Raw genomic sequence first — 230,686 nt, forward strand, 5'->3', positions numbered from 1 at the left:
ATCCGACGCGGAGCCAGGTCGTGGTCGCGATCGGTCTCGTAGCTCACCGCTCCGAGCCGACTGCCTCGGAGTACGCGATCTGCCATGGTGTGCCTCTCCCTGTGTGCTCGAGTCTTCGTGCGCTGCGACCGTGTCCGCACGAATGCGCGGGGCATCCGCCGGACCTGATGTACAACGATCGGGCCTGCGCCGATAGTTCCCGACGCGGCCGCGGTGAACCGTTCCATTGTAGTGCCCACCCCGCGCCGGCCTCGCCACGCCCGATGCGGGGCGATTCTTCGGGGGTCGCTGAGCGGATCGCGAGTCACGGGCTATTAGTGTTCTGCGTCATGTCGCGCCGCTTGTCCTGCCAGTGGTGTGGGCGGGAGATCGTGGAATCGGAGGCCGGCCGCCGTCGCCGGTACTGCCGCCAGTCCTGTCGCCAACGCGCCTACGAACACCGCAACAGCTTGAAGGGGACCGGGATCCCCGACGACGCGGTCGTGCTCAGCGCCCACGAGGCGGCCGACCTGGCCGATCGCTGGTTCGCTGCCCGCTGCGCCGCCGAGGACGTCGCCACCGCCATCGCGGAGGGGGCGACCTCCGACGAACTCGCCGCCCTGGGTAAGACCCTGGTCGCACTCACCCGTGACGCGGAACGCCTCCGCTGACCGGCTCCTCCGCCGCACGAGGACGCGCCGCGCCGGCGCCGCGGTGGCGTAGATACACCGCGCCGAGCAGCACTCCGACGATCGTGGCGAGTCCGCCTGCCGCCAGACCGGTGGCCGGGTCCGGGTGGATCAGCGACTGCGCCCGCATCGCCTGCCAGAAGACCAGCGCGAGCAGCCCGGCGTAACCGGCGGCCAGCACGCCGACGACGGCGGCGCGGGCGCGTTCGGGCCGCAGCCAGCGGTAGCGCGGAGCGAGCCAAGCGAGCGCGACGGCCACCAGCAGCAGCACCTGGATGCCGTGCAGGCCGACGAAGTGCGGCACGCGCAGGTCACCGCCGACGGTGCTCCAGTGCGTGATCGGCATGCCGCGCATGGCGTCGCGCGGGGCGAGTTCGCCCGAATCGGCCAGGACCGTGTGCCCCGCGGCCAACTCGACCACTCGTCCGTCGCTGTCGCGGACGAGTTGCTTACCGGTGAAGCCCATCAGGTAGCCCAGTGCCATGCCGACGACGGCCAGCGCCAGACCGGCGTGGACGGCCCGCGCTGTCGGACGGTCCACCAGCCGCTGCCAGGCCAGGATCAGCACGATGATCAGATTGGCGAGGAACAGGCCGGGCACACCGGAGGCGAAGACCATCTGCCCGATCGAGTTCACCGGGTCGTCCTGGGTGTTGAAGTGACTGAACGTGCCGCGGGCGGCTTGCACCACGATGAAGCCGACGTCGACGAATCCGGTCACGGCGAACACCGTGCCCAGCCACCAGGTGGCGCGGCTTCCCTTGTGCGGCAACGACAGCAACCATGCCAGAGTGAGGCTGTAGAGGAAGAAGGCGAGGCCGAACTTCATCGGCTTGAGCCACACCGACTCGCCGAGCAGCGTGCGGTCGTCGACCAGCATGGCCACGAGGCAGAACAGGACGAGCGCGGCCATCGCGGTGACCGTGCCGAGGAGCGGTCGATGCAGTCGCGCGCGCCCCGCGATCGGCATACTCGTCCGGGATCGCGGCGCCGATGACTCGCCCTGCGGCGCGGCGGCGAAGTGTGTTGTGGACATGGACCGAACGTAGGAATCACGGGCCCCGCAGGGCGTCCCGCCGCAGCGCCATTCGCGTCTAGTACCCCGGTATCGGATCGCGCGGGCGGGCGATACCGCGGGGGCGGCACGGTCGGCCGTAACCGGCTCGGTTCTCGTTCGGTCTCAGCCGTTTCACGCGGAGGCTCCCGCTTCGCCGAAGTACTTCGCGGGTGGGCAAGTTCGAGAACACGACGGTGTGCGGCTGGTCGACCAGCTGGGGGATCGACATGGTCGGGTGCCGCGTTATCGCTCGCCGGTTCCAGGTGAGCGGGAAAGGGCCGCGAACGCGCCGTTGCGTTCGCGACCCCGTCGCGGGCGACGGCATTGTCGCCGAGTTCGTCCGCGGGCTCTGCTGTCCACGAACAGGAGCGGGATCAGTCCTCCGCCGCGTACCCGACGTCGATGCCGCGCTCGGCCAGCCAGGGGTGCGGATCGATCGGTGCGCCGTTGGGCAGGTGGACCTCGTAGTGCAAATGCGGGCCGGTGGAATAGCCGCGGTTGCCGACCGTCGCGATGACGTCGCCCGCGCGGACCGGCTGACCCACGTCGACGAGGATGTCGTTGACGTGGCCGTAGACGCCGACAGTGCCGTCGTCCTGTTGCACCCGAACCCACAGACCGAAGCCGGAGGCGGGTCCGGCCTCGATCACGACGCCGTCGGTGACCGCGGCGATCGGCGCCCCCAGCGGGTCGCCGAAATCCAGGCCCGCGTGCAGCGTGCCCCAGCGGGTCCCGAAATTCGAGGTGAGCTCTCCGGCCGCCGGGCGGACGGTCTTGGGGCGGGTGAAGTCCTGCACGGGGCGGTTCGGCTCCCACGGTGCGGGCAGCGGGGCGGCCTGCGGCGCCTGGGTCTGGTGCGGGGCGAAGACGGCGAACTGCGTCGTACCCTCGGCGGGGCGGATCTCGCCCGAGGCGATCTTGCCCGCGACGAGGCGGGCGGACGCGTCGGTGTCCTGGTCTTGGTGCGCCGCGGCGAGGATGCCGACGGAGGCGGTGACGATGGCGGAGGCGGCGACCACGCGGGTGGCGGCGCTGTCGCGGCGCAATCGGCTCATGCTCCGGCGCATCGGTAACGGAAAGGTCACGGGCATGAATCGAACGTAAGGGAGCCGCCGCGCCGTTCCGCAATCTTGTGGCAATCCTCACCGGCGGGCGAATGCCCAGGTGGAAGATCACGGGTGGGTAACGATGCGGCGCCTTTCCGTGCATGAGCTGGGAAAACGCCTGAGTGCCCAAGAGTTGACCGGCGAAACGCCGGAGGCCCACACTATGTGAGTGGCGACTAATGGAGTTCGTGCCCTGACGGCGCTGGCGGACCCGACCCGGCGCGCTGTTTTCGAAGCTTTGCCGCAGCAGCCGCGCTCCGTCGGCGATATCGCGCACGAACTCGGCGTGACCAGCTCGGCCGTCTCCCAGCACTTGCGTGTGCTGCGCGAGGCGCGGTTGGTCATGATGCGGCCGGAAGGCAACCGGAGGCTGTATTCCCTCGACCCTCGGGGCCTGGCCGACGCCCGCGACTATCTCGAGCAGTTCTGGCCCAGTGCGATCGCGGCGTACTCCGCGGCGCTCGCGACGGCGAACGCCTGACCCGCGCGCCGCGTGTCCGTCATCCCGGGTGGCGCCGGGAGTGGGTCATCCGACGCGCCGATACGCCGGCTTGCGACGGTCGGTGTTCGTGCCGGGCCAATTGCGCTTGCTCAGTTGCTTGTCGACCGCGTTGATCACCTCGGTGACCCCGATCTGCAACAGGCCGGGGTCGGTGGTGTCGGCCTCCGGGTCGCCGACCTGGCCGGTCCACAGCACCGCGTGCCTGCCCAGCAGGTGCGCGGGCGGGCCCGCCCACCGGGGCGGCGTCGGCCCGAACAGCAGGACGGTGCGGGTGCCGAACGCCGTGGCCAGATGGGCGACGCCGGTGTCCCCGCAGATCACCAGGGCGGCCTCGGCGACGGTGGCGGCCAGATCGATGAGGTTCTGCTCTCCGGCGAGCACTCGGCCGACGGGGAGCCCCGCCCGTGCGGCGATGCCCAGCGCGAGTTGGCGTTCGTTTTCGTCGCCGGTCAGGACCACCTCGCGCCCGAGTACCAGCAGGTGCCGGACGACCGCGGCGAAGCGGTCCGGGGGCCAGCGGCGGGCGGGCGCACCGGCGCCGACGTGCACGACCACGCAGTCGCGGCGGCTGGTCGTCGATACCGGCGGCACCAGCCCGAGGTTGCGTCGATCGGCTCCGATCCCGTCGTACTCGAGCAGGTGACACCAGCGGTCCACCTCGTGCATGTCGGTTTCCCACTCGGGGCCGGATAGCTCGGGAAACGCGGCGTTGCGAAAGGAGAGGATGCGTCCGGGTCGGGTCCTGGACAGCGTGACGATGCTTTCCGCGCTCGCGCCGTGCAGGTTGACCGCCAATTCGGGTGGCGGCGCGTCCCAGCGCAGGCTGCCCGGATCTGCGGTCGGCACGAGTGCGTCGACCGAGGCGATCAGGTCGACGATGGGCTTGAGTCGCTGCGGTGCGGCCAGGACGATGCGATCGTTCGGTTTGGCCCGGCGCAGTGCACGTAGAGCCGGGACCGCGGTGAGTAGATCACCGAGCCCACGCGCCTGCAACACGAGCAGAACCGCCACCCTCTTCTCCTAGCCACCCGAGTCTCACCGAACCCCGACCCACCCGTTCACCCCAGGGGCGCCAACGAAGAGTCACTTAGGGATGACTACCCGACCGGCTGGACGGCGAAACGTGAACTCCGGGCAACGCTGTGGGACCGGCGGGACAAGCGTGGTGCGACCGGGTCGGCAAATGATCAGAAAACACACGTACATCGGCTATAGCATCAAGGTATGACGACAAACAGCGTGGTAGAGGGTCCCTTGCAGTCTCTTGCCCGCCGTGCGTGGCAAACCATTCTGCTCACCGGCGTTCTGGCGGTGATCCTCGGCATTCTGATCCTGGTCTGGCCGGACATCACCCTGCAGGCGGCAGGCATCGTCTTCGGCATCTATCTGGTGGTCACCGGCATCCTGCAGTTGATCGCGGCCTTCGGCGCACCGGCCAGCGCCGGGCTGCGGGTGCTGGCGTTCATCATCGGCGTCCTGTCCATCGTGGTGGGAGTGTTCTGCTTCCGCGACGAACTGGCCTCGATCCTGCTGCTCGGCCTGTGGATCGGCATCGGCTGGCTCTTCCGCGGGATCGCGCTGCTGGCGGCGGCGATCTCCGAACCCGCGATGCCCGGGCGCTGGTGGCAGGTGTTCTTCGGCGTGGTGACCGCGGCCGCGGGTGTCGTCCTGATCGTCTGGCCGGTTCGGTCGGTGGCCACGCTGGCCGTCCTGGCGGGGGTGTGGCTGATCATCCTCGGTCTCATGGAGATCGTCGTGGCGTTCGGGGTCCGCAGGGACGCCAGGATGGTGGGCGCCGCGCACGCCGCCTGACAACGGATCTACCCGGCCGGGCGCGATCTGCGCCCGGCCGGCCCGTGTCGTGTCTCCCGTTGCCGTGACCAGCGCGGTTCCGTCGCGCTGGAACTCGTGACAGAATCACAGGCGCATTTTCACGAGACGTCGGCTTCGGGGTTGGTCGACATCGAAAAGAACTGGAGGCACGAATGATTCGTACTGCTGGGTTTGTCGGTGCGCTGGCCCTGGCAGGGGCCGCGGCCCTGCTGTCGGCGGGAACGGCGCAGGCCGCGGTCGGTACGCTGTCGATCAACGGTGAGCTGCACGCGGATCCGGTGGGCTGCTTGAACACCGACGGCACCTTCTACACCACATTCCAGATCACCGTCGTCAACAGCACCGATCGTGCCGTCACGCTGTACTCCGGAAGGGACTGCACCGGTTCCGTGGTCGGCGAGCTGCCCGTGGAGAAGATCGGTTACCTGCCCAAGGGCGGCAGCGTCTCCGTCGGCTGAGCAGCCGATCGTCACGGCGGCCGAGGCGTGCCGCCACCCAGCGCATGAGTTGCCGGGGTGGCGAGAGCGCCTCGGCCGCACATCGCTCGTCGGCGTCGATGCCGCTGGTGGCCTCGCCCCCGACGAGCCGGTCAGCGCGCGCGCGGCCAGTCTCCCGGGCTCGGCACGGTGGACTCCGCGATCACCGGCACCGGCATCGGCGCGGCGGCGGCCGCGCGGCGACGTCCTCGCGGATCCCATGCCATCGCGGTCGCCGCTCCACCCAACAGGACGACCACGATCATCGCCACAACACACCAGACCAACACGGTATCGCCTTCCTGGCAGCACCATCCGTTTGACAGACTGCGTCGGCTTACCAAGGCGGACAGTTGTTTTCGAGTCGCGGACAGTATTCACCGACGCCCCGGCGCGCGCGAGTCCGCGAGGGACGCCGAACTCTTCGCGACGCCGCCCGGAGATCGCGATGGGCGCCCACGCGGACGGCGCACCAGCCCGAACGCCGAATTCTTCGTATGACAGTCGCGCGATCCGGAGACGGGAATCACGGCCGCGACATCGCTGTCCGGTGTGTGGGTGGCGTCTCAGTGCGCAGCTGCTGTCTGTTTGCCCCGTTTCCGTGGGGGTAGCACGGTGAGGGACGGAGGTCACCCACATCGGAAGGGCTGGTTCGGCGATGTCGAATTCCACAGCAGGCGCGACTACGGATCGGCGGTCTCCCCTGCAGGTCGCCGCAACGGCGGTAGGAGTGGTGTTCCTCCTGGTCGGAATCCTCGGTTTCATTCCGGGGATCACCACCGACTACGACGATCTCGACTGGGCAGGGCATCACTCACAGGCCCAATTGCTCGGTCTGTTCAGTGTGTCCGTGCTGCACAACGTGGTTCATCTGGCGTTCGGGCTCGCGGGCGTGCTGGCCGCCCGCACCGCCGCATCGGCGCGCGCGTACCTCGTCGGCGGCGGTGTGGTCTACCTCGTCCTCTGGCTGTACGGACTCGTCGTGGACCAGAACAGCGACGCCAACTTCGTGCCGCTCGACACGGCGGACAACTGGCTGCACTTCGTCTTGGGCGCCGGAATGATCGCGCTGGGAGTGGTCTTGGCGCGACGGCCTGCGACCCAGGCGCCCGGCGCGGGCGGGCAGACCGGAATCCTGGAGTAGCGTGACGCCGCAACTGCCCGCCACCGGAGTCTCCTGCTGCGCGCGGCCGTTCGGCGCGTAGAGGCCGTTCGAGCGCCCGTCCGATCCGACGGCCCACCGTTCTAGTTCTGTGGTCGATGCAACCGCGATCGGCAGGCTTCGGAAGCCGCCGTCGCTCAATGGATCTCGGTACCTTCGATAGCAGCATGCCGCCTGGTAGCCAGCGGCGTGCTCGGTCTGCGCATGAAGTGGTAGTCCGATTTCTGGGCACTGCACATGTTGACATCGACTGCTGTTGACAACATATGATGTCAATTACTTGCTCGGCCTGCGGTTGGATGCGTCCACACCGCGTGAACCGCAGGGTGCAGGCGCTTCCACCACTTCAGCTACGACCGCGGCAAGGGAGTACCGATGAGGGCCAAACCACCCGCGCTGGGATATCTCCGCAAGGACGTCTCGGGTGTGTCCCAGGACTGGGACGAAGCGCAGATGCGGAGTTTGGCGAAGCGTCTCGGCTACGAGCTCTGCAAGACCGTCACCTTCGGCGCCGGTACCGACGCGCCGGTGGAACGCCTGGTCGACGCCGTCCGGGCGTTCGGTGTGGACGCGGTCATCGCACCCGGTCTGCATCACTTCGGCAACGCGGTGCCGGGCGAGCTCGTCGATGTGTGCGACCTGATCACCGTGACGCCCCAGCAGACGTATTCCCGTTCGTCCCTGTCGCGGATCTGGGCATAACGGACCCTCGCTTGCTCGCGGTCGGGGCAGCCGAGAGTTCAAGTGCTGCTCCGCTCTACGTCGTCATGGCGGCACGTGACCGTGGAGGGTTGTCGGCGACACGTCCGCTGAGCGGTGCTAACGAAAAACGCGTCCTTCCGATCACCAACCTACGGGTCGAACCTGATCAGTGAGGAGCTTCGATGAAAAGGTCTGCTGCCGCCGTCGCGCGGCTGGGGGTGGGTGCTGTTTCGGGACTGGCCTGCGTGGCGATTGCCGGAACGGGCCCGGCGCAGGGGGCGCCGCAGGATTGCGTCGTCGAGCGAGAGATCTTCAGCGCCTCGGCGACCTGTCCCGGTGACGGCGTGGCCGACGGCGCCGAATATGTCCTTCGAGTGGAGTGCGTCGGGGTCTACAGCTCAGGACCGTTTCCGCTCTACGCTGTCGGGACCTACATCCAGCTCAGCTACCCGTTCACGCCGAACGGTCAGCGCACGACGACAGGATGCATGAATTGGGGCCCCGGTTTGCTCGGGGTGGTCACCAACGCCTCCGTCGAGAGCTATCACCGCTGAGGTGGTCCGGATACCGAGGGGCCGAATGGCTTCGGCTGGACGGATAGGCTTGCGGCATGTCGGAGACGGTGGCACCCCAAGAGTTTTCGGTCGCGCTCGTGCTGGGCGGGGGTGGGCCGGTCGGCCTCTCATGGTTGGCTGGGCTGGCCATCGGGTTGCGGGACAACGGTGTCGACTTGGCGCTCGCGGACCGCTTCGTGGGCACCTCGGCCGGGGCGGTGGTCGGCGCGGTGCTGGCCGACGGTGGTAACCCGGCGCGTTTGCTGCGTGCGCGGTCGACTTCCGCGCCGGTGCAGGCGAATCCAGCACGGATGGGGGAGATCTTCGCCGTGCTGCGCACTCCTGGGCAGGATCCCGCCGAGGCGCGTCGCCGGGCGGGTGCACTGGCCTTGGCCGCCCAGGTCGGCGATCCGGACGAGCACATCAGGCGCATGGGCGAGCTGGCCGGTGTGGCCCAGTGGCCCGCGCGCGACCTCGTCGTCACCGCGATCGATATCACCACCGGTGAGCTGCGGGCGTGGACCAGGGACGGCGCGGCGTCGTTACCCGAGGCGCTGGCGTCGAGCACCGCGGTGCCGGGTGTCTTCCCGCCGATCCCGATCGACGGGAGCCACTACATCGACGGCGGGCTGCGCTCGCCGGTCAACGCCGACCTGGCCGCAGGCGCGGATGTCGTGGTGATCGCCGAACCCTTGGCACATATGTTCCCGCGCATCCCCAGTGATCGCGAATTGGCTTCGGCCACAGAGATTTCCATCGTTCCCGACTCCGACGCCATCGCCGCGTTCGGGCTCGACGTGTTCGCCCCGGCCGCGCTGGCCCCCGCGCACGCGGCCGGGCTGCGTCAGTCCGCCGAGGCGGCGCAGCGACTGAAGGACGTCTGGCCGAACCACTGATCGATTCGCCCTTCGCTCTCGGTCAAGCGGATATCGCCGAACTGCTCGCGCCCCCTTCGCGTATCCGATGGTGGCCGCTGTCCCGGCTGAGGCCGCATCCGCGTCGGACGTGGTGATGCGGCGTCGACGGCCGAAGCATTCACCACCGACATGGCGGTGCCGGTGTGGTGAAGCGGGACCCACGCGTACCCCTGGCGAGCCACGCTCGATCGGTCGCTTGTCGGCGCCCCACCGAGCACCGGAAAACGACTGACCGGCGATACCCCCGGCGCGGCGCACCGGACGGCATCGCCGGGCCGTCCCAGCGCGGCGGAAGGCAGGGTCAGTCGCCCGGGGGCTCGGTGAAGCGCTGCAGGTACAGCGGCTCGCCCAGCTTCTCCACCAGATCGAGTTCGGTCTCCAGGTAGTCGACGTGCTGCTCCTCGTCTTCGAGGATGTGCTCGAAGATGCGCGCCGAGGTGACGTCGCCGCGCGAGCGCATCAACTCGATGCCCCGCCGGAGCCGTTCCACCGCTTCCAGCTCGATCTGCAAATCGGCCCGCAGTTGCTCCGGCACGCTCTGTCCGATGCGCAGCGGGTTGAGCTTCTGATAGTTCGGCAGCCCTTCGAGGAACAGAATCCGGTCGGTGAGGAGCTCGGCATGTTTCATCTCATCGATGGACTCGTGCCGAGTATGCCGCGCCAGCTTGGTGAAACCCCAGTTCTCCTGCATCTTGGCGTGCAGGAAGTACTGGTTGATCGCCGTGAGTTCGGCCGTCAGTTGCTCGTTGAGCAACGCCACGATGTCCTTGTCGCCGTCCATAGCAGCGATCGTGGCACAAAATGGGCGCAGCGCGGCAGAGACCGCCTGGTGTGTCGCTTCAGGCGGCCGTGGGTTGCGCTCCGGTCGTCGCCCGGGCGCGGCCGAGTACCTCGGCCAATCGCGCCGTGCAACTGCCGCAGCCGGGTTTCCAACCGCAGGCGTTCTTCACCTGGCGGATGCTGTCGGCGCCGGCCGCAACGCAGGTGTGCACGTCACCTTCGGACACCGCGTTACAGATGCAGACGTACATGAAGCCTCACAACCAGGATCACCTTTCCACTGAGGTTAGCCTCGACTAACGAGGTAAGCCTCCCCTAATGTATAGCAGCTTCGTCGGCCGGGGGGAACCCCGACATGCGGCCGTGCGCATTTTCCGGCGCGACGGTGGGGTTGGCTTCCTCGGTGGGCGCAGGTCATCGGCCCCGTTCGACCTGGCCGACCGGGACGTCGCGATCGGCGGCGAACTCCTGGGCCATGCCATGCCATGCACGCGCTCGCTGATGACGTTGCGCGCCGTCTCGGTGCTGCCGCCCGCGCCAAGCTCCACGCGGAGCGAAACGGGTAGTCCACGCCGACCTCGGCCGTATCGGCCACGTCCACCGGCGCGTGGGTTGCGAACCTTCCGGCTTCGCCGCCGGACCCGACTATCGTGTCGATGCGCGGGCCGTTCATCACCGGCCACAACCGGGGCGGCGACCGCGCCCGGCTCGCCGAGGCGTGCCGCTCAGCCGTCGACGCGATGGCCTCGCCGGTGTGGCTATGCGCGGGCTCGGCACTGCCGGTGAAATCGGGAGGCGCCGGTCGGGCGCCGGCACCGCGCTACGGGGATCGACGCGTGGCGTCCGAGGCCCGCGCATCCGGGTTGACCGCGAAGACCGGGAACCTCTCCCCGTGCGGACGCGCGCGGAATCGCACCCGTACCGGCGCCGGACGGGAGGGCAATTCGCCTTGGATCGTCGTATACAACCACGGACCTTCATCGAGTTCGACGATGGCGATCGTGGCACGCTCGGCCCCGGCGTGCGGGTTCGCGGCGCACTGCAGCACTCGCCACGACACGATCGACCCGGCGCCGGAGGACGGCACCCACTCGAGATCCGCGGATCGACAGGACGAACAGGTGTCGAACAGCGGTGCCAGCAGTCGGTCGCAGCACCCGCAGCGGCGAATCATCAGCGTCGCCTCGGTGTGGGCGGCGGAGTAGTCGTCGACGTTTCGGGTGCGCTTCGAGTCGTACTGGCACATGGAAGCCTCGGAGTGGTCGTGCTGACAGGAACCGGCCATGTCAGCTTCCCGTGAACGCAGCCCCCGCGCGACGGCCGATCGGCCGCGGGTATACCTATTTTTCGCGGCCCATGCCCCCGGGCCACCCGCCAGCGCGCCGCTCGACCGGCCGCGCCCAGGGGCCGGAAGGCCGCGACCACGCCGCCGTCCACGAGCAGGTCGGTGCCGGTGAAACCGGCTTCGGGTCCGAGCGGGAATGCCGCCGCGGCGGCGATGTCGTCCGGAGTGCCGGGACGATCCGCCGCGGACATCCCACCACGGCCCGCATACCGTCCCCGGCCTGGCCTGCCGATTCCTGCCGGCCCATCGGAGTCGCGATGACGCCGGGACTGATCGAATTGACCCGGGCGCCGCACGCGTCCACACGCCGGCGGCGCTTGCACCCGCATGGCGGGGTGCCGACATAGCCGTCGTCCACGCCGAATGCCTCGGCGTCGAACCGGCGGCGGATACGTGCCCGCAGTTCGGGAAGATCGCGCCTGTGACCTTTGCTACAGATTCGCCACATACCGGACAGTCATGTCCGGTCATACTACTGTCCCGTAGCGGCCGTGGTCGGCCGCGCGGGCCCGGCTCGCGTCTGATTTTCGAGGGTGTGTGATGTCAGCAATTACGCGCCGGTCACTGTTGACCGGGGCTGCCGCGGCGGGTGGCCTCCTGGTCGCCGCGCGCTACGCGAACACGACGAGTCCGATCGCCGCGCGGGTGAACAGCGTTCCGTTCACCCGGGAGGAGCATCGGGTGGTCGTCATCGGATCGGGGTTCGGCGGCGGTGTCACCGCCCTGCGCCTGGCCGAGGCCGGAGTCCGGGTGCTGGTGCTGGAACGGGGCCTGCGCTGGCCGACCGGTCCGAACGCCGACACCTTCCCGCGCGCCTCGGCGCTGGACAAGCGGGTGCTCTGGTACAAGTCCAGTCCGGTGCTGTTCGGTAAGCCATTGGTCTTCGAGCCGTTCACCGGACTGGTGGAAGCGGTGCCCGGAGCCAATATGACCGCGCTGTGCGCGGCGGGAGTGGGCGGTGGATCGCTGGTCTATCAAGGAATGTCCTTGCAACCGGCGCAGGCGGTGTTCGACACCCATTTCCCCGAGGCGCTCGACTGGGCGGCCATGGATCGCGTGCACTACCCGCGGGTCGCGCGCATGCTCGGTTTGGCGGTGGCCCCGGACGAGCTGATCGCCAGCCCCAGCTACGCGGCGTCGCGGGTCTTCGCCGACCATGTGCGGCGCGCCGGGCTCCCGTTGTCGAAGATCCCGATGCCCATCGACTGGAATTACGCACTCGCCGAACTACGCGGGGAGATGAAGCCGTCCTACACCAACGGTGACGGCGCCATGGGGGTGAACAACGGCGGCAAACACTCGGTAGACGTCACCTATATCGCCGCCGCCGAGGCGACCGGCCTGGTGACGGTCGAGTCGCTGCACCAGGTCACCGACGTCGAGCGCGCCGCAGACGGCCGCTGGATCGTCCACGTCGAGCGCCTCGACCCCAGCGGCGCCGTGCTGGAGAACAAGATCATCACCACCGGCGCACTGGTGATGGCGGCCGGAAGCCTCAACACGACGAGGCTGCTGATGCGTGCCTCGGCCAAAGGGCTCGTCCCCGACATGCCCGACGGCCTCGGGCAAGGCTGGGGCACCAACGCCGACCGCATCTATCTGTGGACCGATCCCACAGCGAGTTTCGGTGCGGCGCAGGGCGGTCCGGTCGTCTACGGAAGCAAGAACTGGGACGATCCACACGCCGCCCACACCGTCATCCAGGCGTCCATCCCGCCGATGGGCGCCGACGCCGACAGCACCATGATGGTCGGGTACGGCGTCAGCGACAGTCGTGGCCATTTCGTCTACGACGCGGCCCGCGACGACGCCGTTCTGCAGTGGCCGCAGGACGGTGACAGCTACATCCAGGACAACCACATCGGCCCCGCCGCGCACCGGATCGCCGGTCCGGCAAGCATTCTCACCGACACCAACCTGCTGTTCCCGTCGACGTGGCATCCCTTGGGTGGCGCGAGTATGGGGGCCGTCTGTGACCTGGACGGCCGGGTGCACGGTCAGCGCGGCTTGTACGTGCTCGACGGGGCGCTCATGCCCGGGAACACCGCTGCCTGCAACCCGTCGATGACCATTGCGGCGGTGGCCGAGCGAGCCCTGGACAACTTGGTCGCCCAGGACGTCGGCAGGATCATCTGACCGGCTCCCAGCCGGGCCGGTCACCGTGGTCGAGCGTCGCGAAGCAGTGGACGCACGGCCGTCGCTTCGGGGCCGCGCTTGCGCATGGCAGCCGTGAACAGGACGGGCTGGCCCGCGTACAACGATTTGTAGCCGGTCATCTCGATGCTGGTGTACTCGACGAACACCTGCACGGGATCGTCCGCGGGCTGGAGAAAGCCGAAACCCTTCTCGATGTTGAACCAGACCACCGTGCCGCGCCGCCAGAAGTCCGCCGCGGCATGGTGGTGGGGTCGGCTCGTCATGAAGGATCGGTCCCGGTCAGGCGGCGTCGCGGTGCATCGGATCGGCGTGCATGATTCGCTGCCACCAGGCGTCCAATGGGCTGGGGTCGGGCCAGACGACCGCCGCTTCGGGCGCAGCTGCGGACTCGGTCGGTGCGTGCAGCGGGTCGGGCAGATCGGTGCATGCCATGAGCGAACTCTCCATCAGGTGGTCCTCCGCAAGGATACCGCTGGGTGGTAACGCCTTTCGCGTTCCGGCCAGGGGCGGGCCCGCGCATACGGGCCCGCCCGGAGCGGGGGATACGACACGTGTTGTCAATCGGTTCCGGCGTCACTGACTGCGACATCACCTCGCTTTCGGGTCGGCCGTGCCTTTCGCGTTCGCTGCGGCGATCTCAGGCGTCGATCACCTTGTGGCCGTTGCCGCGACCGATCTCGATCTTGCGCGGCTTGGCCTTCTCCGCGACCGGAATCGTCAGGCGAAGGACGCCGTCGGTGTAATCGGCCCGAATATTGTCCGTGTCGAGGTTCTCGCCGAGGAACAGTTGACGGCTGAACACGCCGCGGGGTCGTTCCGCGGCGATCATCTCGCGGCCCGAGTCGAGTTCCGGGCGACGCGCGCGCACCGTCACCACGTTGCGCTCGATGTCCAGGTCCAGGGACTCGGGGTCGATACCGGGCAGGTCGAATTCGACAACGAACTCCTCACCCGCGCGCCAGGCATCCATCGGCATCACCGCGGGATGTGCCTTCGTGCCGAACACCTGCTGCGTCAGACGGTCCAGATCGCGGAACGGATCGGTGCGCATCAGCATGGTCGCCACCTCCAACTCACTCCATTCTCCGTAGTAGGGGCCAGATAACCTCTGTCATCTGGCATAGATTTTTTATAGCATCGAGAGAAGTTGAGCGCAAGGCGCTAAACTAGGAAATCTATTGGGCAACGAGAAGTGAGGATGGATGGCGCAGGAGAGGGCCGACTCCGGGCACCTGCCCGATCCCGGTCAGGCGGTGTACGGGATCTCGGTCGCCGCAGGGCTGGCCGGCATCGGCGTGCAGACGCTCAGACTCTACGAGCGTCACGGGTTGCTGACTCCCGCGCGCAGCGACGGGGGCACCCGCCGCTACAGCGGCAACGACCTCGCCCGGCTGCGGCGGATCACCGACCTGGTCGCCACGGGCGTCAACCTGGCGGGCATCCGCCGCATTCTCGATCTGGAGGATGCGAATGCCGACCTGCACGCGGACAACGATCGGCTGTACGCGGACAACGACCGGCTCCAAGCTGACAACGTCCGCTTGCGCGATGCGCAGGACGACTCATCCGGCCCCGGCGTAGGCGCGTGACCTATCCCGTGAAGCGCGTGCGCAGATCGACCACCGTACCGGAATCGCCGGTGGTCACCGTGACGTCGGGAATCAGCGCGCGGATCAGCGGCATGCCGCGTCCGCGCAGCGAATCGGCCTGCGGGTCGGGTTGTTTCCAGCGACCGCTGTCGGCAATGGTCACCCGGAGCTCGTCGCCGTCGATCGACGCGCGCAAGCGAACCACGCCGCCATCGCCGTGATGGCCGTGCTCGACGGCGTTGGTGCACGCTTCGCCCACGGCCAGCAGCACGTCATAGGCGGGCGCCGCCGCCATGCCGCACTCGGCGAGCCATTCCTGGAGGGTGTGGCGGACGCTGGCCAATTGCACCGCTTCCGCGGGGAAATCCAGCTCCAGCGGCGTCATGGCGTGGGGTAGCGGGACCCGCTCGCCCGCGCTCACGACCGCGCACCAGCCGCCGGGAGCAGAGTGCGTCTGTCGTTGCCCGGTCTTCCCGTCGTCGTGCCGTGCCAGGGGCGTCGATGCGCCGTCACCTCGTTACCTCCCTGTCGGGGATCGGTGCGCTGTACCCGCGCCATGCCGAGCGCGTGGACCATCATCGGGCTCGGCTGCCGTGTTCGCCGCGCGTGTGCTCCCCGAGGCTATACCCAGTTGATCATTGCCCATTCGTCGCATCGTTCCGTCCGTGAGAACCAGGCCATCCGTGACATCCGGAAAGCGATGTGCCCCAGCGCACTGCCCCGGGGACGCCTCACAGACTCTGGCGCGGCAGGCGGACGACCTGGACGAAGAAGTCATCGATCTGCTTGATGGCCGCGACGAACTGGTCCAGGTCTACCGGCTTGGTGACGTACGCGTTCGCGTGCAGCCGGTAGCTGCGCAGAATGTCCTCTTCGGCCGCCGAGGTGGTCAGCACGACCACCGGAATGTGCGACAGATCGGGGTCGGCTTTTATCTTCTCCAGCACTTGCCTGCCGTCGTATTTGGGCAGATTGAGGTCGAGCAGGATCAGATCCGGCCGGGGCGCGTCCGGGTGCCTGCCTTGGCGGTAGAGGAACTCGAGTGCCTCCTCGCCATCCCGGGCGACGTGCAGGGTATTTCCGATCTTGTTGTCCTCGAAGGCCTCACGCGTCATCAGCTCGTCGCCGGGGTCGTCTTCCACGAGCAGGATGTCGATGGGCTGGCTGGGGGTGGTCACGCGGGGGCTCCTTCATGGACGGGGACGTCGGCGGTAACGGCGGTGCTGTCGGCTTCGGCGGCGCGCAGGGTGAAGTAGAAGCGGGCGCCCGCCGTGTAATCGGTGTCGATCCAGATCCGGCCGCCGTGGTACTCCACGATCTTCTTGCAGACGGCCAGCCCGATGCCGGTCCCGCTGTACTCCTCACGATTGTGCAGCCGCTGGAAGATGACGAACACCTTCTCGGCGAATTCGGGCGCGATCCCGATGCCGTTGTCGGAGACCGACAGCAACCAGCCGCTGCCGTCCTCGGCCGATTCGCAAGTGATCTCGATCTCGGGTGCGCGGTCGGGCTCACGGAACTTGATGGCGTTGGCGATCAGGTTCTGCCACAGCATCGTCAGCAGTGTCGGATCGCCGACGATCTCGGGCAACTCGTCCGGGCGCCGGATGCAGGTGGCGGTATCCTCGATCACCGCGGAGAGGTTGGTCAGCGCCTTGTCGAGGGATTGGCCGAGGCCGGTCGGTTCGGTGCGGTCGGTGATCCGGCCCACGCGGGAGAAGGTGAGCAGGTCGTTGATGAGCACCTGCATCCGCTTGGCGCCGTCGACTGCGAAGTCGATGTACTGCTTGCCGCGCTCGTCGAGCTTGTCGCCGTAGCGTTTCTCCAGCAGCTGGCAGAACGACGCCACCTTCCGCAGCGGCTCCTGCAGGTCGTGCGAGGCGACGTAGGCGAACTGCTCCAGCTCCGCGTTGGACCGGCGCAGTTCTACCGCCTGCAGGTCGAGATCGGTTTTCTGCTCGGCGAGGGCGGCTTCTTGGGCCCGCGAGGATTCCAGCTCGGCGACGATGCGCCTGCGCATGCTCTCCACCGCGTTGGCCACCGTCGCCAGGTCGGCCGGGCCGTGGGCGTCGATGTGGTGATCGAAGTCGCCGCCCGCCACCCGCAGCGACGCGTCGGTCAGGGAGCCGAGGGGTCGGACGATCAAGCGCCGGATCAACACGGTCAGCAGCACGCCGGTCAGCAGGAACGCTATAACCATTCCGGCCAGCACCGCGTCCCGGACCGCGCGGGTGTGGGCGAGCTCGTCTTCGTCGTCCGCGATGGCCGCCGCGAGACTGTTGTTCTGGGCGTCGAAGCGCGTGCGCAGCTCGTCGAACAGCGGCTTACCGCGTGAGGGGGTCGAGGGATCGATGCCGCGGGTCGACCCGGAGGCCAACGCCGCCACCAGCGGCTCGGCGTATTCGGTGCGCCACCGCTGCGCCGATTGCTCGACCGCGTCGAGCTCGTCGAGCAGCGGCTGCCGGTCGGCCAGCAGCTCCCGCAGCCGGGCCACCGACTGCGCTTCGTCGCGGATGCCGTCCTGGTAGGGCTGCAGGAACTGCCGGTCGGCGGTGATGCCGTAGCCGCGCAGCCCGGTCTCCTGATCCACCAGGGCATTCTGCAAGCGATAGGCCTCGGTCGCCGCCGGCAGCGTTTTGTCCAGCAGCCGATCGGTCACCCGGTTGGTCTGCGCGATCACCTGCGCCCCCGCCACCGTGCCGATGATCACCACCAGCACCATCGCGGCCAGCACCAGCTGGAACCAAGCCTGGGCGGTCAGCCGCGCGCTCACCGGCGGCCGCACGGTCTCCGTCGTCATCGGTTCTGGTCCTGTCCTCGCCCATCGTCGTTCCATCCCAGATACAGGATGGCGACGTCGTCGTCCAATCCGCCGGACGCCCCCGCCAGCGCCTCGACGCGGCCGATCAGTTCGTCCACGAACCAGTCGGGATCCGGGGCGTGCACCGCGCGGGCCACTTCCATGAGACCTTGCTCCCCGAGCCGTTCGTGATCCGTCCCGACTCGTCCCTCGAAGAGGCCGTCGGTGAACACCATCAACCCGGAGCCCAGCGGCAGGTCCAGCTCCTGGAGGGGCCACTCGGCTCGACCGGGCAGGAAGCCGAGGGCGGGCCCGCCGGGCACCTCGACCCAGTCCAGTCCGGACGCCGAGCGCAGCAGCATTCCCGGGTGCCCGGCCCGCAGCACCCGAGCCCGGCGCCGGCCCGGATGCAACATCAGGCTGGTCACCGTCGCGAAGGTCTGTTTGCCGGTCCGTTCCGCGAGCAGAACCTGTTCCAGCAGCCGCAGTTGCCGCGCACCGGTCACCCCGCTCAGGACCAGGGTGCGCCAGGCCAGGCGCAACGCCACGCCGGTCGCCGCCTCGTCGGGGCCATGCCCGGAGACGTCGCCGATGACCGCGTGCACCGTGCCGTCCGCGTCCTGCACCACGTCGTAGAAATCGCCCCCGAGTAGCGCGTGCGCCCGCCCGGGACGGTAGCGTGCCACCACGTCGACGACCCGCTTGCCGCGCAGCAGCGGCGTGGGCAGCAAGCCGCGTTCCAGGCGCGCGTTCTCCTGTGCGCGCATATTGATCGCCTGCAAAGCCGCGCTGGTGCGCTCGGCCTGCTTGCGCTGGATCGCGTAGCGCACGGCGCGCCCGAACAGCTCCGGCTCCACCCGGCCTTTGACGAGATAGTCCTGGGCTCCCGCCGCGACCGCAGCCAAACCGGTCTGCTCCTGATCGAGCCCGGTCATCACCACGATCGCGACCTGGTCGGTGTGCCGGCGGATGCGTTCCACCGCCTCGAGCCCTTGGGCGTCGGGCAGATGCAGGTCCAGCAGCACACAGTCCGGTTCGGCGGTGGCCAAGTGCTCGGCGGCCTCGGCCAGCGATCGGACCCAGTGCAGTTGCAGGCCCGGCGCGCCGTCCACGACCAATTCCTCGACCAGCAGGGCGTCCCCCGGATCGTCCTCGATCAGGAGCACCGAAGGTTGCTGCCACGGCCACTCCGCGCCCACGATCACCTCGGGATCGTCGTCTGTCCCGTCACGCCGCACGGACACCACCGGTCGCGGGTCCTCTTGTGGCAGAACGAATGACAGCACCATTGCCGTCGTCGGCAAACACCGACAACCCGGCCTCCGATCACCATGGGGCGGCACCAGCGCACGCCGACTGTCTCAGCGGCCGTTTGCTGGACCGAGAGGCAGTCAAGATCGTATCCGATTCTCCATAGGACCGAGACATGGCGCCGTCGACTTGCGCGGAGGCAGCGACAGCCGGGGAGGGAGCAGAAATCAGACCGTTGTGCCCGTCAGTTCCGCGGCGCCCCGCTCATCCCGGATTACGCCATGGCGGCGCGGGGAGCGAAGTTCCGCCAAGCTGCGGGCGACGACCGTGGCATGGACCGCGATGACGGCAAGGGAAGCCGAGCCGATCACAGCAAGAAGCACAACCACGACAGATACCGGTCCTTTCGGGTGCGAGCGGGCCGGTTGCCCACTCGATCGGGTGCCGAGTTCGCGTCCGCCGGTCCCGGCGGGCGCGCGCTCCGCCTCCAACGTGCCCCGGCTGTCCCGGACCAAACTCTTCGGTTGCGGCGGCGCGAACGGCTCGTGCGATCACGCGAGGGCGACCTCGGCCGTCGCGCGGCCGAAGATCTTGCGTCCGTCGTGCTCGGCGGTGATCGCGACGGTGGCGGTGCGCGTCTGCTCGTCCAGGTGCTTCACCCGGCCCGAGAACTCGATCCGGCCGCCGGTCACGCCGACGTGGACGGGATTGGTCAGACGCACGTTGTAGGAGCGCAAGGCAGTGGGATCGCCGAGCCACGAGGTGAGCAAGTCCACACTTAGCCCGATGGTGAACAGGCCCTGCGCGACAACGGTGTCCAACCCCAATCGCGCCGCTGCCTCGGTGCTCCAGTGGATGGGGTTCGGATCTCCCGCGACTCCGGCGTAATTGACCAGATCGCCGCGGCTGACCGTGAGCGCGTGCGGCGGAAGCTCCGCTCCGAGACGCACGGTGTCGAACCGTCGCCGTGCTTCCGGGCTCGCCGGTATGGCGGGTGTCTCGAATGCGTGTTCTCCGCCGTTCCCCACGTAGCGCGGATGCGCGGCGCGGCGCTGCTTGCGCGCCTCCGGGCGTGCGCCGTGCATCACGACCGCGTCGAACCACGTGGGCAGAGCCTCGTCGGCCCGCCCGACCAAACTGGTCCGAGAGGTGACGACCGGCCGGTCGTCCTGGTCCACGATGGTCTGGCGCAGGCCGATGAGGTCGCCACCGAACGCGTGCCGGAACGAGTCCAGGCACATTTCGAAGCTGATCCGGTCGCCGGCCAGCAGCGGGCGGTGGAATTCGATCATCTGATCGGTCTGGATGGTCCGGCTCAGGTCGTAGCCGGGCAAGATCGTGTCGAACACCTCCGCGTAGGCGAGATAGCCGGGCACCGCGCCGAAGGTCGGGGGAGCGAGCAGGCTGCCGTAGCCGAGATCGGCCGCGGCGCCCTCCGACCAGTGCGCAGGGTGGTGATTGCGGACCGCGCGGGTGTACTCCCGGATCTTCTCGCGGGCGACCTCGTAGTAGTCGCTGCTGCGATACCGGCGCCCGACCATCGAGGCGGGAACCGCGGTATCGGTCATGTCGTTCGCACTGGATATGGCAGGGATTCTGGACATCGCGGGGGAATCTACCCAACGAGAGCCGGAATTCCGGTCAGCCCGCATCGCACGCCGTTTCGCGGCCGCCGACCAACGCGGACCGCGCGGCGTCGAGCGCCGATCGTGGCGGTTCAGCAGAGATTCCGCTCGGCGGCCACCACCACGGCCGCGGCCTCGTCCACCGGCTGGTGCGCGCTCACCTGAACCACGACGTCCGCTTCGGATGTTCCGGCGGCCAGCTCCCGGCATACCGCGTACCCCAGGTCCAGCAGCGCCGCGGCCACGCCCTCACCCGCGGTCCGTACTCCGAGCCGCTGTAGGTCGGCGAGGTAGCCGCGCGCCGCGCCGCGCGGCGCGTGCGCCCGCGCTTCGGACACTATGAACACCGCCGTGACGGCGGAGAGGGATAACGCACAGACGACCAGCACCCCGCACAGCGCGAGCTTCATTTCGTTTCCCATCGAAAGAATATGGCGTCGGACGTAATTCGGCATGCGACAGCCGACGCAGCCTAGCGGTCCCTCCGAGGCCGTACCAAAGAGCCGCTGTCCTGGTCGTCGGCGCACCGGTTCTCCGCCGGATGCGGCGGTCGAACCGGCTCCCCTGTTCCGCCCGGCAGGAGTTTGAGCGGTGGACCCCGGGGAAGCCGATCGACAGGACCGACGGGATGGGCGTCGACATTCGGTTCGTTGTGACCGCGTTCCTCTGCGGGCCGGTCGGGGTCGGCCGATGGTCGACGGTCGTCACGCCTGCGCCGCTCGTCGAGCGCGCGGCAACGCGCCGCACGCCATGTCGCAGTCGTCGCTCGTCCCGGCGGTGTCGTCGCAGGCCTTCGCCCGCGGCTCGGAGGAGAGGAGAGAGATGTCGGTTCGCAACCACACCACCGACGACGCCGGGATCCCGGTTCCCAGCGACGAGCATTCGCTGACCGTCGGACCCGATGGGCCGATCCTGCTCCAGGATTGGTATCTGATCGAGAAGATGGCGGCGTTCAACCGGGAACGCGTGCCCGAACGCCAGCCGCACGCGAAGGGCGGCGGCGCGTTCGGTGTCTTCGAGGTCACCCATGACGTGAGCGCCTACACCATGGCCGACGTGTTCCAACCGGGGAAGAAGACGGAGATGCTGGCCCGTTTCTCCACCGTCGCCGGAGAGCGCGGCAGCCCCGACACGTGGCGGGATCCGCGCGGGTTCGCCCTGAAGTTCTACACCGAGCAGGGCAACTTCGACATGGTCGCGAACAACACCCCGATCTTCTTCGTCCGCGACCCGATGAAATTCCAGGACTTCATCCGCTCCCAGAAGCGCCGCGCCGACAACAATCTGCGCGACCACGACATGCAATGGGATTTCTGGACGTTGTCACCCGAGTCCGCGCACCAGGTGACCTGGTTGATGGGCGACCGCGGCATTCCGCGCACCTGGCGGCACATGAACGGCTACTCCAGCCACACCTATATGTGGGTGAACGCCTCCGGGAAACGGTTCTGGGTCAAGTACCACTTCAAGACCGATCAAGGCATCGAGTTCTTCACCCAGGACGAAGGCGATCAGATGGCGGCGATGGACACCGACTATCACACCCGTGATCTGTGGGAGTCCATCGAAGGCGGCAATTTCCCGAGCTGGACGCTGAAGATGCAGATCATGCCGTTCGAGGAGGCGAAGACCTACCGGTTCAATCCCTTCGATCTCACCAAGGTGTGGCCGCACGGCGACTACCCGCTGATCGACGTCGGCAAGATGACGCTCGACCGCAACCCGGCGGATTATCACACCGAGATCGAACAGGCGGCATTCGAACCGAGCAATTCGGTGCCCGGCACCGGGCCCAGCCCGGACAAGATGCTGATGGCGCGCTGGTTCTCCTACCCCGACGCGCACCGGTACCGCATCGGCGCGAATTACAAAGAAGTGCCGGTCAATACGCCGCATGCCACCACCGTCCGGTCCTACAGCAAGGACGGCGCACTGCGTCACCACAACCCGGGCGATCCGGTCTACGTGCCGAACTCGAAAGGCGGCCCGCATGCCGATCCCGCCGCCGCGGGGCCGCCCGCGACCTGGCACTCCGACGGCGAACTCGTGCGCTCGGCCTACACCCTGCACCGGGACGACGATGATTGGGGTCAAGCGGGAACCTTGGTCCGCGACGTGCTCGACGACGCGGCGCGCCAGCGCCTCGTGGACAACATCGTCGGACACCTGCTGAACGGCGTCTCCGCGCCGGTGCTCGACCGGGCGTTCGAGTACTGGCGCAACATCGACAAGCATCTCGGCGACCGGGTCGAGGCCGGAGTGCGTGCGAAGCAGGACGAACGCGACCCGAAAGCTGCGGGCCAGGCAAATCCGGCGCGCTCGTCGGCACAGGTCAAAGCCTGACCGAAAGCGCTGAGCGGCCGGTGACGCCGGCCGCCTCGGCGCGCCTCTCGGTGGTTATCGTTTTGTTATATGGCCGTCGTGTGTCCCGCGCGGGCTGTTCGATCGAGTGCGGAAGCATGGCTTCGATCCAGCGGACCGCAAGCCCCGTGGGTTTTCGAATCAATTCGAGGTTCGGTGACGCCCGATGCCGACGGTATGGTCGTACCGGGCCGGCCGACGCAGATCGGAGGACCGGATCGTGACTTCGGAGACCGATATTCGACTTGATCGACAGTCGCGACGTAAGTCCTGGCCGGCCGTGACATCTGGCGTTGTCGCCGTCGCCGCAGCGGTGTTCGCCCTCGCACCGGCGTCAGCGCAATCCGCCCCCTGCAGCGCACCGGATGTCCCGGTGGAAGTCCCTATTCCCGGTGGCTTCCCGGGTTTCCCCGAGATTCTGCGATTCGTTCCGCCCGCGCCTCCGGTCCCGCAGATGCCACTCGGCAGAGCGGTGCCGCCCCGCGGGATTTCGTCGGATCGGATGGCATAGGGACGAATTCTGCCTGGACGACGCCGCAGGCGCGTGCGCTCAACTCGGCTCCATGCGCCCGTGTCGAGTTGCCGACGCCCTCGAGATCACGTCCCGTATCGCCGCCATGGGGGCCGGGGTGCGGCGCGGCGCGCGGGCTTTGCGCTTGGGCAGAGCGCGGATCACCATCCCGATCCCGCATCCGACCACGATCGCGAACGCGGCCCATTCCGAACCCGAGACGACCGTGACGGGGCCCCAATCGTGGAGACGATGCGGCGAGACCATCGTCCAGTCGAACGATTCGGTCCGGATGGGTGCCACCGTCGAGGGCCGCCACAGGATGGCGATGGCCAGAATGCTGCCCGCCGTTCTGGGCCGGAGGTAGGCCGCGCAGTAACCCGAGACGACGGCCAGCGCGGCTGTGGGGAGTGTACGCGCATTACCTGGTGGAACCAGGGCGGCGAACAGGGCGACCGCCGTGAGCAACCCGGCCCCGGCCAGCGGATTCGACAGCCGGATTCCGCCCAGGTATCCCAGCAGGATCAAGCCCAGCAGCAGCGGCACGCTCCACGAAGGTCGCGGCCCGTTGCCCACCGCGCTGCCGGTGGCGCTGAGCGCGACCGCCAGAAAGACCATGACACCGTCCCGGCGTGGGAGCAGCCACGCCGCGACGGCCGTGGCCAGCAGGGTGCACAGTGCCGTCACGATGAGCCCGATGCTGCCGTCGCCGTGACGGAAGCGCCACTCCGCGACGGCCAGTTCGGTCATCACGAGCACGATCGCCGCTATGACCGGGCTCAGCGGCAATTCGGGATAGATCGGCTCCGGCGTCAACCGCTGCCGGGTGAGCACCTGACACGCCAGGATCAGGACGGCTACCGCGGCGAGCAGCCACAGCGGCTGCGATTCGAACACCGACCACACCTGCGGTTCGGACGTCGCCCGGTGCGGGTTGCCCAGCAGTCCCGACGCCTGCGAGAGCGTGATGACCACGAAACACCCGACACCGCCCAGAACGAATCCCATCCCGGGTGCGCTGCGGCCGAGCACCGCCACGCCCGTCGCGCCGAGCAGGATCCCGCTGCCGATCGCGTCGAGGTAGGCGGTTGTCGTGAGGATGTCGGGCGAGGCGCTGTTCGTCTCGGCGGTGTGCGTGATCAACAGCAGGAGGGTCGCGCCGAGCGCGATCCACCACGCGGTGCGCGCTCGGGCCAGGCTGACCGCGACCACCGCGGTGACCGCCGCGACCAGCACACCGATCGCCGCCTCACGCGGCACGCTGAGCACCAGCCGATTGACCTGATAGGGCGTGCAATGGCAGCTGCGGCCGAAGCTGAGCGGCACGACCAGCAGCAACCCGGCCACCGCGGTAGCCAGGAAGGCCGTGACGCTTTCGAGCATCTCACTCCGCCGCACCACTCCACAGACGTACCCAGCGGGGCGGAACCGAACATCACCCCGCGGCCTTCCCTGAAACTGGTATCAGCAGCACCTGGATACCTCTGGCACGGTACGGGAAGATCTCAGGATGACCGATGTTGTCGACGTTCAGGCGGTCCGCAAAGCCCGGCGTGCCGAGCTGGGAGCCTTCCTGAAGTCCCGGCGCGCCCGCATCGCGCCCGAAGACGTGGGCCTACCGCCGGGCCCACGCAGACGTACCCCGGGCTTGCGCCGGGAAGAGGTCGCTCAGCTGGCCGGGATCGGGATCACCTGGTACACGTGGCTCGAGCAGGGCCGCAGCATCAATGTGAGCGTTCAGGTGTTGAATGCGGTGGCGCGGGTGTTGTCGTTGGATGCGGCGGAGAAGGCGCATTTGTATCGGTTGGCGGATGTGCCGACGGTGCCTTCGGTGGATGTGGGGTCGGTGTTGCCGGAGGAGTTGCAGGTGATTTTGGATCATTTGGAGCCGTTGCCGGGGGTCGTGTTGAGTGCGAGGTATGACGTGTTGGCGTTCAATTCGTCGTATGAGGCTTTGTGTCCGGGGTTTTTGGCGGGGGAGCGGAATGTGGCACGTCGGGTGTTTCTGACCCCGGAGTGCTGCAACGCCTATCGGCATAATTGGGATGATATGCGGCGGATGGTGGGCTATTTGCGTGGCGCGTATGCCAAGAATTTGGGTGATCCGCAGTGGGAAGGTTTCATCGCGGAGTTGTGTTCGGAGAGTGAGAGTTTCGCGTCGTTGTGGGCGTTGAATGATGTGGCGGTGCCTGCGAGTAGGACGAAGTCGGTGCGGAATTTGGCGGTGGGGGAGTTGGAGATGTTCTTGACGAGTATGTCGTTGCCGTCGGTGCCGCATGCGTGGATGCAGGTGTATACGCCGACCGATGAGGTGGCGTGGGGGAAGTTGCGGGAGTTGTTGGCGATGAGTCCGGAGGAGCGGGGGCGTCCGTGGGCGGAGCATCGGGAGCAGTATCACGCTGCGGCAGGCTGAGTAGCAGGCTCGTGGAGCCCGCTCGAGCCGGAGCCTGCCAGCCCTGAACATCCTGACGAGTCCGAGGTATGGTGTGGCGGGAGAGATCGGTCGGGAACGAGGTGTTCGATCGATTGCCGGTAGCGACGTCGGGTGAGCGTGGTGTTGGCCGACGGCGTGGAATCGCTGCGGGTTCATGGGTCTTCGGCGTATCTGCCCCTGTGCAGGCGGCCACCACGGCCGATCGAGACCAACCCCCGCTTGCCGGGACCCAGAAACCGCAGCAGACCGGTGGGCGAGATCGTCCCGCCCCCACTGAGGACGACCGGATCCGGCCGCGGCGTGCCGCGCGGCGCGACCGGCGCGATATTACTCGATCTCCTTGCCGACCCAGTGCGACTGCGCGGCCTGCGGAGAAGCCAGGAGCACGAAGTATCGGGAGCGACGCAGCGCATCCTCGATCTCGGCGGTCAGATCGTGCGCGGCGGAGAGGTCGGTACGGTCGCGGAATACCCGCAGAGCGCGGGGCCGGCTCCATGGTTTGGCCAGGCGTGCCAGGCCTTTTTTCAGTGCCGGAGCGATACCGTCATCCGCTGTGCGAGCGTAGGACAGAAAGACGTCTATGTCGGCGTTCATCCTCTAGCCCCCGGCGCCGGGGCAAACAGGCGCCATATACGCGGTACACAGCTGGTCGATCAGCAACGGAACCGTGATCGGGATCTCGATGGCGCGCCGCGCAGTCAGCTCGTCCTCTCGATACAGCAGGATGGTGATGAAACCATCCGATTCGTACAGTGCGATTCGTTGCGGATGCATGGTGGTGTCGACCGATTGGCGACTGGTCATGAGGCGGCGGCCGGTCGCGATGTCGTAGATCTCGAATGTCGAATCCTGGGCCACCACCACCGCGAGTGTGCCGTTATCGGCCAGGGCGAGGCCGACGATACGTTGCACCGTCACGGGAATCGTCGTTTGCTCTTCCCAGCCGCCGGAGGCGGATCGATAGATGCGTAGCAGCCCCTCGCCTTCGGCCATCCCCGCGATGAGCGAGTCCGACATCGAGACGCGCGCGCCCGGTCTGCTGATCTCCGCGGGCGCGGACATGGTACGGATGTCGGAGGAATCGCCGTCCCATTCGGTGATCTGCAGCCGTCCTGCGTCGTCGCGCCAAAGAATCCGGCCGCGGTCGCCGTCGATGCCGTAATCGACGACTCGGTCGGGCGGGATCGCGTCCACGAGTTTGCCGCTGTGGCAGTCGATCGTGCCACGCGGCCCCGCGGCTACCAGCAGCGCCTGTCGGGCCGACCTCTTGGACGTCTGGAAACCCGGAGCGGGAACGTACTTCGCAGGCCGCACGGCGCAGAAGTTGTCGGCGTCGCCGATCTTCCCGATTTCGGTGACCAGGACGGCGCGGGTTTCCGGCCCGAGGAAATCGGCGAGAATCTCCTTCCCCTCGGGGTGAACGGCGAGCACCTCGCCCACCTTCTCGTCGCGCCAGCTCTGCACCTTGCCGTTGGGCAGCACGATCCGCACATGGTCGTATCCCTTGATCACCCGGAGCACGCCCAGCGCGGTCGTCGTCTCCGGCAAAGGCATCTGCCGCATACCCCAGGGTTGATTGGAGGCGCCTTTGGTCGAAAGCACTTCGATCGGCAACTCGGCCTGGGCGATCGCGACCTTCGACTCGTCTGCGCTCAGCGCCAGCCCGTCGTATGCCGAGCTTTCCCGGAGAACGGCCTTTCCGGCTGCCCCATCGCCGCGGGCGAAGAATCGGAGCCCCTCGTCGACGGAGACGACACCGCAGTCCGGACCGGAGGTGGCAAAGCCGTTGAACCTGCGTGCGAGGCGGTCGGCGTCCACGGCCCAGACGGCCGTGGATCGGGTGCCGCCGGTGAGATACACCTGTTCACCGTTCGCGCAGGCCCCGAGGACGACGTCTTCCCCGGCTCGGCCCGCGCTCTGGGCCCACCCTGAGGGCAGCGCACGCCAGGTCTCGCGAGGCATATCGTTGGCCAGCGGCGGGTGCGCCGCTTCGCCGGGTGGCCAGACGATAGAGGCGCCATCCCGGAATACGACGACGAAACCGTTTCTGACAGGTCGGATCCGTGTCATGTGGAAGAACCGCTCCTCGCGCGCCCGGCTCTCGATGCGAACCGATCCGGGGGTGCCGGACATCGACACCGTGCCGTCCGCGGCTACTTCGGCGAGTTCACCGGTGAGTCCGGTCAGCGTCAGCCTGGGGGCGGAGTCGACGGCCTCCGGGCCCGCCGTGACTTCGGTGAGCGCGTATCCGTCCCGGTCCGGACGCCCGAGGAGCCAGCGCCGATCGTCTGCGCGGACGGCGAAGCCGCCCGAGTTGTCCAGCACATCGACCGTGCGCACCGGCTGATCACCGAGCCGATGCACACCGTCGGCGCGCACCACGGCGATGCCGCCCGCACCGGCGACGACGGCCGCCGGTTCTTCGTGCCGCACGGCGGCGCTCGACATGCCTACCAGTTCGGTCGTCTCGCCGGCATGGTTGGCGAAATACGAATTGCCGCGTGGTCCGTCTTTCTCTCGGGTGGTCACGATGAGCCCGCCGGCGAACGTGTGCAGTGTGCACGACCAGGAACGTGGCCAGGCGGCATCCAGCCTGCGGACCTCCCGGGTGGCCAACGAGATGATCAGGGGACCCGCGTCGCTGCAACCCGCGGCCCAGCGGGACCCGACCGAGGCGATCGCGCTGAGCTTCGGCACACGGAGCCGCGTCGCGAACAGCTGCCGCCCGGTCTCCAGGTCCCACTGGACCAGATACGAATCGCCCCCGTCCGGAGCATGCCCCCAGGCGAAAAGATGTGAACTGTCGCGTGAGAAGGCGACACCCGTGCCGGGATAGCCGGCGTCCGCACGCGGGAACTCGAACGCGTGCTGCAGTACGGCACTGGAATCCGCGACGGCGAGCAATGCGGCGCGGACGCTGGTGCTCGAGGAGAGTTGCGCGGCTTCGACGCCCAGCCGGATGCCGCGTGCTGCGGAGTCGCCGGCGGCGAGCAGCGCTTGCGCCGCGTTTGCTTCTGCTCTGGCCTGCACGGCCTCTCGGTCCGCGCGCACTCGATTGCTCTCGGAGCTACGCCAATTCGAGAAGGCCATGGTGGCCGCGACAAGCGCCATCACCAGCAGAATGCTCAGCGCGGAGACAATCGCCCTCGTCTGTCGCTGGCGGCGCTGCTGGTAGTTCGCCTCGGCGAGCAGCAGGTCCTCGGGACGTATCCCCGCGATCGGTGCGTACAAGCCGACCAGGGCGGTCTCGTCGGTACCGGTCAGAGAACTCTGCAGTTCGAGCCATTTCTGCTCCTCGGTGAAACGCTTCGAGAGCGCCGACGGCAGGAGTCGCGGTTCGGCGAAGTCATTGCGATCGTCATCCCACTTGAGATCTACCGACGGATCGTGCCGCACCAGGAACAGGCGGGACACGTCACCGCCGTTGTCCAACCAGTGCCGGATCTCGAGATCCACCCACGGAGACTTGTACGTGTCCGGACCCAGTAGGACGATCAGGCAGCGGGAATCCTCCAGCGCGTCCTTGATCTCCCCGCTGAGCCGGCCCGCGACGAGGGACTGGGTGTCCAAGAACAGGGAGATGAGATCGCCGTCGGGACGATGGCGTTTCGACAAGGCGACGAGCGCGCGCTGCAACTGGTGCGCGGCCTTGCTCGAGGTCTGCGCTCGGTAGGAGATGAACGCGTCGAAGCGCGGCCGCGATTCGCTTGTCGGCGTGGACGCTTCGTTCAGCACGACAGGCTCCCGGATGTGGCGGCCAGAACCGCGGACTTGGGGAACTCTCGACGGATGCCACCGGAGACCGCGACAACCGACCGTTTGTCGTCGACGCCCGTGTAGCCGATCGTATCGCCGCACGTCGGTCCGATCACCTGCGCCGCGCGGTCGGACTCGGCGAGTGCGTCTGTGAACGTTTGGGTTCGGACGTCGTAAGTACGGATCCATGACTGCGGCGCCGGATCGCACGTCTCGTTGCGCGGCGGTGCGTGCACCTGGCCGGTGACCACGACCTTGCCGTCGACCCAGCGCAGACTGTCGATGTAGAACCACGGATCGGACAAAGTGCCCGAGGACCTCATGCTGGCCAGGGGGCGATCGGGGTAGGTGTCCAGCTCGCGCATCTCCGCGAGATCGACCACGCGAAGATGGGCGAGGGTGTTACAGGCTCCGCCGGATCCGCCCGCGGTGAGCGCCAGATAGCGCTGGTCGGGCGAAACCTCGGCGTCGAAGGTTCTTCCGTCGATCATCAGGTAGTTCAGCAACTGCCCGGTGCGGGAGTATTGCGCGACGACCTGGGGCCCGCGGCGCGCGCCGCCGAGCCGCGAGATGTAGGTCAGGTAGATGTGCTCGTCCGTCGCCGCCAGCACGTCGGGCGGCCGGGAGTCCTCGTCGGTGCGTATGCCGAACCAGCGTTCGTTCAGTCGAGTCGACGGTGTGGAACGGATCTCTCCGAGGCTGCCGTCGAATTCGACGAGATCGAAGCCGTCCCCGGCCCGGTAGTTCGCCCGCGCGGTGATCGCGATGTCGCCCGCGAGCGCGACGCCGCGGCAGTCCATGCAAGGTACGGTACGGCGCGCACCCATTGCGTCGACGATGCCGATCGCGTCGCCGGACACCACGACCGCCGTGCCGGGGTCGCGCCAGGCAACGGCTGCACCGTTCCAGTTCCCTTCTTTGGGAGCGAAAGACGTCAATTTCCGAACGTCGGTGCCATCGGTGACAGCGAGACCGGAATCGGTGCTCAGGATTGCGAAACCCCGGCCCGTGCTGTTCGCTGTGCCGGTGTTCCGGTCACTGCCGCAGGCCGGCAGCACTGCAGCCGCTACGAGTATCGCGAGCAGCAGCCGTCGCGAAACGCGAAGACACACTTCCGCCCCCTATTGATGTCGAAGTATGCGCGGCCGACGACGCCGCAAATCGATCACCGAATGATTGCACGAAAGACGTTGCAGCGCTGATGATTGCGTCATCAGGGCTGAACAGGACCCGGTGCCCGTTTCGGACCCGATTCGAGTTCGTCCGGGAATATCTCGCAGATCTTTCAGGACATACGACCCGCACCGAGCACTCACAGAGTTGCCGATGTGGGCGGGATGCGCTGTGATCAATCTCGACATTTTGTTGGGGAGGTATCGCACGTTGGCCGCATTGGAGCCGGGGTCGGTGTTCGCCGGATACACCATCGAACGCCGGCTCGGTGCCGGGGGGATGGGAGAGGTGTATGTCGCCCGGCATCCCCGGCTGCCCCGCTCCGACGCGGTGAAGGTGCTCGCCGCGCAGTTCACCGGCGACGAATCGTACCGGCGCCGCTTCGAGCGCGAGGCCGATCTCGCCGCGTCGCTGTCGCATCCCGGCATCGTCAGCGTCCACGACCGCGGGGAATTCGACGGGCGGTTGTGGATCGCGCTGGAGCTGATCGACGGGACCGATCTGTCGGCATTGGTCACCGCCGCGCCGGGCGGATTGCCCGCCGCCGATGTGGTGCGGGCGGTCACGGAGGTCGCCCATGCGCTCGATTACGCAGGTGTTCGCGGGCTGGTCCATCGGGACGTGAAACCCGCGAACATCCTGCTCGCCGGGACCGGTCACTACCTGCTGACCGACTTCGGGATCGCCCGTATGGGCCCGGAGACCTCCGGGCTCACCGAAACCGGCCTGACCGTCGGCACGGTTGCCTACGCCTCGCCGGAACAGATGCAGGGGCTCCCGGTCGATCCGCGATCCGATCAGTATTCGCTGGCCGCTACCGCCTTTCATCTGCTCACCGGTGCTCAGCCGTTCACCGGCCCCAACCCGGTCGCGGTGATCATGGCGCATGCGCAGCATCCGCTCCCCAGTGTGCGCGAGCGGCGGCCCGATCTCGCGCCGCAGGTCGATTCGGTGCTCGCACGGGCAATGGCGAAAACTCCGGAGCATCGCTTCGCCACCACCGAGGAATTCGCGACCGCCCTCGGCCGGGCAGTCGCGGTCTCCGTACCGAACCCGCCACGGCCGGCCGCTCCCGCCGACCGTTACGCGGCCACCGTCGTCAATCCGGCCCCGGCCGCCCCCAGACCGCATCATCCGCCCCCAGCATCACCGGGTCTGGGTGCGCCCCGGCCGGGATCAACCGGTCGCCGGATATCTCTGCTCATCGGTGCGCTGGCTGCCGCGCTGGTGCTGGTCGTGGTGGGAGTGCTCGGGATCCGGGGGTTCCAGCACGACGCCGGCGCGGAAGAAGCCGCGCAGCTACCCCGCAGGCCTGTGACGCCCATACTTCCGCCTCTGGAGAAACGACCGGATACTCCGATCTGGACGCTGGGGGATATCCCGGGCACTCCCGCGGACCAGCCGAGTGGCCCCTCGGCGCTGGGCGGCGATTCCGAGGTCGTCCTCTTCGGCCGCACCGTCTATCCGGACCGCGGCGACGCACTCGAATATCTCGAGATCATCGATGCCAACACCGGTCGGCCCTGGGCCGGCACCCAACCCCTCGTGATCGATTCGACGGGTGACCTGAGTGCCGAGCGCTGTGTCGTCAGCGAAAGTCACACGGGGGCCGCCTGCCACCTCAACGGTCGTGACTCCGACACGCTGACAGTGGTCGATTTCGCGACGAGCCGAATCACCGCCACGGTGGCTGCCGCGGGCGATATCTCCGGCCTGACCGCCGCGGGTGAGCGTTTCGTTTTCGTGGACAGGCGGAGCTATGGTGCGTCGCCGGCACTGCGGTCGATCGGTGTGGACGGGCGGGAACTTCCCGCGATCGGCTGGCCAAAGGCGAATTCTTCGTCGAATACGCGACATTGGATAGATATCTTCGGGTTGGTCCGGTTGGCCGTGGTCAGGTCGGCACCGGACCCGGCGCAACCGCTGTCGAAGTGGGAATTGAAGGTGATCCGGCTCGAAGACGGAAAAGAAGTGTTCCGGCGGGACTCCGTCGAGGAGATCGCGGACGACGAATGGAACGTCTTCATCGACGGATTCGTCGTCGCCGGCGGTGCGGCACCGCCCGGGATCTACGACCGCAATGGCACGGAGACCGCGCAACTGCCGCAGGGCTGGCGGCCGAGTCAGCATCCGGTGATGTCGGGACCTGGGCCGGCCGAGACCTCGGTACCGACCGCGATCCAGGACGACGGCGACAAGACGACCTACGCGGGAATCAGTCCGCGCACTGGGGCCGTGCTGTGGGAACAGCAGTCCTTCAGCGCCGGCGACAGCTACGATCCACTCCTGTTGCGCGGTATCGGAAATCTGATCCTCACCTCGAAATCGGGCCGTGTGGTGGACGCGTATACCGGTGACTACGTGATCCCCGGCTACGTGCCGGAAGGCACCGAACTCGGCACCGACGGCAGCCGGATCGCCGTTGCCACCGACACCGCGGGTTCGGGATATTCACTGGAAGTATGGAGCCATAAGAACTCGGTGTGGGAGATAACCAGCAAGTCCGCACCGGTTTCGGTCGGCGGCAAGATCTACGTCGGAAACCTGCGGCTCTTCTGAACCAGCGCTGCACGTCTGCCGCCGCCGACCCCGGATCCGCCGCGCATCCGCGACGGAGAGGACGGCGAAGGCGTGCCACCCGGCGGAGGGTAAGCGCGTCGTCACAATCCCTCGACCAACCTCCCTGGGCAGTACATCTAGAGTGTGTAGTCGAGTATCGAGCGGGTGAGGGCGTCGCAGTCCTCGAGCATCGCCATATGCCCGACTCCGCGAAGGTATTGGAGTTCGGCGCCTGGCACCGCCTCGTATTGGTGTGCCGAGGCCGGGTCCCACCGAGGGTCGGAATCCCCGAAGAGCACGAGGAGGGGCTTCCCGGCGGCGATGAGCCGCTCGGGCACAGTCCCCGCGGCGATGTAGTCCATGTTGGCGGCGAGAATCGCGCGGAACGCTCGATAAGTCGTCCTTCGCAGATCGGCTACAGCCCCGTCGGGCACCGTGATCGGGGCAGCCGCAGTCGCTGCCAGTCCGCGGCGGATCATCGAATCGGTACGAATCGCCCACACGAGCGGGCCGAAAGGCGGCGAGGTGAGCGCCTTGATGATCGCCGGCTCGGGCAAGAGCGCTGTGTGGCTCGGCCCTGTGCTGACCAAGATCAGCTCGCCGACCAGGTCCGGACGACGCTCCACGAGGGCGGTAGCGACGTATCCTCCGCTGGAGTGACCGACCACCTTCAGATTCCGGAACCCGAGCTCGTCCAACACTACCGCTGTCCGATCCGCCTGCTGTGGAACGGCGTACGTGGACGCCCGCTCGGATCGGCCGCATCCCGGAAGGTCGATCGTGATCACCCGATACGCCGTGGCGAGCGACGGCACCACCGGCGACCACATCGAACCGGTTGCACCCGAACCGTGGATGAGCAACAAGGGCGGTGCTGCCGGGTCTCCGTCGATGACAATGTGCAACCCCTGGACCGTCGTGTCATCACATGTCCGGGTGGGACTCGATTCGCTCATACCGACAGCTTCGTCGCAGGCTCGTCGCACCGTCTTGTACGAATGTCACGTTATCCGATCCGGCTAGCCTGGCATGTGTGACCGCTGCTGGCCTACTGGACTGGAGTCGGGTCGAGGTCGTTATCCCGGCCGGTCTCCCGACTCCGGGAGTCCGGATGGCGGGTTTCCGTTACTCCGACATCGGCCCCGTGGACCTCACGATGATCCCGCATCCCTCGGTCACGCTCCTGCTCGATCTCACCGAGCGCGGAGTCGTCCACAACGGTCCCGGAGGCCCGGTCGTGGGGAACGCGATCATCGGCCTCCGCGCCGGCGCCTTGCGCATCACCAGCGCGGGGGTCGGCGAAGTCTTGCAGATCCGTCTGTCCCCCGTCGTCGCCGCAGCGATTCTCCGAGACACCGATGTGATCGGTGGTGCGGTGACACCGTTGCCGCAACTGTGGGGCGGCAGCGCTGCCATCTTGACCGACCGGCTCCGTTCGACACCGTCGTGGGACGACCGGTTCGCCCTCGCAGGCGCGTTCCTTCGAAGCCGGGTGCCCGGCGAATTCGCTGTAGCAGCTGAATTCGCCTACGCCTGGGAACGGACTGTCAGGACCGGCGGGCGCCTCCGGATCGAGGCCATCGCCGCCGAGACCGGCTGGACCCGCCAGCGACTCTGGTCTCACTTCCGGAACCGGATCGGAGTCTCGCCCAAACATGTGTCCGAACTCATCCGCTTCGACCATGCCGCCCATCTCCTGGTGGCAGGTCGCTCGCCCGCGGATGCCGCGGTCGAGGCAGGCTATGTCGACCAATCTCATCTTCATCGTCGAACCAAAGCGATCACCGATATGACCCCGACCCTGGTCGCGAGCGCACCGTGGCTCGCGATCGACGAAACTGCGTGGCCGACGGGCTGAACCCGCAGCCGACTGGATATCGATGGCCTGCCCGGCGGGCACATGAGACCGGGATGACCAGGACGAAGTCGGTGCGGAATTTGGCGGTGGGAAAGTTGGAGATGTCTTTGACGAGTATGTCGTTGCCCCCTCGGGAGCGGTATCACGCTGCGGCAGTGTGAGTTCAGCGCGGCGGGTCTGCATCCCGAGTCGCGTACGGGTAAGGGTTCAGGCCATTGTCAGGGCGAACCAGGCGCAGGCGGCGAGTAGGACGAGGGTGATCACCCAGACGGCGCGGGTGGTGTAGGTGTGTCGCACAGCGGGCCTCCCGGGGTCAGACGAAGGCGAAGCGTTCGGTGTGGATGCGCTCCGCCGGGATCTTCATGACGGCCAAGGCGTCCTCGACGGCGGTGACCATGGGGGTGGGGCCGCAGATGAAGTACTGCTGGTGGCGGTATCGGACGGGGAGGTGTCGCTGCAGCAGTGCCCGGTCGACGAACCCGCTCTCACCGTCCCAGCCCGACGGTGGGTCCTGCGGCACAGGCACGCTGGTGAGGTCCAGGCGCCGTGCCAACGCCGTGATTTCGGTGTCGAAGGTTTGCTCGGCCATGGTCCGGACCGCGTAGATCAGCAGGTACGGGCGGCGGTCACCGCGGTCGGCCATGGTGCGCAGGATCGACATCATGGGGGTGATACCGACACCGCCGGCGATCAGGACGAATCCGGGGCCCTCGTTGCGGTCGGGGGTGAACACCCCGTGCGGGCCGTCCAGGTAGGCGCGGGTGCCGGGCGCGATGTCGCCGATGGTGGAGGTGAAGTCGCCGAGGGCTTTGATGGTGATCTCGATGCGGTCGTGGTCCTCGGCGCTGGAGGAGAAGGAGAACGGATGGGCTGTGATGGCGAACGGGGATCGGTCGACGGTCAGCCAGCCGAACTGTCCCGGTGCGAAACGGAAGCCGTCGTGTCCGGTCGGGGTCAGGGTGAGAGTACTGGCGTCACCGCGTTCGGTGGTGACTCGTTCGACGTTCCACGGCCGGCGCAGCCGCCGTAGCGGTGCGAGGACACGCACCCACACCAGTAGGCCGATCAGGGCCGTGGTCATCACGATCCACAGCCACGCTTTCCACGCGGTGTCGAGGTAGTAGCCGACCAGCAGCATATGCGCCAACGCCAGAGCCACGACGGCCACCGACAGCGCACCGTGCAGCAGTTGCCACACCTCGTAGCGGATCCGCAGTCGCTGCCGCCATACCGAGGTCGCCACCACGAGCAGCAGCAGCGCGGTGGAGGCGAGCGCGCAGCGGGCACGCCACGGCGACTCGGCGAGGTTCAGCAGCGCCACGATGTCGATCCCGCCGATCTGTAGCAGCATCGGGTGGGCGAGGACGAACGCCAGCGCCGCGTAGGAGATCTGGCGGTGGAACTGCACCAGCGCGTCTTCACCGAACGGTGCCGCGACGGCCCGAAACCGGGCGACCAGCGCGAATTGGGCGCCGAGCATCGCCATCCCGACGAACCCGAGCGCGACCGAGAACTCCACCCAGAACCCGCGACCGCCTTCGACAGGACCGATCACAGCGAACACGAGCGGCACCACGGCTACCGCCACGTACAGGACGATCCATCCGATCCCCCGCACCACCACAGGCACCGATGACCTCCCGATCGAAGGGCTGTCCGGCTGCGCCCGACCGGAACGCGTCCACGCTAACCGAGCCCCGAAGGCCCGGCACGGCTCCATGTCCTGGCGTGTCGGGGCCAGTACGACCCAGCCCGTACCTCGCTGAGCGCGCGCGGGATACTCCGATGTCGAGCGGTCGGCCCGGATCGGTTCGCCGATCATTCGCACGCATCCGAACCGGTGTTCGTCGGCGAAGGCGCACAGCACCCCGGGTTGATTCGGCCCGGTTGGCGGCCTCGACGGCCGTATCCATGAGGTTTTCCGAGTCCGCGTCCGATCAGAGCTCGGCGCCCACCAGCTCGAGCTTCCTCGCCCGTCGGCGGTCGGACCTTCGCTGACCCGCGAACTTCGACGTCGCAATTCGGCCCCTGAACGAGGGGAAATCTGGACTATCCGCTGGGCAGTCGCACCCTATCGGCGAGCGTGCCGAGGATGCGATGCAGGTCGGTACGCTCGGCGGCGGTGAGGTCCGTGGTGGTCTGGCGTCGTTCGACACAACGTGGTCGTGGCGGCCGATCGCCGGGGCCGAGGCTCGTCGACCGACCTGTTGTCGTCGCCGAGCTGCCCGCCTGAATCGACCGCCACGTCCTGCCCCTTCGGAGCGCTTTCGCGCTGTACCGGATCGAAGCTCGCGGGCCACCCGGTGCGTGGCCCGCAGTGTCAGATCATGCGGGGGTGGGGTCGAACTCTGCGGTGACGCGGTCCACGAAGTTCTTGGCTTCGGGGCTGTCGTGGTCGGTGGGCAGCTCCACGGGCTGTCCGTTGAGCGGGACGGTCACCGGCCGACGGTTCGCCAGTACCTTTTCGGCGCCGTCGCCGAGCCGTTGGCCGGCCAAGGCCAGGACGCGGTTCATCACGGTGTCGGTGCCGACCGGCGGGAGGGCTACGACGCCCTGCGGCCACTGCACGCCTGTGATTTCGAAGAAGTCATGATACCCGTCAATGTGCTGGTACCCGACCTGTTTCATGTACAGATCATCCGATGTCGAGCCTTGCGTTTGATCGATCTCATCGTTGAACGTGCCTTGGAACACGCCGCGGGTGGGGTCGAAGTGCGCATACTGGCCTGATACGGATGCCTGAATCTTGAGCAATTCCAACAGGACCTGCATACCAGCCGGAGCAGGCTGGTTGTTCTTGGAGTAGAGAGCCTTGGCTGCCTCGATGTCGGGCGGGTTCCACATGTGCGGGACGATATCGAGGTCGTTGGCGTAGCGCTGCACTCGTTGCAGGCGTTGGCTGGTGTAGTCGACGAATTCCTGATTGCAGAAACTCGGTCCGGCGGTCGAGAGCACGCTGATCCTGGCTTTCTCGGAATTGTCCCAGAGCCACTGGGTGTCGCGCAGGAACAGGGCCATCGTGAGTGACAGGGCACCGCCGAGGCTGTGGCCGGTGACGGTCAAGTCGATCGCCTTGTCGCCGAGCGCGCTGAGGAACTCGGGCAAAGTGTGACCGGCGCCGGGACGGTTGCCGGAGGGCCTGATATTGATGAGGGTTTTCACCCCGATGGCCGTGCCGATCGTGTGCAAGGCGGCATTATTCGCGAACCACGGTGTCTGGAGAATAAAGGAGTCCTCGACGAGCCAGTCGAACACCAGTGCGTCGGTGCTGCCGGCCATGGCGATCACGTACCGAGAGCGATCCTCGGTGCTTCGCACCATGTACAGGGCGTTGACCGCGAACAAGTCGGTGTCGAACAGCGCGACTCCCGGACCCCAGACGATCTCCCACCCTCCGATGACCTCCTGGTTGGTGTCGAGATACTGCTGGATCTTCTGCGAGAGCGTGCCCTCCAGGTCGCCGTCTTCTTTGCTGATGGTGTTGACCAGATTCGCGTACTCGCACAGCTGGTATGTGATCTTGTCTTGCAGAGTCGGCTCATTGATCGTCGTGGATTGTGCAGTCATGTACCGCTCCTTGCCGTATGAGTTTCATCCGAAACAGAGAGGAGAAAGCGGTGACGCGAATTCACACGCCGCATCCGCATCGGGGACAGAACGTCCCGGACCGGTAGCTGCGTATATGAGTCTAGACGATTCACCACACGTGCGGACGAATAACCTGCCTGGCCGGGATTCGACTGCTCGCGCGCCGACGGGAGGCCGGTCCGCGCGGTCACCGGAGACGCTGGTAGCCACGAGGGGGAGCGCAGTATCGGGGAGGTCGGTGAGCAGCAGGCTGCGGTGGTACGGATAGCCGTTCGGTGGTGAAACAGGCGCCGCGGCCCGAGGTCGGGCGCCTATACCTGGTACAGGCGCTCCAGCTACCGATGTGTCCTTTCTACCTATCCCGCAATCCTCGGTTTGTCGGTGGTCAGCGGCTACGCCCAGCGGGATCGAGGGGTTCTCGCGGGGCGTGGTCGCGAACCGCACCGCGGAACGCGCGGTGACAACGGCGAAAAACCCGGACGGCAGTCCACCGCCGGGTTCGGACGTACGAGAGCCGGCCTCCGCGCTGGTGGGAGATCGGTGGAAAGGGTTGCCGTCGGCCGAGGCAGACGCTTGTCCGAGCCGGTCGGCACGAACAGAAATGGTGTCTGCGATGACCGACGTACTGCCCCTTGCCTACGGGTACATGCGCGACGATCTGCTCGGCGAACGCGACGCAGCGGAAAACACATTACGAGCTGCCGCGATCGCGCTCGGCTACGAGCTGGGAACGGTGTTCCATGAGCCACGATGCGGGAGTCAGGGGCTTCCACCCGCGTTCGTCGATCTGCTCACGGAATGTCGGCGGGCCGACGCGGAGGCAGTGATCACACCACGTGGCCATCTGTCGGAGACAGTAACCCGAACCGTCCTGCAGACGGTCCTGGTAGCGCGTTGCGAGTTGATCGTGCACGAGGTCGGCTCCTGATGCCGAACAGACCCGACACGATCTGCCGCACCTCTTCAGCGGGGTCGACCTGCCCGTCACCCGCGTCGGTCGCAGCACCGAAGCCCACCCCCGCGGCATGTTCGAAAGCCACACTGCGCTCGTACCCCGAATCCGCACCGTCGGGTTCCGGTTCGGACCCGGGCTGGCAACTGACCCCGGCCGATTGGAGAGCGGTGGCCGGTTGGCTCGATCCCGGCCGCACTCCACTCGAGGGTCTGATGGGTTCGGAGTGACCGGTTCGCCCGCCCCTGGGTCACCGTTCGATGGTGCTGCAGATCGAATACGAAGGTAAGCAGGTGGTAGATATGCCGCTAGAGGAAGTAGGGAGTGTCCGCGCATTCAGCTCGAGTGCTACTGCGCGCACTCGTCTTCGGTCGGTTGCCTGCAATGGCTGAGTCAGAGGTCCCACTGGCCTCGGGTGCGGTCCGGCCGGTCGGTCATGCGGTGGCGTTGCTGCGAAACCCGCTGGCATTCCTGTCCTCTCTGGCCGCCGCCGGCGGTGAGCTCGTGAAGATACGGATCGGTCCCGGGGCCGCGGTCGTGGTGTGCGACCCGGACCTTGCCGATCGAGTCCTTCGTGACGATCGCACTTTCGACAAGGGTGGCCCGCTGTTCGACATAGCGCGGAAAGCGGTGGGTGACAACGTGATAACCTGCCCGCACAGTACGCATCGTCGGCAACGGCATTTGATCCAGCCGACTTTCAGCCGCTCTCGGCTCGAAAACTACGGCCGAGCGATGACGGCCGAGGCCGACGCTATGACCGCGGCTTGGATCGACGGTCAGGTCGTGGATATGTTGGCCGAGGCATTGCGCCTGGCTACACAAACCGTGATGGCGACTATGTTCTCCGGCGCACTCGCACCGCGCGTCCGCGATCGAGCATTGGACGACGTCGCGGCTATCGTCAACGGATTGTACCGGCAGATGCTGTCGCCGCCGCTGCTGAATCGGCTGCCGACTGCCGGGAATCGCCGGTACGGGCGAGCGCACGCCGGTCTCCGCGAATTGATGAAGACAATTGTCGCTGAACGGCGGATCGATGGCACCGACCATGGGGATCTGGTTTCGGCCATGCTCGCGGCCCGAGTCCCCACCGAAACAACCACAACCGCCGACACCAGCGTCGGCATGACCGACAGCCAGATCTGCGATCAGCTCATGTCCTTCTTCATCGCCGGATCAGAGACCACCGCGAGCGCGCTGGCCTGGGCATTACATCTGCTCATGGCGCATCCCGAGATCGAGGAACGTCTGCACCACGAAACGGACCGGGTCCTCCACGGGGCTCCGGCCCGCTACCAGGATCTGCCCGACCTGCCGCTGACGGGACACATCATCACCGAAGCATTGCGGCTGTATCCTCCCGGCTGGTTGTTCACCAGAACGGTCACGGCCGATACTCGACTGGGCAGCTACGACCTTCCCGCCGGAACCTCTCTGGTGTACAGCCCTTATCTCCTGCACCGGCGCAGCGATCTCTTTCAGCACCCGAATCGCTTCGATCCCGACCGATGGGTCACCACACAACCGCCGATCCGGCGGAAGGCGTTCATGGCATTCGGCGCCGGCCCGCGGCGATGCATGGGCGAGGCCTTCGCGATCACCGAACTGTCACTGGCACTGGCCACGATCGCCAGCCGGTGGCGGATTCGCCATCGAGTCGGCAAACGGGTCCGTCCCGCGGTGGCGATGGCCCTGCGTCCGCGCGAACTGCGAATACGCGTCCATTCAGCGAGTCGGGGCGTTGCTCTGCCGTCTGCGGGGAGGTCACCGGATGAGGGTCGGTGAACAGCCCGGTCTGCCCGGGATCTTCTGCCCGATCGAATCGAACGTCCATCCTGCGGTCGACGCGATCGAAGATCGGTCGATCGATTGGCTGAGAGCCGGCGCGTTCCTCGATGATCACCACCAGGGACGCGCACTGGTCGCGACCAGGTCGGCGGAGTTCATGGCGAGGATGGCGCCTCACGGCCGCGTCGATCGATTGCAGATCGCTTCGGATTGGGCCTACTGGGGGTTCGCATTCGACGATCGCTTCGACCGTGGCCCGCTGTCGAAGGATCTCGGTGGGTTCGTGTCCTATGCCAACAAGATCGTACGCATGCTGGAGGCGCCCGGATCGCAACTGATGGAGGCAGATCCGCTGGCACGCGGGCTCATCGATATCTCGACACGGTTCGCCGACTGTGTGCCGCCGGTTCAGCATCGTCGATGGACTCAGGCCCACCGTGCTTGGCTGTTCGGGGTCTGCGCCGAGATGAGTACGACCACGACGCCGAGCGTCGACGAGTACCTCGCCATCCGGATCAACAACGCGGCGGGTGAGATCGTCACCGTCAGCACAGAACTGGTGAACGCATACGATCCTCCCGCCGCGGAGTTGGAGCTGCCTCGGGTTCGGGCACTGACCGAGATGGCACGGGTGCTTGCGGCACTGGACAACGACTTACACTCCCACCCCAAGACAGTGGCATTGAACGAAAGCAACCAATACGATCTGCTGACCGTGATCGCGGCGCGCCATGCCTGCGGACCGGACGAGGCCATCGCGCGAGCCGTGCGGTTGCGCGACCGGATCATGTGCCGTTTCCTCCTCGCCGGAGCGCAGACCAGCGGGTTGAGCAGAGACACCCGTGACTATCTCCACGGTCTGCGGCACGTGGTCCGCGGCAACCTCGATTGGGCACTGGACGTGGATCGGTACAAAGTCGACGGTCGAACTGTGGCCGACCGTTTCACCATCAACGACTCACCTGCCGATTCATCACCCGATGCTCCAGGACTCTCGTCGATCAACTGGTGGTGGCAGGTATGACGCGGCGCGATTCGCCTCGCCACCGGCGTGACGCGGCCCTCTGCCGGGATCAGAGACGAGGCTTCGAGCGGCCGCGCTGTGGCCTGCGCGCGGCTTCGGCGCTCACGCGGGCCTGTTGATCGGCAGGTACAAGAGAGCGGATAGCCGCTCGGGAGCCGATCATCAATTTGTGAAGTACGGCGGCCATTTGCGCGTCGACAGTCTTGAAGGAACTGCCGCGCCGGGCAGCGATGGCCGTGTTGGTCCACCCTGCCGCGGCGAGTACGGCGACCTCCTGCTCGGCCTCCGACAACTGTTGCCACGGCGAGGGGCGGCTGCGCCGGACCGGATGTTCGACGGGCAGCCTGTCCATGGACAGGTTTCCCAGCGCCAGCTGCGCCACTTCGCCCAACTCCGGCCGCAACAGCGCACCCTCTCGTTCGGCCTCCGCGAATGCGTTGTCGCCCAGAACTCTCCGGGCGGTGTCTGCGGCCAATTCGGTCTCGGTGGCGAACGGGCCGAGGTGGGCGATATCCACGCCGAGCCCGGCGCGAAGCGTGGCCCCGCCGCCCAGCAGGCGGGCGATATCGCGCGCCTGGGCCGTCACGGCTGCGGAGAGTTCATCGTCGAGCATGCGGGCCAGGGTCCAGGCCAGCATGTGCACGGCCCAGACCGCGCCCCACCGGTCGCGCATCGCGAGCTGATCCGACAATGTCGCGCGCCCCACGGCAAGCGCCTCTTCCATGTCGCCGTGCTTACTCGACGCGACCACCCATGCCAGTTTCGCCCAGCAGATCGCCCATTGGGCACCGGAACGCTCGGCATTGCCGAGGTGGGCGCGGCAGGTTTCCAGCGCTTGTTCGGCCGTGCCGAAGAACGCGGCGGCCAGCGCTTGGAACAGTTCGCTCATCGCGGCGCCGCCCTCGTCCCCCTCCACGGCGAAACGCGCCCGTGCCCGGGCCAGGACGTCGATCGCGCGCGTATCGCAGCGGATCAGCATCAGCTCGGCGCCTCGGGCGAATTCGACCGCAGCGGGGAGCCCGAGGTCCACGTCGGGTTCCTCGCGCCAGCGCAATCGGTCTGCGGCGCCGGGCACACAGCGGGCGACGCATTCGTCGAGCAGGTGTTCGGCATCTTGGTGCACCCCCTGGCACATGCTGATCCAGGCAATCAGGGACATCGCCACGACCTGCAGCGGTACCGGCTCGGGGTCGAGGTCCCGGGTTGCCGCGAGCGCGCGCTCGGCCCACCGGCGCGGTTCCCGCAGTGAGCCGGTCAAGAACGGGATGCGCAAGGCGATCAGCCCGGCAGCGATCTCGAGTCCGACCGCCGCCTCGCCCGGCGTGGCGATACTGCTTTCCATGGCCGACAGCAGGTTGTCCCAGGCCACTCGCGCCCAATCGAGCAGCGCCTGCTCGTCGGGCCCGAACCAACCGGCACGGGCCGCGGCCACCTTGTCGCGGTAGTAGCGTCGGTGCCTGCGTGCCAGCCGGTCGGCTTCCGCACCGTGGTGCCGCAGGCGTTGCTGGGCGAAGAGGCGAATGGTTTCGGCCATCGAATATCGCACCGTGGTCTCGGTCAAGTGGATCGACACCAGGGACTGATCCACCAACCGCACCAGCAGGCCTTCGATCTCGTCCCGGGCCAATCCGTCCGCGCCACCAGGGTCGTCGTCGGCGCAGACCGCTTCGATGGCTTCCAGTTCGGCGCCGACGTCCTGTCCGGCCGCGTCGGGGCTGTCGCTGCCCATGTCGTACCCGGCCGCGAATACCGACATGCGGTCGAACAGCAGGCGCTCCTTGTCCCGGCAGAGATCGTAGGACCATGCGATGACATCGCGGATGCCCCGATGCCGGACGTCCGCTCCGACTCTGGGTCCGTTCTGCCACTGCAATCGCCGGTCGCCCGCCTCACCGCTGAGGTCACGCAGAATCATCGGCAGCGGCTGACGGGACAGTCGTGCGGCCGCCAGCCGGATGTAGAGCGGGTGGTTGTGCACATGTCGGCAGATCGCGGATGCCAGCTCGCTTTCCTCCGCGGCGAGGGTATGCCCGACGAGGTCCGCGCGGGCGCGGAACAAGGCCAGCGCCTGCTCGTGCGAGAGCGCGGGCACCGGCACCAGCTGTTCGTCGACCCACCCGATTGCCTCGCGGCTGGTGGCCAGCACGGTGAGCCCGGGCGCCGCGTCGAGGAGGCCGGCTATCACCGCGCCCGCACCGTCCAGCACATGTTCGCAGTTGTCCATGACCAGGATCGTCTGCACGTTCCGCCCAGCTGCGTCGCGGCGGCGCAGCGTGTGCAGTACCGCGTCCCATGCCGACCTCCCGGAGAAATCGGCCTCGATCACCGAGCCCGCGACCTGTTCCTCCACCGCTGTCGCCTCTGCGCCCCGGGGCAGTACCGCCAGCCGTACCCAGTGCACCGGGACGCGACGCGCCCGTTGGAAGCGCTGCACAGCCTCGGTTGCCAATCGGGTCTTTCCGATGCCACCCGCCCCGATCAACGTCACCAGGCGAGTACTGCCCAGCAACGCCATCCCGATTCTTTCCAGCTCCCGATCGCGGCCCACGAAATCGTTGGCCGCCGCAGGCGGCAATCCACTGACAGAAGTTCGGCCCGCCGACACACAGGCAGCGTAACGGAAGAAGGAATCGACGCTACCGGGGCAAACTGTCACGACCTGTTCTCCGGAACCTCCACCTCCTCTTGAACGCTTCGATTCGAATCTCTCCGCCGGCACTCCATTTTGATGAGGCCGCGTGTTGGAAGTTGCTGGGTCGGTCGGAAACGAGGCGGTGACACTTTACATGGTCATACGTCGCTATGCGCATCTAATTATGTTTATCTCACCCCGAGGACCGGGCATGTAGCCCGGGCCCGGTGGCTTCATCGGGGGGCTCGCCCCGGCATGGTTCGCAGGGGCGAGAACCCTTACAGCCGAGGGGGTTGGCCTACCTCAGTGTCTTCAATGCCGCCGCGTCGTACGGCTTCAGCTCGTCGATCCGCCCCGCCAGGACCTTGGACGCCCATTCCGGGTCCTGGAGCAAGGCGCGACCGACGGCGACCAAGTCGAATTCTTCGCGCTCGAGGCGATCGAGGAGGTTGTCGAGGCTGCCGAGTTCGGCGCCCTCACCCGTGAAGGCGCGGAGGAAATCGCCGTCCAGACCGACGGAGCCGACGGTGATGGTGGGCTTGCCGGTGAGCTTTTTGGTCCAGCCTGCCAAATTCAGGTCCGAGCCGTCGAACTCGGGGAGCCAGTAGCGGCGGGTGGAGGCGTGGAAGGCGTCTACGCCCGCCGCGGCGAGCGGAGCCAAGATCGACTCCAGCTCCTGCGGGGTCTCGGCGAGCCTTGCGTCGTAGGCCTCCTGCTTCCACTGCGAGTAACGGAAGATCACCGGGAAATCAGGCGAGACGGCGGCGCGAACCGCGGCCACGACCTCGGCGGCGAACCTTGTGCGGGCGATGGTGCCGCCGCCGTAGACATCGTCGCGGCGGTTCGTTCGCGACCACAGGAACTGGTCGAGGAGATAGCCGTGCGCACCGTGCAATTCGACGCCGTCGAAGCCGATGCGTTCGGCGTCCGCAGCGGCCTCGGCAAAGGCGCCGATGACGTCGTCCAGGTCACCCTGTGTCATGGCCTTGCCGAGACCCTCGGTGCCGTCGACGCGAATACCGGAGGGGCCCACAGCGGGCGCATCGGGGTAGGGCGCGTCGCCCTGGTTGCGGACCATGCCGATGTGCCACAGTTGCGGCATGATCGTGCCGCCTGCCGCGTGTACGTCCTCGGCGACCTTTGCCCACCCCGCCAACTGTTCTTCCCCGTGGAACCGCGGCACGCGATCACTCTGACCAGCGGACTCGTGGCCGACGTAGGTGCCCTCGGTGATGATCAGGCCCACGCCGGCGGCGGCGCGGCGGGCGTAGTACGACCGCACATCGTCACCGGGAACGCCGCCAGGGGAGAACATGCGCGTCATCGGCGCCATCACGATGCGGTTGGGGACGGTCAGGCCGTTCAGCGCGACGGGCCGGGACAGGATCTCGGCTGTGCGAGAGGCGTCGGACGCGGTGACGATCACTGGATACTCCTCGGGGGTACGGCGGCGATGGTTGAGAACTTCAAGCAATGGCCACACGCTAGGGGTAAATATTTGAGATAGTCAAGTTTCTGCGGATAGGCTGGCTGCTATGGCAGAAGCTCCCCGCGTCGACACGGCCCAGCTGATGGAGCTGCTCTCGGTGTCGCTCGGCGTCTACTACGGCGACTTCACCGTCGCCGCGGCGAGTGAGAACCTGACAGCGAGCCAGGGCAAGGCGCTGACCGTGCTGCGCCGGGGGCCCGTCGCGATGCGCGCTCTGGCCGAGACCTTGGCCTGCGATGCCTCCAACGTGACCGGAATCATCAACCGGCTGGAGAAACGTGGCCTCGTGCGACGGGAGGCCAGCGACTCCGACCGGCGCGTTACCAATCTCGTGATCACGCCCGAGGGCGAGCAGGTAACCGACACGATCCGCGCGAAGATGCGCGCCACCCAAGACGGCCTGAACAGGCTCGACGACCACGACCGGGACTGTCTGTACGCCCTGCTGGAACGGGTTTTCGTCTCCCCACTCGTCCGTCCAGGGGGAGGTCAGGGTACGCGCGGGGCGATCAGACCGGATTCGTAAGCGAGGACCACCAGTTGCGCGCGGTCACGCGCGTGGAGCTTGGTCATGGCCCGGTTGACATGGGTTTTTGCAGTCAAGGGACTGATGACCATGTGGGCGGCGATCTCGTTGTTGGACATCCCTTGGGCGACCAGGGTGACGGCCTCCCGTTCGCGGGTGGTCAGTTCTTTCAACCTCGTGCCGGTGCCGGCGTTCAGGGGCTGGGACACGTATCGGTCGATCAGGCGGCGGGTGATCGACGGTGCGAGCAACGCGTCGCCGCGGGCGGCGACGCGCACGGAGTGCAGGAAGTCTTCCGGTAGAACATCTTTGACGAGAAATCCGGCCGCGCCCGCGCGGAGCGCGTGGAAGACATACTCGTCCAGGCCGTAATTGGTCAGAATGACGACGTGAACCCCGGACAGGGCCGGGTCCGCCGCGATGCGCCGCGTCGCCTCGATACCGTCGACGACGGGCATCTGAATGTCGATGAGCGCGATATCGGGCAGATGTCGTTTGGCCAGTGCCAGACCTTCGCGCCCGTCGGCCGCCTCGGCCACCACCTCGATGTCCTCCTCGAGGTCGAGGAGGGCGCGGAATCCGCTGCGAATGAGCGATTGGTCGTCGACCAGCAGGACACGAATCATGAGGGCTCCACTGGGAATTCGGCACGGACGCAGAAGCCGCCCGTGGCGCGTGGTTTCGCCTGTAGCCGACCGTCGAGGGCGGTGACTCGTTCCCGCATGCCGAGCAATCCGACGCCGTGCACAGGTGAATCGTCCGGTCTGGCGGTGCCGTCGTCCTCCACTTGTACGACCAGGGCGTCGGTCTGGTAGTCGATGCGGATCGATGCGGTCGCGGCGGCGGCATGGCGGGAGATATTGGTCAACGACTCCTGAACGATCCGGTAGACGGTGCGGTCCACCGCGGCCGGTACGACCGGGCGTTGACCTTCGATCGTCAGTGTCGCGTCCAAACCCGTTGTGCGGGCGCGTTCCACTAGTTCCGGGACATCCTCGAGTCCTTGCCGAGGGGTGGCTGCCTCGTCACGTAGTGCTTCCAGTGTTGCACGTAGTTCCCGAGCCGCCTCGCGTCCCGCGTCCCGGATGGCCAGCAGGGCTTCCGGCACCGTTTCGCCTCTTTTGCGAGCAACGTGGACCGCGGCCTCGGATTGCACCTTGATGACCGAAATCTGGTGGGTCAGCGAATCGTGTAGTTCCCGCGCGATATGCAGCCGCTCTTCGTCGGCGCGTCGCCGCGCGGTCTCCTCGCGGGTGCGCTCGGCTTCGTCAGCACGCCGTTCGGCCTGCCGCAGTGCTTCACCCGCTGCCGCTGCCGCGATCAACCACGCCAACTGGAGGGCGCCACGAGCCTGTGTGAACGCCTCGCCTAAAGACCATCCCGGGTGCGAGACCAGCATCGCGAACGGCAGCGTGAACACCATGAGCACCGATCCCGCCGCCGCGATGAAGCGATGCCCAGCGCGGACGGTGGCGTACACGGCGATCAGAAAGGCTACGGCAGGCACGTCGAAACCGATTGCGTGGTAACCCAATACGCACGAGCCCGTCACGGCCAGCACGGCGACCGGGGCCCGGGGACACGCGGCCAGCGCCAGACCGGAGACGGTCAGCAACACAGAGCCGAGCGGATCGAGCGTGGTGGAGTATTGCCTCGAAAGGCCGGTTGTCAGCAGGATGGCGGCGGCGCCGACGGCGACCGCCCAGCCCCCGATGCGGATCCGCGCCCTGCTCATGCGTGCACCCTAGTCGGAACTCGGCCTGGGCAACTTCTCCGTACGGGTGATCGATCGACTACCACGGACGTGGTATCCACTGCTTCTACCACGCCCGCGGTAGTCGGCTACGGCGTCGGCGGCAGCAGAAAAAGTCGACGTCCGCACGACGATCGACGGCACGTCCTGCCGACATGATGAAGCGACACCCAGCCATTCGACACGAGGAGGACCGCATGTCCGTCCGTCATCTATCCGCCGTCGCGGCGACCGCCCTGCTCGGAGGTATCACGTTTGCCGCACCGGCAGCTGCCTCCGTCCAGCAGACCGCCGCCGTCACCGGCATGACCTCGGGGCGACTGCTCCCCACCCTGACCGCGCTGGTGGGACTGGTCAGCGTGGTGTTCGGCAGCCTCGCTCTGGCCCGCACGGGTGCGGGCAGCGGTCGCAATCTTTCTGTGACAGCGCTGGTCGCCGGGCTGGTCGGCCTGATCCTCGGTTGCGTGTTCGCGGCCACCGCCGCCGGCGGTCCCGGCACCGGCAACGGGATAGTCGGATCCTGGGCGGCCATGGTGCTCGGACTGATCGGCGTGGTTCTCGGCGGCCTGGCACTGAACCGCTCTCGCAAGGTCGACAGCATCGGCTGACCGAAAGTGCGTGGGTAGTTGACGGGCTCGGTCGCCGGAGGCCGGGGGAATCGGCTCGTCTGATGCTGCGCTGCCGCTCCACCCGAGATGTGCTCTCCCGCACGATGGTGCGAGTAGCGCTCTACCCCGACCTGCGCGTAACGGTTGATGAATCTGAACTTGTCGGGCTGTCGGTCGGCCGCAGTCACTCCTCGCGTTCGAGTCGCCTCGCGCGAGAGTGTTCGGCGACGAGCTGGCAGTCCGGCAGGCGAAATTCGTGAATCAACGGAAAAAGTAGTCCCGACCTCCGAGGGCTGGACGCGGTTTCCACGAATTCGGTCGTAGGGGTCCGAGGTAGACTGAATCCGCGACAGGTTGTCGGTACTGGGAACGATGCGCGCTCGCACCGGTGGTGAGCGGTGCCCGGCCGCGTGATTGCGAGAGCATGGCCGGGGAATTCGCCCGCCGACTCTCGATTGTCCGGCCTGGCTGATTCAACCGGTGTGGGTCCACCCGCTCGGGCTGCGGTTGGAGGCGATCGAGTACACGGTTTGCCAGTCGGGCGGTCATGGGACGGCACGATGGATGACACGTTACTGGGGGGAGGGGACACAACTCAGGGGCCGGCGGAGGCGTTCGGACGCTACCGCCTTCTGTCGCTGCTGGGTCAGGGCGGCATGGGCCAGGTGTGGCGGGCGCACGATTCGCTGACCAATCGGGTGGTGGCGCTCAAGGTGCTGCCCGAACGCTTCGCCGATGACGAGCAACTGCGCGAGCGGTTCCGCCGGGAATGCCGGGCGGTGGCGCAGTTGACCGAGCCGCATGTGATCCCCATCCACGACTTCGGCGACATCGACGGTCGGCTCTATCTGAACATGCGCTTGATCGAGGGCACCGACCTGCGCACGGTGCTCACGCGCGAAGGAGCCTTGTCGCCGCGGCGAGCAGTGGCGATCATCGCGCAGGTGGCCGGCGCGCTGCAGGCGGCCCACGAGGCCGGGCTGGTCCACCGCGATGTCAAACCCTCCAATATTCTGCTGGGGGCCGATGAGTTCGCCTCCCTGATCGACTTCGGAATCGCCCACGCCACCGACGACCGCACGCTGACCACGATCGGCGAGACCATCGGCACCGTCACCTACATGGCGCCGGAGGAGATCAGCGCGGGGGTGAAGGCCGATGCCCGAGTGGACGTGTACGCGTTGACATGCGTGCTGTACGAGTGCCTGACCGGCCGGGCGCCGTTCGAGAGCGAATTCGGGTTGCAGGGTGTGATCGCCCACCACCTGCACACTCCGCCGCCGCGTCCCAGCGCCACGACACCCGATGTACCGACTGCGTTCGATGCGGTTGTCGCCAAGGGAATGGCCAAGAACCCCGAGGACCGCTATCAGACGGCGCGTGAACTCGCAGTGGCGGCGTCCGCCGCGTTGGACGATTCCGCGGTCGGTACCACCGGGGGTGCGGCTGGGCCCCGTGGGCGGCGAATCGGGTCGGTGCCCAAGAACGCTGTGCTGATCGCCGCCGCGGTCGCGGCTACTGTGGTGGCCGCCGTAGCTGTGGTCGTCGCTGTCCAGCTGACATCAGGCGACTCGCCGGCACCTGTCGCTCCGGACTACTCGTCACAGGTTGCGCTTCCGTTCACCGGCGTCAGCCTGCCCACCGGTGTGGCGGTCGACGTGGCAGGCAACGTATATGTGACCGATATGGGTAGCGATCGGGTGCTGAAATTGGCGGCGGGCGCGGCGGCGCCGACCCCGCTGCCGTTCACCGGCCTCAAGAATCCTCAGGACGTGGCGGTCGACGCGGCGGGCAACGTCTACGTCAGCGATACGAGTAACGATCGAGTGCTGAAATTGGCGGTGGGCGCGGCGGCGCCGACCCCGCTGCCGTTCACCGGCCTGAAAGATCCCCATGGTGTGGCAGTCGACGGGGCGGGAGACGTATTCGTCGCCGACCGGGGTAATGATCGGGTGCTGAGATTGGCGGCGGGCGCGGCGGCGCCGACGACTCTGCCGTTGACGGGGCTTCAAGGTCCCGATGGTGTCGCGGTCGACCCGGCAGGCAACGTCTACGTCACCGAACTGGGTACAGAGCAGGTGAGGATGCTGGCGGCGGGCGCGCAGGCGCCGACCATGCTGCCGTTCACCGGGCTCAAAGATCCCCAGGGCTTGGCGGTCGACCCGGCGGGGAATGTGTACGTCGTCGACTGGGGTAACAAATGGGTGGTGATGTTGGCGGCGGGCGCATCGACGCCGACCCCGCTGCCGTTCACCGGCCTGAAGAATCCCCAGGGGGTGGCGGTCGACGCGGCGGACACCGCATACATCACCGATCTGGGCCCCAATCCGGTGGTGAAGCTTCCCGTCGGCTGAACCGCCGCTCCGCGGTAGCCGGACGGGCCTCGGCCGATACATCTCATCCGGACTTATCCCGATGAGCGCCGATGAGTTTCCAGCGCGCAGGAGGTCTACCCGGTCATGAGGAAACTGATCTACGGCTTCAGCGTGTCCCTGGACGGCTACATCAACGACCGCGACGGCAACATCGACTGGACCAACCCGGACGACGAGCTGCACCAGTTCCACAACGACCGCTACCGCGAGATCGAGGTCTCGCTGCACGGCCGTCGCCTGTACGAGCTGATGGCCGAGTATTGGCCGCACGTGCCCGAGGACGCGCCGCGTATCGAGCGCGAGTTCGGCCGGCTCTGGACGGAGAAGCCGAAGTTCGTCTTCTCTCGGACACTCACCGAGGTTCAGTGGAACAGTACGCTGATCAGCGATAACGCGGTCGAGGAGGTCCGCAGGCTCAAGGCCGGAGGTGATGGCGTCATGGAGGTGGGTGGTGCGAGTCTCGCGGCCTCGCTGATGCCCCACGGTCTCATCGACGAGTACCAGTTGTTCCTCTTGCCCGTGGTGCTCGGCGGCGGGACACCGCTGTTCCCATCGCTGGACAAACGCGTCCAGCTCCGATTGGCCGAGACGAGGCGGTTCAACACCGCCGTGATGCTGCGCTTTCTCGCCGATTGAGGTGCGGGCGGCCCCACGGGCTCGGCTCGGCTCGGCGGGGCGGCCAGAGCGTCGGCGAGGACGGTGTCGAGGGCGGCGCGGCGATCATCGCCACAGGTGGGGAATGGCCTGCGCTACCCGGCCGGGCCGGTGCGCGGCGACCGCCGAACATCGGTCATGGTTCGTGCTCGGCGGTGGGTTCAGGAGGCGGTATGGCGCGTCGCCCGATCCGCCAGGATCCCGGCCTGAACGAGTTCCTCGTAGATTCGCTGCTGTTCGTCGTCGAGATTCGAATACAGCATGTCGTACGCCAGCTCTTCTTCGGCGAGTGCCGCGATCGGATCCCAGCCGTCTCCGAGGGCCGCGACTACGGCGCTGCGCCGTCGTACCTCGTCCAGAGTGAGGTCGTAAGCAAAATTGTGGTCGGCCACGGGGGCATCTCCAACCGGTTTCTTTCCGAAAACGAATTGATGACGATGCCCAACTATGCCGTATCCCGCAATGACCTGCATCACTTTCTACGGCTGGACTCCGTCACATGATGCCCCATAATTTCCACGCCATCGCGTGGCTGAAATCGGCCGATGCCATATCGCCACGCCGCCACCATGGTGGCATCGCCGACCGCGCCTGGCTGCGCGAACACCTTGGTCGGTTCCCGGACCGGCAGTACGGCCTCGTCGGCAGGTACGAGCTCACCACGCTCGGCCAGGGCCGATAGATGGCTCTACCGGGCCGAAATTCCGGCTGATGAAATGGTGCGGATATCGGGATGTCAACCTGCGTAATGGTTCCGGCCACCTGCCTGGAACGGCTACGTCGGCGGGGCGGCACGCGTTCGCTGTCATCTCCTTTGGCGGGCAAGTGGCTCTCGGCGGAGGAGATCGGCGAAGGCGAGAATCTTCGTCCCTCTTCAACATATAACGGAGTGGGGGGCTTGCGGCAAGACCCGGGTCGTACCTCAGAATTACCGGCCGGAAGCCGGAGCCTGCGGAAATGGGGAGTTGCGAAGTGCGTGTGTTGTTGACGACGTGGGGATCGCGCGGAGACGTCGAACCGCTGGCGGCGCTCGCGGTGGCGTTGCGGGAACTCGGCGCCCAGGCGCGGGTGTGCGCGCCGCCGGACGAGGAGTTCGCGAAGCTGCTGGAGCGTGTCGGTGTGCCGCTGGTGCCGCTCGGCCCGACGGTGCATTCGGTGGTCGCCAATCCGAAGCCGCCGACGGCGCAAGACGCTTTCCAGCTGGCTCCCGCGCTGGTCGCGGCGCGGTTCGACACGCTCACGGCGGCCGGCGAGGGATGCGACGCCGTGCTGGCGACCGGCCTGATGCCTGCGGGCGCGCGGGACGTGGCCGAGAAATTGGGCATCCCCTATGTGCTCGCGTGCTTCCACCTCCTCGGGTTGCCGTCGCGGCACTTTCCTCCGGGGAGACGTCCGGGTACACCGTCCCCGCAGGGGGAGACCGACAACCGGGTGCTGTGGGAGCAGGACGCCCAGCGGGTGAACGCCCTGTACGGTGCGGCGCTCAACAGCCATCGGGCGGCGATCGGTCTGCCACCGGTGGACAACGTCCGCGACCACGTCTTGACCGGCCGGCCATGGCTGGCGGCGGACGAGACACTGTGTCCGTCGCAGGGTATGACGGATCTCGACGTCGTGCAGACCGGCGCGTGGATCCTGCCCGACGAACGCCCGCTTCCGGACGACTTGACGGCGTTCCTGGATGCCGGTGAGCCACCGGTGTACGTGGGGTTCGGCAGCATGGCCGCGTACATCCAGAAGGACATGGCCCGGGTGGCGATCGAGGCGGTCCGCGCGCAGGGCCGCCGTGTCCTCCTCGCTCGCGGCTGGGCCGGGCTGACCGCGATCGATGACGCCGAGGACTGCTTCGTCCTCGGCGAAGTCAACCAGCAAGCACTGTTCCGCAGGGTGGCGGCCGTGGTGCACCACGGCGGCGCGGGCACCACCACGACGGCAGCCCGAGCCGGCGTGCCCCAAGTGGTCGTGCCCCAGATCGCGGACCAGCCGCACTGGGCCACCCGAGTGGCCGAGCTGGGCATCGGCGTGGCACACGAGGGCTCGTCGCCGACCGTCGACTCCCTGTCCGCCGCGCTCGCCGCCGCCCTGACGCCCGGGATCCGAACGCGAGCCGGGACCGTGGCCGGCATGATCCGAGCCGACGGGGCGACGGTGGCCGCGAAACTGCTCCTCGAGGCGGCCGGCTGAAAGGCCGCCCCAACCGCCATCGCGGACGTCTGGGAGCTCGCCGAGGAGGCCGTCGGGATCATCGTGTTCGCCGGTGCGCCGTGCCGAGGCGCGGGCTGGACGCGGCCGTGGCGCACTGTCGCCCTGGCGGCCGGGCGTGCAAACCGCACGGTGCGGGCTGGATAGCGTCACTCGTTCCCAGGCCGTCGAGGGCGCCCTGAACACCGAACGAACCGGGAACCGGGCCGAACGCGTCGCCGGGGAGCGTGGCCGCGACACTGGCGGCCATGGCCCGCTCCGGCCTCGGTACCTGCGCCTCGGAATTTGCGTCGGCCAGGTCCCGGTCGTGTTCGGCCTCTTGCGCGTCGCTGCCTGCGGGCCGCGCCGAGCGTGGGTGCGGATCAGGCCGCGGCCGACTCGGTGACCGAATCGGATTGCACGGCAGCTGGTTTCGGCATACGTGCGGCTGCACCCGCCAGTCCCGCGAGGACGGCGACTGCGGCCGTCACGGACCACCCGCGCCGGAACGCGTCGAGGGCCGCATCCGGGCCCGCGGGTGTGCCGAGCACCGCGACCAGAATCGCGACGCCGACCGCGAGGCCGATCTGGCGCGCCATGCTCAGCACGGCCGACCCGGTGGCGAACCGATGCGGCGGCAGCCCGCTGGTGCCCGCCGCGAAGGCGGTCGGCAGAGTGAGCCCGACGCCGATGCCGCTGACCACCATGCCGCCGAGCATGCCGCCGACGTAGTCGGGCGTCAGGGTGATCGCCCGCGCCCACCACAGCATGCCCGCGCCGAACACGATCCCGCCCGCGGCGATGACCGGCCCGGCGCCGATCCGGCCGATCAACCGTCCCGCCAGGACGGCGACCACGGGCACCATCAGCGGGCCCGGCGCGATGGCGAGGCCGGTGCGCAATGCCGACCAGCCCCAGACGTCCTGTGCCCACAGCACCGCCGACAGCAGCATCGCGCCGAAGGCGATGTTGAACAAGATCGCGTTGCCGGTCATCCAGGCGAAGTTGGGTGCGCGCAGCAGTGCCGGATCCACCACCGGACTGTGGTGCCGGGCGGAGGAGACGACGAACGCGACCGCCAGGGCGGCCGCCACCGCGAACGCGGTCAGCACCCGCGCCGACGACCACCCCCAGTCCTCGCCCTTGACCAGCCCGAGCACCAGGCCGGCGATCGCGCCGACCAGCAGCGCCGCACCGGGCAGGTCGGGCAGCCGCCCGCCGTCGCCCGGCGGATCGGGCAGCGTCCGCACGCCGACCACCACGGCGACCAGGCCGATCGGCACGTTGACCAGAAATACCCAGCGCCAGTCGAATTCGACGAGGATGCCGCCGAGCACCGGACCGAGGGCCGCGCCGAGCCCGCCGAAGGCGACCCACAGCCGTACGGCTGCGGCGCGACGCTGCGGCGGACTGGCCGCGAGGACCAAGCCGAGCGAAGCGGGCGTCAGCAGCGCGCCGCCGACGGCCTGCAGCACGCGAAACAGCACCAGCGACCCGACGTCCCAGGCGGTCGCGCACAGTGCCGATCCGGCGACGAACACCACCAGTCCCAGGAGGAAGGTGGTGCGGATGCTGCGGCGGTCACCGAGTCGTCCCGCCGGGACCAGCAGTGCGGCGAACACGATCGCGTAGGCGTTGAGCACCCAGGAAAGTCCCGAGATTCGCGCTCCGCCGAAATCAGCGGCCATATCCGGCAGGGCGACGTTGACGATGAACAGGTCCAGACTCGACAGCAGGACGCCGATCGAGACGACGGCGAGCACGACCCGGAAGTCGGCGGCGTCCCGGTTCGGGGCCGTGGCGGGGGAATGCATGATCGTCTCCGTCTCAGCCGAGTACGCGGCGGGTCTGGCGGGCCGAGGCGAGCAGCCGGCCGTTCCGGTCCCAGATCGAGGTGTCGTCCACCGACCATCCGTCGCCGGTGGAGGCGTTCGCCGTGCGCACCAGCACCGGCAAGTCGCCGGTCGGCGCGTTGTGCAGATGCATCGACAGTGCGACGGTGGGTATCGCGACGGGCGCACGCAGCGTGGGAAAGACGGCGGGCGGCAAGGCGTCGGAGAGGATCGCGAGGGCGGCGGCGTCCGCCGGTAGCTCGGGGACGAGGCCGATCCACGCGCACATCATCGGTTCGTCCGCGCCGGTGAGCGGCAGTGGACCCGCCGCGGGGCGGATGGTGAAATGCGCGCTCGCCGGGACGATTTCGGGTGGCAGGACGAAGCGTGCGCAGGATTCGGGGCCGGGCACGTGAGGCGCGGGCACGCCCGGGTGGTCCGCGACATCCGAGGCCACGGTGCGGCCGAATGTGACGGACGCCCCGGCAACCGGGTTGCCGTCCTGCTGGGCGTTCACATCGAGGACGACGGTGCTGCGGCCGACGGCGTGCTCGGTCGCCCGGAAGGTGAGCAGCCCGTCCGTGGGGCGGCCCAGAAATCGGAGGTCCACGGCGCGCACCGGCAGTGGTTCGGCGGCCGCTGCCCGAGCCGCCTCGATGAGCAGGGCCGCGATCACGCCGCCGTGTGGTCCGGTCCAACCGCGCCAGGACCGGTCGACGCGCGCCTGCCACCCACCGGCGCCGGTTTCGGTGAGGGCGAACTCGTCGGCGATGGTCCGCCCAGTTAGTTGCTTCATGAAACTTACCGTAAGTTAGTGAGTTCTTTGAAGCAACCGACTATGCTGACGACTATGCGCAGGACGAGCTTCGAGGAGATGAACTGCTCGCTGGCCCAATGTCTCGAGGTGGTCGGGGAGTGGTGGACGCTACTGATCGTGCGCGACGCTCTGTTCGGGGTGACGCGCTTCGACGACTTCCGCGCCCGCCTCGGGATCGCCCGCAATGTGCTGACCCAGCGTCTCGAGCATCTGGTCGAGCACGGGGTGCTGAGCCGTGAGCCCTATCAGGACAACCCGGTTCGCTACGACTACCGGCTCACCCCGAAGGGGCGTTCGCTGTGGCTGGTCGTCACCGCGATGCGTCAGTGGGGTGACGAATGGTCCGCGCCGGACGGCCCTCCGGTGCAGATCGTGCACGCCACGTGTGGAAACGTCGGGACCGTCGAGCCGGTGTGCTCGGAGTGCGGGGAACGCATCGTGTCGCGCGACTTGCGGCCGGTACTCGGTCCCGGCGCCAAGGATCCTTCCCTCCTGCCCTCGCGCTGAGGCGGCTGCGGCCGGTTCCGCGTTCGAGGCCGCGCGGCGATAGGCTGCGGCGGTGGCGGACGGGCGAGTGCGGCAGCTGATCGACACGGTGGCATGGGTGCGCATCGAGGGCGGACGAATCCTCTGCGCCCGACCGCGCGGCAAGGACGTCTTCTACATCCCGGGCGGAAAGCGCGAGGGCGGCGAGACCGATCTGCAGACTCTGCTGCGTGAGATCGAGGAGGAACTCACCGTCGCGCTGCTGCCGGAAACCGCCACGCACGTGGGCACCTACGAGGCGGTGCTCGGCCCGGTGGACGGGGCAGTGGTGCGGATGAGTTGTTACACCGCGGATTACCGCGGAACGCTCGCCGCGAGCAGTGAAATCGAGGAGGTCGCGTGGTTCTCCTACGCCGACCGCGTCCTCGTTCCCCCGGTCGATCAGTTGCTGTTCGACGATCTGGTGCAGGCGGGCCTGCTGCGGTGAATCGCGGCCCGGACAGCGCTACCGTCGGCGTTATGTCGTGGTTTCGGATACTTCTGCGCTACGCCGCCTATGCGCTCCGCGCGCTGCCGCTGGCGGCGCGGCGGATCCCGACCCGGCTGCGCGTGCCGCGGCGGATGCTCGGCGAATCCGTACTGCCGCACAAATTCTCGGTCTCGAGGTCGGTGTCGCACTCGGTGCTCAGTGGCGGGGTGGGCCTACTGGCCTGGTTCCTGGGATTCCTCGCGATCCTCGCCGCGTTCCGCGGCATCTGCTTCCCGCTCGTCGCGAGCGACAACCTGGACGGATCCTGGGGTGGGCCCACCTTGGCGGGCGCCTGGGCGGTCCACGCCGTCCTCGGCGTCGGTCTGCTGCCGATGTGGCTGCTGGTTCTGGCCGGTCTGGGCCTGTTCCAGTTGCGGCTCACCCGCGGACTGCTCGGCCGGAACGGGCCGCGATGGCCCGCTCCGGCCGCGATTGCGCTTGTCGCGGGTGGCGTGCTGCTCTTTCTGGCCTGGTTTCGGCAGGTGTGAGCCTTCGAAGCCTCGGGCGGGCAGCGCACCGCGGGGGCCGCCGCGCTGCGCTCAGGTGGTCGCGTGTGCGCGCTGCGCCCGCTGGATCAGGTGCTCGACGAGGGTGAGCAGGACGTCTTTGCAGGAGCTGCGGTCGCGCGCGTCGCAGAGCATGACCGGGGTGACCGAGTCGAGGTCGAGGGCGTCGCGGACTTCGTCGATGGTGTAGCGCGGTGCGCCGTCGAAGCAGTTGACGCCCACCATGAACGGCAGACGCCGCCGCTCGAAGAAGTCCACGGCCGCGAAGGAGTTGCCCAGCCTGCGGGTGTCGGCCAGCACGACGGCGCCGAGCGCACCGCGCGCCAGTTCGTCCCACAGGAACCAGAACCGGTCCTGGCCGGGTGTACCGAACAGGTACAGCACCAGGTCACGGTCGATGGTGAGTCTGCCGAAGTCCAGAGCGACCGTGGTCGTGGACTTCTGCTCGACGCCCGACAGATCGTCGATGCCGGTGCTCACCTCGGTGATCAATTCCTCGGTGCGCAAGGGCGGGACTTCGCTGATCGCCGACACCATCGTGGTCTTGCCGACGCCGAACCCGCCGGCGACGAGGATCTTGACCGACGCGGCCAGCTGCGGTGTGCCACTCGGGTCAAAGTTTTCGGATTCCATCCAGTACCGCTCGCAATATGTTGAGGTCATCGGGTCCGGCCTCCGTCGGAACGGGAGCACGGAAGATCAGTTGCCCGTCGCCGATCAGGTCACCGACGAGGATCTTCGTCACCGCCAGCGGCAAACGCAACTGTGCGGAGAGTTCGGCGACGGTCTGCGAAACCCGGCACAGCCGAAGGATATCGGCGTACTCGGGTTCGCTGCGTCGCAGTGTGGGCGCAGAATTGTCTGCGATCACGGTGGTGAGCATATCCAGTTCGGGTCCGGCGCCCGCGGTGCGCCCGCGCGTGAGCGCGTAGGGACGCACCAGCGGTCCGGCCGCTTCGTCGAACCAGGGCTCACGCGGATGGGTCATGGCGGGACTTACTCGACATGTCCGACGAGGTCTTGACGGGCGGTCGTGGACAGGTAGTTGCCGACCCGCTGGACGGTCAGATTCATCTCGTAGGCCACCATGCCGAGATTGGCCGATTCGGCGGCTTGCAGTGCCAGGCAGGCGTTGTCACCCGCGGAGGTCACGAACAGCACCGCGCGGTCGAGTTCGATGACCGCCTGCCGGACGCCGCCGCCGTCGAACCGGTTGCCCGCGCTGCGCGCCAGCCCGTAGAGCGCCGAGGACATCGCGCCGAAGTGTTCGGCGTCCTCGCGGCTCATACCGCTGGAGCGGCCCAGTAGTAGCCCGTCGGTGGACAGCACCACCGCGTGGCGCACGCCGGCCAGCCGGTCGACGAGATCGTCGAGCAGCCAATTCAGATCACCTGCGGGAGAAGCGGACACCCCTAGCCTTCCTGTTCGTCGGAAATGACGGCGCGACGGCCCTGTCTGGTCCCGTTCTCGATGGCGGACATCAGATCGCGGGCCTGCTCGGCGGAGCGTGGCGCCTGCGCGGAGGCGCCCTGCTCCTGGACCGGCTGCGCCAATTGCGGTGCGAGGTTGGTCTGTCGGTTGCGCCTGGGCAGCGCCGGGCGTCCGTCGGGTCCCGCGAGTGTCGGCGCCTCGGTATACGGGCGGGGTCCATAGCGCGGGAGGGCCGGTTCGTCCGGCAGCGTCGCGACGGACGACGGCGCGGCATGCGCAGCGGTCTGCGTCTCCGCTGCCACCGCGGGGCCGCCGATGAGCCTGCCCCGGCGGCCGGGATCGGTGAGCTCCGCCGGTGTCTGCGACGCACCGGCATCGGTCGCGATGAGCGCGGACGGAATGAGCACGATGGCCTTGACACCGCCGTAGTCGGAGTCCGACAGCCGCACCGCGATACCGTGGCGCGCGGCCAGCTGGGCGACGACGAACAGCCCCAGCCGCGAGTCCGCAGACAGGGCCGCCACTCCGAAATCCGGTGGATTGCGCAGTGTCTCGTTCATCTTGACCTGATCTTCTTCGGACATGCCCATGCCCTGGTCGGCGATCTCGACCACAACGCCCTTGCCGACCACGTTGCCGGAAACCTCGACCCTCGACTGCGGCGGCGAAAAGGAGGTCGCGTTGTCCACCAGTTCGGCGAGCAGGTGGATGAGGTCGGCGACCACGGTGCCGAGCACGCGGATCTCCGGAAGCCGGGCTACCCGGACCCGGGCGTAGTCGAGGGTCTCGCCGACGGCGCTGCGCACCAGGTCGACCAGCGGGACCGGGTTGCGCCACTGCCTGCCCGGTTTGCCGCCGCCGAGGATGGTGAGGTTCTCGGCGTTGCGCCGCTCTCGCGTCGCGAGGTGGTCGAGCCGGAACAACGTGTCGAGCAGGACCGGGTCCTCCTGCCGCTGCTCGGCTTCGTCGAGGATTTCCAGTTGCCGGTGCACCACGATCTGGCTGCGGTGCGCGATGTTCAGGAAGACGGCCTTCACGCCTTCCCGGGTGCGGGCCTCGGCCACCGCCGCGGAGACGGCCGCGGAATGCGCGTGCTGAAACGCTTTGGCTACCTGACCGATCTCGTCGCTGCCGTAGTCCAGATCGGGGGATTCGGCCGCGGGATCGACGGTCTCACCGTCGCGCAGCCTGCGCATCATGTCCGGCAGCCGTTCGTCGGCCAGAGCGAGTGTCTGCCCGCGCAGCCGCTTCAACCGGCGGATGACGCGATTGGCGATGACCACCGCGATGAGGAACGCCAGCACGCTGACCACCAGCACGCCACCGCCCGCGAACGCGGATCGGGTGGCGGCCGCTGCGGCCTTGTCCTCCGCGAGCTTCTGCGAGGCCCGGTTGTGCGTGGTCCAGGCATCGATCAGGCCGCGGTTGACCTCGGCGGCGGCACTGTGCCATTCCTGCGTGCTCAGCGGCAGCGGCGGCGGGCCCGACGTTCGGCCGCTGCCGGATGAGCTCGATCCGGTCGAGGGCGCCTGAGCGGCGACCACGGCGCGCTGGACGACGGCGTTCTCCATGGTGGTGAGCTGCTGCCAGGCCGGGCTCGCGGTGAGCGTCTGCAGGTGGCGCTGCTCGGCGCCTTCCAGTTCGGCGCTGAGGGCGGCGATCTCGCTGTGATAGAAGCCGATCTGGCGGACGTACTCGTCGGCTGGGATGGCTGGGGGCGTGGGCCCGTCGACGTACAGGCCGCCGAGCGCGTTGCTGCGCGCCATCGCCTCGGTGGCGTTGAAAAGCCGCATGCCGGTGGCGATCCGGACGCCGATCTCGGTGTACGGCGCGGTCTGCTCGGCGACTTTGGTGCCCACGGAGATGACGTCCAGCAGGCGATTGTAGAACATGTACGCGTCCGAGGGCGGCAGCGCGGCGGCGTCGACGCCGGAGCGCACGGCGCTCATATTCTGGGTGAGGGTGGTGAAGTTGGCGACGTTGTCGCCGAGCTTGGAGTCGTCGACGTCACGGATGCCCTCGGAGGCCTGGACCAAGCCGCGCAGCGCCCCGTCCAACCGCATCCGGGCCGCGCCGAGCGCGGTGGCCGCGGTGCCGTCGCCGGACAGTTGCGCGAGGGTCAGGTAGCGTTCCTGCTCGACCGCCTCCATCAATTCCCTGGTCGACGGGATGGCCTTCTGGTTCTCGGCGGCCCAGTCCTTGGCTTTGGTGCCCTCCGCGACCAGATAGCTCGTAGCACCCACACCGACGACAAGCAGAGTCAGGCTCGGGATGAGCGCGATCGCCAGAATCCGGGTGCGGACCCCGAGCCTCGCTCTGAACATCGGCACAACGTAATCCACGAACCGGGCGATCCGGTCGCCCTGTCCCGGTGAGCGGGACTCGGTTTGACTTGACACCTGTTCTTGTGGGTGGCCGGGTGGAGCGTCGAAATTGATTGCCTCGGGGCATAACTCGAACTCGACCGGGTCGGTGCGGTCGGCCTGCGCGGGCGCGGAGGCGTCCGAGGCGCGGAAATCATCCCGTGGCCGGTTCAGGCCGGGCCACGCGCGGCGTAGATTGTCTGTATCGCTCGGTTACTCACAAGTAGGAGGCAACGATGCCCGCGCCGGAAGCCGATGTATTCGACCGCCTCAGCGCGCTGGCCGCGATCGAGGCGCCCGCAGACCGTCAGCGCAGGACGATCGCCGAGACGTTCACCGGAAAACCGCTCGGCAGCGTGCCGATCGGCACCGCGGCCGACGTCGCCGCCGCCTTCGGCAAGGCCAGAACCGCGCAGGAACGCTGGGCGGCCCGGCCGGTGGCCGAACGCGCCGCGGTGCTGGATCGTTACCGCGCGCTGGTGGTCGAGCATCGCGAGTTCCTGATGGACGTGGTGCAAGCCGAGACCGGCAAGGCGCGCTGGGCGGCCCAGGAAGAGATCATGGGTCTGATGTTCGCGGCCCGATATTTCGCCAAGACCGCGCCGAACCTGCTGGAAGCTCGCCGGGTGCCGGGCGCATTCCCCGTGCTCAACCGCGCCTCCGTCCGGTACCAGCCCAAAGGCGTTGTCGGTGTCATCGCGCCGTGGAACTATCCGCTGCTGCTGTCGATCGGTGATTCGCTTCCGGCGCTCATCGCGGGTAACGCCGTGGTGGTCAAGCCCGACAGCCAGACCCCGTTCTCCACCCTGGCCGGCGCCGAGTTGCTGTATCGAGCGGGCGTGCCGCGCGAGCTGCACGCCGTCGTCCCTGGCCCGGGTGGTGTGGTCGGCACCGCGATTGTCGAGGACTGCGATTATCTGATGTTCACCGGTTCCTCGGCGACCGGCCGCACACTGGCCGAGCAGTGCGGACGCAGGCTCATCGGCTTCTCCGCCGAACTCGGCGGGAAGAACCCGATGATCGTCACCGCGGGCGCCGACCTGGACAAAGCCGCCAAGGCCGCCGTGCGCGCCTGCTTCTCCAATGCCGGGCAGCTGTGCATCTCGATCGAGCGGCTGTATGTGGAGCGCCAGGTCGCCGCGGCGTTCACCGAGAAATTCGTGGCCGCGGTGGACGCCGCGAAACTCGGCGCCGCCTACGACTATTCGGCCGACATCGGCAGTCTCATCTCCGAAACGCAACTGGAAACGGTGACCAAGCACGTCGCGGACGCCACCTCGAAGGGGGCGAAGGTGCTCACCGGCGGCAAGGCCAGGCCGGATCTGGGCCCTCTGTTCTTCGAGCCGACCGTGCTCACCGACGTGACCGACGAGATGGAATGCGGACGCGACGAGACCTTCGGCCCGCTGGTGTCGATCTATCCGGTCGACAGCGTCGAGGAGGCCGTGCGCCTGGCCAATGACACCGACTACGGCCTCAACGCCTCGGTGTGGGCGGCGAGCAAGTCCGAAGGCGAGCGGATCGCGGCGCGGCTGCACGCGGGCACGGTCTGCGTGGACGAGGGCTACGCGCCTGCGTGGGGCACCACCGGGGCCCCGATGGGCGGCATGGGCATCTCCGGCGTCGGACGCCGCCACGGCCCCGACGGCCTGCTGAAGTTCACCGAACCGCAGTCGATCGTGGTCACTCGCTTCATGAACCTCGACGCGCCGAAGCTGTTCCCCAAGGACAGGTGGCAGCCGTTCCTGATGACCGTGGCCCGTAGCCTGCGTTTCCTGCCCGGACGCTGACGCACGAGGTCCGCCCGGGTGGTCGTGCCCACCCGGGCGGACGATCCGCCGGTTCGTTCGTGCAGGGGTCACGCCAACCGGTCGGCTCCGGTGCGCGGCGGCCCTCCTGCCGCCAGCGCCGCTGCTTCCTCGTCGGTGAGCAGCCGTGCTCTGAGCACGAATCGCAGGTCTTCGAGCGTGTCCGAAGCGCAGCTGCCGGGCGCGTCGGCCACGTCGACCGTCACGTGGGTGTGCTTCCAATGCTCGTATTGCTCACCGCTGATCCAGAATTCGGTGTGCCAGGGAAGGCTGCCGAGCAGGACGTCCGCGCCGTCGATCCGGGACTCCCGGATGGGCAGGCACCGGGGCTCGCCGCTGTCGCGGTGTCCGCCGGACTGGTGCAGCAGCACGGCCCCGTGCTGGTGGATCACGCGGCGCAAGGCGGCTCTGGCGCGGTCGGTGATGTCCACCCGGTGCGCTCCGGCGCCGCTCGACCGACGTGGATGACGGGGCCGATGTGTGTCGGGTAGTCGGCGATGCCGGAGTCCTGCCCCCGGTCTGGCATAGCTCATGATTCCTCGCAGATATCTCGGACCGACCCACTATGGTCCGCGGAGGTTGGTGCGAGGTTGGTCCGAGAAGCTCAGTCGCGCAATGCCGTATGCAGGCGAGCCGCGACCACCGCGCGCCGCACGTCGTCGGACGGGAGCAACCGCAGGGCGTGCTCGTGCACCGCGATGTCGCGGGGCGCGCGTTCGCCGAAGGCGACAGCGTGCTCCGCTCGGTCACCGGCGAGTACAGCGGTCCGCACGCCCACGTCGAGGTAGTCGCGCCACCGCAACACGGCGGGCGCTTCCGATCCGGGCAGCAGCGGCCCGCGGTACAGCCACACCGCCGAGGTGGTGTCGCCCGCGGTGACGGCGGCGAGCAGGTCGACGGCGTCGCAGGAGACGGGGCCGGTCAGTGCGTACCGGCGGTTGCTGATGTCACCGCCGATCGCGCGGCGCAGATGCGAGACATCGGCTTTGAGTGTGCTGATGGAAACCGACCGGTCACCGTACAGGTCGGCGTGCAGTTGTTCGGGGGTGAAGCCGTCCGGCTGCAGCGCCAGCAGGGCGAGAATCTCCAGCTGCCGAGGCGGCAGGGGTAGCGGCGCTCCGTCGCGCACCAGGCGTGCGGCGCCGAGGCATTCGAGCCGGATTCCCGGTGCGGGTATGGGCGCGGCGGTGCGCAACATCGTCTCCACCGCCGTCACCAGCGCGCGCACCGAGGTGAGCACCGCGGGATGGGAACGCTCCCAGGAACTGGACAGGTCCAGCGCCCCGACCTGCCTGCCATCGGGTCCGTGGATCGGGGCGGAATAGCAGACCCAGCCGTGCAGGGCGGCGATCAGGTGTTCGGCGGAGAACACCGTCGCAGGGCGATCGGTGTGCAGCGCGAGCGCCAGACCGTTGGTGCCCATATGGCTTTCGTCCCAGCAGCCGCCGGGTGCGAGATTGACCTGTTCGGCCTGCCTGCGCAGCGCGCGATCACCGCAGGACCACAAGACGGTGCCCGCGCTGTCGGTGACCACGGCCAGGTAACCGGAGTCCTCGGTGATGGCGCGCAGTTCACCCGCCAGGGCCGTCACCGGTTCCCGCAGTGGGGACGCGGCCCAGCGATCGCCGATGTCGTCCACTCCGGGCGCGACCGTGGTGGCGGGATCGACGGTGTGCATCGACCGCCGCCAGGACTGCGCTACTTCGTTGCGGAGGACGGTGGTGCGGTGACCGGATGTCACCCGTGCGGCCGTCGCCCAGCGCTCCCATTCTCTTTCCAGTTCGACCCGTTGCTGTGTGAGGGTGCGGAACTGCGCCACGTGGAAGACCCATCGTCGTGTGAGCTCGTATTCGCACTCTCATTCTGGCGTACGCCGACCGGAGTGGCGAGCCGTTCCAGCCCTACCGGCCGGTTGCGTCGGCTTCGAGCGAACCGGGCGGCGAGGTCATATGCTGCTGGCATGGCGACCGGTTTCGCGCGGGCACGCCTCGCCGACGTGCACGAAGTGGCTTCGGGCATGCCCTATGTGACCCGCATCGACGGACCGCGTGGTAACCCGATATACCAGGTCGGGGGCAAGTCGTTCGTGTTCTTCCGCACTCCGCGCCCGGACGCCGTCGACCCGGTCACCGGCGAGCGCTACGCCGATGTGATCGTGATCTGGGTGCCTTCGGAGTCGGACAAACAGGCGCTGGTCCAGGACCCGGACTCCCCGTTCTTCACCACGCGGCATTTCGACGGGCATCCGTCGGTCCTGGTGCGCGCGGCCCGCCTCGGCGAACTGAGCCGTCGAGAACTCACCGAGGTCATCCAGGACGCCTGGCTGTCGCGAGCCTCGCGCAAGCGCGCGGCGGATTGGCTGGCCGCCCGTCCGCCGCGCTGAACGGTCACTTCCGGATGAAAATGCCTGCCACGTCGGCGTTCTTGATGGGGGTGTCGGCGTTGGCCTGTGCGCCGCACAGCAGGTCGACCGACACCATGGTCGCGTCCACGGCGGTCCCGGCCGGTTCACGGTCGTCCTTGCTCTGCTGCTTGACGAATTTGGTGATCGTCGTGCGCTTGGTGTCCTGATCCTGCTTGACGTACTCGCTGCACGGCGTGTCGCCGCCGCGATTGAGGGCGCGTTCGATATCGCTGCAGCCCGCGAGCGCCATGGCGACCATCGCGATCCCGAGGCCGGTGCGGCCGGTTCGTGACAGCGTGGCGTTCATGGGCTCCTCCTGAAGGGTTCGGCGGCGCTGCCCGCCGCGATCGGACTTCAGCGTAGAGCGCTCGCGCCGAGTGTCCACCGAGGGCGGGTGGCTCACGCGCGGAAGACGCACAGCGGGACGTTCATCTCCGCCGGGGTGAGCGAACCGTGGTGCCCGATCAGCCGCGACTGCAGCGGCTCGGCGCCGGTCCGGATGACGCCACGCCGGCCACGGGCCACCACGACCAGATCGCCGATGCGCCGGGCGATGGCCGGGGCGACGGTGGGACCGAACCAGCCTCGGCCCACGGCTTCCGCTCGGTCGAGGACCTCGAAGTCGGCGCCGAGTATGGTCTCCCAAGCCGCCGCGACGTCGGATTCGGCGCCCGGTTCGGTGTAGACGTGCCGGGCGCGGGGCTCACCGCCGAGCGCCCGGACGCCGTCTTGCAAGGCGGGGGTGGTGTCGAAATCGAGGCGATCGTCCATGTGCACCATGCCGTGGTCGGCGGTCACCAGCAGTGCCGCTCCGGCGGGCAGCTCATCGGCGAGCGCGGCGGCGAGCCGGTCGGCGTGCGTGAGTTCCAGTTGCCAGGACCGTGACGCGGGCCCGCGCACATGTCCGGTCAGGTCGAGATCCCCGTGGTAGGTGTAGACCAGGGAGCGCGGGCCCGCGCGTAACGCCTCGCTCACACCGGCGACGAGATCGCCGAACGACAGCTGCGGGCGGAACTGGCAACCGCGCAGCACCGCCTCGGTCAGCCCCGACCCCGCTTGATCGCGCGGCGATACCTGCGCGACGGCGATGCCGTCGGCGACGGCGCGCTGGAAAACTGTTGTGTGGGGCTGGAATTCCGTGGGGACCAGTTCCCGCCGGAGATCGGACTTGGGCGCGCCGTGCAGCCGCCAGGACAGCGGGGTGAACAGCCGGTCGTAACCGGGAACGTGGAACAGATAGCCGACGATCCCGTGCTCGCCGGGCGGAACGCCCACCCCGAGCGAGGCGAGGCTGGTGGCCGTCGTCGTCGGGAATCCGGCGGTGAGCCGGATCGGCGCGAGGCCGGACAGGAACGGCGCCGCAGCGGGATCGGCGACGAGATCCTCGTAGCCGAGCCCGTCCACCAGGAGGACGCAGACCTGGTCGGCGTCGAGCCGCAGCCCGAGGCGGTCCTCCTCGCCGGGGACACCGAGACCGGCGAGGACGGAGGGGAACAGGTCGGCGAGCGAACCCGAACCGTAGCGCGGCGCGACGAACACGAACGTCAGAATGTCAACGTCGGCGGCTGCCTGGCAAGGGCATTCACGCCTGTCCGGTCTCGAAACGGCTCACCTTGCCGTCGCGCAGGACGAATCGCCAGGTGGTCCGCATCGAGCCCCACCGGGAATTGGTGTAGTCGGCGACCAGTTCGGTGCCGTCGTCACCGATGGACTCGACTCGCATGCGGCCGTTGCTGTCGAAGATCTCCGCTCCGGTCCACTGGTGGAGGTTGCGCTCCACACCGTCGTCGGACATGGTGGCGTCGTCGGTGAGCACCGCGTAGAACCGGTCCTGATCGTTGGCGTTGAGCGCGTCGACGAACTCCTGCACCGTCGGATCCAGCTGCGCGGTCATCCGGGTCGTCCTCTCGGATCGGTGTGGGAAGCATCGGACAGCAAATGTCTGGCGTCCACTCTAGGTCAGCGGCGGCGCGCTCGGCTCGATCACAGTCGCGAAGGTCCGCATGACATCGTCCACCAACGCCGGGGCGGTGGTGCCGAACTGCCCGGCGCGTTTCTCCAGCTGTCCGTCCAGCCACAACGAGGCCAGCCCGTGGCCGAGTCCCCAGAACATGACCGCCAGGGTGTCGGCTTTGTCGGCGGGCAGCGCTCCCGCGCGGACGCACTCGGTGATGGCGTCGGCCAGCACGCCGAAGGCCGCGTCGCCCGCGGCCATGGTGTCGGGGTGTTTGTCGGGTTGGGAGAGTTCGGGCCGGAACATCAACCGGAAGTAGGCCGGGTGTTCGCGGGAAAACCGCACGTAGGTGCTCGCGAGGGCGGTGAGGGCGGCCATGGGTGTCTCCGCCTCGGCGCGGGCCGCTTCCAGTTGCGTTCCCAGCAACCGGAAGCCCTGGGTGGACAGCGTCGCGAGGAGAGCGGCTCGGTCGGGGAAATGGTGGTACGGCGCGGCGGTGCTCACGCCCGCCTCGCGCGCCACCCGGCGCAGGCTCACCGCCGCGAGCCCCTCGGTCTCGATCAAACGCAGGCAGGCGGCCAGCAGCGCGTCGCGCAGGGCGCCGTGGTGGTAACTGGTCCGCGTCACCGTCCGAGCGTATGCGACGCGCCCTGGACAGCCTAACTATGCGGTGCTTAGATTATCTGAGCGGCGCTCAGATGAAGGTCGCCGAAGCCACCCACGAGACGGATGAAGACATGAGCACACGAGTAACGGTCACCGGCGCAACAGGTTTCGTCGCCGGCCACGTCATCGCCGAGTTGCTGGAGCACGGCTACGCCGTGCGCGCGACGGTTCGCGACCTCGCCGACACCGGCAAGCGCGAACACCTGGTCGAATCGGCCCGGCGCACCGGCGGCGAGCTGGAGTTCGCCCGAGCCGACCTCAACGGCGACGACGGCTGGGCGGCCGCGGTCGCGGGCAGCGCCGCGGTCCTGCATGTCGCCTCTCCGTTTCCCAGCACTCCGCCCGACGACGAGCGCGAACTCATCGACACCGCGGTCGAAGGAACGCTGCGCGTGCTGCGCGCCTGCGCTGCCGCGGGCACGGTACGCCGGGTGGTGCTCACCTCCTCGACCGCCGCGATCGTCCACGGCCACCCCGACGACGCCCTGCGCACGGAGGAGGACTGGACGGTGATCGAGCGCAGCCCCGCCTACCAGAAGAGCAAGACGCTGGCCGAGCGGGCGGCCTGGGATTTCGTCGCGAAGCTCCCGGCGGGCGAACGATTCGAGCTGGTCGTCGTCAATCCGGGCATGGTGCTCGGGCCGTTGCTGTCCGCCGCGACGAGCACGTCGCACGAGCCCGTGCGCAGGTTGCTCGCCGGGGACGTACCCGGTACACCCCGGGTCGGCTGGGCGCCGGTGGATGTGCGCGATCTCGCTGTGGCGCACCGTCTCGCGCTGGAGACGCCGGAGGCTGCGGGCAACCGCTATATTTGCGCGGGCGAGCATTTGTGGATGGGCGACATCGCGCGCATCCTGGCCGAGGAATACCGGCCGCGCGGCTTCCGGGTGCCGACCAGGCGCCTGCCGAACTGGCTCGTACGCGGTGTCGCGATCTTCGACAAGGGCGTCCGGCTGACCGTGCCCACTCTGGGACGCAGTGAGTCGCTCAGTGCGGGCAAAGCGCGGCGCGAACTGGGCTGGACCATGCGGCCGGTGCGCGAAACCGTGCTGGACACCGCCGAAAGCCTGCTGCAGCACGGGATCGTCGCGCCGCCGCGGCGCACGCAGGCCCCGGCGGCTGCCGCGCCGCGTGCGGCGCGGGTCTGAGGAGTGCGGGCATGCTGATCGCCACCTTGATCGCCGCCACTGTCGCCATGGCGCGGCGCTGGTTCGCCCGCCGGTCCCCGCGTGGGGACACCGCCGGAGCAGGTGTTCGCGGCCCCGTCCGCCGGGCGTTGCGCCGTCCCGCGCCGGTAGCCGCCGCCTGCGTCGCGCTACTCGGCGCCGCGGTCGCCGTGGGCGCGCTCGCCCACTGCTGAAGCCGGCCCCGAGGTGCGGCGCTCCGGTCCGGTTCGCTAGACAGGACACGTGACTGCGCAGCGCTCCTTCCGGTTCGGTGTCAACATGGTGGTCCCCGAGTCCCGGTCGAATTGGATCGAAAAATGCCGCCGGGCAGAGGAACTCGGCTTCGACGTGGTCGGCGTCGCCGACCATCTCGGCTTGCCTGCGCCGTTTCCCGCGATGATCCTGGCCGCCGAGGCGACCGAGCGGGTGCGGTTGAACACCTTCGTGCTCAACACCGCGTTCTACAACCCGGTCCTGCTTGCGCGCGACGTGGCCGGCGCCGACCAGTTCACCGACGGGCGCGTCGAACTCGGGCTCGGCGCGGGCTACGTGCAGGCCGAGTTCGAGGCCGCGGGCATCCCGTTCGAAAGCGGCCGCAAGCGCGTCGAGCACCTGGAGCAGACGGTGATCACACTGCGCGGCCTGTTCGCCGATCCGGAGTACCAGCCGCAACCCGCGCAGCCGTCGGGTCCGCCGGTGCTGATCGGCGGATGGGGCGACCGGTTGCTCGGCGTCGCCGCGCGGCACGCCGACATCATCGCCTTCACCGGCGCGGCGGCCGCGCGCAACGGCGGGCCGCTGCAGATGGCCGGGCTGGCCGAGATCGAGGAACGCGTCGCCTACGTGCGGGAGTTGCTCGGTTCGCGAGCGGACAAGGTCGAGTTCAATATCCTCGTGCAGCGGGTGGTCCCGCCGAGCGAACGCGCGAGCGTCCTGGAGGTCTTCGGTCCGGCGCTGCCACCGGACGTCGCGGACTCCCCGGAGGAGCATCCGATCCTGCTCATGGGCACCCCCGAGGAGATGGCCGGCCGCCTGCGCGAACGGCGCGACCGTTTCGGCATCAGCTACGTCACCGTCCTGGAGGACAGCATGGAGAAGTTCGCGCCGGTCATCCAGTTGCTGCGCTGATCGGCCGGTTCCGGCAGCGGGTGCTCACGCGGGCTTATGCCACAGCAGGGTGTAACGCCACATGAGACGCCGCCGTATGCGCGCGCCGGGTAGCAGCTCCGCGGCGGCCGAGCGGATCTCGGCGTACCTGTCCACCGGGTCGCGCATCGCCACGCCGGGCCCGCCGGCCCGGTGCAGGAGGTCGGTCATCCGGATGGCGGGCAACAGAGGCAGATAGTGGAAGTCCCCGCGCAGGGTCATGTTCCAGAGACCGACCACGGCCAGGACGCCGCCGGGGGCGACCAGACGGCGCAAAGCGGTGATGCCCTCGCGCAGTGGGACATGGTGCAGGGTCGCCACGGCGGTGACGACATCGAAAGAGCCCGCGTAGTCGAGGAAGTCGGCCTGTTCGAGAGACACCCCGGCCGCGTCCGGGGTCTGCGCGAGCGTCTCGGCGTCGACGTCGATCCCGGTGACGGTCAAGCCCCGCCGGGCCAGCTTGCGTGCCAGAAGACCGTCACCACAGCCGATGTCCAGGGCGGTGCGGGCCGACGGCGGCACCTGCTTCAGCAACCAAGGGTGGTAGTGGGTGTTGTGATTCCAGTACGGGTCATCGCGCACTTCGCCACTGTAGGGGCGATCGGTTCGGCGCCGTGCCGTCGTATCGGGCGGCGGAAGCCGGGACCTCGCCGCGAACCGTGAAAACGGCCATGCCTGCGCACATTTCGCTCCCGATGGTAATGTGATTTACATCACATTTACCGGAGCGTTTCGGGGGTATCGGATGGCAAGGTGTGCGGTATGCCTTTCGCCGAATCCACCGCATCGCTCGACGCCATCCGAGTGCTCGGAGCCAGTGAGCACAACCTGAGGGACGTGTCGCTCGAAATCCCGAAGAACAAGATCACCGTCTTCACCGGCGTCTCGGGCTCGGGCAAATCGTCGATCGTCTTCGACACCATCGCCGTCGAATCCCAGCGCCAGCTCTATGCCACCTTCCCGGCGTTCATCCTCAACTTCCTGCCGCGCTACGAACGCCCGCACGCGGAGGCCATCGAAAACCTCACCGCGCCGGTGATCATCGATCAGCAGCCGGTCGGCGGCGGGCCGCGTTCCACGGTCGGCACGATGACCGACATCTACTCCATGGTGCGGGCCATGTTCGCCCGATTCGGCTCGCCCTCGGCGGGATTCGTCTACAACTATTCGTTCAACGTGCCCCAGGGCATGTGCCCGGACTGCGACGGGCTCGGCGTGACCGTCCGCGCCGACCCGGACCGGCTGCTCGACCGCACCAAATCGCTGAACGAAGGCGCGATTCTCCTGCCGGGATACGGCGTGGGCGGCGGGGACTGGCAACTGTACGGCAAGTCCGGCCGCTTCGATCCGGACAAGAAGCTGGCCGACTACACCGACGCCGAACTGCACGACCTGCTCTACGGCACCGGCGGCAAGGTCGAGCTGACCTTCAGCAAAGGCACCTGGAAGGCGAACTACGAAGGCATCGCCACGAAATTCACGCGGACCCGGCTGCAGCGCGACACCTCGACGCTGAGCGAGAAGACCCGGGAGCAGATGCAGCAGTTCCTGACCGAAGGCGTCTGCGCGACCTGCGCGGGCGCGCGCCTGAACCAGGCGGCGCTGGCCACCCGGATCGGCGGGCGCAACATCGCGGATTGGGCTCGCTTGCAGATCACCGATCTGATGGAGGTGCTCGACGAGATCACCGATCCGGCCGCCGCAGGTCTGGCCGGGGCCATCCGCACCGCGCTGCGCCGGGTGGCCGACATCGGACTGGGATATCTCAGCCTGGACCGGCCGACCTCGACCCTGTCCGGCGGTGAGGGGCAGCGGCTGAAGATGATCAAGCATCTGTCCAGCACGCTGATCGGACTCACCTACATCTTCGACGAACCCAGCGTGGGACTGCACCCGCGGGACGTGGGCCGGTTGAACGATCTGCTGAGGGCGTTGCGGAACAAGGGAAATACGGTGATCGTGGTGGAGCACGATCCGGATGTCATCGAGATCGCCGACCATGTCGTCGACGTCGGGCCGCGCGCGGGCGCGCACGGCGGGCAGGTGGTGTTCCAGGGCGGTTTCGCCGATCTCCGCAGCGCCGACACCCCGACCGGCGCCGGTCTGCGCCGACCGTTCCGCGTGAAGGACTCCTTCCGCGCGGGCACGGGCGAGCTGCTCATCGAGCACGCGACGCTGCACAACCTGAAGGACGTGACCGTTGGGATCCCCACCGGCATTCTGACCTGCGTCACCGGTGTCGCGGGCTCGGGCAAGAGCAGCCTCATCCGGGACGTGTTCGTCCGGGAGCATCCCGAGGCGATCTTCGTGGACCAATCGCCCATCGCGGCGTCCTCCCGCTCCACACCCGCGACCTATCTCGGGTTGATGGACCCCATTCGCAAGCTGTTCGCCAAGGCGACGGGGGAGTCGGCGGGCCTGTTCAGTTTCAACTCGGCGGGCGCGTGCAAGCAGTGCGAGGGCCGCGGCGTGATCATCACCGAGATCGCCTACATGGACCCGGTGACCACCCATTGCGACGCCTGCGACGGACGGCGCTTCTCCGATGACGTGCTCGCCCTGACGCTGCGCGGCAAGTCCATCGCCGACGTGCTGGAGATGTCGGCCGAGGAGGCGCTCGGATTCTTCGGCGAGAAGGCGCTGCACACCAAGCTGCGCACGATGAACGAGGTGGGTTTGGACTATCTCAGCCTCGGCCAGGCGATGAGCACGTTGTCCGGGGGTGAACGGCAGCGGATCAAGCTGGCGACCCAGTTGCAGAACACCGGCAGCGTCTACGTGCTCGACGAACCCACCACCGGACTGCACATGTCCGACGTGGACACGCTGCTGGCGCTGATGGACGGTCTGGTCGACCGCGGCAACACCGTCGTGGTGATCGAGCACAACCTCGATGTGGTCGCCCACTCGGACTGGGTGATCGATCTCGGGCCGGACGGCGGCAAGGACGGCGGCGAGATCGTCTTCACCGGCACACCCGCCGATCTGCTCGCGCACCCGTCCTCGTTGACCGGCGAATACCTGCGCCGGTACAAGATTGGCAGCCAGCCGGTGGACCCCGGCACCGTGAACTGCTCGCTCCCGGTCACCCGCAGCAATTCCAGCGCCGAGGCTTCCCGGCTGCCGGGCCCTGCCGAGTAGACCACGACCGCCTGGTCGGTGTCCGGGACGGCCGCGACCCCGACACCACCTGACCTCCAGGCCAAGCGAGTGCGCGACGGCTATCCGTGCCGGATTCGGTCACCGCCTCTCTGGTTCCCCAGGTCCCAGGGTTGGGCCGTTCCGTCGCGTCGCGTGAAGCAAGGCAACCAATGGTCGGATTCGCGGAAGGTGTCGTGCCGCAAGCTTGAAGGCTCTGTTCAGAGCTCCTATCAGGTTCGGTTGCTGAGTCGTCGCCAGCAGATGGGGGCGGCCGCGAGGTTGAGAAGTCCGTGGTGAATGTCGGTGCGGCGTTCCCAGCGGGAGGCGGGGCGACGGAGTTCTCTCCGATCCACTGCTTGGCGGACTTCTTGGTTGGCAGGGCTCGCACAGGGCTGTCAACGGGGAAGAGCTGGGTTACGAGCCGGATGTGCTTCACCCCTTCTTCTCCTCCTCGCGGGGTGATGCGGCTCTGCTCCCAGATCACGAGCACGTCCCCGGGCCCGAGTATCCGGAGAAACTCGCGGTAGCCTGGCCGGTCTTTTGTGGAGTACCGTCAGCCGCCCAGGAAGCGCTGGGTGGCGTCGTAGACGTCGCGTTGGTAGGCACGATCGCGGGAGCGGGCCGAGGACAGCTTCGCGCGTCCGGTGTCCACGCCGCGGACCGCACGGATGTAGCTGCCGCTCGGGTGGGCGGGTCGGGTGGCCGTCGCGACCACCGTGCGTGCCGGCCGCTCCGGTGAGGTCATCAACGGTGCGCCGAGGAGGCCGATCAGGTGCAGCGGACCGCCCGCGCTGCGCTGGAATCCGGTGCGCACGGCCCCTGGGTCCACCGCGTATACCTCGATCCGGTCACGCCACCGCTCGGCCAGCGCGTAGGTATAGGCGAGATTGGCGAGCTTGCTCGACGCGTACGCGCGCATCTGCGTCCACTCCCCTGGCAATGCCCAGTCTTCGATCGGGCGGGCCCGCGCTTCCAGATACGAGGTCATCATGATCACCCGTGGCAGTGAATGAGACTGTCCGCCAATCGGTTTCAGGAGCGACTCCAGGCTGTGGGCGAGTCCGGCGGCCGCAAGGTGATTGACGGCCACGGTCCGCTCGACGCCGTCCGCGGTGAGGCCGTGCCGATCGAACGCGGCGCCCGCGTTGTTGACCAGGACGCCGAGACCGTCCGGTGCGGCGCGGTGCACCTGATCGACCAGTCGCCGCACCCCCGACCGCGTTTCGAGGTCGGCATCGACGGGGATCAGAACGCCGGGCATGTCGCCCATGCGCGCTGCCGCCTCCCGCGCGCGCTCCGCGCTGCGTCCGTGCACCAGTACGGTCCAGCCGAGCCGCGCCAGCGCGCGACCAATCGAGAATCCGATACCGCTGGTCGCGCCGGTCACCAGCGCGGTCGAAGCCGATGGGGCCGCCAATGGATTCGTTGTGTCCATTGCTCTCATTCTCGGAGCGCAGAATGGAATGGCAATACCAAAACTCGAGTCTGGAGACCCCCAATGCCTGCGTCCACCGACACCCTGACCGCCAAAGGACTGCGTAGCCGCGCCAGGATCGTCGACGCCGCCGCGCGCCTGATGCTCGCGAACGGTGCGCACGGCACCACGATGGAGGCGATCCAGCACGAGGCGGGCGTCAGCGCCTCGCAGCTCTATCACTACTTCGACAACAAACGGGACCTGCTGGCGGCGGTCATCCAATCCAGTACGGAGGTCGTGGTCGCCAACAAGTGGCTGCTCGAGATGCGCTCACTGCACGATCTGCGCGCGTGGCGGGATGCGGTGGTCGCCGCGGCGCGCGCGACCGGCTGTCGCACGGGGTGTCCGCTGGCCTCGTTCGCCGAGGACATCCCCGATACCGATCCGGAACTCCTCGAACTGGTGGCCGCCGGATTACGCCGCCTCACCGCCGCCGTCGCCGATGGCCTCACCGCCATGCGCGATTCCGGAGAACTGCGCGAGGACACCGATATCGACCGACTGTCGCTCGTCGTCGTCACCGCCTACGAGGGCGGCATGCTGGTCTCCCGGGCTCAGCGCGAGCCCGCACCGCTGGAGGCGGCCCTCGACGCCGCCGTCGCCTGTGTCGAGACACAGGCCGCTCGCACGGATCGGTGACGTCGAAGGGATCGCGGCCCCAATGACAGCCCACACCGACCCCACGACCACCTACTTCGCAACACGACCTCCGTGTGAATTTGCGCGGCTGCGGCTTCGTCGGAATGTTGCCGTGTTCCAGATAGAGCGGAACATGGCCTGCCGGTAGAGCTTTCGTTGTTTCCGTCAGTCGGCGAGCTAGAGCAGGATTCGTGCATTCGCCGCGCCGAATCACGGGCCGCTGTAGGGAGAGGTGACCGCATCGTCTCCCTTCCGCAAGCGGGCATTTGAGGAGTGCGTAACCGACATGTCACCCCCGCGAGCTGGGCGACCTCCTCGCGGCGCAGTCCCGGCACCTGCCTGCGCAGGCCCGCGGACAGCCCGACCTCGCCCGGACGCACGCGATCGCGCGCCTGTCTCAGCGACGCGGCCGGCTCGGTTCGATCCACAGCTCGATCATGCCGCGTCCGGTTGTCGCCGGGGTGGGATCGCTGCTCCCAGGAGTTGGCAGCAACGCGGCCGATCCCGGCTACACCGCGACGGACCTCAACGGTCACTCCGGCTACCAGACCGTCACCGAGGGCACCGACGCGATCGTGCGGCCGGGCGACGCTGCCACCGGACGGGCCGACCGGTGGCTTCTTCGATCGCGCCGGACCGGTGCCGTGGTGAGGCGACGACACCGGGGATCGCGTGAGCCGGAGCGCACGGACTACGGCCGTCTCGGTCGCGAGGTGGAAGTGCGGTATCCCGCCGCGACCGTACCGGACGCCTGGCGTGGAGGGCGCTCGGCCTCGGTCAGCGGGCGCCGCCGTTGACGTACAGTGTCTGGCCGCTGACGTAACTCGCCTCGTCGCTGGCCAGGAAGGCGATCACCGCCGCGACCTCTTCGGGCTGTCCCACGCGGCCCAGCGGCGTGCGGTCCGCGGCCGCTTTCCGGTGTTCCTCGGCGCTCACCCCGACCCGGTCGGCGGTGGCGGCGGTCATGGCGGTGGCGATATAGCCGGGCGCCACCGCGTTCACGGTGACGTTGTACGGCCCGAGCTCCAGGGCGAGCGTCGCGGTCAGCCCCTGGATGCCGGCTTTGGCGGCCGCGTAGTTGGCCTGGCCGCGGTTGCCGAGTGCCGACCGGCTCGACAGCGAAACGATCCTGCCGTACCGCTGGGCCACCATGAACGTCTGGGCGACCTGCGCGCAGTGGTAGGCGCCGGTCAGATTGACCGCGAGCACCGCGTGCCAGTCCTGCTCGGACAGGCGGAAGAACAGGTCGTCGCGAGTGATGCCCGCATTGTTGACCAGGATCTGCGGGCTGCCCAGATCGGTCGCGACACGGTCGAATACGCCCTCGACCGAGCCGCGTTCGGTGACGTCGCAGATGTAGCTGCGCGCCACACCGCCCGCTTCGGCGATTCGTGCGGCGGTTTGGTCGGGCGCGTCGCGGTCGAGTACGGCCACGGCGGCGCCCTCGGCGGCCAGGCGCAGCGCGGTGGCCGCGCCGATGCCTCGGGCCGCCCCGGTGACGACGGCGATCCGGTCGGTGAAGCGGTGCATCGGATGCTCTCCTGTCAGAACGCGGCGACGCCGGTCAGTGCGCGGCCGATGAGCAATTTCTGGATCTGGCTCGTGCCCTCGTACAGGGTCATCACCTTGGCGTCCCGGAGGTATTTGCCGACCGGGAATTCATCGATGTAGCCGTATCCGCCGAAGACCTGCACCGCACGGTCGGCCGCACGGACGGCGGCCTCGGAAGCGAACAGTTTCGCCTTCGAGGACGCCACGGCGAATTCCTCGCCGCGGTCGACGAGATCGGCCACGCGCCACACCAGCAGCCGCGCCGCGTCCACGTCGAGGGCGATGTCGGCGAGCAGTTCCTGGACGAGCTGGTGGGCCGCGATCGGCTTGCCGAACTGTTCGCGCTGGGTGGCGTAGCCGACGGCGGCGTCGAGGCACGCCTGCGCCAGCCCGACGCAGCCCGCCGCGACCGACATGCGGCCTTTGGTCAGCGCTGCCATCGCCACACCGAAACCCTTGCCCTCGATGTGCAGCCGGGCGCTGTCGGGAACACGCACGCCGTCCAGCACGAGTTCGGCCGTGGCCTGCCCGCGCAGCCCCAGCTTCCCGTGGATCTCGCGCGCGGTGAATCCGGGCGAGTCGGTCGGTACCAGGAACGCGGTGATGCCCCGATGTCCTTCGCCGCCGCTGCGCGCGAAAACCAGCGCCACATCGGCCCAGGTGCCATTGGTGATGAACATCTTCGTGCCCGACAGCACCCAGTCCGAGCCGTGGCGCATCGCGCGGGTGCGCAGCTGGGCGGCGTCGGACCCGGTGTTCGGCTCGGTGAGTGCGAAACAGCCCAGCGCCTCGCCCGTCACCAGCCGCGTCAGCCAGGTCTGTTTCTGCTCCTCGGTGCCGAAGTGGTGGATCGACTTGGCCACCAAGCCGAGGGAGACCGAGACGATGCCGCGCACCGCCGAGTCGCCGCGCCCCAGTTCCTCGAGGACGAGGCAGTAGGTGAGATGGTCGCCCGCGCTGCCGCCGTACTGCTCGGGGATGGTGAGCCCGAGGAAGCCCAGTTCGCCGAGCCGGGCGACGATCGACCGGTCCACGGCTTCGTCGCGATCCCATCGCGCGGCGTGCGGCACGATCTCCCGGTCGACGAAATCGGCCGCGAGCTGCCGTGCCGCCGTCTGCTCGCCGGACAGTTCGAGGTTCATGGCGGTAGGCTAGCGAGGATTAAACTACCACCGCAAGTTTTAGCGTCGGTGCGCGGATGCTCCGGCCGTCGCTGCGCCGCTGGTGCATCGGTAGGCAGTCCGGCGCCGGCCACGCGGGTATCGGGGCGATTGCGATCGCGGTACGCAATGAGCGGGATGAGGTACTCGCGTTATCGCGCGTACGACGTCGGACCGTAGACCAGCTGCAGCGTGCCGCGCTGCCACGGCCGCCCGGTGTCGGGATCGGCCGTTCCGCCCCACAGATCGACCACCGGATGCCCGCCCCGGCATACGCAGATCGCCGCGCCGAGTTCGCCGTACTCAGCGGTGCGCTAGGCGGTGATCGTGCCGAATTCCGTCGCGAGCCACGCGGGGAACTCGGTGAGGTCGGTCAGTACCACGTCCGCGCCCGCCGCACGCAGCTCGTCGGCCGTGCACGGGCCCGTGCTGACCCCGACCGCGAAGACGTCCGCGGCGCGCGCGCCGTTCATATCGCCGACGTGGTCGCCGACGAACAGGCTCGCGCCCTGCTCGCGCAGGGTCGCCGCCTTGCCCGCCGACCAGAGGTCACCCGCGAGGTGGTCGACGCGCCAACCGAGCTCGGCGATGTGCAGCTGCGCGAGCGGCGCGTGCTTGCCGGTGACCACGAGCACTCGGCCGTCGCGGGCCTCGACAGCCGCCAGCGCGGCCTGCGCGCCGGGCATCGGGGGAATGGTCGAGACGATCGTCGGATAGAGCGCTCGATAGCGGGTGACCAGCGCCGGAACGAGGTCCTCGGGCGCGCCCGCCTCGACGAGCAGGGTGGCCAGCGGCGGGCCGAGTCGGTCGGCGAAGGTCGTCCCGGACAGCGGCAGGCCGAACTCGGCGCCGAGCTGGTCGATGGCCCGCGCGACGCCCGGTCGCGAGTCGATCAGCGTCATGTCGAGGTCGAAGCCCACGGTCCAGGTCACCCGACCGACCCTAATCGCCCGCGCCGCGGCGTGCTGATCCGGCTGTTGTGATTCACGACTCTCCCGCGCGAAAGGCGTGCCGCCGCAACGGTAGCCGTGATTCACGTGGAACCCCGGATGCATTCGATGCCGTGTAAACGATTGTGCCGCCGCCTGTCTCGGCACCGACCGCAAATGTGCGTCAGGTGTACCGGGGTGGCGCCGCGCGCTTGGCGTAGCCGCTGATCGGGCTGATCTCCCTCCGGTCGATGCCGCTCAGCGCCCCGATTCGCTCGGTGGTGTGGCGGAACAGGTCGTCCGCGTCGTGGCAGACGATGCACACCAGCAGATTGTGCCGTCCGGTGGTGACGCCCACGAACGCCGCCTCCGGATCGGCGGCCGCCGTGGTCGCGACGTCATCGAGAACGCGGGTGTGCCGGTGCGCGCGTCAGACGACGGCTTCTTCGTCTCCGCCCGTGACGCCTACGGCGCCGGCCTGTTCTTCGTGGCGGACTGACAGTCAGCGGCGGGCAGGGCCCTCGCCGAGGCGCGGCTCGGCGAGGGTGGAGCGCTTGCGTCCGTATCCGAGGTAGACCGCGAGGCCGACCAGGACCCACACGCCGAAGCGCACCCAGGTCAGCGCCTCCAGAGTGGTAGCGAGCAGGATGCAGCCGATCAACGCGAGCAGCGGAACCACGGGCACCAGCGGGGTGCGGAACGGGCGTTCGCGCTCTGGCTCCACCCGGCGCAGCACCAGCACGCCCACGCAGACCACCGCGAACGCCGACAGCGCGCCGATATTCACCAGTTCGACCACGATGTCGATCGGCAGTAGCCCCGCGATGACCGCGCCGAGCGCGCCGAGCAGCACGGTCAGCCGGACCGGGGTCGACCGTTTCCCGGTCGCCGCGAGGGCGAAGGGCAGCAGCCGGTCGCGGCACATCGCGAACATCAACCGCACCTGCGCGTAGACGATCAGCAGCAGGCCCTTGGTGAGCGCGATGATCGAGGCGATCACGATGACGTCGCCGATCCAGCCGATGCGCACCGCGCCGAACGCGGTCGCGATCGGCGCGCTGTTGTTCAGCGTGGCGAACGGCACCATGCCGGTGAGCACGGCGCTGACGAGCGCGTAGAGCACGGTGGCGAGCAGCACCGTGCCGATGATGGCGAACGGTACGTCGCGCCGTGGATTGCGGGCCTCCTCGGCCGACGCGGCGACCACGTCGAAGCCGAGGAAGGCGAAGAACGCGATCGCGGCGCCGCCGATGATCCCACCGATGCCGAACGGTGCGAACGGGGTCCAGTTGTCCACGTTCACATGCGGTGCGCCGACGGCGATGACCAGCACGAGCACGCCGATGGTCACCGCGACCAGCGCCTTGGTGATGCGCGCGGTGAACGACACCTCGCCGACCAGCACCGCGACGACGACGGCGACGATCAGGACAGCGGGCAGGTTCACCACGCCGCCTTCGGCGGGCCCCGCGACGAGCGCGTGCGGGACGGTGATGCCGAACAGCGAATCCAGCGCGGACACCGTGGTCGCGGACCAGCCGATCGCCACCGCGGAGCCCGCGATGACGAACTCCAGCAGCAGGTTCCAGCCGACCAGGAACGCGGGTGCTTCGCCGAGGGTCGCGTAGGTATAGGTGTAGGCGCTGCCGGAGACCGGAACCATCGCCGCGAGTTCGCTGTAGCACAGCGCCACCAGCACGCACACCGTTCCGGCCAACGCGAACGACAGCACGATGGCAGGCCCGGCCTTCTCCGCGGCGGCCACACCGGTGATGACGAAGATCCCCGCGCCGACGATGGTGCCGACGCCCATGGCGGTGAGATCGAGCCGGCTGAGCCTGCGCGCCAGCGTGGGCGCGCCCGCCTCGGTCGTGGTGTCGGGCAGGCGGCGGCGCCAGCGCCGGGCTGATGCGGTGGTCATGACTCCCTAACGAGAACGGTGCGTCGGTCGGCCGGTGTGCCGAACCGATGCCCATTCTCGCCGCGTCGCAGCGTGTGGGAATAACTGGGGTGTTGCGCTCAGCTGCTGGATGACGCCGCGAAGGGCGTCGCCGCGGCGACGCGGGCGGTGCGGTTGGGATGCCGCCACAGGCCCTTGCGTTCGAGAATCGGCAGCACGCCTTCGCCGAACCAGTACGCCTCTTCCAGATGGGGATACCCGGAGAGGATGAAGTGCTTGATCCCCAAGCGTGCGTATTCGGCCAGCCGCTCGGCGACTTCGGCGTGCGAGCCGACCAGCGCGGTGCCCGCGCCGCCGCGGACCAGGCCGACCCCGGCCCACAGATTGGGCGCGATCTCCAGCCGGTCGGTGCTGCCCGCGTGCAGTTCGGTCATCCGCCGCTGGCCTTCGGACTCGCTGCGGGCCAGGTTGGCCTGTACCCGCTCGATGTCGGCGGGGTCGATGCCGGCCAGCAGGCGGTCGGCCTCGGCCCAGGCCTGCTCGGAGGTATCCCGGCTGATGACGTGCACGCGCAGGCCGTAGTCGAGGACGCGGCCGTGGTCCACCGCCAGACGACGGATCCAGTCGAGCTTCCTGCTCACCGCCAGCAGCGGCTCGCCCCAGGTCAGGTAGGCGTCGCTGTAGCGGGCCGCGATCGGGCCCGCCGGTTCGGAGGAACCGCCGAAGAACACCGGCGGCACCGGGTCCGGCCGGTTGCCCAGCAGTGCCTGGTGGACTCGGATGTGCTCGCCCTCGAAGGTCACCGGCTCGGTGGAGGTCCACAACTCCCGCACGACGTGCAGGAATTCGCCGGTGCGGGCGTAGCGCTGGGTCTTGTCCAGAAAGTCGCCGTAGGCCTGCTGCTCGTGCGGCTCGCCGCCGGTCACCACGTTGAGCAACAGTCTGCCCCGGGAGTGCCGCTGAAAGGTGGCCGCCATCTGCGCCGCGAGCGTCGGGCTGACCAGGCCGGGCCGGAAGGCCACCAGGAACTTCAGCGTCTCGGTGGTCTCGACCATCATGGCAGTGGTCAGCCAGGCGTCCTCGCACCACGCGCCGGTCGGGGTGAGCACGGCCTCGAAGCCGTTGTCCTCGGCGGCGGCGCCGATCTGGTTCAGATACCGCAGGCTCGCCGGGCGGTCACCGGACATGAAGGTGCCGTGCCCGCCCGCGATCAGACCGCGGGAATCGCCGTAGGTGGGGAGGAACCAGTGGAACGACAGACTCATGCTGAGCCAACTCCCTTCCGGAGACGCGGCCGCGCCGATAACGGACAGATCGAGGCGGTGCGTCCGGTGGGCGCGCCGCAGTGATCCATGCTGGGCGCTCGACCGGACGGGGTCACGGTTTGAAACCAGTCCGGTTTTTATTCCGGTGTGCGGACGTGTCACCATTCGTGACTAGACGTAACCATGAATAACACGTAATCTGGGCTCAGCACGCACCCGCAGGTGTGCGAGGCGGATCGGACGAAACGAGTACCTCAATGACGCGGCATGTCGACGTATTGATCATCGGCGCTGGGCTGTCCGGAATCGGCATGGCCTGCCATCTCACCAAGGAGCGGACGGGACGCAGCTACGCGATCCTGGAACGCCGGACGGCCATCGGCGGCACCTGGGACCTGTTCCGTTATCCGGGCATCCGCTCCGACTCCGACATGTACACCTTCGGGTACGGCTTCCGCCCGTGGAACGGCACCAAGGTCCTCGCCGACGGGCCGCACATCCGCGAGTACATCGAGGAGACCGCCGCGGAGTACGGCGTCACCGAGCACATCCGGTTCGGCCGCAAGGTGACCACGGCGCGCTGGTCCAGCGAGACGACCACCTGGACCGTCGAGGCGCTCGACGAGCAGACCGGCGAGACCGAGGTCTACACCAGCGACTTCCTGGTCGGCTGCACCGGCTATTACGACTACGACAACGGCTACCGGCCGCGGTTCCCCGGCGAGGAGGACTTCGGCGGGCAGATCGTGCATCCGCAGCACTGGCCCGAGGACCTCGACTACACCGGCAAGCGCGTTGTCGTGATCGGCTCCGGCGCCACCGCGATCACCTTGATCCCGGCGATGAGCGACGCTGCCGCGCACGTCACCATGCTGCAGCGCTCGCCGACGTACATCACCGCGCTGCCGGCCGACGACCCGGTCGCGGTGGGGATGAAGGCGGCAAAGGTGCCCGAGAAGCTCGCCTACCGGATCGGGCGGGCGCGCAACATCGCCTTGCAGCGCGCGAGCTTCCAGCTCTCTCGCACCAATCCGGAAGCGGCCAAGAAGCTGTTGCTGGCCGCCGTGCGGATGCAGGTCGGGCCGGGGATCGACATGCGGCACTTCACCCCGAACTACAACCCGTGGGACCAGCGGCTGTGCGTGGTGCCCAACGGTGACCTGTTCAAGGTGCTGCGCAGCGGCAAGGCGTCCATCGTCACCGACCGCATCGAGACCTTCACCGAAACCGGCATCCGCCTGGCCTCCGGCGAGGAACTGCCCGCCGACCTGGTCATCAGCGCCACCGGTCTGAGCGTGCAGATGCTGGGCGGCGTGAGCCTGGAGATCGACGGCGAGCCGGTGGTCACCCGCGACCGGGTGGTCTACAAGGGGGCCATGCTCGACGGCGTGCCGAACGCGGTGATGGTGCTCGGCTACACCAACGCCTCCTGGACGCTGAAAGCGGACTTGGCGGCCGAGTACTTCTGCCGCGTGCTCAACCATATGAGGAACGCCGGTTTCACCCGGGTGGAGGCCGTCGCCACCGAGCGCGACCGCGGCGCCGACTCGGTGATGGGCGGGGCGCTGACCTCCGGCTACATCCAGCGCGGCGACGCGGTGATGCCCCGGCAGGGCACCAACGGTCCGTGGCAGGTGATCAACAACTACTTCCGCGACCGCAAGCTGCTGCGCAAGGGCGCGCTCGAGGACGGCGTGCTGGCCTTCAGCCGGGCCGAGAAGTCGCCGACCGCCGCACGACCGCTGGAAGGCATCCGCAGCGCCTGAGCGCCGAGCCGCACTGCGGCGGACAGGACGAGATGTCCGCCGCGAGCGTCGGCAGCGCGCACAGCGCCGTGTGCGGGTGGTGGACGCCCATGATGTCGGCGGCCTGCGCGGGGACATGCCACCGGGCGCTCTTTGCACCGCATGGGCAAAACCGCTGTCCGGCACACCATCCCCGTCCATTCCGGCAGGGCCGGGCACCGCACTCTACGACGGAATGCCCCGTCCGGCCCGGATGTGGGCAGCTCGCGCGTTCCGGCCTACAGGCCCAGCAGGGCTTCCGCGACCGTCCCGATGGCGTCGCGATATTCGGCGCGAGCGGGTTCGCCGTCGGTACGGCGGGCCAGCACACCCGCCGTCAGGGTGTAGCCGATGGTTTCCGCGATCACTCGCGGCGTCGTCACCGGGGTGATGCGCCCGGCGTCGAGCTGGCGCTGGAGATATCTGGTGAAGCGGCGGATCGGACGTTCGGTGATCTCCTCGGCCAGGGCCGCGACCTTCGGGTCGACCGCTCCGCGCTCGTCGATCAGGCGCAGCAGCGGACCGGCTGCCGCGACCGCCGTGGCGAAGGAATCGATGGTGGCGCGCAACATCGTTCGTGGATCGTCGGCCTCGAGGCCCGGCTCCTGGGCGGCGAGGAAATCGTCGCGGACCCGCTCGGCCAGCGCGAGGAAGATCTCCTCTTTCGAGGCGAAGTAGACGTACATCGTCGCGCGGGAGACGCCCGCCGCCGCGGTGATCGCGGCGACGGTGGTGCTGTCGTAGCCGCGCTCGGCGAACACCCGGGCCGCGGCGTCGAGCAGGTCGCGGTGCCGGGTGGTGTGCGAACGTTCCCGCGCGGCGCGCACCGACCAGGTGGACTGGGTCACGCAGCACATCGTGACGCATATTGACGTTGACGTCAACGTCAACAAGACTGGGCGGCATGCAGGTCGTCGTGGCGAACAGGGGAGAAGTAGCGGTTCGCGTGGTGCGCACCGCCCGGGAACGGGGTTGGCGAACCCTGGCGATGCATACCGCCGAGGAACGGGACGCGTTGCACGTCCGCCTGGCCGACGACGCGGTGGCCTTGCCCGGCGTCGGCGCCGCCGCCTACCTCGACGTGGCGGCGGTCGTCGCGGCGGCACGGAAGGCGGGGCCGGGCGCCTTGGTGCACCCGGGTTACGGATTCCTCAGCGAGAGTGCGGAATTCGCGACCGCGTGCGCGGTGGCCGCACTCGTGTTCGTCGGTCCTTCGGCCGAGGCGCTCGAGGTCTTCGGCGACAAGACCGCGGCGCGCGCGGCGGCCGAACGCGCGGGCGTCCCGGTACTCCCGGCCAGCCGCCGCGGCGCGGACATCGCCGCCATCGAGGCTCTGCTCGCGGCGCACCCCGACGGCGTCATGGTGAAGGCCGCCGCGGGCGGCGGAGGGCGCGGCATGCGGGCGGTGCGCGAAGCGGCGCGCCTGCCGGAGATCTTCGAGCGCTGCCGCGCGGAGGCGCTGGCCGGATTCGGCGACGACGGGGTCTACGCGGAGGCGCTGATCACCGGTGCGCGCCACATCGAGGTCCAGATCGTCGCCGACGGCCGAGGGGCGGTCGCCGTCGGCGATCGCGATTGCAGCGTGCAACGCAGGCAGCAGAAGCTGCTCGAGGTGGCGCCCGCTCCCGAGCTGTCCGCGGCGTCGCGCGAGCGGTTGCACCGCTGGGCCGTCGGGCTCGCCGAATCCGTCGGTTGCCGCGGTGTCGTCACCGTCGAGTTCCTCGCCCGCGGCGAGGAGGCATGGTTCCTCGAGGTCAATCCGCGGTTGCAGGTCGAGCACACTGTCACCGAAGCGGTCACCGGGATCGATCTGGTCGCGGTGCAATGCGATCTCGCTCGGGGCGCTACATTGGCCGATCTCGCGCTGCCCGAGCCCGGTTCCGCGCGCGGCTACGCGGTGCAGGCGCGCCTGAACGCCGAGACCGTCACCGCGGGCGGTGACGTGCTGCCCGGCACCGGCACGCTGACCCGGTTCGCGCCCCCGACGGGCGTCGGCGTGCGGGTCGACACCGCCGCGTTCGCCGGGATGCGACAGGACGCGCGCTTCGACTCCCTGCTGGCGAAGATCGTGGCCGCCGGTCCGACCTATCCGGCGGCGCTGCGCCGGTGCGCCGACGCGCTGGCCGAGACCGCCGTGACGGGCGTGGACACCAACGTCGCCGTGCTGCGCGCGGTCTTGGCGGACCTGGCTCAGGGCCGCGTGGTCTCGACGACGTGGTTCGAGCAGAATGTCGACGCGTTGGTGCGGCGTGCGGGTGATTTCGCCGACGCGCTGCCCATCGCGTCCGTCTCGGCGGAGGTCGTGGCGGCCGAGGTGACGCTGGCCGCCGACGAGGAAGCGGTGCGGTCGCCGATGGGCGGCACGGTGGTCGCTCTCGCCGAACCCGGCACCGTCGTCGCGGCTGGTGGTGACGTCGCGGTGCTGGAGGCGATGAAGATGCAGCACGTGGTGCGCGCGCAGCGGGACTTGCGGGTGTGCCGCCACGTCGTGGCGGTCGGCGCGGTCGTCGATCCGCATGCGCCGCTGCTGACCTTCATCGCCGCCGAGCACGACGGCGCGGTCGTCGATCACGACGCGGTCGACCTGGACTCGGTGCGCGCCGATCTCGCCGAGGTCGTCGCCCGCCACCGCGTCGGCCTCGACGAAGCACGGCCGGAAGCGGTCGCGAAACGGCACCGGTTCGGGCGGCGCACCGCCCGGGAGAACATCGCCGACCTGGTCGATGCGGACAGCTTCGTGGAGTACGGCGCGCTGGCCGTCGCCGCGCAGCGCCTGCGCCGCAGCCAGGAGGACCTGATCGCGAACACGCCCGCCGACGGACTGATCGGGGGCGTCGCCACCATCGACGCCGAACGATTCGGTCCCGATCGCTCCCGCGCGGTCGTGCTGTCCTACGACTACACGGTGCTGGCGGGCACCCAGGGGATGCGCAACCACGTCAAGACCGACCGCATGCTGGAACTCGCTCGCGAGCAACGGCTTCCGGTGGTGTTCTTCACCGAGGGCGGCGGCGGCAGGCCGGGCGACACCGATTATCCCGGCATCTCCGGCCTCGACGTCACCACCTTCCGGGCGATGGGTGCGCTCTCGGGCCGGGTTCCGCTGATCGGTATCGTGTCCGGCCGCTGCTTCGCGGGCAACGCGGCGCTGCTCGGCATGTGCGACGTCGTGATCGCCACTCCCGACGCCAATATCGGCATGGGCGGCCCCGCCATGATCGAAGGCGGCGGACTCGGCGTGTACGCGCCCGAGGACATCGGCCCGGTCGAAGTGCAGCGGCGCAACGGCGTCGTGCACATCGTCGCCGCCGACGAGGCGGAGGCGGTCGCCACCGCCCGTCGCTATCTCGCCTACTTCCAGGGCGCGACCGAGGCCTGGACCGCGCCGGATCCGCGCCTGGCGCGGCATGTGGTTCCCGAGAATCGCTTGCGCGCGTTCGATATCCGTGCCGCGATCGAAGCCGTCGCGGACGTGGGGTCGGTGCTGGAGCTGCGGCGCGATTGGGCGGCCGGGATCGTCACAGCGCTGATCCGCGTCGAGGGACGGCCGTTCGGGTTGATCGCCAACGACTGCCACCATCACGGCGGGGCGATCGACGCTCCCGCCGCGGACAAGCTCGGCATGTTCCTGCGCCTGTGCGACGCGCACGGTCTGCCGATCGTCTCCTTCTGCGACACACCGGGTTTCATGGTGGGCCCCGAGGCGGAGAAGGACGCCACCGTGACGAAGTTCAGCCGCCTGTTCATCGACTCCGCCGCGCTCTCCGTGCCGCTGGGCACCGTCATCGTGCGCAAGGGCTACGGTCTGGGCGCCCAAGCCATGGCGGCAGGCTCGTTCCGCGCGCCCCGGTTCGTCGTGGCCTGGCCGACCGGGGAAATCGGCGGCATGGGTCTGGAAGGCGCGGTCCGCCTCGGCTTCGCCAAAGAGCTCGCCGCCATCGAGGATCCGGGTGAACGGCAGCAAGCGTTCGACAATCTGGTCCAGCTCGCCTACGCCAACGGCAAGGCGCTCACCGCCGCCACCGTGCTGGAAGTCGACGACGTCATCGATCCGGCCGACACCCGCCGCTGGATTCGCACCCTGCGCTGACCCACCGGCGGGCGAGCGCGGGGATCGAACAGCGCCCCGCGCTCGGCAGTGGGCCTACATGTCCGGTCGAGATCATGATCCGCACGCGCAACCCATCAGGCGCCGGCCAGGACGGTCCGACACCACCACGGGATCGCGCAGCCTCAGCGCACGGCGCTCAGCGCGTCGACCAGATTGCGGGCACGCAGATCGACCGCGCCTTCGACGATGTAATTGCTGACATAGGCGAAGCCGAGCCCGCGCGCGGGGTCGGCGAAGGCGAGGCTGCCACCGCGGCCCGGATGCCCGAACGAAGCGCCACCGCCGAGCGGCAGTTCCGCGGTGGGCAGCATGTAGCCGGAGGCGTACCGGCCGGGCAGCATCAGTACCCGATCGGTACCCGCGACTTGTTCGCGGGTCGCTGCCGCGAGGGTGTCCGGGGTGAACAGGCGCGAGCCGTCGACCTCGCCGACGAGCGCCGCGTACAGACGGGCCAGCCCGCGGGCGGTGCCGATGCCGTTGCTGGCGGGCAGCTCCGCGGCTTGGACGGCCGCGGAATCGAAGTCGATGTCCGCCGGGTCGGTGATCTGGAAGGCCCGATTGACCAGGGCCTGCGGATCGCGCATCGCGGCGACCAGCGGACGCAGCGACTCCGCAACGGCTTCCTCGGGGATCCGGGTCGGATCAGGTGCGGGCGCGAACACCAATCGGCTCACCCTGGGCCGTGCCGCAGGCGGCAGTCCGATGAAGAAGTCGACCTCGAGTGGACCCGCGATCTCCTCGGCGAGGAACCGGCCCGGTGTGCGACCGGATACGCGGCGAATCACTTCGCCGACCAGCCAGCCGTAGGTTCGCCCGTGATAGCCGAACGCGCTGCCGGGACGCCAGTTCGGCGCCTGTGCCGCCAAGGCCTCGACCATCGGGGTCCAGGCCAGCGCGTCGCTCAGCGGGACGGGCTGGTCCAGCGCCGCCACGCCCGCCTGGTGTGTGAGCAGCCAGCGCACCGGGATGCCGCCTTTGCCCGCCGCCGCGAACTCCGGCCAATAGCGCGCGACCGGAGCGTCGAGGTCGAGTTCGCCCCGTTGCGCGAGCAGGTGCGCGATCGTCGCGACGACGCCCTTCGTCGCCGAATAGACCAGCTGCAGCGTGTCGCGCTGCCACGGCCGCCCGGTGCCGGGATCGGCCGTTCCGCCCCACAGATCGATCACCGGATGCCCGTCCCGGTACACGCACAGCGCCGCGCCGATCTCGCCGTACTCGGCGAAATTCGCCGCGAACGCCTCTCGCACGGCGTCGTATCCGGTGGCGACGGTTCCCTCGATTGTCATGCGGGACAGCATGTCACGATGCGCCGACCTGAATATCCGGCCTGATGGCGGGCCGGGCGGCGAGGAGCCGCTCCCCTTCGAAGTTTTTTCCACGACGATGTCCGAGAATGGTCAGCAGCTCCGACGTTCCAGACGAGCGGCGCCGCCCGGGTGCCGACGACTTAGAGGAGTTGGCATGAAATACATGATCCTGAGTTACGCCTCGCAGCAGGACTACGACGGCATGGCCGGCAAGGACACGGGAAAGCCCGCCTGGACCCCCGCGGAGTTCACGGCTCTGACCCAGTTCATGACCGAATTCAACAAGCGGCTCGAGGAATCCGGCGAGCTGGTGGAGACCCGTGGACTGGCGGAGCCGGTGCACACTCGGCGGCTGGGCGCCAAGGACGGCAAGCCGTTCGTCACCGACGGCCCCTACGCCGAGACCCAGGAAGTGCTCGCGGGCTTCTGGATCGTCGAATGCGAGAGCTTCGACCGCGCCACCGAGATCGCGGCCGAACTCAACAACTGCCCGGCGCCGGCGCACGTGCTCGATTCGGTCTACGCCGACGTGCGCCCGATCGCCGAGGCCGCCCCCGAATTCGGCTGATCACGATCGTGTCCGATGCCGCGGCGACGGACCTGCTGCGCCCGCTGGCGCCGCAGGTCCTCGCCGCGCTCGTGCGCAAGTACGGTCACTTCGACAGCGCCGAGGACGCGGTGCAGGAGGCGCTGCTCGCCGCGGCGACGCAGTGGCCCGCCGACGGGATCCCGGCCGCGCCGCTGGCCTGGCTGATCACCGTCGCGTCACGCAGGCTGACCGACCTGCTGCGCGCCGAGCAGTCCCGCAGGCGACGCGAAGAGACCGTGGCCCGGCGGACGTTGCCGGAGGACTGGCTGACACCGCCCGCCGATCGGCAGCCGAACGACTCCGACGACACACTGATTCTGCTGTTCCTGTGCTGCCACCCCGCGCTGTCCCCGCCGTCGCAGGTCGCGCTGACGTTGCGCGCGGTCGGCGGCTTGACCACCGCGGAGATCGCGCGGTGTTTCCTGGTTCCGGAGCCGACCATGGCGAAACGCATCGGCCGGGCCAAGCGCACGATCAAGGACAGCGGCGTGCCGTTCGCGCCGCCGTCCGGGACCGAGCGTGCCGACCGGTGGGCGGCCGTGCTGCATGTGCTGTACCTGATCTTCACCGAGGGCTACGCCGCCACATCCGGTACGAGCGTGTATCGGGTCGAGCTGTCGGCCGAGGCGATCCGCCTGACCCGTCTCGTGCACCGCCTGCTGCCCGCGGACGGCGAAGTGGCCGGGCTGCTGGCGCTCATGCTGCTCACCGACGCCCGCCGCGCCGCGCGCACCGGTCCCGGCGGCGAGCTGATCCCGATGGAGGAGCAGGACCGCAGCCGATGGGACGCCACCGCGACCGCCGAGGGGATCGCGCTGATCACCGCCGCGTTGCCGCGGGGTGTTCCGGGGCCGTATCAGTTGCAGGCCGCGATCGCCGCGTTGCACGACGAGGCGCCCAGCTACGCCGCCACGGACTGGCCACAGATCAGATTGCTGTACGAGCGCCTGCTGGCCTCGGCCGACAATCCGGTGATCGCGCTGAACCATGCGGTCGCGGTGGCGATGGCGGTGGGGCCCGCGGCCGGACTGAAGCTGGTGGACGATCTCGACGAGCGGCTCGCCGACGACCACCGGCTGCCTGCCGTGCGCGGGCACCTGCTGGAGATGCTCGGGGACGTCGCGGGCGCTCGCGCCGCGTATCGGTCGGCGGCGCAGCGCACGACGAGCATTCCGCAACGGCGCTACCTGCTCTCCCGGGCCGCCCGCCTGGACGTGCGCGGCGACTGATCACGCGATCGGCGGCCGGACTTGTCGTGGCGCGAAGCGATACTCGGCACCGGCCCATCTTCGTGACGAACTGGAGGAGTGCATGGCGCGCGAACTCGACGACCTGCCCTACGCGCGGTACCTCACCGCACCGGACGGCGACCTCGAGGCGGAAGGCGACTACGACTGTGTCCGGGTGGACGGCGGTGTGCTGGACGATCTCGACGTGCGGCACGCGCGGTTCAGCGAGTCGGTGTTCACCTCGACCACCTTCACCCGGGGAAGTCTGCGCTACAGCCGGTTCGCCGATGTGTGGCTGCGTCATGTCCGCTGGGTCGGCACCGAACTGGCCGACACGGCATGGCTCGACGGCGAGGTGGTGTCGGGCGCGCTGTCCGGCGTCGACTTCGCGGGCGCGAACCTGCGGCGGGTGCGATTCGAGGGCTGCAAGTTCGACTCGGTCAACTTCCGCGGCGCCCACTTGCGCGAGGTGTCCTTCACCGACTGTGTGCTGCGCGATTGCGATTTCGCCGACGCCGCCCTGACCGGCATTACGGTGCCCGGCTCGGAACTGGTCCGCCTGTCGCTGCGCAATGTGCGGGGGGCGAAGGTGGATCTGCGCGGCGCGACGGCACTGGACATCACCGAGGGGCTCGACAGCCTGCGCGGCGCGACGATCACGAGTCTGCAGCTGATGGACCTCGCGCCCGCCTTCGCACGTTCCATCGGCATCACCGTGCTGGATTGAACGAGCCGTTCGGCGGAATGCGGCTGCCGGACGAAAACGGCCATGCGCCCGCGACCGCCCGCATCGGCATTTCGGCGAACCGCCGATGAGCTGGACAGCCGATTGATACATTGCGCCGATACCGCGCAGTACCGCTTCATCGAGGACACAAGCCATGGTCGACCCGGATTCTCTCCGCAGTACCGCGGGTGTGCGCGCTCTGGTACGCATCGCCGGAGAACGCGGCATGGCGCCCGCCGAGTGCCTGGCCGGAACGGCACTGGCGCCGGCCGAGCTGGACGATCCGTCCGCCGAGATCACCCTCCAGGACGAATTGCGGATAGTGCATACGGTGCTCGGGCGCTTCGGCGACGAGCCCGGACTCCATCTCGCGGCGGCGGTCCGTCATCACCTGCGGTCGCGCGGACCGTGGGGGCTGGCGCTGCTGGGCAGCCGGACGCCGCGGGAGCTGATCGAGGTGGGGCTGCGCTGCGTCGGCCACACGGTGCCGTTCGGGCGATTGACCGTCGAGGAGGCCGACGGCGAAGCACGCCTGGTGTTCGAGGATGCGAACCTTCCGCCCGGAATGCGAGCGTTCTTCGCCGAAGCGGCGTTGGCCGGGTTGCCCGCCTTCGACCGGGAACTGTTCTCCGTGGGCGTGCCGGTGCGGCGGGTGAGTTTCCGGCATGCCTGTCCCCGCGACACCAAGCGCTATCGCGACATCTTCGGCGTGGAACCGGTCTTCGGCGCGCCGACGAGCGCGGTGGTCTTCGATCGCGGCGTGCTCGACCGCCCGCTGCCACCGGCGAACGCCGCCGCAAGGGACAACTGCGGACTGCTGTGCCGCGACCTGCTCGACCGGCGCCGCAGGCGCACCGGCGTCGCCGCGTCGGTGCGCGAGCGACTGGTCCGCACCCCGGGTGAGATCCCCGATCAGGCGACGGTCGCCCTCGGGCTGTACATGAGTTCGCGCACCCTGTCGCGGCGGCTGAACGAGGAGGGGACCTCGTTTCGCGCGCTACTGGACGAAGTGCGCCAAACCATGTCCGAGGTGTTGCTCGCGCACACCGATATGACCACCGAGCAGGTAGCGGCCCGGCTCGGCTACGCGGAGGCGGCCTCTTTCATCCGGGCCTTTCGCCGCTGGCAGGGCTGCCCGCCGCAGACGTTTCGCTCGCGGGGCCGAGGTTCGCATCGCGCCCCCGAGTTGGTCTGAGCACCCCGGCTCCGGTCGTCCGAGCCGCTTCGGCGGAGGACGTCATGCCGCACGGAGGCGGGCAGACAGTCGGCTATCGTGCTGCGGGGCAGCGGCAGGGTCGCTCCAGTGCTGGGATCGACCCCAGGAACGCTCCCGTACTATCGCGATCGGAGTCGGCCTGCCGGGGAGATGAAGGAGGAGGGTGTGGAAGTTCGCACCAGCAACGAGCCACTGTGGTTACGGTTGGGCCAACGACTTCCGGAGCATTCCGCGCCGGTGGGCGCGGCACGGTCTGCCGGGGGAGCCGTCCGATGAGCGACGAAGGCGCCGACCTACGCTGCGCGGCATGCTCGGCGGTCGGTCTCGACAGCCCGCGGTGCGCGTCCTGCGGTTCGGAACTCGGTTACCGGTACGTCGCGCTGCCCGGTGACGATCCGGCGCCGTGCGCCGACTGCGGGGGAGACCGCTTCGACGCCGACGGGCGCTGTGCGCAGTGCGGCCGGTCCCGGACGATGCCGGATCGCTTCGACACCGATCTCGGCGCGGTCGCGGTCCTCACCGACCGCGGCATCGCGCACGCGCGCAACGAGGACGCCGTCGCGGCCGGGGTGTTCGACAGTGCGGTGCCCGGGGCTGCCGGGACCGTCGTGATCGCGGTGAGCGACGGAGTGTCCACCTCGTCGAGGCCCCAGGTCGCTTCCGGCGCCGCCGTTCGGGCCGGCGTCGGGGCCACCGCCGCCGCGCTCGCTTCCGGACAGCCTGCGACCGAGGCCATCATGGCCGGGCTGGCGGCCGCGGCGCAGGCGGTCCGCGACGTCGACGTGCCCGACGGCCCGGCGCCCTCGTGCACCTATGTGTCCGCCATCGTCGCCCACCATGGCGAGCAGACCGAGGTCACCGTGGCCAATGTCGGTGACAGCCGGGCATATTGGCTGCCCGCGGCCGAGGCCGGCGGACCGGGCGACGAGCCGGCCCAGCGGTTGACCGTCGACGACTCGTGGGCTCAGGCGCTCGTCGACGCGGGCGCGATGGACGAGCGTGCCGCGATGGCCGACCCTCGCGCACATACGCTGATCCGCTGGCTGGGCGCGGACAGCCCGCCGAAGCCGTGGGCCGACAACTGCGTGCGTACCGTGCGCGTCGCCGGGCCGGGAATGCTGCTGCTGTGCTCCGACGGGTTGTGGAACTATTCGCCCTCGCCGTCCGGGCTGGCCCAGCACGTGGCGGGGGCGTCGCCCGTGGCAGCGGCGCGCGCACTCGCGCAGTTCGCGTTGCGGTGCGGCGGCGGTGACAACATCACGGTCGCCCTGGCGCCGGTGCCGTGGGAGAGCGGCCCGCCCGTTCCATAGACAGTGGTGTTCATGGTTGCGTATGGTCGTCGACTATGACGAAGTTCGCCGGCAAAACCTGTCTGATCACCGGTGCCGCCAGCGGTCTCGGTCGCAGTACGGCACTCGCGGCGGCCGCCAAGGGCGCCGCGCTCGTGCTGACCGACATCGCCGCCGAAGGTCTGGCGCGCACCGCCGCCGACGCACGCGCCGCGGGCGCGACAGTCCACCTGGCCGAGGCCGCCGATGTCGGTGACTACGACCAGGTCGTCGCGCTGGCCGCCCAGGTGCACGACGCGGTCGCGGGCGTCGACATCGTCATGAACGTGGCGGGCATCGCGACCTGGGGCACCGTCGACCGGCTGACGCACGACCAATGGCGACGGACCATCGACATCGACCTCATGGGCCCCATCCACGTGATCGAAGCCTTCGTTCCGCCGATGATCGCGGCCGGACGCGGCGGCCATCTGGTGAACGTGTCGTCGGCCGCGGGTCTGTTCGGCCTGCCGTGGCACGCGCCTTACAGTGCGAGCAAGTTCGGTCTGCGTGGTGTGTCGGAGGTATTGCGCTTCGACCTGGCGCGCCATCGCATCGGCGTGAGCCTGGTGTGCCCGGGTGCGATGGCCACGCCCATGGTCGACAGGGTCGATATCGCGGGCGTCGATCGCACGGCCGAGGCGGTGCAGCAAGGCGTCGCGCTGTTCATGCGCCACGCGGTCACGCCGGAGGCGGCGGCGCGCTCGATCGTGCGCGGTGTCGAGCGCAATCGCTATCTGGTGTTCACCTCGCCGGACATCCGCGTCGGCTTCTGGGCGCAGCGATACTTCCCACCCGCGTACAACGTCGCGATGCGTGGGCTGAACTGGGCGATGAATCGCTATGTGGAGCAGAAGGCGGGCGCTGCCGCGAGCTGAGGCGCGACCGGGCCGACGCCGGTCGCCGGGTCGCGACCGGCCATGATCGTCGTCATGGCATCGGCTGTCTATCTGATCACCGGCATCCAGGCCGCGGGCAAATCCACCGTCGCGCAGGCGCTCGCCGAGCGGCTGCCGCGCTCGGTGCACGTGCGCGGAGACGTGTTCCGTCGTTTCGTCGTCAACGGACGTGCGGAGATGAGCGCCGCTCCATCGCCCGAGGCGCTGACCCAGCTGCGGTTGCGGCACAGCCTGGCCGCCGCGACGGCGGACGCCTACGCCGAAGCCGGGTTCACGGTCGTGCTGCAGGACGTCGTCCTCGGTGAATTCCTGCCTTGGCTGGCCGGTCTGCTCGTCACGCGACCGCTGTACGTCGTCGTGCTGGCGCCGCGCCCGGAGGTGGTTCTCGCCCGTGAGGCCGCACGTGACAAGGACGCCTACGACGAGTTCACCGTCTCCGGGCTCGACGAGGTGCTGCGCTCGGCCACCCCCCGGATCGGGCTCTGGCTGGATACGTCGGATCTGACCGTCGCGCAGACGGTCGATCGGATTCTCGCCGAGGCCGGGCCGCTGACGGACTGACGCCGCCGCGCTGGGGTCCCCTCAGCGGGCGTCCCCCGGCACCTGCAGCCGAGTGAGTGAACTCGTGGCCGGGCCCTCGAGCAGCGTGCCGTCGGCGGCGAAGCGCGAGCCGTGCAGCGGGCAGTCCCAGGTACGTTCGGCGTCGTTCCAGTTGACGATGCCATACAGGTGCGGGCACACCGCGGAAACGCGGTTGGTGACCCCGTCCACCGTGCACACGGCGGTGGGGTGCAGACCTTCGCGCAGCACCGTGCCACAGCCCTCGGCCGGAGCGGCGCCATCGTGATGGGTGGCGATCCGCAGCCATCCCGCCGAGAGTCGCTGCGCGACGGCGCTGTTGACCTTCGTGGCCGTGGGAAGCGCTTTGAGTTCGTCCGGACGCCAGCTCGCCAGCGCGCCAGCCCACCGGGGCGGCGCTTCGGTGAGCCGTCCGGCCAGCGCGATGGCCGCGGCCACACCGTTGGTGAGACCCCATTTGGCGTAGCCGGTGGCCAGCTGTATATCGCGCTGACCCGGCAGCACCGGGCCGACGTAGGGCAGTTCACCGACGGGGGAGTAATCCTGAGCCGACCAGCGGTGTGTCAGCTCGGCGCCGGGGAACCAGGTTCGCGCCCAGCTCACCAGATCCTCCACCTTCTCGCGGGTCGATCCGCCGCGGCCGACGACGTGGCCGTTGCCGCCGACCAGCAACAGCTCCCCGCCGGGTCCCTGCGCGCGACGCAGGGAGCGGGTGGGACTCCCGGCGCTGATGTACATATCGCGCGGAGCGGGACGGTCCAGGCTGAACGCCGCCAGATAGGAGCGTTGCGGCGTGAGGCGAGCGAAGAACCCGCCGCGATCGAGGATCGGTGTCCCGGTGGCCAGCACTACGCGGCGCGCGCCGAGGTCTCCGTGCTCGGTGGAGACGACGAGGTCGTCGCCGCCGTGGTGCACACCGCGGACCAGGGTGGATTCGTAGATCGGGGCGCCGTGCGACTCCACGTCGGCAGCGAGCGCGGCCAGCAGCGCCATCGGGTCGAGCTGGGCCTGATCGGCCAAGCGCACCGCACCGCGTGCGGGGAAGGGGACGTCCAGTTCACCGAGCAGTTCGGTGGGCAGGCCCGCCTTCTGCGTCGCGGCGTATTCCGCTCGCACCGCGGACATCTCGTCGTCGTTCTGCGCGTAGGTCAACGCGGCCGCCCGCTCCACGGCGACGCCGTGCGCGTCGCAGAAACGCAGCAGCCACTCCTGTCCTGCGCGATTGGCCGCCACGTAGTCGCGCAGCACGTCGTCGGAGTGGTGCTTGGCGATCTGCTGGGCCCGAGTCCCTTGCAGCAGGCTGACTTTCCCGGTGGTGGCGCCGGTCGTTCCCGCACCGACGCGCCTGCCTTCGACCACGGCCACTTCGACGCCGTTCTCGACCAGCAGCAGTGCGGTCACCAGTCCGGTGAGCCCGCCGCCGATCACCACCGTGTCGAAGCGCGATCCCGGCGTCAACCGCAACCGCGCCGGAACCTGCGCGCCGTGCAACCATAGGGACGTCATATGCCCGAGATAGCCGGTCTCGGCGGGGTGAAACGCCTGTGCCGCCTACTGGTCATACGCGCACCTGCCTGGTGAGCTGCCGGTCGGCGGCGGCGAGCACTTCGGCGGCGCTGATCATCGCCAGCCCGGGCGCGGGCGTGTCGGACCGTGGATCACCGGTGTGTCCGGCCCACAAGGCGACATGGGACGCCCGCTCCGGTGGCGGTCCCCAGACCGCGGGCGCGTCGGGACCGAAGATCAGCACGGACGGCGTGCCGAACGCGGTGGCCAGATGCCCCACGCCGGTATCGCCGCTGAGCACGAGAGCCGCGTCGGCCACCGTCACCGCGAGTTGGCGTAGCGTGAGTTCTCCGGCCAGCACGCTACTTTCGGGCAATCCGGCCTGTGTCGCGACGCTGCGCGCGAGCGGGCGATCCGCGGCGCTGCCGACGATACGCACCGGACATTCCCATTCGCGCAGACCGGCTGCGACTGTCGCGAACCGCTCGGCCGGCCAGCGCCGAGCAGGCGCGCCGCCCGGGTAGACCACGATGGATCGCCGCTCGCCGGTGCTCTCCGGTGGCGGCGTGATGTCCAGGCGTGCCGGGTCGGCCGGGATGCCCGCCCATTCCAGCAGTCGGCACCACCGCGCGGTCTCGTGCAGGCCGGGCTCGAACAGTGGGCCCGGCACCCGCGGAAAGTCCTTGTGACGGTGGGTGATCATCCGATCCGGATCGGTCGCCAGCAGTGCGCGGACGCTGTCGGTGCCGGCGTCGTGCAGATTGATCGCGAAGGCCGGTGGCGGCGCGTTCCAGCGCAGTCCGTTCGCCATCGGGGTCGCGTGGAGTTCGTCGACGCAATCGGCCAGTTCCACCACCGGGCGCAGCCATCCCGGTGCCGCGAGGACGAGCCGGTCGCGCGGGCGGATGTCGTGCAGCGCGCGCAGGGCGGGAATCGCTGTCAGCAGCTCCCGCAGCCCATGCGCGCGCAACGCGAGCAAGTCAGTCACGGAAATGCCTCCATAGGGGGCGCGAAAGGCACGGCCCCGCCGCCCGGGCCGACATCGTCGGCGGCCCGGGGCGGGTGTGCCACAAAGCTTCGAGTCGGTTCGCGGGAATCCCGTCGGACGCCGGAAACCTGTCTCGAAGCCCGCCGTCGTTACGGTCCTCGACGCCGTTGTCGAGGGGTGCGCAGGGATAACGGCGGCATTCCCGCCGGGTTCCGGCGCCTGGACAACCGTGGCGGGAACGGCATTCGCAAATCGAACAAGCGGTTGTTGCTACCTCCTGAAATGCCCGGCACGCCCGGTTCGAAACCGAGGAGCCCCACATCGGCTCTCAGGAGCGCATCCGGCTATTTCGGCACGAAAATGCCGGTGAGGTCCGCCTTCCGGATCGGGGTATCGGGGTTGGCCTGTGCCGCGCACATCAGCTTGATCGCCGCGATCGCGGCGTCGACCGTTCTCGCGTCGGGCGTGCCGTCACCTTCTCGTTCCTGTTCGAGGAACTTCTCGGTGGTGATGCGCTGCTTGTCGGGATCCTGGGCGACGTATTCGTTGCACGGCGTGTCGCCGCCCTTGTTCACGATCTTCTGCGGCTCGTCGCCGCACCCCGCCGCGCATACCGCCAGCGTGGCGAACACGGCTACGCCCACCCGGCGCGCGGCGCTCATCGGCCGAACCCCGCCAGCGCCGAGGCCAGATCCGGCACGTCGAGCGCCTGCACGGCCTGCTCCCGGACATCCGGGCAGTTCTGCGTGGTGATGGCATCGACCGTGTCCCGGTCGGTGACGACCACGTCGTTCAACCCGCCGTTACGGGCCGCCCAGTTGTGCACGGTGCCGTTGAACGTCACTTTGGCGAGCGTGGCACCCTGCCCGCGCCAGGTGTCGATATCGGCGCGCATCATGTCGCACAACTGTTTTGCCGCTTCCTGGGTGATCTGGTCGGTGTTCGGAACCTGGGGGCTGGAAGGGCCGGGCATGGTGATCGACACGGTCGCGGGCTCGGGGGTGTCCGCCGCCGTTTCGCTGTCATCACTCGAACATGCCGTGATCGCCGAAGCGGCCGCGAGCGCCCCGGCGAGCAGGACGAAGCGGCCCAAGGGCCGGTTGGGCTGGTTTCTCATTCTTTCTTTCTCCTGGAAGTCGAAGCCGCGTTTCCTCGACCGGCGCCTGCGCCGGCGGCGGGATGCGCGATCAGTGGCCGGCCGCGTCGCGCAGCCGCCTGCCTTCCCGCGCCTTGATCCGGCGGTGCTCGGCGACGATGACGAGGACGCCCGCGAGGATGCAGACGCCGCTGACGACCCCCGCGATCACCGCCCAGCCCGCGAATCCGTATCCGGCGGCGGTGAGCGTGAGCGCCATGGCCACGATGCCTACCGCGACCAGGATGATGCCGGGCCAGTTGCGGGCGTCCTCGATGGACTCTCCGGCGTGGCTGCGGTTGGTGCGGGTGTCGTCCGGGAACGTGTGGGTCCGGGGATGGTGCTGCTCTCCGGCGCCGGATCCCGCGGTCGGCTCGTTCGGTGCTGGCAGCATCGGATGTCCTTTCTGCTGAGCGGCAACGATTTCGGTGCGCGTGCCGCCCGGGGCCCGGAGCGTTCCCGCCGGGCCATCCGGGGCGGCCGTACCGGTCGGATGCCCGCGTTAGCGGATCCGAAACGCGGGTACGACGTCAGCGAGCCGCCCGATCCGGGCCGCTCATACCCGCAAAAGTCCCAGGAGGACCCCGATGACAACAGCACGGGACATCATGACCCGGAACGTGGAGTGCGTCCGCTCCAGCGACACGGTGGTCGCGGCCGCACAGCGCATGGCGGAATTGAATGTCGGCGCCCTGCCCATCTGCGGCGAGGACGACAAATTGAAGGGAATGCTCACCGATCGCGACATCGTCGTCAAGGTGATCGCGCAGCGCAAGGACCCGCTCGGCGTCGACGCGGGCGAACTCGGCGGCGCGGAACTGGTCACCGTCGAAGCCGACGACGACGTGCGCAAGGTGATGTCGGTGATGTCGCAGCATCAGGTACGCCGTGTACCGGTGCTGGAGCAGGGCCGGCTGGTCGGCATCATCGCGCAGGCCGACGTCGCCACCGCCGTCGACAACACCCAGTCGGGAAGCATCGTGGAGGCGATCTCGACCGACTTCTGAGTCCGGCGCTCCTCAGACCGCGGCCGGGTGCATGTCGTAGACCGCGTAGGCCGCTCGGATCACCGGCTGGGCGACATTGCGCACCCGGATGCCGCCCGGAGTGGTGCCGCGTTCGGTCCCCGCGTGGGCATGACCGTGCAACGCCAGGTCGGCGCCGTGCTCGTCGATCGCCTCGCCGAGCAGGTACGAACCGAGGAAGGGATAGATCTCCCTCGGCTCACCGTGCAGCGTGTCGCTGATCGGGGAATAATGCGTGAGCGCGACGGTGATGTCGGTGTCCAGCGCATCGAGCGCGGTGCCGAGTGCGGCGGCCACCTCCACGGTGTGCCCGGCGAATTCGCGCATCAAGGGTTCGCCGAAGACGCTCGCGCACTTGCCCGCGAATCCGCCGCCGAAGCCTTTCGTGCCCGCGACCCCGAGCGTGCTGCCGTCGACGTGCAACGTCACCGACGTCCCCTCCAGGACGGTGATGCCGTGGTCGGTCAGCGCGGCGGTGATCTCGCGTTCGGCGTCGCCGTGATAGTCATGATTACCCAGCACGGCGACGACCGGCACGCCCAGGTCGGCGAACTCCTCCGCGACGACCCTCCCTTCGTCGGCACCGCCGTGGCGGGTCAGATCGCCCGCCAGCAGGAGCACGTCGGCCCGCTCGACGAGTCCCTCCAGCGCCGGCCGCCATTGCCCGCGCGAGTCCACGCCGAGATGTACGTCACCGACCGCGGCTATTCGCATGCGGCTCAACTCCTTTCGGATCCGTCCGGCTCCAGCGTCTCGGTCTCGACGGGGGCCGTGGGACGGGTGACATGGACGTCGTTGTGGATCCGGGCGTGCGGGAGTTGCTCATGCACCACGGTTTCCATCTGTTTCTTGCAGTTCTCGCTGCTCACCTCGCCGCAGAGCACCACGACGTCGCCCCGGATGGTCACCTGCACCCCGAGCTCGGCGGTACGGGGGTCCTCCGCCAGCGCCCGGCGCAACCGTGCGACCAGGTATTGCGGCTGTTCCATCTACTCCACCTTTCCGGTGCGGGTGATGCCGAGATCGTCCAGCAAGCCCATGAACGCCCGCGCGTAGGGCGAGGCCTTGGTCTGCTCGCGCACCACTTCCCAGTCCACCTGTTCGCGCAGGTCACGCGCGATGTGCAGGATCGGGCTCAGATCCAGGCGGTGCGCGTCGAAGACAAGCATCTTGTCCACCATCAGATCGGTACCGCTGATCACGGGTGCCTTGGCCGGACCGATCCGCATCTCGGTGGCCCGGTCGAGCAGGTCATCGGTGACGTCACGATCGTTCGGACGATGGATGACATCGACGAGAACGTCGTCGGCGTAGACCTTGCGCAGCCAGTTCTCCGGCGGGTCGCACACCCGCAGGCCCGCGCGGGCCAGTGTGTGCACCGCCCGCCCGCTGTCCTCGGGTTTGACGAAGATGTCGACGTCGTGCTGGGAGGCAGGGCCGCCACGGGCGTAGACCGCGCAGCCGCCCGCCACCGCGAATCGGATATCCGTCGCCGCCAGCGCGTTCACCGTGCGGGTGAGCGCATGCAGCAGCTGATCGGTGGTAACGGCCATGCAGCGGTGGTACCCGGCGGACACCGGGTTAATCGACGTTTCACCGGGTATGCGTCCGGATATCCGGAGGGCTCGCACCTGGCGGCACCGGGCTTGCGGACCATTTCGGACCACCGGCCTCGGGACGCGAAGGGAGCGGCACATGCCCAAGACGACAGCACGCGGCGACGTGAAGAAGTCCGAGTTGCCCAGCACGCTGGAGCGGTCGGAAGAGAAGGCGCAGCGCACCTTCGCCGAGGCCCACGACGCCGCGCTCGAACAGTACGACGGCGACGAGCAGCGTGCCCACCGGGTGGCCTACGCCGCGCTGAAGCACAGCTACGAGAAGGTCGGCGACCACTGGGAGCCCAAGCCGCGCCGCGGTCCCTCCGACGAGCGCGCCGCCCAACGCGGCCCGAACGCGAAGGGCGAGACCGCGGAAGGCGTCGACGCCAACGCTTCGAAAGACCATCTGCTCGGCATCGCGCGGCGGCTGGACATCTCCGGCCGCTCACGAATGACCAAGGACGAACTCGTCGAGGCGATCAAGAAACGCAATCGCCGGGAGGCCGCGCGTGCCCGAGGATGACCACGGCGCGTGGGCCCGCCGCGCGCGGGGTGAGACCGAACTGGAACGACTGGACCGGAACTGGAGCAGCCTGATCCAGGAATTGCGCGTCGTGCAGACGGGCGTGCAATTCCTGTTCGGCGCGCTGCTGGTGCTGCCGTTCCAGGCGTCGTTCGGCACGCTGTCGCCCGGCATGCGAGCGCTCTACCTGGCCACGCTGGCCGCCGTGCTCGGGGCGACGGTCTTCCTGATCGCGCCGGTGTCCTGGCATCGGATCCTCTTCCGCAGGCACCGGCTGGGCAATGTCGTCTCGGCCGCACATCGGTGCGCGATGACGGGCGTCGCGCTGCTGGGGCTGGCGTTGATCGGCGCGGTGACCCTCGTCGTCGACTACGTCACGGGGACGGCCGCGGCGGTGGTGTCCGCCGTCGCGAGTGTCGCCCTGTTCGGGGCGACCTGGCTGGTCGCGCCGTGGCGCTGGCGCAGCGCCTCCGAGGATGTCCGCGCCGACCACTACTGACCCCACCCGGCCCCAACGCCTGTCACCGGGCCCAGGAGACGACTTCGCCCGCGTGCGCGGGAGCGCCTCGGTGGTAGGCACTGAGCGTCTCCGCGGCGACGCGGTCCCAGGAATTCCGGCTCGCTGCCCGCTGATAGCTTGCGGCGCCCCACGTTTCGCGCAGCGTCGGGTCGGCGAGCAGGGGACGCACGGCCCGGGCGATCGCGTCGGCGTCCGGTGGGGCGACGAATCGGCCGGTGACGCCGTCGACCACAGTGTCCAGCAGACCGCCGACGGGCGTGGCGATCACCGGTTTCCCGCAGGCCATCGCCTCCAGAGCCACCCTCCCGAACGGTTCGTACCACGGCGTGCAGACCACCACGTCCGCGGAGCGGTACAGCCGCGGCAGCGCCGACCGCGTCACCGGTCCGGTCAGCCGGAGTCGTTCGCGCACACCGTGATCCGAGGCGAGGCGGCGCAGTCGACGTCCCTCGGCGTCGTCTTCGTCGTCGGCGGCCGGGCCGCCCACGATCACCAGTTCCGTATCCGGGAGGTCGGCCAGCGCCTTGATCACCGGGTCGAATCCGCTGCGTCGCACCAGCTCTCCGGCGGCCAGCAATCGGTGCGCGGCATGCCGGTCGGCCGCTGCGCCCTCCGGGGTGAACACGGTGAGGTCGACCCCGTGCGGCACGATCGAGGTCCGGAATCGCGGCACTCCCATTCTGGCCAATTCCGCGATTTCGTCGGAGCAGGTCGCCACCACGTGGGCCGCTCGCGTCGCGATGAGCCGCTCGAACCGGATGCGCGAGCGCGGGCTCGGGTCGGCGAGACCTTCACTGCGCCGCTGCACGGTGCCCAGGCCGTGGAAGGTGAGTACCACGGGGACGCCGTGGGCACGGGCGGCCAGCTCGGCGGCGAGCCCGGACTTCCAGTAGTGCGCGTGCGAGATGTCCGGTTGCTCGGCGGCCCAGTGCCGGCGCAGGCCGGTGCCGAAGTCCCCGAGATAGGGCAGGGTCCGGTCGCTCGGCAGCGGCGTGGGCGGTCCGGCCGCGACGTGCACCACGCGGTAGCCGCCTTCGGCGAGCAGCTCGGCGGGGGCGCGCGCACTGATGCGCCGGGTATAGACGGTCACCTCGTGGCCGCGGCGCGCGTACGCCGCCGACAATTCGGCTACGTAGGTGCCGCGGCCGCCCCCATCGGCGGGGCTGCCCTCGGCGAGGGGGCTGGCGTCTTCGGAAACCATGGCAATCTTCACCGGGTGCTCCGTTCTCGTCGCGGGGCACCCTCCGGCAGCGCGAATACGCGCGGTTGCCCTACGACCGGCATCGCGTGACGTTCGGGATATGTCGGGGATATGCCCGGAGGCGGATCGATGAAACCCCACGTCAGCGGTAATATCACCAGCCGAACGGTCGGTTTGTGCCGGTGACGGGGGCTCTGGCGGCGGGTCACGTTCTCCTACCGAACGCTGTCGGGAACGGGTGGTCCGTGCCACACTGTAGGGAGGTTGAGATCACAGCCGACCCCGGTTCGACGCATTCGGCGCAGCCGGTCGATGGGACGGCACGGCAACCGATTCGCGGTCGCGCCGCCTTCGTCCCCGGCCGCCGCGGAGGGCTGGATACCCCCTACATGGGAGGTTCGACTTGTCTGCCATTTCTCTGCTACGGGAGCATGCCGAGGGCGTGCATCTCAATGGTTCGGGACCGGGCCGTCGTCGGGACAACCGGTTGTGGGCGCAGCGGGTGGATCGCCGCCGGGAATGCGTGGTGGTCCGTGTCGAAGGCGAGTTGGACGCCGCTGTGTCGGCCGAGTTCTTCGAGACGATCGATCGTGCGTTGCAGTCACCGTGCGATGCCGTGGTGATCGATCTGCGGGCGGCGAGGTTCTTGAGTCTGCGCGCGGCCGTGCGGCTCGGCGGCCTGCGTAGGGATGGAGTCGGACGGCCGGATCTGCGGATCGTGGCGGGCGGACCGGGAGTGGAGCGCGCGCTCGAGGTGACCGGTGTGCGGTCGTTGTTCCCCAGCTACTCCACCATGCGGGCGGCCCTGGACGCCTGAGGTGCCCCGAAGCCCGTGCTCACGGTGTGACCGCCGCCGATCCGGTCACACCGAGCGCACCGGCATCGGATACTTTTGCGGTGAGTGAGAGCAGGTCGGTCCAGTCCGAGGAAGCCCTCGCGCTGGACCGCGTGATCGGTTCGGGAACGCCGCAGAGTGTGGGCAGTTTCCGGTTCTGGTTCGCCGACCGGCGATGGGAATGGTCGGACGAGGTCGCGTCGATGCACGGCTACGCACCCGGTGCGGTGACGCCGACGACGGAACTATTGCTGACGCACAAACATCCGGAGGATCGCGCAGCGGTGGCCAGGGCCCTGGAGCGGTCGATCGCCGACGCGGAGCCGTTCTCCAGCCGGCACCGCATCATCGACACCACCGGCGTCGTGCGTCACGTGATCCTGGTCGCCGATCGGATGCTCGATGAGGCGGGGCGAGTCATCGGCACTTCCGGCTACTACATCGATGTCACCGACACCCTCGCCGAACACCGGCAGGAGACGCTGGACGGCGCCCTGCCCGAGCTGTACGCCGCCCGAGCCGTGATCGAGCAGGCGAAGGGCGCGCTCATGCTGATCTACGGCATCGGGCCCGAGCAGGCGTTCCGGGTGCTGAGCTGGCGGTCGCAGGAAACCAACGTCAAATTGCGCAAGCTTGCCGCCCGGCTGGTCACCGACATGCCCGGCCTGACGCGAGTTCCCGCCGCGCTGCGAACCGAGTTCGACCACCTGCTGCTCACCGCCCACGAACGCATCGACGGCGACTGACCGGCGTTTCGATCCGGCCTCGGCGGGTACGTCCTCGGACGAGGAACGCGGCGGTATGCCTGCTCCACAGTCCGCGGTACCCGCGGTGTTTCGGTGGCCAGGAGAACCCGCGGCGATGTGCAGGCCACGGTGGAGTGGCTGTGAGGACAAGGTGGTGATGGGCAAATGGGGGAGTGGACTTCCCGATCCTTTACCGACACGACGACTGTCGGTGTGCGCGTGCCCGCCCGGCTGGAGCAGCTGACCATGCTGCGCGCGCTCGCCGAGACCGTCGCACTCATCGCCGACTTCGCTCTCGACGAGGTGACCGACATCCGGCTCGCGCTCGACGAGGTCGCGACCTCACTCATCCTCGACGCGGCGCCCGGCTCGACGATCGACTGCGAGTTCACCTACGACACCGACAAGATGTTCGTGCACGTCTCGTCGGTCGCGGTCACCGAGTCGGTGGTCGGCCATGCCGGGCTCGGCTGGCATATCGTGCGGACGCTGACCGACTCGATCGCCGCCGCGCAGGGCTCCTACGACAGCGTGCTGGGCGGATATCCGACAGTGATCGACTTCAGCTGGGTGCGGGGTGCCCCGAATGGCGAGTGAGCCGAGGGCACGCGGAGACACCTACGACAACATCGAGCCGCTTTTCGAGAAGATCGCCGCACTGCAACCGGGCGAGGCGGGCCGCGAGGCTCTGCGCCAAGAGCTGATCGAACGGTGCCTGCCGCTGGCCGAGCACATCGCGCGCAAGTTCTCCGGGCGCGGCGAGAACTTCGACGATCTGCTGCAAGTCGCGCGTCTGGGCTTGGTGCAGGCAGCCGACCGTTTCGACGTGACGCGCGGGTCGTCGTTCCTGTCCTTCGCCGTCCCCACCATCATGGGCGAGGTGCGGCGGCATTTCCGCGACAACACCTGGGCCGTCCGGGTGCCCCGCCGGACCAAAGAGATTCAGCTGAGCATCGGTCCGACCGTCGAGACGCTGTCGCAGCGACTGGGCCGGATGCCCCGGGCCAGGGAGATCGCCGCGGAACTCGGGGTCGACCTGGTCGAGGTGACCCAGGCGCTGATCGCGGGCAACGCCTACCAGTCCTCGTCCATCGACGCGGTCGCCGGCGAGGACGCGGAGAGCGCCCCGCAGCCGCTGCTGGACAGCCTCGGCGCCGAAGAGCCGTCCTACCACCTGGTCGAGGACGTCATGGCGGTCGGACCGCTGCTCGGTGAGCTGCCGGAACGCGAGCGCCAGGTGCTGGTCATGCGGTTCTTCGAGTCGTTGACGCAGAACCAGATCGCCGAGCGGCTCGGGGTCTCCCAGATGCATGTCTCGCGCATTCTGTCCAGGACGTTGAATTCGCTGCGCGAGCAGGCGCTGCGGGACTGAGTATCGTTCCCCTACACCGGATTCGGCGGAGCGGGATCCGGTGACGGCCCGGGCAGGCCGGGGTCCGGTGCCGGGCGGCCGGGATCCGGCAGCGGAGGCGCCGGGTCGGGCCCCGGTACCGGTGGCCGGGGCGCTGGGCCCGGAACCGGCGGCAGCGGATGCGGATCAGGTTCCGGGGGAACGGGATTCGGATCCGGAATGGGGTCCGGCTCGGGAATCGGCGGTACCGGATCCGGTTCTGGGATGGGCGGCACCGGGTCCGGCTCGGGTGTGGGCGGGACCGGCTGTGCCGCGCTGTCACTGGACATGCCAACTCCTTCACTTTCGGGCGATCGGCCCGCGGTGGCGGTGCCGCTGGTGCGGCCGATCATCGTGCGGTTACCCACCGATCGCCGGGCGAACCGGTCCGCGCCGACGCCGGACATGGTTCGGCCGACCAGTTTGCCGCCGAGGCCAGCGGGTAGTCAGACAGGAACCGGACTACAGATGCCGATGGCTCGAGGAGCTCGTCATGACCGACCAGCGCCGCCCAGGCACCCGGAATCCGCGGTTGGGACCGGGTGGGTCAGGGGCGTCGCCCCGAACTCGCGGGATTTCCGTCACCAGGAACCACGACGTCATCCGCCGCTGGGCCGCACAGCGCGGCGCTCGGCCCGCGACCGTGCCGGGCAGCGAGTACAACGGCCGGCTCGGAGTGCTGCGGTTCGACTTCCCCGGATACGGCGGGGCGGTGCTGCGCCGGGTGGGCTGGGACGAATGGTTCGCCACCTTCGACGCGCGAAATTTGCGCTTCTGGTATCAGGAGCCGAGCCCCGACCGGCCGCCGAGCAATTTCAACCGACTGGAACCGCCGCGATAGCCGATCGGCCGCTGGCTCCACCGTGAGACCGGTCACCGCCGGATGCACGTGAGCGGTCCGTGCAGAACCTGTGATGCACCGCACTCTGCGGCCGTGTGTTCCATTCCCGATCCCGCGGCCCGCACAGGTTTCTTCATATTCGGCGACCGGAGCGAAAAAGGTTGCTGATCAATGGCTTTCGTGCATGTTGTCGTTCCTCCCGCAGCGCATGCGGCGCACGGAACCCAAGCGGCGCGTCCGCCCCCTCGCTCCCCGAATCAATCGGGCGTATAGCGTCGACGAGATAACCAAGAGGCCCCGAATCGGTCTGCCGGACGTTTACCGGACGGGCACCGGGGTACTCGTAGCCGAGCAAAGGTTGCTCGAAAAGCGGAAGGTCGCGTCGGTATGGGGATGCGGTTGTCCGCATCGTGACGCGCTTTCGCATGTCTGCAAGGGATAAGGTCTTGAGCGCAAACCTGATGATCGTGGAAGACGACGACCGGGTCCGTGGTGCGTTACGGCTCGCTATGGAAGACGAGGGATACGACGTCGACGAGGCCGAGGAAGCCGAGGACGCGCTCACCCATCTGCGCAGCAATGGTGTTCCCGATGTGATGATCGTCGATCTGATGCTCGGCGGCATGGACGGATTCGAATGTATCCGGGAGATCCGCCGCGACCACGACGTCCCGATCATCGTGGTCAGCGCCCGAGACGACACCCATGATGTGGTGGCCGCGCTCGAGGCGGGGGCCGACGATTTCGTCACCAAGCCGTTCGAGATCAAGGAGATCACCGCCCGCATGCGCGCGGTGCGCCGCCGCTCTCGGCTGACCGCAGAGCGGGAGACGCCGCAGGAGATGGTGCTCGAGGCCGACGACACGGCTCCGCTGGTCCTCGCCCAGGACAGCGGCGTGGTGCGCCGCGCCGACGAGGAGATCCGGCTCACGCTCACCGAGTTCCGCCTGCTCTGTGAGCTGGCCGAGTCGCCCGGCCGCGTGCTCAGTCGTACGGTACTGCTCGAGCGCGTCTGGGATCGTGGGTTCTTCGGCGACGAACGCATCGTGGATGTGCACATGCGCCGCCTGCGCACGAAGATCGAACGGGATCCGTCCGACCCCCGCATCGTGGTGACGGTGCGCGGGCTCGGCTACCGCCTCGATGTGCGCCGCTGAACGCTGCTTCGACGCCGAACGCTGGAATCCGAACGCCTGGAGTCTTCGTGCCCGGGTGACCGCCGCCTTCGCGACCATCGCCGCGCTGATGTCGCTGGTCCTGGTCGTTTCGGTCTTCGTGCTCAGCCGCAGCTACCTGGAAGCACAGTCGCCGGGCGATCTCAACGCCGATCTCGACCGGCTGCGCAACGTGCTGATCGGGTGCGCTGTGGTGGTCACCCTGATCGGCGCGGCGGTCGGCTGGTGGGCAAGCAGGCGGGTGCTGACCCCGCTGCACCAGCTCGCGGGCACCGCCGCGCGGATCGCCTCCGGCGACCTCGACCAGCGGTTGCCCGCCACGGGTGACCAGGACCTGGCGATCACCGTCGAGTCGTTCAACACCATGGTGGACTCGCTGCAACGGCGCATCGAGCGGGAGCATCGGCTCTTCGGCGACGTCAGCCACGAGTTGCGCACGCCGCTGACCACCCTGATGGCGAGCGTCGATGTGCTCAACCGGCACCGCGAGGATCTGCCGGAGCGTTCCCAGCGGGCGCTCGGCTTGGTCACCGCCGAGGTCGGCCACCTGCGCAAACTGCTGGACGACCTGCTCGCCCTGGCGCGGGTGGAAGCGGGCATGCACCACGGCGACGCCGAGCCGCTGTCGGTGCGCGAGCTGCTTGTCCATACCCTGGCCGACCGCCGCTATCCGGGCGAGCTGCTCACGGTGCGTCAGGACGTCACCGTGCGCGGCCGCAAGGTGGAACTGGAACGCGCGGTGGCCAACCTGCTGCACAACGCCGACCGGCACGGCGGCGGCGTGGTCGCGGTCAGCGTGGACCGCGACGGCACCGACGCGGTGCTCACCGTCGACGACGCAGGCCCCGGCGTACCGGCCGCGGACCGGGACCGGATCTTCGAACGATTCGCGACCGCCCGCAGCGGCCGCCGCTCGCCCGACGGGTCCGGCATCGGCTTGGCGTTGGTCGCCGAGACGGTCGCCACCCACGGCGGCCGGGTGCACTGCACCGAACGACCCGGAGGGGGCGCGCGATTCGTCGTGCGGCTGCCCCGGCTCGGCGACATCCATCCGTAATACGACCGTAAAGAAGTCGACTGGTTCACCTCAAAGTCGCTTCGCAAGCCTGGATAAGTACTGCTGATCGACGAGGGAGTTGTATGTCACTGCCAACCCTGTCCCCAGCGGAGATCGAGCGATCGCGCGTCGGCAACGCCGCGGCCGCTCTTGGGGCCACCCCGTCTCGGAAAGACACCGGACCGGCCGTGGTCCTGCGCACGCCCCGCCTGGGCGACGGCGCTCCGATGTGGCGTATCGCGAAGGATTCCGCGGTGCTCGATGTCAATTCGAGCTACGCGTACCTGCTGTGGTGCCGGGATTTCGCCGGGACATCGGTGGTCGCCGAAGTGGACGGTCGCGTCGTGGGATACGTGATCGGCTTCGTCCGCCCACAGGCGCCCGACACCGTCTTCGTCTGGCAGATCGCGGTGGACCGCTCGCAGCGCGGCCGCGGCATCGCCGCCGAGCTGCTCCACACGTTGCTCAACAGTGTCGCCGCCCAGGGAGTTTCGGTGCTCGAAACGACCATATCGCCGGACAACGCCGGTTCCATCGCGCTGTTCACGTCGGTGGCGCGGGCGCGCGGCGCCGATCTGGCGAAGCGCCCCCTGTTCGACGCCGGCGTCTTCCCCGACAGCCACGCACCCGAAGACCTGTATCGCATCGCCCCGACCGCCCGCACCACCGAGGAGGATCACCGATGATCAACACCGACACCACCGTTTTCGAGAGCCTGGAGTCGAACGTGCGCGGTTATTGCCGTGCCTGGCCCACCGTGTTCACCACGGCGAAAGGCAGCTGGCTGCGCGACGAGGAAGGCAAGGACTACCTGGACTTCTTCGCCGGCGCCGGTGCGCTGAACTACGGCCACAACAACGACGTACTCAAGCGCTCGCTGCTGGACTACATCGCCGGTGACGGCATCACCCACGGCCTGGACATGTCGACGGCGGCCAAGCGAGAGCTGCTGGAGACGTTGCGCGACACCGTGTTCACCCCGCGCGGCCTGGATTACAAGGTCCAGTTCCCCGGCCCCACCGGCGCCAACGCGGTCGAGGCCGCGCTCAAGCTGGCGCGCAAGGTCACCGGCCGGGAAACGATCGTCAGCTTCACCAATGCCTTCCACGGCATGACCCTCGGCGCGCTGTCGGTCACCGGCAACGCCGCCAAGCGCGCCGGCGCCGGTGTGCCGTTGGTGCACGCCGCGCACATGCCCTACGACGGCTACTTCGACGGCACCACCGCCGACTTCCAGTGGATGTCGAAGGTGCTCGACGACACGTCGTCCGGTTTCGACCGCCCGGCCGCGGTGATCGTGGAGACGGTCCAGGGCGAAGGCGGCGTCAACGTCGCCCGCGCCGAGTGGCTGCGCCACCTCGCCGGTCTGTGCGCGGAGCGGGAGATCCTGCTGATCGTCGACGACGTGCAGATGGGGTGCGGCCGCACCGGGCCGTTCTTCTCCTTCGAGATCGCGGGCATCACCCCCGACATCGTGACGCTGTCGAAGTCCATCGGCGGCTACGGCCTGCCGATGGCGCTGGTGCTGTTCAAGCCGGAGCTGGACGAGTGGTCGCCGGGTGAGCACAACGGCACCTTCCGCGGCAACAACCCCGCCTTCGTCACCGCGACGACCGCGTTGCGCCACTACTGGTCCGACGACGCCCTGCAGACGGCCACACAGGCCAAGGGCGAGAAGATCGCGCGCACCCTGGGCGAACTGGCCGACTACTTCCCCGGTGTCTCGACCCGTGGACGCGGTCTGGTGCAGGGCGTGGTGTTCGACGACCCCTCGCAGGCGGGCAAGGTGTGCCAGATCGCCTTCGAGCGCGGGCTGCTGGTGGAGACCTCCGGTTCCACCGACGAGGTGGTGAAGCTGCTGCCGCCGTTGACGGTCACCGACCAGGAACTCGACCAGGGCTTGCAGATCCTGACCGGCGCCGTCGAGTCGGCGTGCGGCGGAATGGGGGCGATCGCATGATCGTGCGCACCACCGCGGAGATCACCGGGACCGAACGCGACGTGGCGGGCGAGGGCTGGCGCAGCAAGCGCATCGTCCTCGGTGGCGACGGCGTCGGCTTCTCCTTCCACGAGACCACCATTGACGCCGGGACCGTGCACGAGTTCCACTATGTGCACCATGTGGAGGCCGTCTGGCTCGTCGAGGGCGAGGGCACGCTGACCGACCTGGACAACGGCGTCACCTACGAGCTCGCCCCCGGCTCGATGTACCTGCTCGACGGACACGAACGGCACCGCTTGGAGGTCCGCACCACGATGCGGATGATGTGCGTGTTCAACCCGCCGGTCACCGGGCAGGAGGTTCACGACAGCAACGGCGTCTACCCGCTGGTCGCCGCGACGATCGGAGGTTGAGAACACCAATGGTTCTGCAGCACACCGAAACCCGGCCCGAGACGGCTCGCTACGATCGCTATCCGACCCGTCTCGGCGCGCCCGCTCCGCACCTGGAGCGGGCCGACCCCGCGGTGTGGGGGGAGGTCGAGAGCCCGGAACTCGCCTCGTTCGACGCCGACGGGTTCGCGATCCTGGACCAGCTGCTCACGCCCGCGGAAGTGGCCGAGTACAGCGGCGAGATCACCAAGCTGGCGAACGATCCCGCGCTGCGTGACGACGACCGCGTCATTGTGGAGAAGTCGTCGAACCGGGTGCGCTCGGTCTTCGAAGTGCACAAACTGAGCGAGGCGATCGCCGACCTGGTGCGTCAGCCACGAGTGCTCGGCCTCGCCGAGCAGGTACTGGGTTCGAAGGTGTATGTGCACCAGAGCCGGGTGAACTACATGCCCGGTTTCCGCGGCACCGGTTTCTACTGGCACTCCGATTTCGAAACCTGGCACGCCGAGGACGGTATGCCCGCGCCACGGGCGGTGAGCCTGTCGATCGCACTCACCGATAACTACCCGATCAACGGCAGCCTCATGGTGATGCCGGGCTCGCACCACACCTTCGTGCCCTGCCTGGGCAGCACCCCGGCCGAGCACTATCGGGAGTCGTTGCAGGAGCAGGAGATCGGTGTGCCCACGACCGACGACATCACCGCGCTCGCCAACCGGTACGGGATCAGCCAGTTCACCGGCCGGGCGGGTTCGGCGCTGCTGTTCGACTCCAACCTGATGCACGGGTCGTCGAACAACATCACGCCGTTCCCGCGATCGAACATCTTCGTGGTGTTCAACAGCGTGCACAACACGCTCGTCGAACCGTTCGCCGCGCCCGCGCCGCGACCGGCCTATATCGGCAGCCGCGATTTCACGCCACTGCCGGACTGATCGAGAACCGCCCCGCGCGTGCGGCCCGCCCACAACCCCGGGCGAGCCGCGCGCGCGGGGCGGTTCTCATGCACACGACCTTTCGCGCAGGTCAGGGCAGCCGCCGGATCGCGTCCGGGCCGAGGTCGGCGATCGTCGGGTACCCGTCCACCGCCATCAGCAGGTCCGCCTCGGCCAGCAGCGACCGCACCACGTGCACGAGGCCGTCGACACCGCCGAGCGCGAGTCCGTAAGGATAGGGACGGCCGATCCCTACGGCCGTCGCGCCGAGCGCGAGCGCTTTGACGATGTCGGCGCCGGTGCGGATGCCGGAGTCGAATAGCACCGGCAGGCCGTCGGCCGCCGCCACCACTTCCGGCAGATGCTCGATCGCCGGAATGCCGCCGTTGGCCTGCCTGCCGCCGTGGTTGGAGCAGTAGATACCGTCGATGCCCGCGTCCTGGGCGCGCCGCGCGTCGTCGGGATGACAGATGCCCTTCAGCACGAGCGGCAGGTCTGTCAGTGATCGGAGCCACGCCAGGTCGTCCCAGGTCAACGCATTGCCGAACAGTGAGATCCAAGTCAGGATGGCGGTCTTCGGGTCCTGCTCGGGCGGGCTGGGCAGCAGGCCGCGGAATACCGGATCGCTGAAGTAATTGGCCAGGCAGTGCCCCCGCAGCTGGGGGAAGTTGGAGACCGCCAGATCGCGCGGGCGCCAGCCGGGCACCCAGGTGTCCAAGGTGACCACGATGGCCTTGAAGCCCGCGGCTTCGGCCCGCCGGACCAGGCTCTGCGCGAGGTCCCGGTTGGTGGGAGTGTAGAGCTGGAACATGCCCGGGGTGTCGCCGAACTCCGCCGCCACTTCCTCCAAGGGATCCGCCGTGAGGGTGGAGGCGATCATGGGGACGCCGGTGCGGGCCGCGGCCTTCGCCGTGGCGATGTCGCCGTGCCCGTCCTGGGCGCACAGCCCGATCACACCGACGGGGGCCAGGAAGATCGGCGTCGGCAGCGTCATCCCGAACAGCTGGATCGACAGGTCGCGGGTCTTGCTCGCGCGCAGCATGCGGGGGACCAGGCCCAGTTTTTCGAAGGCCGTCACATTGGCCCGCTGGGTGAGCTCGTCTCCTGCCCCGCCCGCCACATACGACCAGACGCTCGGTGGCAGCGCCGCCTGGGCCTTCGCTTCCAGGTCGGCGTAGGTCATCGGGAAATCGGGCAGCACGCCGCCGAGCCCTTGGAAGTAGATCTCGTTCTGGTAGTCGCCGAAGTTGGTCACGCTGCTCCTGTCCTCGTCTCGATGCATGAATGTATCCGATACGTTCCTGTAGCAAGTGTGGTTCCGATCAGGCGCGCAGCACCCGGTACAGGGTCGACCAGCGATCGGGGGAGACGAGCCCGACCGGCTGATCGAGCGGTATGCCGGCCGCTTCGCAGGCCCGGCGGACGGCGCGGGCGGGGAATTCTCGCCGCAACGACGCGGCCACGCTGCCCCCGACTCCGGAGAAGCCCAGCTCGACCAGCCTGCGGTAGTCAGCGATCCGTTCGCGCGGTAGCAGGGGAGCGGACCTGTTGCGCAACCGCAGGATGGCGGCATCGACCTGCGGCACGGGATCGAAGCTGTGCCTGCCGACGCGTGCGCCCAGTTCGATCGCCGTCGTGGGCCAGTGGCCGACGGTGAGCTTGGTCCATCGGCCGTAGTCGCCCGAGTGCTTGCGGGCGAATTCGAGCTGGGTGAGCAGGGTAGCGGAAGTGAGCCACCGCGCGGCCAGACACCAGCGCACGATGTCGGTCGTGGCGCCGAACGGCACGTCGGCCACGACCGCGAACGGCTCCCTCGGCGGGCGGACAGTGCGGAAATCGCAGTGATGCAACGTGATTCGTGGATCGTCCGCGTACCGGCGGCTCAGTAGCGCCGCATAGCGCGGATCCTTCTCGTAGGCTCGGACGCGGCTGCCCGCCTCGAGCAATCGCCTGGTCAGCATGCCGTCACCGGGTCCGGCTTCGAGGACGAGGTCGTCGGCGCCGACGCCCGAGGCGCGCACGATCAACCGGGCGACGCCGGCGTCGGCGAGAAAATTCTGCGACAGCGCTTTTCGCGTGGTCGCGGGACTGCTCCCACGGGTGCGAGCACGCGGAAGGGAACGATGGCGGGACATGGGTGTCCTCCGAACGGAGTGGTCGAATCGGAAAGGTCGATTCGCCTGGACCCATGCGAGGGCACGAAGAGTTCGGCGGCCGCTACCGGCCGCCGATGCGGATTCCGCTGGAACGATTCAGGAGATCGGAGCGGTACGGTGCGCCGGCAGAGCCCAGGCCTCCGTACGCAGCCGGAGGTAATACGCGCCGACCGCGTACGCTCCGTTCACGCCAGGACTGCCACACATGTCCGGCACCGTACGACATGCGCGCGTCCGGGTGCCAGTTCTTTTCCGCGTTCAGCGGGACGTCGGCTGCCCCACCACGTCCGGATCCTGCAGCTCGGCGGCGAAGATCCGCCAGGACTTGGCTTCCGCGTGCTTGCCGAGCTGGTCGAGCAGATCGGCGAGTTCGGTGATGGCGCGTGGCTCGCGGCGGTCGGCAGCGGTGCGCCACCAGGATTCGGCTCCGACCGGATCGCCGCGCCGCAGGCGCACCATGCCCAGCTCGTAGGCGGCGCCCGCATGCCCGGCCTCGGAGGCCTGGGCCCACAATCCGCACGCCTGTTCTTCCTCGCCCCGGCGGTACATCGCGACACCCAGGTCGTAGAGCGCACCGCGATATCCGGGATCGCCCGACTCCCTGGACTCGCGCGTGCGCGGCGCATCGATCGTCGCGGATCGTGGCGCGGGCAGCGGAAGCACGTCCGGAGCCGGCGCGGTGGACACGTCGATGCTCGGCGGTGTCATCGGTGTAGTCACTGGCGGGCGGGTGTTCGCGACGGCCGGACCGGGTTCACGCACGGGCACGTCCGCCGCGGGCGTGGGCGAAACCCGTTCGCCGAGGATTGATGCCGCCGAAGCGAGCTCGGGCTCCTTTTGCGCAACGCGGGCATCGGGCGGCGGAGTGTCGGCAGGGGGCTGCTGGTGCGCGCCGGTGGTGCCGAATGCGGGATACGAGTCGCCTGCGGCCCAAGAGTCCGTGATCAGCGGTCCGGAATCGGTGCCGGGCCGCTGGGCCGGGGATGGGGTAGCGCCCTGGAGGGGCTGTGGGGCTGCCGGTCCGGGCTCGGCGTGAGGAGTCGAAGGTAGTGCTGGGTGCTGCGGGTGCGTGCCGGTGGGGTCGAACGCACGATACGCGTCTGCCGCGGTCCACGGGTTCGCCGACAGGGGGTCGGATTCGGTCCTCTGACCATTCGGCGAGGGTCGGGGTGGCGGCGGAACGGCCGGGGCAGGCGGTGCGTTGCCGATCGATAGGCCGGCGAAAGAGTGGGCTGGGTCTTCGGGCGGATGCGTATGCGCGACCGGCGGTCCGAACGTGCCGTACGAATCCGCCGTGGATCTTTCGTTCGCGGCCAGAGGATAGGGCTCGGATCCTCGGGAAGGTACTTCGTCCTGCGCGGACGGGATGTGTGCGCCCGGCGGCTGGGCGACGCGCTCGGTTTCGAGAGGGGTGCCGGCGCCGAATGGATCGGGCACGCTGTGGGCGGCGTCCGTCGCTGGGGGTGCGGCGAGCCGGCTCGGCGCCGCGGGCGGGTTGTCCGGAGCTCGGGCGCCGGCAACCGGGCTCGGAGTATCCGCGGAGGACCGTGCCGCGCGAGACGATTGCACGTTCACGAAAAGGCTGCCCGCGCGTCGCGGTTGCGGGCTTCGGCTTGCCTGCCCGTTCACCGCATCCGTGGCCGTGGACGGCTCGGCGGCGAGCCGCTGCGCCGGTGCCGCGGATTCGGCCGTCGGCGGACCGGCGTCGATTCGCGGAACCGGCATGGTCGGCGCGGTGGGCGGGCCCGCGGAAGCGGAGGAATCGAGGGCGGGCGCGCTCATGCCGACAGGAGTCATCGTGGTCGCGGCGAGAGCCGACGCCTCCGGCGGAAGGGGAGTGGGAGCGGTGGACAGCTCCACGACCAAATTCGCGAAGTTCGGCGGTCCTTCGCCGATGCTGCACCACAGCACGACGCGACCGTTGGGCTGGTGCTCGACGACGATGCCGTAGTTGCCCGCCCAGGACTTCTGCGTGCCGAATTCGTCCACCCAGACCGGGGTAAGGGTCACCAGGGTCACCGGCGCGGTGGGCGTGACGGCGAAGCTGACGCCCGCGGCCAGCGCGTCGCTCCACGCGTCGACCCCGGCGAGCGACCGTCCGTGTAGGTCGAGATAGCCGTCGACGACAGATAGTCCCATCCCGAGCCCGCGCAGTCCGGCGGGCGGCGCCGCCGAGATCATCGTCAAGGCGATGGTGGTGGGTGCGGGGCCTACTTGCTCGGTGTACATCGGGTAGACCATGCTGCCGTGCCAGAGAATCGGATCCGCGCTCTGGTAGCGCGCGGCCAGCGGCAGCTCTTCGGGCGTATTCCGGGCAGCCCACGACGAATACCGCTCGTTCACTGTCGCGCGCCCTGCCTTTCCGCCCGATCCCTACCGCCGCCCCCGCGCCGGGCAGCGGGGTATACCGTACTCGCCGCGAACCAGGACTGCGCCGCAATCCCCTGGCGGTAGGTAGTGCCCCGAGTGCCAACGCTACCGGGGGGTTCACCCCATTTCCCAATGATGCACAGTGGCGTGTCCGGCCTCACGCCGGCACGTGAATCGACCGGCAGTGGCGGGTTCCGTGCCCCCGCGGTTGCCGGACCGCACCCGCTTCGGCGCGGCCATGCGGTGCGCGCCTGTTCGCAGCGACTGCCGTACCGGTCGCGGCGTTCCGGGCTACCGATGTCCGGCAGCGAGGCGTTCCAGCGCTGCCAAATCCTTCTCCAGCGTCCTAAACAGCCAGTACACGCCGACGAACGCCACAGCGCCGCCTGCGCAGAGCACGCGCAGCGGCACGATGACGGCGGGGATGTCCCCCGGTGGGATGAATGTCGCCCCAACGACACCCAGCAGCGGCACAGCGGCCGCGACGGCCAAGAAGTAGGTACTGTCGGCATCGAGCTGCCGCAGGCGACGCGCGTCCTCGGCGCCGAGCGCGCCATGGGGGAGGAACATCGGGTACAGCGACTGGACCGCGTAGAAGGTCACCAGGAAGTAGGGATACGCCATCGCGATGGCGCCGCAGACGATCTGGGTGAGAAAGAAGTGCACATAGGAGGCCGTGGGGATCTGGTTGCCCGACGCCTGCACCGACACCGGGACCGCCACGCCCGCGATCGCCCAGAGCGCGAAGCAGGTGAGGACGTTGCGTCTGCCGAGCCGCAAGGTGTCGGCCCTCGCCCGCGCCAGGATCGCCGAGTCGTACGAGCGGCCCTTGCGCAGCCCGCGCGCGATCGACCAGAGCCCGGCGATGAGCAGATTGGTCGCCACGAAGCCGATGAGGAAGCACGCGGCGTAGGTCGCCAGGGCGATCTGGTCGAAACGGTGGTGGGCCTGCGCGTCGAGTTTGTCGATGATCAGCGTGCGGTTGTGGTTGTAGCTGTAGAGGATCGCAAGCGCGTTGGGCACGGCGATGGCCAGCGCCATGATCGGATGCATCAGCATGCGAGCGCGCAGGCGCCTGCTGGCGGGCGGCGGATCGACGAGGTCGCGGGCACGCGCGTCGAGGCAGACCGCCAGCTGCTGGGCCATGTCGGCGCCGGACGGCCAGCGCTCGGCAGGGTTCGGATGCAGCGCCCGGACCAGGGCGCGCTGCAACGCCTCCGGGCAGTCCGGGGGCAGATCCGCATAGGGCAGGGCGCGCGGGCTCCGGGATCGGCGTCGGAGCATGGCGTCCAGGGCGGTGCGGTCGCCCCCGGCCACCGCGTCGTCGTCGAACGGCTTACGGCCGGTGAGCAGTTCCCAGAGCACGACCGCGAGGGCGAACAGATCGCTGCGAGTGTCGAGCTCCTCGGCGGTGGCGGGCAGGTCCGGATGCACCGCGGCGAGCTGCTCGGGTGACATGTACGCCAGCGAACCGCCGAAATAGGCGAGCGGGCTGTCCCCGGCGACGTTGCCGCTGAAGCTGATGTTGAAATCGGCCAGCTTGGGCACACCGTCGGCGGTGAGCAGCACATTGGCCGGCTTGACGTCGCGGTGCAGCACCCCGCCTCGCCCGGCGTAGTCGAGCGCTTCGGCCAACCGCCGTCCGAGCCATGCCACGGTCTCCGGCCACGACAGCCCGGCCAGTTCCGCCCGCAGCGGCGATTCACTGGGTTGAATCTCGCCTTTCGCGGCGAGCGCCTCGTCGATGACGTCGAGCAGCATCGCTCCGTGGCGGCGGGCCCGCGGTGTCGCGCGGACGCGCTCGAGCACCGTGAACAGCGTCCCGCCGGGCACGTACTGCATGTACAGCAGGCGCAGTTTCCGGTCTGCCAGCACCCGCTGGTCGAACACCCGCACGATGTAGTCGTGGTCGAGCTGGGCCAGCGTCTGTGGCTCGGTGCCTTTGTCGCGGGAGATCTTCACCGCGACCAAGCGCTGCATCGAGCGCTGCCGCGCCAGGAAGACCCGGGCGAACGCGCCGCGCCCGAGGCCGGTCATCAGGTCGAAGTCATCGATCCGCTGGCCGGCCGCGAGATCGTCGAGGTTCGCCGGTTCGGGGGCGACCGTCATCAGCGTGCTGTGATAATCGTCGGTCGCGAGCATTTGCGAGAGCCGGTCGGCCTGGTCGGGGTAGGCGGCGGTGTACTCGGCGACCTCGACCGTGCCGCCCGCCTGCCTGCGGACGTGGAACTCCTCGTAGATCAGATCGGGCGGTAGCGGCCATGCGCGCAGTTCCGGGAGTTCGGCGGCGTAGTCGGCCAGACGTTTCGGAGCGGCGCCGCGGCCCCACCGGTTGGCCAGGTCGACCTTGATCAGCTCGATCAGCGACACTCGGCGGATGGCGGGGGAGTCGGGGAGGTAGGCGGCGAGATCCGGGGGAGTCGCCGCGGTGCGCCATGCGTCGGCGAAGCGCTCGACCACGTCGGCGATTCCGGTGCTCCGCGCTTCGCTCGGCGATCGGCCCGCTGCGACCGTCGCCCCCGGAACCGGCGGGGCGGGGTGCGCCATGGGGGCATCGTATCGACAGGAAGCGCTTCCGCGGAACGCCGCCCAGTCGACCAAGCGCTTGCTACGCTCGATCGATGATCTCCACGGTGGTCTGGGGCACCGGCAATGTCGGCCGCGCGGCGATCCGGGCCGTCGACGCCCACCCGGCGCTGCGTCTGGCCGGGGTGCTGGTGCACGATCCGGCGAAGGTCGGCCGCGACGCGGGCGAACTCGCGGGCATCGACCGGGAACTCGGCGTCGCCGCCACCGGCGACGTAGGCGAAGTTCTCGACGCTCGCCCGGGAGCGGTCGTCTACGCGTCCTCCGGTGACATCCGCCCCGACGACGCTCTCGCCGATATCGTGCGCGCGCTCCACGCGGGCTCGGTGGTCGTCACCCCGGCGCTCTACGCGCTCTACGACCCGCGCAACGCACCGCCGGAGGTGCGCGAGCCGGTGCTGGCCGCGATCGCCGCGGGCGGCGGATCGCTGTTCGTCTCCGGCATCGACCCCGGATGGGGCAACGACGTGCTGCCCCTGCTCATCAGCGGGCTCGGCAGCACCGTGGAGACGATCCGCTGCCAGGAGATCTTCGACTACTCCACCTACGACCAGCCGGACTCGGTGCGCTACCTGGTCGGTATGGGGCAGCCGATGGACTATCCACCGCCGATGCTCGCGCCGTCGGTGCCGACCATGGTGTGGGGCGGGCAGATCCGGCTCATGGCGCGGGCGCTCGGGGTCGAACTCGACGAGATCCGCGAGACGCTGGACCGGCGCGCCCTGGACGCCGGCGTCACCACGACTTCCATGGGCGAGTTCGCGGCGGGTACCCAGGGCGCCGTGCGTTTCGAAGTCCAGGGCATCGTCGAAGGACAACCGCGTCTGGTCATCGAGCACGTCACCCGCATCCATCCGTCCTGCGCGCCCGATTGGCCCGTGCCGGCCGACGGCGGCGCGGGCGCGCACCGCGTCATCATCGAAGGTCATCCGCGCATCGAGGTGACCGTCGAGGCGACCGACGAAGACGGCAACCGCTCCGCGGGCGGCAACGCCACGGCCGTCGGCCGCCTGGTCGGCGCCATCGACTGGCTGGTGGCGGCGGAACCCGGACTCTATGACGCATTGGACGTCCCGCTGCGTCCCGCGGTAGGCAAACTCGGAAGGAAACATCCATGATCATCGACATCCCCGAGGGGAAGGATCCGATCGGCTACGTCTGGGGTGAAATGGTTCCCGGCATCGGCGTCGCCGCGTCGAACTTCTCGCTGTCGGTCTACTCGCACAGCACGCTCGGCCTGCGCGAATTCGAGGCGGCGCGGCTGCGCATCGCGCAGATCAACGGTTGCCTGTTCTGCATGGATTGGCGCACCGAACGTGACGGGGTGAAGGTCGAGCCCGAATTCGCCGACGCCGTCACCGAATGGCGCACCACCGACGCCTTCGACGAACGTACCCGGCTCGCCGCCGAATACGCCGAACGCTACGCCACCGACCATCACAACCTCGACGAGGAATTCTGGAGCCGGATGTTCGCCCACTACAGCCAGCCCGAAGTGGTCGAACTGAGCATGAGCATCGGCTCGTGGCTCGCGTTCGGCCGGCTCAATCACGTGCTCGGTCTCGACTCGGTCTGCGTGTTGCCGGGCCATTCCGCCGGTTGACGAATCGCGGAATCACATCGGAATTCGCGATACCCACGCGGGCTGCCCGTCGACCAAGCCCAGTTCGAACTCCTCGGGTGCGTCGAGCACGGCGCCGAGTTGGCGAAGCGCTCGATCGGCGGAGATCTCCGCGGGAAACCGGATGTATTCGAGGGTGGCGCCGGATATCCGGGCACGGAATCGGTACCGGAATTCGACTTGGCCCGCGTAGGTCAGCGCGATGCGGCCCTGCCAGTCGATGTCGTGCCTGCCGTCGGGACGGCGGGTGAAGAACACCTCCTGGTCGGCCACCGAGTCGTGCCCGAGCAGATAGATGTTGAACGCCAGGCACTCGACGTCGTCGGCGTGCGCGAGGGGCAGCGGATCGACCGTGAGACGTTGCGGCTGTTCGGATGTCAGCAGGAAGGGCCGGCCCGGCGCCGCGGCGCGCAGCCCGGTGGCGTCGTCCTCACCCCAGTACGTGGACGACAGCGTGCAGCTGTGATAGTTCTGCCAGACGATCGGCGACAGCCAGTCCTCGCAGCTCTCCTCGCCGCCGTCGGGATCATGTTCGGCATCGTAGGCCGCCGAGCGCAGATGCAGATCGAACCACAGGCCACCGGCCTGGTCCATGCGGCCGGTCCACGCGAACTCTTCGATCGCGTGCCCTTCCGGCCACGGATTTCCCGGGAACACAATTCTCCCGGCGGGCGAGAAACGCACCAGGTCGGTCCTTTCCATCCGACCCACCCTAGCGACCGAGACCGACAAACTCGACATGCCAGATCGGGGAAGCCGTGCCCCGCCGCGGTTGCGCCTCAGGCGTTGGCCGGTTCCCCCTTCTCCGGCTGGTCGGCGGGTGGTTCGTCGACCGTCCGCTTCGGCCCGGTGAACCAGGTCCGGGCCGAGGCCAGCCACCAGACGCCGATCGCGCCCACCACACCGACCAACGTGATCGGCGCGTAATTCACAGTGGTCCAGGTGAATTCGCTGTGCCACGGATACCCGCGGGCGTCGGTCGGCAAGATGAACAGCAAGCTGATCAGCACGATCCACAGCAGCGCGACCACTCCGATCGGGCGATACCACGCACCCAGTTGCCAAGGGCCCGTGCGGAAGCGAGCTCCGTGCCGCTGCCGCAGCAGGATCGGGATGCCATAGGCGATATAGAGTCCGATGGTCGCGATCGAGGTAGCCGCGGCGTAGGCGGTGGGTGCGTTCGCCGGGGGCACCAGCATCGACGGGATAAGCAGCACGAACGCGAAGAAGGAGATGAACAGCACGGCGTGCACCGGCACTTTCCGCGCGGAAAGCCGCGACCAGAATCTCGATCCGGGCACCGCGCCGTCGCGCGCGAACGCGAACAGCATCCGGGAGGCGGAGGTCACCGAGGCATATCCGCAGAACAATTGCGCGACTGCCGCGATGATCAGCAGCAACCCCGACCAGAACCCGTTCAACGAGTTCTCCAGGATGTAGATCACCGGATAGCCACTGTTCTTGCCGGGATCCAGCGCGTCGTCCAGATTCGGAATGGCGAACGTCACCGCCATGATGAGCAGGTATCCGGCGATCGCCGACACGACGATCGTGCTGATGATGCCTTTGGCCGCCATCCGCGAGGCGTCGTGCGTTTCCTCCGACATGTGCGCGGAGGCGTCGTAGCCGGTGAACGTGTACTGCGCGTGCAACAGGCCGAGCAGGAAACTGAACGCGACCCCGCCGAATCCGATCGCGCTGTTGTCGACCGTCTCGGTGAAGACCCATCCGGCACTCTGGTGGTGCCGCGCGCCGAAACCGAGGACCAGTACGAAGATCGCGACGCCACCGACGTGCCACCACGCGGAAACATTGTTGATCACCGCCGACAGATGGGGGCCGAGGACATTCAGGACGGCGTGCAGGACGAGTACGGCGGCGAATACGAGGAAGATCGCGGTGCGGTCGGTACCGATATCGATCCCGACGACGTTCAGCACGACGGTGGTGAAGATGGCCGCACCATAATCGATCGCCGCGGTGACGGCGATCTGTCCGATCAGGTTGAACCATCCGGTGAACCAGCCCCACACCGGGCCGCCCAGTTCGGCGGCCCACCAGTACAGCCCGCCGGAGGTCGGATAAGCCGAGGCCAGTTCGGCCATGGCGAGTCCGACGAACAGCACCATGACCGACACCAGCGGCCACCCCCAGGCCATGGTGATGGGGCCGCCATTGGCCAAACCGATGCCGTAGCTGGCCAATCCACCGGTCAGGATGGACACGATCGTGAAGCTGATGGCGAAGTTGGAGAAGCCCGACCAGGATCTGGCCAGTTCTTGCTTGTAGCCCAGTTCGGCGAGCCGACGTTCGTCGTCGGAAGGGGGTCGGGTCTCGGTCATGTCGTGCTCCCGGGTGAAAACGCTGCCCTCATACCGCGTTTGCAGAAGATCAGTGTGAAGTACTGATCGGTCAACCGCAGCCCAACCAGCAAATCCGCGAAACGACGGGCCCGGCGCCCGCTCGGGGGATACCGAACGTAGCGTGAGGAGCATGAGCGAGCGACTGGTGGTCATCGGCGGTGACGCGACGGGGATGTCGGCGGCCTCGCAGGCGCGCCGGATGAAGGACGCGAGCGCGCTGGAGATCGTCGTGTTCGAACGCGGCGGGTTCACCTCGTACTCGGCCTGCGGCATCCCGTACTGGGTCGGCGGCCACGTCGCCGAACGCGACGCCCTGATCGCTCGCACCCCGGAAGAACACCGCTCCCGCGAGATCGACCTGCGATTGCGCACCGAGGTCACCGAGATCGACGTCGACGCCGCCCGCGTGCGCTACCGCGACCGAGAAACCGGTGCGTCGGCATGGCTGCCCTACGACCACCTGGTGATCGCCACCGGCGCCCGCCCGGTGCGGCCACCGCTGCCCGGAATCGACGCCGACGGCGTGCACGGCGTGCAGACCCTCGATGACGGGCAGGCCCTGCTCGGGACGCTGGAGCGGGCGCGTGGCAACCGCGCCGTCGTGGTCGGCGCGGGCTACATCGGCGTGGAGATGGCGGAGGCGCTCATCCGGCGGGGCTACGACGTCACGATGGTCAACCGCGGACCGGAACCGATGTCCACGCTCGACCCCGACATGGGCGCCCTGGTGCGCGACGCCATGTGCGGCATGGGCATCAAGGTGGTCGGTGACGCGGAGGTGTCCGAGCTGCGGACCGGTGCCGACGGCCGGGTTGCCGCGGTCGTCACCGACACCGCGGAATACCCGGCGGACGTCGTGGTGCTCGGCATCGGCGTGCGCCCGGAGACCGAACTGGCCCGCGCCGCCGGTCTGCCGCTGGGACAGACCGGCGGGCTGCGCACCGATCTCGCCATGCGGGTGCGCGGTCACGAGAACATCTGGGCGGGCGGCGATTGTGTCGAGGTGCTGGATCTGGTCTCCGGCCGTGCCCGCCACATTCCGCTGGGCACCCACGCCAACAAGCACGGTCAGATCATCGGCGCGAACATCGGCGGGGGATACGCGGTCTTTCCCGGCGTCGTGGGCACCGCGGTGAGCAAGGTATGCGAACTCGAGGTAGCCCGGACGGGGCTCCGCGAGAAGGACGCTCACGCGGCGGGCCTGCAATACGTAACCGTCACGGTCGAATCCACCAACCGCGCCGGCTATTACCCGGACGCCCGGCCGATGACGGTGAAGATGCTCGCCGAACGTTTCACCGGCCGCTTGCTCGGCGCCCAGATCGTAGGCCGCGAAGGCGCGGGCAAACGCGTCGACATCGCGGCGGTCGCACTGACCGCCCGGATGACGGTGGAGCAGATGACGATGCTCGACCTCGGCTACGCACCGCCGTTCTCCCCGGTGTGGGACCCGGTACTGGTGGCCGCGCGCAAGGCTGTCACCGCCGTTCGCCAACGCGGGTAGCGCGCTCAGGCGCCGAACAGTTCGAGCAGCTCGGTCTTGCCGAACATGACCGCGGCGTCGCGGGCCGACGGGGCGCCCGCGTCGGGGTCGGCCCCCGCCGCGGCGAGCCGGCGCACGATGTCGGTCTCGCCTTTGAATACCGCTCCGGCCAGAGGCGTCTGGCCCTTGTCGTTCGCCCGGTTCGGATCGGCAGACCGCTGCAGGAGCGCTGCCACGGCCTCGGCGTGCCCGTGGTAGGAGGCGAGCATGAGCAGCGTGTCCCCGGCCTCGTTGGTGAGGTCGACCGGCACGCCCGCGTCCACGTAGGCGGCCAGCCTCGCGGCGTCTCCGTGCCGGGCGAAGTCGAACACCTTGGTGGCCAGTTCGAGCAGTTCCGGGTCGATTTCGTCGGCGTTCATCCGCTCACTCCTGTCGTGGGCCGCGCGCGGGTCAGCGCGTCGCCGCGGATTTTCCCAGTTGTTCCCGCACGATGCGCAGATCGGCGACGAAGGCTTCGTAGGCGGCGGTCCGGTCGGGCGCGCGCAGCACCGACGACGGGTGCACGGTGGCGATCGCGCGGAAGTCCGCGGTCTCGACGACCTCACCGCGGCGAGTGCTGACCTTGAACGACGGGCCGAGCAGCGCCTGCGCGGCGATGGCGCCGAGGCACACCACCAGCCGTGGACGCAGCAGGCCGAGTTCGGCGTCGAGCCACGCCGAACAGGCGACCACCTCGGTGCGGCCGGGTTGCTTGTGAATCCGTCGCTTGCCGCGCTCCACGAACTTGAAATGCTTCACCGCGTTGGTCAGGTAGGCCGCGTCGCGGTCGATGCCGGCATCGGCCAGCGCCCGGTCGAGCAGCCGTCCCGCCGGGCCGACGAACGGCTGTCCGGCCACGTCCTCCTGATCGCCGGGTTGCTCGCCGATCAGCACCACGTCCGCGTCCGGGGGACCGGCGCCGAAGACCGTTTGCGTGGCGTGGCGGTAGAGATCGCAGCCCCGGCAGTCGCAGGCTGCTCGCCGCAGCCGCGCCAGATCCGCGTCCTGCGGTACGAACATCGCGGCGCCGGGCGCCTTCGTCACTGTCCGCCTCCTGCCTTCGGTGGGGCCGCGACGGCTGTCGCGGAGCTCCTCTGCCGCTTGTGCTGGTGGCGGCTTACCCGTTTCGGCGGCCCTCACGCGTGGGTCGCGACTCTCCCTACCACGTGCTGAACGACGCGCCATGGGTCGGTATAGTCGCCGCGGATGAGTAGTGTCACCGCCACCGCCGGAACGCCGATGTCCCAGAACCGTCGACTCGGGCGTGTGCTGCGGGCGGCGCCGGTCCTGTCGCTCGCGTTCTCCGCGTTCTGCCTCCTGACACCGGTCTGGCCGTTCCACAAGATCACCGGCGGGTTCATCGACCTGCAGGTGTATCGACTGGGCGTGGATGCCATGCGGCACGGCGCCGATATGTACGGGCAACTGCCGCAGACCACCATCGGGGCGGGTTTGCCGTTCATCTATCCGCCGTTCGCCGCGCTCGCGCTGGGCCCGTTCGCGATGCTGCCGTGGGATGTGGCCGCCTTCAGCTTCTTCGTCTCCTCGGTGGCCGCACTGGCCCTCACCCTCTATCTGGTGGCGCGGCGGGTATGGCCGGAGGAGTCGCAGCGGCGGCTGGCGGTGTGGGCCACCGCGTGCGCGACTCCTTTGGGCCTGCTGCTGGAGCCGATCCACTCCACGCTGGATTTCGGTCAAGTCAATCTGCTGCTGATGGCGTTGGTCGCCGCCGACTGCCTCACGCATAAACCACGCTGGCCCCGGGGCATGCTGATCGGCATCGCGGCCGCGATCAAGCTGACGCCCGCGGCGTTCGTGCTCTACTTTCTGGTCCGCCGGGACTATCGCGCGGCCGCGACCGCCGCGGTCACCGGTGCGGCGGCCACGGCGCTCGGTTTCGCGATCCTGCCGAAGGAATCCGTCAAGTATTGGTTCGGCGGTCTCGGCAACGTCTCCGGGCTGAGCGGCTCGGCCTTCCATACCAATCAGTCGATTCAGGCGGTGTTCTCCCGGTTCGAAGTGCCTGAGCCTGCCTTCACCATGATCTGGCTGGTACTCGGTGCCCTGTTGCTGGTTCTGGTCGTCGCCGCGATGCGCCGGGCGGCCGACCTGCCCGCGCTCGCGTTGGCCCTCAATGCCGTCTTCACCCTGCTCGTCTCGCCGATCTCCTGGTCGCACCACTGGGTATGGATCGCGCCCGCGTTGTTCGCCGTGGTCGGCTACGCGACTCGCCTTCCGCTGCGGCGGGCGATCGGGTGGTGGGTGACGTTCGTGGTCACCGCGGCGGTGTTCGTCATCGGCCCGCACAACTGGCTGCCCGACGGCGAGCACCGGGAAACCGCCTGGACGCCCTGGCAGCACTTCATCGGCAACACCTATGTCTGGTTCAGTGTGGTGCTGGTCGTGCTTTTCCTGGTCGCGAGCAAGCGCACCGTCGCCGCGCGCGCGAACCCGTCGTCCGACGGGACGCTCCGGGCGGCCGACGACGCGCCCTCGGCGCTGACCGCGCGCTGAGGCGCGCCCGGGCAGCGATCCTCGCGCGTCACCCCATGCCGGGCGCGGAGGGCGCGACGAAGAGGAAGCTCTTCTCTTCGACACGCTGCTCGATGCGCCATCGTCCGTCTACGCGGACGAATGTGTCCAAGTACCAGAGCCCGCACAGCATCATCGTCGGCGGTCCGTCACCGCCGGACACCATCATCGGGTTGTGGCACATCGTCCGCCCGGTGGCCGTGTCACCGTCGATTTGGATGGACGAGTTGCTGATCAGGTGCTGGAAGGCGGGGAAGTTGGGCAGGACGGAGGCGAGGAACTCCTTCGTCGTCGCCAGATCGCCCACCGAGCCGCCCATGGCGGAGTAGTCGATATGAGCGTCGGGCGTGAACACTTCGTCCAGTAGGTCCCACTGCCGGGTGTCGACCGCGTGCGAATATCGCACCATCAGGTCTTCGATCTCGAATCGATCCGAGATCTCCTGCAACGACAGCATGCCTGCCTCCTCTTGACGTCGATATCCGGGTTATGTCACCAGGATTCGGCAGGTGAGGCAAGGTCCGTACGGTTACGCCTTGTGCGGCAGGATGTTCAGTACCAGCGTGAGCCCCGCCACAATGCTCACGCACGCCACCAGGGTGGTGAGCGCCGATTGGGTGATCATCGCGATGCCGATCGAAAAGGCAAGGCACGTGGTCAAAGCGAGCGCGCCGGTTCCCGGTTCCACACCGGCGATCCGGGTTGGTCGGTGATCCGTCATAGCTATGTAATACCCAGGCGGCGCCGTTACGAAACCGTGATGGAGGGTGGGATTCCGCCTCGGGCGTGTACGCAGGTCAGTTGCGATAGGGGTGCCGTTCCGGTGCGGCCCGCACGCGCCGGGGCATACAGTACGTACGTACGGTTTGGTAGAGCCTTTCGGAGCGGCCTGTGTGGGATCCTCAGCAATACCTCGCGTTCGACGACCATCGGTCCCGCCCTTTCTTCGACCTGCTGTCCCGGGTGCCGGCGGACGGACCGCGGGTGGTGGTCGACCTGGGCTGCGGGCCGGGCCATCTCACGGAGGTACTCGCCCAGCGCTGGCCCGGCTCGATCGTGCGCGCGCTCGACTCGTCACCGGAGATGGTCGCGGCCGCGCGGGGCCGCGGCATCGACGCGACGCTCGGATCGGTGCAGGCCTGGCAGCCGAGCGCCGAGACCGATGTCGTGGTCTGTAATGCCGTGCTCCAGTGGGTGCCCGGACATCCCGGTCTGCTGGCTCGATGGATGCGTCAGCTCCCCACGGGCGCATTCTTGGCGGTTCAGGTACCCGGGAACTTCGACGCCGCCTCTCATCGGGCGATCCGTCAGGTGGCCGCCCGGGACGAGTGGCGCGACAGTCTCGGCGGAGCGGGCATCCTGGAACCACGGGCGGTGCTCGATCCCGGCGAATACGCCGACCTGCTCAGCGCGGCGGGCGGGGCTGTCGATGCGTGGGAGACGACTTATCTGCAGCGTTTGAACGGTGACGATCCGGTCCTCGAGTGGGTCACCGGCACGGCGCTGCGACCTGTGCGCGGCGTCCTCGACGACGGCCGGTGGCAGGAATTCACCGCGCAACTCGCCCCGTTGCTGCGCAGCGCCTACCCCCGGCGGGCCGATGGTACGACCTGGCTGCCGTTCCGGCGCGTCTTCGCCGTCGCCCGGAAGCGGTAGCGCCGGGGTCGGCGTCAGCGGACAAGGCTCGGACAATCGAATGTCCGCGCATCGCGTTCGGCCGGATCGCCGCGGTGACCCGGCGCGCGGCGACGGCGGTGCCCGCATTCCGTGCGCGGCTTGTCACCTGGCCTGCTCGTGTGCCGTGGACAGCAGCCGGTCGACGCGGCTGCGCAGTTCACCGGTCACGGCGGGCACGCCGATCGACGGGAGTTCGGCAGCCACGTTGGCCGCGAGAATCCGCAGCTTGGTGTTTGTTTCCTGGGATCGGACGCGCAGGATGGCGAACGCTTGTTCGGCGTCGAGGCCGTAGACGAGCATCACCGCGCCTTTGGCTTGTTCGATCACCGCCCGCGCGGCTACCGGATCGAGGTCACCGGCCGCTATGCCGTCAGCGTCGTAGCTCACATGTACGCACTACCCGTCCATGGCGGTCCGACACGGGCTGACGGAGGGGAACGAGGACGCGGGGGATGTCCTCGGCTCCGCGGAAGGGTTGACGCGAGCGACGCGGATCGCGATACTTCGAACGTCATAGCGATTGCGTATAACTTGTCCTGCGGAAACCCGACGGAGACAGATCAATGATGATCCATACGGCAGTCGAAACATTTATTCTGGCTCAGGTGGACGACCCGGTCCCCGAGGCCCCCCCGAACTCGGAGAAAATTCTCCAGCTGTTCCGGTATTTCACATGGTTCGTGATTCTGTCCGGCGTCACCGGAATCACTTATGCCGGCGGCAGATTCGCATGGGAGAAGTGGAACGGTGGTCCACTGGCGTCGGCGAAGATGGTCGCCGGCGGTATGCTCGGCGGAGTCATCGCCACCAGTGCGGGGACGATAATGAATGCGCTGATCGGCTGAGGCGCAGGGCCGCACGGCATTTACCCGCCGTGCGCCCCTCCGCCATCAGTCGTCGACCTCCAGTTCGACCAGTTGTCCTGGCGTGAATGATTTCTCGCGCCGGTTGGTTTCCACACCGAAAACGGCGACCACGAGGTCGCCGCCCGGCTGGACCACTCCCGCCTGCGTCAGGGTGCCGTATCCGACAACGGATTCGCCGACATGATCGGCGAGCTCCGCGGCGGGAACACGAATTGTCCTGCTCATGAGGCACCTCTATCGGGTCGAAGTGTCACGGGTTGCGGTGTCACTGTTCGCAGGACTCGATCCTAATCCGCGGCGACAGGCGCAGAACCCCCCGGTTGCCGCCGAATCGCACCGCGGTGCTCGATCCGCCACAAACTCCGCCGTCGAGACGGAATTCCGTGTGTCATAACGATTTATCCGCGCGACTTGACCGGTTCGTGACCAGCGTGAGCGCGCCGGCGACCTTCGCCTGGAAGTGCGGGCACTCGCGGAAGTCCCCGGCCGTGCAGTCGAGAGCATGCGAGATGGTCTCCAGCGCCGCGCTCGCCCGAGCGATCTTATGCACGAGCTTCTCTCGGTGCGCACGCAGCAGATCCCGGCGCGCGGCGCGGTCGGACGCCGCGGCGAACAGCGCGACGAGTTCGTCCAGCGCCAGACCCGCCTGCTTGCCGAGCAAAATCATCGCCACGGTCTCCGCGTCGTCGTCGTCATACCGGCGCCGGCCCGCGCCGTCGCGCCGCGGCGCGAGCAATCCGACGTCCTCCCAATGCCGCAGCACATGGGTGGCCAGGCCGAAACGCGCCGCGAGTTCCCCGATCGAGATGTCGCCGCCCGCCATACCCGCACTCTAGGTGGCGCGAGCGGTGAGCCGCGCGTACAGCCCGATCGGGTGACGTCGTGGACGCACCGTCTCCCGCCGGACCGTCGCGGCGTCGAAGCAGCGTCGTAACGCGCTGAGCGCGGCCGTGGAGCGCACGAATCGGAAGTCGTAGATCGCCACGGCGCCGCCGGGCCGCAGCACCCGCGCCAGGTCCGCGACCGCGTGGCCGACCTCCGGCCACTCGTGCATGCTCAAACTCGAGACGACCAGGTCGAAGCTGTCGTCGGGATACGGCAGCGCGGCCACGTCGCCGACCGACAACTCGGCCGCACCGCCGGAAAGCGTCGCCTCGGCGAGGTCGATCATGTGCGGGGACAGGTCCACGCCGTGTAGCCGCAGATCCGGCCGCCGAGAAGCCAACTGCGCCAGCATTTTTCCCGGGCCTGTCCCCACGTCCAGCACCCACGCGCCGGGTTGCGCTGCCGCGTCGATGTCGGCGGCGATCCGGCGGTAGAGACCCCCGAGCAGGCGAGATGCCCGCTGGTCGTATTCCCGGCTCTGCTTTTCCCCGAATGTTGTCATGGTCTACCTCTCCTCGTGGTGCGCTCAGCTTGCGAGTTGAGGTCGACCTGAAGTCAAGCGAACTCGGATGCGGGTCCGGACGCTACGGCAGTGCCGGATACTTCTGCGTGAGCCATTGCTGGAAGGTCGGACCGGCGAGGATGGCCCCCGGCCCGGGCAGGAGGGCGCCATCGGCCTGCAGTGCGTGATTCGGGTCGTCCCGGTCGACGATCTCCTCCACCCGACCCAGTTCGCCCCGCCGAGCGGCCACCTCGGCCGTGGCTGCGGCGAGATAGAGCTCTTCCGGTCCGGCGATTTCGACCGATTCGGGGGCGTTCTCGGCGACGGCCAGATGCGCCAATTGCTCCGCGACCGTGCGTGCGGCCACGAGCTGGGTCCGATACTTCGGGACGTAGGCGGTGTCGCCGCGCGTGGTCCAGTCGAGCATCATCTCGGTGAATTCGTGGAATTGGGCCGCGCGCAGTATCCGCACCGGCACCGGGCCCTCCCGGTAGGCGTGCTCCTGAGCGAGTTTCCCGGCGTAGTGCCCCGCGGTGAACCGATCGATCCCGATGATCGAGACCAGGGCGATCCGTTGTACACCGGCTGCGGCCGAGGCGCGCTGGATATTCCGGGCGACGATGCGGAAGAAGGCGGTCACCCCCTCGGTTTCGGTGGTTGCCGCGTTGATCGCGTCCACCACCACGTCCACCCCGGCCAAGGCGTCCGCCAAACCGGCTCCGGTGTGGACGTCGACCCCCGCCGATCGGCTGATAACCACGACTTCGTGGCCGTGGCTCCGCAGCACGTCGGTCACCTCTCGGCCGATCCGCCCGCTCGCGCCGACAACCGCTACTCGCATCGCACTCTCCTTCGACTCACTGTTCGGTGAGTGGACGAAGCGGCGGCGGAGAGTGTGACACAACGGAGGCGGTCATGACAGTGCCGCCGCAACGGTCGATCCACATGCGGCGGCGACTGCTGTGCTGTTCCTCCCAACGTCGGTTCGCGCGATACTCGGCGGAATGCCCCGCCCACCGCCGAGTATCGGGATCGGAAAACTTTCCGACTCGGAAGTGCGACCGGCCTCTACGCGGTGCGGCCGCACGGCAGGTGCATCAGATGCACCAAACGGCGCTGCCGAGCGGAATGCAGAGTACGACCGAGCCCCACACTGGCGTCGCGACGTCCGACGGCGTCGTTTCGGCGGAGGCGGCGGGAGCCGCGATGACGCCCAAAGAGGCGACCATTGCGGTCGCGGCCAGCATCTTCGTGATTTTGGTGGACATTGCGCATCCTTTGACTCGAGTAAAAACTTATCTCTGACTCACGGATTTCATGCTTCACCTATAGGGCGGTGAACACCAGGCAAAGAAATGTCAAGCTCTACGCCGTTGCGTAACGGGGAGATCACCGAGGGTGCTTTTTTCGGGGTGGGTGCTTCAGTTTCGAGAGAGAAACAAACCGCAAGACTCTTTCGTCCCTACACCTTGCCCGAATTGTGCCCTTCGTCAAGCAATCGGAAATCCTCGGCCGCCGGGATTGAACTTTGACCGGCAACGGCGCTGCGTCGCCGTATACGACGCGACGCCGCCACTGGGACGCTACCGTCGAATCGACTGGCGCCACGAAGGCGCGGCGGTCGGTAACGGGGATCGTTATGCTGGTGAAGCGATCGCGCATCCGAGCGGCAAAGGTTGTCGACCGGCGCTTGACGGCTGCCCGGGATGTGCAGCATACACTTCCCACCGGCGGTGAGACTTGCCCGAATTCGGGCAGTGCCGCGACCCTAAACTGAGGCAATGGTGCAGCCAACGCCGTGGCAGTCGGACGAAGCTCGAGACGGCCGATCCGCCCAGCAGAACACGGCGAAGAGCGGCGCCGTCCCGGCGAAGGCGATTCTGCTCGCGTTGCGCGGCCATTGGGGCTATGTATGGGCCGCCGTCGGCAGCCTGGTGACATTGGTGTTGCTGTTCCAGCCATGGCTTACCGCGGCGGGCGCCGATGGGAAGGTCAGCACCAACGCGTTCGGCCGGATGGAGATCACCACGCGATTCCTCAACATCTGGTCGCGATCGGCCCCGCCCGGAGCGCGGGTCACCGGATTCTGGGCACTGCTCGCCAGTGCCGCGATCATCGTCGTCGTCTTCTCGGTCGTGGTGAACCTGCGTCTTCGCATCGAGGCGCTCAATCGGCTGACCACGCTGGCCACGTTGGCGGTCGCGGTGTTCGTGGTGATCACCGTGCTCTACATCAACAGCAAGGGCCCCGAGCTGAAGGCGATGGTCGGACGCAGGTCGGATCTCGGCGGACAGATCGGGTCGTTGATGAACTGGGCGTTCGGCAACGGCAGACTCGTCGTGCCCGGCATCGGCCAGGTCGCGTACACCTCCGCGACGCTCACGCCTTGGTCGTTGCTGGCCGGCGTGACATCGCTGGGCTCGGCGGTCGCCGCCCTCACCCAGTGGATCCGCAACCGATCCAGCGGGCTCTTCCGCTTACCGGGGGGCGTCCGCATCGTGACGTCGAAGCGGCCCGCCGAACCGGAAGACGAGGACTGACCGTCTCCGGTCGGCGATGCTCCGAGGGCCCGGAGTGGACCCGCCGGAATCACTGTGTGAGTACGCAGTCCAAGGCGGCGAGCAGTACACGCTCGGTGATGTCGAACTCGATTGGTCGCTGCCTCGCGGTTACGGCATTCGCGCGCTGCACCGCACCGAAGCCGTCACCGACGATTTGCTCGTGTGCGTCCCGCTGCCGGGGCGTGGCCGGACGGCTGGCGCCGTCCGGCGTGCGGCCGAGCCGTCTCGCGAACCTCTTGCGCAGGACAGGGCTGATCGGGTACCCCGGATACAGGAGGTACTCGATGCCGTCCGCACACCGGTCCCCGCCGCGGGCAGAAGAGGTCATGGTGCCGTCGGAATACGCCCGGCTGGCCGGGGTGCTGGCTGTGCCACCGGACCGCACCGCGCTGATCGCCTTCGCGCATGGCAGCGGTAGCGGCAGGCGCAGCCCGCGAAACCGGTTCGTGGCCGAGGTCCTCAACCGGGCGGGGTTCGCGACGATGCTCGTCGACCTGCTGACCGCCGAGGAGGAAGGCGACCGCGCTCGCGTGTTCGACATTCCCCTGCTCGCTCATCGCCTCGTCGAGGTGACCCATTGGCTGCGGACGCGGCCGGAACTCGACGGCCTGCCGACCGGATACTTCGGGGCGAGCACCGGCGCGGGCGCCGCGCTGTGGGCGGCGACCGAACCCGCCACCGAGATCGCGGCGGTTGTCTCCCGGGGTGGGCGGCCGGATCTGGCGGGTCCGCGATTGGGCTCGGTGCGGGCGCCGACGCTGCTCATCGTGGGTGGCAACGACCGGCGAGTGCTGGAGGTCAACCGGGAGGCCCAGCTACGGATGCCGTGCCCGAGCGAGCTGGACATCGTTCCGGGGGCGACACATCTGTTCGAGGAACCCGGTGCGCTCGAACAAGTCGCCGACCTGGCGGTCCAATGGTTCCACCGCCATCTCACCGTCGTGCTGCACTGAACACCACCGGCAGATCGCCGGCCCGAGGCGAGACCAGGGTGCCGAAGCCGCGGCTGATGTCTTGGATCTTCTCGCACAGCCAGCGGGATTCGCTGCGCGGCGCCCATTCCAGCCGCATATGCCGCACGCGCAGCGGAATCAGCCGGACCTCCGCCGAGCCGGGATCGAGCGAGACCAGATACAGCGGATGCAGGTCGGTGTGGTATCGCTCGTGGCCGCGGATGCCTTCGTAGTCGTCGATGACGTCGCCGCATCCGTACAGGATCGGCTTGCCGCGGTAGATCTCGATCGGACGCGGATGATGCGCGGAGTGCCCGTGCACCACGTCGACGCCTGCGTCGATCAATCGGTGGGCGAAGCGCGTCTCGGTTCGCGCGACTTCGTAGCCCCAGTTCGGGCCCCAGTGCACGGAAACGATGCCGATATCGTTGTCGCGTTTGTGCGCGGCCACCTCCGCCGCGACGTCCTCGGCCGCGGCTGCGTCGGGGGAGTAACCCACTCGCCATAGCCCCGGCCGGTTGCGCCGGGCCGACCAGGATTCCGGTACTCCGCTCGAGCCCGCGGCGACCGAGACGATCACCACGCGGCGCCCGTCGGCGAGTTTCACCGTGGCGGGGGCACGGGCGCCCGCCAGATCGGCCCCTGCGCCGGCGCGGTCGATGTGCGCGGCGTCGAGCGCCGCCAGCGTGTCCGCCATTCCGGCGATTCCGAAATCGAGGACGTGATTGTTGGCCAGCGCGCAGACGACCGGTGCTATCGCGGTCAAGGCGGGCAGATTGTCCGGATGCATCCGGTAATGGATGCCTTTCGCGGGAGCGAACACGCCACCGGCGGTGATCGAAGTCTCCAGATTGAGCAAGCGCACCTCGGGAGCGATCTGGGCCAGAATCGGCAGGACATCACCCCACAGGTGCCGGTAACCGACCGGATGGGTGAATTCGCCGTAGGCGCGTTCGGCCAACTCGACGTAGGTGCGCGCGTCGTTGACGTACCGTTCGCGCAGCCTCGGATCGCCGGGATGCGGCAGAATCTGGTCCACACCCCGCCCCAGCATGACGTCGCCGCCCAGCAGCACCGTCGCCATACCACCATTGTCGACCATCGCGGCGCCGATGTGAACGCGCTGTTCGTCGAATTCTACGGAGTGTCGGCGCTGGGCCGGTGGGTCCGCGACGTCCCGTGTGAGCGCGTCCGCCTCATCTGCTGGACATCGAAAGCAGCTGTTGCGGGTCGTCGGCGTAGACGGTGGCGATGATGTTCGCCCGGGCGGCCAGATCTTTGGCGAGGTCGCGGATCTCGTCCGACGCGGCCGGGTCGGCGTCGATCCCGGCCAGCAGATCGCGGGTGTGGATGGCTGTTGTCTGCGCACAGCGCCGCAGGCGGGCTTTCGCCACCGTATCGAGCGCGGCGGGACTGAGGTAGCGCTGAATGTGCTCGCCGCGATCGGTGATCCGGTTGACGATCGATTCGGTCGCCGCGTCGGTGAGCCATCGTTCGGCGTCGGCCGTGATCTCGAAGACGAGATCGTGGTCTCGGATGTCGGTGGGATTCGCGGACGTGGTCAGCAGGGCCATGCTGGCTCGACCGATCGCCAGGAAGCCGCTCATCGCGTGGGCGAGTAGGACATTCGGGTTTGCTGTGGGCAACTGGTGTAGCCGTTGCCCGACGACGGTGACCCAGCAGGCGAGGTGTTCGGCTCCGGTATCGATCGACGTCACTGTCGGCATAGCGCGACCATACGCCGTTATCCGGGTGAGACATACGAAGAAACGCTGGAAGTTCGCCAGAAGTCGTCGTGCGGTCGGTCCTCCGCGGCGGTGATCCGACTGGGCACCACCTCCGGGACAGCGGAGCGAGCGTCTGGATCGTCCTGTTCGTTCGGTACTCGGGCAGCGGTCCAGCGGGTTCCCCGGTGTGGCAGCTCGTGACGGGTGTCGCGTACCGGCCGCGATATCGCGTCAGGGCTGCCGCAGAGACAGCGTTAACTGCGATGGTGCCCGCATCCTCCTGCTGAAATGGCTGCCGTGGCGCCGAAAACACGGTCGGTCCTACCCCGGAAGGTAGGTGGCGATGCGGTAGATCTTGTCGGCTATATCGACGTCGGCCCGGATCGGCACTCGCGGCTCCTCCGCGGACCCGGTGGGCCCCCGGCACGGCGGCCGGGAGGTCGCGTTGTGCGCCCCTCGTCCCTCGGAGGGTGGGGACTGGGGCGATGGGGAAGCCAGCTGCTAGCTGCTGACCCGAGGTGTGGCCGGAGAGTCGCGCCCCGACCGAAGGTTGGGCGTTTCACTCCGCTGACAGCGCATTTCCCGCTACTCGAGACTCATCCTATGTTTTTAAACAGGATAGTAGTACTCTAAATTATCTACCTGCAGTTTCACTATGTGAGATTCGGTCGCCGTCCGATCGACACGCCGAATCTATCCAGCGAGGGAGTGTCGCGTGCTGGAAATCGATCATTTCAGCCACGGGTGGCTCACACCCATCGTCGCCTACATCATGTCGTTCACCGGTTCATTGCTAGGACTGCGGTGCATGGCCAGATCTCATACCGGCTCCGCGCGCGACGGGTGGTTGCTGGCCGCGGCTGTCGCGATCGGTGGCACCGGTATCTGGGTCATGCACTTCATCGCGATGCTCGGTTTCGCCATCGAAGGCGCATCGATCCGCTACGACGTTCCGGTCACCCTGATCAGCGCGCTGATCGCGATCGCGGTGGTGTGGATCGGGTTGCGGATCGCCCACCAGCGGGCACTGGGGCCGGTAGGGCTGTTCGCCGGGGGCGGTGTCACCGGTCTGGGCGTCGGCGCCATGCACTACGCGGGCATGTACGCCATGAAATCCGATGCGTCGATCAGCTACGACGGACGAATCGTCGCGTTGTCCATGGTGATCGCCGTGGTGGCGGCGACCGCCGCGTTGTGGTTCACGCTGCATGTCCGCGGCACGCTCGTCACCGTCGGCGCGGCAATGGTCATGGGTGTCGCGGTCTCGGGCATGCACTACACGGGCATGTTCGCGATGCGTGTGCACGAAGCCCAGCACATGCACGCGCCCTCCGGCGCAGGCGCGACGCAGTTGCTGACCCCGCTGATCGTGAGCATCAGCCTGGTGACCGTCATGCTCTTGCTCCATCTCGGCGTCACGGAGGTCGAGGACGAGAACACCTACGTTCCGCAGGGCCGCCATGCCGCCAGCTATTGGCCCACTCGTGACTGAAGCGGCCACGCGGCGTCCGGCTGTCGATGGGATCAGGCCCGTATCCGGATGACCTGCTGCTCCTGGGGGCGGCGACGTTTTCGCCGCCGGATGCCGGGTACGCGCGCCAAGAGCCGGTTCGCGAGGTGACCGGCCGCTCCAGCCGAACCAGGAGGTGGCGATGCGCATCGGGTACAAACTGGCGGCCGAGGCGTTCGGTCCGAACGAGCTGGTCCGCCAGGCGATTCGAGCGGAGGAGGCCGGTTTCGACTTCGTCGAGATCAGCGATCACTTCCATCCTTGGCTGGACAACCAGGGCCATTCGCCGTTCGCCTGGACTGTGCTCGGAGCCATCGCGGCGAAGACCGAGCGGATCGCCCTCGCGACCGGGGTGACCTGCCCCATCCTGCGCTACCATCCCGCGATCATCGCGCAGGCGGCGGCGACGCTGGCGATCTTGTCCGACAACCGTTTCACCCTCGGTGTCGGTTCGGGCGAGCGTCTCAACGAGCACGTCGTCGGCCGCGAATTCCCACCCGTGCGCATCCGGCACCGGATGCTCCGTGAAGCGCTCGAGATCATCCGCTTGCTCTGGAGCGGCGGCTACCACTCCTATGACGGGCAGTTCCTGACCGTCTCCGAGGCTCGCGTTTTCGATCTGCCCGAGACGCTTCCGCCGATCGCCGTCGCCGCGGGTGGGCCGGAAGCCGCGCGCATCGCCGCCGAACTCGGCGACGGCCTGTTCGCCACCGAACCGAAATCGGAGATCGTCGAGCACTACCGCGCGGCGGGCGGCGCAGGCCCGCGCTACGCGGAGGTCGGGATGGCGTGGGCTCCGGACGAGGAGACGGCTGCGAAGGCCGTGCTGGATACGACTCGCTGGGCTGTCACGGGTTGGAAGGTGATGAGCGAGCTGCCGAATCCGGTCAATTTCGCCGCGGCGACCACCACCGTCCGCCTGGAGGACATTCTCGACAATTTCGCCTGCGGTCCGGACCCGGCCCGCTACCTCGACGCGGCCAAGCAGTACACCGACGCGGGTTTCGATCATCTCGTGATGCAGAACGCGGGCCCGGATCCGGATGGTTTCCTGGACTTCTACCGGCGTGAACTCGACGAGCCGCTGCGCGCTCTCACGCCGCGCGCATAAGTGGGGACGACCTGCGCCGGACGGCCTTTCGCGTGCGTGCCGAGGCAACCGCTGACTGCCGAGGCGGTGCCAACCCCACGGCGAGGAGCTTGCCCAGCGTGCCGCCGTTCGTGATCCCCGCCATCGAAGGCCGGACCGACCACGCAGGCGTGCTCGAGCAATCCATGGCCTGGGGGCTCGATGCTCCCCTCGGTCTCGAGTTTCATGCTCGCCGCCCGCGCCCGGGGGATCGGGACCGTCTGGACCACCGCTCAGGCGACACTCGAGCGAGAACTCGCCGCGCTCGGCGTGCCCTACGAGAAAGTCGTGCCGACGGCGTTCATCCCGCTGGGTTTCACCCTCGGCACCGGCTTCCGGCCCGCGAAACGCATCGATCGAGCCGAGGTCCTGCAACTGGGGCACGTGGTGACCACTGCTGGGCAGGTCAGGCGGCCGCCGCGCGGATCGTGGTGAACAGCCGCAGGCAGCGTGCGGTCATCTCCTCGGGCGTCCGGCCGGGATGGTCGCTCCACCAGGAGATGGTGGTGGACACGATGCTGAACCACAGCGCCAGCAACAAAGAGTGATCGTCCTCGTCGGAGATGCCGGCATCGGCCAGCACCTGCGACACGCCCGCGGAACCCATGCCGTTGAGGGCATCCTGATACTCCCGGGCCACCGAGTGGGCCGCGCTCGGTCGTGGCAGTGTGGCGTCGTAGATGATCTTCCAGTTCTGTGTGCGCCCGTCCAGTGCGTGGAAGATGCCGGTCAGTGTCGCGAGCGCTCGATCGTGCGCGCCCTGCGCGACCTGAGCGGCCGCGACCGCATCGATCAGGCTCTTCCCGGCGCGGTGCACGCAGGCCGCGTGCAGGCCGTCGCGGGAGCCGAAGTAGGCGTACACGAGAGGCTTGGAAACGCCTGCGGCCGAAGCGATATCGATAATCGAAGCCTTGGCGTAGCCGCGCTCACCGAACTCGGTGGTGGCGATGTCGAGGATCTGTTCCTCCCGCCGCTCCCGTGGCACGCCCTTGGTGCCGGGCCTGCTCACCGAGCCTCCCGTGCGGGCGGTTGGACGATCGGGTCGAGCAGCACCCCGGGATTGAGGATTCCGGCGGGATCGAGCGCCGATTTGGCCGCACGCAGCGCCGTGGCGAATGGTTCGGGTCGCTGCCGGTCGTACCAGGGGCGGTGGTCGCGCCCGACGGCATGGTGGTGCGTGATGGTCGCGCCGTTGCCGTGCAGCGCTTCGGATACGGCGGTCTTGATCTCGTCCCACTGCTCGACGGTCCGTCCCCAGCGGCCCGCGGCGTAGATGCCGAAGTAGGGCGCGGGTCCGTCCGGATAGACATGGGTGAACCGGCAGGTCAGCACGCCGGTGACACCGGCGGATCGGAACGCGTCCGTGGTCGCCGCTTGCACAGCCGCGCGCAACGCCTCGAAACGATCCCAGGTGCACGCGGTTTCGAAGGTTTCCACGATCATGGACTGGGCCGCGAGCGCATCCCGTTGATACGGCATACGCAGGAACGACGAGCGCCACGTATCGGCCGCGCCGGCCCGCGCTGGGTCATCCGCCGAGTCGGTGGTGCGAATGCCGTCCGGGATCGTGCCGCCGTGCTCGCGGCAGATCTGCACCGCCCGGCGCATCGGCTCGTCCACGGGATGGTCCGCGGACTCGAATCCGAGGACCAGCACACCGCCGGGCGCGCTGGCGCCCGCGTTGAGGAAAGCCTCCACCGGATCGAGCAGCCGGCAGTTCGCCGGGAACAAGGCCGACTGGGCGATGGCGCGGGTGGCCGCCACGGCCCTGTCGTAGTCGTCGAACAGCACCGATGCACCGGTCCGCCAGCGTGGACGGTCCTGTAAGCGCATCCACGCCTCGGTGATGACGCCGAGTATTCCTTCCGAGCCGAGGAACATCCGATCCGGCGATGGCCCCGCGCCCGACGCGGGTAGCCTGCGGGATTCGCTGATCCCGGCGGGAGTGACCACCCGTAGTGATTCGACCATGTCGTCGATGTGGGTGTAGACGGTCGCGTAGTGCCCGCCCGCGCGGGTGGCCAGCCAGCCACCGAGCGTCGAGAACTCGAACGATTGCGGAAAATGCCGCAACGTCAAGCCCTCCGGCCGCAACGCCGCTTCCAGGGCCGGGCCGAGGATGCCCGCTTGGATCCGCGCCGCCCGGCTGGTGCGGTCGAGTTCGGCGATCCGGTCCAGGCGGCCGGTGTCCAGTGACACGGCTCCGGCATAGGCGTCGGCGCACCGGGGTTCGACCCCACCCACCACCGACGTTCCACCGCCGAAAGGCACCACGGCGATCTCCGCGCTCGCGCACCAGTCCAGGATGTCGACCACGTCCTGCTCGGTATGCGGCCGCAGCACCTGATCCGGGACATGGTCGAGACGCCCGAGCAGCGCGCGCACCACGTCACGGAACGCCTGCCCGTGGCCGTGCGCGACGCGATCACCGAGATCGTCGGAGGCCAATCGGGCCAGCGAACCGGGCACCTGGACGCGGGGCGCGGGCACTGGCAACGACGTCAGGTCCGGCGCCTCGTGCACCGTCAACTCGGCGTCGGGAAGCAGGGCCGCTACGCGCTTCGTCAGTGCCTCGCGCTCGGAGCCGGTCACCGCGTCTTCCCGGTTGCCCCATCCCCACCAGGACCTTGTCGCCATTGCACGACTCCATTCGAACGACTGAATTGACTTGTAGGTAAATTACCTCACAGTCAATCTACGGGCTCCCGCGTTCGGAGGGGCGCTGTCAGCGCGCTCAGGGGTCGAGTGGGTTGTTCCGGGTGACGATCAATGGATCGGCGGGAGTGAAGGGCAGGTCGGGGAGTTCGTCGAGGGCGACGCCGAAGGTCGCGGCGAGCACTTTCCGGGAGTAGGCGCTCATCGAGGCGCGGTAGCCGATGTCCGCGGGTGTGGGCTGATCGAAGAAGATCAGCAGGTGGATCTCCGGTGCGTCGACGACTTCGATGTGGTGTGGATAGGCGCGGGGGACGAAATATACCGAGCCTTCGCCGATGGTGTAGGTGTCCAGGGCGCCATCCGGATCCATGATCGTCATCCGGGCGGAGCCCCGGTGGACGTAACCCATCTCCGCGGTCACCGGATGCCAGTGCGGCTCGCGCATCCCGTCCTCCCGCACCCGCAGCGAGTACATCGAGATGTCGCGCAGTGCGGGCCAGTACTGCGCGCGCGCCGTGCGCGCGGAACCGACCGGCGAGTCCACCGGTGCGGGCATCGCCTCGATCGCGAAGTGGTGCGGGTCGCCGAAGTGGGCGGTGAACGGGATGTCGGGATCGCCGTCGCGGGGCACGAGCAGCTTGGCGGTGGTGTCGCGCCGGATTCGCGCGAAGTCCTTGGCGGGCAGGTCGTAGGTGTTGCCGAGCACCGCATCGGTCATCGCGCCCAGCGCGGCGCTGAATCCGAAGTCCTCGGGGCGTTCGTGGCGGAAGGCCAGGATGAACTCCGCCTCGGTGTCGCCGACGTTCTCCACATGGTGCAGCGCGCCGGAATCGATGTGGAACATCTCGCCCGCGCGCACCAGGAATGAGGAGAATCTTCCGCCGTCGTCCAGGACCGAGACCAGCGCCCGTCCCGCAGTGCAGTAGGTCAGCTCGGTGGCGTTGGCATGCCAGTGCGGCTCGCGGATCGCGCCCGGTGCGAGCGTCAGGCGTTTGATCGACAGCCCGCTGAGGATCGGGAAGCTGTCGGCGGTGAGCCGGATGAGCGAGCCGAGTTCGCTGCGGTGGATTTCCTCGCCCTTCCGCAGAGAGGCGACATGAATCGATGGGCTTGGCACGGTTCCTCCTCGCTCGCGGTCAAAGGATCGTTCTGGGTTCGATCATGCCGACCCGGGTGGGCTACGGCGGTCCGAAACTCGGGGCCGGAAGGCGTCGATCCGCAGAGAGGAGTAGTGATTTTGATCACATTGATCAGTGGCAAGAAATGACTGTTCGTCACATCACACCATGTCGTAGCCCAATCGGAGCCGGGGTACTCCCGTGAACTTTCCCGGCCTCGACGCGCCGATCCGCGCGGCGTTCGCTAAGGTCCGTCTGCACGCTCGGGTCATGGTTCACGCATTTGAGGCACTGCTTCTGGCTCCATCGCCAGGGCGGACGATGATCGACCAGAGAGTGGACCTGCCGCCGCATGACCCCGACACGCCGTTCCGCACGTCGCACCCAGCATTCACGGGCACGCAATCTTCTGTTCCCCCAACTGCTTACGGCCGCGGTAGACGCGGCGTTCGACTCAGTGGCTATCCGGTACAATCCCACCGGCGATCCTGCGGATCAGCATGAGCTCAGCTACCGGGAACTGGACGAGGCGTCCTCGCGATGGGCTCGCTACCTTATCGGGTTCGGGGTGGGGCCGGGGGACTTCGTCGCGGTGGCCATCACCCGCTCGGTCGAGTCGGTACTGGCGGTGTGGGCGGTCTCGAAGACCGGCGCGGCCTACGTGCCCGTCGATCCTTCCTATCCGGCGGATCGAATCGCGCACATCCTCGCGGATACCGGCGCGGTCGTCGGCCTCACCACGTCGGCGCACGGGGGCGCGCTCGCCCCGCTCGGGGTCCGGTGGATCGAGCTCGACTCCGAAACGCACCGGGACAAGGCCGCCGCCGAGCCCGGCCACGCGGTCTGCTACCTGGACCGACTGCGTCCGCTCACCGAACAGCACCTCGCCTACGTGATCTACACCTCCGGCTCGACGGGCAAGCCGAAAGGCGTAGCCGTCACCCATGCCGGTCTCGCGAGCCTGGTGAAGCACGAGATCACCGCCCGGGCGGTGCGGCGGGAGTCGCGCGTCTCGCATCTGTGCACACCGAGCTTCGATTTCTCGGTGATCGAGATGCTGCTCGCCTTCTCGGCGGGCGCGACCTTGGTCATCGCGCCGCCCACGGTGTTCGGCGGCGTCGAACTGGCTGACCTGCTGCGACGCGAGCGGGTCACGCATCTGTGCATCACGCCCGGTGCGCTGGAGTCGATCGAGCCGGCCGGGCTCGACGAACTGCGGGCCATCCTGTGCGGTGGCGAACGGGTAGGTCCCGAACTGGCCGCGCGATGGGCGACCGGCGACCGCTCCTTCTACATCGTCTACGGCCCCACCGAGACCACCATCTTCGCCACGGGCACCGAGGCCCTGTGCGCGGGCGGCGCGACCCATATCGGCACCCCGGTACCCGCGCTCGGCATCCATGTTCTCGACGCTCGGTTGCGGATGGTGCCCACGGGCGTGATCGGGGAGCTGTATCTGTCCGGACCGGCGCTGGCGCAGGGATACCTCGGACGGCCGGGGCCGACGGCGGACAGGTTCGTCGCCAATCCGTTCGCGACGGTGCCGGGCACCCGCATGTACCGCACCGGAGATCTCGTGCGGCGCACCTCGGCAGGACTGCTCGAACACCACGGGCGGGTGGACTTCCAGGTCAAGATCCGGGGGCTGCGGATCGAACTCGGCGAGATCGACAACGCGCTGACCAGCCACCCCGATGTGGACTATGCGACGACGCTCGGCACGACGCTGCCGTCCGGTGGCGCCGCGCTGGTCTCCTATGTACTGCCCCGGATGGCATCCGCCCCGGACGGAAGCGGCCGGGTGGCGCTGGATACCGGGGAACTGGTCGATCGGCTCACGAAAACCCTTCCGGCATACATGATTCCGGCCGCGATCACGGTGCTCGACGACCTGCCGCTGACGCCGGTCGGCAAGCTGGATCGCGCCGCGTTACCGGAACCGGTGCTCACCACCCGGCAGTTCCGGGCGCCCGCCACACCGACCGAGCAGGTGGTCGCAGACATCTTCGGCGCACTGCTGCTGCCGCCGGGCGGCGCGGTCCGGGTGGGCGCGAACGACGACTTCTTCGAGCTCGGCGGCAACTCGCTGAGCGCGACCCAAGCGGCCGCACGACTAAGCAGCGCACTGGGCGTCCGGGTTCCGGTCGCGCTGTTGTTCGAGGCGCCGGTGGTGGCGAAACTGGCCGAACGCCTGGACGAGTCTGATCAGCGCGGTCATTCCGCACCGCGCCCGATGGCGCGACCGGAGCGCGTGCCGCTGTCGTTCGCGCAGCGGCGGATGTGGTTCTTGAACCGCTTCGATCCGGCCGGAGCGAGCAACAACATTCCGCTGGCGGTGCGATTGAGCGGACGGCTGGATGTGGACGCGATGCGGGCGGCGATCCGGGATGTGGTCGAGCGGCACGAGGTACTGCGCACCAGCTATCCGGAGCACGAGGGGACGGGCACCCAGCGGGTGCACGCCCTTTCGGAGCCCGGCGCGGTACCCGAGCTGCAGGTGCTCGACGTCACCGAAGCCGAGGTCCTCGAGCGCACGGTGGCCACGGTGGTGGAGGGTTTCGACGTCACGACGGCCCCGCCGGTCCGTTTGCGTCTGCTGCGCTCGAGCGAGACCGAGCACGTGCTGGTCGGCGTAGTCCAGCACATCGCCGCGGACGGCTCCTCCATGGGCCCGCTGACTGCGGACCTGATGAACGCCTACTCGGCCAGGGCCGCGGGCCGCGCACCGGCCTGGAACCCCCTGCCCTTCCAGTACGCGGACTACACCCTGTGGCAGCGCGACATGCTGGGCGAGGAGAACGATCCGGGCTCGCGGTTCGCGCGTCAACTCGGGTTCTGGCGTGAGCGGCTGGCCGACCTGCCCGAAAGACTGGATCTCCCGGCCGACCGGCCGCGCCCCGCGGTGTTCTCCGGTCGCGGCGCGGTCCACGAATTCAAGATCGACGCGACGGTGCACGCGGCGCTCGACCGGCTGGCGCACCGATCCGACGCGACGCTGTTCATGGTCGCGCACGCCGCGTACGCCGTCCTGCTGGCGCGGTTGTCCGATACTCGCGACATCACTGTGGGCGCACCGGTGGCCGGACGCGGCGAGGCCGCGGTGGACGGCCTGATCGGCATGTTCGTCAACACCCTCGCGCTGCGGACCGAAGTCGATCCCGGGCAGGGTTTCGCCGAGCTGCTCACGCAGGTGCGCCGTCGGGACATCGAAGCGTTCGGGCATGCCGACGTGCCGTTCGAACGCCTGGTGGAACTGCTGGACCCGGTGCGTTCGCGCGCGCACCACCCGCTGTTCCAGACGATGCTGACGTTCCAGAACCTCGCGCCCGCGACGCTGGAGTTGCCCGCGCTGATGGTCTCCGCGCTCGATTTCACCCTGCCGCTGGCGAAGTTCGATCTCGAGCTGACCATGGTGCCGCACGAGGACGAGCGGACACCGCTGGGCATCTCGGCGGCGTTCACGTACTCCACCGACCTGTTCGACGAGGCCACGGTGGCCGGCTTCGCCCGGCGGCTGTGCGCGATCCTGGCGACCGTCGCCGATGCGCCGGATCGCGCGGTGGGGGAGATCGATCTGCTGGACGCCGCGGAGCGCTCCGCGATCCTGGTCCATTGGAACAGCACCCGGCACCCGGTCCCCGCGGGCCTGGCGCTCGACGGGTACCGGCGCGCGGTGGCGCGCCATCCGGACGACGCCGCGGTCGTCTTCCTGGACCAGCAGCTGACCTACCGCGAGTTCGACGAGCGGGTCAACCGGCTCGCCCGGGTGCTCATCGAGCACGGCGTGGGCGCGGAAACGCTGGTGGGACTGGCGATCCGGCGTTCGCTAAACCTGGTGGTCGGCATGTACGCGATTCTCACCGCCGGTGGCGCGTACGTACCGCTGGACCCCGAGCATCCCGCCGAACGGATCGCGCACGTCCTGGACCTCGCCCGGCCCGTCTGCGTGCTCACCACGTCCGCCGACGAAGTGCCGGTGCCCGACCATGTCGCCGTGCTGCACCTGGACGCGCTCGGCGCAGATCGGCGCTCGGGCGCTCCGATCCGCTCCGGCGAACTGCTGCGCAAGGTGCGCCCCGAGCACCCGGCGTATGTGATCTTCACGTCGGGTTCGACCGGACGCCCGAAAGGTGTGGCGGTCTCGCACAAGGCGATCGACAACCAGATCGAGTGGATGCTCGCCCGATACCCCATGGGGCCGGGGGATGTTTACCTGCAGAAGACCGCGACCACCTTCGACGTCTCGTTATGGGGCTATCTGATGCCGCTGCGGTCGGGCGCGAAACTCGTCGTCGCCGAACCCGACGGGCATCGTGACGCGGCCTACCTGGCCTCGGCCATCGCCGCGCACGGCGTCACCGTCACCGACTTCGTGCCCTCGATGTTGACGGCGTTCGCCGCGCAGGCGACGGCCGAGAACCTCGCGACACTGCGGGATCTGTTCGTCATCGGGGAAACTCTGCCACCGGAGACGGTGCGCGCCGTCCGTGCGGTCACCGGCGCACAGGTGCACAACCTGTACGGACCCACCGAAGCCGCGGTGTCGGTCACCTTCTGGCCCGCGGGGACCGGGGACGGGGTGACGGTGCCCATCGGGCAGCCGCAGTGGAACACCCAGGTCTACGTACTGGATTCGCGGCTGCAACCGGTTCCGGCCGGGGTGCCCGGTGAGTTGTATCTGGCCGGAGACCAGCTCGCCCGTGGGTACGTGCGGCAAGCCGCGCTGACCGCCGGTCGTTTCGTCGCCAACCCGTTCGACAGCGGGGCACGGATGTACCGCACCGGTGACCTGGCCTTGTGGCGCGCGCCCTCCGGGTGCGAGCGCCAGCGACTGGAATATCTCGGGCGCACCGATTTCCAGGTGAAGTTCCGCGGCCAGCGCATCGAACTCGGCGAGATCGAGACCGCGCTGCTCGCGCAGCCGGCGGTGAGTCAAGCGGTCGCCGCGGTGGTGCCCTCCGCATCGGGCGATCGGCTGGCGGCCTACGTGGTCCCGCGGCCCGGAGAGGTCGTCGACCGCGCGGAACTCGTGGCCGGGATCTCGGCGGTGCTGCCCGCGTACATGATCCCGTCCGCGCTGGTGGTGCTCGCGGCCCTGCCGCTGAATGCGAGCGGCAAACTCGATCGCACAGCGCTACCCGAGCCGGTGCTCGAGGCCAGGGCGTTCCGGGCTGCTCGCAGCCCCGTCGAACAGGTCGTGGCGCAGGTGTTCGCCGATCTGCTCGGCGCCGAGCGAGTGGGGATCGACGACGACTTCTTCGCCCTCGGCGGCAATTCGCTGCTCGCCACCCGAACCGTCGCGCGGGTGAACGAGGCGCTCGGGTCGCAAATCAGCGTGCGCGACCTGTTCGAGGCGCCCCTGGTGTCCGCGCTCGCCGCGCGGATAGCCACCGGCGGGACCCGCGCCGCGCGGCCGCCGCTGACGCGCTCGCGGCGACCGGACCGCATCCCGCTTTCGCTCGCGCAGCAGCGGATGTGGCTGCTCAACCGCATCGAACCGGACTCGCCCGCCTACCACCTGCCGTTCGCCGTCCGGCTGACCGGCGTCCTCGACCTGCCCGCGCTGCGCCACGCGGTCGCCGACGTGATCGAACGGCACGAGGTGCTGCGCACCCGATACCCGGTCGACGCCGAGGGACAGCCCTACCAGGAGATCCTTCCGGCGGGCGCGGTGCTTCCCGATGGCATCGCGGTCGAGCACGGCGTCGCCGACGTCGCCGACCTGGTGAACGAGCTGATGTCCGCGGGCTTCGACGTGACGACGGCCGCCCCCGTCCGGGCGCGGCTGTTCACCTCGGGCCACGAGCATCTGCTCGTCATCGTGACCCACCACATCGCGGCGGACGGGTCGTCGTTCGCGCCGCTGGCCCGCGACCTGGTGACCGCCTACCTGGCTCGTCGCGGCGGCGGTGCGCCGGAGTGGTCACCGCTGCCGGTGCAGTACGCCGACTTCGCGATTTGGCAGCACGCCGCTATCGGACCGGATGATCATCCCGATTCCCTTGCAGCACAACAGCTGTCGTATTGGCGCGACCAGCTGGCCGGGCTGACCGGACCGCTGGAGCTGCCGATCGATCGACCACGGCCGTCGACCGTCTCCTCGTGCGGCGCGTCGATCGGCCACACGATTCCGGCGCGGGTTCACGAACGGCTGAGCGAGATCGCACGTGACCATAACGCGTCGCTGTTCATGGTGGTGCACGCGGCGCTCGCCGCGCTGATCGGACGCCTGTGCGGCGCCACGGACGTCGTGATCGGCACGCCGGTCGCCGGACGTGGCGAACGTGCGCTGGACGACCTCGTCGGGATGTTCGTCAACACATTGGCGCTGCGCGTCGAGGTCGACGCCGCGGCCACCTTCCGCGACCTCGTCGGCCGGACCAGGGAGGCGGCCCTTTCGGCGTTCGCGAACGGCGACGTGCCGTTCGAGCGGGTGGTGGACGAGGCCGCCCCCGCGCGCACCGGAGCGCACAACCCGCTCTTCCCGGTGCTGCTGTCGTTCCAGAACCTCGACCAGCCCGCCCTCGAGCTGCCGGACCTGATGGTCACCGCTGTCGACAACGGCTCGATCACGGCCAAATTCGATCTGCAAGTGGTCGTCGAGCCCCGGCTCGGCGACGACGGCCGGATGGAAATGGCAGTGGCTTTCACCTACGCCACCGATCTGTTCGACGAATCGACCGTCCGCGCCTTCGCTCGCCGGTTCGAGCGCATCGTGTCCGCGGTCGCGGAAGATCCCTCGGCGCGAGTCTGGGACATCGACGTCCTCGACGACGACGAAAGCTGCCCGGCGGTCACGCGACCGGACGCGGCACGGGACGTGACCGCGCCGACGCTCCCCGAGCTGATCGGCGAGCAGACGCGTCGCAGACCGGAGGCGACTGCCGTCCGGTACGGTGCCGCCACGCTGAGCTTCGGGGCGCTGCAGCGGAACGCGAATCGCATCGCCCGTGCCCTGATCGCGGCCGGGGCGGGGCCGGAATCCGTTGTGGCCGTGGCGGTGCCACGGACGGAGGAACTACCTGCCGCGCTGCTGGGCGTGCTCGCGGCCGGGGCCGCGTACCTGCCGATCGATCTCACCTATCCGGCGCAGCGCCTGGCCTTCGTGCTCACCGACGCGGCGCCGGTGTGTGTGCTGACCACGGCCGCCGAGCAGTCCGCTCTCCCGGACACGGGACTGCCCACCGTTCTCCTCGAACAGACGACAGAGTTCTCCGGCGATCCGCTCACCGACGCCGATCGCATCGCGCCGCTGCTTCCGGACAACCTCGCCTACGTCATCTACACCTCGGGCTCCACCGGCGTGCCGAAGGGCGTCGGCGTGACGCACCGGAATGCGGTGGAATTGTTCACCGAGGCGCAGCCGCTGTTCGAATTCGGCGAGCGCGACGTCTGGACGTTGTTCCACTCCTTCGCTTTCGACTTCTCCGTGTGGGAGCTGTGGTGCCCGCTCGTGACCGGGGGCTCCGTCGTCGTGGTCGACTACGCGACCTCACGGTCACCGGAACTGTTGCGCGAGTTGCTGATTCGCGAGCGGGTGACGGTGCTGAACCAGACGCCGTCGGCGTTCTGCCAACTCGTGGACGCCGACCGGGACGCTGCGGCCGCGCCCGGGGAATTCGCCCTGCGATACGTGATATTCGGTGGTGAGGCGCTGGATCTGCGGCACCTGCGACGCTGGTCCGAGCGTCATCCGGACACGCCACGACTGGTCAACATGTACGGCATCACGGAGACCACGGTGCACGTCTCCTTCCTGGAGGTCGGCGCGGACCTGATGGACAGTCCGCTCAGCCTGATCGGCCGTGCGCTGCCCGGGCTGGATACCCACGTGCTGGACATCCGCCTGCGTCCCGCGCCGTTCGGCACACCCGGTGAGATCTATGTCGCGGGTGGTCAACTGGCCCGCGGCTATTCCGGACGGCCGGGCCTCACTGCGACGCGGTTCGTCGCGAATCCCTTCGGGCCGCCGGGATCTCGGATGTACCGTTCGGGTGACCTCGCGCGCTGGAGCAGGTTCGACGGTGACGCCGGGCTCGCCTATGCCGGTCGCGGCGACCAGCAGGTGCAGCTGCGCGGCTTCCGGATCGAGCTGGGGGAGATCGAAACGGCGCTCGTGCGGTGCGCCGGCGTGCGTCAGGCCGTCGCGCTGGTACGGACCGATGCCGCTCTCGGTGATCAGCTCGTGGGCTATGTGCTGCCGGAGCCGGGGACGTGCCCCGACCCGGCCGAATTGCGCGATCAGATCGCCACACACCTGACCGGTTACATGATTCCCGCCGCGATCGTCGTGGTCGATGCCTTCCCGTTGACGCCCAACGGCAAGCTCGACCGTCGGGCGTTGCCCGCGCCGGCATTCCGCACGCGCGAATTCCGTGCGCCCGCCACTCCTGCCGAGGCGACCGTCGCCGCCGCCTTCGCCGCGGTGCTCGGCACCGAGCGTTTCGGCATGGACGACAATTTCTTCGAACACGGCGGCAACTCCCTGCTCGCCGCCAAGCTGACGCTGCGGCTGTCCTCCGCGCTCGGCACCCGCATCCCGGTGATGCGGGTGTTCACCGCTCCGACACCCGCGGAGCTGGTCGCCGATCTGGCCCGTCGTGCGAGCGGCGCGGTCGAGACCGAGGCGGCCTTCGACATGCTGCTGCCGCTGCGCCCCTCGGGTTCGGCCGCGCCGCTGTTCTGTGTTCACCCGGTTTCGGGGATCTCCTGGTCGTACGCCGGTCTCGCCGCTTACCTCGACCCGGAGCGTCCGCTCTACGGTTTGCAAACGCCCGTGCTGGCAACCGACGAGGTGATGCCGGGTTCGATCGAGGAATGGGCCCACCGCTATGTCGAGCTGATTCGTTCGAAGCAACCGACCGGGCCCTACCATCTGCTCGGCTGGTCCTTCGGTGGCGTCCTCGCGCACGAGATCGCGGTCCAATTGCAACGTCGAGGCGAGCGAGTCGCGTTGCTCGCGGTGATGGACAGTTACCTGGCGGATCCGCCTGGCACGCCGCCCGGCGACGCGGGCCAGGTGCCGGTGGCCGAACTCATCGGCGGTCTGCTCGGTGAGCAAGCCGGCGACCTCGGCAACGTCGCGGAGGTGGACTGGGCCGCGCTGCCCCAGAAGATGACCGAACTCCCGGAACCGTTCGCATCGTTCGGCACCGACCGCGTCACTCGCATCCTCGACGCCGCAGTGCACTCGGTCGCGCTGCGCGGCGCCTACGACGCGCCCGTGTATCGAGGCGACGTCGTCTACTTCACCGCCGCACTCGACGACCCCACCGGCTGCGTCGGCGCGTCGCTCTGGAGTGAGGTCGTCGACGGCCACGTGCACAACCACGCCGTGTCCACCACGCATTGGCGGATGACCACGGCAGCGGGCCTGGCCGAGATAGCCGACGTGCTGACTCGGGCATGGCCTGCTCGCGAGCCGGACGGTGAGCGGCCGGTCAGCCGGTGAACCAGCGCCGCAACCTGGCCTCGGCGGCCGCGGCCTTCTCCCGGGCCAGCTCCGCCGACGGCGGGGAGAACGGCGCCTCCGGTGCGGGCCCGGAGAGGAAATCGGCCTCCACCTTGCCGACCAGCCCGTCGCCGAACTCGATATGGCAGGTGCCCCGTCCGCGGTACCGCTCGGAGGGGACCGCTCCGCGCAACTCGGCCTCGATGCCCGCGGCGACCGTGCGGGCCGCGTCCTCGGCGAACACGCCGGCCCGCGGGACCGGTGCGTCGGCGCAGTCGCCGAGGGCGTAGACGCCCGGATAGGGCGTTCGGAGGGTGTGCGGGTCGACGGCGACCCAGCCGTCGGTTCCGCCGTCGGTGAGTCCCGAGGCCTCGACCACCGCGGGGACCCGGTGCTTCGGGATTCCGATGAACAGGTCGTAGGACAGCTCGCCATCGCGGGTGGTCGCCACATGACGGCTCGGGTCGAGTGCCTGGACCCGCAGCCCCGAGGAGTACTCGATCCCGCGCCGGGCAAGCGCTTCGACGATCGCGGCGGAGGTGTCCGGGGAGACCGGGATCGGTGACTCCATCGGGCTGACGAACCGGATCTCGGTGCGGTCGCGGACCCCACGCCGATCCAGTTGCTCGTGCAGGAGCATCGTGCCTTCGTAGGGCGCGGGCGGGCATTTGAACGGGACGCTCAGCACGGCAACGAGCACCGAACCGCCGTCGAAGCCCGCCAGGCGTTCGCGCAGGCGGCGGGCGCCGTCGATCGAGTAGTACTCATATCCGTCCTCGACGAATCCGGGGGTCGCACCGGGGTCGTAGTCGGCGCCGAGTGCGACGACGAGAACATCCGGGTCGTACACGGCGCGGTCGGTGCGCACGCGGCGGGTGCGCGGATCGATCGCGGTGACCTCCTCCTGCCGGAATTCGACGTGCGGGTGTGCGAAGCGGGTGTACGGCACCCGCACGGCCTCCGGCGGTGTGTCACGGAACAGAATGTCCAATTTGGCGAAGCCGAAGGTGAAGGAATCGTTTCGGTCGATGACGACGACACGGAGGTCGCCGGCCGGCGGACCCGACAGACGGGTGGCCAGCTCCAGCCCTCCGAACCCCGCACCGAGAATGAGTACGGTTCGCATACGTTGATTCTTCACCCGGCGGCACCGGCGAGTCGAGCATCCTCCACCCCTGCCGAGAGGTGCGATGCGGGTCGCCACCGTGCCCGCCAGGCCGGATGCTCACGCCTCGTGGCCGGAGGGCCCTGCGATCGGTGACCTTCGGCCATCAACTACGGCCACGCTCCGCGCGATGCTTGAAAGAGGAACCGAGCGACTCGTGTTCCGGCCGTGCTTGCCGGTCACCGGCGGCGCACCGGAACGGCGGGTCGCGACGAACAGGTGATCGAGGTGCCGCGATGGTCCTCACCGGATCGCGAGGCCGCAGCGCTGGGTATCGATCACCGGAATGAGCGTGCCCATGACAGAACTACGGCCCCTCGATTCGGGCTTCATGGAACTGGAGGACGCCGACCGGCACATCAGCCTCGGGATCGGCGCGGTGGCGATCATCGCCGGCGCTCCGCCGAGCAGGTCCGAGTTCGGCCGGGTCGTCGCCAGGAGCGTGGAGCAGCACGCCCGCCTGCGCCAGAAGGTCAGGCGAGCGCCGCTCGACCTGGCCACGCCGGTGTGGGAGGACGACCCGAATTTCGATCTCGCACATCACATCCGGTGGTCCGCGCTGCCCACACCGGGTGACGAGTCCGCGTTGTGCGAACTGGTGGCGGCGGAACTGGAGGAGCGGCTCGATCGCGATCATCCGTTGTGGCAGTGCGTCGTCGTCGAGCATCTCGCGGGGGACCGGTGGGCGCTGCTCGTCAAGGCGCATCACAGCCTGGTGGACGGTGTGTCGGGGATATCGGTGTTCCGGAGTCTCTGCGATGCCGCGCCGGGGGAGCCGCGTACCACCGGTCGCGAGCCGCGGACCCCGAAGGAGGTGCGGTGGCCCGATATCGTGCGAGAAGTGTCGCGGTTGCCCGTTGTGGTGCCGCGTTCCGCGCTCGCCGTGACGCGCGGCTTGGCTCCACTGGTGTCCGCCGCCGTGGCGCCGGCCGCGGAATGCTCGCTCAACGGCCCCATCGGACGGCAGCGCCGATACGTCGTGGCGCGGGCGGCCCTGGCGGACGTTCACGAGATCGGAGCGGCGTTCGACGTCACCGTCAACGATGTCGTCCTGGCCGCGGTCGCCGCCGCTTACCGCGACCTGCTGATCGGCCGCGGCGAGCAGCCCGCTCCCGGCAAATTGCGCATCCTGGTCCCGGTTTCGATGCGTACCGACAAAGCGAAATACGCCTTGGACAACCGGGTCTCGGCGGTGCTGCCGTTCCTGCCGATCGACCTCGCCGATCCGGTGGAGCGGCTGCACATGATCCGGCGGCGGATGACACGGCACAAGTCGGGAGGCGAAGCGCGAGCGGAGGATTCGGTGCTCGGACTGGCCGGTCGTCTGCCGTTCGCGCCCCTGGCGTGGAGTCTCCGTCTGCTGGCGCGGCTTCCACAGCGATCCGTCGGCGCGCTGGTGACGAACGTGCCCGGTCCGCGCGACCAGCTGACCGTCCATGGGCGCAGAGTCTCGGAGCTCCTGCCCGCCGTGCCGATCGCCATGCGGTTGCGCACCGCCATCGCGGTACTCAGCTATGCGGGCCGGTTGACGTTCGGCATCACGGGAGATTACGACACCGCCCCGGACATCGGAGTGCTCGCCGAAGGCATAGAGCGGGAGATCCGGCGGCTACGGGAGCGTGCCGGTCTCAGCCGGCCGTCCCGGCCGGAGGTCACCGGACCGTGACGAGCATTCGGCCGGGAACCAGGACCCTGCGGGTAGCAGGGCCCGATCGGGGACTTTCTGCCCTGTCCGGCAGGCGAACTCGGTGATGGTATGGGAGACCGTGGTGTCTAGTGAAGACCGGAGAGCGAGGTCGTTCCAGGTGGATGCACGCGTGATGTGCCCCGGCGCGAGATCATGATCGCGTCGAACGGCCGGGTCGCGGACAACGGCGTCCCGCCCCGCACGATGGTCGAGATCGACCGCGAGGAGGCGTTGCGGCTGCTGGCCGGTGTCGCCTACGGGCGCGTGGTGTTCACCCGCGACGCACTGCCCGCGATCCGCCCGGTCAACCATTTCGTCGACGGCGGGCTGGTCATCGTGCGTACCCGGGTCACCTCGCGGCTCACCGGCGCCGTCCGCGCCGATCCCTCCGTCGTCGTCGCCTACGAGGCCGACGACATCGACGCGGTGGCCCACGTGGGATGGTCGGTCGTCGTGACCGGCCTCGCCCGTACGGTCACCGACCCAGAGCGGGTGGAGCGCTATACGCGACTACTGCGGCCGTGGGCCGATGCGGTCATGGACACGGTCATCGCCATCGAACCCACGATCGTGACGGGTGTCCGGTTGCTCGGCGAGGGGTAGGCGGCGCTGCTCGGGTCCGGCACGATGACCGCGGCCGCGGCCGGCCGGCGCGAGTGCCAGGCCCTCGGCCGAGACCGGGAAAGGACGGGATGAGCATCGAGGATTCTCCGGTACCGCAAGCCAGGCCGAATTCCGCTCTGGTGCTGGGAGTGCTGGCCGCGGGCCAGTTCCTGATGACGCTCGACAGCTCGGTGATGAATGTGTCGATGGCGTCTGTCGCCCAGGACGTCGGTACGACGATCACCGGCATTCAAACCGCCATCACCCTCTACACGTTGGTGATGGCGTCGCTCATGCTGACCGGCGGCAAGGTGGGTACCATCCTCGGCCGCCGCCGGGCATTCGGCGTGGGCTTGGTGATCTACGGCGCCGGTTCCTGCACGACCGGTCTGGCGCCGAACCTGCCGATCCTGCTGGTGGGCTGGTCGCTGCTCGAGGGGATCGGCGCGGCTTTGATCATGCCCGCGATCGTGTCCCTGGTCGCGGCGAACTTCGCTCCGGAACGCCGCCCGGCGGCCTACGGATTGGTGGCGGCGGCCGGTGCGATGGCGGTCGCGGTGGGACCGCTGCTCGGCGGCGCGGTGACGACGTACGCGTCCTGGCGGTATGTGTTCTTCGGTGAGGTCGTCATCGTGGTGCTGATCCTATTGGTGCTGCGCCGGATCGAAGACGCCCCGGCCGAGCGCATACGTCTCGATCTGGTCGGCTCGCTGCTGTCGGTGGCCGGGCTGGCCATGGTCGTCTTCGGCGTCTTGCGCTCGAGCACGTGGGGCTGGGTGTCGGCCCGGCCGGGCGGTCCTGCCCTGCTCGGGCTCTCGCCGGTCATCTGGCTGCTGATCGCCGGGCTGATGGTCTTGTACCTGTTCCTCCGGTGGCAGTCCCATCTGGCGGACACCGGAGGTGAGCCGCTGCTCGACCCGGGGTTACTGCGTAACGAGCAGCTCACCGGCGGCCTGAGCATGTTCTTCGCCCAATTCACCGTCCAGGCCGGGGTGTTCTTCACGGTCCCGCTCTTCCTGTCGGTGGTGCTCGAACTCAGCGCACTGGAGACCGGCATGCGCATTCTGCCGTTGTCGGTCGCCTTGGTCGTAGCGGCGACGGCGATTCCGAAGTTTCGGCCGCACGCGAATCCGCAGCGCGTCGTACGGGTGGGGCTGGGGACGATGATCGTCGGCATCCTGATTCTGGTCGCGGGGATGGATCCCGGTGCGAACGCGGGGGTGGTGTCGATTCCGATGCTGCTGATGGGGCTCGGACTGGGTGCTTTGGCCTCGCAACTGGGTGCGATCACCGTCTCGTCGGTGCCCGATACGGACAGTGGCGCGGTAGGTGGACTGCAGAACACCGTGACCAATCTCGGCGCGTCGCTCGGCACGGCCTTGATCGGGTCGGTGCTCATCGCGACCCTGAGTTCCTCGGTCGCGGCGGGCATCGAGAGCAATCCCGCGATCGCTCCGTCGGTTCAGCAACGAGCGACCACCGAGCTCGCCGACGGTGTCCCGTTCCTGTCCAACACCCAGCTCGAGGATGCCCTCCACGCCGCCGGGGCTGATGAACTCACCGCAAGCACCGTCGTCACGGTCAATGCCGAGGCACGCCTGAAGGCCTTGCGGGTGGCGTTCGCCGTGACAGCCCTGCTGGCGATCGCGCCGCTGTTCGCCACCGGCAGGCTGCCGCGGCGAGCGGTTACCGCGCCGGCATGACCTTCGTCTCTGCCACCCGCCCCTCGGGACGCGAGATGCTCGATGGCAGTGGTGCCATGGACGGCGGACGACGGCACGCCCCGACGCACATTTCGACGGAGTGACTGTGATGAATGACGGAAGAATCTCGCGCGCAACGAATCCCGACTCCGCGATCCTGGCTGCGGTCGACGGCTCGGCCAGCTCGTATCAGGCGGTGGCCTGGGCGGCAGCCGAAGCCGCGCTGCATCACCGCGCGCTGCACATCGTCACGTCGATGGCGATCCGGACCGGCTCCGGGCCCGGCATCTCGCTGGGGGAGGCAGACCTGGAGTGGCTGCGGGGCGACGGCGAGCGCATTCTCGCCGAGGCCACACGGATGGCGCGCACGGCAGCGCCGGGCGCCGAAACCTCCATCACCACCGAGGTGACGTTCGAACTGATCATCCCGACGCTGCTCGAAAGGTCCTCGCACGCTTGGATGCTGGTGGTGGGCAGCCGAGGACTAGGCGCCTTCCAGCGGGGGCTGCTCGGCTCGGTGAGCACCGCGACCACCCATCACGCGCGGTGCCCGGTCGCGGTGATCCACGGCATCTCGGCGATCGACGCCGTGTCGGCGCAACTGCCTGTGCTGGTGGGCGTCGACGGGACCGACAACAGCGTGGCCGCCGTCGAGGTGGCGTTCGACGAGGCGTCCCGGCGAAAGGTCGACGTGGTCGCGCTGCACGCCTGGAGCGACACCAGCGGTCTGGATGTGCCGGTCCGGGGATGGGACGGCGCCCGCGAATCGGCGGAGGCGGTGCTGGCCGAGAGTCTCGCGGGCTGGGCCGACCGCTATCCGGACGTCGCGGTGCGGCGCGTCGTCACGGCGGACCGGCCGGGACGGTCCCTCCTGGACGAGTCGTCGAACGCACAGCTGGTCGTGGTCGGCAGCCACGGTCGAGGCGGATTCTCCAGCATGCTGCTCGGGTCGACCAGCAATACGTTGCTGCACTCGGTGGACGTGCCTTTGATCGTCGTCCGTGCGCGGTGACGGCCGCTGCGACCGGGGAGCAGGTCCGGTGGCGGAAAGACTCGTGCGCGATATCTCAGCGATGCGGGGACTTTTGGGTGCGGAAAGCGACCGGCGGACGTCTCCGCATCCCCGGCGGGAGATTTGTCCTCGGTGCACCGCGTAACCACGCTGCGGAATTTGCCGAACTATCGTCCCGAGAATCCTTCGCAGCGGTATCCGGCGACATCGTTCGCTTCTGCGAGTTCCGCTGCGGAATAACGCACTCCAGGGTGACACGCTCACCCTCGATGTAGCCGCCGCGCCCCTATGTGAGCCGTGGTACCCGTCTCCGGCATGCCTTCGTCAACCCTTCGATCGCGTGAATCCGTGGTTTGACCGGCCGGATGCCGTTGGTTCGGCCTTCCGTCGGCGGGCGCCCACCTCCGGCCGCCCGTCGCACCGGAACGAGCATGGGTGCGGAAACATGCGTGTCCCGGCGGGGTCCTTCCGGCGTAGCCCGCGGCGCCGACCGGGAATGCGAACCGCAGGTTAGTGATTCCGCGTGGAAGTATGCACCGAAAGAATCCGGTGACGCATAGATCGGTGCGCACATTCGAAATTGGGTGGACCTGATCACAATACACCGATTCGAATAATGTGCTCGACGTTGGATCGTGATGCAATCGGCATGATTGCCAGTATATTGCCCTTCTCGGTATTCGATTTCTGTTCACTAATAGGATGTCCGGAGCATGGGCGGTCGTGGGCCGTATCCGGTCCTCTTCCGCGGCGGTGGACATCCCGGCTCGATTCCGGTCCCGACCCGGCATGTACCATGCCCGATCGCGGGTGTTATCCCGCTGCGTCACCCCTCGGCATCAGGCACTTCCTTGCGCGATACGCATGCGCGGTGGTCGCATCGCGAGGGGTGGTTCGCGGCCCGCATTGTGTGCACCGAGATTCGAAACGCCCGGGTTCCGTGCGGAGCTGGGAGCTTTGATACCACTAGACTGATCCGAGCTGCTGTCAGATAGCTTGTCCCGCCAGAGTGTCGATGCTGCACCACAGGTTCAAAAGTTCTGTTTTCAGATTTTGAGACGACTGGAAATGCCGACAAACGGGAGGTGTGGGTGTCGCCGGAGCAGGCCGATCGAGGTCGGGCACCGGCGGATCGAGCTACACGCGGAACCTGAACGAAGCGGCGAAGCGCAGGGGTAGCGCCGCTTCCTTGTACACGAAGTGCATATAAGCCAGATTTCGGACGCGGTGAGCCGGCGTGCTTCCGTCATGCCTTCGCGCGTCCGGGTAGGAATAAGGGGTCATGCGATGAATCTGAAGTCAGACGGAACCGCCGACGGCGATCTGGGGCTGATTCCGCTCTCGAGTGCGCAGTACGGCATGTGGCTCGCGGACCATATGCCCGGTGGACCGGCTGTCAACATCGCACACTGCGTCGAAATCGTCGGCCCGGTGGACTACGAGGCGTTCACGCGGGCGGTGAACGACGGCGGGCACGAAACCGAGTCACTCGTGGTGCGGGTGATCGAATCCAACGGTCGTCCTTATCAATTCGTCGACCGCAGTATCGTCTACGACGAGCCGGTGCTGGATTTCAGCGATGCGGAGGAACCGATCGCGGCAGCGATGGAATGGATGCGCCGTGACTACAACACCAAGGCAGTCGATCTCAGCCGCGACCGGCTCACCGAGACGCGGCTCATCCGGGTCGGCGAGGACCACTATTTCTGGTACGGCCGTGCGCATCACCTGGTGATCGACGGGTTCGGCGCCTTCAACAGCCTGACCCGGATGGCCGAGCACTACAACGCCCTGCTGGAGGGCAGGCCACCGACGCGACTGGACGCGGCGAGCCTGCACGACATCGTCGAAGCGGAACACGCCTATCGAGCCAGCTCGCGGTACGAGACGGACAAGAACTATTGGCTGGACAAGGTTTCCGACCTGCCGACATCGGTGAGCCTGTCCGGCCGTACGGCACGCTCCGGCAAGGTCGACCGCGTAGCAGGCCTGCAGCTCCCGGCGCACCTGTCCGACCGGCTGGACCGCTTCGCCGACGAGGTGAACGCCTCCGCCGCGCAGGTGGTGATCGCGGCGTTCGCCGCGTTCCTCGCCCGGATGACCGGCACCGAGGACGTCGCGCTGTCGCTGCCGGTGACCGCCCGGGTGACCAAGCGCCTGCGCAACGCCGCCGCGATGCTGGCGAACATGGTGCCGATTCGTTTCGCCGTGCACCACTCGACCACCGTCGAGGAGCTGGTCCGCGCCTCGGTCTCCGAACTCGTCTCGGCCATGCGCCACCAGCTGTACCGGTTCGAGGATCTGCGCCGCGACTCGGCCGCGATCGACTCGGCCGCGAGCTCGTTCGGCCCGATCGTGAACATCCTGTTCTTCGACTCGGAGATCCGCCTCGGCTCGGCGGTCGGCCGCTACCGCGCGCTGACATCCGGAGCGCTCGACGATCTGCAGCTGAACCTGTACCGCTCGGGCTCGGACGCGCCGCTGCTCATCGAGCTGCACGGAAATCCGAACCTGTACGGGCAGGACGAGCTCGAGTCGCACGCCGACCGGTTCCTCGATTTCCTGCACCGGATGATGGACTCGCCCCTGGACACCCGCATCGGCGACATCCAGCTCGTCGGCCCCGCCGAGGAGCTGCGCATCGTCGATGAACTCGCGGGCCGCGACGGCGAATCCCCGTCGGCCACGTTGGTGGATCTGCTGACGCGGCAGGCGGCGGCCACGCCGTCGGCGCTCGCCGTGACTGCGGACGACACCGCACTGACGTACCGCGAACTCGACGAACGCTCGAACCGGTTCGCTCGCAGGCTCATCGCGCTCGGCGCGGGGCCGGAGGCCTTGGTGGCCATCGCTCTGCCACGGGACGCCGATCTCGTCGTCGCCGTGCTCGGCGTGCTGAAATCGGGTGCCGGGTACCTTCCGCTGGACACGGCTCATCCGGCCGAGCGGCTCGAATACGTGCTGGGCGACGCGAACCCGATCGCGGTGGTGACCAAGCGGGACATGCGCGAGCACGTGCCGGGCGATCCGGGCCGCATCGTGCTGTTCGAGGACGTCCTCGCCGCCGAGGAAACCGCGGATCCGATCACCGACGCCGATCGTAACGGGCCGCTGCGTCCCGATCACCTGGCGTATGTCATCTACACCTCCGGGTCGACCGGCCGGCCCAAAGGCGTCTCGATCACCCACCGTGCCGTGTCCACCTACCTGGTGAACGCGTGCGCGGAGATCGGCATCCGATCCGGCGACGTCTGGACGTTGTTCCACTCCTTCGCCTTCGACTACTCGGTCTGGGAGATCTTCGGCGCGCTGGTCAGCGGCGGCCGGATCGTCGTCGTGGACGGTCTCACCAGCCGTTCGCCGGACGACATGGTGCGGCTCGCTGCGCGCGAGCAGGTCACGGTCTTCAGCCAGACACCTTCGGCGTTCTACCAGTTCGCGGCCGCGCGACAGCGATACGCACACGCCGGTGAGCCCGAGGGTTCGCTGTCGCTGCGCCTGGTCGTCCTGTCGGGTGAGGCCCTCGATCCGGCCGGTCTCGCCGACTGGTACGAGCACAACCCGGAGCTGCCCGTGCTGGCCAACAGCTATGGCATCACCGAAACCACCGTCTTCGTCACCTACACCGGCCTCACCGCGGACATCGCCGTTCCGGGCGCGCCGAGTACGGTCGGCCCGGCGTTGCCGGGTTTGCGCACGTATGTCCTGGACGAGCGTCTGCGTCCGTGCCCGCTCGGCGCCTGGGGCGAAATCTACGTCGCCGGAACACAGCTCGCTCGCGGCTACCTCAACCGGCCCGCGCTGAGCGCAGGACGTTTCGTCGCCGATCCCTTCGGGCAGCCGGGACAGCGCCTCTACCGCAGCGGCGACGTGGCGCGCTGGAACCACCGAGGCGAGCTGGAATATCGCGGCCGCGCCGACCAGCAGGTGCAGCTGCGTGGATTCCGGATCGAGCTGGACGAGATCCGCAACGCGCTGCTGTCGCACGGCAGCGTCTCCGCGGCGGTCGTCGTCGTGCATCTGCCCGGCACGGAAGCCGCCCGGCTGGTCGGCTACGTCGTGCCCGCCGTCGGCGCCACCTTGGAGCCGGACACCCTGCGGATCCACGTCGGCGCGCGACTGCCGGAGTACATGGTGCCGTCGAGCGTCGTCGTGATCGACGCGGTGCCGCTGACCGTGAACGGCAAAGTGGACTACCGTGCGCTGCCCGAACCGGTCTTCGATTCGGCCGCCGCGTACGTCGCGCCCCGCACGGTCGTCGAGGAGTCGATCGCGGACGTCTTCGCGGAAGTCCTCGGCACCGACCGGGTCGGCGTGTTCGACAGCTTCTTCGAACTCGGCGGCAATTCGATCACCGCGACCAGCGCGGCCGTCCGCATCGCGGAGGTGACCCGATGCGACATGTCGGTGCGCGACCTGTTCGTCAAGCAGACCGTCGCCGAACTGGCCGCGCACCTCGAGGCCGGACGCCGTTCCGGCAGGCCCGTATTGCGCGCGGTGACGCCACGGCCCGAGCCCATTCCGCTGGCGCCCGCGCAGAACCGGATGTGGCTGGTCAACCAGACCGACCCGACCTCGGCGGCCTACAACATTCCGCTGATCGTGCAGCTGACCGGGCGTCTGGACGCCGCGGCGCTGCGGGCCGCGCTGACCGACGTGATCGAGCGGCACGAGTCGCTGCGCACCGTCTACCCCGCCGTGAACGGCGAGGGCACACAGGTCGTCCTGTCGGCCGAAGAGGTCGTCGCCGGTCTCGATCTGACTGCGCGGCCGACCGACCCGGACGAAATCGAACATCGAATCCACGACCTCGCGTCCGTCGGAACCGATCTGCGCGAACGCGCCCCGATCCGGGTGGCGCTGCTCGCGACCGCCGACCGCAGCAGGCATGTGCTGGCCGTCGTGCTGCACCACATCTGCTGCGACGGGTCCTCCCTGCGGCCCTTGGCGGCCGACGTCGCCGTCGCCTACGAGGCGAGGGTGCAGGGAAAGATCCCGGACTGGGAGCCGCTGAGCGTCCAGTACGCCGACTACAGCGTCTGGCATCGCGGCCTGCTCGGCGACCCGGACGATCCGGATTCGCGCGCCGCCCATCAGTTGCGCTACTGGTCGCAGCGATTGGCGGGAATGCCGCCGGTCCTGGAACTGCCCGCGGATCGGCCACGGCCGGCCCGGCAGTCCATGCGCGGCGATGTCGCGGACACCGTGATTCCCGCCGAGACCTTCGCCGGCATAGAGCGGTTGGCGCGCGCGGCCAATGTCACGACCTTCATGGTCGTCCACGCGGCCCTGGCCGTGCTGCTGGCCCGCATGTCGGGTTCGGCGGACGTCACCATCGGCACGCCGGTCGCAGGCCGCGGCGAGCGTGCGCTCGAGCCGCTCATCGGCATGTTCGTCAACACCGTGCCGCTGCGCACCGAGGTGTCCTCCGAGGAGTCGTTCACCGAATTCCTGACGCGCGTCAAAGGCATCGACGTCGATGCCTTCGCCAACAGCGACCTGCCCTACGAGCGCGTCGTGGACGAACTGCATCCGAAGCGGTCCCCCGCCTACGCGCCGCTGTGCCAGGTGTATCTCGCGTTCGAGAACATGGACCGGGCGAGCCTGGAGCTGTCCGAGCTCACCGTCGAGCTGCTGGATCCCGGCGCCGAGCCGGCGAAGGTGGACATCATCGTCACCGTGGCCGAGAACACCGCCGCGGGTGGCGATGTCGCGCTGCGGATCAACTACGCGACGGACCTGTTCGAGCGGGAGACCGTCGAAGAACTCGCCGAGCGGCTGAACCGGATTCTCGACGCGTTCGTGTCGAACCCGTGGGCACGCGTCGGCGACGTGGACCTGTTGTCGGGAGTCGAGCGCCTGGGATTGGTCCCGGCATCCGGCGGTCGCGCCGAGCAGCCCCGAGTGCTGGCGGATGTGCTGCTGGTCGGTGAGCGCAGCGCTGCGGCAGTGGTGGCGGGGGAACGCGTGCTCTCCTACGGGGAACTCGACGAGTGGTCGAACCGTCTTGCGCGCGTATTGATCGACTGGGGCGTGGGGCCGGGAGACCAGGTCGCGCTGGCCATGGGACGGTCGGTGGAGTTCGTGGTCGGTGTGTGGGCGGTGGCGCGGGCGGGCGCCGCGTTCGTTCCGGTCGACCCGCGCTACCCCGGTGAGCGGGTCGCGCACATGATCGCGGACTCGAACGTGGAGGTCGCGCTCAGCGTCGAGGCGTCGCGCGCCTTGCTTCCCGGCCATGTGCGGCAGCTGGTCCTGGACCACCCGGCCACCGAGGCGTTCCTCGCCGCGCAATCCTCCGCCGCGGTGACCGACGCGGATCGTCTGCGTGCCTGCCGGGTGGCCGACGCGGCCTACGTGGTGTACACCTCGGGCTCGACCGGCAAGCCGAAGGGCGTGGCGGTCACGCACGAGGGCCTGGCGAATTTCGCGATCGAGCAGCGGGAGCGTTATCGCGTCGATCGCCGGTCGCGCGTGCTGCAGGTGGCCGCGCCCGGCTTCGACGCGGTGATGCTGGAGCTGTTGATGGCACACGCGAACGGTGCGGTGCTGGTCGTGTCGCCGCCGGAGGTCTTCGCCGGGGTGCAGCTGGCGGAATTGATTCGCGTGCAAGAGGTTTCGCACGCGTTCGTGACGCCGAGCGTGCTGGCGACGATGTCGCCCGCCGGACTCGATTCGCTGCAGGTGCTGGTCGCGGGCGGAGAAGCGGTGTCGGCCGAGACGGTGGCCGTCTGGGCCCCGGGACGACGGCTGCACAACGGGTACGGGCCCACCGAGACCACGATCATGGTCGCGATCAGCGACCCGCTGTGCGCCGGCGACACGGTCACCATCGGCGGCCCGATCCGCGGCGTCGACGCGGTGGTCCTCGACGAGCGGTTGCGGCCCGTCCCGGTCGGGGTGACCGGTCAGCTGTACGTCTCCGGTGTGCAGCTCTCTCGCGGATACCTCAACCGGCCCGCGTCCACGGCGGCCACCTTCGTCGCCAACCCCTACGGCCCCGCGGGCACCCGCATGTACGGCACCGGTGACCTGGCGCGCTGGACCGCCGAGCACACGCTGGAATACTTGGGGCGCACCGACTTCCAGGTCAAGATCCGTGGCCAGCGCATCGAGCTCGGCGAGATCGAAGCCGTGCTCGCCGGACATCCCGGCGTCGCGGCGGCAGTCGTGGTGGGCGTGCCCGCCGACGGCGGTTCGCGGCTCGCGGCGTACGTGGTGCCCGCCGACGGCTCGGTGGACACCCAGGAACTGACCACATACGCGGCGCAACGCCTGCCGTCGCACATGGTGCCGGACACCGTCATGGTGCTCGACACCCTGCCGCTGTCGTCGGTGGGCAAGGTCGACCGCGCGGCGCTGCCGGAACCGGAGTTCGCTCCCGCCGTGGAGTTCGTCGCACCCCGCAATGCCACCGAGCAGATCGTCGCCGATATCTGCGCGGGCGTGCTCGGCATCGACCGCGTCGGCGTCCTGGACAGCTTCTTCGACCTCGGCGGCAACTCGCTGTCGGCCACCCGCGCGGCGGCGCAGCTCAGTGGCGCGTTCGGCGTCGAGGTGCCGTTGCGCGCGATCTTCGAGGCGCCGACCATCGGTGCGCTGGCCGAGCGCCTGCGCAGCGCCGACGCGGCGACCCGGGTGCCGCTGGTCCCACAGGAGCGCCCGGAGCGGATTCCGCTGTCGCCCGCCCAGGCCCGCATGTGGTTCCTCAACCAGTTCGACACGAGCTCGCCGGTGTACAACATCCCGCTGGTCGTGCGGATGACCGGAGACCTCGATGTCTCCGCGATGCACGCGGCGATCGCGGATGTGCTCGACCGGCACGAGGCGCTGCGCACCGTCTACCCCGACAGCGACAGCGGGCCGCACCAGGTGATCGTCTCGGTGGCGACGGCGCTGCGCCCGTTGACGCCGGTGATCGTCGCGGCCGGTGAGCTCGAGGCGCGCGTCGCCGCCGAGGTGACGGCGGGCTTCGACGTGACCACCGAGGTCCCGTTCCGGGTGGCGCTGCTGCGCGGCGCACCCGACGACCACTCCCTGGTGCTGGTCGTCCATCACATCAGCTTCGACGGATCCTCGCTCGCACCGCTGGCCGCCGATCTGATGACCGCCTACCGTGCTCGTGTCCGGCACGAAGCGCCGCAGTGGGCGCCGCTGCCGGTGCAGTACGCGGATTACGCTCTGTGGCAGCGGAAGCTGCTCGGCAGCGAGGACGATCCGCACAGCCCGACCGTCGCGCAGACCCGCTATTGGCTGGCGGCCCTCGCCGGCCTGCCCGAAGTGCTGGATCTGCCCGCCGACCGTCCGCGGCCGGCGAAGCAGTCGTTCCGCGGCGCGACGGTCTCGGCCACCCTCCCCGCGGACCTGCACCGGGAAGTGGTCACGCTGGCGCGCCGCCACGACGCGACGGTCTTCATGGTGATGCACGCGGCCTACGCGGCGTTGCTGGCGCGGCTGTCCGGCACCGGGGACATCGCGGTCGGCACACCGATCGCCGGTCGTGGCGAGCCGGGGCTGGACGGCTTGGTCGGTATGTTCGTCAACACCCTGGTGTTGCGCACGCATATCGCGCCGGGCGCGTCCTTCGTCCGGATCCTGGATCAGGTCCGGGCCACCGACCTGGCCGCTTTCGAGAACGCCGACATTCCGTTCGAGCGCTTGGTCGAGGTGCTGAACCCGCCGCGCTCGACGGCGCACGCGCCGTTGACGCAGGTCGGTTTCTCGTTCCAGAACATCGAGATCCCGACGGTGCGGTTCGAGGGCCTGACGGTCTCGGCGCAGATGGCCGATCCGAGCGTGGCGAAATACGACCTGCATCTGAATCTGGTCGACGCCTTGGCGCCGGACGGCGAGCCGGGCGACATGGCCGTCGAATTCGGCTATGCCACGGATCTTTTCGATGAATCGACGGTCACGGCGATGTTCGATCGCTACCTGCTGCTGCTGCGCGCGATCGTCCTCGATCCCACCCGCGCCATCGGTGACATCGATCTGCTGACCGAACCGGAAGCACACCGGATCGCGCAGCGGTCGCGTGGAGCGATCACGCAGGCTCCGCCGGTGACGATCGCGGACTTGTTCGCCGTGCAAGCCGCGGCGACGCCGGAACACACCGCGGTGATCGACGCCGTCGGCGGCGCTCGGCTCGACTACCGCGAATTCGCGGGCCGGGTGAATGCGCTGGCACGCGCCCTGATCCGGCGCGGGGTCGGCCCGGAGACCGTCGTGGCGGTGGCGATGCGCCGCTCGGTGGACCTGCTGACCACGCTGTACGCCATCCACGCGGCGGGCGCGGCCTACTTGCCGCTGGACCCGGACCACCCCGCCGACCGGGTACGCGCCGTCCTGTCCGCCGCGCGGCCCGCCGCGGTGCTCACCCGTCCGGACGACCGGGCGAGTCTGCCCGGTGACGTGCCGATCTGGGCACTCGGGGAACTCGAGGCCGAGCGCCTGGATGCCTCGGCGGTGACGGATGCGGATCGGACGCGGCCGCTGCGCCCGGACGACCTGGCCTACGTCATCTACACCTCCGGCTCGACGGGTGTGCCCAAGGGGGTGGCGGTTGCGCACATCGCCGTGGTGAACCAGTTGCGCTGGATGCGCGAGCACTACCGGCTCGGCGGCGACGACGTCATGCTGCTGCGTACGCCGGTGACATTCGACCTCTCGGTCTGGGAGCTGTTCTCCGCGTCGACCTGTGGCGCGGCGCTGGTCGTCGCCGGTCCCGACGCACAGAGCGATCCGCGTGAAGTAGCCCGGCTGATAGCCGAATATCGGGTGACCACGGTGGATTTCGTGCCGTCGCTGCTCTCGGCTTTCCTCGAGGTGGCCGCCCCGCACGAGTTCCCGGACCTGCGGCGGGTGCTGTGCATCGGTGAGGCTCTGTCGGCCGGCACCGTGCGCCGTTTCCGGGAATTCAGCGACGCGCGCATCGACAACCTGTACGGCCCGACGGAGGCCGCGGTGAGTGTCACCTCGCACCGGATCGACTCCGTCGAGGGCGTGGCGGTGCCGATCGGCGTGCCCGAGGCCAACGTGACCGTGCACGTACTGGACGCGCGGTTGCATCCGGTGCCGGTCGGGGTGACCGGTGAGCTCTACCTCGGCGGTGTCCAGCTGGCTCGCGGCTATCACGACCGTCCGGGCCTGACGGCGGCGACGTTCGTCGCCGATCCGTTCGGCGGCAGGGGCGGCGCTCGCCTCTATCGCACCGGCGACCTCGTGCGCTGGGACGAGAGCGGCGACCTGCGTTACGTCGGCCGCGCCGACACCCAGGTGAAGGTGCGTGGCCTGCGGATCGAACTCGGCGACATCGAAGCGGCGCTCATCGCGCACGAGCAGGTGCACTCCGCCGTCGCTCAGGTCCGCGTCGACGGCGGCGAGCAGCGCCTGGTCGCCTACGTGGTCGCGGACGCGGCGCTCGACCTTCGCCAGGTCCGGGCCGCGCTGCTGGACCGGCTGCCGGCCTACATGGTGCCCTCGTCGGTGACCCGGATCGACTCGATTCCGCTCAACGCCAACGGCAAAGTGGACTACCGGGCGCTGCCCGAGCCGGACCCCAGCGTCCGCGAAGCCGAGTTCCGTACCCCACGGGGGCTGGTCGAACAGGCGATCGCCGCGGTCTTCGCGGAACTGTTCGATCGGCCCGAGATCGGCGCGGACGACGACTTCTTCGAACTCGGCGGCAACTCGCTGGTCGCGACGCGCGCGCTGAGCCGGATCGGCGACGTCGTCGACGTGACCATCCCGGTGCGCGCGATCTTCGAGGCCCCGACCGTGGCCGGCCTGGCCGAGCGTATCGCCCAGTTGCGCGCGGTTCCCAGTCTTCCCGCGCCGACTCCGAGCGCGCGGCCGGACCGTATTCCGCTGTCACACGCGCAGACCCGGATGTGGTTCCTCAACCAGTTCGATCCGGCGGCCCCCGGATACGTGGTGCCGCTGGCGATCCGGTTGGAGGGTGAACTCGATCTGGCGGCCTTGTCCGCCGCCGTCGGCGATGTCGTCGAGCGGCACGAGAGCCTGCGCACCATGTATCCGGCGGTAGACGGCACACCCACCCAGGTCGTGCTGAACTCCGAGGACGTGCTGGCGACGTGCGATCTGACCCCGCAGGCGGTCGGCGAGCGGGAACTGCCGCACCGCCTGGCCGAGTTCTGCGGCACCGGATTCGACGTCGCGAAGGGCGTGCCGCTGCGCGTGGCGCTGTACCAACTGTCGGACGAGGCGTGGACACTCGCGCTGGCCGCGCATCACATCAGTTGCGACGGTTTCTCGGTGGCTCCGCTCGCCGCCGATCTGGTGACGGCGTACCAGGCGCGTTCCGGCGGAACCGCGCCGGACTGGGCGCCGCTGCCCGTGCAGTTCGCCGACTACGCCCTGTGGCAGCGAGCGGTCCTCGGCGCCGCCGACGACCCGGATTCGTTCGTGGGCCGCGACATCGCCTACTGGCGAACGCAGCTCGCGGGCGTCCCCGATCTGCTCGAGTTGCCGACCGACCGGCCCAGGCCGGTCGAACAGTCCCAGCGCGGCGCGGTGATCCAGGTCACCGTGCCCGGTGAACTGCAAGGCCGGGTGGAGTCGCTGGCGCGGCGAGCCGGGGCGACCACGTTCATGGTGGTGCACGCGGCTTTGGCGGTGCTGCTGTCGCGGCTGTCCGGCAGCGACGACGTCACCGTCGGCGTTCCGCACGCGGGCCGGGGTGACCGGTCGCTGGACCACCTGGTCGGAATGTTCGTCAACACCTTGGTGATGCGGACGCGGATCTCCCTCGATCAGACCTTCTCCAGCCTGCTGGACGAGGTGCGCCGCACCGACATCGAGGCGTTCGACCACGCCACCGTGCCGTTCGAGCAATTGGTCGACGCGCTCAACCCGGTGCGCTCGACCGCGCATACGCCGTTGTTCCAGGTGCTGCTCGCCTACCAGAACATGGCGCGCGCTCGCGTCGAACTTCCGGGGCTCACCGTGGACAGCGTGGACCCGGGCGACAGCGCGGCGATCTACGACCTGCTGCTGATGATCAGTGAAGGCCACGGCACGCACAACGAGCCGACCGGCATGACGCTGCGCCTGACTTACGCCACGGACCTCTTCGACGAGGACACGGTGCGGCGCTTCGCCGACCGATTCGTTCGCGTCCTCGATGCCGCGGCCCGCGACGCCGAGGCCACTGTCGGGGAACTCGGGTTGCTCGACGAGGCGGAGCGCTCGCAGGTGCTGGAGCGGTGGAACGACACCGGGGGCTCCGCCGCGGCGGGCCGGACGCTGGTCGACGTCTTCGACGAACAGGTCGCCCGTACTCCGGACCGTACGGCGCTGCGCCTGCCGGACGGGAGCACGTCGACCTACTGCGACTTCGACGCCCGGGTCAACCGGCTGGCCCGGTGGCTCATCACGCGTGGTGCCGGACCGGAAACCATTGTGGCGGTGGCTATCCGCCGATCGGCCGAGCTCGTCACGGCTCTCTACGCGGTGGTGAAGGCGGGCGCGGCGTTCCTGCCGATCGACCCGGATCACCCGAGCGCGCGCATCGCGCACGTGCTGGGCGCGGCCGGTCCGCTGCTGGTGCTCACGACCGCCCGCGACGGCGACGGCCTGCCGGAAGGATTCGACTACGCGCCGATCGACCGGCTGGATGTCACCGGCCTGTCCGGCGCGCGGATCACCGACACCGAGCGCCGTACACCGCTGCGGCCGAACCACCTGGCCTACGTGCTGTTCACCTCCGGGTCGACCGGCGTCCCCAAGGGCGTGGCCCTGACCCACGCCGCCACCGTGAGCCAGCTGGCCTGGGCCCAGCAGCAGTGGCCGCACGGCGCCTCCGACGCGGTGCTGCACAAGACGCCGATCACCTTCGACATCGCCGTGTGGGAGTTGTTCTGGCCCCTGCAGACCGGCGCGCACGTCGTGGTCGCCGAGCCGGACGGTCATCGCGACCCCGCCTACCTGGCGGACGTCATCGCGCGGTGCGAGATCACCACCGTGCACTTCGTCCCGTCGATGCTCGACGTCCTGCTGGAATCCGCCGGTGTCGCGGAACTGCCGTCGATCCGGCGGGTGTTCGTCGCGGGTGAGGCGCTGGCGCAACGCACGGTCGACGCCGCGGCGCACCTGTTCCCGCAGGCGGAACTGGTGAACTGGTACGGACCCGCGGAGGCGGAGGTCGTGACCGCGCAGCGATGCGCGCCGCACGCGACGACCGCCGCGACGGTGCCGATCGGCGCGCCCGCCGCCGGCATGAAGGTCTATGTGCTCGATGCGCGGTTGCGTCCGGTGCCGGTCGGCGTCGTCGGTGAGCTGTACGTCTCCGGTGTCCAGTTGGCGCGCGGCTACCACGCGCGCGCCGACCTCACCTGCGGCGCGTTCGTCGCGAACCCGTTCGGTGGGGCGGGGGAGCGGCTGTACCGGACCGGTGATCTGGTTCGCTGGCGCAAGACCGGGGAGCTGGAGTACCTGGGCCGCAGCGACTTCCAGGTGAAGGTGCGTGGCCAGCGGGTGGAGCCGGGCGACATCGAGGCCGCGCTGCATGCCGTCGCGCAGGTGGCGCGTGCGGTGGCCATCGTGACGACCGAACGCATCATCGGATATGTCACCCTGACACCGGGCGCGGTGACCGACGGCCGCGCGATCCGCGAGCAGTTGACGCGCACCCTGCCGTCCTACTTGGTGCCGGACGCCGTACAGGTACTCGACGCGATGCCACTCACCGCGAACGGCAAGCTCGACCGGTCGGCGCTGCCCCGGCCGGTGTTCGACGACGGCGAAGCATTCGTCTCGCCGCGCACCGACGCCGAGGCGTCGCTGGCACGTCTGGTCGCCGACCTGACCGGCGCGGATCGGGTGAGCGTGACGGCGAACGTCTTCGAGATCGGGGTCAATTCGCTGTCGGCCGCCCAGCTCGCCGCGCGGGCACAGGCGGCCGTCGGCGTCGATGTCGGCATCCGCGACGTGTTCGACGCACCGACGATCGCCGCACTGGCCGAACGGATTTCGGTCCGAACCCGGTCCACCGCGGTTGCGCTGACCGCTCGGCAACGCGCGGGTGCGATCCCGTTGGCGGCGGCGCAACGGCGCATCTGGTTCCTCAACCAGTTCGACACCGCCTCGTCGGCCTACAACATCTGCTTCGCGGCCCGGCTGACCGGCCCGCTGGACATCGACGCGCTGCGTGCGGCGTTCCTCGACGTGGTGATCAGACACGAGCCATTGCGGACGGTGTATCCGCTGATCGACGGCGAACCACGCCAAGTGGTGCGGGACGTCGCTGCGATCGGCGCGGACGTGACATTCGCGCCGGAACCGGTCACCGGCGAAACCGAACTGACCGAGCGGATCCGGGACGCCGTCGAGGCGGGATTCGACATCGCGGAATCGGCGCCCGTGCGGGCGCGGCTGTATCGCACGGCGCCGGACACCCATGTGCTGGTGGTCGTGGTCCATCACATCGCGGCCGACGGGGCGTCGATGGCCCCGCTCGCCCAGGACGTGTTCGCCGCGTACCGGGCGCGGGTGAGCGGCCACGCACCGCAGTGGGAACCGCTGGCGGTCCAGTACGCGGACTACGCGATGTGGCAGCAGGAGTCGCTCGGCGCCGAGGACGATCCCACCTCGCTGATCGCTCGGCAGATCGAGTACTGGACCGATGTTCTCGACGGTTCCCCGGAGCTGCTGGCCTTGCCGACGGACCGGCCGCGACCCGCCACCTTGTCGACCGACGGCGGCAACATCCGGTTCGAGCTGCCCGCGCGGCTGCACGAAGCCGTCGTGCGGCTGGCCCACCGCGAAGGCGTCACCGTGTTCGTCGTCCTGCACGCGGCACTGGCGATCCTGCTGTCGCGCACAGCGCACAGCGACGACATCACGGTCGGTACGCCGGTCGCCGGTCGCGGCAGGCCGGAACTCGACGATCTGGTCGGCATGTTCGTGAACACGGTGGTGCTGCGCACGCGTATCGATGAGGACCGGTCGTTCCGGGACCTGCTCGCCGAGGTGCGCGAGGTCGACCTGGAGGCGCTGGCCCACGCCGACCTGCCCTACGAGCGGCTCGTCGACGTCATCGGACGTCCGCGTTCCACGGCGTATTCACCACTGTTCCAAGTGATGTTCGGGTTGCAGAACACCCGAGCGGCCCGGTTCGAGCTGCCCGGCATCGGCGTCGAAATTCTCGACCCCGGCATCGCGCAGGCGAAAGCCGACCTCACCGTGCTGATGACCGAACGCCGCGAGGGTGATCAGCCCGCCGGGATCGATGGCGAGATCATCTACGCCACCGACCTTTTCGTCGAGCCGACCGCACATGCGCTGGCCGAGAGGTTCGTCCGGGTGCTCGAGGAGGTGGTCTCCGATCCGGTGCGGCCGATCGGCCGCATCGGCCTGCTGAGCGCGGCCGACACCGAACGGTTGGTGCCCGTGCGAGGCATCGACGGCACGCAGCCGTGCCTGCTTCCCGATCTGCTGGCTGTGGCCGTGGCCGCGGCCCCGGCGGCGACGGCTCTGATCGGGGACGCCGAAACCCTCACCTACGCCGAACTGGACGGCAGGGCCAACCGCCTCGCCCGCGGGCTGCTCGCCCGCGGCGCCGGGCCGGGAGTGTTCGTCGCGCTGGCCGTGCCGCGGTCGGTCGACTATCACGTCGCCATGTGGGCCATCGCCAAGACCGGCGCCACGTTCGTACCGGTAGATCTGCGCTATCCCGTCGAGCGAATCGCCCACATGGTGAGCGATTCCGGTGTCGAGATCGGCATCACGCTCGCGGACAGCCGCACGGCGCTGCCCGGCGGTGTGGAGTGGGTGATGCTCGACGAAGTGCGCACGGCGGACGAGATCGCCTCGCAGTCCGACCAAGCGGTGACGGACGCCGAACGCGGACGTGTGCTGCGGGTCGAGGACGCGGCCTACCTGATCTACACATCCGGTTCCACGGGGACGCCCAAGGGCGTCGTGGTCACGCACGCCGGTTTGGCGAATTTCTCGGCCGAGCAGCGCGATCGGTACCTCGTCGACGGCGCATCCCGCGTGCTGCAAGTCGCGGCGCCCGCGTTCGACGCGGTGCTGCTGGAAGCGTTGATGGCGCACGCCGCCTGCGCGGCATTGGTCGTGTCGCCACCGGAGGTGTTCGGCGGCCCGGATCTGGCCGAGCTGATCCGCACGCATCAGGTGTCGCACGCCTTCCTGACGCCGAGCGTGCTCGCCACCATGTCGCCCGCCGGTCTCGAGTCGGTGCGCATGCTCGCGGTCGGCGGTGAGATGGTGCCCGCGGAGCTGATCGCCACCTGGGCGCCCGGCCGGCGGTTGCACAACATCTACGGTCCGACCGAGACGACGATCGTGATCACCATGAGCGACCCGGTACAGCCGGGCGATCCGATCGCCATCGGCGGCCCGATCCGTGGCGCGGAGGCGATGGTGCTGGACGCGCGCCTGCGTCCGGTGCCGGTCGGCGTCGCGGGGGAGCTGTACCTCGCGGGCGCCCAGCTGGCACGCGGATACCTCGGCCGGCGCGCGGTCACAGCCGGCGCGTTCGTCGCGAATCCCTACGGCGCACCGGGTGCGCGGATGTACCGCACCGGCGACATCGTCCGCTGGACGGCGCAGCGCACCGTGGAATACGTCGGCCGCAGCGACTTCCAGATCAAGATCCGCGGCCAGCGCATCGAACTCGGTGAAATCGACGCGGCGCTGCTCACACACCCCAAGGTGACCGCCGCGGTGACCGTCAGCCGCACCGGGCCGGGCGGACAGCCGCTGCTGGCCGCGTACATCGTGACCGACGTCGGAGCGGTCGTGGACCCGGACACCGTGCTCGAGCACGTCGCGTCGGCACTGCCCGCGCACATGGTGCCGTCGGTCGTCACCGTGCTCGACCACATGCCGATCACCTCGACTGGCAAGGTGGATCGGAAAGCTCTGCCGGAACCCGTATTCCGGGCCACCGAAGGCGATGCGGAGAAACCGGCGACCGAGCTGGAGCGGACCGTCGCGGCCGCGTTCGCGGACGTGCTCGGCATCGGTTCCGTCGGTGTCACCACGTCCTTCTTCTCCCTCGGCGGCGATTCCATCCTGTCGATCCAGCTCGCCTCCCGGTTGAAGTCGGCCGGCGTCGTCGTGACAGCGCGTGACATCTTCGAGCACAAGACCGTCCGGGGTCTGGCGCGGGCAGCCGCGGCCGCCGAACGGGTCACGCTCGCGGAGTTGCCCGGTGGTGGCGTCGGCCAGGTCCCGTTCACGCCGGTGGTCTCCTGGTTCACCGAGCGCCTCGGCGCCGCCCCTCGATTCGCTCAATCGATGCTGGTGCGCTTGCCGCGCGACGCGCGGGTCGAGGACGTCACCGCGACCGTGCGGGCAGTGCTCCAGCAGCACGACATGCTGCGTGCGCGGCTGCGTGAACAGTCGTTGGAGGTCCCCCCGGCCGACGCGGTCGACGCGGCGGACGCGGTGTTCGCCCGCACGTTCGGCGCGGACCGGACTCCGGGTGCGGACGGGTTCACCGCGGTGGTGGAAGCGGCGTTGGCCGAGGCCTCCGACCGTCTCGATCCGGCGGCGGGCCGGATGGTGCAGGTGGTGTGCCTGCTGCCGGAACCCGGTGTCCAGGCCGAAGCGCGTGCTCTCGTGGTCGTTCACCACTTGGTGGTGGACGGTGTGTCGTGGCGGATCCTGATTCCCGACTTCGCGACGGCCTGGCAGCAGGTCACGCAGGGAAGCGCGGTGGAGCTGCCCGCACAGGGCACGTCCATGCGCCGGTGGGCGCACGCGGTGCGCGACGCCGCGGCGGCCCGCGCCGGGGAATTCGAGTTGTGGCAGCGGATGGGCGCTGCCCCCGACCCGCTGCTCGGCAGCGCGGTGCTGGATCCCGCCGTCGACACCCAGTCGACCGTGCGGCACCTGACGGTGTCCCTCTCCGCAGCGGTCACTTCCACGTTGCTGGACACGGTGCCCAAGGCCGCGCACGGCAGCGTGGACGACGCGCTGCTGGCCGCTCTGGCCGTGGCGACGACACGCTGGCGCCGTCGTCGCGGCGTCGCACACGCGGGTGTCAAGGTCCTGCTGGAGGGTCACGGCCGGGCGGAGCAGATCGCCGAGGGCGCGGATGTCTCCCGCACGGTGGGGTGGTTCACCAACACCTATCCGGTGGCGCTGGACCTCAACGGGGTCGAGGCGGACGATCCGCGTGCCGCGGTGAAGGCCGTGAAAGAGCAGTTGCGCCGCATTCCGGACAAGGGAATCGGATACGGGCTGCTGCGCTACCTCCACGGCGACACCGCCGACCGGCTCGCCGCGCTGCCGGAGCCGCAGATCGGTTTCAACAATCTCGGCCGCGTCGGGGTCGATCTCACGGCGCTGTCGGACCTCGCGTGGATCCCGACCGACGAGCCGTTCGACCGGCGCGGCGCCTTCGATCCGGACATGCCCGCGGCCGCGGCCCTGACGATCGACGTGAACATCGTGGACACCGCGGCGGGACCGCGCTTGTCGGCGCATGTCGGATACGCCTCCCGGTTGCTCGACCGCGACGACGTCGCAGAACTCGTCGACGCGTGGGTCGAGGAGGTGACCGCGATCGCGGCGGCGGCCGAGGCCGATGCGGACTGGGGCTTCTCACCCACCGATGTTCCGCTCGTCGCGGTCGCGCAGTCCGACCTGGACGCGTTCGCCGGCCGCTACGGGTCACTCGCGGATATCTGGTCGTTGGCTCCGCTGCAGGCGGGCCTGCTGTTCCACGCCGAACTCGCCGCGGGTGATCTCGACGTCTACACCGCGCAATCGACCCTCGCCCTCGCCGGTGTGATCGACGAGGATCGGCTCGAGCGGTCCGCGGCGGCTCTGCTCGAGCGTCATCCCAACCTGCGCGCGGCGTTCGTCCGGACGGCCGACGGTATTCCGGCGCAGGTGATTCCGGCGGCCGCGGTCGTGCGGTGGCGGCGGGTCGATCTGCGCGAGGGCACGACGACGCCGGAGGAGCTGATCGCGGCCGAGCGGGCCGTCCCCTTCGATCCGGCCGATCCTCCACTGTTGCGTTTCCTGCTCGTCCGGGTGGCCGCGCAGGACTACCGGCTGGTGCTGACGGCTCACCACCTGCTGCTGGACGGCTGGTCGCTGCCGTTGTTGTGGCGCGAGCTGATCGGCCTGTACGCGGTGAGCGCACGCGCCGAACTGCTGCCCGCCGCGGCGTCCTACCGTGGCTATCTGGAATGGCTGGATCGGCGCGAGCCGTCCACCGGCCTGGAGGTGTGGCGCGACGCCCTGCGCGATTTCACCGAACCGACGGTGGTCGCCGACGCGCGGACGCACACGACGGTCGGCATCCCGGTCGACCTCGCGGTCGAGCTGGATCGCACCGTCACCGCCGAGCTGGTGGAATTCGCCCGGGCGCGGGCGGTCACCATGGCGACGATCGTGCAGTTCGCCTGGGCGGTGGTGCTGGGCAACCTGCTCGGCGTCGAGCGTGTCGTGTTCGGCGGCACGGTGTCGGGACGTCCCGCCGACCTGCCGGATGTCGAGTCGATGATCGGCTTGTTCATCAACACGATCCCGGTGGCCGTGCACGTCCCGCGGTCCGCGACCGTGGAGGACGCGCTGCGCCGGTTGCAGGCGGACAACACCCGCCTGCTCGATCACCACGATGTCGAACTGTCCCGGATCCTGTCCGAGGCGGATGCTGCCCAGTTGTTCGACACGCTGGTCGTCTTCGAGTCCTACCCGGTCGACAGCAGTGGGCTGGGCGATGCGGACATCGACGGTATGCGGGTGGTCGCGGCGGACGGAAGCGACGCCGCGCATTACCCGATCACGGTGCAGGCCCACCAGACCGACCAGCTGCATGTCCGGATCCGCTACCAGCGGGCCCGCGTGGACGACCGGACGGCCGCCGGTCTGGCCGCTCGCATGGACACCGTGCTGCGCGCGATCACGACCCAGCCGGAGGCGCGGCTGGACGCACTCGACCTGCTGACCGAGTCGGAGCGCCGTGCGCTGGTGCCCGCCACCGGCGGACCGGCCGAAGCGCCTCGTGTGCTGGCGGAGTTGCTGTCGGCGGGCGTCGCGGTGAATCCGCAAGCGCCGGCCGTCATTTCGGCGGAACGCACGCTGTCGTACGCCGAGCTGGACGTCTGGTCGAACCGCGTCGCGCGCGAGCTGATGGATTGGGGTGTCGGCCCGGGCGACCAGGTGGCGCTGGCAATGGCGCGGTCGGTGGAACTCGTGGTCGGCATGTGGGCGGTGACCAAGGCCGGCGCCGCGTTCCTGCCGGTGGATCCGCGGAATCCGGCAGAGCGCGTCGGGCACATGGTCACCGACTCCCAGGTGCGGGTCGCGGTCACGGTCGCGGCCTCGCGAGAGCTGGTTCCCGACCCGGTCCGGCGGCTGGTGCTCGACGATCCGGACGCCAGCGCAGCGATCGAGGCGCGGTCCTCGGCCGCGGTGACGGACCGCGATCGACTTCGGACGGTACACATTCGCGACACCGCCTACGTGCTGTACACCTCGGGTTCGACCGGGAAGCCGAAGGGCGTCGCCGTCACACACGAGGGCCTTGCCAACTTCGCTGCGGTGCAGCGGGACCGCTTCGGTGTGGACAACCGGTCGCGGGTGCTGAACGCGTCCGCTCCCGGATTCGACGTGGTGGTGCTCGAGCTGTTGCTGGCCCACACCAACGGCGCGGTGCTGATGGTGCCGCCGTCGGACGTGTTCGGCGGACCGGACTTGGCGCAATTCATTCGGACGGGGCAGGTGTCGCACTCGTTCATGACGCCGAGCGTGTTGTCGACGATGTCGCCCGAGGGCCTGGACTCGCTGCGGACGCTGATGGCGGGCGGCGAGGCGGTGACACCGGAGATCGTGACGCAGTGGTCGCCAGGCCGGCGGCTGCTGAACGGATACGGTCCGACCGAGACGACGATTCTGGCCGGCATCAGCGAGCCGTTGGATCCCGGCGAGACCGTCACGATCGGTGGTCCGATCAGCGGCGTCGAGGCCGTCGTGCTGGACGCGTGGCTGCGACCGGTGCCGGTGGGCGTGGTCGGCGAGCTGTACCTCGCCGGTGTGCAATTGGCCCGGGGCTACGTCGACCGGCCGGTGGCGACCTCGGGCGCGTTCGTCGCGAATCCGTTCGGCGCGCCGGGATCGCGCATGTACCGCACCGGTGACCTGGCCCGCTGGACTCCGGAACACACCGTGGAATACCTCGGCCGCAGCGATTTCCAGGTCAAGATTCGCGGTCAGCGCATCGAACTCGGCGAGATCGAGGCCGTGCTCGCCGGACAGCCCGGTGTGGAACACGCCGTGGTCGTGCTGCGCAAGGACGAGCGCGGCATCGGCAGGCTCGCCGGCTACCTGGTGGGCGCCGAGGGCTTGGATGCGGAGGAGGTCAGGACGGCCGCGCGGCTGCGGCTGCCCGCGCACATGGTGCCCGACGTATGCACGGTGCTCCCCGAATTCCCCCTCACCAGGACCGGCAAGCTCGACCGCTTGGCTCTTCCCGCACCGGAATTCACGGCGGCGCGGGCATGGACCGCTCCGCGTACGGAGACCGAACGGCACGTCGCGGAAGTATTCGCGAACGTCTTGGACATCGACCGGGTCGGGGCCACCGACAGCTTCTTCGACCTCGGTGGCAATTCGCTGTCGGCGACGCGGGTGACCGCTCAGTTGAGTGCCGCGCTCGGCGTGAGCGTCGGCGTTCGTGACCTGTTCGAAACACCGACGGTCGCCGAACTCGCCGCCCGTCTGGACACCTCCGATCGGACGGTCCGGGCGCCCCTGGCACCGCGCACCCGTCCCGCGCTGGTCCCGCTGTCGCCGGCACAGCAGCGGATGTGGTTCCTCAATCAGCTCGACACCTCCGTGGGTGCCTACAACATCCCGCTGGTGATCCGGCTGAAGGGCGAACTCGACGTCGACGCACTGCGACGCGCGTGCGCGCTCGTCATCGAGCGGCACGAGTCGCTGCGCACCAAGTTCCCGATGACCGACGGGACACCGCATCAGGTCGTGGTGCCCGTCGAGGAAGTACCGGCCGGGCTGAACGCGGTGCCGGTCCAGGCGGAACGGTTGATGGAGCGCGTGCTCGCCACCGTCTCGGCGAGCTTCGATGTGACGCAGGCGCCCCCGCTGCGCGCGGAGTTGTTCCGGCTCCGCGACGACGAGCACGTCCTGGTCATCGCCGTGCACCACATCTGCGCCGACGGGCAGTCCATGCTGCCCCTCGCCCGGGACGTGGCGATGGCCTACCAGGCGAGCAAGGAGGGGACGCAACCGCTCTGGCCCGCGCTCGCGGTCCAGTACGCGGACTACACCCTGTGGCAGCACGACGTGCTCGGCGACGAGCACGACCCCGGCTCGGTCATCTCCCAGCAGCTGCGTTTCTGGAAGGACACCCTCGGCGGGCTTCCCGAACTGCTCGAACTGCCGACCGACCTGCCGCGCCCGCCCGTGGCGTCCATGCGCGGCCGGACGGTGGACTTCGCGATCTCCGCTGCGTTGCAGCAGCGGATCGGCGCGCTCGCGCGTGCGGCGAACGCGACGGTGTTCATGGTCATGCACGCCGCGCTGACCGTCCTGCTGTCGCGGCTGGCCGGGGTCGGCGATGTCGCGGTGGGCACCCCGGTGGCAGGACGCGGCGCGCGCGAACTCGACGAGCTGATCGGCATGTTCGTCAACACTCTCGTGCTGCGGTCGCGGGTGTCGTCGCACCGGTCGTTCGCCGAGCTGCTCGCGGCGACCCGGGAAACGGACCTGGCCGCGTTCGCGCATGCCGACGTGCCTTTCGAGCAAGTGGTGGAGGCGCTGAACCCGCCGCGGTCCACCGCGCATCTGCCGCTCTACCAGGTGACGCTCGATGTGCAGAACCTGAGCAAGGCCGCGCTGCAGCTGCCCGGGCTGACCGTCGAGCCGGTCGAGAACGGATTCGAACCGGCGCAGGCCGACCTGAACCTGAACCTGGTCGAACGGTCGGATGCCCAGGGGCGGCCGGACGGCATCCGTGGACGCCTGACCTACGCCACCGATCTCTTCCTCGAAGCGACGATGACCCGGTTCACGCAGGCGTACGTGCGGATTCTGGAGGAGGTGACCGCCGACCCGGCGGTCGCGGTCGGCGACATCCACCTCGTCAGCGTGGCGGAGCGTCGTGCGGTCCTCGACGCGGCCGGCGACGCGGGACTCGCGGTGCCGCAGACCACCCTCGCCGAGCTGTTCGCCACTCAGGCCGCCGCACGGCCGGATGCGGTCGCGGTCACCGACGGCGCGGTGCGGCTGACCTACGCGGAGCTGGACCGTCGCGCCGCCGCGGTGGCCGCACAGCTGGCCGGACTCGGCGTGGGCCCGGAATCGCTGGTGGCCGTGGCGTTGCCGCGCTCGGCCGATCTGGTGGTGGGCCTGCTCGGCGTCGTGCGCGCGGGCGCGGGATATCTGCCGCTGGATCTGGCGTATCCGCCGGACCGATTGCGCTACATGCTCGACGACGCGCGACCGGCCGCGGTGCTGACGGCCGCGGGCATGTCCGCGGCGGTGCCGGAGTGCGCTGCGCCGGTAGTGCTCCTCGACGATTGCGAGGACGCTTCCGATCCGGTGGTTTCGGGTGTGCGGCCGGGCAACGTCGCCTACGTGATCTACACATCGGGATCGACGGGCCGTCCGAAGGGTGTGACGGTCTGCCATCGCGAAGCGGTGACCCTGTTCACCAACGCGGCCGAGCGCTTCGACCTCGGACCCGACGACGTGTGGACGATGTTCCATTCCTACGCCTTCGATTTCGCGGTGTGGGAGATCTGGGGCGCGTTGCTGTCCGGCGGCAAGGTGGTGGTGGTGGACTACGACACGTCCAGGTCGCCGGAGACGTTCGTGGAGGTCGTGGCCCGCGAAGGCGTGACGGTGTTGAGCCAGACGCCCTCGGCGTTCTACGGCTTCGCCGACGCGGAACGCCGCTACCGCGAATCGGGTTGCCCCGCAGGGAATCTCGCTCTGCGCTATGTAGTCTTCGGCGGTGAGGCGCTGGACGCGTCCCGCCTGGACGACTGGTTCGCCGCGCATGCGCCGGGATCGCCGCAGTTGGTCAACATGTACGGCATCACCGAGACGACCGTGCACGTGACCTTCTCCGAAGTCACCCGGGCGGGCGCCGCCGGAATCGGTGCGCCGCTGCCCGGATTGCGGGTGTACGTCCTCGACGACCGCTTGCGGCCGGTGCCGATCGGCGTCGCCGGCGAGATCTACGTAGCCGGTGGCCAGCTCTCGCGAGGCTATCTGGGCGCACCGGCGCTGACCGCGGGCCGATTCGTGGCCAACCCGTTCGATCGCGACGGCACCAGGCTGTATCGCTCCGGAGACGTGGGCCGGTGGCGTCGGTCGGCGACCGGTCTGGAGTTGGCGTACGCGGGCCGGGCCGACGCGCAGGTGCAGGTGCGCGGTTTCCGCATCGAACTCGGCGAGGTGGAGTCGGCGCTGCTGCGGCACCCGTCGGTCACCCAGGCCGCGGTGACGGTGCACCGGCACGATCGCGGCGTGGACCAGCTGATCGGCTACGTGGTCGGTGCCGACGGCGAACGGATCGATCCGGTCGAGGTACGCGAAACCGCCGCCCGGGTGCTGACGAGCTACATGGTGCCCGCGACGATCATGGTGCTGCCCGCGCTGCCGTTGACGGTCAACGGCAAGCTCGATCGAAAAGCACTGCCCGCTCCCGAATTCGAGGAATCGGCGGCCGCGTTCGTGTCGCCGCGGACGCACACGGAGAAAGTGATCAGCGACGTCTACGCGCAGGTTCTCGGCGTCCAGCGGGTCGGGGCCACGGACGGGTTCTTCGATCTCGGCGGCAACTCGCTACTGGCCACGATGGTGGTGACCGAGTTGCGCGCTCGCGGCGTGACCATCCAGTTGCCGTGGATGTTCGACGACGCGACGCCTCGCGCCCTGGCGGCCAGGGCCGACGGCGCGGCGGGCGGCTCGGGCCTGCAAGTGTTGCTGCCCCTGCGCGCGCACGGCGCGAAGCCGGCGGTGTTCGCGGTGCATCCCGCGGGCGGTCTGGCGTGGTTCTACGGCGGCGTGGTCGAACATCTGCACAAGGACCGGCCGGTCTACGGCTTGCAGGATCCCCACGTCGTGGCGGGCGAACCGGGGGCGCGTTCCGTCGACGAACTCGCCGAACGCTATGTGGCCGAGATACGCCGACGGCAACCGAGCGGCCCGTACCACCTGCTCGGATGGTCGCTGGGCGGTGCGATCGCGCATGCCGTCGCGGTCCGGCTCCAGCGGGAAGGACAGCGCGTCGGCATGCTGGCGATGATGGACAGCGCCGTCGGCGACGCCGAGGCGCTGGCCGCGTCGATGAGTTCCACCGCCGACGAGCCCGCGCCGGGCGAACTGATGGCCGATCTGCTCGGCGGCTGGCGCGAGCTGTTCGATCTCGGCGCCGAGGTGACCGCGCAGACCCATGAGCAGGCCTGGGAGGTGATCCGCGCGCAGGTGACCGCCACCGGCATGTTCACCGCCGAACAGGTCGACCGGGTGATGGAGAGCTTCCGGACCGCCACCACCATCGCCGAGCAGTACCGGCCGGGCGTCTTCGACGGCGACCTGGTCTTCTTCACCGCAGGGAAGGACCGCACGGACCACGACGCCGTCGTGCGAACGTGGCGGCCCTTCGTCACCGGCGACCTGCACAACACGGTCGTCGACGCACGACATCTCGAATTGACCCACCCGCACGCATTGGCCGTCATCGGCCCGATCCTCGAAAGGTTCTCGAACGAATGCTGAAGACTCTCGATCAACTCCAGCAACTCCGGCTCGAGGACGGCAGGACGGTCGCCTGCACCAGTCCGGCCGAGGCGCGGATGTTGTGGGGCGAGATGTCGAACGACGGTTTCTACCGGCTTGCCGCCGCGCTCCTACGGCCGGGGGACATCGCACTCGATATCGGCGCGAACATCGGCCTGAGCGCGATGATGTTCGCCGACACCTGCCCTGGGATTCGGGTGATCGCCGCCGAGCCGGCCCCGGTGACCTTCGACTGTCTCCAGCGCAACATGGCCGTCCACGTGGCGGACGGCGTGGCGCTCCGAGTGGCGGTCGGGGCGGCGCGCGGCAGCGCGCCGTTCACCTGGTACCCGCGCGCTTCGGCGAATTCTGGGCTCTATGCCGACCGCGCGGCGGACGACGAGGCGACCGAGATCTATCTGCGCAACAGTGGCCTCGACGCCGAGGCGATCGCGCTCATCACCGCCGGGCTGCACGAGGGTGAGCGCATGGACGTCGAGGTCACCACCGTTTCGGCGATCCTGCGCGAGCACGGTCCGGACGCGCGGGTCGGCTTGCTCAAGGTCGATGTCGAGCGAGCGGAACTCGATGTGCTGCTCGGGGTGTCCGACGCGGATTGGCCGCGCATCCGCGCCGTCGTCGCCGAAGTGCACGACCGGGACGACCGCTTGGCGCGGTGCTGCGAATTGCTGAGCAGACGTGGCCTTCTCGCCCGAACCCGCCAGGACCCGAGCCTGGCGGGGACCGAACTGCACGAGATCTACGCCGTGCGGCCGGAGACCGTGTGATGCCTCGCGCGGCGCTACTTCGCCGTAGTCGTCATCCGAATCGATGATGCGTGCCCCGGTGGGGAACGGTCCGGGACTTTCCGGAGCTGTTCCCCCACCGGTTTCGCTTGACCCCGCGTCAGAACGCGGCTTCGTCGAGATCCATGACGCTGATGTCGACGTCGGAGATCACCGACCATTCCGCGCTCAGGTGCGGCAGGACCGTCTTGGCGAAGAACGACGCGACGGCGATCTTGCCTCGGTAGAAGGCGCGATCCTGGTCGCCGGGATCGGCATCCAATGCCGCGGCGGCGATTTCGGCGGCGACGATCAGCCGCCAGGCGACGAGCAGGTCACCGACCGCCAGCAGGAACCGGACGGAGTTGAGTCCGATCTTGTACAACTCGGTGGGTTGCTGCTGAGCGGCGAGCAGGTGCTGGGTGAACCGGCCCGCCATGTCCTGGACGTCCTCGAGTGCGGTGGCGAGCAGGACCTTCTCCGCCTTGAGCCTGCCGTTGTCCGCGGAGGAATGCGCCGTCTCCCGGATCCGGCTCGCGAGGTGGGCCAGCGCGACGCCGCGGTCGCGGGCGATCTTGCGGAAGAAGAAGTCCTGCGCCTGGATGGCGGTGGTGCCCTCGTAGAGCGAGTCGATCTTCGCGTCCCGGATGTACTGCTCGATCGGGTAGTCCTGCAGGAAGCCGGAACCGCCCAGGGTCTGCAACGACTCGGTCAGGTACTGGTAGGCCCGCTCGGAGCCGACACCCTTGACGATCGGCAGCAGCAGGTCGTTGACCCGCGCGGCCAGCTCCGCGTCCGCACCCGAGATGTGCTGTGCCACCACATCGTTCTGGTGCCCGGCGGTGTAGAGGTAGATGGCGCGCAGCCCTTCGGCGTAGGCCTTCTGCATCATCAGCGACCGGCGCACGTCCGGGTGGTGGGTGATGGTCACCTTCGGCGCGGTCTTGTCGGCCATCCGGGTCAAGTCACTGCCTTGCACACGGTTCTTCGCGTATTCGAGCGCGTTGAGGTAACCGGTGGACAAGGTGGCGATGGCCTTGGTGCCCACCATCATGCGGGCTTCTTCGATGACCTGGAACATCTGCGCGATGCCGTTGTGCACCTCGCCGACCAGCCAGCCCTTGGCCGGGATGCCGTGGCCGCCGAAGGTCAGCTCACAGGTGGCGGAGGCTTTCAGGCCCATCTTGTGCTCGACGTTGGTGACGAAGACGCCGTTGCGCTCGCCCAGCTCACCGGTCTCGTGGTCGAAGTGGAACTTCGGTACGAAGAACAGCGACAGGCCCTTGGTGCCCGGCCCGGCGCCCTCGGGGCGGGCCAGCACCAGGTGCATGATGTTTCCGAACAGGTCGTCGGAGTCGGCGGAGGTGATGAACCGCTTGACGCCCTCGATATGCCAGGTGCCGTCTTCCTGCTTGATCGCCTTTGTGCGGCCTGCGCCCACGTCGGAACCGGCGTCGGGCTCGGTCAGCACCATGGTGGCGCCCCAGTTGCGTTCGGTGATGAACTGCGCCCAGCGCTGCTGCTGCTCGGTGCCGACGCCGTACATGATGTGGGCCATCATCGGCCCGGTCAGGTACATGTAGGCCGCTGGCTGCGCCCCCAGGACGAATTCGCTGATGGCCCAGGCGACCATCGAGGGGGCGGGTACTCCGCCGACCCCTTCCGCCTTGCCGACGCGCCACCATTCGGCGTCGTACCAGGCGCGCACCGCCTTCTTGAACGGCTCGGGCAGGCTGACGGAGTGCGTGGCCGGGTCGAAAACCGGCGGGGTGCGGTCGGTTTCGACGTACGGCTCGGCGACCGGCCCTTCGGCCAGCCGCGCCGCCTCCGCCAGCATCGATCGCACGGTGTCGCCGTCCAGATCCCCGAACGCCCCGGTTCGCAGGATGTCGTCGAGTCCGTAGACCTCGAAGAGATTGAACTCGAGGTCGCGCACGTTGCTCTTGTAATGGCTCACGGGCCAGTGCCTTTCGAGAAACGGCCGGTGTACCGGCGAGGATTCGGCGGGCGCACGGATAGGTGATCACCCACGGCACACTGTGCGGCACCGATAACCCGAATGCAATCTCAAGTTAATGACCACTAAGTAAATGATCGGAGAGATGGAGGCCTTCAATCCGCTGCTAGCGCATAATCGGCGCATATAAGTTAATCGCTACTAAGTGGTGTAAATCACTGTTGAGCAACTCGGCCGTGACTTCCGGCCGTTCCGATTCCCTCTCCGATGGCCACGAGAATCTCGACGAGATCGGCGCGACGCCGGAAACGGGGATTACGGACGGCGTCGATGACCACAGTGGTGACGGCGCGGCTGAGCACCCGGGCTGCGGGCGCGGACAGGTCCGGCCGCACCGCCTGCAGCATGCGGGCCCACTGCGCGATACCGTCGAGACGCACCCTGCGGTAGCGCTGCACCCCGTCGCCGGGAAGATGCCGGATCTCGCTGACGGTGATCGCCAGGAGATCGGGTTCGTCGACGCCCAGTTGGGCGAAACTGCGCATGAGCGAGCGCATGGACTCTTCGGCGCTGCGTCCCTCTCCGATGGCGCGGGCGAGCAGCAGCCGAAGCCACTCGTCCTGGCGCCGGACGATTTGGTCCAGCAAATCCGCCTTGCTCAAGAAATGGTGATAGAGCGCGGGGCCGGTGACGCCGACGGCCGCCCCGATGTCCTCGATGCCGACGGCGGCATAGCCGCGGGTGCTGAACAGTCGCGCCGCCTCGGCGAGCATCCGTTCCGAACGCAGCGCTCGGTCGAGCGCGGTGTTACCGGTCTCGACGCGCGGTGGCCGGTTCGGCGCGTGGCCGGCCGGGCGCTCGGGCATCCGGGTCGTGATCACCGCCGCGACTGCGGCGTCGAGCACCTGCGCGGCGGCCGGTGCGGGCAACTCGGCGCGGTGGTAGGAGGGGCTGACCGCGATCGACAGCACGCACCAGCTCAGCAGTTCGACATCCGCCGCGCTCAACTCCGGGCGGCGCAGGTGGATCGTGCGCCGCAGGTAGCGGGTCAGCCGCGCGGCGCGGACGAGCACCGCCGTCTTGTCGGCGGCGGTCAAGTTACGGAACTCCAGTTGCCACAGGCGCGGCAGGCCGCGCAGCTGGAGCGCGACCCGGACCAATTCGGCCAGTACCGCGCCGCCGGAATCGTCGGCGCGGTACGCGGCGTCGAGCCGGTCGAGCGTGTCGTCGAGCCCGACCATCAGGCACTGGCCCAGAAGTTGCTGCTTATTGCGGAAGTGCCGGTACAACGCCGTCGCCGAGATATCCACCGCCGCCGCGATGTCGGCCATCGTCGTGCCGTAATAGCCCCCGTGTGTGAAGGCGTCGATCGCGGCGTCGAGGATCATTCGGCGCCGATGCGGTGGTCTTCGTCGTGGCTGTCCGCCGTTCGCCTGTGTGCCCATCGCGGTCAGTGTCGCGTATCGGATCGTCCTCCGTGGGGCCGGGCCGCCTCCGCGTGCGAGCCGTTCGCTGGTGCGTGCGGCCGGATGCGGTGCGGCGCCCCTTCGTGTGACGATCTCGTCATAGCCGACGCCGAGGTTCTACTGTCGAGTAGGCTTCCCGCAGCTATCACCACCCCTGGGATCGTTCGTAGATCAGGTAAGCAAGAGGGAGCCCGCCCGTGAGCGCTGACACCGCGGACGCCACAGCACTGTCCAGCATGGCGGCCCGCCTGCGCATTGCGTCGACTGTGATCCTGCGGCGCGCCCGGCGAGATCCCGAGGAGCGGCGGCTGTCCGCGACCCAGTGGGCGGTTCTGGGCCGTCTGCATCGGCACGGCGCCATGGCCGCGGTCGACTTGGCGCGGCTGGAGATGCTCCGGCCGCAAACGATGCGCAACGTGGTCGACGGGTTGCGTGATCAGGGCCTGATCGCCGGTGTGCGTGACCCGAACGACGGACGCCGGGTGAATCTGACCCTCACCGACGAAGGGCGCGCGTGGGTGTGCGGGCACCAGACGTCCGCGAACGACGCGCTGGCGCAGGTGTTGTCGGAGAGCCTGCGCTCCGGCGAGTTGCACAAGGTCGGCGAGGCGCTGGATCTGCTGGAGCGCATCGCCTACGGCTGATCGCGGTGCGGTCGAGCGCCGGCGGCTCGCGGAGCGGATCGCGTTGTCGGGGATCCGCACGACGACATGGCAGCCGGTGCGCGGTGTCGGCGGCCGGGGTGAGCGCCCGGGTCCAGAGATCCATGATCGCCTGGCCGCATTCGTCGGCGGTGCGACCGGGCAGTGGGTCCAGGACCGCGCCGTGGATCTGCGCCTCCACCGCCTGCACGAGCAACACGGCCGTCAACGCCGGGTCGGCGCCGCCGACGTCGAGGCGGCGCAAGTGGAACTCCACTTCGCGCGCGAGTACCTGTTCGAGGTGGCGGAGACGTGCGACGCCTTCGGGTGTGCGCGGCGCCCGATCGAACAGCAGTCGGTGCATCTTCGGTTGCGCGGTGTGCAACCCTGTCACGGCTCGATCAGTTGACGGATGGTTTCGCGCGGTGGCGGCTGCTCGGCACACAGGCGTTCGGCCGCCGCGAGCAGCGCCGGCGAGGTATCGCGCAGGTGGCGTTCGGCGAGCGAGTTGCGCACCTCCTACCTCGCATTTCTTCCCGCAGACCTCCGTGCGCAGCCGGACTTGCGGCCGCAAGCGACCACCTGGTCACGGCGCGGCCACGTGGACTCCGCTGTCGCTGAGCCAGTCGTTCTTCGATCGGATCGCCGCGCCCGAGCGCCTGGTCGTGTTGGCCGCGGCGGGGGACTATCCCGTGGAGACCCCGGGCATCTACCAGCTGGCCGACGTGTTCGCCGAGATCCGTGACCAGTTGGTCGCCGGTCGCGTCTCGGCCGATCGATGAAATCGGCCGCGTGGGATGGCCGCGCGAGCGCGCGATGCCGTCCGGGTGCGCACCGGCGTGGTAGGTAAGGTCTGAAGCGTCGTGGAACGGACTCCACGATGCCGCCGCCGAGCACCTTCGCGCGGACGCGCCGCCCTGTCGAACGAAGAGAGCTGATTGATGCCGACCTCCACAGCGCGTGCACAGATCGGGGTCACCGGTCTTGCGGTCATGGGTAGCAACATCGCACGGAACTTCGCCAGGAACGGCTATACCGTTGCGCTGCACAACCGTACCGTCGCCAAGACCGACGCACTGCTCGAGGCACACGGCGACGACGGCGACTTCGTGCGCACCGAGACGGTCGAGGAGTTCGTCGCCGCGCTCGAGAAGCCGCGCCGCGTGCTGATCATGGTGAAGGCCGGTGCGGCGACCGACGCGGTCATCGAAGAGCTGGCGGACGCGATGGAGCCGGGCGACATCATCATCGACGGTGGAAACGCGCTCTACACCGACACCATCCGGCGCGAGGCCGCGATGCGCGAGCGCGGGCTGAACTTCGTCGGCGCCGGCATCTCCGGTGGCGAGGAAGGCGCGCTCAACGGCCCCGCGATCATGCCGGGCGGCCCCAAGGAGTCCTACGACTCCCTCGGGCCGCTGCTGGAATCCATCGCCGCCAAGGTCGACGGAACGCCCTGCTGCACCCATATCGGTCCCGACGGCTCCGGACATTTCGTCAAGATGGTGCACAACGGCATCGAGTACGCCGACATGCAGTTGATCGGCGAGGCCTACCACCTGTTCCGCGACGCGCTCGGTTTCGACGCCAAGCAGATCGCCGACGTATTCACCCAGTGGAACTCCGGTGACCTGGAGAGCTATCTGGTCGAGATCACCGCAGAGGTACTGAATCAGGTCGACGCCAAGACGGGCAAGCCGCTGGTCGACGTGATCGTCGACGCGGCCGAGCAGAAGGGAACCGGGCGCTGGACGGTGAAGTCCGCGCTCGATCTCGGTGTGCCGGTGACCGGCATCGCCGAAGCGGTGTTCGCGCGGGCGCTGTCGGGTTCCCGCGAGCAGCGCAAGGCCGCGCGGGGCCTCGCCTCCGGCCGGCTGGCCGAGAAGCCCACCGACGTCGAGCAGTTCACCGAGGACATCAGGCAGGCGCTCTACGCCTCGAAGGTCGTCGCCTACGCACAGGGCTTCGACCAGATCGCCGCGGGCAGTGCCGAATACGACTGGGACCTGCGCCCCGGCGATCTCGCGACGATCTGGCGTGGCGGATGCATCATCCGCGCCCGATTCCTCAATCGGATCAAGGACGCCTACGACGAGAACCCCGCGCTGCCGAGCTTGATTCTCGCGCCGTACTTCCGCGAGGCGATCGAGACGGCCATCGACAGCTGGCGCCGCGTCGTGGCCACCGCGACCCTGCTCGGCATCCCGGTGCCCGCGTTCGCCTCGTCCCTGTCCTACTACGACGCCCTGCGCGCCGAGCGCCTTCCCGCCGCCCTCACCCAGGGGCAGCGGGACTTCTTCGGCGCGCACACCTATGAGCGCGTGGACGCCGAAGGAAAGTTCCACACGCTCTGGAGTGGTGACCGCAGCGAGGTCCGCGCCGACTAGCCGGGCGTGACGGCGGTGCGGGGTCGTTCCCGCACCGCGGCATCGGTCGCGGTCAGGTTCGAGTTCGGGCAGCTCGCTCCCATGCCGTCCGGCGGAGCAGGCGCAGCCCGTTGAGCCCGACGATCACGGTGGATCCCTCGTGCCCGGCGACGCCGAGCGGAAGCGGCAGCGTTCCGGCGAGGTCCCAGACGGCCAGCACGCCGATGAAGGTGGCGGCGATGACGAGGTTCGCCACCACTACCCGCCGTGCCTGCCGGGACAACGCGATCACCGCCGGGATCGCGGTCAGATCGTCGCGCACGACGACGGCGTCGGCGGTCTGCAAGGTCAGGTCGGATCCGGCGCCACCCATGGCGATGCCGACCTCGGCCGTGGCGAGGGCCGGAGCGTCGTTGATGCCGTCGCCCACCACGGTCACTTTCCGCCCGCCGGCCTGCAGCGCACGCACGGCGGTCACCTTGTCGTCGGGCAGTAGCCCGGCCCGCACATCGGCGATGCCGAGCTCGGCGCCGAGCCGGTCGGCAGTGACGCGGTTGTCGCCGGTCAGCAGCACCGGCGCGGAGCCGGTCACCGCAGTGCTCGCGCGTACGGCGGCCACCGCGTCCGGCCGGAGCTGATCGGACAGGGCCAGCACTCCGATCGGTCGACGGTCGCAGGTGACGACCACGGCGGTGTAGCCGCTCGCGTGGAGCGCGTCGACGGCCGTGTCCAGGGACCGCCCCCCGGGGGCAGGGTCCGACGCGGTGGGGGAGCCGACGCCGACGAGGCGGTCACCGATGCGAGCGGTCACGCCGCGCCCGGGGTGAGCGGTGAACTCGGTGGTCCCGGGCAGCCGGAGATCCCGGCGCCGGGCCGCGCGCACGATCGCCGCCGCCAGAGGGTGCTCGCTCGGGCGCTCCGCCGCCGCGGCGAGCCGGAGCAACTCGGCGTCGGTGAATCGTTCGTCCAGGCAGCGTATTTCGGCGATTTCGGGGAGGCCGCGGGTCAGGGTGCCGGTCTTGTCGAAGGCGAGCTGTGTGGTGGCGCCGAGCTTTTCCATGACCACCGCGGACTTGATCAGGACGCCGTGGCGGCCGGCATTGGCGATGGCCGCCAGCAAGGGCGGCATGGTGGCCAGCACGACCGCGCAGGGGGAGGCGACGATCATGAATGTCATCGCGCGCAGGAGCGCTTCCCGCACGGTGTCTCCGAACAGCAGAGGAACGATGAACACGGCGAGGGTGACCGCGACCATGCCGATCGAGTAGCGCTGCTCCACCTTCTCGATGAAAAGCTGGGTGCGCGCCTTGGTCCGGGCCGCTTGCTCGACCAGGGCCGCGATCCGCGCCACCACGGAGTCCTGTGCGCGACGTTCGACGCGGATGCGCAGTGCGCCGGTGCCGTTGAGCGTGCCCGCGAACACCTCGTCGCCCGCGATCTTGTTCACGGGCAAGGGTTCACCGGTGATGGTCGCCTGATCGACCTCGCTGCCGCCGGAGAGCACCGTCGCGTCCGCGGCGATCCGCTCACCGGGCCGCACCACGACGACCTCCCCGACGCGCAGGTCCGCGGCATGCACGGTCTCCTCGGCGCCGTCACCTGCGACCCGGGTCGCCGTGTCCGGCGTGAGGTCGAGCAGCCCCCGCACCGAGTCCTCGGTCCTGGCGGTGGCCAGCGCTTCGAGGGCGCCGGAGGTCGCGAAGATGACGATCAGCAACGCGCCGTCGGTGATCTGACCGATGGCCGCCGCACCGATCGCCGCGGCGACCATGAGCAGGTCGACATCGAGTGTCTTCTCCCGCAACGCCCGCACGCCGGCCCATCCGGGCTCCCACCCGCCGGCGGCGTAGCAGGCCAGGTACAGGCCCCACCGAAGCCACTGCGGACCATCGGCCAGCTGCACTACCAGGCCGGCGAAGAACAACACCACCGCCAGGGCGGCCCACCGTACTTCCGGCAGGGCGAACAGCCGGGTCCGGCGCGGGGGCACGCGATCGGACGGCGGAGTCGGACGGGTCGGCGCGAGGGTCGGCGCGGCCACGGGTCACCTCCAGCAAAGCGAGCAACAGACGGGGCGACCATATCAGAAAGCATGAACATGTCTTCATTTGTTCTTGGAGTATGCTTCTCAATCATGGGACACGGTGTCGAAGGCAGGGATCGCCCCGCCGCGCGCCTGGATCCCGAATCGGCCGGCCATGTGGCCACCACGTTGCAGGCGCTGGCGACGCCGAGCCGGTTGATGATCCTCACCGAACTGCGTCAGGGCCCGCTGCCGGTGAGCGCGCTCGCCGACGCCATCGGGATGGAGCAGTCCGCCGTCTCCCATCAGCTGCGGCTGCTGCGCAATCTCGGTCTGGTCACGGGCACTCGCACCGGCCGCAGCATCGTGTACAGCCTCTACGACAACCACGTCGCCCAACTGCTGGACGAGGCGATCTACCACAGCGAACACCTGCGCCTCGGGCTGGCCGACCGCCCAGAGGCCGCCGGCTGATCGTCGGAAGCCGGTCGGTAAGAACCCCTCGGCGGCCGCTCGAGTGCGTTCGGTGACCGAAGTGGAATCCGCTGCTTGACCTGGAGCGTACTCCAGCACTTAGTGTGCGGGCGTACAGGGTTGTCCAGCGGAAGGGATCGGTTCATGGAACTCGGCTTTCACGTCCCCATCTTCGATATCGACGGCGGTACGACCGCCATCGCCGGTGAGCTGGCGCGCGTGGGCGCGGCCGCGGAGGCGTCCGGAGCGACCTGGTTGTCGTTCATGGACCACTACTTCCAGATCGAGCCGACCGGGCTGCCCGCGGAGGCCAACATGCTGGAGGGTTACACCACCCTCGGATACCTGGCCGCGCACACTTCACGCGTCGACCTCGGTCTGCTCGTCACCGGGGTGACCTATCGCCACCCCGGCCTGCTCGCGAAGATCGTCACCACACTCGACGTCCTGTCGGGCGGCCGGGCCGTGCTCGGCATCGGCGCCGCGTGGTTCGAGCGCGAACACCACGGGCTCGGCGTGCCGTACCCGTCGACCGCCGAGCGGTTCGAGCGGCTGGAGGAGACGCTGCGCATCTGCCGCCAGATGTGGGATCCGCAAAACAACGGGCCGTTCGACGGGAAGTACTACCAGCTGGCAGAGACGCTGTGCTCGCCGCAGCCCATCAACCGGCCGAAGGTGCTCATCGGCGGCGGGGGAGAGCGCAAGACGCTGCGGTTGGTCGCGCAATACGGCGACGCCTGCAACCTGTTCGGTTCCTCGCCCGCGGACGTCGAGCACAAGCTCGATGTGCTGCGGCGGCATTGCGACGACGTCGGCCGGAACTATGACGACATCCGCAAGACGATCATCGCCGACAATCCGCGGCCTAGCCCGGAGAACCGCGACGAATTCGTGCGGCAGATGGCCGGTTACGCGAAACTCGGCATCGCAACCGTCATCGTCACGCCGACTACCGGCTCGCCCGCGGCGTGGATCGATGGCATGGCGCCCGCCGTCCAGCAGCTGGCCGAACTCGGCTGACGAGACAGTCCGGTTTCGCGACTGGTGCGGCAGCACTGTCGCGGTGCGGGCCCGGATCGCTTCGCCGGATTCCGGGCCCAGCCGGCGATTGGCCGGGCGTGACCTCGGCGGCGCCGTTTCAGAGTTTGTAACCGATCTGGCGCAGCAGCTCCTTGCGAGCGGCCTGATCGCCTGCGGTCTCCACGCCGAGCGGCGCCGAACCGTCGATCACTCCGATGATTCCTCGGCCGAGTTCCGTTTCGGCGATCAGCACCTCCACGGGATTGGCTGTGGCACAGAAGATCCCGCAGACTTCCGGAACCTGCTGGACGGCGTTGAGCACGTTGACGGGGTAGCCCTCGCGCAAGAACACGATGAACGTGTGCCCCGCCGCGATGTCGGCCGCGTTCTTGGCGGCGAGCTCGACGAGCGACTCGTCGTTGCCGGAGTGGCGTATCAGCCGCGGGCCGGAGGCCTCGCAGAACGCCAGCCCGAAGCGCAGATGGGGACCGACCCCGACCAGCGCTTCGTGCAGGTCTTCCACGGTCTTGATGAAATGGGACTGTCCGATGACGACATTGAGATCGTCCGGCTTGTCGATGCGTACGGCTGTCAGCTCCACAGCGACATACTGCGCGCCGACCTCGCCGATTCATAGCATTTGAGTATTTATTTTCCTCGCGTCGCGAACGGTTGAACTCGTCCCGCTCGCGCGGTCGGGCGCACCGGCTAACCGTTGCGGGAGGGCAGGTCCACGACCAGCGCGGTGGCGTTGTCTCTTCCTCCGGCCAGGAGCGCTGCGTCCACCAGAGAGTTGGCGATCACGGGAGCCGTGTCGCCCTCCGCGAGCATCGCCTTGACGGCGGCGATGCCGAGCGGCTTGTGCACGCCGTCGGTGCTCAGCAGCAGCCTGCCCGTGCTCGACCCGGTCGCGGCGTACCCGATGTGGTCCGGCCGGACGGTGCGGGCCGAGGTGGTGACCAGATGTGCCATGCGTGCGGTGGGAACGCGCCCGCGGGCCCGGTACAACTCGGCGACGGTGTGGTCGGTGGTGATCTGATGCAGTACTCGTCCATTCCAGCGGTAGGCGCGACAGTCGCCGACCCACGCCACCTCGCAGGGCCCATCCGGTCGGCCGGCGGCGGGCAGGACCGCGACCACGAGCACGGCGTCGGCCGACTCTTCCGGGACCTCCCGCAGCAGCTCTTCCTGTGCCGCGAGGATCCCCGCTCGTGCCCCGTCGCGGGCTCCGGCCCGTGCCGCCGCGGCGGCGACCGTGCGGGCCGCCCTGGCACCGAGCAGATGGTCGCCGACGCCGTCGGCGACGACGAACGCCGTCGCTCCGGTCAGCGCGTCGGTCTCGATCGCGACCGCGTCGGCGTTGATGGATCGTGACGCGCGCCGGCTGGCGGAAGCGCCCATGGTTCCGCCCATCCAGGATGTCTCGATCCGCGGCATGCTCGCGGTGGTACCGGTGTACATCAAGCGGGTCTCCTCGGGGGTGGGCTGAACAGTGCTGCCGACCAGCACCCATCAAGGACACCGCATCAGTATTTGGGCTTGGCGAGAGCCAGTTGTGGTAACACTGAGAATTCGCTCTCGATCAGGTCACGGCCGGTGTCGCGGTGCTCGCCGCTTACCTATCGTTGCCCGGCCCAGCTTCGACGGTGGCTGCCCGAGGCCGAGTTCCCCGGCAACCGTGATCGGGCGGCGCGATTTTCGAGGCCCGGCATTGCCGGCGGCAACGGCCACGGTCGGTGCGCGGCCTCCAGCCGGCGCAAGTCCTTACGCAGGATCCTGCCGGTGACGGATTCCAGGGTGGCATCGACGAAGGCGACGCGGCGGACGCCGGTGCCTTGATCGTGGCGTGATCATGGTGCCTCGAGTTGGATCTGGAGCAGGTCGCGGAGCTGTTCGTAGGTGCGGTTGAGGGGTGTGATGCTGTGGTCTGCGATCGACATCATGACTGCGCCCTCGATCGCCGCGATTGTCGTGGTCGCCAGGCTCTGGGCTGTCCGGGCGGGTACGCCCTGTGCGATGGCTTTCTCGGCCAAGTGGTGTTCCCAGCGCCGGAATGCCCGGCTGGATACTTCTCGGGCGCCGGGTGCTTCGCTTCCGCCGTATGCCGCGGCGGCGATCGGGCATCCGGACTGGTAGTCGCTGGTAACCAGCACCCATTTCCAATACTCGGCGAAGGCCTGCAGCATTTCCTGCGATGACAGCGTCTCGGCCATCTGCTCGATCATCTGCTCGATCCAGGCCCCCGCGGTCCGGACGGACTCCTCGATCAACTCGGTCTTTCCGCCGGGAAAGTGCTTGTAGATCGATTGCCGTGCGGTGCCGCTGCGCTCGAGCAGGTCGGCCACCCCGGTACCTGCCACCCCTCGACGTCGGATCAGCTCGATCGCGCTCTCGATCAAGCGCCGTCGCGCATCCGCGGCCATGAGCCTCTCTTCCCTCAGTACAGGTGATCCAGCCTAGCGGCGAGCCGGTGAGTAGACCATTCGGTGCTCTTGATGGATCCGCTGCGCGGGAATGTCCTGAAGGATGGGCGACACCTGGCTTGCGATAGACCATCCGTTCTATTAGCCTAATTTTAGCGTTACACGTAGTAACAGAAAATGTCCGCGAGGAGAGACCGATGACGATCGAGGGGAACCAGACCGGGGCCCGGTGTTGATGTCGTCGACAAGGCTCGGGCGTACGCGGACAAGCTGGCGCTGCTGTCGGAGGGGTCGGTGCACCCACCACCCGCTACCGATCCGAACCCCCGCCGCGCGCCGGCGTGATCTTGGCGTTCCTGCAAAAACCGGTGCTGTCGCGGAATTGAGCCGCCGCCAGCACCCCGTGGCTGTCGGCCCGCGGTGGCCGATCGTCGTGCCTGGGCGTGCCGGCAGCCACCCCTTTCCGAGCTGGCTCGCATTGCAATGACGAGGAGTCGATTTCCCATGCCCCACTCATCTGTCGCGGAACCGGCCGCACCGGCAGCGCACCCCGCAGTCCCGAGAGCGCGGGAGCGGTGGCCGGCGCTTGTCGTCATCTGCGTTGCGGAATTGCTCGTGGTGCTCGACAACACTGTCGTCAACGTCGCGTTGCCGTCGCTGGGTGTGCAGTTGCACGCCGGCTTCAGCGGTTTGCAGTGGGTTGTCGATGCCTACACGCTCGCCTTCGCGGGCTTGCTGCTGGCGTTCGGCCATCTCGGAGATCGCTACGGCCGCCGCACGGTGATGATGCTCGGACTGGCCGGCGTCGCCGTCATGTCTCTGGGTGGCGCATTGGCGACCGACCTGGGTCAGGTGATTGCCGCCCGCGCCGCTATGGGAGTATTCGCCGCCGCCGTATTTCCCGCGACGCTGGCGCTGATCATCAATATCTTCACCGATATCAGGGAACGGACCGTCGCCATCGCGGCGTGGACGGCGATGGCCGGCTTCGCCATCGCGATCGGGCCCACCGCAGGCGGCTGGCTACTCGAGCGCTTCTCCTGGCACTCGGTCTTCTGGGTCAACGTCCCCGTCGCCGCCATCGTCCTGGTTCTTGCCCGGCTCCTGGTCCCCGAGTCCAAGGCCGCGCACACCGGCAGGCTCGACGTCATCGGTATCGCCCTCTCACTACTGAGCGTCACCAGCTTGGTGTGGACCATCATCGCCGCGCCGCATCAGGGCTGGCTTTCTCCGACCAGCCTGACCGGCTTCGTCTCCGCCGTGGTCTGCTTCGCGATGTTCGTCCGATGGGAATTGCGCACTGCCTCACCCGTGCTGAACATGACCCTGTTCCGGATCCGGCGGTTCTCCCTGCCCGCGCTGGCGATCGCGGTCGGCTACTTCTCCATGTTCGGATTCCTGTTCATGATCACCCAGTACTTCCAGGGAGTGATGGAGCTATCGCCGCTGCAATTCGGGTTGCACTCGCTGCCGTTCGCCGCGTCCATAGCCATCGGCGCCCCATTGGCCACGCTGATCGCCCAGAAGATCGGCACCACCGCGGTCATCGTCCTCGGTCTGGTGGTGATGAGTGCCGGGATGTTCATCGCCGGGCAGGTGAAAGTGGAGACACCGTATGTCGGTCCCGTGCTCGTCTCGATGGTGCTGATGGGCCTAGGGCTGGCGATCGTGCAGGGCCCGGCGACCGAATCGATCATGTCCTCGGTCGCCCTCGACGAAGCGGGAGCCGGCTCGGCGGTCAACGACACCACCCGCGAAGCGGGCGGAACTCTCGGCGTCGCGGTGCTCGGATCGATCGTGGCATCGGTGTACACAACAAAAATCGGACCGCGCATCGATGCCATACCCGACTTCCTGATGACCCCGAACGAGAAGAGCTTCGCCCGCGAAAGCGTAATCGCCGTACTCGAAATGATTAAGCGCCCTACGAACCCTGCCTTCACCCAGCAGAAGGCCGACCTGATCTACGCGATGAAATCCGCGTCCATGGAGGGGTTCCAGCTCGCATCCTACGTCACGGTTTCGGCGTCGCTGATCATCGCAGTTGCCATCGCCGTCTTCCTGCCATGGAAACCCACCGCCGACTCCATGCTCCTGGTCTGGAAAGAGAAGTCCAAGCCATGAAGAGGGGGCCGGATGCTGTCATGGAAAACCTGACTACCGCAGATCAATTCGATGCGGTCCGCACAGGATCCGGCCTCGGCAGCACTGCCGCCGCCTGCCTCGCTGCGGCAGCCCAACGGTGGTTCTGCCGGTCGGCGTCCAGGTGATGGCCGTGGAAGACATGCGCAAGCGCGCGCAGCATACGGGTTCTCCGCACGCCTTCTTTCCGCCCTCATGGAGCGCTCGCTCACTGAGTCCGACCGGCTCCGAGCATCGTGTTCACTGCGGCGGTGACATCCAGAGCGGGGTCGAGGGTGGCGGCGCGTAATCCGGCCGTGGCCATCTCCAGGATGCAGTCGACCCTGGGGTCCACGTCGAACGGCGGGGTGCCTTTCGCGGTGGCGGCAGGCGCGGGATGGGGCGCTTACATCGTGTGCGGAGCCGTGGCCGGCAAGCACACCGCCGGACACGACGGATTGGCGTCGGCCATGGGACTCGGCGCGCTGCTCGCCTGATCGGTGTTGCTTGCGTAGCACACGGCCGAACTGGTCGACCCCAGCTTCCTGCCGGGGCCGCGGCGCCGGCCGTCCATGCGGCGCAGTGGTTCGGTATCGGCTCGGTGATTCTGGCGTGCGCCGGATCGGCGCGGGGCTCCCGGGACGACGGCACGGCGCGGTGTGCCGAAATGGCGGTGTCCAGCGCGGTAGACAAAGCCACCTGATTTTCCGGATGTCGCCCTCGCGCACGTGTCTGCGTCGCCGCTGCCGACAGGCATGATGACTAGGCATAATGCATTCCGGCGATGGCGATTTCGATAGATCGGGAAGTCGGCGGTGACGTAGACAACAGACGAAACTCGGTGGAATTCCCCGCCTTACCGGCGGGTACGTGATCGAATGCTCTGCAACTGACGTCTAGAACCCGTTGTGACGCGTCGCGGGTTCGGGAATCCGGGAGGTTGTGGCGGTGGTCGACGCAAGCGTGCCCACGCTGCGTCCGTCCGAGCTGGAGAGGTTGGCTCAGCTGGACGAACACAATGAACTCTCCGCCGAGCAGGTGCGATCGAGTTCGAAGCGGCTGGGCGTGCCGGAGGAAGACCTGCGGAGGTGGCTGGCGGACCGCCGCGGCGCCTCCGCGCCCGCCGACCGCGACGATGCCCCCGAGCCACCGACCACGCGCATCGACGCGCCCGAGTCTGCCGGAGCGCGGGCCGATGCCGAGCCGGCCGCCAGGCAGACCGGTGTCCCGGAGCCGGCCACCACGCAGACCGGGGGTTCGGAGCCGGCTGCCACGCGGATCGGGGTTCCGGAGCCGGCCACCACACGGATCGGGGTCCCGGAGCCGGCCACCACACGGATCGGGGTTCCCGAGCCGGCCACCACACGGATCAATGTTCCGGAGCCGCCGACCAAATACGTCGGGTACGGTGAGGGCCACCCCCGGCCGTCCCGCATCATCACCCTCTCCGACGCGGTCGGCGATGGACTGCTTCCGCAAATCTCCGATGGTGACGTCACCACCTTCCGGGCCGACGCCTACCGGAGCTTGCCATCGAAAGAGTTCGCGCGCATCGACGCCGTCTATACCGATGGGATCCAGACGACCTGCCGATGGCTTGCCGAACACACCGGACGGCCGTGCAGACACGACCTGAACCAGAACGGCGTCGGAAGCTGGCTCGGGCCTCGCGGGGCCGGTCTGGCCGAATACATGCTCTCGGTGCTGCAACCTCGCCTCGCCTCGCCGGATCGCTTCCCGCAGGGTCACGGCGCCGGGGTGGTGGACGAGTGGAACGACATCCTGAGCCTGTACCGGTTCCTCGGCAGTCTGGTCGCCGACAGCCCCGGCCGCGGGCACACCATCACACGCCTGCGTGGCGCGCAGGCCGCGTTCCTGCTCCACGGTCTGCGGTTGGATCTGCCGCCGGATCTGGCGTACTCGGTCGGGCCGGGGTTGACGACGGTCCCGATCGACGACGACCTCGTCGCCCGTATCCGCGCCCGTACGGCCGATCCGGTCGACGCGGCGGCGCTCGCCACCGCGTTGTTCACCGGCGCAACCGCGATGGAGCTCAACGCGATACCCTCGGTCGCGCTCACCGCTGATGCTTTGATCTTCAACGGCCCGATCGGTTACACCCACGCGCCCGACCTGTACGTGTGGGCGATCCCGCCCGCGGCGCGTCCACTGCTCTACGACGCCCGCGTCCACCAGGAAGCACGTCCCGCATCCAATGGCAAACTGTTCGCCGGAGCCATCGGTGGCGCGGGCTTCCGCCTCCGCAGGCTCGCCGCCGCGTGCGAGGTGACCCTGCCGGACCTGTACCACTGGCACCACAGCTGGATCCGCCAGGCCGGACTTCTCCGGAGGTCCGAACAACCGACGCCGGCCCGCAATACCGATCTGCTCTTCGGGCTGAAACTCGCGCCCCGGCCGCGCCGCCGCCGCGCACGCTGACGCGGGCGGCGACGCCGAATCACCCCGTACCGTCGAGGAGATGCTTCGGCGCCGCCTGCCGCCAGGAGTCGAGCACGATGGCTTCCAGTTCGTCCCGGTCGTCCAGGGCGATCAGACGCGCACGAACCCAGGCGTTGTTCGCTTCATGAGCGGCGATCCAGAACTTGGCCGGTTCGGCGACGACGAGTTCGTCGCGGTCGGCGACCGGGCAGCGGACCGCCATCGAGGTCTCCGCCTCCGGAAGGGTGAGGAACAGTTTGCCCGAGACCCGGAAAATGGGCATCCCCCAAGCGAACTGTTCGGATGTCTCCGGCAGTGACAGTGCGAAGGCCCGGACATCGTCCCCGGTGAAACTCATGCACCGAATCCTTCCAGGCCGCAAGGAAACCTCCGTACGCGGTCGATCCAGAGGGCGCTGTGCCAACGGGACAAGGAAGCGGCTGCCGAGCACAACCCACGCAAGCACAGCTTGTACCCGATGTGGCGACGAGTTTTCCCGATCCCGGGCTGGGTATGCGGCCGGGTGGGACGAAGGTCCGCGGTCGGAGGAGTTGCGGGCATGGAGTGGTTCACCGCATCCGAATACTGGCTCAGCAGGCAACTGCTGACCCGCGGTGTCGCGGCCGTCTATTTCATCGCCTTCGTGGTCGCCGCTCGGCAATTCCGGGCGCTGATCGGGGAGCACGGCATGCTGCCGGTGCCGCGGTGGCTGGAGCGGCGGTCGTTCCGGCGGACGCCGAGCATCTTCCATGTCCACTATTCCGATCGCTTCTTCGCCGTCGTCTCCTGGTTCGGCGCGGCGCTGTCGGCGGCGATGGTCGCCGGCGCGGCCGACCTCGTGCCGCTGTGGGCGGCGATGCTGCTGTGGGCGACGTTGTGGGCGCTCTACCTGTCGATCGTGAACGTCGGACAGGAGTGGTACGCGTTCGGCTGGGAGTCACTGCTGCTGGAATGCGGCTTCCTGGTCATCTTCCTCGGCAATGACAGCACGGCGCCGCCGGTGCTGGTGCTGTGGCTCGCCCGCTGGTTGCTGTTCCGGGTGGAGTTCGGCGCCGGGCTGATCAAAATGCGCGGTGACCGGTGCTGGCGCGACCTGACCTGCCTGTACTACCACCACGAGACGCAGCCGATGCCCGGACCGCTGAGCTGGTTCTTCCACCACCTGCCCAAGCCGCTGCACCGGGCGGAGGTGCTGGGTAACCATTTCGCGCAGTTGGTCGTGCCCTTCGGCTTGTTCGCCCCGCAACCGGTGGCGAGCATCGCCGCGGCCGTCATCGTGATCACCCAGCTGTGGCTGGTGCTCTCGGGCAATTTCGCCTGGTTGAACTGGGTGACGATCGTTCTCGCGTGCGGCGCCGTCAGTGGACCCGTGGCAGCAGCGGTACTACCGGTTCCCGCCCCACCGGCGCTGCCGGGGCCACCGCCGTGGTTCATCGGCCTGGTCATCGCGTTCACCACGCTGGTGGTCTTCCTCAGCTACCGGCCCGCCCGCAATCTGATCTCCAGTCACCAGGCGATGAACCGATCGTTCGACCCGTATCACCTGGTCAACACCTACGGGGCGTTCGGCAGCATCGGCCGCACCCGTTACGAAGTCGTTGTCGAAGGCACCGACGAGCAGGCCCTCACCGACCGGACGCAGTGGCGGGAATACGAGTTCAAGGGCAAGCCCGGCGATCCGCGGCGGCTTCCACGTCAATGGGCGCCCTACCATTTGCGCCTGGACTGGCTCATGTGGTTCGCCGCCGCCTCACCGGGGTATGCGGAGTCGTGGCTGGGTCCTTTCCTGGCACGACTGCTGGTGAACGACCCGGCCACGCTGCGGCTGCTACGACACAATCCGTTCCCCGAGGCCGCGCCGCGTTTCATCCGGGCGCAGCTGTATCTGTACCGCTTCACGACACGGCGCGAATTGGCCGACACCCGGGCGTGGTGGCACCGCACCCTGGTGAGCCGTTACGTTCCGCCTCTCTCCCTGGACGATCTGCGCTACCGCAGCCGCTCCGGCAGGCGATGACATTCCGAGAAGCCCTGACGGACAACGTCTTGCGCTCGCGGGCAGGCCGGTTGGGTGGGATTCGCCACAGTGGCGTGGCGACGATCGGCGGCGAAAGCGGGTATGCGCTGAATGACGCAACCGACCGAAGGAGGATGTCATGTCCGTTTCGGCCTCGCGCTCGCAGTATCGCGCCGCCCGACGCGACGACAGCGGCTATTCCGGCTCCGAGGGGCCCATCGAATGGACCGTTGCGGCATGGGTGTTGGTGGTGACCGTGCTGAGCATTGCGCTGGCACTGCTGTAAGAACACCGCCTTGGCGGGGTGACGGCTCCCCGGCAACGACCGCGGCCGGACGCCGCTACGCCGAAGCCGCCACCGAAGCATTCCACCCACCTGTACGGCAGCCGGGCGGCATCGATCGCTCGGAATTCTCGTCGCGCTGCCCAGCCTGCGAAAGACTGGGCAGCGCCTCGGGGTGGGTGGACGAGGAGAAGGAGTTCGCTCTGTTGGAGGAAGTACTACGGCCGCTCATCGTCGTGTTCGGTACGGTGGCGCTCACCGTGACGGCCGGCCTGCTGTTCGATCGATTATTGCGTTACTCCGCCCGCAGACGTCCGGGCGATCAACTCCCCACACTGTTGCGCCGGGTGCAATTGCCACTGCAGGTCCTGCTGGGCTCGGTGGCGTTGCATGCCACCTACCCGCTGGCGCATCTCGATCTGCGCCAGGACGCGATGATCCGGACCGTCCTGGCCACGGCGGCGATCATGTCGGCGGCCTGGGTGGTCATCCGCGCCGCCGACGCGGTCGCGGAGAACACGTTGCGCTCCTACGCCCGGCGCACCCAGGACATCACGCGAGTGCGGCAACTGCGCACCCAGCTCGGCCTGGTCCGCCGGATCATCACGTCGGTCCTGGTGGTCACGACGGCCGCCATGGTCATCCTGCTGCTGGTTCCGAGTCTGCGCACCCTGGGCACCTCTCTGCTGGCCTCGGCAGGCGTAATCGGCATCATCGCCGGTGTCGCGGCGCAGTCGACCTTGAGCAATCTGATCGCCGGGCTGCAGATCGCCTTCGGCGACTCGGTCAAGATCGGCGACACCGTCGTCGTCGAGGGGGAGTGGGGCATCGTCGAGGAGATCACCCTCGCCTTCCTCACCGTGCGGATCTGGGACGACCGGAGGCTCACCATGCCGGTCTCCTACTTCAACAACAAGCCGTACGAGAACTGGTCGCGCGGCGGGCCGCAGATCACCGGCACGGTCTACCTCTACCTGGATCACAGCGCCCCGGTCCCGCTGCTGCGCGAGCATCTGCAGGAGTATCTGCGCACGCGGGCGGACTGGGACGGTCGCGACTGGAGTCTGCAGGTCACCGACAGCACGCCGACGAACATCGTCGTGCGCGCGACCATGTCGGCGGCCAATGCCGACGACGTGTGGAACCTGCGCTGCGCGGTCCGCGAGGAGATGCTCGACTGGCTCGGCCGCAATCATCCACACGCTCTGCCGAAGATTTCCACGGCGATCACCGACTCCGCGGTCGGCGACCACCACTTGGCGCTGGCGGGCGATCGCGGCGACTGACCTGCCGCACACGTCCGCACGCCCCGCTCAGGCGTCGGTGGCTTGGGCGGCGCCGCGGAGGTGCGAGTACGGCTCGCCGCACCGTCGGACGGCTACTATCGGCGCTGGGGAACGCATTCCAGACTCGAAGTGGGGGCCGACCATGTCCGATGCGCCGGATGACCTGTTCGCGGGCACCGCATGGCACTACGCCCGCTATCGTCCGGATTATCCGCGGCCATTCTTCGACGACCTCGTGCGGCGGCTGCGCCTCGACGGAACCGGACGCCTCCTCGATCTGGGCTGCGGCAGGGGGCAGCTGACGGTCCCGTTGGCGCGGTACGTGGCCGAAGCGGTGGGCGTGGCTCCCGAGCCCGCGATGCTCGCCGAAGCCGCCCGGCGCGCTCAGGCCGAAGGGATCGGGAACGTGGCCTGGAGGCAAGGCAGTTCCGCGGACCTGCCAGGCGGTTTCGGGCGTTTCCGGCTGGTGACGATGGGCCGCTCGTTCCACTGGATGGACCGTGGGAGAGTTCTGGCGGCGCTGTCAGGCGTGGTGGACGACGACGGCGCGGTCGTGATCGCGAACGACAGCTGTCTCGTGCGGAGGCACTAGGGGCCCGGCCATCTCGTCGGTCGCCTGGTGCGGCAGGGCGAGACCCACGGAATCGGCTTGACCCTCCCGCTGCGTGAGGCTGGAGGGTGGGGTGTATGAGTGACTACTACAACGCGTTCGAGATGAGTCCCGTGCCCGCTCCCGGCCCGGATGTGGCTGCACCGGAACTGTTCCATGGCATCTATGGCATGCCCGCGTTCGTGACGATTCCTACGAGCGATCTGGCGGCGTCGGTGGACTTCTGGATTCGTGGGCTCGGCTTCTTCGAGCTGTTCCGCATCCCCGGCAGTGTTGTGCATCTGCGGCGATGGGCGTTCCAGGACGTCCTGCTCGTCCCGGCGACCGTCGTGCCGGAGCAGGCACCGGCGATGAGCGTCAGTTTCGCATGCGTGCTCGGCCAGGTCGATTCCCTCGTCGAGGCTTGCCGTGCGTTGCGCCCGAACTCGGTCGATGGTCCCCGGGATACTCCCTGGAACACGCGCGATGTCGTGGTGATCACCCCCGAGCACGCGCGGATCGTGTTCACCGCGGCGAAGCCGTTCGATCCGGACAGCCAGGAGGCGAGGGACCTCGAGGCCGTCGGGATCACTCCACCGGGCGTCGGTCGCGGCGACAATGAAAAGCATGTCTGACGCCGCTGACGCCGATGGCCTGACTGTCGGTCAGGTCTCGACGCGTCTGGGCGTGACCATCCGCGCGCTGCACCACTGGGATGAAATCGGCCTGGCGAGTCCGTCACTGCGCTCGGCTGCCGGATACCGGCTCTACACCGCCGGTGATCTGGAACGCCTGCACCGCATCGTCGGTTATCGGGAGATCGGTCTCGGCCTGGACCGGATTCGGGTCATCTTGGACGATTCGACCGTAGACGTGCCCGGCGCATTGCGCGCGCAGCGCGGCCGGGTTGCCGAACGGATCGACCGCCTTCAGCAGCTCAGCGCCGGACTGGATCGGATGATCGATGCCCATGAGCGTGGCCTGCTCCTCACCGCCGAGCAGCAGGCCACGATCTTCGGCCCCCGGTGGAACCCGGACTGGCCCGCTCGAGCCCGTCAGCGCTATGGAGACACGACGCAGTGGCTGCAGTACGCCGAACGCTCGGCCGCTCGCGGTCCGGAGGAATGGCAGGCCGTCGCCGACGCCGTCGCCGGTCTCGAACGCGCCCTCGCGGATGCGATGGACGCCGGTGTCACACCTGGGAGTGCGGAAGCGAACCGACTCGTGGAGTGGCACCGCGAGGTTTTCGCTTCGTACTTCCCCCTCACCAGGCAGATGCAGGTCTGTCTCGGCCGCATGTTCGAGGCGGATCCGGGATTCGCTGCCCACTACGACGGCATCCGCGCAGGTCTTGCCACATGGTTTCGCCGGATCATCGACGCCGGCGCGCGCGCCCACGGCATCGACCCCGACACTGCGACCTGGCAGTAGGGCGCGTCCCCGGAGGCAATTCGGACCGCGTTCAGTGTTTCGGAAGGGTATGCAGGGTCACCCGGCTCAATCGACCCGATTCGATCCGCGCCGTCAGGTAGGTGTGCTCCGGCTGCCTGCGCCTATCTGTCGGCGAGCCGGGATTGAGCAAGCGCAATCCGCTGTCCGCGATGCTGTCCCAGGGGATGTGGCTGTGCCCGAACACGAGCACATCGGTGGCCGGGAAATCGCGGGCGCAGCGCTGTTCCCGGCCCTTCGCGGGCCCGGTCTCGTGCACCACGGCCAGCCTGAGCCCTTCGAGTTCGGCATGTGCGACCTCGGGCAGCCGCGCGCGCAGTTCCGGACCGTCGTTGTTGCCGTAGACGCCGATGAGGCGGGCGCTGCGCGCTTCGAGCCGGTCCAGCAGCGCGGCCTCCACCCAGTCGCCCGCGTGTACGACCACGTCGGCCGCGTCGACCTCGCGCCAAAGCGGCTCCGGGAGATCGCGCGCACGTTTGGGCACGTGCGTATCGGAGATGATGAGCAACCGCATGGTGACGGTGTACCACGTCAGGAGACGACCTCGGCTGACGTGCGGCGCATTGTCTCGCGCGGTCGACGGGATGTGTGAAGTATTTCGTGAGTGAGATCAATCACATCGTCTCGGTGGCTCGGTCGAGATTGGACCTCCGGTCGTGGGTATGCCCGGGCGTGACGGTGACGCTGCGCGGCGCACCGGTGCGACAGTTTCCATCGCGTTGTCCGGGAGGGCTTGTGTCTTCGATGCTTTCGTTTCTCATGCTCATGCTGATGCTGCCGGGGATGGCGACTGTCGCGGCGTACGCGACGGTCGCGGTCAGTGTGTGGCTCGAGGATCGTCGTGACGCCGGCGAGTCCGCGGTGCCTGTCGAAGCCCGCCGCCCGTAGGCCGGCGCGGGTTCGGCTTTCAGCGAGCGCCGCGGCCTCCGGCACGATGCCGACGGAACCAGCGGGTGACTCCTCGTCGGCGCGGCGCGGCGATCCAGTCGATACCTTCGGCTGCCGCGAAGGCGGCCGCGTCAGCGGAGGTCGTCGTTTTCGGATGCTCGCGGGCCCACGCGGTGAAGCGCGCGGGGAAGTCGCCATCGCACGCGCGCACCAGCAGCGGGAAGCGATGCGCCGCCTCACGGGCTCGCTTGTGCAGCAGGGCCTCGGCCGCCGCCGCCACGGCATCCACATCGAATCCCGCAGGTATGGCGGCTCCCGCGACCAGTGCGCGCACCAGCGCTGCCTGCCGCTCGGCCAAGGTGGCGTGGTCGGGCGGTCGCGCCGGTCCGGACCCGGCCGTCACGCCAGTACCGCCCTGGCTCCGGTGGTGATCAGCGGCCGGGCGGCAGCAGTCGCGATGGCGTCCAGTTCATCGAACAGCTCGGCCGCGGGCGGATAGTTGCCGTCGCGTTCCAGCATGATCGGCGCGCGGTGCCGCGCGGTGAATTCCGCGACCAGCTCCAGGACTTCCGCGCGAAGCGGATCGGTGTGTGTGTCGTGGTAGCGGCCGCCGGATTCGTGACCGCCTGCGACGTGACAGTAGGCCACGTGTTCGGCGGGCAGGCGCAACAGTTCGGTGAGTGGATCGCGACCTCGGTTACGCGCATTCGCGTAGACGTTGGCGAGATCGAGCAGGAGTAACACGCCGGTGCGCTCGACGAGTTCGGACAGGAATTCCGCTTCGGTGTATTCGTCGTCGGGCCAGTCGAACAGTGCCGCGATGTTCTCCACCGCGAGCGGAACGTCCAGCGCCGCGCGGGTCCGCACGATGTTGCCGACGAGCGCGTCGAGCGCTTCCCGGGTGCGTGGGACCGGCAGGAGGTGGCCCGCTTCCAGACCGCCGGCGCGGACGAAAGCGATGTGCTCACTCACCAGCGGAGCCGCGACGGCCGCCGCGCACGCCGCCAAGTGCTCGACGCGATGGCCTGCGACCGGCTCCGCGCCGCCGAGTGACAGCGCGACGCCGTGTGGCACCACTGCGACGCCTCGCGTGCGCAGAGCGGTCAGTTCCTCGGGGACGATCACCCGTCCGGCTCGGCGCGGATCCGGGGGCAACGACTCGGCGATGACTTCGCAGAAGCTCAGCCCATCCAGAGCCGCTATCACGCCGCAGATCTCCGGGCGCCACCCGATCCCGAGCGCATCCGGCGGCAGCGGCCCGGACCGCTCAGCCGCCGCAACCACCACAGCCTCCACCGCAGCCCCCGCCGCAGCCACCGCCGTCGCTGCCGCCGCTGTCGCCCCCACCGTCACCGCCGCCGCTCGACGCGCTCGGCGGAACGACCGCCTGGGCGAGGCCGGGATCCAGTGCGCTCAGTGCGCCGATCCCGAACACGGCGGCCGCTATCGCCGCACTCTCGGCGCCGTAGGTCGCGAAAGAAGGTGAATTGCTGGGGCGCAGATGCCGATTGCGCTCGTTGGCGGCGTTGCGCGCACGGATACCCAGCGCGGTGAGCCGGGGCTTGCGCACCACCAGCCAGTAGCCGAACGCCTGCGCGATCACCAGTACCACCAGCGCGCCGACCGGGTTTCCGTGCGAGGCGCCCGCGATGATCCGCACCACGCCGAGCGCGCCGGTGACCAGCAGTGGCATGCCCGCGTCACGCAAGCCGTGGCGAACGACGGGGCCGGGGAAGTACCCGAGGTCGACCATTCTGGTGCGCAGCGCCTCCACGGCGGCGGGTGATCCGCCGACGATCGCGCCGACGGTCTTGCGTCCGCCCGTCGACAGCTGGTCGTACACCGACAAAGTGAACGGATCCAGCCGCGCGCGTTCCTGCGCCGTGAGGGCGCGAACCGGTGCGGCCGCCGAATCGATCGCGTCGATACCGCGCAGCCGCGCCATCGCCGCCAGTGCGGCGTTCTGGTCGCCGAACAGCATCCCCACTTCGGGTGACGTCAGCTCCGCCCCCGGCGCCGCGCCCGCTTCCGGGTCGGCGCGCGTGACCCGTGCTCGCAGCCAGATCCCGGCGGCCACCGCTACGAGCACCAGCGGCAGGTATATCGCCAGGAATTCGGGCCCGGAGATGCCCCAGGTATCACCGGCCGCGACAAGCCCGTCCGAGCCCACCCCGATCACATTCATCTTCCACCTCGGAATCGGTCCAACCTGTCCTCAGTATCGGGCCGGGGCGCTCCGCACGCCATGACGAATCGCCGCGGGGCGCAGATGTCGCCGAGAGTTCCGACGCCGCTCACCGGAACGAACCGGTCGTCACCGCCCGGCCGGTCTCACTCCATCCGGTCCAGGCCGAGCTGCTCGGACACCATCAGGGCGACTTCGGTCTCCAACCGGTTCACCGTCAACGGGTGGCCGAGTACTTCTTCGGCCCTGCGTATCCGGTAGTGGACGGTGTTCTTGTGGACGTGCATGCGCGCCGCGGCGTCGGTGAGGCTGCCGCGGGCTTCCAGGTAGGTCTGCACCGTCTCCCGAAGACGCGCGGTGGTCTCGTCGTCGCGCATGAGGTCGCCGAGTACCCGGCGCACCCACGCTTTCGTATCGGGCAGATGGTCGACGAGCAGGCTCGCCAACGCCACACGGGAGTACAAGGTCAGCGGGCGGGTGGGTTCGGCGGTCAACGCCAGGTTGCGAGCGCGCTGAGCATCGCGAAAGGTCTGCCGGAAGCCGGCCAGTCCGGCTCCGGGATCGCCGATCGCCATGCGGAGTTCCGGTCGGCGGGCGAGGTCTCGTTCCAGACGGTCGGCATCGAGTGATGGTCTGCCGATGGAGGAGATCCAGGCCCAGCAATTCTGCTCGTCCACCAGAACCGTCAGCGGGTGCTTCCCGGTCGCGGCGTGCAGCATCGAGACTCCCGCGCGCACCGAATCGATCGATGACGCGACGGATTCGCGCACCCAGACGATCGCGGCTACGTGCCATCCCCGCAACGAGGCGGCCAGCATCTGCTCCGCCGAGGCCAGGTCGAGGTTCTCGGTGTCGAGCACGGCGCGGATCTGTGCCGCGCGGGTGTTGTCCGTGCGTGCGTCCCAGCGCCGGCGCTCGCTTTCGTAGATGTCGATGACACCCTCGATCACCTGGTCGATGTAGCTGTTGACCAGCAGGCCGATCCGGCTGGTGGTCTCCAGGGCGAGGTCGGCGGAGACCTGGGAGTGCCGGAGTACGGCGATGGTCCGCTGCAGGAACATGTGCTCACCGAGGCGGTACGCGCGCAAGAGTGCTTCCAGCGACATCCCGTGCTGGGCGAAGCGCCGAGCGTATTCGGCGGCGGCGGGCGGGACGGTGATGTCGTCGCGGGAGATGCTCAGCGTGAGCATGTCGAGGATCACGCTGAGGTTGGACGCGGTGCTGGCGACCATCAGCCGCCGCACTTCGTCGTCGTGGCGGAACTCCGGGATGACCTCGGCGAACATCGCGGTCATCTCGGGGATCAAGCGGTCGAGTTCGGCTTTGACGCGTCCGGCGACATCGCGGATGGTTCGGTCCACCTCAACGCTCATGTCCGGACCGTACCGGAATCGGTGCGACGGCTCGGAGGCATTCCGCATCGTTTTGTGCCGGTGGTACAAGGCCGCCCGGAAACTCTGGGATACCGGCCCGTAGCTGGGGCTCGGCCCCGACCCTACCTTGGAATGTAATTCCCGTCACTCCGAAGCAGTCGAGGGTATGAATGCAGCACGTTGTAGAAATTCCGGAGGTCCGAGCGACCTGGAATCCGTCCGGCCCATGCATCGCGGACGACCGCGAGCAGCTCGATAATCAGGAATTCGAGAAAAGGGTACGCGCGTCCGCCGCCGTGCTGTCCGCGAATGGCGTTCGTGAGGGCGACGTCGTCGCTCTCGTATTGCCGAATCGACTCGAATTCGTCGTCATTCTCTTCGCGGCGTGGCGGCTCGGTGCCGCGGTCACCCCCGTGAAGCCGGACTCGACATTCGAGGAGGTGCGTTATCAGATCGACGACTGCCGGGCGAAGGTGGTCGTGACCGAAGGCGGGCGCGGAGCGGGAACGCTGGATGTGCGCGAGGTGGCCGGGCTGGGCCCCGAGATCCCGGGGCCCGAATCGGTGCCCGTCGATCCCGGCGCCGCGGCGCTGATCATCTACACCAGTGGCACTACCGGGCAGCCGAAGGGTGTGGTGCTCGACCACGCCAACATCGCCGCGATGTGCGAGATGCTCGTCGAGGCGCTGGCGTTGGACGACACCGACCACAGCCTGCTGGTCCTGCCGCTGTTCCACGTCAACGGAATCGTGGTCGGTGTCGTGTCGCCGTTGCTCGCCGGCGGCCGGGCCACGATCGCGGGACGATTCTCGGCTTCGGCGTTCTTCGGCATCGTGGAACGCGTTCGGCCGACGTACTTCTCGGCCGTCCCCGCGATCTACGCCATGCTGGTCGCGCAGCCCGAGGACACGGTCCCCGACAACTCGTCGCTACGGCGCGTGATCTGCGGGGCCGCGCCCATGCCCGCGGAATTGATCGCGCGGTTCGAAAAGCGTTTCGGTGTGCCGATCGTCGAAGGCTACGGACTGTCGGAAGGCACCTGCGCGTCGACGCTCAATCCGCCGGAGGGGCTGCGCAAGCCGGGCACGGTCGGACGCCCACTGCCGGGACAAACCGTGGCGATCATGGATGCGGGCGGACGGGTCGTGCCCGCCGGGACGCGAGGAGAGGTGGTCATCCGGGGCGCCAACGTGATGCGCGGCTACCTGGGGCGGCCCGAGGCGACCGCGCGGACGGTGGTGGACGGCTGGCTGCACACCGGTGATGTCGGCTACTTCGACCCGGACGGATACCTCGTCCTGGTCGATCGGATCAAGGACATGATCCTCCGCGGTGGGGAGAACATCTACCCCAAGGAGATCGAGAACGTCCTGCATGCCCATCCCGCCGTCCTGGAGGCCGCGGTGGTCGGCGCTCCCGATCCGATCCTCGGCGAGGTTCCCGTCGCCCAGGTGGTGACGATGCCCGGCGCGCGCGTCGATGCCGCGGAGCTCGTCGAGTACTGCCGTAGGTCCCTGGCCCGCGCGAAGGTTCCGGTGTCGATCGGACTCACCGACGCGCTGCCACGGAACGCGGTCGGCAAGATCGACAAACGAATGCTGCGCGCGCTGGTCGCCGACGCGGTCACCACGGCATAGAAACAATCCGCTCGGCGGTGAGCGGCTCCCCGATCCGAACCGAATCCGGCCGGGTCCTCGTATGCGCTCGATTCATCGGATAAGAAAGGTCCGAACAATGGGATTCAAGACAGCGGATTTTCCGCCCGTCGACGTGACGACATTCCTCGACCAGCCGTTGCGGGAGCGGATGAAAACGCTCGCGCTGCACTGGGCGGAATACGGCTTCGGCTCGCCGCGGATGATCCACACGATTTATCTGCTCAAGGTTCTGCTGGTCTCGGCGCTGGGTGGGGTCGCCCTGGCTACCTGGAGTTCCGGCGTCGGCCCGTTCTGGGACGTCGCGGCGTGGTGGGACGAACCGATCGTCTATCAGAAGCTGGTGTTGTGGACGGTCTTGATCGAGGCGCTCGGCATCGCCGGGTCGTGGGGGCCGCTCGCGGGCAAGTTCAAGCCGATGACCGGCGGAATCCTGTTCTACGCTCGCCCCGGCACGATCCGCCTGCGTCCCTGGCGGCGGGTGCCGTTCACGGGCGGCGACACGCGCACGGTCTTCGACGTGCTCTTGTATCTGGCGTTCCTGGCGACCTTGCTGGTGGCGATCGTGCTGCCCGGTGTGCCGAGCGCCTCGCTCAGCGCGGTGCTGCCGGACAACACCTCCGGGTTGGTGAACCCCGCGCTGCTCATCGCCCCGATCGCGCTGTACGTCCTGTGCGGTCTGCGGGACAAGACGATCTTCCTCGCCGCGCGCGGCGAGCAGTACCTGCCCGCACTGGTGTTCTTCGCGGCATTGCCGTTCGTCGACATGATCGTCGCCGCCAAGCTGCTGATCTGCGCGGTGTGGATCGGAGCGGGTGTGTCGAAGTTCGGGCGACACTTCACCAATGTGGTTCCGCCGATGGTCTCCAACAGCCCGGGCGTGCCCGCCAAGTGGATCAAGCGGCTGCACTACCGTGACTTCCCCCGCGACATCCGCCCGTCGAAGGTGGCCTCGTTCCTGGCCCATGTGGGCGGCACCGCCGTCGAGATCGTCACGCCGCTGGTGCTGCTGTTCTCCACCAACCACTGGCTGACCCTGGCGGGTGTGGTGCTGATGGTCGTCTTCCACGCGTTCATCACCTCGACGTTCCCGTTGGCGGTGCCGTTGGAGTGGAACGTCTTGTTCGCCTACCTGACCGTCTTCCTGTTCCTGGGGTTCCCGAACGAAGCCGGCTACGGCCTCGGTGACATCTCCTCGCCCTGGCTGGCCGTGGTGATCGTCGCGGCGCTGGTGTTCTTCCCGATTCTCGGGAATCTGCGCCCGGATCTGGTGTCGTTCCTGCCGTCGATGCGCCAGTACGCCGGGAACTGGGCTTCCGCGCTGTGGGCTTTCGCGCCCGGTGCCGAGGAGAAGCTCAACACCATCGAGCATCGGCCCACGATGAACCAGATCGACCAGTTGAAGGCCATGGGGTATCCGCCCGCGGTCGCGGAGATCACGATGCAGCAGACGATCGCGTGGCGCTCGATGCACAGTCAGGGACGCGGACTGTTCTCGCTGCTGTACAAGCATCTTCCCGACATCGACCGATGGACCGTGCGGGAAGCGGAATTCGGCTGCAACTCGCTGATCGGCTTCAACTTCGGCGACGGCCACCTGCACAACCTGGATCTGGTCGATGCCGTGCAGGCCCGCGTCGGGTTCGCGCCGGGGGAGTGGATCGTGGTGTGGGTGGAGTCGCAGCCCATCCACCGCGGCGTCCAGCACTATCAGGTGATCGACGCGGCGCTCGGCGTCGTCGAACGCGGCACCTGGCGCGTGCGCGACGCGGTCGAGGCGCAACCCTGGCTGCCCGACGGCCCCATCCCGCATGAGGTGACGTGGCGGCGAGCGGGCTATGCGGTGCCGACGCTGCAAGACGAATCGGCGCGGGTTCTGGCCCCGCAGACCGTCGGCTGAGGCTTACGGTAGGGACAGGAGAGCGATATGAGTACCGCAGTGGTGGTCGGCAGCGGCCCCAATGGCTTGGCCGCGGCCATCACCTTGGCCCGCGCCGGATCCGACGTCACCGTGCTGGAGGCGGCCGACGAGATCGGCGGCGGCACCCGCACCGGCGAGGCGATCGTGCCCGGCCTGCTGCACGACCACTGCTCGGCCGTTCACCCGATGGCGGTCGGCTCTCCGTTCCTGCGCGACCTCGACCCGGCGCGCTACGGATTGTCCTGGGCGTGGCCCGAGATCGACTGCGCCCATCCGCTCGACGACGGCACCGCGGGCGTGCTGCTGCGCTCGGTCGGCGAGACCGCCGCCGGTCTCGGTAGCGACGGCCGAGCATGGCGGCTGCTGTTCGAGCGTCCGGTGGCGGGGTACGACCGGATGAGCGACGACATCATGCGGCCGCTGCTGCGCCTGCCACGCCATCCGATCCGGTTGGCCCGCTTCGGGATTCCTGCCCTCGCCCCGGCCGCCACGCTGGCCGGGCTGTTCCGGACCCCGCAGGCCAAGGGGCTGTTCGGCGGCGTCGCGGCGCATGCGTTCCATCCGTTGCACCGACCGCTCAGCGCGAGTATCGGCCTGGGCATTCTCACCGCGGGGCATGCCTACGGTTGGGCGGTGGCCGCCGGGGGATCGCGGCGGATCACCGAAGCCATGGCGGCGGCCCTCGGTGACCTGGGCGGGAAGATCGAAACAGGCGCGCGCGTGCGATCGTTGTCCGATCTGCCGACGGCGGATCTGACGATGTGGGATCTGGCGCCCACCGCGGTCGCGGAGATCATGGGCGAGCGCTTGCCGCCTCGAATCCGTAAGTCCTACAGACGTTTTCGTTACGGGCCGGGCGCCTGCAAAGTCGACTTCGCCGTGCACGGCGGCGTGCCGTGGACGGCGGAGGCGGCTCGCCGGGCGGGGACGGTGCACCTCGGCGGTACGTTCGCCGAGATCGCCGCGACCGAACGCGACATCCACCGCGGCCACATGCCCGAACGCCCCTTCGTCCTGGTCGGGCAGCAGTACCTCGCCGACCCGCAACGGTCGGTCGGCGACATCCATCCGATCTGGGCATACGCCCACGTCCCGCACGGCTATCGGGGCGATGCGACGGCGGCGATCATCGCCCAGATCGAACGCTTCGCCCCGGGATTCCGCGAGCGCGTCGTCGGCACGAGCGCGCGCAGCGCGGCGGGGTTCGCCGAATACAACCCCAACTACGTCGGGGGCAACATCATGACGGGCGCGAAAGACATCCCGCAGTTGTTGTTCGGTCCTCGCCTGACCCTGCAGCCCTACGACATCGGTGTGCCCGGCCACTACCTCTGCTCCGCGGCGACGCCGCCCGGTCCTGGGGCGCATGGCATGTGCGGCGCCAACGCCGCGCGGCGGGCCCTGCGGCGATCGGGTATCGGACAGTCGTCTTAGCTGCCCCACGTCGTGATCGCGGTTCTGACCCCAGCCCTCGCGGAGGTGACCGGCCATGTGCCCGCCGCGAGGGCAGTGCTGGGGCCGGTCACCCGGCTCGGGATCTACATGCGCGTCGCGAAGCCGGTGAACACGCGGCAGACGGCCGCGGCGCGATCCGGTATATCCGGCCGCTGCCCGCAATTTGCAGACGCAGTGGGAGGCGGGATCGACTTGCGAGTCGGCCTGCGGTTCACCGCCCTGGCCGCGCTGGGCGCCGCCAACCCGCTCCGGCCATACCTCGCCGGACGGGTTTCCCGCGGATTCGCCAGGGCAATCGGTCACCATGGACGCTGAAAAGACGAGCCGGTCGGCAGACGCGACGCCGAACAGCCCATCGGGTTCCGGTCGAGTGACTCAGGACGACTTGCGCCGACTGCTGGCGACCGACGAACCGGACGCGCGCTTGGTGCTGGAAGAGGGGCACATCAAGATCGAGCCGGGCTCGGGATCGGAGCCGCGCGGGATGCTGATCCTGTCACGAGCCGACCTGGCCGACCGGCTCGGAACAGATCCGGACGCCGCCGCACTGGCCGAAGCCGCCGCCGAGCTGGACGCCGAAGTCCGCCTCCGTGGCGCCTGAACCCCGCCGGTGACCAGCGCTTACGTGGGGGCGGCGGAGCGCACACACGGATATATCCGTTGCCGGGCCAGGCACCGGGCGATCACCATATCGGTATGGACATCGAATCGTGCTCCGCGCTAGCGCCAGGTGTCGCGCCACCGCAACGAATCGAGGCGGACGAACTGCTGGTGCGGCGGTGGCTGCCGGAGGATCTGCGGCCGCGGCTGGAGGCGATCAACGCGTCCTACGACCTGATCCACCCCTGGATGGATTGGCTCGCCGAACCGGCGACCCTCGACAGCCAGCGCGCGTTCGGCCGGGAGACGGACGAGAGCTGGCCGAGCGCCGCGGGAAGCTTCAACTACGGCATCTTCGATGCCGCAGGCAATGTGCTCGGCGCGATCGGCCTGCACGACCACCTCGGTTCGGGCGCTGTCGAGATCGGCTACTGGTGTCACGCCGCGCACACCGGCCGCGGTGTGATCACCCGGAGCGCAGCGGCTTTGACGCGTATCGCCTTGGACCTGCCCGGCGTCGACCGTGTCGAGATCCGCTGTGATGAGGCCAATGTCCGCAGCGCCGCCGTCGCCCGGCGGCTCGGCTACCGGCTGGATCGGATCGAGCCCCGAGAGAAGCGTGCACCGGCCGAGTCCGGCCGCGGAATGTACTGGGTCAAGCAGCGATGACCCCTACGCTCAGTTGACTGCCCCGACCGGATCGGCCGGGGTGGCCGCGGGTTCGTAGACGCCCGCAGGGCAGTCCGGCGCGTAGAGTTCCGCGATTTCGGTGGCGTACTTCTCGGCGATCACCCGGCGCTTGAGTTTCATGGTGAGGGTGATCTCGTCGCCACCCGCCTCCCAGAATGTCGGCAGGAGGCGGAAGCGCTTGACCTGTTCCACCCGCGAGAGCTTTGCGTTGCCCGCGGCGATGCCCGTCGCGATCTGCTCGATGACACCGGGATCGGCGGACAAGGCCGCAGCCGACGGGTCGGGCAGGTTGTGGCCCGCGGCGTACGGTCCGGCGGATTCGGCGTCGAGGACGACCAGGGCGGTGTTGTAGGGGCGTCCGTCGCCGAGCACGGCGATGGCCCCGATCAGGGGTGTCGCCGCCTTGATCGCGTTCTCGATGTTGGTGGGAGACATGTTCTTGCCCGCGGAGTTGATGATCAGCTCCTTCTTGCGGTCCACGACTCTCAGATAGCCGTCGTCGTCGATGGTGATCACATCGCCCGTGCTCAGCCAGCCCTCCGAGTCGACTGCCTCGGCGGTTTTGCCCGGCTCACCGCGATAGCCTTTCATCACCAGCGGGCCCCGGACGTGGAATTCGCCGTCGTCGGCGAGCCGGGCCCGCATACCGGGCAGCAGTTTGCCCACGGTGCCGAGCTTCGCGTCGTCCGGGTGGCTGACGCTGCAGATGCACGTGAGCTCGGACATACCCCAGATCTCGGCGATCGGGATGCCGAGACCGGCGAAGAAGCCGAGCGTTTCGGCCGGGATGGGCGCGGCGCCGGACATCGCCCAGCGGACGCGGTCGAGCCCGAGTTTCGCGCGCAGCCCGGACAGCACGAGTCGGTCGGCGCGCGCCCACTCGGCCGCGACCGATTCGGGAACCGGCTCCCCGTTCAATTGATGCGCGCTGCGCTGGGCGGCCACCGCCAGTGCCCACCGCAATGCTGCCCGCCGGTCGTCGGCGGGTTCGTTCGCGACCGCGAATTCGATTGCCGCCCTCAGCTTTTCCCAGACGCGGGGCACGGCGCCCCAGATGGTGGGATGCAGGTCGGCCAAGGCGGCGCCGATCCGGGTGGGATCGGCGACGCAGGTCACCTGAGTGCCGAAGACCTCCTGGAAGTACAGCGCGGTGAGCCGGTCGGCGATGTGCGCGGTGGGCATGTAGGAGGTGATGGTGTCCCCGAAACGGATGCCGAGCACCTGGTCCACGGCGTAGCACTCGAACATCAGGTTCGCGTGCGTCGTCTCCACCCCTTTGGGGTTGCCCGTGGTCCCCGACGTGTAGATCAGCGTGGCGACGTCCTCGGGCGTGACGGCGCGCCAAGCGGCGTCGAAGTCGAAGCTCTCCTCGCCGGCGGCGATGACGTCGGCGACCGACAAGGTGCCCTCGGGCGCGTCGTCGACGCAGACGATGTGGTCGAGTTCGACTCCGCTCGCGCGGATCTGCTCGACGAATCGAGGCTCACACAGCACCACACGCGCACCGGCATTGCCGAGCACGTAGGCGATCTGCTCGGGAGCGGCGGTGTTGTACACCGAGAAGCTGGTCGCGCCGAGGTGCTGAGCGCCGATTTCGAGCGGATAGAACTCGATGCGGTTGGACATCATCGAGGCAACCGTGTCGCCGCGGCGCACGCCCAGCCCCGCCAGTCCGGCGGCGATCCGCCGGACCTGCGCCGCGTATGCGCGCCAGGTGAGGGTGGCGGCATTGCCGGGCGTACGGAGTGCGACCGCGTCGGGATCGACGGTCGCGTTGTACTGGAAGGCGGCGGGGAGGGTGTCGAAGCGTCGAGTGCTCACGGGATGGGTTCCTTCGGATCGGGTGACGGCTGGTGTGGACGGACCATGCGGCGTCCGCCTGCGGAACGACACGGCTCGGGCGTCACGAAGGGGTCGTGCGGGCTTCGACCCTGCGCAGCAAGTCGTGCACGCGGGCGTCGCGCGCGAGTGCGCTGTCGAGCACCACGTTGACCGCCCCGCGCAGCAGCGCGTACGGCTCCCAGCCGGCCGGTGCGATGGTGCGCGCCGCGCGCCGCTCGATGCCCTCGGCGATGGTGCGGGCCGCCTGCTCGGGTGAGATCCGCACGTTCAACGGCCATGGCAACAGCTCGTCCAGCTCCCGGCCCAGCTCGTCGTGGTCCAGGGTGTCGTGCGTCATGCGGGTGTCGACGATGCCGAAATAGGCGATCCCCGCCGACGCGCCGAAGGGCGCCAGCTCCACCCGCAGCGCCCGGCCCAGTTGTTCGACCGCGGCCTTGCTGATCATGTACGGAGCGCCCGCCATGCCGGGTGCGAACGCCGCGCACGACGACACCACGACCACGTGACCGTGGGCGGCGACGACATGGTCGAGCGCGGGCCGCACCGTGTTGAACACACCGGTGAGGTTGATGTCCATGACGCGGTCGAAGTCCGGTCCGTCGAGCGTGCGCACCGTCGCGGGCCGGGGGACCACGCCCGCGTTCGCCACCACCACGTCCAAGTGGCCGAAATGATCGACGGCCCGGTCCACCGCCGCCCGCATCGCCGAGCGGTCGGCGACGTCGGCGGCAACGGCCAGGACCCGGCCGCCCAGCGCCGTGGCCGCCGCGTCGACCGCGTCCTGGTCGATGTCGACGAGGACCACCGAGGCCTGTTTCCGGTGCAGTACCGCGGCCAGTTCGCGCCCGATCCCGCGGCCTGCGCCCGTGATGAGCGCGACCCGCCCCTCGACCGAATAGCCGCGACGCGCTCGGCCGAAGGGGAGAATGTCGTTGATCATCGGCTCACCTCGTAGGCTCCGGTGTCGAATCGCTTTGTGCGGTGCCGGTATTCGAAGCTCCAGTTCGGATAGAGACCGGCGTTGAGCCCGTCCGGCGTCTGGTAGTAGCTCTGACATCCGCCGGTGAGCCATACCGTCGACGAACTGCGCCGGGCCATCTCCGCGACGAAGGTCTCCTGGGCTTCCGGCCGCACCTCGACGCGGCGGGCTCCGGCGGAGCGCGCGGTGCGCAAGGCCTCGACGATGTAGGCGATCTGGGATTCGATCATGTAGATCGCGGACTGGTTCCCGGCTGCGCCGAAGGGCCCGAGCGTGCAGAAGAAGTTCGGGAACCCGGCCACCGCGACCCCGAGATAACTTTGCGGTCGCCGGCGGTAGAGTTGCGCCAGCGTCTGCCCGTTCCGTCCGGCGTAGCGTTCGTAGGCGGTCGGGATGGAGGCGAAGCCGGTGCCGAAGATGATGGTGTCCACCGGGTGCTCGCTGCCGTCGCGCAGCAGGATGGAGTGCGGGCGGATCTCCGCGATGGGCTGGGTGAGGACCTCGACGTTCGGCTGATCGAGCGCCGGAAGGTAGGTGTCGGAGAAGATGGCGCGTTTGCAGCCGATGACGTAGTCGGGCGTGAGCTTCTTGCGCAGGTCCCGATCGCGCACCTGACGCCGCAGCTGCAAGCGGCCCAACGCCTCGTACGGGTGCCGGAAGCGCTGGTCGACCAGGGAGATGAGCCCGAACGTCTCGATCGCGGCGTAGAACCCGCCACGGATCGCGCGTTGCGCCAGCGGAACACGCCGCAGCAGCCGCCGCTCCAGCTCGAGTGTGCGGCGATCCATGCGCGGGACGATCCACGGCGCCGAACGCTGGAACAGCGACAGCTTCGCCACCTTCGGCTGGATCTCCGGGACGAACTGCACCGCCGAGGCGCCGGTGCCGATCACCGCGACCCGCTCACCGGTCAGATCGTGGTCGTGATCCCAGTGCAGGGAGTGGAAGGACGTGCCCGCGAACGAGTCCATGCCCGGCAGCTGCGGGTACTTCGCCTCGGCGAACAGGCCGGCGGCCGAGAGCAGGAAATTCGCGGTGAGCGCGCCGCGCGAGGTCTCGATCCGCCACAGCGAAGCCTGCTCGTCCCATCGGGCATCGAGCAGCTCGGCGCCGAACCGGATGTGCCGGACGACATCGTGTTCCGTGGCCACCGACCGGATGTAGTCGAGGATTTCGCGCTGCCGCCCGTAGGTGCGCGACCAGTCGGGATTGGGTGCGAACGAGTAACTGTAGAGGTGGGACGGCACATCGCAGGCGCAACCGGGATAGGTGTTGGCCCGCCACGTGCCGCCGAGGTCGTCGGCTCGCTCGAGGATGAGCAGGTCGTCGAATCCGGCTTCGCGCAGTTTGATCGCCAGGCCGATACCGCCCAGTCCCGCGCCCACGATGGCTATCGGCGTGTGCTCGATTCGATCGTCCATCACTACCGCTTCCTTCCGTGCAGAATCGAGACGAGCTGGTCGACGATCGCGTCCACGCGGTGATCGCGCCGGAACGACGTCAGGGGCAACGGAGACGGAAAGCGTTGCCGCGTGACCGCTTTGGCGTAGGCGAACTCTTTGAGCCCGTCCGGCCCGTGGACACGGCCGAAGCCGGAAGCGCCCACACCACCGAGCGGCAGAGCGGGGATGGTGGCGTGCGCGACGAACGCGTTGATCGAGATGCCGCCCGCGCGGATGCGCTCGGCGATGTCGCGACCGTTACGGCGGGCGAAGACAGTCCCGCCCAACCCGTACGCGCAGCGATTCACCAGCTCCACGGCCTCGTCCATGTCCCGGACCTTGGCGACCGTCAGGGTGGGCCCGAAGGTCTCCTCGGTCACCGCGGCCGCGTCCTCGGGCACGTCGACGAGGATGGTCGGCTGGACGAACTGGCGATCGATCGCCTGCGGGCCGCCGAGCACCGCACGGGCGCCGCGCGCGAGGGCATCTTCGATGTGGCGGCGAATGATCGACAGCTGCTTCGGCATGGTGATCGGGCCGATCTTCGAATCCGCGGCTCCGGCCTCGATCCGGCTCCCTGCCGCCACGAGTTTCGCGAGGAACTCGTCGTAGACGTCGGCATGGACGTAGACGCGTTCCACGGCCAAACAGGTCTGTCCGGCGTTGGAGAACCCGCCCCACACCGCCGCGTCGGCAGCGGCGTCGAGGTCGGCGTCGGCGTCGACGATCAGCGCGTCCTTGCCGCCGCACTCCATCAGCACCGGCGTGAGGTTCTCCGCGCACGCGGCCAGGACCAGCTTGCCGGTGGCGGTGGACCCGGTGAACCCGATCTTGCCGACGCCGCTGCGGCACAGCGCGTTCCCCGTATCACCGAGACCGGTGATCACCTGCAGCACCGGCTCGTCGGGCGCGCAGCCGCGGGTGAACGCTTCGGCCAGCCACAACCCGACCCCGGGGGTGTACTCGCTGGGTTTGAACACCACCGCGTTCCCTGCGGCGAGCGCGAAGGAGATGGAGCCCAGCGGAGTGAACACCGGGTAGTTCCAGGGGCCGATGACACCGACCACACCGAGTGGCAGGTATTCGACCGTGGCCGCGTGGTTCACCGTCAGCAGGCTCGACGGAACGGTGCGACGGCCGAGCACTTTCTCGGCATTGCGGGCCGCCCACCGTAGGTGTTCGAGTGCCATGGCGATCTCGAGTTCGGCGTCGGAGACCGGTTTGCCCATCTCGCGGTGGATGATCCGGGCCAGTTCGTCCCGGCCTGCGGCGATCTCGGCGCGCCAGGCGTCCAGACGGCGAGCCCGACCGGTGAAGCCGAGATCGCGCCACCAGGTCGCGGCCTGGTGAGCGGCGGCGACGGCGGTGTCGACGGCGTGACGATCGTGGACCGGGTAGGTGCCGACCACCTCGCCGGTGGCCGGATCGTGCACGTCGAACGTCGATACCGCGGGCTGAGTGGGGCGGTTGGTGGAGACGCTCATCGGGTCGTCTCGCTCGTGCGGCGACGGATAGACAACGCTGTCCCTTTCGTGTGACGGTCTCAGAGGTCGACCACGAGGTGCTCGCCCGCGGCGCGGGAGACGCAGACCAGCATCTGGTTCTCGCGTTCGGCCGCGGTGAGCACGCGGTCTCGGTGGTCGACGGCGCCGGAGACGACCGCGACCTTGCAGGTGCCGCAGAAACCCTGCCGGCAGGAATAGGGCGCGTCCGGCACAGCGCGGTGGATCGCGGTCAGCGCCGTTTCGTCGGCCGCGACCCGGACGGTGGCGCCGGTACGGGCCAGCGTGAGGTCGAACTCCGCGCCGTCGGCGACCGGAAGCGCGGAGAACCGCTCGGTGTGCAACGAGCCGGTCGGGTTGAGCTCGAACAGGCACCGCTGTGCGGCCTCCAGCATCGGCGGCGGCCCGCAGACGTACACGGCCGCACCGGGTTCGGCGCGCGACAACAGTGCGGCGACATCCGGCGGCCCGAATTCGTCGTCCGGCCTGATATCGGCGTCCGGCAGGTCGGCGAGGAACGGCATGGTCGCGCGCGACCGGCCGACGTACACCAAACGACCACGGGCACCGGCGGCCTCGACCATCGGGAGGATCGGGGTGATGCCGATGCCACCGGCCAGGAACAAGTACGACGGCGCGTCGACGAAGGGGAAAGCGTTGCGCGGCCCGCGAATGCGCAGCCGGTCACCGGCACGCAGCGATCGGTGGATTTCGCGCGACCCGCCATCGCCGTCCTCGATGAGCCGCACCGCGATGCGATACCGGAACCGGTCGCTCGGGTCACCGCACAGCGAGTACTGGCGCTGCCGGCCCGACGGCAAGAAGACGTCCACGTGCGCGCCCGGGCGCCACGCGGGCAGTGGCCCGCCCCCGGCCGCGCGCAGCGTCAGGCTCACCACGTCGGCGGCTTCCCGCTCGATCGCGGCGATCGTGACATCCAGGTCGAAGCCCGTGCGCCGCACCCTGTTCGGACGGGACAGGAGCGCAGCGGTGCGTCCGGTGACGAACACCTTCCGGTAGATGTCCATGACATCGCCGATCAGCCGCAACCCCGCGGGCGTCGAGCGGTCGGCGAGGGTGGGCGATCCGTTCATCGGTGCGCCGCCCGTGCCGCGGGGGAGTGCGCGAGATAGCGCAGCGCCTTGTCCATCGGCCCCAGCTGGGACGGATGGAAGCCCGGCCGCAGGTAGCGGGGCATCTCGGTGAAGAAGACCGTCCATTTCGGGATGACGCCGCGCCGGGTCGCGCTCCAGAACTGCAGACCCCAGAACCGGCCCTTTTCCGGCGACGGATCCTTCCGGTAGAGATACGCGGTCGAGACGATGAACAGCGGCAGCAACGTCGCGCCGGCCAGGATCGCTGTGCGGGCTTTCCGCGCGTAGCTGCCGTCGAGATGCATGAAGGCGTCGTAGACGACGCTGCGGTGCTCCACCTCTTCGGCGCCGTGCCATCGGACCAGGTCCAGCATCGCCGGGTGCATGCCCTTTTCTTCGAGGATGTCCGCGTTGAGCAGCCATTCCCCGAGTACCGCGGTGTAGTGCTCCATGCCTGCGAACAGGCCCAGCCGTTCCTTGAGCCATTCCTCCCGGGTACGGCCGGTGAGGCCGTGGTCGCCGAGGATGCGGTCGACGAGCCAGGCGACCTTGGCGACGTACGAATCGACGTCCAAGCCGATCGATTGCAGATGCTTGCGCGCGGCTTCGTGACTGTTCGCGTGCATGGTCTCCTGCCCGATGAATCCCGTCACCTCCTCGCGCAACCGCTCGTCGTCGATATAGGGCAGGGCTTCGGCCAACGCCTGCGCCATCGCCCGTTCCCCTTCGGGCAGCACCAGATGCATCACGTTGACGATGTGCGTTGCCAACGCCTCGCCAGGCACGTAGTGCATGGGCACGGAATCGAAGTCGAAGTGGACGTCGCGCGCATGGATGGCATGCGCTTCGTCGCGATACCGGCGCTGCGTCGCGCCCTCCTGCTCAGCCATGCCCCGACCATACATAGCTACAAATCGCATTGCAATGTTGCAGCAACAACTCGGGTGGAATGTTGCAGGCGGCCTCGATTTTGCTAGCGTTGGCCTATGCCCACCGCCTCGAAGGCCGCCACGAGCAGCGAAAACATCGCCGGCACCCTGGTCACCCGGATCTTGGACGCGGCACTGGTGCAGTTCGAACAGGTCGGCGTCAAGAAGACGACGATCGAGGAAGTGGCCAGGAAGGCAGGCGTGGATCGGGTGACGGTCTATCGCCACGTCGGCGGCCGCGACGACTTGGTGCAAGCCGTGATCAGTCGCGAGGTGGCCGCGGTGCTCGCCGAGATCACCGAGATCGCCGAGCGCCACGACGACCTCGGTGATCTGGTCGCCGACATCTTCGTCACCGTCATCACCCGCTGGCGTACCAACCCGCTCGTGGAACGCATGCTGACGCTGGAACCGGCGCGCGTGGTCCTGAAACTCACCGTCGACGGCGCGGCTCCGTTCGCGATGTCCGTGCACACCACCGGCGCCGCGCTCCAGCGCGCCGTCGAGCGCGGAATCCTGCCGCCCGCAACGGATCTGACCACTCGCGCGGAGATCGTGTGCCGGATCGTCCACTCGCTGATCCTCGCGCCGCACGGGCTCAGCGAGCTCGAAACCGACGAACAGCTGGGCGATTTCGCGCGAAGGTACCTGGTGCCGGTGGTGGCCGGGTCGAACGCCGTGTCCGGCTGACGCGAGGCGCATGGGGGCGGCGGAATGCCGCGCGTGCGGTAAGTGAACGCTCTGTTCCGGCGCGGCAACGGCATTCGTCGGCTTGTAGGGTGTGCTCGCAGCCGGAAGCAGGTCCGGCGCGGGCGCTCAGGAAGGACGGCGGGGATGTCGGACGCTTCGGTCGAGGTGCTCCTGGACGACTTCGAGAGCAAGGACAGGTGGGAGCTCGCCGGAGCCGGGGCGGACCGAACGCATATCACCACGTTTGCCGAAGGCGCGCCGAGCAAGCGGCCCGGCGTATACGCCGACGGTGTCGCGGGCGCCGACTATCGGGCGCTCGTCGTGCTCGTCCGGTCGGCCACCGATGATCTCGAGGTCGACCTCGTGGCGAAGCCCGGGCGGACGTTGTCGATCGCCGGGCGGTTGGCCGCCCTGAATCTGTGGGTGCGTTCGCCGCACGCGTCGATCCGGGTGTCCGCCCGGCTTCGCGGCGCCGGGCAGGGCGAGTGCGAACTGGTATTGGGCA

General features: G+C 68.7%; 197 protein-coding genes and 4 pseudogenes (2 of these 201 running past the window's edge). 97 read left to right on the forward strand and 104 right to left on the reverse strand.

What is annotated here, in order from left to right:
- Positions 1 to 86: the 5' end (the start) of an RNA polymerase-binding protein RbpA gene (locus NNI01S_RS05920; protein WP_063018216.1), read on the reverse strand. The gene continues 250 nt to the left of window position 1, outside the view; 86 of the gene's 336 nt are visible here — the first part of the coding sequence; it begins with the start codon at positions 84 to 86; the stop codon falls past the left edge of the window.
- Between the two features lie 243 nt (positions 87 to 329).
- Here NNI01S_RS05920 and NNI01S_RS05925 point away from each other — a divergent pair, with 243 nt between their 5' ends.
- Positions 330 to 650, forward strand: coding sequence for a hypothetical protein (locus NNI01S_RS05925; protein ID WP_063018218.1), 321 nt, complete (start codon positions 330 to 332; stop codon positions 648 to 650).
- Here NNI01S_RS05925 and NNI01S_RS05930 read toward each other — a convergent pair.
- The gene (locus NNI01S_RS05930; RefSeq protein WP_063917321.1) at positions 622 to 1,704 is read right to left on the reverse strand and encodes a hypothetical protein; all 1,083 of its coding nucleotides are present in this window, start codon (positions 1,702 to 1,704) and stop codon (positions 622 to 624) included. The two genes, NNI01S_RS05925 and NNI01S_RS05930, sit on opposite strands and share 29 nt — an antisense overlap.
- 395 nt (positions 1,705 to 2,099) lie before the next feature.
- Entirely contained in the window at positions 2,100 to 2,816 is a 717-nt protein-coding gene (locus tag NNI01S_RS05935) for a M23 family metallopeptidase (RefSeq protein ID WP_084488518.1), read from the reverse strand.
- 184 nt (positions 2,817 to 3,000) lie between these two features.
- Between NNI01S_RS05935 and NNI01S_RS05940 the strand changes: the two genes are divergently transcribed.
- On the forward strand, positions 3,001 to 3,312 hold the full coding sequence (locus tag NNI01S_RS05940) for an ArsR/SmtB family transcription factor (RefSeq protein WP_084488521.1): 312 nt from the start codon (positions 3,001 to 3,003) through the stop codon (positions 3,310 to 3,312).
- Positions 3,313 to 3,357: 45 nt separating this feature from the next.
- Here NNI01S_RS05940 and NNI01S_RS05945 read toward each other — a convergent pair whose 3' ends face one another.
- On the reverse strand, positions 3,358 to 4,344 hold the full coding sequence (locus NNI01S_RS05945; protein WP_063018220.1) for a glycosyltransferase family 9 protein: 987 nt from the start codon (positions 4,342 to 4,344) through the stop codon (positions 3,358 to 3,360).
- Positions 4,345 to 4,557: 213 nt separating this feature from the next.
- Here NNI01S_RS05945 and NNI01S_RS05950 point away from each other — a divergent pair, with 213 nt between their 5' ends.
- Positions 4,558 to 5,145 (forward strand): HdeD family acid-resistance protein, encoded by a 588-nt coding sequence (locus NNI01S_RS05950; RefSeq protein WP_063018222.1) that lies wholly within the window; start codon positions 4,558 to 4,560, stop codon positions 5,143 to 5,145.
- A 173-nt stretch (positions 5,146 to 5,318) separates the two neighbouring features.
- Positions 5,319 to 5,624, forward strand: coding sequence for a hypothetical protein (locus tag NNI01S_RS05955; protein ID WP_063018224.1), 306 nt, complete (start codon positions 5,319 to 5,321; stop codon positions 5,622 to 5,624).
- A 131-nt stretch (positions 5,625 to 5,755) separates the two neighbouring features.
- Here NNI01S_RS05955 and NNI01S_RS34280 read toward each other — a convergent pair whose 3' ends face one another.
- Positions 5,756 to 5,908 carry a hypothetical protein gene (locus tag NNI01S_RS34280; RefSeq protein WP_157114605.1) on the reverse strand — a complete coding sequence of 51 codons (153 nt, stop codon included), beginning with the start codon at positions 5,906 to 5,908 and terminating at the stop codon, positions 5,756 to 5,758.
- Between the two features lie 392 nt (positions 5,909 to 6,300).
- On the opposite strand from NNI01S_RS34280, the gene NNI01S_RS05960 reads away from it, so the two are divergent.
- The 4 genes from NNI01S_RS05960 to NNI01S_RS05975 all read left to right on the forward strand — a co-directional run bounded on the left by NNI01S_RS05960 (position 6,301) and on the right by NNI01S_RS05975 (position 8,956).
- Positions 6,301 to 6,786 (forward strand): DUF4383 domain-containing protein, encoded by a 486-nt coding sequence (locus NNI01S_RS05960; RefSeq protein WP_063018226.1) that lies wholly within the window; start codon positions 6,301 to 6,303, stop codon positions 6,784 to 6,786.
- 393 nt (positions 6,787 to 7,179) lie between these two features.
- Positions 7,180 to 7,506 carry a hypothetical protein gene (locus tag NNI01S_RS05965; RefSeq protein WP_063018228.1) on the forward strand — a complete coding sequence of 109 codons (327 nt, stop codon included), beginning with the start codon at positions 7,180 to 7,182 and terminating at the stop codon, positions 7,504 to 7,506.
- Positions 7,507 to 7,688: 182 nt separating this feature from the next.
- A complete protein-coding gene (locus NNI01S_RS05970; RefSeq protein ID WP_245675985.1) occupies positions 7,689 to 8,060 on the forward strand; it encodes a hypothetical protein in 372 nt (123 codons plus the stop codon).
- A 56-nt stretch (positions 8,061 to 8,116) separates the two neighbouring features.
- Entirely contained in the window at positions 8,117 to 8,956 is an 840-nt protein-coding gene (locus tag NNI01S_RS05975) for a patatin-like phospholipase family protein (RefSeq protein WP_063018230.1), read from the forward strand.
- A gap of 322 nt (positions 8,957 to 9,278) precedes the next feature.
- On the opposite strand, the gene bfr is transcribed toward NNI01S_RS05975, so the two are convergent.
- The 4 genes and pseudogenes from bfr to NNI01S_RS35880 form a co-directional block, all read right to left on the reverse strand.
- Positions 9,279 to 9,758, reverse strand: a complete 480-nt coding sequence (gene bfr, locus NNI01S_RS05980; RefSeq protein ID WP_063018232.1) for a bacterioferritin — start codon at positions 9,756 to 9,758, stop codon at positions 9,279 to 9,281.
- A 58-nt stretch (positions 9,759 to 9,816) separates the two neighbouring features.
- Positions 9,817 to 10,008, reverse strand: a complete 192-nt coding sequence (locus tag NNI01S_RS33265; protein ID WP_084488523.1) for a (2Fe-2S)-binding protein — start codon at positions 10,006 to 10,008, stop codon at positions 9,817 to 9,819.
- Positions 10,009 to 10,577: 569 nt separating this feature from the next.
- On the reverse strand, positions 10,578 to 11,042 hold the full coding sequence (locus NNI01S_RS05985; protein ID WP_245675986.1) for a Zn-ribbon domain-containing OB-fold protein: 465 nt from the start codon (positions 11,040 to 11,042) through the stop codon (positions 10,578 to 10,580).
- A gap of 122 nt (positions 11,043 to 11,164) precedes the next feature.
- A pseudogene (locus NNI01S_RS35880) lies at positions 11,165 to 11,394 on the reverse strand (SDR family oxidoreductase); the annotation flags it as partial.
- Positions 11,395 to 11,642: 248 nt separating this feature from the next.
- Here NNI01S_RS35880 and NNI01S_RS05995 point away from each other — a divergent pair.
- Positions 11,643 to 13,238, forward strand: a complete 1,596-nt coding sequence (locus NNI01S_RS05995) for a GMC oxidoreductase (RefSeq protein WP_084488526.1) — start codon at positions 11,643 to 11,645, stop codon at positions 13,236 to 13,238.
- A gap of 20 nt (positions 13,239 to 13,258) precedes the next feature.
- Here NNI01S_RS05995 and NNI01S_RS06000 read toward each other — a convergent pair whose 3' ends face one another.
- The 3 genes from NNI01S_RS06000 to NNI01S_RS06005 form a co-directional block, all read right to left on the reverse strand.
- Entirely contained in the window at positions 13,259 to 13,522 is a 264-nt protein-coding gene (locus NNI01S_RS06000; RefSeq protein ID WP_063018236.1) for a cold-shock protein, read from the reverse strand.
- A gap of 16 nt (positions 13,523 to 13,538) precedes the next feature.
- On the reverse strand, positions 13,539 to 13,706 hold the full coding sequence (locus NNI01S_RS34285; protein ID WP_157114606.1) for a hypothetical protein: 168 nt from the start codon (positions 13,704 to 13,706) through the stop codon (positions 13,539 to 13,541).
- 190 nt (positions 13,707 to 13,896) lie between these two features.
- Positions 13,897 to 14,316, reverse strand: a complete 420-nt coding sequence (locus tag NNI01S_RS06005; RefSeq protein ID WP_063018785.1) for an Hsp20/alpha crystallin family protein — start codon at positions 14,314 to 14,316, stop codon at positions 13,897 to 13,899.
- Positions 14,317 to 14,461: 145 nt separating this feature from the next.
- On the opposite strand from NNI01S_RS06005, the gene NNI01S_RS06010 reads away from it, so the two are divergent.
- On the forward strand, positions 14,462 to 14,848 hold the full coding sequence (locus NNI01S_RS06010; protein WP_063018238.1) for a MerR family transcriptional regulator: 387 nt from the start codon (positions 14,462 to 14,464) through the stop codon (positions 14,846 to 14,848).
- Between the two features lies 1 nt (position 14,849).
- Here the strand turns inward: NNI01S_RS06010 and NNI01S_RS06015 are convergent, their stop codons facing one another.
- From NNI01S_RS06015 to NNI01S_RS06040, 6 genes are all read right to left on the reverse strand, one after another.
- Positions 14,850 to 15,269 (reverse strand): ATP-binding protein, encoded by a 420-nt coding sequence (locus NNI01S_RS06015; protein WP_157114607.1) that lies wholly within the window; start codon positions 15,267 to 15,269, stop codon positions 14,850 to 14,852.
- Between the two features lie 310 nt (positions 15,270 to 15,579).
- Positions 15,580 to 16,026: a response regulator gene (locus NNI01S_RS06020; protein ID WP_063018242.1), complete on the reverse strand. Its 447-nt coding sequence runs from the start codon at positions 16,024 to 16,026 to the stop codon at positions 15,580 to 15,582.
- A complete protein-coding gene (locus NNI01S_RS06025; RefSeq protein ID WP_063018244.1) occupies positions 16,023 to 17,648 on the reverse strand; it encodes a sensor histidine kinase in 1,626 nt (541 codons plus the stop codon). The genes NNI01S_RS06020 and NNI01S_RS06025 overlap by 4 nt, the downstream gene beginning before the upstream one ends.
- Entirely contained in the window at positions 17,645 to 18,892 is a 1,248-nt protein-coding gene (locus NNI01S_RS06030; protein WP_439956115.1) for a PP2C family protein-serine/threonine phosphatase, read from the reverse strand. Before NNI01S_RS06030 ends, NNI01S_RS06025 begins: the two co-directional genes overlap by 4 nt.
- Positions 18,893 to 19,450: 558 nt before the next feature.
- A complete protein-coding gene (locus NNI01S_RS06035; RefSeq protein WP_063018246.1) occupies positions 19,451 to 20,467 on the reverse strand; it encodes a fused (3R)-hydroxyacyl-ACP dehydratase subunits HadA/HadB in 1,017 nt (338 codons plus the stop codon).
- Positions 20,468 to 20,616: 149 nt separating this feature from the next.
- Entirely contained in the window at positions 20,617 to 20,946 is a 330-nt protein-coding gene (locus NNI01S_RS06040; protein WP_169812926.1) for a DUF732 domain-containing protein, read from the reverse strand.
- Positions 20,947 to 21,346: 400 nt separating this feature from the next.
- Here NNI01S_RS06040 and NNI01S_RS06045 point away from each other — a divergent pair, with 400 nt between their 5' ends.
- Positions 21,347 to 22,867, forward strand: coding sequence for a catalase (locus tag NNI01S_RS06045; RefSeq protein WP_063018787.1), 1,521 nt, complete (start codon positions 21,347 to 21,349; stop codon positions 22,865 to 22,867).
- A gap of 568 nt (positions 22,868 to 23,435) precedes the next feature.
- On the opposite strand, the gene NNI01S_RS06050 is transcribed toward NNI01S_RS06045, so the two are convergent.
- Positions 23,436 to 24,779 (reverse strand): hypothetical protein, encoded by a 1,344-nt coding sequence (locus NNI01S_RS06050; RefSeq protein WP_157114608.1) that lies wholly within the window; start codon positions 24,777 to 24,779, stop codon positions 23,436 to 23,438.
- A 127-nt stretch (positions 24,780 to 24,906) separates the two neighbouring features.
- On the opposite strand from NNI01S_RS06050, the gene NNI01S_RS06055 reads away from it, so the two are divergent.
- A complete protein-coding gene (locus NNI01S_RS06055; protein ID WP_063018252.1) occupies positions 24,907 to 25,809 on the forward strand; it encodes a helix-turn-helix transcriptional regulator in 903 nt (300 codons plus the stop codon).
- Positions 25,810 to 26,157: 348 nt separating this feature from the next.
- Here the strand turns inward: NNI01S_RS06055 and NNI01S_RS06060 are convergent, their stop codons facing one another.
- The 3 genes from NNI01S_RS06060 to NNI01S_RS35220 are packed head-to-tail and all read right to left on the reverse strand — an operon-like array spanning position 26,158 to position 30,524.
- Positions 26,158 to 26,424: a toll/interleukin-1 receptor domain-containing protein gene (locus NNI01S_RS06060; RefSeq protein ID WP_063018254.1), complete on the reverse strand. Its 267-nt coding sequence runs from the start codon at positions 26,422 to 26,424 to the stop codon at positions 26,158 to 26,160.
- A gap of 3 nt (positions 26,425 to 26,427) precedes the next feature.
- The gene (locus tag NNI01S_RS06065; RefSeq protein WP_063018256.1) at positions 26,428 to 29,565 is read right to left on the reverse strand and encodes a TIR domain-containing protein; all 3,138 of its coding nucleotides are present in this window, start codon (positions 29,563 to 29,565) and stop codon (positions 26,428 to 26,430) included.
- Entirely contained in the window at positions 29,559 to 30,524 is a 966-nt protein-coding gene (locus NNI01S_RS35220) for a hypothetical protein (protein WP_169812927.1), read from the reverse strand. The genes NNI01S_RS06065 and NNI01S_RS35220 overlap by 7 nt, the downstream gene beginning before the upstream one ends.
- A gap of 445 nt (positions 30,525 to 30,969) precedes the next feature.
- Between NNI01S_RS35220 and NNI01S_RS06075 the strand changes: the two genes are divergently transcribed.
- Complete coding sequence (locus NNI01S_RS06075) at positions 30,970 to 33,318, forward strand: serine/threonine-protein kinase (protein ID WP_169812928.1); 2,349 nt, start codon at positions 30,970 to 30,972, stop codon at positions 33,316 to 33,318.
- A gap of 137 nt (positions 33,319 to 33,455) precedes the next feature.
- On the opposite strand, the gene NNI01S_RS06080 is transcribed toward NNI01S_RS06075, so the two are convergent.
- Positions 33,456 to 34,274, reverse strand: a complete 819-nt coding sequence (locus tag NNI01S_RS06080) for an alpha/beta fold hydrolase (protein WP_063018263.1) — start codon at positions 34,272 to 34,274, stop codon at positions 33,456 to 33,458.
- 77 nt (positions 34,275 to 34,351) lie between these two features.
- On the opposite strand from NNI01S_RS06080, the gene NNI01S_RS06085 reads away from it, so the two are divergent.
- Positions 34,352 to 35,176, forward strand: coding sequence for an AraC family transcriptional regulator (locus NNI01S_RS06085; protein WP_245675987.1), 825 nt, complete (start codon positions 34,352 to 34,354; stop codon positions 35,174 to 35,176).
- Between the two features lie 313 nt (positions 35,177 to 35,489).
- Here the strand turns inward: NNI01S_RS06085 and NNI01S_RS06090 are convergent, their stop codons facing one another.
- A complete protein-coding gene (locus NNI01S_RS06090; protein ID WP_063018267.1) occupies positions 35,490 to 36,806 on the reverse strand; it encodes a ferredoxin reductase family protein in 1,317 nt (438 codons plus the stop codon).
- Between the two features lie 695 nt (positions 36,807 to 37,501).
- Positions 37,502 to 38,743: a lipase family protein gene (locus NNI01S_RS06095; protein ID WP_063018269.1), complete on the reverse strand. Its 1,242-nt coding sequence runs from the start codon at positions 38,741 to 38,743 to the stop codon at positions 37,502 to 37,504.
- A gap of 634 nt (positions 38,744 to 39,377) precedes the next feature.
- On the opposite strand from NNI01S_RS06095, the gene NNI01S_RS06100 reads away from it, so the two are divergent.
- The 3 genes from NNI01S_RS06100 (at position 39,378) to NNI01S_RS06110 (ending at position 42,531) form a co-directional block, all read left to right on the forward strand.
- Positions 39,378 to 39,692 (forward strand): hypothetical protein, encoded by a 315-nt coding sequence (locus NNI01S_RS06100; protein ID WP_063018271.1) that lies wholly within the window; start codon positions 39,378 to 39,380, stop codon positions 39,690 to 39,692.
- A gap of 408 nt (positions 39,693 to 40,100) precedes the next feature.
- Positions 40,101 to 41,504 carry a cytochrome P450 gene (locus tag NNI01S_RS06105; RefSeq protein ID WP_063917323.1) on the forward strand — a complete coding sequence of 468 codons (1,404 nt, stop codon included), beginning with the start codon at positions 40,101 to 40,103 and terminating at the stop codon, positions 41,502 to 41,504.
- Positions 41,491 to 42,531 carry a terpene synthase family protein gene (locus tag NNI01S_RS06110; protein ID WP_063018273.1) on the forward strand — a complete coding sequence of 347 codons (1,041 nt, stop codon included), beginning with the start codon at positions 41,491 to 41,493 and terminating at the stop codon, positions 42,529 to 42,531. Before NNI01S_RS06105 ends, NNI01S_RS06110 begins: the two co-directional genes overlap by 14 nt.
- Positions 42,532 to 42,580: 49 nt before the next feature.
- Here the strand turns inward: NNI01S_RS06110 and NNI01S_RS06115 are convergent, their stop codons facing one another.
- Both NNI01S_RS06115 and NNI01S_RS06120 read right to left on the reverse strand, forming a co-directional pair.
- Positions 42,581 to 45,136: an ATP-binding protein gene (locus tag NNI01S_RS06115; protein ID WP_157114609.1), complete on the reverse strand. Its 2,556-nt coding sequence runs from the start codon at positions 45,134 to 45,136 to the stop codon at positions 42,581 to 42,583.
- A 325-nt stretch (positions 45,137 to 45,461) separates the two neighbouring features.
- Complete coding sequence (locus NNI01S_RS06120; RefSeq protein WP_063018277.1) at positions 45,462 to 46,589, reverse strand: NADH:flavin oxidoreductase; 1,128 nt, start codon at positions 46,587 to 46,589, stop codon at positions 45,462 to 45,464.
- Between the two features lie 109 nt (positions 46,590 to 46,698).
- On the opposite strand from NNI01S_RS06120, the gene NNI01S_RS06125 reads away from it, so the two are divergent.
- Positions 46,699 to 47,178 carry a MarR family winged helix-turn-helix transcriptional regulator gene (locus NNI01S_RS06125; protein ID WP_063018279.1) on the forward strand — a complete coding sequence of 160 codons (480 nt, stop codon included), beginning with the start codon at positions 46,699 to 46,701 and terminating at the stop codon, positions 47,176 to 47,178.
- Here the strand turns inward: NNI01S_RS06125 and NNI01S_RS06130 are convergent.
- Together NNI01S_RS06130 and NNI01S_RS06135 are read right to left on the reverse strand one after the other, a co-directional pair.
- Positions 47,142 to 47,804, reverse strand: a complete 663-nt coding sequence (locus NNI01S_RS06130; RefSeq protein ID WP_063018281.1) for a response regulator — start codon at positions 47,802 to 47,804, stop codon at positions 47,142 to 47,144. The two genes, NNI01S_RS06125 and NNI01S_RS06130, sit on opposite strands and share 37 nt — an antisense overlap.
- Positions 47,801 to 48,913 (reverse strand): sensor histidine kinase, encoded by a 1,113-nt coding sequence (locus NNI01S_RS06135; protein WP_063018283.1) that lies wholly within the window; start codon positions 48,911 to 48,913, stop codon positions 47,801 to 47,803. The genes NNI01S_RS06130 and NNI01S_RS06135 overlap by 4 nt, the downstream gene beginning before the upstream one ends.
- A 215-nt stretch (positions 48,914 to 49,128) precedes the next feature.
- Here NNI01S_RS06135 and NNI01S_RS06140 point away from each other — a divergent pair, with 215 nt between their 5' ends.
- From NNI01S_RS06140 to NNI01S_RS06150, 3 genes are all read left to right on the forward strand, one after another.
- On the forward strand, positions 49,129 to 49,539 hold the full coding sequence (locus tag NNI01S_RS06140) for a DUF6223 family protein (RefSeq protein WP_063018285.1): 411 nt from the start codon (positions 49,129 to 49,131) through the stop codon (positions 49,537 to 49,539).
- A gap of 560 nt (positions 49,540 to 50,099) precedes the next feature.
- Positions 50,100 to 51,893, forward strand: coding sequence for a serine/threonine-protein kinase PknD (locus NNI01S_RS06145; RefSeq protein WP_063018287.1), 1,794 nt, complete (start codon positions 50,100 to 50,102; stop codon positions 51,891 to 51,893).
- A gap of 105 nt (positions 51,894 to 51,998) precedes the next feature.
- Positions 51,999 to 52,550, forward strand: a complete 552-nt coding sequence (locus NNI01S_RS06150) for a dihydrofolate reductase family protein (RefSeq protein WP_063018289.1) — start codon at positions 51,999 to 52,001, stop codon at positions 52,548 to 52,550.
- A 179-nt stretch (positions 52,551 to 52,729) separates the two neighbouring features.
- Here NNI01S_RS06150 and NNI01S_RS06155 read toward each other — a convergent pair whose 3' ends face one another.
- Complete coding sequence (locus NNI01S_RS06155; RefSeq protein ID WP_063018291.1) at positions 52,730 to 52,960, reverse strand: DUF6400 family protein; 231 nt, start codon at positions 52,958 to 52,960, stop codon at positions 52,730 to 52,732.
- Positions 52,961 to 53,067: 107 nt separating this feature from the next.
- On the opposite strand from NNI01S_RS06155, the gene NNI01S_RS06160 reads away from it, so the two are divergent.
- Together NNI01S_RS06160 and NNI01S_RS06165 are read left to right on the forward strand one after the other, a co-directional pair.
- Positions 53,068 to 53,250, forward strand: a complete 183-nt coding sequence (locus NNI01S_RS06160; RefSeq protein WP_063018293.1) for a hypothetical protein — start codon at positions 53,068 to 53,070, stop codon at positions 53,248 to 53,250.
- A gap of 290 nt (positions 53,251 to 53,540) precedes the next feature.
- Positions 53,541 to 54,752, forward strand: coding sequence for a glycosyltransferase (locus tag NNI01S_RS06165; RefSeq protein ID WP_063018295.1), 1,212 nt, complete (start codon positions 53,541 to 53,543; stop codon positions 54,750 to 54,752).
- Between the two features lie 380 nt (positions 54,753 to 55,132).
- Here NNI01S_RS06165 and NNI01S_RS06170 read toward each other — a convergent pair whose 3' ends face one another.
- Together NNI01S_RS06170 and NNI01S_RS06175 are read right to left on the reverse strand one after the other, a co-directional pair.
- On the reverse strand, positions 55,133 to 56,563 hold the full coding sequence (locus tag NNI01S_RS06170; protein ID WP_063018297.1) for an MFS transporter: 1,431 nt from the start codon (positions 56,561 to 56,563) through the stop codon (positions 55,133 to 55,135).
- 13 nt (positions 56,564 to 56,576) lie between these two features.
- Complete coding sequence (locus tag NNI01S_RS06175; protein ID WP_063018299.1) at positions 56,577 to 57,377, reverse strand: acyl-CoA thioesterase; 801 nt, start codon at positions 57,375 to 57,377, stop codon at positions 56,577 to 56,579.
- A gap of 54 nt (positions 57,378 to 57,431) precedes the next feature.
- On the opposite strand from NNI01S_RS06175, the gene NNI01S_RS06180 reads away from it, so the two are divergent.
- From NNI01S_RS06180 to NNI01S_RS06190, 3 genes are read left to right on the forward strand one after another with little or no spacing between them, the layout of a single operon-like run.
- Positions 57,432 to 57,905, forward strand: coding sequence for a winged helix-turn-helix transcriptional regulator (locus tag NNI01S_RS06180; RefSeq protein ID WP_063018301.1), 474 nt, complete (start codon positions 57,432 to 57,434; stop codon positions 57,903 to 57,905).
- A 52-nt stretch (positions 57,906 to 57,957) separates the two neighbouring features.
- The gene (locus NNI01S_RS06185; protein WP_084488547.1) at positions 57,958 to 58,371 is read left to right on the forward strand and encodes an NUDIX hydrolase; all 414 of its coding nucleotides are present in this window, start codon (positions 57,958 to 57,960) and stop codon (positions 58,369 to 58,371) included.
- A gap of 32 nt (positions 58,372 to 58,403) precedes the next feature.
- Complete coding sequence (locus NNI01S_RS06190; protein ID WP_063018790.1) at positions 58,404 to 58,901, forward strand: hypothetical protein; 498 nt, start codon at positions 58,404 to 58,406, stop codon at positions 58,899 to 58,901.
- A 51-nt stretch (positions 58,902 to 58,952) separates the two neighbouring features.
- Here the strand turns inward: NNI01S_RS06190 and NNI01S_RS06195 are convergent, their stop codons facing one another.
- From NNI01S_RS06195 to NNI01S_RS06210, 4 genes are read right to left on the reverse strand one after another with little or no spacing between them, the layout of a single operon-like run.
- Positions 58,953 to 59,552 carry a GTP-binding protein gene (locus NNI01S_RS06195; RefSeq protein WP_063018303.1) on the reverse strand — a complete coding sequence of 200 codons (600 nt, stop codon included), beginning with the start codon at positions 59,550 to 59,552 and terminating at the stop codon, positions 58,953 to 58,955.
- Positions 59,533 to 59,907: a DUF742 domain-containing protein gene (locus NNI01S_RS06200; RefSeq protein ID WP_063018305.1), complete on the reverse strand. Its 375-nt coding sequence runs from the start codon at positions 59,905 to 59,907 to the stop codon at positions 59,533 to 59,535. The genes NNI01S_RS06195 and NNI01S_RS06200 overlap by 20 nt, the downstream gene beginning before the upstream one ends.
- Positions 59,908 to 59,915: 8 nt before the next feature.
- Positions 59,916 to 60,329, reverse strand: coding sequence for a roadblock/LC7 domain-containing protein (locus tag NNI01S_RS06205; RefSeq protein WP_063018307.1), 414 nt, complete (start codon positions 60,327 to 60,329; stop codon positions 59,916 to 59,918).
- Between the two features lie 2 nt (positions 60,330 to 60,331).
- The gene (locus NNI01S_RS06210; protein ID WP_063018309.1) at positions 60,332 to 62,674 is read right to left on the reverse strand and encodes a sensor histidine kinase; all 2,343 of its coding nucleotides are present in this window, start codon (positions 62,672 to 62,674) and stop codon (positions 60,332 to 60,334) included.
- Between the two features lie 275 nt (positions 62,675 to 62,949).
- Here NNI01S_RS06210 and NNI01S_RS06215 point away from each other — a divergent pair, with 275 nt between their 5' ends.
- Positions 62,950 to 64,503: a succinic semialdehyde dehydrogenase gene (locus NNI01S_RS06215; protein ID WP_063018311.1), complete on the forward strand. Its 1,554-nt coding sequence runs from the start codon at positions 62,950 to 62,952 to the stop codon at positions 64,501 to 64,503.
- Positions 64,504 to 64,571: 68 nt separating this feature from the next.
- On the opposite strand, the gene NNI01S_RS06220 is transcribed toward NNI01S_RS06215, so the two are convergent.
- Together NNI01S_RS06220 and NNI01S_RS06225 are read right to left on the reverse strand one after the other, a co-directional pair.
- Positions 64,572 to 64,952 carry a DUF779 domain-containing protein gene (locus tag NNI01S_RS06220; protein WP_063018313.1) on the reverse strand — a complete coding sequence of 127 codons (381 nt, stop codon included), beginning with the start codon at positions 64,950 to 64,952 and terminating at the stop codon, positions 64,572 to 64,574.
- Between the two features lie 173 nt (positions 64,953 to 65,125).
- Complete coding sequence (locus tag NNI01S_RS06225) at positions 65,126 to 66,340, reverse strand: AfsR/SARP family transcriptional regulator (protein WP_063018315.1); 1,215 nt, start codon at positions 66,338 to 66,340, stop codon at positions 65,126 to 65,128.
- A 141-nt stretch (positions 66,341 to 66,481) separates the two neighbouring features.
- On the opposite strand from NNI01S_RS06225, the gene NNI01S_RS06230 reads away from it, so the two are divergent.
- Entirely contained in the window at positions 66,482 to 66,904 is a 423-nt protein-coding gene (locus tag NNI01S_RS06230) for an MmcQ/YjbR family DNA-binding protein (RefSeq protein ID WP_063018317.1), read from the forward strand.
- 4 nt (positions 66,905 to 66,908) lie between these two features.
- Here NNI01S_RS06230 and NNI01S_RS06235 read toward each other — a convergent pair whose 3' ends face one another.
- The 4 genes from NNI01S_RS06235 to NNI01S_RS06250 form a co-directional block, all read right to left on the reverse strand.
- Positions 66,909 to 67,232: a hypothetical protein gene (locus tag NNI01S_RS06235; RefSeq protein ID WP_063018319.1), complete on the reverse strand. Its 324-nt coding sequence runs from the start codon at positions 67,230 to 67,232 to the stop codon at positions 66,909 to 66,911.
- A 92-nt stretch (positions 67,233 to 67,324) separates the two neighbouring features.
- Positions 67,325 to 68,464 (reverse strand): alkaline phosphatase family protein, encoded by a 1,140-nt coding sequence (locus tag NNI01S_RS06240; protein WP_063018321.1) that lies wholly within the window; start codon positions 68,462 to 68,464, stop codon positions 67,325 to 67,327.
- A 43-nt stretch (positions 68,465 to 68,507) separates the two neighbouring features.
- Positions 68,508 to 68,819 carry a nuclear transport factor 2 family protein gene (locus NNI01S_RS06245; protein WP_063018323.1) on the reverse strand — a complete coding sequence of 104 codons (312 nt, stop codon included), beginning with the start codon at positions 68,817 to 68,819 and terminating at the stop codon, positions 68,508 to 68,510.
- Positions 68,820 to 68,879: 60 nt separating this feature from the next.
- Positions 68,880 to 69,506, reverse strand: coding sequence for a TetR/AcrR family transcriptional regulator (locus tag NNI01S_RS06250; protein WP_063018325.1), 627 nt, complete (start codon positions 69,504 to 69,506; stop codon positions 68,880 to 68,882).
- 110 nt (positions 69,507 to 69,616) lie between these two features.
- Between NNI01S_RS06250 and NNI01S_RS06255 the strand changes: the two genes are divergently transcribed.
- From NNI01S_RS06255 to NNI01S_RS06265, 3 genes are read left to right on the forward strand one after another with little or no spacing between them, the layout of a single operon-like run.
- A complete protein-coding gene (locus NNI01S_RS06255; protein WP_063018791.1) occupies positions 69,617 to 70,693 on the forward strand; it encodes an SDR family oxidoreductase in 1,077 nt (358 codons plus the stop codon).
- Between the two features lie 11 nt (positions 70,694 to 70,704).
- Complete coding sequence (locus tag NNI01S_RS06260) at positions 70,705 to 70,905, forward strand: hypothetical protein (protein ID WP_063018327.1); 201 nt, start codon at positions 70,705 to 70,707, stop codon at positions 70,903 to 70,905.
- Positions 70,906 to 70,954: 49 nt separating this feature from the next.
- Positions 70,955 to 71,839, forward strand: a complete 885-nt coding sequence (locus tag NNI01S_RS06265) for an LLM class F420-dependent oxidoreductase (RefSeq protein ID WP_063018329.1) — start codon at positions 70,955 to 70,957, stop codon at positions 71,837 to 71,839.
- Between the two features lie 24 nt (positions 71,840 to 71,863).
- Here the strand turns inward: NNI01S_RS06265 and NNI01S_RS06270 are convergent, their stop codons facing one another.
- Positions 71,864 to 72,439 (reverse strand): class I SAM-dependent methyltransferase, encoded by a 576-nt coding sequence (locus NNI01S_RS06270; protein WP_063018331.1) that lies wholly within the window; start codon positions 72,437 to 72,439, stop codon positions 71,864 to 71,866.
- Between the two features lie 180 nt (positions 72,440 to 72,619).
- Between NNI01S_RS06270 and NNI01S_RS06275 the strand changes: the two genes are divergently transcribed.
- A complete protein-coding gene (locus NNI01S_RS06275) occupies positions 72,620 to 74,998 on the forward strand; it encodes an ATP-binding cassette domain-containing protein (protein WP_084488559.1) in 2,379 nt (792 codons plus the stop codon).
- A 553-nt stretch (positions 74,999 to 75,551) separates the two neighbouring features.
- On the opposite strand, the gene NNI01S_RS06280 is transcribed toward NNI01S_RS06275, so the two are convergent.
- Entirely contained in the window at positions 75,552 to 76,433 is an 882-nt protein-coding gene (locus tag NNI01S_RS06280; RefSeq protein ID WP_063917325.1) for an SDR family NAD(P)-dependent oxidoreductase, read from the reverse strand.
- Positions 76,434 to 76,496: 63 nt separating this feature from the next.
- Here NNI01S_RS06280 and NNI01S_RS06285 point away from each other — a divergent pair, with 63 nt between their 5' ends.
- Positions 76,497 to 77,114, forward strand: coding sequence for a TetR/AcrR family transcriptional regulator (locus NNI01S_RS06285; protein WP_063018335.1), 618 nt, complete (start codon positions 76,497 to 76,499; stop codon positions 77,112 to 77,114).
- Between the two features lie 437 nt (positions 77,115 to 77,551).
- On the forward strand, positions 77,552 to 77,911 hold the full coding sequence (locus NNI01S_RS36475; protein ID WP_063018337.1) for a hypothetical protein: 360 nt from the start codon (positions 77,552 to 77,554) through the stop codon (positions 77,909 to 77,911).
- Here the strand turns inward: NNI01S_RS36475 and fabG are convergent.
- The 7 genes and pseudogenes from fabG to NNI01S_RS06315 form a co-directional block, all read right to left on the reverse strand.
- The gene (gene fabG, locus NNI01S_RS06295; RefSeq protein ID WP_063018339.1) at positions 77,892 to 78,644 is read right to left on the reverse strand and encodes a 3-oxoacyl-ACP reductase FabG; all 753 of its coding nucleotides are present in this window, start codon (positions 78,642 to 78,644) and stop codon (positions 77,892 to 77,894) included. The two genes, NNI01S_RS36475 and fabG, sit on opposite strands and share 20 nt — an antisense overlap.
- 14 nt (positions 78,645 to 78,658) lie before the next feature.
- Positions 78,659 to 79,807, reverse strand: a complete 1,149-nt coding sequence (locus NNI01S_RS06300; RefSeq protein ID WP_063018340.1) for an acyl-CoA dehydrogenase family protein — start codon at positions 79,805 to 79,807, stop codon at positions 78,659 to 78,661.
- Between the two features lie 170 nt (positions 79,808 to 79,977).
- Positions 79,978 to 80,121: pseudogene (locus NNI01S_RS34290) on the reverse strand (serine hydrolase); the annotation flags it as partial.
- An 18-nt stretch (positions 80,122 to 80,139) separates the two neighbouring features.
- On the reverse strand, positions 80,140 to 80,757 hold the full coding sequence (locus NNI01S_RS06305; protein WP_169812929.1) for an HAD family hydrolase: 618 nt from the start codon (positions 80,755 to 80,757) through the stop codon (positions 80,140 to 80,142).
- 181 nt (positions 80,758 to 80,938) lie between these two features.
- Positions 80,939 to 81,163: pseudogene (locus NNI01S_RS34295) on the reverse strand (Lrp/AsnC family transcriptional regulator); the annotation flags it as partial.
- A 93-nt stretch (positions 81,164 to 81,256) separates the two neighbouring features.
- Positions 81,257 to 82,675, reverse strand: a complete 1,419-nt coding sequence (locus NNI01S_RS06310) for an amino acid permease (RefSeq protein WP_063018342.1) — start codon at positions 82,673 to 82,675, stop codon at positions 81,257 to 81,259.
- 98 nt (positions 82,676 to 82,773) lie between these two features.
- Positions 82,774 to 83,919 carry an LLM class flavin-dependent oxidoreductase gene (locus NNI01S_RS06315; protein ID WP_063018344.1) on the reverse strand — a complete coding sequence of 382 codons (1,146 nt, stop codon included), beginning with the start codon at positions 83,917 to 83,919 and terminating at the stop codon, positions 82,774 to 82,776.
- Between the two features lie 257 nt (positions 83,920 to 84,176).
- On the opposite strand from NNI01S_RS06315, the gene NNI01S_RS06320 reads away from it, so the two are divergent.
- Positions 84,177 to 85,685, forward strand: a complete 1,509-nt coding sequence (locus tag NNI01S_RS06320) for a flavin-containing monooxygenase (RefSeq protein ID WP_063018346.1) — start codon at positions 84,177 to 84,179, stop codon at positions 85,683 to 85,685.
- A 257-nt stretch (positions 85,686 to 85,942) separates the two neighbouring features.
- On the opposite strand, the gene NNI01S_RS06325 is transcribed toward NNI01S_RS06320, so the two are convergent.
- Positions 85,943 to 86,551 (reverse strand): TetR/AcrR family transcriptional regulator, encoded by a 609-nt coding sequence (locus NNI01S_RS06325; RefSeq protein ID WP_063018348.1) that lies wholly within the window; start codon positions 86,549 to 86,551, stop codon positions 85,943 to 85,945.
- A gap of 56 nt (positions 86,552 to 86,607) precedes the next feature.
- Here NNI01S_RS06325 and NNI01S_RS06330 point away from each other — a divergent pair, with 56 nt between their 5' ends.
- The gene (locus NNI01S_RS06330) at positions 86,608 to 89,793 is read left to right on the forward strand and encodes an acetyl-CoA carboxylase family protein (RefSeq protein ID WP_063018350.1); all 3,186 of its coding nucleotides are present in this window, start codon (positions 86,608 to 86,610) and stop codon (positions 89,791 to 89,793) included.
- Between the two features lie 143 nt (positions 89,794 to 89,936).
- Here NNI01S_RS06330 and NNI01S_RS06335 read toward each other — a convergent pair whose 3' ends face one another.
- Positions 89,937 to 91,100 carry a serine hydrolase domain-containing protein gene (locus tag NNI01S_RS06335; protein ID WP_063018793.1) on the reverse strand — a complete coding sequence of 388 codons (1,164 nt, stop codon included), beginning with the start codon at positions 91,098 to 91,100 and terminating at the stop codon, positions 89,937 to 89,939.
- Positions 91,101 to 91,275: 175 nt separating this feature from the next.
- Between NNI01S_RS06335 and NNI01S_RS35890 the strand changes: the two genes are divergently transcribed.
- From NNI01S_RS35890 to NNI01S_RS06370, 7 genes are all read left to right on the forward strand, one after another.
- Positions 91,276 to 91,689: a YciI family protein gene (locus tag NNI01S_RS35890; protein WP_063018352.1), complete on the forward strand. Its 414-nt coding sequence runs from the start codon at positions 91,276 to 91,278 to the stop codon at positions 91,687 to 91,689.
- Between the two features lie 8 nt (positions 91,690 to 91,697).
- Complete coding sequence (locus NNI01S_RS06345) at positions 91,698 to 92,939, forward strand: RNA polymerase sigma factor (RefSeq protein WP_063018354.1); 1,242 nt, start codon at positions 91,698 to 91,700, stop codon at positions 92,937 to 92,939.
- Positions 92,940 to 93,021: 82 nt separating this feature from the next.
- Positions 93,022 to 93,666 (forward strand): pentapeptide repeat-containing protein, encoded by a 645-nt coding sequence (locus NNI01S_RS06350; protein WP_063018356.1) that lies wholly within the window; start codon positions 93,022 to 93,024, stop codon positions 93,664 to 93,666.
- A gap of 154 nt (positions 93,667 to 93,820) precedes the next feature.
- On the forward strand, positions 93,821 to 94,861 hold the full coding sequence (locus NNI01S_RS06355; protein WP_063018358.1) for an AraC family transcriptional regulator: 1,041 nt from the start codon (positions 93,821 to 93,823) through the stop codon (positions 94,859 to 94,861).
- Between the two features lie 293 nt (positions 94,862 to 95,154).
- Entirely contained in the window at positions 95,155 to 96,192 is a 1,038-nt protein-coding gene (locus NNI01S_RS06360) for a PP2C family protein-serine/threonine phosphatase (protein WP_063018360.1), read from the forward strand.
- Between the two features lie 35 nt (positions 96,193 to 96,227).
- Positions 96,228 to 97,088 carry an SDR family oxidoreductase gene (locus NNI01S_RS06365; RefSeq protein ID WP_063018362.1) on the forward strand — a complete coding sequence of 287 codons (861 nt, stop codon included), beginning with the start codon at positions 96,228 to 96,230 and terminating at the stop codon, positions 97,086 to 97,088.
- Between the two features lie 54 nt (positions 97,089 to 97,142).
- Positions 97,143 to 97,670: an AAA family ATPase gene (locus tag NNI01S_RS06370; RefSeq protein ID WP_245675990.1), complete on the forward strand. Its 528-nt coding sequence runs from the start codon at positions 97,143 to 97,145 to the stop codon at positions 97,668 to 97,670.
- 21 nt (positions 97,671 to 97,691) lie between these two features.
- On the opposite strand, the gene NNI01S_RS06375 is transcribed toward NNI01S_RS06370, so the two are convergent.
- The 5 genes from NNI01S_RS06375 to NNI01S_RS06395 form a co-directional block, all read right to left on the reverse strand.
- Positions 97,692 to 99,194 (reverse strand): FAD-dependent oxidoreductase, encoded by a 1,503-nt coding sequence (locus NNI01S_RS06375; RefSeq protein ID WP_063018366.1) that lies wholly within the window; start codon positions 99,192 to 99,194, stop codon positions 97,692 to 97,694.
- Positions 99,195 to 99,246: 52 nt separating this feature from the next.
- Complete coding sequence (locus NNI01S_RS06380) at positions 99,247 to 100,182, reverse strand: glycosyltransferase family 9 protein (RefSeq protein WP_218019161.1); 936 nt, start codon at positions 100,180 to 100,182, stop codon at positions 99,247 to 99,249.
- 344 nt (positions 100,183 to 100,526) lie between these two features.
- Positions 100,527 to 100,844: a hypothetical protein gene (locus NNI01S_RS06385; protein ID WP_063018370.1), complete on the reverse strand. Its 318-nt coding sequence runs from the start codon at positions 100,842 to 100,844 to the stop codon at positions 100,527 to 100,529.
- Positions 100,841 to 101,299 (reverse strand): hypothetical protein, encoded by a 459-nt coding sequence (locus tag NNI01S_RS06390; protein ID WP_063018372.1) that lies wholly within the window; start codon positions 101,297 to 101,299, stop codon positions 100,841 to 100,843. Before NNI01S_RS06390 ends, NNI01S_RS06385 begins: the two co-directional genes overlap by 4 nt.
- 70 nt (positions 101,300 to 101,369) lie before the next feature.
- Positions 101,370 to 101,711, reverse strand: coding sequence for a hypothetical protein (locus tag NNI01S_RS06395; RefSeq protein ID WP_063018374.1), 342 nt, complete (start codon positions 101,709 to 101,711; stop codon positions 101,370 to 101,372).
- 193 nt (positions 101,712 to 101,904) lie between these two features.
- On the opposite strand from NNI01S_RS06395, the gene NNI01S_RS06400 reads away from it, so the two are divergent.
- On the forward strand, positions 101,905 to 102,324 hold the full coding sequence (locus NNI01S_RS06400) for a CBS domain-containing protein (protein WP_063018376.1): 420 nt from the start codon (positions 101,905 to 101,907) through the stop codon (positions 102,322 to 102,324).
- Positions 102,325 to 102,336: 12 nt separating this feature from the next.
- On the opposite strand, the gene NNI01S_RS06405 is transcribed toward NNI01S_RS06400, so the two are convergent.
- From NNI01S_RS06405 to NNI01S_RS06415, 3 genes are read right to left on the reverse strand one after another with little or no spacing between them, the layout of a single operon-like run.
- Complete coding sequence (locus NNI01S_RS06405) at positions 102,337 to 103,056, reverse strand: metallophosphoesterase family protein (RefSeq protein ID WP_063018378.1); 720 nt, start codon at positions 103,054 to 103,056, stop codon at positions 102,337 to 102,339.
- Positions 103,057 to 103,061: 5 nt separating this feature from the next.
- The gene (locus tag NNI01S_RS35230) at positions 103,062 to 103,331 is read right to left on the reverse strand and encodes a BON domain-containing protein (protein WP_063018380.1); all 270 of its coding nucleotides are present in this window, start codon (positions 103,329 to 103,331) and stop codon (positions 103,062 to 103,064) included.
- On the reverse strand, positions 103,332 to 103,895 hold the full coding sequence (locus tag NNI01S_RS06415; RefSeq protein ID WP_063018382.1) for a nucleotidyltransferase family protein: 564 nt from the start codon (positions 103,893 to 103,895) through the stop codon (positions 103,332 to 103,334). It abuts the gene before it with no gap.
- A 142-nt stretch (positions 103,896 to 104,037) separates the two neighbouring features.
- On the opposite strand from NNI01S_RS06415, the gene NNI01S_RS06420 reads away from it, so the two are divergent.
- Both NNI01S_RS06420 and NNI01S_RS06425 read left to right on the forward strand, forming a co-directional pair.
- Positions 104,038 to 104,463, forward strand: a complete 426-nt coding sequence (locus NNI01S_RS06420) for a ChaB family protein (protein WP_063018384.1) — start codon at positions 104,038 to 104,040, stop codon at positions 104,461 to 104,463.
- Positions 104,450 to 104,962, forward strand: coding sequence for a DUF6328 family protein (locus NNI01S_RS06425; RefSeq protein ID WP_084488564.1), 513 nt, complete (start codon positions 104,450 to 104,452; stop codon positions 104,960 to 104,962). Before NNI01S_RS06420 ends, NNI01S_RS06425 begins: the two co-directional genes overlap by 14 nt.
- Positions 104,963 to 104,984: 22 nt before the next feature.
- On the opposite strand, the gene NNI01S_RS06430 is transcribed toward NNI01S_RS06425, so the two are convergent.
- Complete coding sequence (locus tag NNI01S_RS06430; RefSeq protein ID WP_063018388.1) at positions 104,985 to 106,196, reverse strand: glycosyltransferase; 1,212 nt, start codon at positions 106,194 to 106,196, stop codon at positions 104,985 to 104,987.
- Positions 106,197 to 106,587: 391 nt separating this feature from the next.
- On the opposite strand from NNI01S_RS06430, the gene NNI01S_RS06435 reads away from it, so the two are divergent.
- From NNI01S_RS06435 to thpD, 11 genes are all read left to right on the forward strand, one after another.
- Entirely contained in the window at positions 106,588 to 107,001 is a 414-nt protein-coding gene (locus NNI01S_RS06435; protein ID WP_063018390.1) for an STAS domain-containing protein, read from the forward strand.
- Between the two features lie 80 nt (positions 107,002 to 107,081).
- Entirely contained in the window at positions 107,082 to 107,765 is a 684-nt protein-coding gene (locus tag NNI01S_RS06440; protein ID WP_063018392.1) for a PAS and ANTAR domain-containing protein, read from the forward strand.
- A 165-nt stretch (positions 107,766 to 107,930) separates the two neighbouring features.
- Positions 107,931 to 108,362: an ATP-binding protein gene (locus NNI01S_RS06445; RefSeq protein WP_063018394.1), complete on the forward strand. Its 432-nt coding sequence runs from the start codon at positions 107,931 to 107,933 to the stop codon at positions 108,360 to 108,362.
- Complete coding sequence (locus NNI01S_RS06450; RefSeq protein WP_063018396.1) at positions 108,352 to 109,137, forward strand: RNA polymerase sigma factor SigF; 786 nt, start codon at positions 108,352 to 108,354, stop codon at positions 109,135 to 109,137. Before NNI01S_RS06445 ends, NNI01S_RS06450 begins: the two co-directional genes overlap by 11 nt.
- Positions 109,138 to 109,648: 511 nt before the next feature.
- The gene (locus NNI01S_RS06460; RefSeq protein WP_245675991.1) at positions 109,649 to 109,996 is read left to right on the forward strand and encodes a hypothetical protein; all 348 of its coding nucleotides are present in this window, start codon (positions 109,649 to 109,651) and stop codon (positions 109,994 to 109,996) included.
- A 446-nt stretch (positions 109,997 to 110,442) separates the two neighbouring features.
- Positions 110,443 to 111,153 carry a response regulator transcription factor gene (locus NNI01S_RS06465; protein WP_063018400.1) on the forward strand — a complete coding sequence of 237 codons (711 nt, stop codon included), beginning with the start codon at positions 110,443 to 110,445 and terminating at the stop codon, positions 111,151 to 111,153.
- A complete protein-coding gene (locus NNI01S_RS06470; protein WP_063018402.1) occupies positions 111,140 to 112,228 on the forward strand; it encodes a sensor histidine kinase in 1,089 nt (362 codons plus the stop codon). Before NNI01S_RS06465 ends, NNI01S_RS06470 begins: the two co-directional genes overlap by 14 nt.
- 227 nt (positions 112,229 to 112,455) lie before the next feature.
- Positions 112,456 to 112,914 (forward strand): diaminobutyrate acetyltransferase, encoded by a 459-nt coding sequence (gene ectA, locus NNI01S_RS06475; protein ID WP_245676008.1) that lies wholly within the window; start codon positions 112,456 to 112,458, stop codon positions 112,912 to 112,914.
- Complete coding sequence (ectB, locus tag NNI01S_RS06480) at positions 112,911 to 114,188, forward strand: diaminobutyrate--2-oxoglutarate transaminase (RefSeq protein WP_063018404.1); 1,278 nt, start codon at positions 112,911 to 112,913, stop codon at positions 114,186 to 114,188. Before ectA ends, ectB begins: the two co-directional genes overlap by 4 nt.
- Positions 114,185 to 114,583, forward strand: coding sequence for an ectoine synthase (locus NNI01S_RS06485; RefSeq protein ID WP_063018406.1), 399 nt, complete (start codon positions 114,185 to 114,187; stop codon positions 114,581 to 114,583). Before ectB ends, NNI01S_RS06485 begins: the two co-directional genes overlap by 4 nt.
- An 8-nt stretch (positions 114,584 to 114,591) precedes the next feature.
- The gene (gene thpD / locus NNI01S_RS06490; RefSeq protein WP_063018408.1) at positions 114,592 to 115,497 is read left to right on the forward strand and encodes an ectoine hydroxylase; all 906 of its coding nucleotides are present in this window, start codon (positions 114,592 to 114,594) and stop codon (positions 115,495 to 115,497) included.
- Between the two features lie 91 nt (positions 115,498 to 115,588).
- Here the strand turns inward: thpD and NNI01S_RS06495 are convergent, their stop codons facing one another.
- The 4 genes from NNI01S_RS06495 to NNI01S_RS06510 form a co-directional block, all read right to left on the reverse strand.
- A complete protein-coding gene (locus NNI01S_RS06495; RefSeq protein WP_245675992.1) occupies positions 115,589 to 116,752 on the reverse strand; it encodes a lactate 2-monooxygenase in 1,164 nt (387 codons plus the stop codon).
- Positions 116,753 to 116,819: 67 nt separating this feature from the next.
- Entirely contained in the window at positions 116,820 to 117,632 is an 813-nt protein-coding gene (erm, locus tag NNI01S_RS06500; protein WP_063018412.1) for a 23S ribosomal RNA methyltransferase Erm, read from the reverse strand.
- A gap of 279 nt (positions 117,633 to 117,911) precedes the next feature.
- Positions 117,912 to 119,996 (reverse strand): tetratricopeptide repeat protein, encoded by a 2,085-nt coding sequence (locus tag NNI01S_RS06505; protein WP_063018414.1) that lies wholly within the window; start codon positions 119,994 to 119,996, stop codon positions 117,912 to 117,914.
- A 318-nt stretch (positions 119,997 to 120,314) separates the two neighbouring features.
- Positions 120,315 to 122,570, reverse strand: coding sequence for a serine/threonine-protein kinase (locus NNI01S_RS06510; protein WP_063018416.1), 2,256 nt, complete (start codon positions 122,568 to 122,570; stop codon positions 120,315 to 120,317).
- Positions 122,571 to 122,644: 74 nt separating this feature from the next.
- Between NNI01S_RS06510 and NNI01S_RS06515 the strand changes: the two genes are divergently transcribed.
- Both NNI01S_RS06515 and NNI01S_RS06520 read left to right on the forward strand, forming a co-directional pair.
- Entirely contained in the window at positions 122,645 to 123,727 is a 1,083-nt protein-coding gene (locus NNI01S_RS06515; RefSeq protein WP_063018418.1) for an NAD(P)H-dependent amine dehydrogenase family protein, read from the forward strand.
- The gene (locus NNI01S_RS06520; protein ID WP_063018420.1) at positions 123,724 to 124,212 is read left to right on the forward strand and encodes a carboxymuconolactone decarboxylase family protein; all 489 of its coding nucleotides are present in this window, start codon (positions 123,724 to 123,726) and stop codon (positions 124,210 to 124,212) included. The genes NNI01S_RS06515 and NNI01S_RS06520 overlap by 4 nt, the downstream gene beginning before the upstream one ends.
- A 12-nt stretch (positions 124,213 to 124,224) precedes the next feature.
- Here NNI01S_RS06520 and NNI01S_RS06525 read toward each other — a convergent pair whose 3' ends face one another.
- Both NNI01S_RS06525 and NNI01S_RS06530 read right to left on the reverse strand, forming a co-directional pair.
- Complete coding sequence (locus NNI01S_RS06525; RefSeq protein ID WP_063018422.1) at positions 124,225 to 124,932, reverse strand: hypothetical protein; 708 nt, start codon at positions 124,930 to 124,932, stop codon at positions 124,225 to 124,227.
- Positions 124,933 to 125,009: 77 nt separating this feature from the next.
- A complete protein-coding gene (locus NNI01S_RS06530) occupies positions 125,010 to 126,572 on the reverse strand; it encodes an amino acid permease (protein ID WP_063018424.1) in 1,563 nt (520 codons plus the stop codon).
- A 151-nt stretch (positions 126,573 to 126,723) separates the two neighbouring features.
- Between NNI01S_RS06530 and NNI01S_RS06535 the strand changes: the two genes are divergently transcribed.
- On the forward strand, positions 126,724 to 128,097 hold the full coding sequence (locus tag NNI01S_RS06535; protein ID WP_063018426.1) for an FAD-dependent oxidoreductase: 1,374 nt from the start codon (positions 126,724 to 126,726) through the stop codon (positions 128,095 to 128,097).
- A gap of 5 nt (positions 128,098 to 128,102) precedes the next feature.
- Here NNI01S_RS06535 and NNI01S_RS06540 read toward each other — a convergent pair whose 3' ends face one another.
- Both NNI01S_RS06540 and NNI01S_RS06545 read right to left on the reverse strand, forming a co-directional pair.
- A complete protein-coding gene (locus NNI01S_RS06540) occupies positions 128,103 to 128,495 on the reverse strand; it encodes an ankyrin repeat domain-containing protein (protein WP_063018428.1) in 393 nt (130 codons plus the stop codon).
- 31 nt (positions 128,496 to 128,526) lie between these two features.
- A complete protein-coding gene (locus tag NNI01S_RS06545) occupies positions 128,527 to 129,300 on the reverse strand; it encodes a UdgX family uracil-DNA binding protein (RefSeq protein WP_084488567.1) in 774 nt (257 codons plus the stop codon).
- Positions 129,301 to 129,321: 21 nt separating this feature from the next.
- On the opposite strand from NNI01S_RS06545, the gene NNI01S_RS06550 reads away from it, so the two are divergent.
- On the forward strand, positions 129,322 to 130,629 hold the full coding sequence (locus NNI01S_RS06550; protein ID WP_063917329.1) for a glycosyltransferase 87 family protein: 1,308 nt from the start codon (positions 129,322 to 129,324) through the stop codon (positions 130,627 to 130,629).
- Between the two features lie 28 nt (positions 130,630 to 130,657).
- On the opposite strand, the gene NNI01S_RS06555 is transcribed toward NNI01S_RS06550, so the two are convergent.
- Together NNI01S_RS06555 and NNI01S_RS06560 are read right to left on the reverse strand one after the other, a co-directional pair.
- Complete coding sequence (locus tag NNI01S_RS06555; protein WP_063018430.1) at positions 130,658 to 131,104, reverse strand: nuclear transport factor 2 family protein; 447 nt, start codon at positions 131,102 to 131,104, stop codon at positions 130,658 to 130,660.
- A 72-nt stretch (positions 131,105 to 131,176) separates the two neighbouring features.
- A complete protein-coding gene (locus NNI01S_RS06560) occupies positions 131,177 to 131,368 on the reverse strand; it encodes a hypothetical protein (protein WP_063018432.1) in 192 nt (63 codons plus the stop codon).
- 170 nt (positions 131,369 to 131,538) lie between these two features.
- Here NNI01S_RS06560 and NNI01S_RS06565 point away from each other — a divergent pair, with 170 nt between their 5' ends.
- On the forward strand, positions 131,539 to 132,303 hold the full coding sequence (locus NNI01S_RS06565) for a trans-aconitate 2-methyltransferase (protein ID WP_063018434.1): 765 nt from the start codon (positions 131,539 to 131,541) through the stop codon (positions 132,301 to 132,303).
- Between the two features lie 123 nt (positions 132,304 to 132,426).
- On the opposite strand, the gene NNI01S_RS06570 is transcribed toward NNI01S_RS06565, so the two are convergent.
- Positions 132,427 to 132,711 (reverse strand): ANTAR domain-containing protein, encoded by a 285-nt coding sequence (locus NNI01S_RS06570; protein WP_063018437.1) that lies wholly within the window; start codon positions 132,709 to 132,711, stop codon positions 132,427 to 132,429.
- Positions 132,712 to 132,890: 179 nt separating this feature from the next.
- Here NNI01S_RS06570 and NNI01S_RS06575 point away from each other — a divergent pair, with 179 nt between their 5' ends.
- Positions 132,891 to 133,169 (forward strand): hypothetical protein, encoded by a 279-nt coding sequence (locus NNI01S_RS06575; protein WP_063018802.1) that lies wholly within the window; start codon positions 132,891 to 132,893, stop codon positions 133,167 to 133,169.
- Between the two features lie 45 nt (positions 133,170 to 133,214).
- On the opposite strand, the gene NNI01S_RS06580 is transcribed toward NNI01S_RS06575, so the two are convergent.
- From NNI01S_RS06580 to NNI01S_RS34300, 5 genes are all read right to left on the reverse strand, one after another.
- Entirely contained in the window at positions 133,215 to 133,415 is a 201-nt protein-coding gene (locus tag NNI01S_RS06580; protein WP_063018439.1) for a hypothetical protein, read from the reverse strand.
- 163 nt (positions 133,416 to 133,578) lie between these two features.
- Positions 133,579 to 134,013, reverse strand: a complete 435-nt coding sequence (locus NNI01S_RS06585) for a MerR family transcriptional regulator (protein WP_063018441.1) — start codon at positions 134,011 to 134,013, stop codon at positions 133,579 to 133,581.
- Between the two features lie 9 nt (positions 134,014 to 134,022).
- A complete protein-coding gene (locus NNI01S_RS06590; RefSeq protein WP_063018443.1) occupies positions 134,023 to 134,577 on the reverse strand; it encodes a class I SAM-dependent methyltransferase in 555 nt (184 codons plus the stop codon).
- Positions 134,578 to 134,659: 82 nt separating this feature from the next.
- A complete protein-coding gene (locus tag NNI01S_RS06595; protein ID WP_063018445.1) occupies positions 134,660 to 135,418 on the reverse strand; it encodes an SDR family oxidoreductase in 759 nt (252 codons plus the stop codon).
- Between the two features lie 256 nt (positions 135,419 to 135,674).
- On the reverse strand, positions 135,675 to 135,845 hold the full coding sequence (locus NNI01S_RS34300; RefSeq protein WP_157114614.1) for a hypothetical protein: 171 nt from the start codon (positions 135,843 to 135,845) through the stop codon (positions 135,675 to 135,677).
- Positions 135,846 to 136,358: 513 nt separating this feature from the next.
- On the opposite strand from NNI01S_RS34300, the gene NNI01S_RS06605 reads away from it, so the two are divergent.
- Positions 136,359 to 137,117 carry a hypothetical protein gene (locus NNI01S_RS06605; protein ID WP_063018448.1) on the forward strand — a complete coding sequence of 253 codons (759 nt, stop codon included), beginning with the start codon at positions 136,359 to 136,361 and terminating at the stop codon, positions 137,115 to 137,117.
- 49 nt (positions 137,118 to 137,166) lie between these two features.
- Here NNI01S_RS06605 and NNI01S_RS35235 read toward each other — a convergent pair whose 3' ends face one another.
- Positions 137,167 to 137,466 (reverse strand): hypothetical protein, encoded by a 300-nt coding sequence (locus NNI01S_RS35235; protein WP_063018449.1) that lies wholly within the window; start codon positions 137,464 to 137,466, stop codon positions 137,167 to 137,169.
- Here NNI01S_RS35235 and NNI01S_RS06615 point away from each other — a divergent pair.
- Positions 137,420 to 138,091: pseudogene (locus tag NNI01S_RS06615) on the forward strand (dienelactone hydrolase family protein); the annotation flags it as partial. The gene NNI01S_RS35235 and the pseudogene NNI01S_RS06615 sit on opposite strands and share 47 nt — an antisense overlap.
- Here NNI01S_RS06615 and NNI01S_RS06620 read toward each other — a convergent pair.
- Together NNI01S_RS06620 and NNI01S_RS06625 are read right to left on the reverse strand one after the other, a co-directional pair.
- Complete coding sequence (locus NNI01S_RS06620; RefSeq protein WP_063018450.1) at positions 138,072 to 139,193, reverse strand: CapA family protein; 1,122 nt, start codon at positions 139,191 to 139,193, stop codon at positions 138,072 to 138,074. The pseudogene NNI01S_RS06615 and the gene NNI01S_RS06620 sit on opposite strands and share 20 nt — an antisense overlap.
- A gap of 94 nt (positions 139,194 to 139,287) precedes the next feature.
- Positions 139,288 to 139,818, reverse strand: a complete 531-nt coding sequence (locus NNI01S_RS06625; RefSeq protein WP_063018451.1) for a hypothetical protein — start codon at positions 139,816 to 139,818, stop codon at positions 139,288 to 139,290.
- A gap of 715 nt (positions 139,819 to 140,533) precedes the next feature.
- Between NNI01S_RS06625 and NNI01S_RS06630 the strand changes: the two genes are divergently transcribed.
- The 3 genes from NNI01S_RS06630 (at position 140,534) to NNI01S_RS06640 (ending at position 142,892) form a co-directional block, all read left to right on the forward strand.
- Entirely contained in the window at positions 140,534 to 141,310 is a 777-nt protein-coding gene (locus tag NNI01S_RS06630; RefSeq protein ID WP_157114616.1) for an MHYT domain-containing protein, read from the forward strand.
- Between the two features lie 160 nt (positions 141,311 to 141,470).
- Positions 141,471 to 142,439 carry a TIGR03557 family F420-dependent LLM class oxidoreductase gene (locus tag NNI01S_RS06635; protein WP_063018452.1) on the forward strand — a complete coding sequence of 323 codons (969 nt, stop codon included), beginning with the start codon at positions 141,471 to 141,473 and terminating at the stop codon, positions 142,437 to 142,439.
- Between the two features lie 180 nt (positions 142,440 to 142,619).
- Positions 142,620 to 142,892, forward strand: a complete 273-nt coding sequence (locus NNI01S_RS06640) for a nitroreductase family protein (RefSeq protein WP_218019162.1) — start codon at positions 142,620 to 142,622, stop codon at positions 142,890 to 142,892.
- Here the strand turns inward: NNI01S_RS06640 and NNI01S_RS06645 are convergent.
- From NNI01S_RS06645 to NNI01S_RS06655, 3 genes are all read right to left on the reverse strand, one after another.
- Complete coding sequence (locus NNI01S_RS06645; RefSeq protein WP_063018454.1) at positions 142,864 to 143,466, reverse strand: TetR/AcrR family transcriptional regulator; 603 nt, start codon at positions 143,464 to 143,466, stop codon at positions 142,864 to 142,866. The two genes, NNI01S_RS06640 and NNI01S_RS06645, sit on opposite strands and share 29 nt — an antisense overlap.
- On the reverse strand, positions 143,463 to 145,094 hold the full coding sequence (locus tag NNI01S_RS06650) for an FAD-binding oxidoreductase (RefSeq protein WP_063018456.1): 1,632 nt from the start codon (positions 145,092 to 145,094) through the stop codon (positions 143,463 to 143,465). Before NNI01S_RS06650 ends, NNI01S_RS06645 begins: the two co-directional genes overlap by 4 nt.
- A 97-nt stretch (positions 145,095 to 145,191) precedes the next feature.
- Positions 145,192 to 146,229 carry a cupin domain-containing protein gene (locus NNI01S_RS06655; RefSeq protein ID WP_063018458.1) on the reverse strand — a complete coding sequence of 346 codons (1,038 nt, stop codon included), beginning with the start codon at positions 146,227 to 146,229 and terminating at the stop codon, positions 145,192 to 145,194.
- A gap of 458 nt (positions 146,230 to 146,687) precedes the next feature.
- Here NNI01S_RS06655 and NNI01S_RS06660 point away from each other — a divergent pair, with 458 nt between their 5' ends.
- A complete protein-coding gene (locus tag NNI01S_RS06660; RefSeq protein ID WP_063018461.1) occupies positions 146,688 to 155,681 on the forward strand; it encodes a non-ribosomal peptide synthetase in 8,994 nt (2,997 codons plus the stop codon).
- Here the strand turns inward: NNI01S_RS06660 and NNI01S_RS06665 are convergent.
- Positions 155,671 to 156,807: an NAD(P)/FAD-dependent oxidoreductase gene (locus tag NNI01S_RS06665; protein WP_063018463.1), complete on the reverse strand. Its 1,137-nt coding sequence runs from the start codon at positions 156,805 to 156,807 to the stop codon at positions 155,671 to 155,673. The genes NNI01S_RS06660 and NNI01S_RS06665 overlap by 11 nt on opposite strands.
- A gap of 337 nt (positions 156,808 to 157,144) precedes the next feature.
- Here NNI01S_RS06665 and NNI01S_RS06670 point away from each other — a divergent pair, with 337 nt between their 5' ends.
- The 6 genes from NNI01S_RS06670 to NNI01S_RS06695 all read left to right on the forward strand — a co-directional run bounded on the left by NNI01S_RS06670 (position 157,145) and on the right by NNI01S_RS06695 (position 188,385).
- On the forward strand, positions 157,145 to 158,512 hold the full coding sequence (locus NNI01S_RS06670; RefSeq protein WP_063018465.1) for a wax ester/triacylglycerol synthase family O-acyltransferase: 1,368 nt from the start codon (positions 157,145 to 157,147) through the stop codon (positions 158,510 to 158,512).
- Between the two features lie 174 nt (positions 158,513 to 158,686).
- Complete coding sequence (locus NNI01S_RS06675; protein ID WP_063018808.1) at positions 158,687 to 159,136, forward strand: pyridoxamine 5'-phosphate oxidase family protein; 450 nt, start codon at positions 158,687 to 158,689, stop codon at positions 159,134 to 159,136.
- Between the two features lie 89 nt (positions 159,137 to 159,225).
- Positions 159,226 to 160,839 carry an MFS transporter gene (locus NNI01S_RS06680; protein WP_063018467.1) on the forward strand — a complete coding sequence of 538 codons (1,614 nt, stop codon included), beginning with the start codon at positions 159,226 to 159,228 and terminating at the stop codon, positions 160,837 to 160,839.
- A gap of 109 nt (positions 160,840 to 160,948) precedes the next feature.
- Complete coding sequence (locus NNI01S_RS06685; protein ID WP_063018469.1) at positions 160,949 to 161,851, forward strand: universal stress protein; 903 nt, start codon at positions 160,949 to 160,951, stop codon at positions 161,849 to 161,851.
- 1,287 nt (positions 161,852 to 163,138) lie between these two features.
- On the forward strand, positions 163,139 to 187,597 hold the full coding sequence (locus NNI01S_RS06690) for a non-ribosomal peptide synthetase (protein ID WP_063018471.1): 24,459 nt from the start codon (positions 163,139 to 163,141) through the stop codon (positions 187,595 to 187,597).
- Entirely contained in the window at positions 187,591 to 188,385 is a 795-nt protein-coding gene (locus NNI01S_RS06695) for an FkbM family methyltransferase (protein ID WP_063018473.1), read from the forward strand. Before NNI01S_RS06690 ends, NNI01S_RS06695 begins: the two co-directional genes overlap by 7 nt.
- 118 nt (positions 188,386 to 188,503) lie before the next feature.
- On the opposite strand, the gene NNI01S_RS06700 is transcribed toward NNI01S_RS06695, so the two are convergent.
- On the reverse strand, positions 188,504 to 190,339 hold the full coding sequence (locus NNI01S_RS06700; RefSeq protein WP_063018475.1) for an acyl-CoA dehydrogenase: 1,836 nt from the start codon (positions 190,337 to 190,339) through the stop codon (positions 188,504 to 188,506).
- A 215-nt stretch (positions 190,340 to 190,554) separates the two neighbouring features.
- The gene (locus tag NNI01S_RS06705) at positions 190,555 to 191,727 is read right to left on the reverse strand and encodes a TetR/AcrR family transcriptional regulator (RefSeq protein WP_063018477.1); all 1,173 of its coding nucleotides are present in this window, start codon (positions 191,725 to 191,727) and stop codon (positions 190,555 to 190,557) included.
- 275 nt (positions 191,728 to 192,002) lie between these two features.
- Here NNI01S_RS06705 and NNI01S_RS06710 point away from each other — a divergent pair, with 275 nt between their 5' ends.
- Together NNI01S_RS06710 and NNI01S_RS34305 are read left to right on the forward strand one after the other, a co-directional pair.
- Positions 192,003 to 192,449: a MarR family winged helix-turn-helix transcriptional regulator gene (locus NNI01S_RS06710; RefSeq protein WP_063018479.1), complete on the forward strand. Its 447-nt coding sequence runs from the start codon at positions 192,003 to 192,005 to the stop codon at positions 192,447 to 192,449.
- 181 nt (positions 192,450 to 192,630) lie between these two features.
- On the forward strand, positions 192,631 to 192,855 hold the full coding sequence (locus NNI01S_RS34305) for a hypothetical protein (RefSeq protein WP_157114617.1): 225 nt from the start codon (positions 192,631 to 192,633) through the stop codon (positions 192,853 to 192,855).
- Here the strand turns inward: NNI01S_RS34305 and NNI01S_RS36310 are convergent.
- A complete protein-coding gene (locus NNI01S_RS36310; protein ID WP_281180602.1) occupies positions 192,837 to 192,962 on the reverse strand; it encodes a hypothetical protein in 126 nt (41 codons plus the stop codon). The two genes, NNI01S_RS34305 and NNI01S_RS36310, sit on opposite strands and share 19 nt — an antisense overlap.
- A 32-nt stretch (positions 192,963 to 192,994) precedes the next feature.
- On the opposite strand from NNI01S_RS36310, the gene NNI01S_RS34310 reads away from it, so the two are divergent.
- Positions 192,995 to 193,228 (forward strand): hypothetical protein, encoded by a 234-nt coding sequence (locus tag NNI01S_RS34310; protein WP_157114618.1) that lies wholly within the window; start codon positions 192,995 to 192,997, stop codon positions 193,226 to 193,228.
- Between the two features lie 159 nt (positions 193,229 to 193,387).
- A complete protein-coding gene (gene gnd / locus NNI01S_RS06720) occupies positions 193,388 to 194,833 on the forward strand; it encodes an NADP-dependent phosphogluconate dehydrogenase (RefSeq protein WP_063018483.1) in 1,446 nt (481 codons plus the stop codon).
- Positions 194,834 to 194,885: 52 nt separating this feature from the next.
- Here the strand turns inward: gnd and NNI01S_RS06725 are convergent, their stop codons facing one another.
- Positions 194,886 to 196,853, reverse strand: coding sequence for a heavy metal translocating P-type ATPase (locus NNI01S_RS06725; protein WP_063018485.1), 1,968 nt, complete (start codon positions 196,851 to 196,853; stop codon positions 194,886 to 194,888).
- A 93-nt stretch (positions 196,854 to 196,946) separates the two neighbouring features.
- Between NNI01S_RS06725 and NNI01S_RS06730 the strand changes: the two genes are divergently transcribed.
- Positions 196,947 to 197,309, forward strand: coding sequence for an ArsR/SmtB family transcription factor (locus NNI01S_RS06730; RefSeq protein ID WP_063018487.1), 363 nt, complete (start codon positions 196,947 to 196,949; stop codon positions 197,307 to 197,309).
- 144 nt (positions 197,310 to 197,453) lie between these two features.
- Positions 197,454 to 198,329 (forward strand): LLM class F420-dependent oxidoreductase, encoded by an 876-nt coding sequence (locus tag NNI01S_RS06735; protein ID WP_063018489.1) that lies wholly within the window; start codon positions 197,454 to 197,456, stop codon positions 198,327 to 198,329.
- 118 nt (positions 198,330 to 198,447) lie between these two features.
- Here the strand turns inward: NNI01S_RS06735 and NNI01S_RS06740 are convergent, their stop codons facing one another.
- The 3 genes from NNI01S_RS06740 to NNI01S_RS06750 all read right to left on the reverse strand — a co-directional run bounded on the left by NNI01S_RS06740 (position 198,448) and on the right by NNI01S_RS06750 (position 200,752).
- On the reverse strand, positions 198,448 to 198,930 hold the full coding sequence (locus NNI01S_RS06740; RefSeq protein ID WP_063018491.1) for an adenosine-specific kinase: 483 nt from the start codon (positions 198,928 to 198,930) through the stop codon (positions 198,448 to 198,450).
- A 107-nt stretch (positions 198,931 to 199,037) separates the two neighbouring features.
- The gene (locus tag NNI01S_RS06745; RefSeq protein WP_245676010.1) at positions 199,038 to 199,790 is read right to left on the reverse strand and encodes a PP2C family protein-serine/threonine phosphatase; all 753 of its coding nucleotides are present in this window, start codon (positions 199,788 to 199,790) and stop codon (positions 199,038 to 199,040) included.
- A gap of 389 nt (positions 199,791 to 200,179) precedes the next feature.
- Positions 200,180 to 200,752 (reverse strand): TetR/AcrR family transcriptional regulator, encoded by a 573-nt coding sequence (locus tag NNI01S_RS06750; RefSeq protein ID WP_063018493.1) that lies wholly within the window; start codon positions 200,750 to 200,752, stop codon positions 200,180 to 200,182.
- Between the two features lie 504 nt (positions 200,753 to 201,256).
- Between NNI01S_RS06750 and NNI01S_RS06755 the strand changes: the two genes are divergently transcribed.
- The 3 genes from NNI01S_RS06755 (at position 201,257) to NNI01S_RS06760 (ending at position 205,312) form a co-directional block, all read left to right on the forward strand.
- On the forward strand, positions 201,257 to 202,876 hold the full coding sequence (locus tag NNI01S_RS06755; RefSeq protein WP_063018495.1) for an MFS transporter: 1,620 nt from the start codon (positions 201,257 to 201,259) through the stop codon (positions 202,874 to 202,876).
- 269 nt (positions 202,877 to 203,145) lie between these two features.
- The gene (locus NNI01S_RS34315) at positions 203,146 to 203,370 is read left to right on the forward strand and encodes a hypothetical protein (RefSeq protein ID WP_157114619.1); all 225 of its coding nucleotides are present in this window, start codon (positions 203,146 to 203,148) and stop codon (positions 203,368 to 203,370) included.
- A 451-nt stretch (positions 203,371 to 203,821) separates the two neighbouring features.
- Entirely contained in the window at positions 203,822 to 205,312 is a 1,491-nt protein-coding gene (locus tag NNI01S_RS06760) for a hypothetical protein (protein WP_157114620.1), read from the forward strand.
- Between the two features lie 19 nt (positions 205,313 to 205,331).
- On the opposite strand, the gene NNI01S_RS06765 is transcribed toward NNI01S_RS06760, so the two are convergent.
- Positions 205,332 to 205,670, reverse strand: a complete 339-nt coding sequence (locus NNI01S_RS06765; protein WP_063018500.1) for an MmcQ/YjbR family DNA-binding protein — start codon at positions 205,668 to 205,670, stop codon at positions 205,332 to 205,334.
- 201 nt (positions 205,671 to 205,871) lie between these two features.
- Between NNI01S_RS06765 and NNI01S_RS06770 the strand changes: the two genes are divergently transcribed.
- The 6 genes from NNI01S_RS06770 to NNI01S_RS06790 all read left to right on the forward strand — a co-directional run bounded on the left by NNI01S_RS06770 (position 205,872) and on the right by NNI01S_RS06790 (position 210,918).
- A complete protein-coding gene (locus NNI01S_RS06770; protein ID WP_063018502.1) occupies positions 205,872 to 207,329 on the forward strand; it encodes a lipase maturation factor family protein in 1,458 nt (485 codons plus the stop codon).
- A gap of 139 nt (positions 207,330 to 207,468) precedes the next feature.
- Positions 207,469 to 207,615, forward strand: a complete 147-nt coding sequence (locus NNI01S_RS34320) for a hypothetical protein (RefSeq protein WP_157114621.1) — start codon at positions 207,469 to 207,471, stop codon at positions 207,613 to 207,615.
- A gap of 203 nt (positions 207,616 to 207,818) precedes the next feature.
- Positions 207,819 to 208,898 carry a mechanosensitive ion channel family protein gene (locus tag NNI01S_RS06775; protein ID WP_063018812.1) on the forward strand — a complete coding sequence of 360 codons (1,080 nt, stop codon included), beginning with the start codon at positions 207,819 to 207,821 and terminating at the stop codon, positions 208,896 to 208,898.
- A 142-nt stretch (positions 208,899 to 209,040) separates the two neighbouring features.
- Positions 209,041 to 209,490: a class I SAM-dependent methyltransferase gene (locus tag NNI01S_RS06780; RefSeq protein WP_063018505.1), complete on the forward strand. Its 450-nt coding sequence runs from the start codon at positions 209,041 to 209,043 to the stop codon at positions 209,488 to 209,490.
- Between the two features lie 95 nt (positions 209,491 to 209,585).
- Positions 209,586 to 210,122 carry a VOC family protein gene (locus NNI01S_RS06785; RefSeq protein WP_063018507.1) on the forward strand — a complete coding sequence of 179 codons (537 nt, stop codon included), beginning with the start codon at positions 209,586 to 209,588 and terminating at the stop codon, positions 210,120 to 210,122.
- Positions 210,115 to 210,918, forward strand: coding sequence for a MerR family transcriptional regulator (locus NNI01S_RS06790; protein WP_174554369.1), 804 nt, complete (start codon positions 210,115 to 210,117; stop codon positions 210,916 to 210,918). Before NNI01S_RS06785 ends, NNI01S_RS06790 begins: the two co-directional genes overlap by 8 nt.
- A gap of 31 nt (positions 210,919 to 210,949) precedes the next feature.
- Here the strand turns inward: NNI01S_RS06790 and NNI01S_RS06795 are convergent, their stop codons facing one another.
- From NNI01S_RS06795 to NNI01S_RS06815, 5 genes are all read right to left on the reverse strand, one after another.
- Positions 210,950 to 211,450: a metallophosphoesterase family protein gene (locus tag NNI01S_RS06795; protein WP_063018510.1), complete on the reverse strand. Its 501-nt coding sequence runs from the start codon at positions 211,448 to 211,450 to the stop codon at positions 210,950 to 210,952.
- Between the two features lie 393 nt (positions 211,451 to 211,843).
- Positions 211,844 to 212,227 carry an SCO6045 C-terminal-like domain-containing protein gene (locus tag NNI01S_RS06800; protein WP_174554370.1) on the reverse strand — a complete coding sequence of 128 codons (384 nt, stop codon included), beginning with the start codon at positions 212,225 to 212,227 and terminating at the stop codon, positions 211,844 to 211,846.
- Positions 212,224 to 213,078, reverse strand: a complete 855-nt coding sequence (locus NNI01S_RS06805) for an MbnB/TglH/ChrH family RiPP precursor modification enzyme (protein ID WP_063018816.1) — start codon at positions 213,076 to 213,078, stop codon at positions 212,224 to 212,226. Before NNI01S_RS06805 ends, NNI01S_RS06800 begins: the two co-directional genes overlap by 4 nt.
- 13 nt (positions 213,079 to 213,091) lie before the next feature.
- Entirely contained in the window at positions 213,092 to 214,009 is a 918-nt protein-coding gene (locus NNI01S_RS06810; RefSeq protein ID WP_063018513.1) for a TIGR04222 domain-containing membrane protein, read from the reverse strand.
- Between the two features lie 146 nt (positions 214,010 to 214,155).
- On the reverse strand, positions 214,156 to 215,382 hold the full coding sequence (locus tag NNI01S_RS06815; protein WP_063018514.1) for a PucR family transcriptional regulator: 1,227 nt from the start codon (positions 215,380 to 215,382) through the stop codon (positions 214,156 to 214,158).
- 170 nt (positions 215,383 to 215,552) lie between these two features.
- On the opposite strand from NNI01S_RS06815, the gene NNI01S_RS06820 reads away from it, so the two are divergent.
- The 5 genes from NNI01S_RS06820 (at position 215,553) to NNI01S_RS06845 (ending at position 221,682) form a co-directional block, all read left to right on the forward strand.
- Complete coding sequence (locus NNI01S_RS06820) at positions 215,553 to 217,019, forward strand: class I adenylate-forming enzyme family protein (RefSeq protein WP_063018516.1); 1,467 nt, start codon at positions 215,553 to 215,555, stop codon at positions 217,017 to 217,019.
- Positions 217,020 to 217,116: 97 nt separating this feature from the next.
- Positions 217,117 to 218,937 carry a DUF3556 domain-containing protein gene (locus tag NNI01S_RS06825; RefSeq protein ID WP_063018519.1) on the forward strand — a complete coding sequence of 607 codons (1,821 nt, stop codon included), beginning with the start codon at positions 217,117 to 217,119 and terminating at the stop codon, positions 218,935 to 218,937.
- A 27-nt stretch (positions 218,938 to 218,964) separates the two neighbouring features.
- The gene (locus NNI01S_RS06830) at positions 218,965 to 220,392 is read left to right on the forward strand and encodes a phytoene desaturase family protein (protein ID WP_063018521.1); all 1,428 of its coding nucleotides are present in this window, start codon (positions 218,965 to 218,967) and stop codon (positions 220,390 to 220,392) included.
- 391 nt (positions 220,393 to 220,783) lie between these two features.
- Positions 220,784 to 221,014, forward strand: coding sequence for a hypothetical protein (locus NNI01S_RS06840; protein ID WP_063018525.1), 231 nt, complete (start codon positions 220,784 to 220,786; stop codon positions 221,012 to 221,014).
- 95 nt (positions 221,015 to 221,109) lie between these two features.
- Positions 221,110 to 221,682: a GNAT family N-acetyltransferase gene (locus NNI01S_RS06845; protein ID WP_084488576.1), complete on the forward strand. Its 573-nt coding sequence runs from the start codon at positions 221,110 to 221,112 to the stop codon at positions 221,680 to 221,682.
- A gap of 9 nt (positions 221,683 to 221,691) precedes the next feature.
- Here NNI01S_RS06845 and fadD11 read toward each other — a convergent pair whose 3' ends face one another.
- From fadD11 to NNI01S_RS06875, 6 genes are all read right to left on the reverse strand, one after another.
- Entirely contained in the window at positions 221,692 to 223,524 is a 1,833-nt protein-coding gene (gene fadD11 / locus NNI01S_RS06850; protein ID WP_063018527.1) for a fatty acid--CoA ligase FadD11, read from the reverse strand.
- An 82-nt stretch (positions 223,525 to 223,606) separates the two neighbouring features.
- Complete coding sequence (locus NNI01S_RS06855; RefSeq protein ID WP_063018529.1) at positions 223,607 to 224,485, reverse strand: short-chain dehydrogenase/reductase; 879 nt, start codon at positions 224,483 to 224,485, stop codon at positions 223,607 to 223,609.
- Positions 224,482 to 225,945 carry a flavin-containing monooxygenase gene (locus tag NNI01S_RS06860; RefSeq protein WP_063018531.1) on the reverse strand — a complete coding sequence of 488 codons (1,464 nt, stop codon included), beginning with the start codon at positions 225,943 to 225,945 and terminating at the stop codon, positions 224,482 to 224,484. Before NNI01S_RS06860 ends, NNI01S_RS06855 begins: the two co-directional genes overlap by 4 nt.
- A gap of 2 nt (positions 225,946 to 225,947) precedes the next feature.
- Positions 225,948 to 227,450 carry an aldehyde dehydrogenase family protein gene (locus NNI01S_RS06865; protein WP_063018533.1) on the reverse strand — a complete coding sequence of 501 codons (1,503 nt, stop codon included), beginning with the start codon at positions 227,448 to 227,450 and terminating at the stop codon, positions 225,948 to 225,950.
- A gap of 59 nt (positions 227,451 to 227,509) precedes the next feature.
- Positions 227,510 to 228,562 (reverse strand): PDR/VanB family oxidoreductase, encoded by a 1,053-nt coding sequence (locus NNI01S_RS06870; RefSeq protein ID WP_084488577.1) that lies wholly within the window; start codon positions 228,560 to 228,562, stop codon positions 227,510 to 227,512.
- Complete coding sequence (locus NNI01S_RS06875; RefSeq protein WP_063018534.1) at positions 228,559 to 229,452, reverse strand: metal-dependent hydrolase; 894 nt, start codon at positions 229,450 to 229,452, stop codon at positions 228,559 to 228,561. Before NNI01S_RS06875 ends, NNI01S_RS06870 begins: the two co-directional genes overlap by 4 nt.
- Before the next feature lie 96 nt (positions 229,453 to 229,548).
- Between NNI01S_RS06875 and NNI01S_RS06880 the strand changes: the two genes are divergently transcribed.
- Both NNI01S_RS06880 and NNI01S_RS06885 read left to right on the forward strand, forming a co-directional pair.
- Positions 229,549 to 230,181 (forward strand): TetR/AcrR family transcriptional regulator, encoded by a 633-nt coding sequence (locus tag NNI01S_RS06880; RefSeq protein WP_063018536.1) that lies wholly within the window; start codon positions 229,549 to 229,551, stop codon positions 230,179 to 230,181.
- Between the two features lie 144 nt (positions 230,182 to 230,325).
- A protein-coding gene (locus tag NNI01S_RS06885; RefSeq protein ID WP_063018538.1) for a hypothetical protein crosses the window boundary here: on the forward strand, positions 230,326 to 230,686 show its 5' portion. Its footprint extends 164 nt past the window's final position; the window shows 361 of its 525 coding nt (coding positions 1-361); the start codon lies at positions 230,326 to 230,328; its stop codon lies off the right edge, out of view.

The sequence above is a fragment of the Nocardia niwae NBRC 108934 = DSM 45340 genome, assembly GCF_001613465.1.
In the GTDB taxonomy this organism is placed as follows: Bacteria; Actinomycetota; Actinomycetes; order Mycobacteriales; family Mycobacteriaceae; genus Nocardia; species Nocardia niwae.

Coding starts and splice junctions, on each gene's coding strand:
- NNI01S_RS06080 (WP_063018263.1), bottom strand. CDS start 34,274: ATGAGCGAATCGAGTCCCACCCGGACATGTGATGACACGACGGTCCAG.
- NNI01S_RS06530 (WP_063018424.1), bottom strand. CDS start 126,572: ATGACCGAGACCCGACCCCCTTCCGACGACGAACGTCGGCTCGCCGAA.
- NNI01S_RS06535 (WP_063018426.1), top strand. CDS start 126,724: ATGAGCGAGCGACTGGTGGTCATCGGCGGTGACGCGACGGGGATGTCG.
- NNI01S_RS06750 (WP_063018493.1), bottom strand. CDS start 200,752: ATGGCCGCGGATGCGCGACGGCGCTTGATCGAGAGCGCGATCGAGCTG.
- NNI01S_RS06870 (WP_084488577.1), bottom strand. CDS start 228,562: ATGAACGGATCGCCCACCCTCGCCGACCGCTCGACGCCCGCGGGGTTG.
- NNI01S_RS34280 (WP_157114605.1), bottom strand. CDS start 5,908: ATGATCGTGGTCGTCCTGTTGGGTGGAGCGGCGACCGCGATGGCATGG.
- NNI01S_RS06755 (WP_063018495.1), top strand. CDS start 201,257: ATGCCCCACTCATCTGTCGCGGAACCGGCCGCACCGGCAGCGCACCCC.
- NNI01S_RS06375 (WP_063018366.1), bottom strand. CDS start 99,194: ATGACGTCCCTATGGTTGCACGGCGCGCAGGTTCCGGCGCGGTTGCGG.
- NNI01S_RS06180 (WP_063018301.1), top strand. CDS start 57,432: ATGCGCAGGACGAGCTTCGAGGAGATGAACTGCTCGCTGGCCCAATGT.
- NNI01S_RS35890 (WP_063018352.1), top strand. CDS start 91,276: ATGAAATACATGATCCTGAGTTACGCCTCGCAGCAGGACTACGACGGC.
- NNI01S_RS06485 (WP_063018406.1), top strand. CDS start 114,185: ATGATCGTGCGCACCACCGCGGAGATCACCGGGACCGAACGCGACGTG.
- NNI01S_RS06450 (WP_063018396.1), top strand. CDS start 108,352: ATGGCGAGTGAGCCGAGGGCACGCGGAGACACCTACGACAACATCGAG.
- NNI01S_RS06525 (WP_063018422.1), bottom strand. CDS start 124,932: ATGGAAAGGACCGACCTGGTGCGTTTCTCGCCCGCCGGGAGAATTGTG.
- NNI01S_RS06195 (WP_063018303.1), bottom strand. CDS start 59,552: ATGGAATCCGAAAACTTTGACCCGAGTGGCACACCGCAGCTGGCCGCG.
- NNI01S_RS06420 (WP_063018384.1), top strand. CDS start 104,038: ATGCCCAAGACGACAGCACGCGGCGACGTGAAGAAGTCCGAGTTGCCC.
- NNI01S_RS06875 (WP_063018534.1), bottom strand. CDS start 229,452: ATGGCTGAGCAGGAGGGCGCGACGCAGCGCCGGTATCGCGACGAAGCG.
- NNI01S_RS06035 (WP_063018246.1), bottom strand. CDS start 20,467: ATGACCGATACCGCGGTTCCCGCCTCGATGGTCGGGCGCCGGTATCGC.
- NNI01S_RS06355 (WP_063018358.1), top strand. CDS start 93,821: ATGGTCGACCCGGATTCTCTCCGCAGTACCGCGGGTGTGCGCGCTCTG.
- NNI01S_RS06780 (WP_063018505.1), top strand. CDS start 209,041: ATGTCCGATGCGCCGGATGACCTGTTCGCGGGCACCGCATGGCACTAC.
- NNI01S_RS06830 (WP_063018521.1), top strand. CDS start 218,965: ATGAGTACCGCAGTGGTGGTCGGCAGCGGCCCCAATGGCTTGGCCGCG.
- NNI01S_RS06640 (WP_218019162.1), top strand. CDS start 142,620: ATGCTCCCCTCGGTCTCGAGTTTCATGCTCGCCGCCCGCGCCCGGGGG.
- NNI01S_RS06605 (WP_063018448.1), top strand. CDS start 136,359: ATGGTGCAGCCAACGCCGTGGCAGTCGGACGAAGCTCGAGACGGCCGA.
- NNI01S_RS33265 (WP_084488523.1), bottom strand. CDS start 10,008: ATGTACGTCTGCATCTGTAACGCGGTGTCCGAAGGTGACGTGCACACC.
- NNI01S_RS06210 (WP_063018309.1), bottom strand. CDS start 62,674: ATGTTCAGAGCGAGGCTCGGGGTCCGCACCCGGATTCTGGCGATCGCG.
- NNI01S_RS06140 (WP_063018285.1), top strand. CDS start 49,129: ATGTCCGTCCGTCATCTATCCGCCGTCGCGGCGACCGCCCTGCTCGGA.
- NNI01S_RS06735 (WP_063018489.1), top strand. CDS start 197,454: ATGGAACTCGGCTTTCACGTCCCCATCTTCGATATCGACGGCGGTACG.
- NNI01S_RS06360 (WP_063018360.1), top strand. CDS start 95,155: ATGAGCGACGAAGGCGCCGACCTACGCTGCGCGGCATGCTCGGCGGTC.
- NNI01S_RS06110 (WP_063018273.1), top strand. CDS start 41,491: ATGAGGGTCGGTGAACAGCCCGGTCTGCCCGGGATCTTCTGCCCGATC.
- NNI01S_RS06335 (WP_063018793.1), bottom strand. CDS start 91,100: ATGACAATCGAGGGAACCGTCGCCACCGGATACGACGCCGTGCGAGAG.
- NNI01S_RS06370 (WP_245675990.1), top strand. CDS start 97,143: ATGGCATCGGCTGTCTATCTGATCACCGGCATCCAGGCCGCGGGCAAA.
- NNI01S_RS06235 (WP_063018319.1), bottom strand. CDS start 67,232: ATGAACGCCACGCTGTCACGAACCGGCCGCACCGGCCTCGGGATCGCG.
- NNI01S_RS06145 (WP_063018287.1), top strand. CDS start 50,100: ATGGATGACACGTTACTGGGGGGAGGGGACACAACTCAGGGGCCGGCG.
- NNI01S_RS05935 (WP_084488518.1), bottom strand. CDS start 2,816: ATGCCCGTGACCTTTCCGTTACCGATGCGCCGGAGCATGAGCCGATTG.
- NNI01S_RS06310 (WP_063018342.1), bottom strand. CDS start 82,675: ATGACCACCGCATCAGCCCGGCGCTGGCGCCGCCGCCTGCCCGACACC.
- NNI01S_RS05975 (WP_063018230.1), top strand. CDS start 8,117: ATGTCGGAGACGGTGGCACCCCAAGAGTTTTCGGTCGCGCTCGTGCTG.
- NNI01S_RS06765 (WP_063018500.1), bottom strand. CDS start 205,670: ATGAGTTTCACCGGGGACGATGTCCGGGCCTTCGCACTGTCACTGCCG.
- NNI01S_RS06585 (WP_063018441.1), bottom strand. CDS start 134,013: ATGGCGGGCGGCGACATCTCGATCGGGGAACTCGCGGCGCGTTTCGGC.
- NNI01S_RS06860 (WP_063018531.1), bottom strand. CDS start 225,945: ATGGACGATCGAATCGAGCACACGCCGATAGCCATCGTGGGCGCGGGA.
- NNI01S_RS35230 (WP_063018380.1), bottom strand. CDS start 103,331: ATGGAACAGCCGCAATACCTGGTCGCACGGTTGCGCCGGGCGCTGGCG.
- NNI01S_RS06010 (WP_063018238.1), top strand. CDS start 14,462: ATGGCGCAGGAGAGGGCCGACTCCGGGCACCTGCCCGATCCCGGTCAG.
- NNI01S_RS06230 (WP_063018317.1), top strand. CDS start 66,482: ATGGCGACCGGTTTCGCGCGGGCACGCCTCGCCGACGTGCACGAAGTG.
- NNI01S_RS06095 (WP_063018269.1), bottom strand. CDS start 38,743: ATGACTGCACAATCCACGACGATCAATGAGCCGACTCTGCAAGACAAG.
- NNI01S_RS06130 (WP_063018281.1), bottom strand. CDS start 47,804: ATGATTCGTGTCCTGCTGGTCGACGACCAATCGCTCATTCGCAGCGGA.
- NNI01S_RS06105 (WP_063917323.1), top strand. CDS start 40,101: ATGGCTGAGTCAGAGGTCCCACTGGCCTCGGGTGCGGTCCGGCCGGTC.
- NNI01S_RS05995 (WP_084488526.1), top strand. CDS start 11,643: ATGTCAGCAATTACGCGCCGGTCACTGTTGACCGGGGCTGCCGCGGCG.
- NNI01S_RS06350 (WP_063018356.1), top strand. CDS start 93,022: ATGGCGCGCGAACTCGACGACCTGCCCTACGCGCGGTACCTCACCGCA.
- NNI01S_RS06215 (WP_063018311.1), top strand. CDS start 62,950: ATGCCCGCGCCGGAAGCCGATGTATTCGACCGCCTCAGCGCGCTGGCC.
- NNI01S_RS34300 (WP_157114614.1), bottom strand. CDS start 135,845: ATGTCCACCAAAATCACGAAGATGCTGGCCGCGACCGCAATGGTCGCC.
- NNI01S_RS06125 (WP_063018279.1), top strand. CDS start 46,699: ATGGCAGAAGCTCCCCGCGTCGACACGGCCCAGCTGATGGAGCTGCTC.
- NNI01S_RS06695 (WP_063018473.1), top strand. CDS start 187,591: ATGCTGAAGACTCTCGATCAACTCCAGCAACTCCGGCTCGAGGACGGC.
- NNI01S_RS06845 (WP_084488576.1), top strand. CDS start 221,110: ATGGACATCGAATCGTGCTCCGCGCTAGCGCCAGGTGTCGCGCCACCG.
- NNI01S_RS06060 (WP_063018254.1), bottom strand. CDS start 26,424: ATGAACGCCGACATAGACGTCTTTCTGTCCTACGCTCGCACAGCGGAT.
- NNI01S_RS06190 (WP_063018790.1), top strand. CDS start 58,404: ATGTCGTGGTTTCGGATACTTCTGCGCTACGCCGCCTATGCGCTCCGC.
- NNI01S_RS05955 (WP_063018224.1), top strand. CDS start 5,319: ATGATTCGTACTGCTGGGTTTGTCGGTGCGCTGGCCCTGGCAGGGGCC.
- NNI01S_RS06865 (WP_063018533.1), bottom strand. CDS start 227,450: ATGAGCGTCTCCACCAACCGCCCCACTCAGCCCGCGGTATCGACGTTC.
- NNI01S_RS06515 (WP_063018418.1), top strand. CDS start 122,645: ATGATCTCCACGGTGGTCTGGGGCACCGGCAATGTCGGCCGCGCGGCG.
- NNI01S_RS34320 (WP_157114621.1), top strand. CDS start 207,469: ATGTCCGTTTCGGCCTCGCGCTCGCAGTATCGCGCCGCCCGACGCGAC.
- NNI01S_RS06540 (WP_063018428.1), bottom strand. CDS start 128,495: ATGAACGCCGACGAAATCGACCCGGAACTGCTCGAACTGGCCACCAAG.
- NNI01S_RS05965 (WP_063018228.1), top strand. CDS start 7,180: ATGAGGGCCAAACCACCCGCGCTGGGATATCTCCGCAAGGACGTCTCG.
- NNI01S_RS06690 (WP_063018471.1), top strand. CDS start 163,139: ATGAATCTGAAGTCAGACGGAACCGCCGACGGCGATCTGGGGCTGATT.
- ectA (WP_245676008.1), top strand. CDS start 112,456: ATGTGGCGTATCGCGAAGGATTCCGCGGTGCTCGATGTCAATTCGAGC.
- NNI01S_RS06730 (WP_063018487.1), top strand. CDS start 196,947: ATGGGACACGGTGTCGAAGGCAGGGATCGCCCCGCCGCGCGCCTGGAT.
- NNI01S_RS06880 (WP_063018536.1), top strand. CDS start 229,549: ATGCCCACCGCCTCGAAGGCCGCCACGAGCAGCGAAAACATCGCCGGC.
- NNI01S_RS06405 (WP_063018378.1), bottom strand. CDS start 103,056: ATGCGAATAGCCGCGGTCGGTGACGTACATCTCGGCGTGGACTCGCGC.
- NNI01S_RS06790 (WP_174554369.1), top strand. CDS start 210,115: ATGTCTGACGCCGCTGACGCCGATGGCCTGACTGTCGGTCAGGTCTCG.
- NNI01S_RS06385 (WP_063018370.1), bottom strand. CDS start 100,844: ATGAGCGCCGCGCGCCGGGTGGGCGTAGCCGTGTTCGCCACGCTGGCG.
- NNI01S_RS06260 (WP_063018327.1), top strand. CDS start 70,705: ATGCTGATCGCCACCTTGATCGCCGCCACTGTCGCCATGGCGCGGCGC.
- NNI01S_RS06810 (WP_063018513.1), bottom strand. CDS start 214,009: ATGAATGTGATCGGGGTGGGCTCGGACGGGCTTGTCGCGGCCGGTGAT.
- bfr (WP_063018232.1), bottom strand. CDS start 9,758: ATGGACGGCGACAAGGACATCGTGGCGTTGCTCAACGAGCAACTGACG.
- NNI01S_RS05970 (WP_245675985.1), top strand. CDS start 7,689: ATGAAAAGGTCTGCTGCCGCCGTCGCGCGGCTGGGGGTGGGTGCTGTT.
- NNI01S_RS06665 (WP_063018463.1), bottom strand. CDS start 156,807: ATGCGAACCGTACTCATTCTCGGTGCGGGGTTCGGAGGGCTGGAGCTG.
- NNI01S_RS06620 (WP_063018450.1), bottom strand. CDS start 139,193: ATGGTCGACAATGGTGGTATGGCGACGGTGCTGCTGGGCGGCGACGTC.
- NNI01S_RS06040 (WP_169812926.1), bottom strand. CDS start 20,946: ATGGGAAACGAAATGAAGCTCGCGCTGTGCGGGGTGCTGGTCGTCTGT.
- erm (WP_063018412.1), bottom strand. CDS start 117,632: ATGTCCCGCCATCGTTCCCTTCCGCGTGCTCGCACCCGTGGGAGCAGT.
- NNI01S_RS06795 (WP_063018510.1), bottom strand. CDS start 211,450: ATGCGGTTGCTCATCATCTCCGATACGCACGTGCCCAAACGTGCGCGC.
- NNI01S_RS06175 (WP_063018299.1), bottom strand. CDS start 57,377: ATGAAGCAACTAACTGGGCGGACCATCGCCGACGAGTTCGCCCTCACC.
- NNI01S_RS06705 (WP_063018477.1), bottom strand. CDS start 191,727: ATGATCCTCGACGCCGCGATCGACGCCTTCACACACGGGGGCTATTAC.
- NNI01S_RS06575 (WP_063018802.1), top strand. CDS start 132,891: ATGATCCATACGGCAGTCGAAACATTTATTCTGGCTCAGGTGGACGAC.
- ectB (WP_063018404.1), top strand. CDS start 112,911: ATGATCAACACCGACACCACCGTTTTCGAGAGCCTGGAGTCGAACGTG.
- NNI01S_RS06285 (WP_063018335.1), top strand. CDS start 76,497: ATGCCTGCGTCCACCGACACCCTGACCGCCAAAGGACTGCGTAGCCGC.
- NNI01S_RS06510 (WP_063018416.1), bottom strand. CDS start 122,570: ATGGCGCACCCCGCCCCGCCGGTTCCGGGGGCGACGGTCGCAGCGGGC.
- NNI01S_RS06280 (WP_063917325.1), bottom strand. CDS start 76,433: ATGGACACAACGAATCCATTGGCGGCCCCATCGGCTTCGACCGCGCTG.
- NNI01S_RS06395 (WP_063018374.1), bottom strand. CDS start 101,711: ATGCTGCCAGCACCGAACGAGCCGACCGCGGGATCCGGCGCCGGAGAG.
- NNI01S_RS06785 (WP_063018507.1), top strand. CDS start 209,586: ATGAGTGACTACTACAACGCGTTCGAGATGAGTCCCGTGCCCGCTCCC.
- NNI01S_RS36475 (WP_063018337.1), top strand. CDS start 77,552: ATGCCGCGTCCGGTTGTCGCCGGGGTGGGATCGCTGCTCCCAGGAGTT.
- NNI01S_RS06320 (WP_063018346.1), top strand. CDS start 84,177: ATGACGCGGCATGTCGACGTATTGATCATCGGCGCTGGGCTGTCCGGA.
- NNI01S_RS06170 (WP_063018297.1), bottom strand. CDS start 56,563: ATGCATTCCCCCGCCACGGCCCCGAACCGGGACGCCGCCGACTTCCGG.
- NNI01S_RS06005 (WP_063018785.1), bottom strand. CDS start 14,316: ATGCTGATGCGCACCGATCCGTTCCGCGATCTGGACCGTCTGACGCAG.
- NNI01S_RS06415 (WP_063018382.1), bottom strand. CDS start 103,895: ATGGCCGTTACCACCGATCAGCTGCTGCATGCGCTCACCCGCACGGTG.
- NNI01S_RS05930 (WP_063917321.1), bottom strand. CDS start 1,704: ATGTCCACAACACACTTCGCCGCCGCGCCGCAGGGCGAGTCATCGGCG.
- NNI01S_RS06330 (WP_063018350.1), top strand. CDS start 86,608: ATGCAGGTCGTCGTGGCGAACAGGGGAGAAGTAGCGGTTCGCGTGGTG.
- NNI01S_RS06770 (WP_063018502.1), top strand. CDS start 205,872: ATGGAGTGGTTCACCGCATCCGAATACTGGCTCAGCAGGCAACTGCTG.
- NNI01S_RS34285 (WP_157114606.1), bottom strand. CDS start 13,706: ATGGAGAGTTCGCTCATGGCATGCACCGATCTGCCCGACCCGCTGCAC.
- fabG (WP_063018339.1), bottom strand. CDS start 78,644: ATGCACCGCTTCACCGACCGGATCGCCGTCGTCACCGGGGCGGCCCGA.
- NNI01S_RS06255 (WP_063018791.1), top strand. CDS start 69,617: ATGAGCACACGAGTAACGGTCACCGGCGCAACAGGTTTCGTCGCCGGC.
- NNI01S_RS06100 (WP_063018271.1), top strand. CDS start 39,378: ATGACCGACGTACTGCCCCTTGCCTACGGGTACATGCGCGACGATCTG.
- NNI01S_RS06650 (WP_063018456.1), bottom strand. CDS start 145,094: ATGGCGACAAGGTCCTGGTGGGGATGGGGCAACCGGGAAGACGCGGTG.
- NNI01S_RS06680 (WP_063018467.1), top strand. CDS start 159,226: ATGAGCATCGAGGATTCTCCGGTACCGCAAGCCAGGCCGAATTCCGCT.
- NNI01S_RS05950 (WP_063018222.1), top strand. CDS start 4,558: ATGACGACAAACAGCGTGGTAGAGGGTCCCTTGCAGTCTCTTGCCCGC.
- NNI01S_RS06590 (WP_063018443.1), bottom strand. CDS start 134,577: ATGACAACATTCGGGGAAAAGCAGAGCCGGGAATACGACCAGCGGGCA.
- NNI01S_RS06675 (WP_063018808.1), top strand. CDS start 158,687: ATGATCGCGTCGAACGGCCGGGTCGCGGACAACGGCGTCCCGCCCCGC.
- NNI01S_RS06160 (WP_063018293.1), top strand. CDS start 53,068: ATGATGCCCCATAATTTCCACGCCATCGCGTGGCTGAAATCGGCCGAT.
- NNI01S_RS06470 (WP_063018402.1), top strand. CDS start 111,140: ATGTGCGCCGCTGAACGCTGCTTCGACGCCGAACGCTGGAATCCGAAC.
- NNI01S_RS06550 (WP_063917329.1), top strand. CDS start 129,322: ATGAGTAGTGTCACCGCCACCGCCGGAACGCCGATGTCCCAGAACCGT.
- NNI01S_RS06670 (WP_063018465.1), top strand. CDS start 157,145: ATGACAGAACTACGGCCCCTCGATTCGGGCTTCATGGAACTGGAGGAC.
- NNI01S_RS06365 (WP_063018362.1), top strand. CDS start 96,228: ATGACGAAGTTCGCCGGCAAAACCTGTCTGATCACCGGTGCCGCCAGC.
- NNI01S_RS06745 (WP_245676010.1), bottom strand. CDS start 199,790: ATGTACACCGGTACCACCGCGAGCATGCCGCGGATCGAGACATCCTGG.
- thpD (WP_063018408.1), top strand. CDS start 114,592: ATGGTTCTGCAGCACACCGAAACCCGGCCCGAGACGGCTCGCTACGAT.
- NNI01S_RS06580 (WP_063018439.1), bottom strand. CDS start 133,415: ATGAGCAGGACAATTCGTGTTCCCGCCGCGGAGCTCGCCGATCATGTC.
- NNI01S_RS06820 (WP_063018516.1), top strand. CDS start 215,553: ATGCAGCACGTTGTAGAAATTCCGGAGGTCCGAGCGACCTGGAATCCG.
- NNI01S_RS06055 (WP_063018252.1), top strand. CDS start 24,907: ATGACCGATGTTGTCGACGTTCAGGCGGTCCGCAAAGCCCGGCGTGCC.
- NNI01S_RS05985 (WP_245675986.1), bottom strand. CDS start 11,042: ATGGCCGGTTCCTGTCAGCACGACCACTCCGAGGCTTCCATGTGCCAG.
- NNI01S_RS06045 (WP_063018787.1), top strand. CDS start 21,347: ATGTCGGTTCGCAACCACACCACCGACGACGCCGGGATCCCGGTTCCC.
- NNI01S_RS06855 (WP_063018529.1), bottom strand. CDS start 224,485: ATGATCAACGACATTCTCCCCTTCGGCCGAGCGCGTCGCGGCTATTCG.
- NNI01S_RS06545 (WP_084488567.1), bottom strand. CDS start 129,300: ATGGCGCGTCGTTCAGCACGTGGTAGGGAGAGTCGCGACCCACGCGTG.
- NNI01S_RS35235 (WP_063018449.1), bottom strand. CDS start 137,466: ATGACCTCTTCTGCCCGCGGCGGGGACCGGTGTGCGGACGGCATCGAG.
- NNI01S_RS06460 (WP_245675991.1), top strand. CDS start 109,649: ATGACCGACCAGCGCCGCCCAGGCACCCGGAATCCGCGGTTGGGACCG.
- NNI01S_RS06555 (WP_063018430.1), bottom strand. CDS start 131,104: ATGCTGTCGTTGCAGGAGATCTCGGATCGATTCGAGATCGAAGACCTG.
- NNI01S_RS06815 (WP_063018514.1), bottom strand. CDS start 215,382: ATGAGCGTTGAGGTGGACCGAACCATCCGCGATGTCGCCGGACGCGTC.
- NNI01S_RS06595 (WP_063018445.1), bottom strand. CDS start 135,418: ATGCGAGTAGCGGTTGTCGGCGCGAGCGGGCGGATCGGCCGAGAGGTG.
- NNI01S_RS06400 (WP_063018376.1), top strand. CDS start 101,905: ATGACAACAGCACGGGACATCATGACCCGGAACGTGGAGTGCGTCCGC.
- NNI01S_RS06300 (WP_063018340.1), bottom strand. CDS start 79,807: ATGAACCTCGAACTGTCCGGCGAGCAGACGGCGGCACGGCAGCTCGCG.
- NNI01S_RS06000 (WP_063018236.1), bottom strand. CDS start 13,522: ATGACGAGCCGACCCCACCACCATGCCGCGGCGGACTTCTGGCGGCGC.
- NNI01S_RS06825 (WP_063018519.1), top strand. CDS start 217,117: ATGGGATTCAAGACAGCGGATTTTCCGCCCGTCGACGTGACGACATTC.
- NNI01S_RS05960 (WP_063018226.1), top strand. CDS start 6,301: ATGTCGAATTCCACAGCAGGCGCGACTACGGATCGGCGGTCTCCCCTG.
- NNI01S_RS06625 (WP_063018451.1), bottom strand. CDS start 139,818: ATGCCGACAGTGACGTCGATCGATACCGGAGCCGAACACCTCGCCTGC.
- gnd (WP_063018483.1), top strand. CDS start 193,388: ATGCCGACCTCCACAGCGCGTGCACAGATCGGGGTCACCGGTCTTGCG.
- NNI01S_RS06275 (WP_084488559.1), top strand. CDS start 72,620: ATGCCTTTCGCCGAATCCACCGCATCGCTCGACGCCATCCGAGTGCTC.
- NNI01S_RS06560 (WP_063018432.1), bottom strand. CDS start 131,368: ATGACGGATCACCGACCAACCCGGATCGCCGGTGTGGAACCGGGAACC.
- NNI01S_RS06445 (WP_063018394.1), top strand. CDS start 107,931: ATGGGGGAGTGGACTTCCCGATCCTTTACCGACACGACGACTGTCGGT.
- NNI01S_RS06520 (WP_063018420.1), top strand. CDS start 123,724: ATGATCATCGACATCCCCGAGGGGAAGGATCCGATCGGCTACGTCTGG.
- NNI01S_RS06200 (WP_063018305.1), bottom strand. CDS start 59,907: ATGACCCATCCGCGTGAGCCCTGGTTCGACGAAGCGGCCGGACCGCTG.
- NNI01S_RS06150 (WP_063018289.1), top strand. CDS start 51,999: ATGAGGAAACTGATCTACGGCTTCAGCGTGTCCCTGGACGGCTACATC.
- NNI01S_RS06245 (WP_063018323.1), bottom strand. CDS start 68,819: ATGACCGCGCAGCTGGATCCGACGGTGCAGGAGTTCGTCGACGCGCTC.
- NNI01S_RS06025 (WP_063018244.1), bottom strand. CDS start 17,648: ATGACGACGGAGACCGTGCGGCCGCCGGTGAGCGCGCGGCTGACCGCC.
- NNI01S_RS06050 (WP_157114608.1), bottom strand. CDS start 24,779: ATGCTCGAAAGCGTCACGGCCTTCCTGGCTACCGCGGTGGCCGGGTTG.
- NNI01S_RS06390 (WP_063018372.1), bottom strand. CDS start 101,299: ATGAGAAACCAGCCCAACCGGCCCTTGGGCCGCTTCGTCCTGCTCGCC.
- NNI01S_RS05925 (WP_063018218.1), top strand. CDS start 330: ATGTCGCGCCGCTTGTCCTGCCAGTGGTGTGGGCGGGAGATCGTGGAA.
- NNI01S_RS06315 (WP_063018344.1), bottom strand. CDS start 83,919: ATGAGTCTGTCGTTCCACTGGTTCCTCCCCACCTACGGCGATTCCCGC.
- NNI01S_RS06635 (WP_063018452.1), top strand. CDS start 141,471: ATGCGCATCGGGTACAAACTGGCGGCCGAGGCGTTCGGTCCGAACGAG.
- NNI01S_RS06685 (WP_063018469.1), top strand. CDS start 160,949: ATGAATGACGGAAGAATCTCGCGCGCAACGAATCCCGACTCCGCGATC.
- NNI01S_RS06135 (WP_063018283.1), bottom strand. CDS start 48,913: ATGAGCAGGGCGCGGATCCGCATCGGGGGCTGGGCGGTCGCCGTCGGC.